This is a genomic window from Pandoraea sputorum, assembly GCF_000814845.2.
GTDB lineage: Bacteria > Pseudomonadota > Gammaproteobacteria > Burkholderiales > Burkholderiaceae > Pandoraea > Pandoraea sputorum.
The window spans coordinates 5,000,333-5,231,018 of the sequence record NZ_CP010431.2; the positions used below are offsets into that span (position 1 = coordinate 5,000,333).

Here is a 230,686-nt window from a genome sequence, read left to right on the forward strand (position 1 = left end):
GAGAGACGTGAACCAATCGGATTTGCTTGCCGCAGCGTCGAGCCGGGGCAGCGTAATGATGGTCAGCACATCGCTGTTGGCCGCGTCGGCGTGCGCCTTGAGCGCCGCCCCGCCGTCCTTGCCCGGCTTACCGCCGGGGATGCGCAATTCGATGAGCTTCTTGTCGCCGAACAGCGACATCGACTGTCCTGCGTTCGCGAGCGCGCCCCAATCGAAACTGCGCTCGACGCTGAGTACGTCACGCTCGGTATAGCCGCCCGCACGCGCTGCCGCACGCACGCGGTCCACCGCCTCCTGCACGAGCAGGCTCTCGTCGCCGTAGATCGTGTAGATCGGCGAGAGCGTCTTGGCGAGGTGCGCGTCGAGCGCGTCGGGGCGCAATTGCATGGCGGCGGTGTGGTTTTCCTTAACGTACTTTTGTAGTGCTGTGGGTCCGGCAATTACTGTTCCGGCTTTGCTTCCGGCATTGATTTCACGGCTTCCATACGGCGGATGATCTGATCGACGGCGTCCTTCTGCATGTCGCGATTGAGCAAAGCCGCTTCGGTGTCGCGTGCGGTCGTCTCGTTATCGCTGTAGGGCAGGTTACGCACCAGGCGGATCGTGGTCAGCGGAATGATCGGCCGGCCATCGGGGGTCACGAGCTGGAACGTGAAGGCGCTGCGCATTTCGTACTCACGCGCCTGACCGTTCGAATCCAGACTCACGGCCGTACGGGTGTTCGTGATGCTCACGATCTCCAGTCGCGCATCGGCATCCTTCGGCTCGGTCACAACGACCGTGCCCTTGCTGCCGTAACGGATGTAGCGCGAAATATCGACCGACATCTGACCGCCGCCCGAAATGTACAGACGATGGAATGCGTACTCGCTCGCGCCGCGCAGCTGGAAGCCGCACGCCGACAACGTCAGTGCGCAACCCAGCAGCGCAATCCAACTGAAAATCCTGCGCGTCACACCGACGCCTCGTTGCCCGGAAGTCATTTGCACGTGATGTGCCCTCTTCTCACCAAACGTCATCAACCGACTGGGGGAGGCAACCACCGCCCCCGCATTCTCTGATCGCGCTCAGACCACCACGTTCACCAGACGGCCCGGCACGACGATGACCTTCTTCACCGGCTTGCCCTCGCCGAACTTGGCAGTCATTTCGTGTTCGAGCGCAGCCTGTTCGATGGCTTCGCGCGAAGCATCCTTCGCCACGCGCACCGCGCCACGCACCTTGCCTGCCACTTGCAGCACGAGTTCGATTTCGTCCTGCACCAGCGCGGCCTCGTCGACTTCCGGCCACGACGCGTCGAGCAGGTCGCCCGATTGCGCGGCATAGCCCAACTCGACCCACAGACCGTGCGTGACGTGCGGCACCACCGGGTACAGCACGCGCAGCAGAATGCCGTAGCACTCGCGCACTGCGCCGGCACCCGCCGCGCCCTTGTCGCTCTCAATCGCGTTGAGCATCTTCATCGCGGCCGACACCACCGTGTTGTACTGCACGCGCTGGTAGTCGTAATTGGCCTGCTTGAGCACGCTGTGGATTTCCAGACGCAGTGCCTGTGCCGCCGGATTCGCCGTGTCGATGGCTGCGTCCGTTTGACGCAACAACGCGGCCTGCGACTGACCGAAGCCCCACAGACGACGCAGGAAGCGGCTCGCGCCTTCCACGCCAGCGCCCGACCATTCGAGTTGCTGCTCCGGCGGGGCCGCGAACATCACGAACAGACGTGCCGTATCGGCGCCGTACTGGTCGATGAGCGACTGCGGATCCACACCATTGTTCTTCGACTTCGACATCTTCTCGATGCCGCCGAGCGTCACGTCTGCGCCGTCAGCCTTCGACGTGGCGCCCGCCGGGCGGCCCTTGTCGTCGAACTGCACCTGCACGTCGAGCGGGTTGAACCACGTCTTCTTGCCCGACGTGTCTTCGCGGTAGAACGTTTCGTTGAGCACCATGCCCTGCGTGAGCAGGTTCTGCGCCGGCTCCTTGAAGCTCACGAGGCCCAGATCGCGCATCACCTTGGTCCAGAAACGCGAGTAGAGCAAGTGCAGAATCGCGTGCTCGATACCGCCGATGTACTGATCCATCGGCATCCAGTAATTGGTACGCTCGTCGACCATGGTCTCGGCGTCCGGGCAGGCGTAGCGCGAGAAGTACCACGACGAATCCACGAACGTGTCCATCGTGTCCGTCTCACGACGTGCGGGCTTGCCACACTTCGGGCAATCGCACTTGAGGAACGCTTCGGACTTGGCGAGCGGGTTGCCGGTGCCGTCCGGCACGAGGTCTTCCGGCAGCACCACCGGCAGATCCTTTTCCGGCACCGGCACAGCACCGCAGGTGTCGCAGTGGATGATCGGGATCGGCGTGCCCCAGTAACGCTGACGCGAGATGCCCCAGTCGCGCAGGCGGAACGTCACTTGCTTGTCGCCAGCACCCTTCGCCTTGAGATCGGCGGCGATGGCATCGATGGCGGCCGCGAAGGCCAGACCGTCGTACTTGCCGCTGTTGATCAGCGTGCCTTCCTTCTCGCCGTACCAGGCTTGCCAGGCGTCGGTCGAATACGTCTCGCCTTCCACAGCGACGACCTGCCTGATCGGCAGGTTGTACTTGCGGGCAAACGCGAAGTCGCGCTCGTCATGTGCCGGCACGCCCATCACAGCACCTTCGCCGTAGCCCATCAGCACGTAGTTGCCGATCCAGACTTCGACCTTGTCGCCCGTAAGCGGATGCGTGACGAAGAAGCCCGTCGGCATACCCTTCTTTTCCATCGTGGCGATATCGGCCTCGGCCACGCCACCCTGCTTGCATTCGGCAATGAAGGCCTGCAAGTCGGGGCGATCGGCCGCCAGACGCGTCGCCAGCGGGTGCTCCGCCGCAATCGCTGCGAACGTCACGCCCATGATCGTGTCGGCGCGCGTGGTGAATACGCGCAGCAGCTTTTGCTCGCCGTCGAGTTCGTACGGGAAGCCGAAGTTCACGCCGAAGCTCTTGCCGATCCAGTTCTGTTGCATCACCTTCACGCGCTCGGGCCAGCCGAGGTCGTCCAGGTCGCCGAGCAGTTCGTCGGCGTACTCGGTGATGCGCATGTAATACATCGGGATTTCGCGCTTCTCGACGAGCGCGCCCGATCGCCAGCCACGGCCGTCGATCACCTGCTCGTTGGCGAGCACGGTCTGATCGATCGGATCCCAGTTCACGGTGCCCGTCTTCAGATAGACGACGCCCTTCTCCAGCATCTTGAGGAACAGCCACTGGTTCCAGCGGTAGTACTCGGGCTTGCAGGTGGCGACTTCGCGCGACCAGTCGATCGCGAGACCCATCGCCTGCATCTGCTTCTTCATATAGTCGATGTTGTCGTACGTCCACTTGGCCGGCGGCACGCCGTTGGCCATGGCCGCGTTTTCCGCAGGCATACCGAACGCATCCCAACCCATCGGCATCAGCACGTTATAGCCGCGCATGCGCATCTGACGGTACATCACGTCGTTGATGGTGTAGTTGCGCACGTGCCCCATATGCAGCTTGCCCGACGGATACGGCAGCATCGAGACGCAATAGAATTTCTGTTTGTCCGCGCGCTCGGTGGTCTTGTAGGCATCGATCGCCTGCCAGTGAGACTGGGCGGAGGCTTCGACGTCGGCGGGAACGTATTTTTCTTGCATGATGGGTCGGCGGATAGGATTCGGCTCGGTGTCGGCCCGACTGGTACGCGTCATCGGGATGCGCGGTACGCAGGAAATATGGGGCAGATCCGGGGAAAACGATGATTATAACGCCGCCGGAAGTGGATTCGGCGTGACGTTGGCGAGGGGATGTGACCTTTGCGTCACTTTCGCTTCCGATCCGGCAGGTCTGTCGTACGACCGCCGGTGGAGCGCGCCGTGATGGCGGCATCCGGGATGCGGCCTGCGGTGCCTGAGTCTGCACAACCTGACGCCCTTGGCGCACTCAGGCCAGCACCGCTGGCCGCCCGGTGGAACCTATGCCGATCAGCGTAGGCCCAGCACGTCCTGCATGTCGAACAGACCGGTCTTGTGCTGTGCGAGGAAACGCGCCGCACGCAGCGAACCTTGCGCGTACGAGAGGCGGCTCGACGACTTGTGCGTGATCTCGATACGCTCGCCGATCCCGGCGAACAGCACCGTGTGATCGCCGACGATATCGCCGCCGCGCACCGTCGCGAAACCGATCGTCGACGGATCGCGTTCGCCGGTCACGCCTTCACGGCCGTAAATCGCACATTCCTTCAGATCGCGACCCAGCGCTTCGGCGACAACTTCGCCCATGCGCAGCGCCGTGCCCGACGGGGCATCGACCTTGTGACGGTGATGGGCTTCGATGATCTCGATGTCGTAGCCGGTATTCAGGATTTTCGCGGCGATTTCGAGCAGCTTGAACGTGGCATTCACGCCGACGCTCATGTTCGGCGCGAACACGACGGCGACCTGTTCGGCACCCTTTGCCAGAAGCGCCTTGTCTTCTTCCGAGAAACCGGTCGTGCCGACGATCATCTTCACGCCATGCTTTTGCGCGGCCGCCAGGTGCATCAGCGTGCCTTCCGGGCGCGTAAAGTCGATCAGGTATTCGGCATTGGCCAGGGCGGCATCGAGATCGGCGGTGATCTTCACGCCGGTGTCGCGGCCGAGGAACGCGCCAGCGTCGATACCGAGCGCCGGGCTGCCTTCACGGTCGAGTGCGCCAACCAGCTCTGCGTCGTCTGCCGCGAGCACGGTTTCGATCAGCATCCGGCCCATACGGCCGGAGGCCCCTGCAATCGCAATCTTCATCATGGTGAGTCTTTCGTCGTCTTTCTACCGGCTTTCAGCCGCTTACTGGGGCATCGAGAAGAGACCGCCACCGGAGGTCACACGCGGCGACGGGACCAGTCCTGTGCCCGAGGCCGTGCCGGCCGAGCCGGACGTACCGGCACGCGGCGCCGGTGCGCTCGATTGCGTCGTCGGTGCGGGCTTGGCTGCGGCCGCGACATTGGCAGCGGCGTCTGTCGAGACGGTCGCTACATCGGTCGGTGCGGGTGCTGCGGTCGGTGCCGCTGCAGCGGCGTCCGGCGACGGTGCGGTGGCTTCGGCAGCCGCAGCGCTCGCGGTCGACGGTGCGGGCGCGTCCGTCTTCACGGTCTTGCCCTTCTGGCCGTCGATTTCCTGCACCAGTTGATACTCGGTCGGCAGATTTTCGCCGCCTTCCCAACGTGCCAGCGTGTCGCCTTCGAAGTACACCTTCAGGTGGCGCTCCTGAACGACCGACGCGTTGCCGCGCTTGAAGTAGAAGACGTAATCCCAGCGATTCGCATGGAAGATGTCGGCGAGCAGCGGCGTGCCGAGCAACTGGCGAACCTGATCGCGCGTCATGCCTGCCTTAAGCTGCTCATAGGCTTCCTTCGAGACGAAGTTGCCCTGAACGATGTTGATTCGATACGGCGTGACCACGCCGATAACCTTGTCGGTCACGCTGTCATACGTCGAGCAGCCAGCCAGGGCAAGGAATGCCGCGGCTGCGCAGACGGAGAACGGAAGGGAGAGATAACGACGCAAATCTGACTCGCTTTCAAAAAGATCGAACTTGAATCCGGCACGCCGGGCGCGCCGCCACATCGCCCCCGTTGACGGCACAACCGTCCCGTTTGCCCCGGTTTGCGCCCGGGCAAGGCAAAAAGGCATTATTATTGGGGCTGTATTGTACTCTAGGGACGTAGAGCGATGCCGAATCCCGCCGATTTGAAAAATATCGGACTGAAAGCCACGCTTCCGCGCCTCAAGATTCTGGAGATCTTCCAGAATAGTGAGGTGCGCCACTTGACCGCTGAAGACGTATATCGTCATCTGCTCGGCGAAAATCTCGATATCGGCCTGGCCACGGTTTACCGTGTCCTGACCCAGTTCGAGCAAGCCGGGCTATTGTCGCGCAGCAACTTTGAATCCGGCAAGGCCGTTTTCGAACTCAACGAAGGCCATCACCACGATCACCTCGTGTGCATGGACTGCGGACGCGTCGAGGAATTCTTCGATGCCGAGATCGAACGCCGCCAGAAGCTGATCGCCAAGGAGCGCGGCTTCGCACTCCAGGAGCACTCGTTGGCGATGTACGGTAGTTGCACAAAGGATCCGTGCCCCCACCGTCAAAAAAATTAAAAATGTAGCTGTCAGAATGCCTTCGGACGAAGGCATTCAGGGACTTTCCACATCTCGGCCGCCGGGTTGATTCCTGCGTCGGCGCGCGTCGTCTACAATAATCCTCCCCGTAATATACGTTGAGACGCGGATCGCGTCTTCGCGGGATCGCATTTTGGCCTGGCCCCTATGACTAACGAAGAAATCCCCATCGACATGGTACGGAACGACGCAGACGAGATTACGTTAGCAGATGTTTTCGGCTTCATTCGCGAGAATCTGGCAGTGATTGCCGGCGTTGCCGTGGTCGGTGCTGCAATCGGTATCGGCAGTACCTTCGCCTTTCACAAGCAATGGGAAGGTAAGGTCACGCTGCAAATCGGTCGGGCCGCCGGCTCGCCAGTCGCGGGTCCGGACGGTCCCCTTATCGAGTCGATTCAGCAAACCGTGGGCCGGGTGCAATTGAGCACGTTCCGCGACAAGGTGACATCCGAGGTCATTCCGCAATTGCAGGGCGATGTCGAGGAACTGCGTAAGACGGTGGCATGGAAAGCGTTGAAGGCGCGCGCGATTCAGGGCACCGCATACATGGAAATATCTGCACGCGGGACTTCACCTGAGCAGGCAGAGCAGGTTCTCATGGCCGCGACGCACCGGATCGAAACGGAGTACGCCGCGATTCTGGAGCGCGCCCGAGCGCTGCCGAAGCAGCAGTTGAGCGTCATCGATGCCGCCATCGAGTCAAACACCAAGGCCCAGGAACAACTGAGCGCTGCGCTCGCGCATTCGAAGAATACAGATTCTGTGATCGCCCTGGGCGCTTTGCAGAGCAGCCGCGCTGAGCGTGCCACGCTTAACGATAGCCGCTACCGTGTCTCGCAATTGCTCGCGCCGGATCAGTCGTACAACACGCGCGTCGTGAGCGAGGTGCAGATCGGGCAAAACGCTGCGTTTCCGCGCAAGTTGTACTTCGGCGGTGCCGGCCTTGTACTCGGCGCACTCGTCGGTATGATTATCGGGCTGATCCGCAAATCGCGCGTTCAAAGCGCCTGACCTGCGAAACGCGATCGCATAGTTTCTACGCATCGCCTGCATTAAAAAAGCCGCTGTCTCTCGACAGCGGCTTTTTTGACTTCTGATACCGGCGATTACTTCGCAGCCATCAGCGCGACGGTCGTGTCGAGCATGCGGTTCGAGAAGCCCCACTCGTTGTCGTACCACGAGCTGACCTTCACCAGACGACCCGACACCTTCGTCAGCGTGCCGTCGAAGTTCGACGACGCCGGGTTGTGGTTGAAGTCGACCGACACCAGCGGTGCCGTGTTGTACGTAGCGATGGCCTTCAGCGAACCTTCGGCGGCTTCCTTCAGGATCGCGTTGACTTCGTCGACCGTCGTATCGCGCTTGGCGATGAACGACAGGTCAACGATCGACACGTTGATCGTCGGGACGCGAATGGCGTAGCCGTCGAGCTTGCCGTTGAGTTCCGGCAGCACCAGGCCGACGGCGGAAGCTGCACCCGTCTTCGTCGGGATCATGCTCATCGTGGCCGAACGGGCGCGACGCAGGTCTTCGTGATAGACGTCCGTCAGCACCTGGTCGTTCGTGTAGGCGTGAACGGTCGTCATCAGGCCCGTTTCCAGACCGATCTTGTCGTGCAGCGGCTTGACCAGCGGTGCCAGGCAGTTCGTGGTGCACGAAGCGTTCGAGATGACCGTGTCGGTCGACTTGAGCACGCCTTCGTTCACGCCGAACACGACCGTCGCGTCCACATCCTTGCCGCCCGGGGCCGAGATGATGACCTTCTTCGCGCCGCCCTTCAGGTGAGCGCTGGCCTTTTCCTTCGTGGTGAAGAAGCCGGTGCACTCAAGCACGACGTCGACGTTCAGCTCGCCCCACGGCAGTTCGGCCGGGTTGCGGTTAGCCAGCACGCGGATCTTGTCGCCGTTGACGATCATGAAGTCGCCATCGACCGACACAGTGCCCGGGAACTTGCCGTGCGCCGTATCGTATTGCGTGAGGTGGGCGTTCGTCTGTGCATTGCCGAGATCGTTGATGGCAACGATTTCGATGTCGTGCTTCTTGCCACCTTCGTAGTGGGCACGCAGTACGTTGCGGCCGATACGGCCGTAGCCGTTAATAGCGACGCGAATGGTCATGGGGGTATCTCCGTAAGGTCTAACGAAATCAGCCAAGCACGGACTTTGCCGTGGCGACCACATGGTCGACGGTGAAGCCGAAGTGTTTGAACAGCACGCCGGCCGGAGCCGACTCGCCAAAGGTATCGATGCCGACCACGCCGCCTTCCAGGCCGACGTACTTATGCCAGAACGCCGTCACACCGGCTTCCACGGCCACACGCGGCACGCCGCGCGGCAGCACGCTCTCGCGGTAGGCCTTGTCCTGACGATCGAACACATTGGTCGACGGCATGGACACGACACGTGCAGCAATCCCTTCGGCTGCCAGCGCTTCGGCGCCCTTGAGCGCCAGATCCATTTCCGAGCCGGTCGCGATCAGGATGATCTGCGGATTGGCCACGTCGCGCAGCACGTAGCCGCCACGACGGATATCGGCGATCTGCGCATCGCTGCGCGAGACGAACGGCAAATTCTGACGGCTCAGCACCAGGCTCGACGGACCGTCGTGACGCTCCACAGCAGCCACCCAGGCAGCCGCCGTTTCCGTCGTATCGCACGGACGCCACAGATCCATCTGCGGAATCAGGCGCAAGCTCGAGACATGCTCGATCGACTGGTGCGTCGGGCCGTCTTCGCCCAGGCCGATCGAATCGTGCGTGAACACGAAGATCGAACGCAGCTTCATGAGCGCAGCCATACGCAGCGCATTGCGGCTGTAGTCGGAGAACGTCAGGAACGTGCCGCCGAACGGGATGTAACCACCATGCAGCGCAATACCGTTCATGATGGCGCTCATGCCGAACTCGCGCACACCGTAGTTGATGTGATTGCCGAACTGCACGCCGTCCGCATTGGCGCGCACCGCCTTGCTGGCCTTCCAGTTCGTCAGGTTCGAGCCGGTCAGGTCAGCCGAGCCGCCCAGGAATTCCGGCAACGCGGCAGCAAGGCCTTCGATGGCGAGTTGCGACGCCTTACGCGTTGCCACCGTCTCGGCCTTTTCATTGGTCTTGGCGATGAGGGCGGCAGCGGCGGCCTTGAAGTCGCCGGGCAGTTCGCCCTTCATGCGGCGCTCGAACTCGGCAGCTTCCGCCGGGAACTGGCCACGATAAGCAGCGAAACGTTCGTTCCACGCGGCTTCGGCCTGTTGACCGGCCGCCTTGGCGTCCCATGCGGCATAGACGTCGGCCGGCACTTCGAACGGCGGCAGATTCCAGCCGAGCGCTGCGCGCGTCGCGGCGATTTCGTCGGCACCGAGCGGCGCGCCGTGCACGTCGTGACCGCCTTCCTTGTTCGGTGCGCCCTTGCCGATCAGCGTCTTGCAGCAGATCAGCGTCGGACGATCGGACTTCTTGGCTTGTGCGATGGCCGCGTCGACCGCATCGGCGTTATGACCGTCGATACCGCGAATAACGTTCCAGCCATAGGCTTCGAAACGCTTCGGCGTATCGTCGGCAAACCAGTATTCGACGTCGCCATCGATCGAGATGCCGTTATCGTCGTACAGCGCGATGAGCTTGTTCAGACGCAGCGTACCCGCGAGCGAGCAGGCTTCGTGCGAGATGCCTTCCATCAGGCAACCATCGCCGAGGAACGCATACGTGTAGTGATCGACGATGTCGTTGCCCGGACGGTTGAATTCCTTGGCGAGCAGCGCTTCGGCGAGTGCGAAACCGACGGCATTCGTGATGCCCTGACCCAGCGGGCCCGTGGTCGTCTCGACGCCCGGCGTAATGCCCACTTCCGGGTGCCCCGGCGTCTTGCTGTGCAGTTGACGGAAGTGCTTGAGCTCTTCGATCGGCAGATCGTAACCCGTCAGATGCAACAACGAGTAGATCAGCATCGAGCCGTGGCCGTTCGACAGCACGAAGCGGTCACGGTCAGCCCAATGCGGATTGGTGGGGTTGTGCTTGAGATGGCGGCCCCACAGAGCGACCGCGATATCGGCCATGCCCATGGGCGCGCCAGGGTGACCGGAGTTGGCCTGTTGGACCGCATCCATGGAAAGGACGCGAATAGCAGAGGCCATCAGCGCAGCTGTAGCAGGAGAGGAGTTCGTCATGGTGACCAGCCGGAAGAGCGGGCGTGCCCCGTTGCCGCGAGCTGCCGCGCGAAATTCAAATGCAGGAAAAGACCGAGATTTTACCAGAATCGCCCCCTGCCCGGGTCGTTCACGGCGAACTTCCTCAACCGGCGGGAACGTGGAATCATGCGAAGAAGTGATGCGATCGCCACAAATTAGAGGAAGTTGTCTTGCCAATGCCCGAAAAACACGACACGTCCGCCAGCCAATCCGACACCCCGGCGGCCCCGCCCACCAAGCTGACAGCGTCTTACGGGGCACCGCTCGGGCCGTGGGCAGGCTATACGTTCGCTGCGATGCCGGTGTACGCCACAACGTCGCCTCACCAGCACATCGAGATCGTGGATTTGCCTGCGTTCGGCGAACTCGGACGGGCGTATCGGCTTGACGGCCGCTTCATGGCGTCGCTGGCCGACGCCCACATCTGTCATGAGTGCATGGTGCATCCGCTGCTGCTTGCGCACGGTAACGCGCAACGCGTGTTGATCCTCGGCGGCGGAGACGGCGGCTCTGCGCGTGAAGCACTGCGGCATGTCAGCGTGCGGGAAGTGGTCGTCGCCGAACTCGACGCGCAAGTACCCGACGCGATCCTTCGACACATGCCAGCGCTGGCCGACGGCGCATTCGACGATCCCCGCACCACACTCGTCATCGGTGACGCACGGGATCTTGTCGACGCGGCGCTGGCGAGCGGCGAACACTTCGACGCCATCGTCTTCGATCTGACGGAAGCCGACGGCGATGCGGCGTCGCTGCACGATGTCGCATTCTTCGCGAAAGTCCGCGACTTGCTCGGCCCACGCGGGGGCGTCGCCCTGCAACTGGGTGCGCCGTGGTTTGAGGGCGCGCAAGTGCGTCGCATGCTCGACGCGCTGCATTCGGTGTTCGCCTGCGTCTTGCCGATGACCGCTTATGTGCCGCTCTACGGCACGCAATGGGCGCTTGCGATTGCCAGCAATTCACTCACCGTGACCGATTTCAATGCACTAGCGACGAATCCGTCGTCAACAGCGCTCCAAGGCGTGCGCCACTACTCGCCCACCCGTCACGCAACGCTCTTCGATATCCCACCGGAGTTAAGCGCCATCCTCGGCCCCATCGGCCCCATCGGCGCGTAATGCCCGGCGGCCCGGCGCGGTGGCGGGTTAAAGCACTGATCGGGCGTGATGCGGTGCGCCGTCGCGCGCGACGGATGAAGCGGATACGCGTTCCTTGTATATTGGGAACTTGCCAAGACCGTCGGACACCCATCGATTTCGCGCCGACGGCCTCAACGGAGCATAACCATGTCCGATCCCCGCCCATCCCACGTGCCGTGGCTCACGCCGTATCTGACCGTTCGCGATGCGCGCGCGGCCGCCACGTTCTACGAGCAGGCCTTCGGCTTCTCCGTGCATGACATGGTGGACGACGACGGCGCGGTGATGCACGTCGAAATGTTCTATCAGGGACAGCTGATCCTGATGTTCGCCCCCGAAGGCGCGTTCGCGACGACCGCACGCACGCCGCGCACCTCGGGCGTTGAAGCGCCGCAGAGCTTCTATGTCTACACGGAGGATGTCGACGCGCTCTACGCACGCGCGACCGCCGCCGGCGCCAAGGGACTGATGCCGCCGAGCGACCAGTTCTGGGGCGATCGCTTCTGTCAGTTGGAAGACCCCGACGGTTACCGGTGGGGCTTCGCCCGGCCCGTAGCCCCTCGCAGTTGAAGCCACTCCCGCACGTCGCAACGTCGGGCGTCGGGACACGTTGGGGTATGCTTCGGTCCCCGACGCCCACACCGGCCACGATTCTCACACTCCTCATCACCCACGCACTCTCGCCCGAATGCCTCGCTTTTTCATCGATGCGCCGCTGCATGCCGGTGCCCTCCTCGACCTCCCGGACACCGTCGTTCGCCACATCCAGGTCCTGCGCCTGAAGACAGGCGATACGCTCACGCTATTCAATGGCACGGGCGGTGAATATCCGGCGGTACTGACGACGCTGGAAAAGCGTCACGCGACGGCGCAACTCGGTGAGCACGACCGCCGTGAAGCCGAGCCCCCCTATCGCATTACGTTGGCGCAAGGCATCGCAGGCGGCGACAAGATGGACTGGTTGATCGAGAAAGCCATCGAACTCGGCGTGACGGAAATTCAACCGCTCGCGACGGAGCGTTCGGTCATTCGCCTTGAAGGTGAACGCGCCGCCAAACGCGTCGCGCACTGGCAAGCGCTCGTGCAAGCCGCGTGCGAACAGTGCGGACGGAATCGGGTGCCGGAGGTACTGCCGATCCGTCCGATCACGGCGTGGCTCGGTGACCGGGATGTCATAAAGAGTGACGGATGGCGTGTGCTATTGTCACCTAGAGCAGACAGCGGATTTGATTCGCTGCCGTTGGACGCGCCGTCCGCGCCTGGCATTCTGCTCTTCGGCCCCGAAGGTGGGCTGGCACCTCAGGAGGAAGCGCTCGCACGACAGGCCGGGTTTTCGGCCATCCGGCTTGGCGAACGCATTCTTCGGACCGAAACGGCGGGCATGGCAGTCCTCGCGGCGTTGGCCGCTCGCTGGGGCGGATGGTAAGCATCGATGATTCGAGAAAACGGCTTCACAAGCCTTAAGGAGTAATCGTCATGGGTATCCTCGACAACATTCTCGGTGGTGGGTCCGGCAATCAGGCCGGTGGCGGCGGTTTCAGCACGAAGACCATGTTGCTGATGGGTTTGCTGGCGATGATTGCCAGCCGCTCGGGTGGCGCTCAGGGTCAAGGTGGCGAAGGCGGTGGTTTGCTCGGCGGCCTCGGCGGCGCCCTTGGCGGCATGCTCGGTGGCGGCGCGGCAGGCGGTGCGGGTGGGGCGGGCGGTCTGGGCGGTTTGCTCGGCGGACTACTCGGTGGCGCCCAGTCGCCCGCGGCGAGTGCACCCGGGGCGCCGGAGGGCGGTCTGCTGGGACAACTCGGCGGATTGGGCGGACTCGCGCAGGTGCTGAACGAGGGCGGTCTCGGCGAAGCCGTCAACTCATGGATCGGGACGGGTGCCAATCAGGCGGTCAGCGCCGATCAGGTCACGCAAGCGCTCGGCCCCGGTGGTCAGTTGCAGCAACTGGCAAGCTCGGCGGGCGTCTCGGAAAGCGAAGCGGCGCAGGAGTTGTCTGATCTGCTGCCCAAGGTCGTCAATCACTTGACGCCGGACGGCTCGCTACCGCAAGGCTCGCTGGATCTGGCTTCGCTGGCCCAGCAGTTCCTCGGTGGCAATCACACCAGCTGATTCACAACGATCGGTCGAAAACGAAAAAAGGTCCGCAGTGCGGACCTTTCTTCTTGCGCATCGTCGCCTATGGAAACTATGAAATGCCGACGGTTATCCACGGCAATAGCGATTTTCGCGGACGTTACCCGTCAACAATAAGTGAGCCTTAGGCAAACGAGTAGAAAACGCGGAAACTCACGCGACGCTCGCTCCAGAACTCGGCGGTATCGCGGAACACTTCCAGCAGTGTCTCGCGGCCATCCTTGTCGAACTTGGTGACGACCGGCAAGCCTTCCAGCACGACGACAAACCCAGGTTGCGGCCCGCAATGGGCAACCAGATCGGTCAGACAATCATGCAACGCGTCGTAGTTCTTTCCGAAATGCTTCGGGAACAGGAACGATGTGGCGATCGTCTCCAGCACTTCCGCCTTGCTTTGTGCGTGCGAACAATTGGCGTAGAGGAAGTGCTGTCCGAGCCGCTCGGCCTCCGCCGCCAGTTCCGGCACGCGGAATGCACGGATCGACTGCACGATGTTCGGCCTCACGGCCTGGAAAAGACTCATATCTCCCTCTTCCGATAGGCTACGGCGATGGCCGGCCCGCGCGACAGCATGCAGGCCCAGCACCTGCTTGAACAAGTTGCCCTCGCCCGCACCGAATGGATCTGCCATAAGATCTTTCCCGCGTTCTTGTGCGAAAACCGGCTCACTCATACTGCTGTCATTCCCTTATTCGTCTAAAGCTGTTGTAGTGGTCTTGGGTGAAGTAACACGGCTCGACCGCACGTTGGTTACCGCCACAGATGATGCGCCTGGCACCTCTATTGCGGGCACCGGGAGTCGGCACCGTATATTCATGGTAATAGCCACGCGGCATTTTGGGCAGGCGCTTTTCGTAGTTCCCGAACGTGATGCCATCTTTGGCATAGGGAAACGGCCCGCCCTGGGCAATCAGCGTCAGCGTGCGCTGCGCTTCGCGAGGTAACTCGGCAACGGAGACCGTTGCTGTTTGATCCGTGACGTATGGCGCGGTTTCGCGCGCCACAGCGTTAGCCCCCAGAAAGACACTTCCCGCCGCAGTCAGTGCCACGATGCTCCGGTGAAGCCAACGTGCCATTGTCATAGCTAGCTGTCGCCCGGCGCGGCTTTGCGCTACCGGCCCGTTCTGGTGGGTGAAGCCGTAAGATTATCGCTATTGGTCATCAGAATCAATGTCGGCTTACATTTTGCAACCAAACTACTCAACAAATTCACGAAAATACAGGGATTTTCACGACAGTAAGCACACACATTGAGATATACGATGCCAAAAAATGCATCACTCGGATAACAAAACGCCGCGCCCGAAGGGGCGCGGCGTTTCTTTCTTATGTCGGCTAACGGGGACGAAACCGCAGCGAATCATCCGGTGTTGACGTCAAATCACTTGCCTCGGTCAGCCCCACCGGTTCCGCCCGCTCGATCCGCTTCGTAGGCTCAGCGCCCCTGTTGTTGCGCAGCCGCATCGGCCACGACCAGCGCCGCCATATTGATAATGCGACGCACCGTGGCCGATTCGGTCAGGATATGCACCGGCTTTGCCGCACCCAGCAGAATCGGCCCGATCGCTACATTGTTACCGGCAGCGGTCTTGAGCAGGTTGTACGCAATGTTGGCGGCATCGATATTCGGCATAACGAGCAGGTTCGCCGCACCGGTCAGCGTCGAATCCGGCATGATTCGCGCGCGCAGCTCGGGGTCCAATGCACAATCTCCGTGCATTTCGCCGTCGACCTCCAATTCTGGCGCACGTTCCTGCAGAATCTCCAGCGTTTCGCGCATCTTGCGCGCGCAATTCGCATCGCTCGTACCGAAGTTCGAATGTGACAGGAGCGCGACCTTCGGCTGGATACCGAACCGACGGATCTCGTCCGCAGCCATCAGCGTGATTTCGGCCAGTTGCTCCGCCGTCGGGTCCTGGTTGATGTGGGTATCGACCAGGAAGAGTTGACGATTCGGCAAAACCAGTGCGTTCATCGCGCCATAGACGTTGCCGCCTTCGCGCTTGCCGATGACACGGTCGATAAAGTGCAGGTGACGTCCCGGCGTCGAGACCGTGCCGCAAATCATGCCATCCGCTTCGCCCTTGCTCACCAGCATGGCCGCGATCAGCGTTGTGCGGCGACGCATTTCCACGCGCGCATAGGACGCCGTGACACCCTTGCGATTCGTCAGACGGTGATACGTCTCCCAGTAATCGCGATAGCGCTCATCGTGTTCAGGATTGACCACGGTGAAGTCGACGCCTGGCGTAAGGCGCAGACCGTACTGCTGAATGCGATGCTCGATCACGGCCGGGCGACCCACGAGCACCGGCGTTGCGACGCGCTCATCCACGAGCACTTGCACGGCGCGCAGCACACGCTCCTCTTCGCCCTCGGCAAAGGCGATGCGTTTCTTATCGGCCGGCACACTGCGCGCCACCGAGAACAGCGGCTTCATCAGACCGCCGCTGTGATACACGAACTGCTGAAGCGATTGCGAATAGGCTTCGACGTCCGCCAGCGGGCGCGTTGCCACGCCGGCCGCCATCGCAGCTTCCGCCACCGCGGTGGCAACCTTCACCAGCAGACGCGGATCGAAAGGCTTCGGAATCAGGTATTCGGGGCCGAACGACAGGTTCTTGATGCCGTACGCCGAAGCCACGATATCGCTCTGCTCCTGACGCGCCAATTCGGCGAGCGCGTTCACGGCCGCAATTTCCATCGAGCGCGTGATCGTCGTCGCACCGACGTCGATGGCGCCACGGAAAATGAACGGGAAGCACAGCACGTTGTTGACCTGGTTGGGATAGTCCGTTCGGCCCGTCGCCATCACGCAATCCGGACGCACTTCCTTCGCCAGTTCCGGTGTGATTTCCGGATTCGGGTTCGCCAGCGCGAAGATCAGCGGCTTATCAGCCATTGTCTTCACCATTTCCGGCTTCAGCACACCAGCGGCCGACAGCCCGAGGAATACGTCGGCACCGCCGATCACATCGGCCAGACCGCGGGCTTCCGTCTTCTGCGAGAAGCGAATCTTCTCGGGGTCCATCAGTTCCGTACGCCCCTCGTAGACGACCCCGGCCAGATCCGTCACCCAAATGTTCTCGATGGGCAGCCCCATGTCCACGAGCAGATCCAGACAGGCGAGTGCCGCCGCGCCTGCGCCCGAAGTCACGACCTTGACCGACGCAAGGTCCTTGTTGACGACCTTCAATCCGTTAATAAGCGCCGCCGCCACTACGATGGCCGTACCGTGCTGATCGTCGTGGAAGACCGGAATCTTCATACGCTCGCGCAACTTGCGCTCCACGATGAAGCACTCGGGTGCCTTGATGTCTTCGAGGTTGATCGCGCCGAACGTCGGTTCGAGCGCCGCGATGATGTCGACCAGCTTCTCCGGGTCCTTCTCCGCGATTTCGATGTCGAACACATCGATGTTGGCGAACTTCTTGAACAGCACCCCCTTGCCTTCCATCACCGGCTTCGAAGCCAGCGGCCCGATATCGCCGAGGCCCAGCACGGCCGTACCGTTCGTGATCACGCCGACCAGATTGCCACGCGCGGTGTAGCGCGAAGCGTTGAGCGGATCTACAACGATTTCCTCACACGCGGCAGCGACACCCGGCGAGTACGCCAGCGCCAGATCGCGCTGGTTGAGCAACTGCTTGGTCGGCGCGATAGCGATTTTGCCGGGGGTGGGGAATTCGTGATACTCGAGCGCAGCTTCGCGCAGTTTCGGATCGATCGGCGTGGGCATGAGGGGAGGCTCTTGGCAAACAGGAGGGTCAAATTTTCAGTGCGAATTGTAGCCCTATTTATTCACGTCATTTATGCAAAAAACGGATAACGGCCACGCTCGCAATGAAGCAATTCCAGGCTGATAGTGGCGAATATTCTGCGCAAACTCAACGCTGCATTGCACCATTGAGCGCGTTTTCGGACAGCGGATGAAAAAACAATGGGGTGTTGTCCGAGACCGGCATGAGAAGGCACCTGAAAACGGGACCCAAGCCCGTTTGCTCGCTTGGGAAAGCGGTCATGGCCTCTTAGAATAGGGGTTTGCGTCGTATCACTGCCTCGTTGCCCATGACCTCACATCCCGCCGCCTCGTCGTCGCTGTCCGAGTTTTCGCTGATCGACCGCTTCTTTGCCGGAGCGACGCATCAGGGCGAGCATGTGACGCTCGGCATCGGCGACGATTGCGCCCTGCTGCGTCCGCCAACGGGTGAACAACTGGCGATCTCGACCGACATGCTTGTGGAAGGCCGCCATTTTTTTGCGGACGTCGATCCCCGCGCGCTCGGCCACAAGACACTCGCCGTGAACCTTTCGGATCTGGCCGCAATGGGCGCACGGCCGCTGGGGTTCACGCTGGCGCTTGCGTTACCCGACAGCGATCCGGCGTGGCTCGGTCCGTTTGCGCAAGGCCTCACCGAACTGGCGGACCGTTACGCTTGCCCACTCGTGGGCGGCGACACGACACGCGGCCCACGCAACCTGTGCGTGACGGTCTTTGGCAGCGTGCCTGGCGCACAGGCGCTGCGTCGGGACGCGGCGCAACCGGGGGACGACATCTGGGTCTCCGGCACGCTTGGCGATGCGCGTCTTGCGCTCGGGGCGCTGCGCGGCGAATGGTCTTTGCAGGACAGTGAACTCGCGCTCGCCCGCCGTGCGATGGACTGGCCGGAACCACAAGTGACGCTCGGGCTGGCGTTGCGCGGCGTTGCGCGCTCCGCATTGGACGTCTCCGACGGCCTGATCGGTGATCTCGGGCATATTCTCGAACGATCCTCGATGAGCGCACAAATCGATGTCGATGCGCTCCCACGCTCGGACTTGCTCGGCAGGCAGTCCTCAGACATTCAGCGGCTGTGCACGCTCGCAGGAGGAGACGACTACCAGCTTTGTTTCTGCGCCGATGCCACTCAGCGCCGGCGAATCGAGGCGATCGGCGACGAACTCGGGATACGTGTCACTCGTATCGGTACAATAGCGCTTCCCGACGCGCGCCGAACGATGCTGCATCTCCATGACAATACAGGCGCGAGCGTCGCTGCCGATTTCAAAAGTTTCGACCATTTCCAATGAGCACTGATCATCCGGCCGCCATCAATCCGGGCAGCGGCCCGCGCCGGCCGAACTCGCGTTTCTTGCTGTCGCACCCCGCACATCTGTTTTCGCTCGGCTTCGGCACGGGCCTGTCGTCGTTCGCACCGGGCACGGTAGGAACGCTTTTCGGCTGGGCCTCGTATCTGGTGCTGAACCTGTATCTGACAGTGACGGGCTGGGCCGTGCTGATCGCCGCCTCCATCATCGGCGGCATCTGGATCTGCAGCTTTACCGCTCGCAAGCTTGGCGTTCAGGACCCGAGCGCCGTCGTGTGGGATGAGATCGTCGCGTTCTGGATCGTGTTGCTGCTCATCACGCCCGCGAGCTTCGTCGGTCAATTGGTCGCGTTCGTGCTGTTCCGCTTCTTCGATGCGGTCAAGCCGCCGCCGATCAGCTACTTCGACAGAACGGTGAAGGGCGGTCTCGGCATCATGCTGGACGATCTGGTCGCTGCATTCTGCACGTTGCTCGTCATTGCGCTCTGGCGCTCGATCTGAATTTTTGAAGGCGTCGTCCTGTGGTTTCCGAACAAAATCTTTTGGCCCAATTGTCGGTGAAAGTCGGCAACCGTCTGCGCGATGAGCGCCTGCTGCTGGCCACGGCCGAATCGTGCACCGGCGGCCTCGTCGCTGCGGCCATCACCGATATCTCCGGGAGCAGCAACTGGTTTGAGCGCGGCTTCGTGACGTACTCGAATCAGGCCAAGTCCGAGATGATCGGTGTGCCGCCCGAGTTGATCGACAAGCATGGTGCAGTGAGTGAACCCGTCGCCCGAGCCATGGCCGAAGGCGCGCTGCTCAACAGTCGCGCCCAAATTTCGCTGTCGATCACGGGCGTCGCCGGTCCAGGCGGCGGAACGGCCGACAAGCCGGTGGGGATGGTCTGCTTCGGCTGGAGCAATCGCGTCACCACCATCGTCGAGACCAAGCACTTCAAGGGCGACCGCACTCAGGTGCGTAGTCAGGCCGCGCAATACGCGCTGCGTGGCGTGATCGAGCTACTCGATAAGGGCGAAGCGTAATCCAACGCAGTCAATAAAAAAACAGCGCCCGCGAATTCGCGAGGCGCTGTTTTTTTGAGTGCTCGAAGATCGATGCGTCAGACACCGATCTCACATTGTTTCGCGACGGCTCAGCGATAGGCGTTGATGCTGTCGCGCGTCTTCTGTGCAGCGGCGGCGGCAGCGGCGGCGAAGTTCTCGTCGCGGCCCGCGTAAATGATGGCACGCGACGAATTGATCATCATGCCTGTGCCATTGGCGGTGCGGCCCGCGCTCACCGTCGCTTCGACGTCACCACCCTGAGCACCAACGCCCGGAATCAGCAACGGCATGTCGCCGACGATGCTACGCACAGTGGCGATCTCCGCCGGGAACGTGGCGCCAACAACCAGGCCAATCTGACCGCTCGTGTTCCACGGCCCTGCCGCCAGTCGTGCCACCGTCTGATACAGCGGCTTGCCGTCGACATCCAGGAATTGCAGATCGCTGCCGCCAGGGTTCGACGTCCGGCACAGGACGATCACGCCCTTGTCGGCATGCGCGAGATACGGCTCCAGCGAATCGAAACCCATGTAAGGGTTCACCGTGACGGCGTCCGCGCGATAACGTTCGAAGGCTTCGCGTGCGTATTGCTCGGCGGTACTACCGATATCGCCGCGCTTGGCGTCAAGAATCACCGGCAGGCCCGGATGATCGGCATGGATGTGCGCGATCAACTGTTCGAGCTGGTCTTCAGCACGATGCGCGGCGAAATAAGCGATCTGCGGCTTGAAAGCGCTGGCGTAGGGGGCGGTCGCGTCCACGATCTGACGGCAGAACTCGAAAATCGCGTCCGGTTTGCCTTGCAGATGCGCAGGGAAACGCGACGGTTCGGGGTCAAGGCCGACACACAGCAGCGAGTTGTTGCGCGTCCAGGCGGCGTTGAGAGCTTCGGTGAATGTCATGACGAGTTCCGGCGGGGTTCCGGCGGTGGTAATCCGCCGGAGAGTGATTCGAGTCTGGTTCGATCCAGCAAGGCCGCCATTTTACCTGCTCGGCGGCCTTCCCCTTACGGACTTTCCGAAAGCCAGCGTTGCACCGGCCGTCGCAGAACTTCACGCAAGCATCAATCCAGCCAGCCGCGATAACGGAAATACAGGAACGGCGCGATGGCCGAAACGATCATCAGCCCCAGGGCGAACGGGTATCCGACCTCCCATCGCAACTCCGGCATCATCTGGAAATTCATGCCGTAAATACTTGCGATCAGCGTCGGCGGCAGGAAAGCAACGGCAGCCACCGAAAAGATCTTGATGATCTTGTTCTGGTTGATGTTGATGAAGCCGATGGTGGCGTCCATCAGGAAGTTGATCTTATCGAACAGATACGCGGTGTGATTATCGAGCGACTCGATATCGCGCATGATCTGCTTGCCTTCCTGATATTGCTCGTCCTTCAGCATGCGGGCGCGCATGAGGAAAGACACCGCCCGTCGCGTATCCATGACGTTGCGGCGAATGCGCCCGTTCAAGTCTTCCTGCGCGGCAACACTTTCGAGCGCCTTGGCAGCGTCCGCATCGGTGAGGTTCTTGCCCAGCACACGCTTGCTGACCTCTTCGAGTGCGGCATACACCCCTTCGAGGGAATCGGCCGAATATTCGGCATCGGTCGAGTAGAGGTCGAGCAGCACATCCATGGCATCGCGCACGGAACCAGGACGAATGCGCGCACGCATGCGCACCAGTCGAAACACAGGCAGATCTTCGTCGTGCACGGAAATCAGCAGATCCTTGACCACCACGAACGCAACAGGCACGTTGCGCGACTGCTCTTCGTCGTCGAGCAGAAAATCGGTGCGGATGTGCAAGACGCCGTCATCGTCTTCGTAATATCGCGCCGAAGCTTCGATATCCGTCACTTCGTCACGTGAAGGCAGCTTGACCTTGTAGGCCTCTTCGACCCAGCGGCGTTCCTCTTCGGACTCGCTGTGGAGATCGACCCAGACCGGCGAAACGCTGGCCAGATCGCTGGGATGGTCACAAGTCACCTGTTGCAGGCGGCCATGATGGATGACGAAGGCATTGATCAAACGGGGTTCTCCCTGCTACGAGGCGACGCCAGTGTAGCAGCCGCGCCACAGTCACGCCAATGGCGGCGCATCGGTCGCCACAGCACGCTCGCCGCCCCCTGTCGGCCAGCACCGGAATCGTTCGTAGGAATATTCCTAAAGTCGGCGATTTCACACGATTGGACGGTGTTCACTGGCAAGCTCGGCGAACCAATCCACGCACTTTGCGTCAACTTTAATATCGACGCATTTGTCGGCACGGATTCATCGGCGTCCACCTCGACGCTTTCATCGACGCTTTCATCCACGTTTCTTGCTATTTCTCGCGGAGACGTCACCGGACAGGGAGAAATCAACAATGGCGGAAGTTACTACCCCGCTCACGTCTTTCGACGCCGTGACAGGTTTTTTGGCGGCCAACGCCGTGCACTACGGCCTGTCGTTCCTGCAGGCCGTTCTGATTCTGCTGGTCGGCTTCTGGGTCGCGAAGCGATTATCCCGCTTCGTTCACAAAACGCTCAGCCGCTCGCCGCATTTCGACGCCACGCTCAAGCCGCTGATCGAGTCGGTGGTGTTGTGGTCCGTGCGCATCATCACGATCATCGCGGTACTGGCACAGTTTGGCGTGCAGACGGCGAGCATCATTGCAGTCCTCGGTGCTGCGGGTCTGGCCATCGGTCTGGCACTGCAAGGCACGTTGCAGAACATCGCTGCGGGCACGATGCTGCTAGTGCTGCGCCCGTTTCGCAACGGCGACTACGTGACGGCCGGGTCCGCTGTGGCTGGTACCGTCGAAGAGATCGGTCTGTTCACGACGACACTCACGAATGCCGACGGCATTTACGTCTGCGTGCCGAACAACCAGATCTGGGGACAGCCCATCACAAACTACAGCCGCAACGCGACGCGTCGAATGGAAATCACGGTGGGCATTGCACTGGACGACGACCTCGATGCCGCAATGAGCGCGTTGCGCCAACACGTGTCGGACGATCAGCGTGTACTAGATACACCCGCGCCCGAAATCATGGTCAAGCAGGTCAGCGACAGCGCCGTGATCGTGAACGTGCGCGTCTGGTCGTTGCTGGGCAACTACTGGGGTCTGTATTGGGATCTGCAACGTAACGTGAAGGAGACAGTTGAGGGCGTCGGCTGCTCACTGCCTTATCCGACACGCACTGTCATGCAGGTGCCCACGCAAACCATCCCGGACGCGGCGCAGCCGCGGCATTGATCCTCCTCCGGCCGATCGCGACGGGGCGGCCACCGCTGGCAACCACTCGCAACCACTTGCCATCGGTGGCAATCGCTACTGCGGCAACTCAGCCGCCCCCATCCGACGCGCAATCACCCCGGCGCGCAGCGCGAGATACGGGGAATTGCGATGCGTATCGAAGTAGCGCGGACGCGGCAACATGACCGCGAGCCGCGCAGCCTGCCATGGTGAGAGCTTCGACGCCGGGATGCCGTAGTAGTAGCGCGCCGCCGCCTCCGCACCGAACACGCCCTCGCCCCACTCCACCGAGTTCAGATAAATCTCGAAGATGCGCTGCTTGTCCATCCAGAACTCAAGCATCCAGGTGATGGTGAATTCCTCGGCCTTGCGCAGGTAACTCTTCTCGCTCGACAGAAACAGATTCTTCGCCAGTTGCTGCGAGATGGTCGAGCCCCCCGCCACGATGCGTCCCTTCTTCTGATTCTTCTCCCACGCACCGAGCATCGCGTCGATTTCGTAACCGTCGTGATTGACGAAGTTGGCGTCCTCGCTAGCGATGATCGCGCGTTTCAAATTGCGCGAAATCTGGTCGTACGACACCCATTGGTGTCGCAGTGTCGCCTTCGGGTCCGTCTCATGAAGCCGCGCTTCAGCAGCACGCATGAATGCCGTCGATTGCGGATTGAAGCGCACCCACCAGCCGATTTGCAGGAAGTAGTACAGCTGCGTCGCCAGCACGCCCACGATCAGCAGCGTGATGAAGTAGCCCGCCCATTGCCACGGCCCCCAGGCGCGTTTGCGACGGGTGCCGTTAGCGCGGGAAGTCCGTGACGTGTGTCGCTGGGCAGCCATCGGCGCGATCAGCCTTTGGCGTTGAGCCGGGCACGCAGCGCTGCGCGCACAACGTCGGTCGACGGTCGCACGCCGCGCCACACGGCAAACGCTTCGGCCGCCTGCTCTACGAGCATGCCCAGCCCGTCCGACGCTTTCGCCGCGCCGGAGGCCAGCGCATGCGTCATGAAGACCGTTGGCTGCGCCCCGTACATCATGTCGTACGCAAGCGAACCGGCGGCATAGGCACCCGCAGGCAACGGCGGGACTTCGCCCTGGAGGCTGCCGGCCGTGGCGTTGATGACGACGTCGAATCCAGCGGGAACAGCATCCCAGCCGCCGCCGCTCAACGCCACGTTGTGACGTGCCGCCGCAGCCGCAAACCGTGCGACGAGTTCGTCGGCGCGCGCCGCCGTGCGATTCGCGACGAAGAGCGACGCCGGTTTCGCCTCGATCAGCGGCAGCATCGCACCACGCGACGCGCCACCTGCGCCCAAGAGCAACACACGGCGTCCGGCGAGCGTTACGCCGAGCGGGCCTTCGATGTCGCGCACCAGACCGACACCATCCGTGTTGTCGCCAGTGATCCCTTGCGCGTCGAATACCAGTGTGTTGACGGCCCCTGCCGCTTGCGCGCGCTCGGTAAGCCGATCCGCCAATGCATGGGCTTCCAGCTTGAATGGAACCGTGACGTTGGCCCCGCGCGCACCTTGTTCGATGAACGTGCGCACCGTGGCGGCAAACGCGTCGAGCGGTGCAAGCAAGCGGTCGTAGACGAGTCGCTGCCCCGTCTCCCGCGCAAACTCGGCGTGAATGAAAGGCGACTGGCTATGTTCGACAGGATGACCGATCACGGCGTAGCGATCGGTGGGCAAATCCCCGGCAGGCGTTTGGTTTGTCATCGTTTTCAAAGACGCGGCGCCTGGCTTTCGCTCAGGCGCCGCTGATATTCATGCAGCAGGTCATCGGCCGATAGGGCGGCAGGCCGTCACCAGAGAATCCATAGCAGGATGCCTCCGAACAACGCCCATTTCACCGCATAGTACACGCTACGGTTCCACGCCTTCAGACGTTTGCCGACGATGCGAATCGAGTAAATATACTTGAACGCCTTGTTCAAGGCGCCGGTACGGTCGCCCGCGTCGTTCGGCGACGATGCTGCGCCCACCAGATGACGGCCAAACCAGCGGTTGACGGCCTGCGTCCAGCGGTACTTCATCGGACGCTCGACGTCGCAAAACAGAATGATGCGGTTCTGGCCGCTCTGGTTCTCGGCGTAGTGAATATACGTCTCATCGAACATCACGCCCTCGCCATCGCGCCAACTATAACGTTGGCCGTCGACATCGATGTAACAACGGTCGTCGTTCGGTGTGACCAGCCCGAGGTGATAGCGCAGCGAACCGGCGTACGGATCGCGGTGACGCACCAGTCGGCTGCCATGCGGCAGTTCTGCAAACATCGCCGCCTTGATCGTCGGAATCTTGCGCACGAGGTCCGTTGTGACGGGGCACAGCGCGTTGGCGGACGGATGCGATTCGTCATACCACTTCAGGTAGAACCGCTTCCAACCGCTTTTGAAGAACGAATTAAAGCCGACATCGTTGTACTTGTCGGACGCTTTGATTCGGCTTTCGTCGAGCAACGATATCGCTTCGGCACGAATCGCTTCCCAGTTCTGACGCAGTGGCTCCAGTTCAGGGAAATTGTCGGACTTCAGGTAAGGCGTCGTGGGTACACGCGAAAAGGTGTACATAAAGACGTTCAGCGGTGACAGGAACGTCGAATGGTCGGACAGTTGGCGGAAAAATTTATGGCGAACCTTACCGCGGAAATGCACATACACAGCACAAGCAGCAATGATCGCCAGAACAATCCATTTCATGGCGGACTTTTCGAGATCGGGAAAACCCAGCAATTATAGAAATTTTTGGAAAGTTTCACCGACCACGATCCCAAAGGGACGGCAGTCCACTGCGGCCACATCGGTGTGCTATTGCGGGTTGCCCTGCGCCGGTGCAGCGAGCGTTTGCGCCTGCACGCCCTGACGGGTAAATGTCATTCGCGTGACGATCTCGAGGATGTCATAACGCTGCTTCATCTCGGACGAGAAGTCGCCGAACGGCGCGCTGGCCTGCACGATCGCGACCGCGCGTCGATCCAGATCCCGATTGCCGGAACTGCGTGTCACTTCCACGCCGACGACATTCCAACCGTCCTTGTGGTACCCCAGCCCGCCCCGTTGATTCACATTGAGCGTGACGATCAGCTCACCGTACAGCCGGTCGTTGCCGATTTGCGGAAAGTGCTCCGTACCGTAACGCTCGATACGATGACGCAAACCATCGAAGTATCTGGCGTACGCGACTTCGCGCGTGTTCGCCGTCACCTGACCGCGCTTGGGGCGTGTCTGATAAGCGCGCAGTTGCTTGTCGATTTCCGCCTGCAAGCGCGCGATCTGCTGGTCGACCGTCTGGTCGTCGAGTCCATGACCACGCTGCGGCGTGTCCGCGCGATTGCGCTGAGCCTCAGGCGTGGTCGCGTACTGACTGCGTAGCTGGGAAAGCAGCTTCTCCTGCATCGCTTCCAGGTCGCTCACATTGCGCTGGACCTGTGCGACGGGAGCACCATCGCGCTCGACGGCCTGCGACGGCAGTGGTGACGTCGCACGCTCGCCGTCATGCTCCCCGCCACCGACAAGGTTGGCCTGCGCGAGCGCCGTAGCTTTGTCCGGTGCGTTGGCCGACTTCGCATTGACGAGGACGACTTCGAGGGGCGTATCTGCGCTGTGCAACCGGAAACTGTCGGGCGCAACGAAATGAACAGCCAGCGCGAGCAAATGCACCACCGCCGAAAAAATCAGACCGGTGGCGAGCGGATGCTCGCGCATCAGCGACCAGCCGCGACGTCGCGCCGCGGCCAGATCGCCTGAGGGCACAGCCGGTTTCAGCACGCGGGGCTGGCCGAAGCGTCGTGCGCCCCTGCCGCCATGAGCGCAGCGGCCATCGGGGACCCAGCGTTGGACGGCGCGACCGAGTCATCGCGCCGGGCAGACGCAGTGTCGCCATCGTCAGCAGCGCCTTCGGCAGCCCCCGTCGCACCGACATCGCCTTCAGACGATTCGGACGAATCCGAGCCTTCGCCACCGTCGGTCCCTTCGGTACCGTCAGCGCCGCCCCCCTCGCCACCGTCGCCGGCACCGCCGTCACCTTCGTCGTCATCATCCGCGAGTTCGGTCTGGCTCGCGCCGAGCACCTGCGAGATACGCACCGAAATACTGAGCGTGACGACGTCGAACGACAGCACGTCGAGCATGATCTGCGTGCCGCGTGCATGCAATCCGAGTCCCGGCACGATGAGCGTGAGCGGGATGTCGTTCAGACGAACGGTATCGCCCTTGAGCACACTCGCCTGCACCTGCGACTTGTTCTCCTGAATCAGCCAGCGCATGCACCAGTAGCGCTCCATGCGGCTCTGATGTTCGCCATAGGCCGCGTACGCCGCCTCGAAGCTCGACACCGTTGCATAGAGATCGGCATCTTTCGGCTTGAACGGCGCGGCCAGTTTGGCCGTCACGCCGTGGCGCACGCAGGCGATCAGTTGCCACTGGTTCACAAGGTCGACATAGCGGCGCAATGGCGACGTGCTCCACGCGTACTGCTCGACACCCAGCCCTTCGTGCGGGGCGGGCGACGTCTGCATGCGCGTACGGTTCACGCCGTATGCACGTTGTGCGCGGTAGATGCCCGGCACGCCGCATTCGGCCAGCAGGCGTCCCCAGCGGCTGTTCGCGAGAATCGCCATTTCGGCGACGATCAGATCGAGCGGTGCGCCACGCAGACGTTGCTTGATCGTGACGTGCTCGCCGTCGACGTAAAAATTGAAGTCGGTCTTGTTCTGTACTTCCGGGCGCAGGCCGTAGCCCACGCGCGCAGCCTGACGCTTGTCGTACAGCGATTGCGCAAACGGCCACAGCAGACGCAGCTCTTCCTTGTGCGGATAATCGCCGCTGCCATCGGCCAGCGTTTCTGCCGTAATGATGGCGTCGAGTTCGTTGTGACGCAGGTTGGCGGAGATTGGCACAAGTTCTGCGCGCGTCTCGGTCGTCACGATCTCATACGTATCGGCCTTGACCACGACATACAGCGACAGCGCCGGGCGCGCCCCGCCCTCGGCGAGCGTATAGGTCTCGACCACCGAATCGGGCAGCATCGTGATCTTCTCGCCGGGCGCGTAGACCGTCGACAGACGCACACGGGCGATCTCGTCGATGGCGTCGCCGCGCGTGATGCCCAACGCCGGTGCCGCAATGTGGATACCCACGCGCAGCAGACCGTCCGGCAGCAGTTGCACCGAGAGGGCGTCGTCGATTTCCGTCGTCGTCGAATCGTCGATCGAGAACGCCTGCACATCGGCAAGCGGAAGATCGTCGGGCGGCAGCGGCGTCGGCCCCAGGTCGGGGAAGCCGGTACCGCGCGGGAAGTGTTCGTAGAGGAAGGCGGCCTCGTGATAGGCGCGCGGCGACGCAATACCGCCACACGCCAGCATGACCTCGGCGTGGGTCTTGCCCAACGCAATGGCAGCCGCATCGAGCGCCTTCCATTCGAGCGCGTTCTTGTCGGGACGGAACAGCAGTTGCAGCTCCTTGCCCTTGAGCGCGTCCGGCAGCGAGCCGGCGATCATCTGATCGGCGTACGACTGCTGCAACTCTGCTTGCTGTTGCTTGCGCGCCAGTCCGGCCAGTGCGGCCTCAAGCTGTTCCTGCGCGGCGCGCTGATACTGACCGCGGCCTTTGCGACGGAAATAGATCGGCGACGCCTGCAAGGCCAACGCCAGCCCGGCCTGCTGCGCAACGCTAGCGCCCTCACCGAAGTACTCCGCCGCGAGGACGGGAAACGCGAATTCGTCAGCCGGCGCGCACTCCCACAGGAAACTCATATCGATATCCTGTGCCGCGGCCTGTGCCTGCGCGATCAACTCGGCGGGCGTGGGCGACTCGAAACGTAGCAGAACGTCGCGTCCCTTGATCTTGCTGCGACGCCCGCCAGGCAATTCCACCTGATACGACTCGCCCTGCTGCGACAACACCGTGCCAGCCTTGAAGCCGCCGGATTCCTCAAAAAAAATGTTCATGAAACAGCCATCGATCGCAATAGGCGATATTGTAGCCCGCCAATGTACGGCGGTTTAGGACAGAACGGGGGTAACGCGTCATTCGCCCGCGAACGGGCTTGCTGCGTCAGGCGAAGGCGGTACGTCGATGCCCGCGAAACGCAGCACGTCGTCCATATAGTTAGCGAAATCGGAAATCCCGTGGTCGCTCCCCTCAATCAGCGTGAGCTTCGCGCCGGGAAATTTCGCGACCATGTCGCGATAATCCAGCGTCTGGTCGCCGGTCGCGGCCACCAGGTAATAGCGCTCGGGGCGGGTAATCTGCGCCACGTCGATCATGCGGAGTTCATCCAGATGGCGCGGTTCGACAACGATGGAACCACCGCCGTGCCACATCGGCTGCTCGCCGAGCCATTTACCGAGATCGTCATACGGACGCGTCGCCGGATTAAGCAGTACGGCGCGGCACCCCAGCTTTTCTGCGAGATACGTCGCGTAGTAGCCACCCAGCGAGCTACCCACGATGGTCAGCTCGTCGGCGCTCACGCCGGTCAGCAGACGCTGCGCATCGACGACGGCGGCAAGCGGCGATGGCGGCAACTGCGGGCACGCCCAGTCTTGCCCCAGACCGAGCCGGTGCATGCGGGCAGCCATCAACTGTGCCTTGAACGAACGCGGCGACGAACGGAAGCCGTGCAGATAGAGAATCATGGGAGCCCCGATAAAGCCAAGTCAGTGCGCGCGCGCCGCTAGCGCATCAAGCAGTTTCTGATGAATGCCGCCAAAGCCGCCGTTACTCATCACCACGATCTGGTCACCCGGCTGCGCGGCTGCGCTCACCGCGCGCACCAACCCGTCGATGTCGCTGAACGCCTGGGCACGCGCGCCTAACGGCGCAAGCGCTTCAGTCAGATTCCAGCCGAGCGAATCCTTGCCGGACGGCGCTCCATAGCCGAACACCAGATCGGCATCGGCCAGACTCGCGGGCAGTTGCGCCTTCATCACGCCGAGCTTCATCGTGTTCGAGCGCGGTTCGAGCACCGCCAGAATGCGGGCCTTGCCTGCGCGGCGGCGCAGACCGGCCAACGTCGTCTGAATAGCGGTCGGATGATGGGCGAAGTCGTCGTACACGGTCACGCCGGCGGCTTCACCGCGCACTTCCATGCGGCGCTTCACGTTCTGGAACTTGCCCAGCGACGCGGCGCCCTGCTCCGGCGGCACGCCCACGTGACGTGCGGCAGCCAGTGCGGCGAGGGCATTCATCCGGTTGTGTTCGCCTTGGAGCGCCCACTTCACTTCCCCCGAGGCCTTCGGTCCCTGATGGACCCAGAACGCCTCTTGCCCCGCTGCCAGCGTTTCGTTGGCTTCGGCCACGTGCCAGCCGTCGGCCACGCCGAAGCGTTCGACTTCGCTCCAGCAGCCGCGCGCCAGCACGCGCTCCAGCGCCGGTTCGCGACCGTTCACGATCAGGCGGCCCTGACCGGGGACGGTACGCACAAGGTGATGGAATTGTGTCTCGATTGCCGTCAGATCCGGGAAGATGTCGGCGTGATCGAACTCCAGATTGTTCAGGATGGCCGTGCGCGGGTGGTAATGGACGAACTTCGAGCGCTTGTCGAAGAACGCGGTGTCGTACTCGTCCGCCTCGATGACGAAGAAGTCGCTGTCGGTCAGCCGCGCCGAAATACCGAAGTTCATTGGCACGCCACCGACGAGGAAGCCCGGGTTATACCCGGCGTCTTCGAGAATCCACGTCAGCATCGACGTCGTGGTCGTCTTGCCGTGCGTACCGGCTACCGCCAGCACCCACTTCTTCGACAGCACGTGCTCGCCGAGCCATTGCGGGCCGGACGTGTAAGGCAGATTCCGGTTCAGGATCTCTTCCATCAGCGGATTGCCGCGCGACACGACGTTGCCGATCACGAACAGGTCAGGCTCCAGCGAAACCTGATCGGCATCGAACCCTTCGATCAGGCGAATGCCCTGCGCTTCGAGCTGAGTGCTCATCGGCGGATAGACGTTGGCGTCACAACCCGTAACGGTGTGACCGGCCTGACGCGCGAGGACTGCCAGTCCGCCCATGAACGTGCCGCAGATGCCAAGAATATGAATATGCATGGATGGGGAGCGTGGTGAGGACGGGCCGAACCCGTGCGGGAAATGGGAGTGCAGAGAAGCCAGGGGCTCCATTGTACCTGTCACGTGAACCGCAATGCCTTTCGGGTATCATCGTTCGCATGACACGCAAATCTTGGACCGACGCCCAACGTCTGCGCGAAGAAATCGCGTTGGTGGCCGCTCGCCTCATCGCCGAAGAGGGGGCCGACTACGCCTCCGCGAAGCGCAAGGCGGCCAAGCAGGTAACGGGTGAATCGCGAATTGCTGGTGAATTACTCCCCGATAACGACCAGATCGAAGCGGAAGTCCGCGAGTACGTGCAAACGTTCCTCTCCGACACACAGCCCGCCGAGCTGGCGCATCTGCGTCAGGTCGCCCTCACGGTGATGACGGAGCTGGCGCGCTACCGCCCATTCATTACCGGTGCGGTCTACAACGGCACGGCCACGGCGCTATCTGACATTTACTTGCAGGCTTTTTGCGACAACCCCAAGGAAGTGGCCATCGACCTGCTCAACCGGGGCATCGACTATGAAGTCTCCGAGAGCCGCCATTTCAATGGCCGGGGGATGGTCGAGACGTTGAGTTTTCTCTGGCGCGAGCGTCGTCAGCAGGGTGAGCCGGCCGGCGTTCATCTGTCGCTCTATTCGATGGACGACATGCGCGGCGCGCTCAAGGCCTCCGACGGTAATGGCCGTCCGGTTCGGGTCGACGCTGACGGGCTGCGAGCGCTGATCGCGCAAGCTGACGCTGCCAGCCATGCTGCGAGTCACTGAGCGGATCGCGGGCTGACGCACATTCGCGGCAAAATCACGGCACAATCACGACACAATCGCCACTAATTCTTCGCAATTACGGCTCGTCTTTCGTTTACCGTCTTATCCCGGCACTTGCGCCTTCTATCCATCATGGCAAAACGCATCGTTATTCTGGTGATTCTGGCCCTCGTTGGGCTGGCAGGCGGAGTCTGGCTCGGCCACCGCAACCAGCCGGCACCGAGCGCCTCGGACGCCGCCGTCGCCCAACTGCTCGCTACCCACCTGCCCGACCTGAAGGGCAACGATCAAGCCGTCTCCCAATGGAAAGGGAAGACGCTGGTGGTGAACTTCTGGGCGCCGTGGTGCGGGCCTTGCGTCGAGGAAATGCCCGATTTGCAAGCACTCTCCACTGAGTTTGGAACGAAAAACGTGCAATTTGTCGGCATCGGCATCGATACGGCACAGAACATGATCGCGTTCGAGCAAAAGGTGAAAGTGGACTATCCGCTACTCGTGGCAGGTTATGCCGGCACGGATCTGGCCCGCGCGCTCGGTAACAAGGCAGGCGCACTGCCCTTTACCGTCATCGTCGACCCGCAGGGCCGTGTGCATTATGAGAAGCTGGGCCGTATTACTTCGGACGAGGTCCGTACCGCGCTCAAGCCACTCATCTGACCCTAACATGATGGGATGTGTCTCCCGGGAAGCCCCGCCGGACGTGACCGGCGGTTCCCTGCGGGGCAGCCCCTATTTCGCCCCACTGGACAAAATCCACCAACTGGCGTTTAATTGCGCCCAATTTCGTGAAATTTGATTCGCCGATGCCTCACCGCATTCTCGTGCTCCACGGCCCCAACCTGAACCTGCTCGGTACTCGCGAGCCGGAGGTGTACGGTCGCACGACGCTGGCTGACATCGACTCCGCCCTTGTGGCGCAGGCCCAGACGGCAGGTGCCGAGGTGGCGACATTCCAAAGCAATCACGAAGGCGCACTGGTTGACCGGATTCAGGCGGCGCGCGGTGAGTCGATCGACTTCATCGTCATCAACCCGGCGGCCTACACCCACACGAGCGTCGCCATTCGCGACGCGTTGGCCGGGGTAGGCATCCCGTTCGTCGAAGTTCATCTCTCGAACGTTCATGCGCGCGAAGCCTTCCGGCATCACTCGTACTTTTCCGATATCGCGCAAGGTGTGATCTGCGGCCTGGGCTGGCGCGGGTATACCTACGCACTCGATTTTGCCCTGCGGCGACTCGCCGGCGGGTAGTCCTCTCACACCCCCTTTCCTCTCGCGGGACGTTGCGCCCGCGTCGATACAGAATCAAGGAGCTTCCTTCATGGATTTGCGCAAACTCAAGACGTTGATCGACCTCGTGGCCGAATCGGGTATTTCCGAACTCGAGGTCACCGAAGGCGAAGGCAAGGTCCGCATCGTCAAGGCGCCGCCGCAAGTGATCGCCGCCCCGATGCAAATGGCCATGCCGGCCGCCATGCCGCAAGTCGCTGCGCAAGCCCCCGTCGGATCGCCCGCCGCCGCTGCCCCGGCTGCACCGGCACTGCCGCAAGGCCACATCGTGACGTCGCCGATGGTCGGCACGTTCTACCGCGCCCCGTCGCCGGGTGCCGATCCGTTCGCGCAAGTCGGCGACTCGGTCAAGGAAGGCCAGACGCTGTGCATCATCGAAGCGATGAAGCTGCTCAACGAGATCGAGTCGGACAAGGCCGGCGTGATCAAGGAAATCCTCGTCGAGAACGGTCAGGCCGTGGAATACGGTCAACCGCTGTTCGTGATCGGCTAATGCCGGTTGTCGGACGCTCTGCCCGCAGCCTTCGGCCGCGTGGCGACATGAAGCGTCCGGCCCCGCTCCTCTCCCCTTACGGGCAGGACTGCACATAATGTTTGAAAAAATTCTCATCGCCAACCGCGGCGAAATCGCTCTGCGCGTCCAGCGCGCGTGCCGCGAGATGGGCATCAAGACCGTCGTGGTCTATTCCGAAGCCGACAAGGAAGCGAAGTACGTCAAGCTCGCCGACGAAGCGGTCTGTATCGGTCCGGCCCCCTCGCCGCTGAGCTATCTGAACATGCCTGCGCTGATCAGCGCGGCGGAAGTGACCGACGCTCAGGCAATTCACCCGGGTTACGGCTTCCTCTCCGAGAATGCCGACTTCGCCGAGCGCGTCGAGCAATCGGGCTTCACGTTCATCGGGCCGCGCCCCGAAACCATTCGCCTGATGGGCGACAAGGTGTCGGCCAAGCAGACGATGATCAAGACCGGCGTGCCGTGCGTGCCGGGCTCTGAAGGCGCGTTGCCCGACGATCCGAAGGAAATCGTGCGCATTGCACGTCAGGTCGGTTATCCGGTCATCATCAAGGCAGCAGGTGGCGGCGGTGGTCGCGGCATGCGCGTGGTGCACACGGAAGCGGCGCTCGTGAACGCGGTCAACATGACGCGCGAAGAAGCCGGTCGCGCCTTCGGCAACCCGGAAGTCTATATGGAGAAGTTCCTCGAGAACCCGCGCCATATCGAAATCCAGGTGCTCGCCGACAAGCATAAGCAAGCGATCTGGCTGGGCGAGCGCGACTGCTCCATGCAGCGTCGTCACCAGAAGGTGATCGAAGAAGCCACGGCACCGCTGATTCCGCGTCGTCTGATCGAGCGTATCGGCGATCGTTGCGCCGACGCATGCAAGAAGATGGGCTACGTCGGTGCCGGTACGTTCGAGTTCCTGTACGAGAACGGCGAGTTCTACTTCATCGAAATGAACACGCGCGTGCAGGTCGAGCACCCGGTCACGGAAATGATCACGGGCGTCGACATCGTGCAGGAACAGATTCGCATCGCGGCGGGCGAAAAGCTCGCCTACCGTCAGCGCGATATCGAGTTCCGTGGCCACGCCATCGAGTGCCGTATCAACGCCGAAGATCCGTTCAAGTTCACGCCGTCGCCGGGTCGCATCACCGCCTGGCATATGCCGGGCGGCCCCGGCATCCGCGTCGACACGCACGCATACAACGGCTACTTCGTGCCGCCTAACTACGACTCGATGATCGGCAAGCTGATCGCTTACGGCGCAACGCGCGAGCAGGCGATTCGCCGCATGCGTGTGGCCCTGTCGGAAATCGTGGTCGAAGGTATCCAGACGAACATCCCGTTGCACCGGGAACTGATGCTCGACGCCAAGTTTGTCGAAGGCGGCACGAGCATTCACTATCTGGAACACAAGCTGGCGCAGAAGTCTGCCGTCGGCGGCAATTAAGTCGTTAATTCGTAGGAATCACTCGCTATGTATCGCGAACTCGTCGTAGAAGTTGCCCGCGCTCAGGCCGAGGCCCTGTCAGACGCCCTGCTCGATCTCGGCGTGCTGTCGGTCTCCGTGGAAGACGCGGATGCCGACACGCCCGACGAGCAACCGATGTTCGGCGAGCCGGGTCTGACCCCGCCGGACACTGCGTGGCAACGCTCGCGCGTGGTCGCGCTGGTGGGGGAAGATCAGGACGCCGCCGTGCTGCTCGCGGCGGCGGTCAACGAACTGGGACTCGCCGAGTCGCCTGCTTTCACATTGCGTGACGTGGAGGAACAGGACTGGGTGCGTCTCACGCAATCGCAGTTCGAGCCGATGCAGATCGGCCAGCGGATCTGGGTCGTGCCGTCGTGGCACGACGCACCGGACACCGACGCCCTCATCCTCGAACTCGACCCGGGTCTGGCCTTCGGCACCGGTAGCCATCCGACGACGCGCCTTTGCATGGAGTGGCTCGAACAGCACGTGCAGACGGGGCAGTCGTTGCTCGACTATGGCTGCGGCTCGGGCATCCTGGCGATTCTCGCGCGCAAGTGCGGCGCCGATCCGGTCATCGGTATCGACATCGATCCGCAAGCCGTCGAATCCGCCCGCTACAACAGCGAACGCAATCACGCGCCGGTCGAATACGGTTTGCCCGACGATCTGCGTGACGGTCAGTTCAACATCGTGGTCGCCAATATTCTGTCGAATCCGCTCAAGCTGCTCGCGTCGATGTTGACGTCGCGCGTGGCCCCGGGTGGACGGCTCGCGCTGTCCGGCGTGCTGGAACGACAGGCCGACGAGGTGATCGCGGCCTACGCGCCTTATATGAAGATGTCGGTCTGGCGCGCTCACGACGGCTGGGTCTGCCTGCACGGGCAGGCGGCCAGCTAAGCCCGCGCCCGCCGCGCTGCCGCATCCGATGCGCCCGATGCGACGAGTCCAACGAGTCCCCCGAGCCTCATGACCCAGTCCGCGCGCGTTCTCGCTACCCGCTGCCCTCACTGCCACACCGTTTTTCGCGTCGTCGCGGATCAGCTTAAGCTGCGCGACGGCCTCGTGCGCTGCGGCCATTGCCGCGAGGTATTCGACGGACGCGCGTATCTCTGCGATCCGCCAGCGGACGACACCCCGCCCGTATCCTCATCGCCCAGCGCGACGCCGGACGCCGCGTCGGCGGCCCCAACGGCCACACGCCCATCCACGCACGAAGGTACGTCGTCATCTTCACCGACCGCATCGACCGCTTCGTCCTCCTTGTCCCCAGTCACCGGCGAAAAGCCTGTGCCGGAGATGCTGACGCCCACGGCCATTGCCGCCCTGCTCGGCTCGCCCGACGAAAGCCGCGCGCAGATGCAGCACGGCCCGGGCCGCTATATGGACGACGACGATCCCACCGTGCTTACCGCGCCGACGGCCTCGCCTTCCTCGCGCGCGCAGGCGCACACCCCTTCCACCGTCGCGGACAGGCGCCCCGGCGCGGCGCGCGTGATCTGGCGCGTGCTCATGACGTTGGCCGTCATCGCATTGCTTTGCCAATGGGCCTGGATCGAGCGCGCGGCGCTCGTCGACCGGGTACCGGCGTTGCACGGCTTGTTCGCCGCAATCGGTCGTCCGATGCATGTGGCGGTCGGGCTGCCGCGCCAGCCGGACATGATCCAGATTTCGAGCGTGACGTTGGTGACCGACGCCGTCGGTAGCAACGGCGACAGCGACAAAGACAGCGGCGTAGCGTCGGCAGCCGCCGCAAGCCCGGTCACCGCCAGCGACGCTTCCGCCACATCTGCCGATGCCCCAACCGACAGCGTACCGATGACGCTCACCGTCTTCGTGCGCAACGAAGCCGACCACGCACTGGCCTGGCCATCGCTCGAACTGACGCTGTCGGATATCGACGGAAAGCCGGTCGTGCGTCGCGTTTTTTCAGCGAACGACTACGTAACCGGGGCAACCATGCGCGATGCCGGTCTGGCACCACGCAGCGAACGCACGATTCGGTTACGATTGTCGGCGCAGGCAGCGCTAGCCAGTAATTACCGGGTGCTCGCGTTCTATCCCTGATAGCGCTGTTGCACTCAACCTAGGAGATATAGATGTCCCAAGTCACGCTCGGGGGCAACCCCATCGAAGTCGACGGCCAATTCCCGCAAAAGGGTCAGACCGCACCGGCTCTGAAGCTGGTCAACGCAAAACTGGCAGACGTCACGCTCGACGACTTCGCTGGCAAGCGCAAAGTCCTCAACATCGTGCCGAGCCTCGACACGCCGACCTGCGCCACGTCGACCCGCAAGTTCAATGAAGCCGCCGGCAAGCTCGAGAACACTGTCGTGCTCGTGATCTCGGCTGACCTGCCGTTTGCGATGAGCCGCTTCTGCGCCACCGAAGGTCTGAACAACGTCGTCACGCTCTCGACCATGCGCGGTCGCGAGTTCCTCAAGGACTACGGTGTTGCCATCACGACCGGCCCGCTCGCCGGTGTGTCGGCACGCGCTGTGGTCGTGCTCGACGCCGACAACCGTGTCGTGCACGCGGAACTGGTGCCGGAAATCAAGAACGAACCGAATTACGACGCTGCGCTCGCCGCACTGTCGTAATTCAACTTCGTGACGGTACCCCGACGCGGCCATACGGCCGCCGGGGTATCGTTACTTCATGACGCCCCTCGCCGCGTGCACTCCTCCGCTGGCGCTCCCCCGCTTACTTTTCGCAAGGACTTTCCCGTGACTACCGTGATCTGCGGCTCGCTGGCCTACGACAACATCATGACGTTCGAAGGCCGCTTCGGCGAGCACATCCTGCCTGATCAGGTGCACATCCTGAACGTCAGCTTCCTCGTGCCGACGATGCGCCGCAACTTCGGCGGCTGTGCCGGCAACATCGGCTACAGCCTGCATCTGCTAGGTGGCTCGCCGGTCGTCATGGCGACGGTTGGTGAAGATGGCGCCGCGTACCTTGAGCGCTTCCAGTCGCTCGGTATGACGACGGAGTTCGTGCGCACGGTCACGGACAGCATGACGGCCAACGCGATGATCACCACCGATCTGGACAACAACCAGATCACCGCCTTCCACCCGGGTGCGATGATGTTCTCGTCGCGTAACCGTGTGGCCGACGCGAAGGGTGCCACGCTCGGCATCGTCGCGCCGGATGCCTCGGACGCCATGCTCACGCACGCCGAAGGATTCGCCGCTGCGGGCGTGCCGTTCATGTTCGATCCGGGTCAGGGCCTGCCGATTCTGTCGCCTGAGGCACTGCGTCGCATGGTGGAACTTGCCACGTATCTCGCGGTCAACGACTACGAAGCCAAGCTCCTCTGCACGAAGACCGGATGGTCGATGGAAGATCTCCAGTCGCGTGTCGAGGCACTTGTCGTCACGCGCGGAGAACATGGGGCCCAGATCTTCGCCGGCGGCAAGCAACACGACATTCCTGCCGTGCCCGCCAAGCGTGTCGTCGACCCCACCGGATGCGGCGACGCGTTCCGTGGCGGTTTGCTGTATGGCATCGAAAAGGGCCTCGACTGGCCGACGACTGGCCGCCTGGCCAGCCTGATGGGTTCGCTCAAGATTGCCGAGCAGGGTCCGCAGACGTATGCACCGACGCGCTCGGAAATCGAAGCGCAATATGAAGAAGCGTTCGGCCACCGCTTCGAATGATTTCACGAAAGGCACAACGATGGCACGACTCACCACACCGCTAATCATCCTCGCCGCTGCGGCGTCGCTCACACTGTCCGCCTGCACAGCGTTCGGCCCGAGCAACTCGGCAAGCGTCTACAACAGCCGTCAGGCGCAACGCGAACAGGTCGTGCGAATGGGCACGGTCGAATCGGTGCGACCGGTCACGATCGATAGCAGCAACGGCGACCCGGGCATTCTGGGCATTGCCGGTGGCGGCGCGCTCGGCGCCATCGGCGGCAGCGCCATCGGTGGCGGTCGCGGTTCGATTGCGACGGGCATCGTCGGCGGTCTGCTGGGGGCTGTGGCAGGTCAGGCCATCGAAAGCCGCATGAGCAAGAAGGCCGGTCTCGAGATCACCGTGCGTCTGGACAACGGTGAGTTGCGCGCGATTACTCAGGATGCCGACGAGGCATTCCAGCCGGGTCAGCGCGTGCGCCTGCTCTCGAGCGGCGGCGTGACGCGTGTAACGCACTAAGGCTTCACGTCACGACGAAAAAATGGGCGACTTCGAGTCGCCCATTTTTATTTCGTCATGAAAAAACCCGCTGTGACGATCGCTCATCACAGCGGGTTTCGGATCGGGTAGGCCTACCCGATCAAAAGACACCTAAGTGCCTTGGTTCCTGCATCGGCACTCGGATTACGGACGGCTGCCGGTCGGGAACGGCCATGCCGCTGCCGGGTTCAGCGCCGTCTTCGGTGCAGCTGCAGGTGCTGCGGCCGGAGCAGCAGCGGCAGCAGGCTTAGCGGCAACCTTCTTGACGGCCGGCTTCTTCGCAGCAGGCTTCTTCGCGGCAGGCTTCGCAGCGGCCTTCTTCGCAGCAGGCTTAGCAGCAGCCTTCTTTGCAGCAGGCTTCTTGGCAGCAGCCTTCTTCGCAGCCGGCTTCTTGGCAGCAACTGCCTTCTTCGCGGCCGGCTTCTTGGCAGCAACCTTCTTCACTGCTGCTTTCTTGGCGGCCGGCTTCTTGGCGGCAACCTTCTTCACTGCTGCTTTCTTGGCGACCGGCTTCTTGGCGGCAACCTTCTTCACCGCTGCCTTCTTGGCAACCGGCTTCTTAGCAGCAACCTTCTTCACTGCTGCCTTCTTGGCGACCGGCTTCTTAGCGGCAACCTTCTTTGCTGCCGGCTTCTTAGCGGCAACAGCCTTCTTCGCTACCGGCTTCTTGGCAGCGACAGCCTTCTTCGCTACCGGCTTCTTGGCGGCGACAGCCTTCTTTGCAACGGGCTTCTTGGCGACAGCTTTCTTAGCCGCCGGCTTCTTGGCAACAGCCTTCTTAATCGTAGCCATGACAATACTCCTTAACGTGAGAGATCACTCAAACGAAACTACCTGAGAAGGAAACCCGACCACCGTGCGGGAACCGCCGGCGAGCGGGCTATTCATCGGCGTACGCATCGGACTACGACCGCTTACGCTAATGAATTCGGCGCTGCGCGCATGACGCTGACCGTATGTGGTCACGCGCGCAAAAAAATTGCCGGCGACATTGCCGCCAGCAATTCGATTGTCTTGAGAAAGGGGGATCGCCAGATTCTTCGGGGGGTAGCTTGCCTGTCCCGTCATCGGGATGGAGGAGATTGCGATAGCGGATAAGCGATACAGCTTGCTATGCACCAAGGTTTTTACGCTCCGTAACTACCAGCTCTCTGTCGCGGGAGGAAAGCAGTGAGTGCTTTCGTGTGTTCATCGAGACTGCAATTTATTTGAGCGAATAATAATTCTTTTGTGATGCGATGTTAATACTTTGTGCGTAAAAAAGCGCACATCAATCGTAACGAAGAAGTCAATCTGTTGTATTTGATGCACATCACACTCGCATGTCGATGCGTGCGATGCGTGTGTTCGATGTCTTCGACGTGCTCTGCTGTGTCTTCGACATGCGCTTCGTTGCGATCTCTGAAGCGATCTCCGAAGCAAACTTTGAAGCGAGAACTTCAACGTGCGAGTGAGGATGATGTGTGTGACCGAAGTCTCTTCTTCGTCTTCTCTTGCATCAGTCACGCGTGCCAGGCACGCACACATCACCCTCTCGAAACCCGCATGGATGCTCGCTTTGCGCGACGCATCCATTTTTCACTCAATGCTTAGTCCCAGCTCAGTGCGCCACCGGTCTGGTACTCGATCACTCGCGTTTCGAAGAAGTTGCGCTCCTTCTTCAGGTCGATCATTTCGCTCATCCACGGGAACGGATTCTCTTCGTTCGGGTAGAGCGCTTCGAGACCGATCTGTGCGCAACGACGATTCGCGATGAAGCGCAGGTAGCTCTTGAACATGCCCGCGTTCAGACCGAGCACGCCGCGCGGCATCGTGTCTTCTGCGTAGCGATACTCGAGCTCGACCGCCTTCTTGAACAGCTCGCGAATCTCTTCGCGGAATTCCGGCGTCCACAGATTCGGGTTTTCCAGCTTCACCTGGTTGATCAGGTCGATGCCGAAGTTGCAGTGCATCGACTCGTCGCGCAGGATGTACTGATACTGCTCTGCAGCACCGGTCATCTTGTTCTGACGGCCCAGCGCCAGAATCTGCGTGAAGCCCACGTAGAAGAACAGGCCTTCCATGATGCAGGCGAACACGATCAGCGAACGCAGCAGCTTCTGGTCAGCTTCCTGCGTACCCGTCTTGAACGACGGATCGGCCACCACCTCAATGAACGGCAGCAGGAATTCATCCTTGTCGCGAATCGACGCCACTTCGTGATACGCGTTGAAGATCTCGGCTTCGTCCAGACCCAGGCTTTCGACGATGTACTGATAGGCGTGCGTGTGGATCGCTTCTTCAAACGCCTGACGCAGCAGGAACTGACGGCACTCCGGCGCCGTGATGTGGCGATAGGTGCCCAGCACGATGTTGTTCGCGGCAAGCGAGTCGGCCGTCACGAAGAAGCCGAGGTTGCGCTTGATGATGCGGCGCTCGTCTTCGGTCAGACCGTTCGGATCCTTCCACAAGGCGATGTCGCGCGACATGTTGATTTCCTGCGGCATCCAGTGGTTCGCGCAACCGGCCAGGTACTTTTCCCAGGCCCACTTGTACTTGAACGGGACCAGTTGGTTCACGTCCGTCGTGCCGTTGATCACGCGCTTGTCCGAGGCGCTCACCCGGCGCGTCGACTGCGAGGCGATCGTGTGCGGCGTGTCGTCTTGCGTGCCCAGAATGTTCGATGCAGGCGCAGCCGGTGCTGCGGCAGGTGCCGGTTTGGCGGTGGAGGTCTCTTCTTCCCAGTTCAGCATAGGGTCTCGGTCCGTTCAGGTTGATGCGAAACACGTTTGGCACGCGTATCGCCGAAGTGACAGATCAGCCGTTCGCGCACGAAGGCCGACGAAAAAATTGCGATATTGCTGCCGTCAATCAGAGGACGACGACGAAAAATCCGCGAGTGGCAATGCTTGGTATTGGGGGTAAAGCAGATTCGCTTTCGCGCAAATTTGAATGACAACGTCGACGATGACTCCGGTCCCGAGGCTGCAATCTTTGTCTTGCAACATCATGATCTCCCGACGTCGATCGAATGACTCCAATTTAGCACAATACCGTGATGCATTCCAGCCCATCGACACCATATATTGTGTCGAGTTATGCCGCCACCACAATACCTAGTGTTTGCGAGCATACCGCCGTCACGCGACGTGCGGCCTTGCGGGACCGGCATCTTGCCACGAAACGACGTCGCACGACAGCGTTTGCAGTGCATCAAAATGACGCGCGGCTGCATTGGCGTATCCTGTGCGGCAAGCGCCAAAGCGTCGCGGACCGGAACACAAGATTTCGGCGCGCGCCACTGCCTCCACCTCCCCGGCGCCAACGAAGGAGATACTGACGATGACATCTTCACGCGCCGACGGCGCAAAGGCCCCGGCCACCCCGGGCGCCCCGGCTGATCAACCGGGTCCGACACCGCTCACCCTCACCCCCGGCAAACCGATCCGCCTTGCCAGGGGTGCGCTCATCGCCGAAGTGCAGCCGGGTTGCGGCGCGCGCCTGTCCCGTCTGGCGCGTCGCGACACCCGCGGCGACCTGTTCGACTACCTCGTACCGCTCGGCAACGAGCCATTTTCCTCCGACGAATGGCCCAAGGCCGGTGCATTCCCAATGCTGCCGTATACCAATATGTTGCGCGACGACACGCTGCACTGGCGCGGCAGCACCATCGCCGTTCACGAGGCGCCCGCCACCTCGAGTTCGTTGCATGGCTGGGGACTGCGACGCGCGTGGGAGGTCGTCGACGAAAGTCCGCATTGCTGCGTGCTGCAACTCGACAGCCCCGCGCAACCCGAATGGCCCTGGCACTATCAGGCCTACCTTTCGGTGACGCTCGACGACCAAGGCGTCGACATGCAGCTCTCGCTCACCAACCTCTCGGCGCAGGAGATGCCTGCGGGGCTCGGCCTGCACCCGTACTTCCGCTGGCCCGCAGGCGCGCGCGTGACGTTCGAGTCCGAGGCGCTCTGGCGTTCGCCGTCTGAAGATATCCGCTGGCCGAGCGAGCAACGCGTGCACGTCGGGCCGATGGAAGTGGTGTCGGTCGGTGGTGGCCTCGATACGGGCGGACGTTCGACGTGGTTTGCCGAAGTCCCCACTGAGTCGGGACGCTTCGACGCCCGCATCGACTATGCGGGCGGGCTGCGCAGCGCCACCGTACGCAGCGACGATGCCACCTGGCTCGTCCTGCACTCGCCTGCGGGTCGCCCCTATCTCTGTCTGGAGCCATCGACGCATCGCGTGGGCGAGTTCGACACCGACCACGCAGTACTCGCTCACGGTCAGACGCTCGATCTGTCGATGCGAATCGATCTGGCCTGATCCGAAAACGGACGTTGGCCGCAGCCAAAGAAAAACCCCGTCGCCCTTTCGGATCGACGGGGTTTTCCCGAGGACGCGTGCCGCATGTGACATGCGGCACCGCATCACAAACAACTTACTGGCAAGCCTCGCACTCTTCGAAGCCCGGGTCGCCCGGACGCATCGTGCAGACGGCGCCTTCGGCTTCCGGCATCGGCTGCGCCAGCGGCGAGGTCGGCTCGGCCGAGAAGCCACCCGACACACCACCCGAGCTCGGCACCGCGTTCAGCGCACCGTGGCTGACCGTCGACTTCTCGACGTGCGTTGCGGCCATCGTACGCAGGTAGTACGTGGTCTTGAGCGCACGCGTCCACGCCAGCTTGTACGTCTCATCGAGCTTCTTGCCCGACGCGCCAGCCATATAGATGTTGAGCGACTGCGCCTGATCGATCCACTTCTGACGACGTGACGCCGCTTCGACCAGCCACTTCGGCTCGACTTCGAACGCCGTGGCGTAGATCTCGCGCAGGTCGGCCGGCACGCGGTCGATACGGGCAAGCGAACCGTCGAAGTACTTCAGGTCGGCGACCATCACTTCGTCCCACAGACCGCGGGCCTTCAGGTCACGCACCAGGTACTCGTTGACCACCGTGAATTCGCCCGACAGGTTCGACTTCACGTACAGGTTCTGGAACGTCGGTTCGATACAGGCCGACACGCCGATGATGTTCGAGATGGTGGCCGTCGGAGCGATAGCCACGCAGTTCGAGTTGCGCATACCGTGCGCGGCAATGTGCTTGCGCAGGCTGTCCCACTCGAGCGTGCTCGACAGATCGACGTCGACATAACCGCCGCGCTCTTCCATCAGGAGCTTGAGCGAGTCCTGCGGCAGAATGCCACGATCCCACAGCGAGCCCTTGTACGACGAGTACTGACCCCGTTCCTTGGCCAGCTCGGTCGATGCCCAGTAAGCGTAGTAGCAAACCGCTTCCATCGAACGGTCGGCGAACTCGACGGCGGCGTTCGATGCGTACGGCGTGCGCAGCAGGTGCAGGCAGTCCTGGAAGCCCATGATGCCCATGCCCACCGGACGGTGATGCAGGTTCGAGTTGCGCGCCTTCGCCACCGCGTAGTAGTTGATGTCGATGACGTTGTCGAGCATGCGCATCGCCACGCGAATGGTGCGTTGCAGCTTCTCGTGATCCAGCTCGTAACCGTTGGCCGTCTGCTTCAGGTGAGCCACGAGGTTCACCGAGCCGAGGTTACACACGGCGATTTCCGTCTCGCTCGTGTTGAGCGTGATTTCCGTGCACAGGTTCGACGAGTGCACCACGCCCACGTGTTGCTGCGGCGAGCGAATGTTGCACGGATCCTTGAACGTGATCCACGGATGGCCGGTTTCGAACAGCATGCCCAGCATCTTGCGCCACAGCGCTTGTGCCGGCACCTTCTTGAACAGCTTGATCTCGCCGCGTGCGGCCTTCTCTTCGTAAGCCGTGTAAGCCTGTTCGAAGGCGCGGCCGTATTTGTCGTGCAGATCCGGGCAGGTCGACGGCGAGAACAGCGTCCACTCCGCACCTTCCATCACGCGCTTCATGAACAGATCGGGAATCCAGTTCGCCGTGTTCATGTCGTGCGTACGGCGACGATCGTCACCCGTGTTCTTGCGCAGTTCCAGGAATTCTTCGATGTCCAGGTGCCACGTTTCCAGGTAAGCGCAGACCGCGCCCTTGCGCTTGCCGCCCTGGTTCACGGCCACGGCCGTGTCGTTGACCACCTTGAGGAACGGCACAACGCCCTGGCTCTTGCCGTTCGTGCCCTTGATGTGCGAGCCGAGAGCGCGAACCTGCGTCCAGTCGTTGCCCAGACCGCCGGCGAACTTCGACAGGAGTGCGTTTTCCTTGAGCGCTTCGTAAATGCCTTCCAGATCGTCCGAGACGGTCGTCAGGTAGCACGACGAGAGCTGCGAGCGACGCGTGCCCGAGTTGAACAGCGTCGGCGTGGAGCTCATGAAGTCGAAGCTCGACAGGATCTGATAGAACTCGATCGCACGTGCTTCGCGCTCGACTTCGTTCAGTGCCAGACCCATGGCCACGCGCATGTAGAACGCTTGCGGCATTTCGATGCGATGGCTATCGATATGCAGGAAGTAGCGGTCGTACAGCGTTTGCAGGCCGAGGTAGTTGAATTGCAGGTCGCGGTTGGCGTCGAGCGCGGCGGCCAGCTTGCCCAGATCGAACGAGAGCAGTTGCTCGTCGAGCAGTTCGGCTTCAACGCCTTGCTTGATAAAGCGCGGGAAGTATTCGATGTAACGCGCAGCCATCTCGCCCTGCGGCACTTCTTCGCCGAGGATTTCGCGGCGGATCGTGTGCATCAGGATACGAGCGGTGACCTGGCTGTACGCCGGTTCCTTCTCGATGAGGGTACGCGAGGCAAGGATCGCCGAATCGTAGACCTGCGACAGCGGCACGCCGTCGTACAGGTTCTTGATGGTCTCGGCCAGAATCGGCTCGGCGGTGACTTCGCTGCCGAGATTTTCGCAGGCTGCGCTCACCACGCCACGCAGTGCCGCCATGTCGAGCGGGCGCGACACACCGTTGTCGGTGACATGCAGCACCGGGGTGTCGGGCGTTGCGGACTCTTGCGCGGCCTCACCGGCGTGAGCGCGCTCTTGCGAACGCTTCTCACGGTACAGCACATAGGCGCGAGCGACGTTGTGCTCGCCTTCACGCATCAGCGCGAGTTCGACCTGATCCTGAATGTCTTCGATGTGGAACGTACCGCCGTTCGGGCGGCTGCGCACCAATGCGCGCACGACGTTCTCCGTCAACTGCTCCACGAGCTCGCGTACGCGCGCCGAAGCCGCACCCTGACCGCCGTTCACTGCCAGGAACGCCTTGGTCACTGCGATTGCGATCTTCGACGGCTCGAAACCCACCACCGTGCCGTTGCGTCGGATCACTTTGAAGTCGGCGTTGGTCGCCGGTTCGAATGCGCCCGTCGTCTGGGGCGCCGACGCACCCGTGCCACTGCCAGCGTTCGCGGCGGGCGTCGGGTTCGGGCGGGTGAGGTTTTCGTTAGTCTGCATGTAAAAACTCCCGTTCCAATGAGATGGTGCTGTTAGCGCACTTCCACCAGCAATACTGAGTACTGAAGTCGGCAAAAATGCGCCCTGGGGGCGCCGATGGAGCGAAGTGCTGAACACCGCACGACCGACGGACGGCCAAGGGTTCGAGGTGTCCGCTGCACGGCTTTGCTGCTGTGCCGCCCCACAAAACGCCGCAGGACAAGCACGGTATTGATGGATCTTGCTTCCCGGTCACTGACCACTATATGTAGTGGTTGGGGGCCGGATTGGCACTAAGTATAGTGGAGATGACGCACTCCGCAAACTCAAAAATTTCATTCCCGGGAAGGCCCGTCGGGTCTTCGTGTCAAGCAAAACCTGCCGCCCGGTGAGGGTTAATCTGCCTTCTGAAACGGCAACGCCTGCGCTTCCAGCGCGGCCATCCGCCGCAGCCGTTGCCACTCGAAGTGTGGCCCCGGGTCCGTCTTCCGACCAGGTGCTATATCGGCATGTCCGGCCACGGCTTGAATCGGATAATGCTCACGCAAAACACGCGTAAGCGCCGCCAATGTCGCGTACTGCGCCGCCGTGAAAGGCACGTCGTCCGTCCCTTCCAATTCGACGCCGATCGAGAAATCGTTGCAGCGCGTGCGTCCCTCGAACGACGACGCCCCCGCATGCCACGCCCGCGCATCGCATGAAACGAACTGTTGCAACGCACCATCGCGACGCACCAGAAAATGCGACGACACGTGCACGCCGCGAATCTCGTCGAAGAACGGATGCGCGTCGTGATCGAGCCGATTCTGGAAGAACGCCGGAATCTCGTCGCCGCCGAATTGCCCCGGCGGCAGCGAGATGTTGTGGACCACGAGCAAGCCGATGGGCATGCCTTGTGGACGCACGTCGAAGTTCGGCGACGGCAGGCGCTCTGCCTCCCGCACCCATCCTTGCGCGTCGAGTGTGAGCGCTGGCAGTTTGTCCGGCGCGTTCATGCGTCTGCCCTCGAACGCGTGGCGGCGTCGACATCCATGCACCGTCCGAATCGACTCATCGATGAAGACGAGGTAGATAGCAGCGGGGCAAACGACCGGAGCGAAACGTTAGGGGACGCAGATGACTGGAGCATGACGGGCACAACGAACTCCCGTAGAGCGAGGGGTGGCATTGTAGCCCACTTGGCGTGACGTCGCCGGTGACCGGCCCGGCCGGAGAGTCCGCCGCGAGGCAAGCGAAGTCCCAGTGTCATGTGGGACTTCGTCCGAAACAAGTCGAAAAATAAAAAGGAAATTCCCAAAGAAGAAGCCCCTCGCCTGACCTGGCCGAGAGGCTTCCGTGGGCGTGTCCACGCCCGGGGATGGCGCCGCTCTCGTGTCATACAACACGGACACCCTCCCGCGCCGCTCACAGGTGCGACGCTAATGGCCGTTGCCGGCCGGTAAAACGCGTTTGCACTCTCGATACCGTCACTGTCCTTGGTCTCCCTCCGTTCGATTTCAGGGGAACGCCGGAATCGCGGCCTCGATGCCCTCCATATGGGCTTCGGGGTGATGCTCCTTGAGCATCTCGCGAATCTCCTCGACGCGGCTCTCGCGCACATCCACCATCAGCAGAATCATGCCGCGCTCCAGCGGTTCACGAAACGCCTTGAGTCGCGAGTTGGGCACCGAGACACCGATCATGCTCGACACCCATGCGCCGAACAGCGCGCCGAGCGGTGCCGTCGCGATCATCAACTCCCATTGGGGACGTGTGCCCACGATGGGGAAAAACGCCGCGACTGCACCGACTGCCAGACCACAGAAGCCACCGATCACGAGCCCGGCTTCGGCGCCGTGCACGATATCGGAAGTCTGTAGCAGGTTAGCCTCGTGCAGTCCCTCCAGGTCCATTTCGTCACGTGCCATAAAGTGGATGTGACGCTCCTCGACTCGGGCGAGCAACAGATCGCTCATCGTGCGCTGGGCACTGGCCAGATCGGGAAGAAGGAAATACATCCGTCTGCGCATTAGCATATTGCGCCCTCCTGTCGTCGCCCCGTCCGCCTGTAAGACCGCTTCAACGCAACTCGACGAATGGGGTCGGTTACTGTGTTTTAGTGCATGCGACAGGCATGCGCAAGCCGACGCACGTCGCGAGCGGCAACGCACGGCGTTCACAGGAAAACAGGGGCATGGGCGCGATGAGCAGAGATGCGCGCAGATGCGCAATCGCTGCGCGGACGGGCCGCGCAGCAGGACTCAGACGCGGTGTTCGCGCGCGAGGTAGGCGTCGCGATGCGCGGTGCTGCAAAAGTGTTTGCCGCCAGCGCCCGACAGCGATTCGCTTTCGGGAAGATAGGTATCGCACTCGCTGCAACGCACCATGCGCTCGGCGGGCGGCAGCGATTGCTGAGTCGTGGTCTGGCCACCATTGCCCTGCGGCGTGCGCATGCGCTCATTTCGTTGGGGGCCTTCGGAATTGCGCTTACGCTCGTTGTGGCGCATCCACCACGTTCCGGCAATAAGGAGCAACAGTAACAGCAGGATATTGCGCATCGCGCTTCAAGTCTCCGTCATGCGATGCAGCACCACCTCAAGCACGAAGCGAGAACCGACATACGCCAGCAACAGCGCCACGAACGACGCCAGAACCCAACGCAGCGCGACCTTGCCGCGCCACCCGTAAAAATGCCGCCCCAGCAGCACCGCGCCGAACATCAGCCACGACACCACCGCGAACACGGTCTTATGATCGATGCGCACCGCGCGCCCGAAGAGCGCCTCGGAGAACATCACGCCGGAGATCAGCGTCAGCGTGAGCAGCACGAACCCCGCGCCGATCAGACGGAACAGCAGCTTCTCCATCGTGAGCAGCGGCGGCAGCGTCTCAAGCCAGCGCGAGAGCCAGCCCGTCGCCTCATTGCTGCGCGACGGATGCAGTTGCCGTTCGGCATAGATCATCAGCAATGCGTGCAGCGCCGCCAGCGCGAACAGACCGTAAGCCATGTTGGCGATGATGAAGTGCGCCTTGAACACCGGATTGGCGGCAAAGCCCAGAATGCGCACGTCCGGAAAGATCATCGGCAACAGACACGCGACGGCCGCCACGGGTGTGACCATCAGTCGCAGGCTCTCGAGCGGGAAAAAGAAACTCTCGATCCAGTAGATGCCGACCGAGAGCCACAACATGGCCGAGAGCATGTACGCGAAACCGAAGTGCATGCTGTCGGCGCGGAAGATCGTCTGATGCAGCAACACCCCGTGCAGCACGAGCGCGGCGAACAGCGAAAGCTGCATCGGCCAGCGTGAGGGCGTGCCCGTGACAGGCGCAGGCGCGACTTGACCGCCCGCGAGTGCGAGCGCGGCGTCGCGCCGGTATCCTTGCCACGAACAAACCGCCAACCCGGCGTAGAGGATGGCGGTCAGCGCATACAGTAAAATAGTCATGTTTGAAGTTTACACCAGCCCATGAGGGGCGCGCTGCCGTGCTTGCCACCGCCGTCTACGGCCCGGGGGGCAGGCAACCGAGGCCGCTGAAGGTCTTACAGGATACGTTTCATGCTCGACAATCTCACTACGCGCCTTGCCAAAGTCGTCAAGACCCTGCGCGGCGAAGCCCGGCTGACCGAGGCCAACACGCAGGAAATGCTGCGCGAAGTGCGCCTCGCCCTGCTCGAGGCCGACGTCGCCCTGCCGGTGGTGCGCGATTTCATCGCCAAGGTGAAGGAAAAGGCCCTCGGTAAGGAAGTCATTTCCAGCCTGTCGCCCGGACAGGCACTCGTCGGCGTGGTGCAGCGCGAACTGACCGCGCTCATGGGCGGCGACTACGAAGGCCGTGCCGCCGAACTCAATCTCGCCACCACCCCGCCCGCCATCATCCTGATGGCCGGTTTGCAAGGTGCAGGTAAGACGACGACCGTCGGTAAGCTCGCCAAGCTGCTGCGCGGCCAGAAGAAGAAGGTCCTGACGGTCTCCACCGACGTCTACCGCCCCGCCGCTATCGCCCAGTTGGAGACGGTCACGAAGCAGGTCGACGCAGACTTCTTCCCGTCGCAACCCGACCAGAAGCCGGTCGATATCGCCCGCGCCGCCGTGGACTGGGCGCGTCGTCATCACCATGAAGTGCTGCTCGTCGATACGGCCGGCCGCCTGGGTATTGACGAAGCGATGATGCAGGAAATTAGTGCCCTGCACGCTGAGCTGAAACCGATCGAAACACTGTTCGTCGTCGACGCCATGTTGGGTCAGGACGCCGTGAACACCGCCCGCGCCTTCAACGACGCACTGCCGCTCACCGGCGTGGTGCTCACCAAGCTCGACGGCGACTCGCGCGGCGGTGCTGCGCTGTCGGTACGTCACGTCACGGGCAAGCCGATCAAGTTCGTCGGTGTCGGCGAAAAGCTCGACGGCCTCGAAGTCTTCTACCCGGATCGCATGGCGAACCGGATTCTCGGCATGGGCGACATTCTCGCGCTCGTCGAGGAAGCCCAGCGCGGCGTCGACGTTCAGGCCGCGCAAAAGCTCGCCGACAAGGTCAAGAAGGGTGGCGACTTCGATCTGAACGACTTCAAGGCGCAGATCGGCCAGATGAAGAAGATGGGCGGCCTGTCGTCGCTCATGGACAAGTTGCCGGCCCAGTTCCAGGCCGCTGCCAGCCAGACCAATATGGATCAGGCCGAGAAGCAGGTGCGCCGTATGGAAGGCATCATCAACTCGATGACGCCCGCCGAGCGCGCCAAGCCAGAACTGATCAAGGCGAGCCGCAAGCGCCGTATCGCCGCCGGTGCGGGCGTTCAGGTGCAGGAAGTCAACCGCATGCTGAATCAGTACGATCAGATGCGCACGATGATGAAGAAACTCAAAGGCGGTGGCATGATGAAGATGATGCGCAGCATGAAGGGCATGATGCCCGGCATGCGCTGATTGAGACTCATCCGGTCGCGGTCCGGTCTGAACTACGGGCTTTCCGTATATACTCCGGGCCGCACACAGCGAAACCCCCGCAACACCGTTCCACAGGGTCGCCCCATATGAACCGCGAAGAAGCGCTCGAAGTATTCCGTAATTCCGAAGAAATCGTCTCCGCAGACGAGGTCAACCGGTCCGTCGACACCATGGCCAAAGCCATCAAGGCCGCCGTCGGCGACGACTTCCCGATGGTGCTGTCGGTCATGGGCGGCGCCGCCGTCTTCACCGGCATGCTGCTGCCGCGTCTCGACTTCCCGCTCGAATTCGACTACATCCACCTCTCGCGCTACAACAACACCACCACCGGCGGTGCGATGCAGTGGCGCGTCGCGCCGCGCGATTCGGTGCGCGACCGCGTGGTGCTCGTGCTCGACGACATTCTCGACGAAGGTGCGACGATGGCCGCGATTCGCGACCGCATTCTCGAGATGGGCGCATCGAAGTTCTACAGCGCCGTGCTGTGCGAGAAGATCCTGACGAAGGACAAGCCATCGCATCCGGATTTCTGCGGCTTCACCGTGCCGGATCGCTACGTCTTCGGCTGCGGCATGGACGCCAAGGGATACTGGCGCAACCTGCCCGCGATTCGCGCGCTGACGACGCCGCGCTGATAAGAATGTCGCACCGTCGCTGGGTTCGTCCCGCGACAAAAGAGAAAGGGGCCTGTTCGCACAAGGCCCCTTTTCTTTTGTGTCACCCGGCGGCGCCCGTCGCGCGAATCAGTAACAGGGTCGCCCGAATCGGCATCAAAACTGGTGGACGAAGACTTTTACGCCCTTCAGGATCATCTCGACCGAGATCGCCACCAGAATCAGCCCCATCAGCCGCTCGAACGCCGCCACGACCCGCGAGCCCAGCCATCGCTCGATTCTGTCGGCAAGCAACAGCACCACCGCGCACACGGCCATCGTCACGCTGAGCGCGGTAATCCATTCGAGCATGCGCCCCGGTTGCTGGGAGACGAGCAGCATGACAGTCGCGAGCGCCGACGGCCCGGCCAGCGCCGGAATCGCAAGCGGGACGATCAGCGGCTCACCGGCATCCGGCAGCGAGCCGTGGTCCGGACGCGGAAAGATCATCCGCAGCGCGATCAGGAACAGCACGATGCCGCCAGCAAGCTGCAACGACAGGTCGGTGAGGCTCATCATGCGCAGGAACCGCTCGCCCACCAGCATGAACAGCAGCAGGATCGCGAACGCGATCAGCACCTCACGAACGATCACGCGCGGGCGTCGGCTCGCAGGCACGTTCTTCAGTGCGTTCACAAAAATGGGAATGTTGCCGAACGGGTCGGTAATTAGCAGCAACAGCACGGTGGCCGACGCGAACGTGTATTCCATACAGACGACGCCTTCAGATATGACAACGGCAGCCGCCGGGGCGACTGCCGTCAAGTAATGCGCTTATGCCGATACAAGGCGCGCGAGACCTGAATGCCGCGCAACGCGCTACCGGCAATGACCGGCAACGCGTCACACGTCACTCGATCAGACCGCCTTGGCGGCGCGTACCTTGCCGGTGACGACTTCCGCCACCGAGGCGGCGTCGAGCAACTGGGCTTCCGTATCGCGACGGCCCTGATACTCGATCTTGCCTTCCTTCAGGCCGCGGTCGCCGATCACCACGCGATGCGGCACGCCGATCAGCTCCCAGTCCGCGAACATCACGCCCGGACGCTCGCCACGGTCGTCGAGAATCACGTCGATGCCAGCGGCCACCAGGTCTTCGTACAGCTTGTCGGCGGCAGCCCGCACGGCGTCGCTGCGGTCGTAACCCATCGGGCACAGCACCACTTCGAACGGTGCAATCGATTCCGGCCAGATGATGCCGCGGTCGTCGAAGTTCTGCTCGATGGCCGCGCCGAGAATACGCGTGATGCCGATGCCGTAGCAGCCCATCTCCATCGGAGCCGGCTTGCCGTTCTCGTCGAGGAATGTGGCGTTCATCGCCTCCGAGTACTTCGTCCCCAACTGGAACACGTGACCGACTTCGATGCCACGGCACAGGGCGATCTCGCCCTTGCCGTCCGGCGAGGCGTCGCCCGGCACGATGTTGCGCAGATCGGCGACGATTTCCGGCTCCGGCAGATCGCGCCCCCAGTTCACACCGGTGATGTGGAAGTCCTTCTCGTTCGCGCCCACCACGAAGTCGCTCATGTGCGCGACGCTGCGATCGACCACGAGCTTGACCGGCTTCTTCGTGCCGATCGGGCCCAGATAGCCCGGCGGCGTGCCGAACCATTCGACGATTTCGGCTTCGGTCGCGAAGCGCAGTTCGCCCAGACCCGGCACCTTGCTCGCCTTGATCTCGTTGAGCTCATGGTCGCCACGCAGCAACAGCAGCCAGACCTGCGTGCCGGTGTCTTTGCTGTCGGTGGCCAGCACGATCGACTTGACGGTGCGCGCCAGCGGGATCGAGAGCAACTCGGCCACGGCTTCGCACTTGGCCTTGCCCGGCGTCGCGGTCTTGGTCATGGCTTCGGCAGCGGCCGGACGCTCACCTTGCGGCGGCAGCGCTTCGGCCATCTCGACGTTGGCCGCATAGTCCGACGTCGGGCAGTAGGCGATAGCGTCTTCACCGGTCTCGGCGATCACGTGGAATTCGTGCGAGCCCGAGCCGCCGATGGAGCCGTTGTCGGCCACCACAGCGCGGAACTCCAGACCCAGGCGCGTGAAGATGCGCACGTACGCGTCGAACATCTTTTGATACGACACTTGAAGACCCGCACGGTCCTTATCGAAGGAATAGGCGTCCTTCATGATGAATTCACGGCCACGCATCACGCCGAAACGCGGACGAATTTCGTCGCGGAACTTCGTCTGCACCTGATAGAAGTTCACCGGCAACTGACGATAGCTCTTGATCTCGCGGCGAGCGATGTCGGTCACCACTTCCTCGTGAGTCGGGCCGACGACGAAATCGCGGTCGTGACGATCTTTCAGACGGAGCAGTTCCGGGCCGTACTTCTCCCAGCGACCCGACTCCTGCCAGAGTTCGGCCGGTTGCACGGCTGGCATGAGCAGTTCCAGCGCGCCGGCGCGGTTCATTTCTTCACGGACGATGGCTTCGACCTTGCGGATCGAGCGCAGGCCGATCGGCAGGTAATCGTAGATGCCGCCGGCAACGCGGCGAATCATGCCGGCGCGCATCATCAGCTTGTGGCTGACGATTTCGGCGTCGGCGGGCGCTTCCTTGAGGGTGCCGATGAAGAAACGAGAGGCTTTCATGCAGATTTCCGGGAAAAAAGAGGGTCAACGGCGCACGCGACGGTTCGGTCTGATGCAGGGAAGCGGGGCCGGGAGGATGCGGATTGACGCCGTGCGTCATCCTCGCATCCCCTGAGACACCCGCCGGCCGTACGCGCCGCCCCGGTTACCCGAGCCGCCGCCGGCCGCCGCGCCGGTGATTATCTGTTTATAATCGAAGCAATTTTAAAGGATTCAAGGGTGGTTGTATGCTGGACCGTGAAGGCTTTCGCCCGAACGTCGGCATCATCCTCTTAAACGCACGCAATGAAGTGTTCTGGGGCAAGCGGCTGGGCGAGCACTCCTGGCAGTTCCCGCAAGGCGGCATCAAGTACGGCGAAACGCCAGAACAGGCCATGTTCCGAGAATTGCACGAGGAAACCGGGCTAAAGCCAGAACACGTCAAAATCATCGGTCGCACACGCGACTGGCTGCGTTACGAGGTGCCGGACAAGTTCATCAAACGCGAAGTGCGCGGACATTACCGGGGCCAGAAGCAGATCTGGTTCCTGCTGCGCATGGTCGGACGCGACTGCGATATCTGCTTGCGCGCAACCGATCATCCCGAGTTCGACGCCTGGCGTTGGAACGAATACTGGGTGCCGCTCGACGCTGTGATCGAATTCAAGCGCGATGTGTATCAGCTCGCCCTGAACGAACTCTCGCGTTATCTGCGACGCTCGGCTGCACGCGCCCAGCAGGACAGGCGACGGTTCCCACGCGCCGGCGCCCGGGTCGGCGAGATGCCGCCGGGGGCTACGGATGCGTCGCATGAGCAGGAGGACAGCTACGGCGGCGGCGATTGTGGCGACAGTGACGGCAGCAACACCGCCGATCCTGCAGCCAACACCGGCAATGCCGACAGTGCCGACCTTCAGCACCGCCGGGGGCACTGAACCGGGCGGCTGACGGCCTGTCTCAACACCGGACGCGGGCACGGTTGCCCGCGTCGGCTTTTTTTGATCTCTCGACCACATTCCCATGCGTCCTTCGATTGCCCGCCGCGCCCCGCGCCTGGCCACGCTTGTCTCTCTGGCTGCTCTGACGCTGATCGCCGCCTGCAGCAGCGTGTCCCAGCCCGTTCAGGACTTTGACGAATACATGGCGCAGCAGGAAGCCGCCAAGGGCAAGTGGAAGGAGGCGGAATACAAGATGCCGACCGCCGCGCCGCAAGACGCCGATCTGATCAGCTTCTCGACCCTGCCGAACGCCACGCTCGACTACGCCGTCGACGCGAAGTCCATCGAAGTCACCCGGGATGACGGCGTGGTGCGCTACATCGCGGTGATCCGCAGCAAGAGCGGTGCGCGCAACGTGTCGTACGAGGGCATCCACTGCTCGTCGTTCGAGTCGCGTCTTTACGCGACCGGTCGTCCGGACGGCACGTGGGCACCGGCACGCAACAGCGAATGGCGTCCGATCCAGCCGTACGGTTCGACCGCGTATCAGGGCATTCTGTACCGCGACTTCCTCTGTCAGGACAAGACGCCTTATGGCTCTGCGAAGGATATCGTCCAGAACCTGCGCTATCCGACGACGCCCGCCGCCTATCGCTAAGGCTGTGCCGTACCGACGCCGTCACCTCGACGGCGTCGCGACGCAAAAAAACGCCGGTCACGTATCACGTGCCGGCGTTTTTTGTCTTCGATGGTCTGCCCGGATGCGGATCAGCGCAAGATCAGGTTGTCGCGATGAATCAGTTCGGGTTCGTTCGCAAAGCCCAGCACTTGCTCGATGTCGCTGCTCGGATGACGACGAATGAGGCGCGTCTCCGAGGCGCTGTAGTTGGACAGACCGCGCGCGACCTCGTGACCAGCCTCGTCAACGCACGAGATGACTTCGCCACGCGCAAACGTCCCTTCGACGTCGATCACGCCGATCGGCAGCAGGCTCTTGCCCTCTTCCATCAGCTTCTTGCACGCGCCTGCATCGATCACCACACGACCGCGCACCTGAAGGTGGTCGGCCATCCATTGCTTGCGGGCCGTCAGGACTGCAGTACGTGCCACCAGTTGCGTGCCGATGGCTTCACCACCGGCCAGACGCACCAGCACGTCCGCTTCACGACCCGACGCGATCACGGTATGTGCCCCGCTCGTCGCTGCGCGTTTAGCCGCCAGAATCTTCGTCAGCATGCCGCCGCGGCCGATGTTCGTGCCCGCACCGCCCGCCATCGCTTCGAGACGTTCGTCCCCCGCTTCGGCTTCGTGCACAAACTCCGCGTCGGGGTCCTTGCGAGGATCGGCCGTGTAGAGGCCCGACTGGTCGGTCAGGATGACGAGCGCATCGCCGTCGATCAGATTCGTGACCAGCGCACCGAGCGTGTCGTTGTCGCCGAACTTGATTTCGTCGGTCACGACCGTATCGTTCTCGTTGATGATCGGCACCACGCCCAGACGCAGCAGCGTGAGCAGCGTCGTGCGCGCGTTCAGATAGCGTTCGCGGTCGGCCAGGTCGGCGTGCGTGAGAAGAATCTGCGCAGTACGCACGCCATGCTCGGCGAAACGCGTCTCATAGACTTGCGCGAGGCCCATCTGACCGACGGCGGCGGCGGCCTGCAATTCGTCGATGGCCTTCGGGCGCTTGACCCAGCCCAGACGCTGCATCCCCTCCGCAATCGCCCCCGAACTCACGAGCACGACCTGCTTTGGCGGACGTCCGTCGCCCCCGTGCCGCAACGCGGCGATCTGCTGCGCCCAACGCGCAATGGCGACATCATCCAGCCCGCGACCGTCGTTGGTCACGAGACTGGAGCCCACTTTCACCACGAGCCGCTTGGCATCGGCGATGACCGAACGCATGGACCTGGATTCTCCTGCGGATGTATTGGGAAGACGAGACCACCATGCCCCGGGACGATGCCGCGCATGCGGATCGTCTCTCATTGGGCCACAGCAGCCGGATCGCTGGCGTTGGCGCACGGTCCGGGACCTGATGACGTTCGAGACCTTACGACGTCAGCGCCAGCGTTTGAGTGATGTGGAGTTTACGCCTTTGGCGTGTCGTCCGTTGGGATTTGTGGTGCGGCGTCGGTGGCCGGCGTGGCGCTACCTGCGCGGAAACGCGGATCGGCGGCGGCGTCTTCGATCGCTTCTTCGACGGCGCCACGCTGCTGGTACAGATACTCCTGCACCGCCAGACACAGCTTCTCGCAACCTTCGCCCGTCAGCGCGGAGATCTCGAAGGTCGGGCCGCTCCAGCCGTAGCGTTCCTTGAAGTCGGCGACGCGCGCTTCACGCTCCGCCTCAGGCAGCATGTCGACCTTGTTGAGCACCAGCCAACGCGGCTTCTGGAACAGCTCTTCGTCGTACTTCTGCAATTCGAGGACGATGGCTTTCGCGTCGGCCACCGGATCGACGCCTTCGTCAAACGGCGCAATATCCACGATGTGCAGCAACAGACCGGTGCGCTGCAAGTGGCGCAGGAACTGGTGGCCGAGGCCCGCCCCTTCGGCGGCGCCTTCGATCAGCCCCGGAATGTCGGCGATCACGAAGCTACGGCCCGGGGCCGTGCGCACGACACCCAGATTGGGGTGCAACGTCGTGAACGGATAGTCGGCGACCTTCGGACGCGCATTCGACACCGACGAGATAAACGTCGACTTGCCCGCGTTGGGCATACCGAGCAGGCCGACGTCCGCGAGCACTTTCAGCTCAAGCTGGAGCATGCGGCGCTCACCGGGCTTGCCGGGCGTCGTCTGACGCGGTGCGCGGTTCGTGCTCGATTTGAAATGGATGTTACCCAGACCGCCCGCACCACCCTGCGCGAGGACCACTTCCTGACCGTGTTCGGTCAGATCGGCGATGGTCTCGCCCGTGTCCATGTCAGTGATGATGGTGCCCACCGGCATACGCAGCGTGATATCGTCGCCGCCCTTACCGTAGCAGTCCGACCCGCGACCGCGCTCACCGTCCTTCGCCAGGTGCTTCTTCGAATAACGATAGTCGATCAGGGTGTTGATGTTGCGATCCGCCACGGCGAGCACGCTGCCGCCACGACCGCCGTCGCCGCCGTCAGGTCCGCCGAACGGCACGAATTTCTCACGGCGCATCGATGCCGAGCCGTTGCCGCCGTCTCCGGCGATCACCTCGATTCGCGCTGCGTCAATGAATTTCATGTGGGTCCGTCCCGCTTAACGACCGTCCGCAGACGATCCAAATACTGTTCGATGATCCACGCCGAACGCTGCATCACAATGCGCGCTGGCGGGAGAAACAAAAAAGGCTCCGCATGGAAGCGGAGCCTTTTGGTGGCAAAAGGCTTAGCTTACGCTGCCGCTACCACGCTAACCACTTGCTTCTTCGCTGCGCCCTTGACGGCGAATTGCACGTGGCCGTCGGCCAGTGCAAACAGCGTGTGGTCCTTACCGATACCGACGTTTTCGCCGGCATGCATACGAGTACCGCGTTGGCGAACGATGATGCCGCCAGCCAGGATTGCCTGACCGCCGTACACCTTCACGCCGAGGCGCTTCGACTCGGAATCGCGGCCGTTACGGGACGATCCGCCTGCTTTTTTGTGTGCCATGACTTAACTCCTTACCTAGCTCGATCGATTAGCCGTTGATGCTGTCGATGCGCAGCTCGGTGTAGTTTTGGCGATGGCCTTGACGCTTTTGGTAGTGCTTGCGACGGCGCATCTTGAAAATCTTCACCTTGGGGTGACGACCCTGGGCGACAACGGTAGCCTTGACGGAAGCCCCAGTGACCAACGGCGCACCGAACTTAATCGATTCGCCCTCGCCAACGGCGAGAACCTGGTCAATGGTGATTTCAGCGCCAATGTCAGCCGGTATCTGTTCTACTTTGAGCTTTTCGCCAGCAGCAACCTTATATTGCTTACCGCCGGTTTTTATGACCGCGTACATTGTTGAACCTCACTCATAAACAAGAGAATTTCCGTGCAGACCGAGGGTCCCGAAAGGACTCCACCTACCGGTCGAACGCCCCCGCCGCAGCCCGCTTTCCGAAGTATTTTCGGACGCAGCGCAACGAATGCGCGCACGAAAACCCTGGATTATACAGACTTTCTCCTTTTGCGTCAAAGACTTCCGTAACTCCAGTCATTCCGCGGCCCTGGTGCCCGAAAGTTGCCGCGCCCACTATATAATTTGGGGCGAATTTTTCCTCACCCGAGCCTTGTCTTGACTGCTTCGACTTCTGCCCAGAACGTACTGGCCGCCATCACCGACGACATGAAAGCCGTCGATACGCTTATCCGCCATCGGCTGGCCTCCGAGGTGGTCCTGATCAATCAGATCTCGGAATACATCATCAATTCGGGCGGCAAGCGGCTACGCCCGGCACTGCTGCTGCTGGTCTCCGGCGCGCTGGGCGTGACATCGCCCGCCCGCTACGAGCTGGCGGCCGTCATCGAATTCATCCACACCTCGACGCTGCTTCACGACGACGTCGTCGACGAATCGGACCTGCGCCGCGGCAAGCAGACAGCCAATGCGCTGTTCGGCAATGCAGCGTCGGTGCTGGTCGGCGACTTCCTGTATTCGCGTTCGTTCGAGATGATGGTGAGTGTGGACAACATGCGCGTGATGCAGATCCTCGCGCGCGCGACCAATGTCATCGCCGAAGGGGAAGTGCTTCAGTTGCTGAACATGCACGACCCCGACGTGGACGAGGCGCGCTACCTTCAGGTCATCAAGTACAAGACAGCCACGCTGTTCGAAGCTGCAACGCAGCTGGCGGCCGTACTCGCCAATGCGGATGCACAAACCGAAGCCGCTGTCTGCGAATACGGCGGCCGTCTGGGCACTGCCTTCCAATTGATGGACGACTGGCTCGACTATGCCGGCGACACCGATGCGATGGGCAAGAACGCTGGCGACGACCTGCGCGAAGGCAAACCGACACTGCCACTGATTCACGTTCTGCAACACGGCACGGAAGTAGAGCGCGCACTCGTACGGGAAGCCATCGAGAATGGCGGCACCGACAAGTTCGAGCCGATCCTCGCTGCAATCAAGCGCACGGGTGCGCTCGACTACACGCTTGCACGCGCTCAGGAAGAGGCAGATGCTGCCGCACGAATTATTTCTACGCTCCCCTCTTCCCATTATAAAAATAGCCTGCTAGAATTATGTTCTTACTCGATAGCGCGACGCACTTAGCGAAGTAGCAGTATCGAAGCGGGGTGTAGCTTAGCCTGGTAGAGCGCTACGTTCGGGACGTAGAGGCCGGAGGTTCGAATCCTCTCACCCCGACCAGGATTTACTTTGCTCTCAAGCAAAGCAAAAAAACCGACGGACTTGTCCGTCGGTTTTTTTATTTCTACTGCCGGATACGTTCGCCACGTCTGCCCTATCGAAAAGTCGGCAGTCCGTCACATCACTGCGATGAGATGTGCCCGTCTGGCTACGCAGCAAACGTTCCAATCCCCTCTGATATAGTGGCGACTCATTGCCACCGCCCGCGCTTAGCCGCCCCAAAACGCTTGGACGCCTTGCCCTTATGGGCGCAGATCTGCGCCGTCGCCTTCCTGATCATCTGCTCGGGATTCTTTTCCATTTCCGAGACGAGCATGATGGCGCTCAACCGCCATCGACTGAAGCACCTGGTACGCATGAACGTACACGGCGCGCGCGCGACACAGGGATTGCTCTCTCGCACGGAAGATCTGCTCTCGACCATTCTCGTCGGCAATAACGTCATCAACACCGTCGTGCCGGTGCTCACCACGTCCATCGCGGTGCGCTACTTCGGCAACGACGCCATCACGCTGTCGATCGCGACAGCAATGATCGCGCTGCTCATCATCATCTTCGCCGAGATCGGGCCGAAGATCGTCGGCGCGACATACCCTGATCGCATCGCCCTTTCCGTCAGCACGCCGCTCAAACCGATCGTAGCGGCAGCGAAGCCGCTCGTATGGGTGCTCAACACGTTCGTGCGCGGCATGCTGCGCGTGCTACGCATCGATACGCGCACTGCAGCGAGCGAGACACGTCTGACCACCGAAGAACTGCGCACCATCGTGCTCGAAGCCGGTAACTACATGCCGACCAAGCCACGTAGCGTGCTGCTCAATCTGCTCGATCTCGAGAACATCGCCGTCGACGACGTGATGGTGCCGCGCGCGCGAATCGAAGCGCTCGATATCTCAGCGCCGCTCGACACGATCCTCTCGCAGCTCGAAACCTGTTATCACAACAAGCTGCCCGTCTACGACGGCGACATCGATCGCATCGTCGGCATTCTGCCAGTACGTCGTACGCTCTCCGCGTTGCGTCACCCGGACGACCTCACAGTCGATACGTTGCGCGCGTTGCTCGTCGAACCGTATTTCATCCCGAGCGATACCCCCGCCCTGCGACAGTTGCAATACTTCCAGGAAAACCATCGGCGCGTGGGACTCGTGGTCAACGAGTACGGTGAAGTCGAAGGGCTGGTGACGACCGAGGACATCATCGAAGAACTCATCGGCGAGTTCACCACGAGCGTGCCGGGTGCCGGCGGCAGCCGTTCGGGCTGGACGACGGACGACGATTGTCTGGTCGGCGGCGGCGTGGGCCTTCGCGATCTGAATCGGCGACTGGGACTGCATCTGCCGACCGACGGTCCGAAGACACTCAACGGCCTGATTCTGGAAGTGCTGCGCGAGATTCCCGAAGCTTCGGTCAGTCTCGAGATCGACGGCGTGCGTATGGAAATCGTGCAGATCGATAACCAGGCGATCAAAACGGTACGCCTGTTCAAACCGACGGCACGGGCCGCGCTTCACGACTGAAACTACGTGATCGACGGGGAGCGAACACGTCATATTCGTTCACTGCCCGTCACCTAACGCTATTTTTCAGGTTATTCCGATTGAGACACCGCAGGGATTTGACGAGACTGAAGCTCCACCCAGCTCTCGTCGAACCCTGTCATGCTGCGTCCAACCATCGCCTCCGACGACGCTCTGCCGTCCACCGGCACCCCGGCGTCCACCACACCTCTGCAACGCCTTGAGCAAATACTGAGCGAAGCGATTCGTGCGGGCGCTTCCGATATCCATTTCGAACCGATGGCGCAGCGCTTTCGGGTCCGTCTGCGTGTCGACGGTCGCCTGCAGGAGCATGGCGACGTTCCCCTGACAGCGCGCGACATGCTGGTCTCGCGTCTGAAGGTGCTTGCCAATCTCGACATCGCACAAAAGCGCTTGCCTCAGGACGGACGCATGGTGTGGCGCGAAGCTGGTGAACCGGTCGAGTGTCGCGTGAGTGCGCTCCCCACCCTGCACGGCGAGAAACTCGTGGTGCGCCTGCTCGATGGCGCGAAAGTCCCTCTCTCGCTTGAAGGTCTCGGCTATTCGCCGAAGCAATACCTCGCACTCACGCAAGCGATTGCCCGGCCACATGGCCTGATCTTGCTGACGGGCCCGACGGGCAGTGGCAAGACCGTCTCGCTCTATAGTTGCCTGCGACGTCTGAACGACGCGTCGCGCAACATCGTCACCATCGAGGACCCGGTGGAAATTCGCTTGGCCGGTATCACGCAGGTCAATCTCAACGAACGCGCTGGCCTCGACTTTGCAACGGCTTTACGTGCGTTTCTCCGTCAGGATCCAGATGTCCTCGTCGTGGGCGAAATCCGCGATGCGCAGACCGCCGAAATCGCCATACAGGCCGCGCAGACCGGTCACCTTGTGTTCGCCACCGTTCACGCCAACGACGCGCCGAGCACGCTCGCGCGGCTCTTCGATCTCGGTGTCGCCCCGTTCAATCTGTCGTCGACGTTACTGCTGGTCAGCGCACAGCGTCTGCTTAGGCGACGATGCCCGGCCGGGTGCGAGCCGTCCCGCACGACGACGACTGAAACAGGCCTCGCTGACACCTGCATGCGGTGTCACGGCACCGGTTTTGCCGGACGCATCGGCGCGTTTCAGGTGATGCCGATCAGCGCCACGCAGGCTATCAACATTGCACAGGCGCGCAGTCCGCACGAGCTGGCGGCGCAGGCATGCCGCGAAGGCGTCATGACGCTGCGAGAAGCCGGGTTATGGCATGTCGATGCAGGGGCTGTCGCTCAGGAGGATGTCGATGCGACGCTGCCCGCTTGATGCCAATCAGATGCCAACATACGACATAGCGCGCATACCGTCGACGAATCGAACAGCGGGTGCTCAACACGACGGTGCAAATCATGCGCCACTGCCCCGCGAATGGCGATCACCGATCACGATGGGCGTAGGTGCCGCATGACGACGTCGACACATTTACAGCGATGGCGATGGCAAGGTCGCGATGCCGATGGACACCGTCTTCACGGAGACGTGATCGCTCACGGCGAGGCAGCCGCCCGACTGGCGTTGCGACATCGGCATCCGCAGTTGACCGTCACGCAACTGCGTCCGCAGCGCCGCCACTCGTCTGCCACACGCACACGCCCGGCAGACGCGACCGACCTCGTGCGACGTCTTGCGACATTGCTCGGGGCAGGCGTGCCGCTGAGTGCGGCCCTCGACGTGCTCGCCAGAGGTGCGCACACACGCGGCCTCAAGCGGCTGGCCACCCTCGTCGCCGAGGATGTCGCCCTCGGGTATCCGCTCGCGCAGGCGATGGCGCATGCCAGCCGTCGCTTCAGCAACGTCGATTGTCAGTTGATCGCGGCGGGAGAACTGAGCGGCCAACTCGGCCCGACGCTGGCACGGCTGAGCGCACAGTACGATCACGTGCAAAGCGTTCGCGACAAACTGCAACGCGCACTCGCCTATCCGCTGACCGTATTGGCGGTGGCCATTGCCGTCATCATCGCGCTCCTGCAATGGGTGATCCCGGAGTTCGAGCGGCTATTCGCGAGTGCTGCGGGCGGTGGCGTGCCGTTACCGCCGCTAACCCGCTGGCTCATCGACGTCTCACGCGCGTCGCTCGACAATGGCCTCTGGGTGCTGGCGAGCACGGGCGCCTCCGGGCTGGTCGTCGCTGCGGGTTTGCGGCGAAGTCTATCGCTGCGACGTCATCGCGACCGGCTATTGTTGCGCCTGCCCGGCGTCGGCAAGATCCTTCGGATGATGAGCGCCGCGCGATGGGCCAGAACCCTCGGCACGCTCCTCGACGCCGGTGTCGCGCTACCGGACGCCATGGACGCGGCCGCCAGCGCTTGCGGCAATCTCGTGATGCAGCGATCGGCGCACGACGTGCATCGCAAAGTGGCCCGGGGCGAGCGTCTGGCGACGGCGTTGGAAGGCGACGAACACTGGCCGCTGGCGGTGGCGCAACTGGTCGTCATCGGAGAGGAATCGGGTACACTCGGGCGCATGCTCAATCAGGCCGCAGGCCTGCTCGACGAGGAAGCGTCGCATGCGCTGGTCAGTACCTGCGCAACGCTCGAACCCATGATGATTACGTTGCTCGGCCTGCTGATCGGCGGCATGGTCCTCGCCATGTACCTGCCGATGTTCCAACTCGGATACGGTGTCGCATGAACGCCATGAATGGCTACGCCGAGCTGCTTCTCGTCGACTGGCTCGCTCAATTCTCGCCTCACTGGCGTCTCGCATTGTTTGCGGTGTCTGGCGTGATCGCCGGACTGGTCCTGGATATCGTCGTACGACGGGTGCCTGCCGCCATCGAGCGCGCATGGCTCGAAGAATTGCAGGCCGCCGAAAGCTCCGACACCCACGCGCTGCCAGCCGCATCACCTCAGGTCTCGCCGCTTGCGCTCGCCTCGACCAGCGAGATGTCGGGCGTCGGCGCGGTCAACCTGCCCGTCGCACTGTCCGACCCCGCACCGTCGCGTCGATGGCAGCTCGCACTGCTCAGCGGCGTGCTGAGTGTCGCCATCTCCTGGCGTTTCGGGCCGACGTGGCAGAGCGTCGGCGCGCTCGGACTTGCCTGGACACTGATCGCCCTTGCCTACATCGATCACGACACGCAACTCCTGCCCGACATCCTCACGCTCCCGCTGCTTTGGGCCGGGTTGCTCTGTAACCTCGGTCATTGGTTTGCCAGCCTGCCGTCGGCCGTCATCGGCGCGGCGGCGGGCTACATGAGTCTCTGGGCGATGTACTGGGTGTACTGGTGGATACGGCGTCGCGAAGGCATGGGATTCGGCGACTTCAAACTTTTCGCGGCGCTCGGCGCGTGGTTCGGCTGGACAGCGTTACCGCAAATTCTGCTCGTCGCCTGCGTGCTCGCCATTGTCATTGCGGGCAGCGCATGGCTGATGGGACGCTTGCGCGGCGATCAGATGTTTCCTTTCGGCGCGTTTCTTGCCGCCGCAGGTATCGTCACACTCTTCGGTGGCGACAGCCTCATGCTCTGGATCGGAGGAACTCCATGACTTACGCCATCGGCCTGACCGGCGGCATCGGTAGCGGCAAAACAACCGTTGCCAATCTGTTTGCCACGCATGGCATCGCCATCATCGATACCGATGCCATCGCGCACAGCATCACCGCCCCGGGCGGCGCAGCGATGCCCGCGATCCGCCGGGACTTCGGCGACGCCTTCATCGCACCGGACGGCTCACTCGACCGCGCGCGCATGCGCGAAGCGGTGTTCTCCGACAACGCCGCAAAAGCGCGTTTGGAGGCAATCACCCATCCGCTGATACGCACGGAATGCGAGCGTGCAGCGGCCGAGGCTGAAGGGCCCTATCTGATTTTCGTCGTGCCTTTGTTAGTGGAATCCGGCACATGGCGTGAGCGGGTCCAGCGCATCCTCGTTGTCGATTGCACCGAGGAGACACAGATTGCTCGCGTCATGTCGCGCAATCGGTTCACACGCGAGCAGGTGCAGGCCATCATGGCACGTCAGGCATCACGCGCGCAGCGACTCGCTGTGGCGGACGACATCATCGACAACGATGCACAGCAGGCACCGCTCGCCCCCCAGGTCGACCGTCTGCACGCGGCCTATCTTCAGTTGGCCAGACAGACCGGCGGCGAGTGATTTTCAGTCGCAGCGCATCGAAATGCCGATGTCTGGACGTATGTCGGGAGGCATTTCGTGCAGGTGTCTTGCATTCGGCGCCCAATTGAGCGCCCACTCGCGTTGCAACCCGACAGATTCCCGCATTAGAATGTCGCCATTACGCTGAAAAGCGCCAACTTCTGGGCCAACGCGCTTGATCCTGTACGAATATCCGCTCAACGAACGCATTCGCACGCTGCTTCGGCTAGAAGAGCTGTTCGGGCGCTTTGCCTTTTTCGTCGGACAGGATCAGCCGCTCGATCATCATGCGGCCCTGATCACGATGTTCGAGATTGCCGACATCGCCGGTCGCACCGATCTGAAAAACGAACTGGTCAAGGAACTCGACCGGCAACGTCAGACGCTGCAGACCTATCGCGGCAATCCCGATATCGCTTCCGACGCGCTCGAACAATTCATCGGCGAGGTCGAGCTGGCCATCGCGAACCTCAACCAGATCCCCGGCAAACCCGGTCAGCACCTGAACGACAACGAGTGGCTTGCCAGCATTCGCAGCCGTTCGGTCATTCCGGGCGGCACCTGCCGTTTCGATCTGCCGTCGTATTACGCCTGGCGTCACAACGATGCCGAGCAGCGCCGTCACGACATCGATAAGTGGATCGGTCCGCTGTTCCCGATTCGCGACGCCATCAGCATCGTGCTGGGGCTGGCGCGCGAGTCCGGCCATGCCAGCAAGGCGATGGCGCAGCAGGGCAGCTATCAGCAGATGCTCACGGGCCGTGTCTATCAACTGATGCAGGTGCGTGTCGCCGCCGACCTTCGTGTCATTCCGGAAGCCAGCGCCAACAAGTACATGTTGTGGGTGCGCTTCACGACGCAGGACGGCGATCTGAAGCCGCGTCCGGTCGACAGCGACGTGCCGTTCCTGCTCACCCTTTGCAATTTGTAAGCCGATGACGAGCGTCGTGAACTGCCCGACCTGCGGCAAGAAAGTCGTGTGGGGTCCGCAAGCCAAATTCCGCCCGTTCTGCTCGGAACGCTGCAAGCAGATCGATATGGGCGCGTGGGCCGCGGAGAAATACACCATCCCGTCCGAATCGCCGGAAGATCCTTCGCAGGAATCGCCGCTCGACCCGACACAACGCTAAGTGCTGACGGACACGCACTGAGCGCCATAGAAAAAGCCGTTTCGACATTCACCGAAACGGCTTTTTTGTTTTTCCAGGTTCAGCGGAACTGACCCTTATTCGCCTCGCCTCCGCCCTCGGGGGCGTCACGCATGCGTCAGGAGCGCTGTGCCAATTCTTCGGCGAGCCACGTCAGGGGCGGCAATGCAGCGGGCAGCAGCGGCTCCACGCTCACCGGCGGATGCTCCCACGCGAGGGCCTGCCCTTCCTTGCCATGCGGCTCGCCCTGCCATGCCGTCACCTTGCAGAAGTGCAGACGCACGTACGCATGCGGGTAGTCATGTTCGAGGACACGCCACGGCGCGCAACGCTCGACCGTGACACCCAGCTCTTCGTGCAGCTCGCGCGCAAGCGCCGCCGCGACCGACTCGCCCGCTTCGAGCTTGCCACCGGGGAACTCCCAATAACCGGCGTACGGTTTGCCCTCGGGACGCTGCCCGAGCAGCACCGCGCCATCCGGGTGCACCATGACACCAACGGCCACTTCCGTGACCGGACGCCCGTCCGGCGCCGTTTGTTTCGAATCTGTCATATCGCTACGCATTGCTGAATTTCGGGATCGGGCAAACGGCGGTCCGGGTCATCCCCGGACGACGCCACGCGCCCGATCGTTACGATGCCTGTGCCGCGCCTCGCTGCTTGCCCGCCCAATCGCGCGCAAACTGGAACGCCACACGGCCCGAGCGCGAACCGCGCTCCAATGCCCAGATCAGCGCTTCCTGACGCGCGCTTTCCGTCTGCTCCGCCGGCACGCCGAAGTGTTGCAGCCAATGGCCGACGATCGTCAGGTAGTCGTCCTGCTTGAACGGGTAGAAACTCACCCACAGGCCGAAGCGCTCGGACAGCGAGATCTTCTCTTCGATCACTTCGCCCGGATGAATCTCGCCGTCGTCGGTGTGACGATAGCTCTCGTTGTCCTTCATGTACTCGGGCAACAAGTGGCGGCGGTTGGATGTCGCATAAATCAGCACGTTGTCCGACTGCGCAGCCACGGAACCGTCGAGCGCAACCTTGAGCGCCTTGTAACCCGATTCGCCGTCTTCGAACGACAGGTCGTCGCAAAACACGACGAAGCGTTCCGGGCGTTGCGAGATCAGGTCGACGATGTCGCCCAGATCGGTCAGGTCGTCCTTGTCGACTTCGATCAGACGCAGCCCTTCCGACGCGTACTGATTCAGACAGGCCTTGATCAGCGACGACTTGCCCGTGCCGCGCGCTCCGGTCAACAGCACGTTATTGGCCGGTTCGCCACGCACGAACTGACGCGTGTTCTGCTCGATCAGCGCCTTCTGGCGTTCGATGTTCTGCAGGTCGCTCAGCGTGATGGAGGACACGTGCGCGACGGGCTGCAGAAACCCACGGCCCTGCTTCTTGCGCCAGCGAAACGCCGTAGCGACGTTCCAGTCGATCTCAGGGGTCGCCGGGGGCAGCATCGCCTCCAGCCGGGCCAGCACGCCTTCCGCGCGCGTCAGGAACTGTTCCAGTTTGTCCATGCTTCGATATCCCCGCGCCGCTCATGGGCGCTCATGTCGATGCTTCGAGGTGTTGTCGTTTCCCTTCGCTGTGCGCCGCGGTGCTTTTGCCACCCGTCCGGCAGTCCAAACGTTGTTTCCGATGGACTTGCGCGTCTCGCTCATTCACTTCCACCGGCACATGGCCAACGCCGGTCAGGCGTCGGTGCCATGCGCCGACGGCCCTTGCCTCCTGTGGGAAGCCTGGACCTTCAGGGCCGTCGCGTCGGGTCTCAGGAGCGGTAATCCGCGTTGATGCTCACGTAGTCGTGCGAGAGATCACACGTCCACAGCGTAGCGGCCGCGTCGCCGCGACCCAGCACTACGCGTACCGTAATTTCGCTTTGCTTCATCACGCGCTGACCGTCTTCTTCGCGATAGTCGGCGTTGCGGCCACCGGCGCGCGCCACCAGCACATCGTCGAGATACAGGTCGATCTTGCTAACGTCGAGGTCGTTCACGCCCGCATAGCCGATGGCGGCCAGAATACGACCCAGATTCGGATCGGACGCAAAGAAAGCCGTCTTCACCAGCGGCGAATGACCGATGGCATAAGCGATCTGGCGGCACTCGGCCACGTCGCGGCCGCCTTCGACCGTCACGGTGATGAACTTGGTCGCGCCTTCGCCGTCGCGCACGATCAGTTGCGCCAGCTCTTGCGAGATCGACAGCAGCGCGTCGCGCAATGCAGCGAACGCCGGGGTGTCCGTGCTGGCGATTTCCGGCAGCTCGGTCTGGCCCGTAGCGGCCACGATGAACGAATCGTTGGTGGACGTATCGCCATCGATGGTGATGGCATTGAAGGAACGGTCGGCCACGTACTTCACCAGCGCGTCGAGCACCGGTTGTGCCACGCGGGCGTTCGTGCCTACGAAACCGAGCATGGTCGCCATGTTCGGCTTGATCATGCCCGCGCCCTTGCTCACGCCGGTCATCACGATCGTCTGGCCGTCGATCACGATCTGACGCGACGCGGCCTTCGGCAGCGTGTCGGTCGTCATGATCGATTGCGCAGCTTCGAACCAGTGCGCCGGCGCGAGATTGGCGATGGCCTGCGGCAGACCGGCGACCAGACGGTCGACCGGCAACGGTTCGAGAATCACGCCCGTCGAGAACGGCAGAATCTGGTTGCTCGAGACCGACAGCAGCTTGGCAAGCGCGTCGCAAGTAGCACGCGTGGCCAGCATGCCCGGCTCGCCGGTACCCGCATTGGCGTTACCCGTATTGACGACGAGCGCGCGAATGCCCGCATGAGCGGCCAGATGTTCCTTGCATACCGTCACCGGGGCGGCGCAGAAGCGGTTGGTCGTGAAAACACCCGATACCGTGCTGCCGGCAGCCAGTCGCATGACCAGCACGTCCTTGCGGTTCGGTTTGCGGATATTGGCTTCGGCCCAGCCCAGTTCGACGCCCGGAACGGCGTGCAGTTGGGAGGCTTCGATCGAGGGGAAATTGACGGCCATGGGGGTTCGCCCGCGAGAGGTAAGGGTTCAAGCACCCGCCCTGGCGATGTCGGCACGACAGCCCGCCGGGGCGGCGGTTGATCGGTGCGGCCGGTTTCGAAGCTTTGCACATCCTCAAAAACCGGCGCTACAAACGACGCGGCGCCGATAAAGTGTCGGCGCCGCGGCGATCGTTCACATCTTAAGACAGTTTGCCGTGGCAGTGCTTGAATTTCTTGCCACTGCCGCACGGGCACGGGTCATTGCGTCCGACCTTCGGCAGCATGTCGACGCCAGCGGCTGCACCGGCTACGCCCGCAGCACCTGCCGCCTGGGCGAGCGCTGCAACCACCGGGCGACCGGCGTCTTCGTCCACTTCGCCTTCGCCGCCCACGGTTTCGAGTTCGTCATGCTTGAACTCGATGTTCACCAGACCGCCTGCGTTGTCGTCGAGCGACTCCGTGGCTTGCTCAAGCTCTTCCTGCGACTGGATGCGCACGTTCATGATGACGCGTGTGACTTCCAGCTTGATGGTCTCAAGCAACTGTGCGAACAGTTCGAACGCTTCGCGCTTGTATTCCTGCTTCGGATTCTTCTGAGCGTAACCGCGCAGATGGATACCCTGACGCAGGTGATCCAGCGCCGCCAGATGCTCGCGCCAGTTCGAATCCACGCTTTGCAGCATGACCGAGCGCTCGAAGCCCGAGAACGACTCGCGGCCGACCAGATCGACCTTTGCGGTATACGACGCTTCGGCCGCATCCATGACTTCCTTAAGGATGTCTTCGTCGTCGATCTCTTCCGCGCCTTCGATGCGCGATTGCAGGGGCAGATCGAGCTGCCACTCTTCGCGCAGCGTCGTCTCCAGACCCTTCAGGTCCCACTGCTCTTCCACGGTGCCGACCGGCACGTAGTTGCGCACCAGATCCTCGAACACGCTTTGACGCATGCCTGCAATCGTTTCCGACACGTCCTGCGCTTCGAGCAGTTCGTTACGCTGCTGATAGATCACCTTACGCTGATCGTTCGCAACGTCGTCGTACTCCAGCAGTTGCTTACGCACGTCGAAGTTACGGGCTTCGACCTTACGCTGCGCCGACTCGATCGAACGCGTGACGATGCCCGCTTCGATGGCCTCGCCTTCCGGCATCTTCAGACGATCCATGATCGCGCGCACACGGTCGCCCGCGAAAATGCGCAGCAGCGGATCTTCCAGCGACAGATAGAAGCGCGACGAACCCGGATCGCCCTGACGACCCGAGCGGCCGCGCAACTGGTTGTCGATACGGCGCGATTCGTGACGCTCAGTGCCGATGATGTGCAGACCGCCTGCGGTCTTCACCTGCTCGTGCAAGCCTTGCCACTCGTCCTGCAACTGCTGGATGCGGGCGGCCTTGTCGGCGTCCGACAGGCTTTCGTCAGCTTCGATGAAACCGGATTGCTTCTCGACGTTGCCGCCCAGCACGATGTCGGTACCGCGACCGGCCATGTTGGTCGCGATGGTGATCACGCCCGGACGGCCTGCCTGCGCCACGATCTCGGCCTCGCGCTGATGCTGCTTGGCGTTAAGCACCTGATGCGGCAGCTTTTCGCGCGTGAGCAGTTGCGAGAGGTATTCGGACGTTTCGATCGACGTCGTGCCCACCAGCACCGGCTGACCGCGCTCGACGCAATCGCGAATGTCCTTGATGACGGCGTCGTACTTTTCCTTCGCCGTCTTGTAGATCTGATCCTGACGGTCGATCCGCTTCGGCTGACGGTTCGTCGGGATCACCACCGTTTCGAGACGGTAGATTTCGTTGAATTCGAACGCTTCGGTATCCGCCGTACCCGTCATGCCCGAGAGCTTGGCGTACATGCGGAAGTAGTTCTGGAACGTGATCGAGGCGAGCGTCTGGTTCTCGTGCTGAATCTTGACGCGTTCTTTCGCTTCCACGGCCTGATGCAGGCCTTCGGACCAGCGACGGCCGGCCATCAGACGGCCCGTGAATTCGTCGACGATTACGATCTCGTCGTTCTGCACCACGTAATGCTGGTCCTTGTGGAACAGCGTGTGCGCGCGCAATGCGGCGTACACGTGGTGCATGAGCGTGATGTTTTGCGGCGCGTACAGGCTGTCGCCCTCGGCGATCATGCCCCACTCGGCGAGCAGTTGCTCCGCCTTCTCGTGGCCGCGCTCGGTCAGGAACACCTGACGACCCTTCTCGTCGAGCGTGTAGTCGCCCGGCACTTCGACGCCCGTACCGTCGGACTTCTCTTCGCCGATCTGACGTTCGAGCATCGCCGGCAGGCGATCCATCTTCACGTACAGCTCGGTGTGATCTTCGGCCTGACCGGAAATGATCAGCGGCGTACGGGCTTCGTCGATCAGGATCGAGTCCACTTCGTCGACGATCGCATAGTTGAGCGTACGCTGCACCCGCTGCTCGGTCTCGTAGACCATGTTGTCGCGCAGGTAGTCGAAGCCGAACTCGTTGTTCGTGCCGTACGTGATGTCGGCCGCGTAGGCGCCTTGCTTCTGGTCGTGCGGCATCTGCGACAGGTTGATACCCACCGACAGACCCAGGAAGTTGTACAGACGCGCCATCCACTCGGCGTCGCGCTGTGCCAGGTAGTCGTTGACGGTCACGACGTGCACGCCCTTGCCCGAAAGCGCATTCAGGTAGGCGGGCAGCGTGGCGACGAGCGTCTTGCCTTCGCCCGTGCGCATTTCGGCGATCTTGCCATAGTGCAGCACCATGCCGCCGATCAGCTGAACGTCGAAGTGACGCATCTTGAGGACGCGCTTGCCCGCCTCGCGGCACACGGCAAAGGCTTCGACGAGCAACGAATCCACGCTCGCCCCCTGGGCGATGCGTTGTTTGAATTCCTCAGTCTTGCCGCGCAGTTGCTCATCGCTCAGCTGTGCGATTTGCGGTTCGAGGGCGTTAATCGCCGTGACGGTTTTCTGGTACTGCTTGATGAGCCGCTGGTTGCGGCTGCCAAATACTTTTTTAAGAAGACCGGGAATCATCGGATCACTGGTTAGGGCGGCAAATGTCGTTCGCAATCGTGCAGTCTGTCGTCTGACGGAAAACCTCACCCCGGAGTTGCGCCCCATGAGTAACGATCCGCCCGAGCGTCTGCGCGCTGCGGGTCACCGGTATTTGGCACGTTGGCCGCACGCCGGTTCGATACATGTACTGAAAAATGGATTCTAGCATGCTGACGTGGCACCTCCCGAAGGCACCCAACGTCAACAAACCGGGGCTTTTAGGGGGCGGGACGAGGCGACGCCCGATGGCGGGGTAAAATATGCGGTGACTTCTGTCTCATCATATGAAACGACCCAAAGCGTCTCGCGTTGCACGCCCTCTGACCGACCTGTTATCCGCATCCGACGGTGCCGGATCGCTGCTGGTCGCCGCCGAACAACTCGGCCGTCTGGAGCGTGACGTTCACGCGCTGCTGCCCGCCGCACTCAGCGGCAGCGTGAGGCTCGCGCCGCCGCGTGAGGGGGCGCTCGTCTTCCTGGTAAGCAATAACGCGCTCGCGGCGCGTCTGCGTCAGCAAACGCCATCGCTGATCGACGGACTGGCGACGCGCGGGTGGCTCATCCGCTCGATCAAGATCCGCGTGAGCATCGCCACGCCTGAGCCGCAGAAGCCCCCCAAAGAGGCTCTGCTGTCTCGTCAGGGGCTCGTGAGCCTGCGCGATCTGCGCGACGCTCTGGAGCCGTCTCCGCTGCGCGACGCGCTCGCGCGACTCGTCGCCCGTCACTCTTACGGCGGGACGCGCAAACCCTGAGCATTCCACGCAATTGCCAACGCCGATTTTGCTCGCGCGTCAAATAAAAAGGCGCCGGATCACCGGCGCTTTCTTTTTGTTACATCCCGTCATGCAGCATGACGGTTTGCGTCACTTACGCGAACTGTGTCTGCGGTTCGAACTGGAAGCCGCGCGGGGCGTCTTCTGCACGCTCGAACGTGACGATTTCGTAGGCTTCCTGTGCGAGAAGCTCGCGCAGCAGCTGATTGTTCAGACCGTGGCCCGACTTATACGCCGTGTACGACGCCAGCAGCGGGTGGCCGATCACGTACAGGTCGCCGATCGCGTCGAGCAACTTGTGCTTCACGAACTCGTCGTCGTAGCGCAGCCCGTCGTTGTTCAGAATGCGGTACTCGTCGAGCACAATCGCGTTGTCCATACTGCCGCCGCGCGCGAGTCCCAGCTCACGCAGCATTTCGACTTCATGCGCGAAGCCGAACGTGCGCGCACGTGCGATTTCCTTCGCGTAGGACGTATCGGCGAAATCGACCTCGAGCGCCTGGCCCGTGCGATCCACGGCCGGGTGACGGAAGTCGATGGTGAACTTGAGCTTGAAGCCGTCGTACGGTTCGAGACGGGCAAGCTTGTCGCCTTCGCGAATCTCGACCGGCTTCGTCACGCGGATGAATTTCTTGGCAGCGGCCTGCTCTTCGATGCCGGCCGACTGGATCAGGAAGACGAACGTCGCAGCGCTACCGTCCATGATCGGAATTTCTTCTGCGGTGACGTCGACGTACAAATTGTCGATGCCCAGCCCCGCGCATGCCGACATCAGGTGTTCCACGGTGGACACCCGCGCACCATCCTTCTGCAACACCGACGCAAGACGCGTGTCGCCAATCGCCATCGCCGACGCCGGAATCTCTACAGGAGGATTCAGATCGGTACGGCAGAAGACAATGCCCGTATCGGGCGGCGCCGGACGCAGCGACAACTCGACCTTGCGACCGGAGTGCAAGCCGATGCCGACTGTCTTGGCGATGGATTTGAGAGTGCGCTGCTTAAGCATGCTATTTATTAAAACTATCAGACGCTAAGGATCATAGATCGAATTATATCAGATCGGCGCCTTCATCGCTGTGCCACAAACACAACGCTTCGTTACCAAACATTCCGGATGTTGCCTCATCGGATTGTCCCTACCAATATCACGATACGAAATGACGCATTTGCGAAAATCGGCTTTTTCCATCTTAGACGTCAGGCTATACACCTGCGCGCCCATTAATTTTCGGGGCACCCCGGCCACTGCGACGGAGGCAAGCCGCAGCGGTCGGGGGGACAGATTCGCGAGACCGGGTCAGGGATCACGAACGCTTACCCGTAACGTCCGTCATCTGTGAGGCGTCGACACCTTTTGCGACTCTGGTCGTCGCAACCACAAGGCATCACCGCGCATCACAACCTTGCCGTATCGTCCCTCGGACCCGTACCGGGGCGCGCCTTCCCCACGCCACAGGGCATGGTAGTTGGAGCGACGGCGAATCCTCACGACGACCTGCGTAGGTCTCGCGATTCCCAAGGTGCGGCGGCGCCAGGCACTGGCACCCGGCCCGCGCGCAACCTTGTCAGTCGGCTTGCTTGCGCAGGAAAGCCGGGATGTCGTACGTGTCGACACCCTTTTCCTGCAACGCAGCGACGTGCGAAGCTGCGGTCTCACGCGTGCTGCGCCACACGGCCGGCGTATCGAGCGCGCCGTAGTCCGTACCGGCAGCCTGACCGACGTTCGGCACGTGGCCGGTCGCGATCGGCATATTGTCGGTACCGGTCTTGAGCAGCGTCATCGGTGCAGCGGCCTTCTTCGCAACAGCACGGCCCAGGCCGGTTGCCACGACGGTCACGCGCAGTGCATCGCCCATCTTGTCGTCGTAGACGGTACCGAAAATCACGGTCGCGTCTTCGGCGGCGTAGCTCTTGATGGTGTTCATCACTTCACGCGTTTCCGACAGACGCAGCGAACGCGATGCCGTGATGTTCACCAGCACGCCACGCGCGCCCGACAGATCCACGCCTTCGAGCAGCGGGCTTGCCACGGCTTGCTCGGCGGCCAGACGCGCACGATCGACACCGGCAACCGTCGCCGTACCCATCATCGCCTTGCCTTGCTCGCCCATCACCGTCTTCACGTCTTCAAAGTCGACGTTCACCAGACCGTCGACGTTGATGATTTCGGCGATGCCGGCCACGGCGTTATGCAGCACGTCGTCGGCGCACTGGAAGCACTTGTCCATCTCGGCATCGTCGCCCATGACTTCGAACAGCTTGTCATTGAGCACGACGATCAGCGAGTCGACGTTGTCTTCCAGTTCCTGTGCGCCCGTCTCGGCCACACGCATACGCTTGCCGCCTTCGAACTCGAACGGCTTGGACACCACGCCGACGGTCAGAATGCCCATTTCCTTGGCGATCTGCGCCACCACCGGCGCTGCGCCCGTGCCCGTACCGCCGCCCATGCCGGCGGTGATGAACACCATGTGCGCGCCACGCAGGGCGTCGGCCACGCGCTCGCGCGCTTCTTCAGCGGCCGAGCGGCCCATTTCCGGCTTCGCGCCTGCACCCAGACCGGTCTTGCCGAGCTGAATGTTCACGCTGGCCTGCGAGCGGCCCAGTGCCTGAGCGTCGGTGTTCATGGCGATGAATTCCACGCCTTGCACACCACGGTTGATCATGTGCTGGACGGCATTGCCGCCAGCGCCACCAACACCCACCACCTTGATGATGGTGCCGTTGGTTTCCGTTTCCAACATTTCGAAGTTCATAGCGCCTCCAGTGAATTAAAAGCAGATCCGGTACTGCGGGTCACGTGCCGCTCGGGTAAGCCGCGCGTGTTTTCAACACCGAATCCACACCCCTCATAAACTCTGTAAAAAGACAACTTAAAAATTGCTGAAGAACCAGTCGCGCATCCGCGTCCAGACCTGGTTCGCTTGCCCCGACTGCACAGCGACCTTGCGGCCGCGCATGCGTTGGGAACGTCCTTCGAGCAGCAGCCCCATCGCCGTGGCGTAGCGCGGGCTGCGCACCACGTCGGCCAGACCGCCTGCGTATTCCGGCACACCGATGCGCACGGGCTTGAGGAAGATGTCCTCGCCCAGCTCGACCATGCCCGGCATCATTGCCGCGCCGCCGGTGAGCACGATGCCCGAGGACAGCAGTTCTTCGTAACCCGACTCGCGCACCACTTGCTGCACCAGCGAGAACAGCTCTTCGACACGCGGCTCGATCACCGCAGCCAGCGCCTGACGCGAGAGCGTGCGCGGACCGCGCTCGCCCAGCCCCGGCACTTCGATCATTTCGTCCGGATCGGCCAGCGACTGCTTGGCGATGCCGTGCTGAATCTTGATGTCTTCCGCATCCGGCGTCGGCGTGCGAACGGCCATCGCGATATCGCTCGTGATCTGATCGCCCGCAATCGGAATCACGGCCGTGTGACGGATCGCCCCTTCGCTGAAGATCGCGATGTCGGTCGTGCCACCGCCGATGTCGATCAGCACCACACCGAGTTCCTTCTCGTCTTCCGTGAGCACCGAGATGCTCGACGCCAGCGGTTGCAGAATCAGGTCGTTCACTTCGAGGCCACAACGGCGCACGCACTTGACGATGTTCTGTGCCGCCGACACCGCGCCGGTCACGATATGCACCTTCACTTCGAGACGGATACCGCTCATGCCGATCGGCTCGCGCACATCTTCCTGACCGTCGATGATGAATTCCTGCGTGAGGATATGCAGCACCTGCTGATCGGTCGGGATGTTGATTGCCTTGGCCGTTTCGATGACGCGCGCCACGTCGGCCTGCGTCACTTCCTTGTCCTTGATCGCCACCATGCCGCTCGAATTGAAGCTGCGGATGTGACTGCCGGCGATACCGGTGAACACGTTGGTGATCTTGCAGTCGGCCATCAGCTCCGCTTCTTCGAGCGCACGCTGAATGGACTGCACTGTGGCCTCAATGTTCACCACCACGCCCTTTTTCAGGCCGCGCGATTCACTCTGGCCGAGGCCGATGACTTCATAGCGGCCTTCAGGGCGCAGTTCGGCCACCACCGCCACGACTTTCGACGTGCCGATATCGAGGGCGACCAACAGATCCTTGTAATCTTTGCTCATAGCGTGTGTAAGTCCTGAAGTCTCACTGGCTTCGCTTTACCGGCGCGACAGGTTTCGCCGCCGGCTTCTGCGAATCCCGCTTTTGCACGGGTGTCGCGGCAAGCTTCTTGGCCTGTTCTTCGCTCAAGAAACGCATGCCTGCGGCACGCACTGCAAAACCGTTCGGGTACCGCAGATCGGCATACTCGATCTGATTTCCCCAGCGTGCCGCTACCTGCGGATACGCCTGTACGAAGCGTCGGCTGCGCGTGGCGAGGGTCTCGGGGGTCCGCTCCCGCCCCAGCGCCAGTTGCACGCCCCCTGCGAGCCGCACGCCCCAGGCGTAGCGATTCGACAGCGTGACGGCTTCGGGTTTCATATTCAGCGGCGCGAACCACTTCACGAAGTCGTAGTACCGCGCCGTCACATCCTTCTCGCTGCCCGGTGGCCCCGCGAACTCCGGCAACTTGCCGTCGTCCTCGGCTTCCGCCAGGTTGGCTGCGAACAACTCGCCGTCCACACTCACCAGACGGCCGTCGTTCCACGTGGCCAGCGGTTTGTACTCCTCGATCGTCACCGCGAGCTGGTTCGGCCAGACACGCCGCACGCTCGCATGACGCACCCAGGGCACTGCTTCGAACGCCGCTCGCGTGGCGTCCAGATCGATCGTGAAGAAGTTGCCCTTCAGCCTCGAGACCGCATTCGCCCGCAAAGTCGGTCCGTTGATGTGGGACACGTCCCCATCGATCTGAATCGCCTTGAGCGTGAAAACCGGCCGCTGAATCAGCCAATGACCGCCCGCCGCGAGCGCCGCCAGCACGACGAGCGCGACGAGCACACTCGCAATGGCGTTGAGCAGGCGTACGTTGTGCCACATGGCGATTTGCTTTCCGTATCAGGGCGTTCTTCAACGCGTTCAATGTCTTACTCGGGTTTCCACTGCGCGTTCGGATGCAGATCGAGCGTCGCAGTTGCCAGAATTTCAACCACCAGGTCTTCGTACGACAGGCCCGCCGCGCGCGCCGAAATCGGCACCAGCGAGTGACCGGTCATGCCCGGCGACGTATTGATCTCCAACAGGTACGGCTTGTTATCGCGCTTGCGCAGCATCACGTCGGCACGGGCCCACCCACGGCAGCCGAGCACGAGGTAGGCGCGCAACACGAGGCGCTGCACTTCCTCTTGCAAGGACACCGACAACGGCGGCGGGCATTCGTAGCGCGTGTCGTCCTTGAAGTACTTGTTCTGGTAGTCGTAGTTCGCGTCCGGCGCGACGATACGGATAACCGGCAGCGAACGGGCGGCATTCGCACCCTTCGTGCCCACGCCAAGCACCGGCACGGTCAACTCGTCGCCGTCGATGAACTCTTCGGCAAGCACGTCCGGGTCGAGCGCCACCGCCTTCTCGAACGCCGCCTTCAGTTGCGAGGCTTCCGTGACCTTCGTCAGACCGATGGTCGAACCTTCTCGCGACGGCTTGACGATGAGCGGCAATCCGAGATCGCGCGCGACGGCATCGAAGTCGGTGTCGGCATTCAGCATCGTGAAGCGCGGCGTCGGCAGCCCTTCGTTGATCCAGATGCGCTTGGTCATCTCCTTGTCCATCGCCAGCGCGGAAGCCAACACGCCACTGCCGGTGTACGGCACACCCAGATGTTCGAGCGCGCCCTGAATCGTGCCGTCTTCGCCGTAGCGGCCATGCAATGCGATGAACACACGGTCGAACTTCTGCTCGGCGAGCGCGGCGAGATCATGCATACCCGTATCGAATGCATGCGCATCGACGCCGCGCGAGCGCAGCGCTTCGAGCACACCATTGCCCGAAATCAGCGAGATCTGACGCTCGGCCGAGCGCCCGCCCATCAGGACGCCAACCTTGCCGAAACGTTTCGGATCGAAAGCACTCACGTCAAACTCCTTGCTGAACTTGCAACTTGCCGGGCACCGCGCCGATGGACCCGGCACCCATGGTGATTACGACGTCGCCCGCACGGGCGACTTGCAGAATGGCGTCGGGCAGTTGCGCGACGTCTTCCACGAAAACGGGTTCCACCTTGCCCGCGACACGCAAAGCGCGCGCCAGCGCACGACCGTCGGCAGCCACGATGGGCGCCTCACCGGCCGAATAGACTTCGCCGAGCACGACGGCATCCGCATCGGAGAGCACTTTCACGAAGTCCTCGAAGCAGTCGCGCGTACGCGTGTACCGATGCGGCTGGAACGCCAGCACGATGCGACGACCGGGAAACGCACCGCGCGCTGCGGCCAGTGTTGCCGCCATCTCGACCGGGTGATGACCGTAGTCGTCGATCAACGTGAACGAGCCGGTGCCACTGGACTTCGGCAGCGAGATTTCGCCATATCGCTGAAAACGTCGGCCCACGCCGTTAAATTCCGCCAGCGCCTGTTGAATCGCAGCGTCCGGCACTTCGAGTTCGGTCGCGATCGCAATCGCGGCCAGCGCATTGCGCACGTTGTGCTCGCCCGGCAGGTTGAGCGTGATATCGAGCGGTGCCGCACCCGCGCCAAACTTACGCAGCACGGTGAAGCGCATCTGTCCGCCGTCTGCGCGCACGTCGATGGCGCGCACCTGCGCGTCGTCCGACAGGCCATAACGCACGATCGGCTTCGAGACGAACGGAAGGATTTCGCGCACGTTCGGATCGTCGACACACAGTACCGCGATGCCGTAGAACGGCAGACGCTGCGTGAAGGCGACGAAGGATTGCTTCAGACGGGCAAAGTCGTGCCCGTATGTATCCATGTGATCGGCATCGATGTTCGTGATGACTTCGATGACCGGATTCAGATTCAGGAACGAGGCGTCCGATTCGTCCGCCTCGACCACGATGAAATCACCCGTGCCGAGTTTCGCGTTCGCCCCGGCGCTGTTCAGACGGCCGCCGATCACGAACGTCGGATCGAGCCCGCCCTGCGCAAGCACGCTGGCCACGAGACTCGTCGTGGTCGTCTTGCCGTGCGTGCCCGCAATGGCGACGCCCTGCTTCAGACGCATGAGTTCCGCGAGCATCAGCGCGCGCGGCACGATCGGAATCTGACGTGCACGGCCTGCGAGCACTTCCGGGTTGTCCGCCGTGATGGCGGTGGAGACGACGATGGCGTCGGCCCCTTCGATATGTTCGGCAGCATGGCCGCGTGCAATACGCGCGCCAAGACCGGCGAGACGCTGCGTGACCGCGTTGTCGCCGAGATCGGAGCCGCTCACCTGATAACCCAGGTTAAGCAACACCTCGGCAATGCCGCTCATGCCCGAGCCGCCAATGCCGACGAAGTGAATATGTTTGACGATGTGTTTCATTTCAATCCTTGGCCAGAGCCGCGCACACGCGCGCCACTTGTTCGGTGGCGTCCGGCTTGGCGAGCGCCCTGGCTTTCTCTCCCATCGCGAGCAGCGATTCGCGCGTCTGACGGCGCAACCACTCGGCCAGGGTCTCGACCGACAGCTCGCGCTGGTCGATCAGCGTTGCCGCGCCCTTGTCGGCGAGGAAACGCGCATTCGTTGTCTGGTGGTCGTCGACCGCGTGCGGGAACGGCACGAACAGTGCCGCCACGCCCGCCGCCGCCACTTCGGCCACCGTCATCGCGCCCGCCCGGCAGATCACCAGATCCGCCCCGGCATAGGCCGCGACCATGTTGTCGATGAACGGCAGTGCTTCGACCGTCACCCCCGCTGCGGCGTAATTCGCCTGCAACGTCTGAATATGTTTGACGCCCGCCTGATGCGTGACCTGCGGACGATCTTCGCGCGGCAGCTTCGCCAGCGCCTTCGGCACGATTTCGTTGAGCACCGTCGCGCCCAGACTTCCCCCGACGACCAGAATGCGCAGCGGTCCGGTACGCGCGTTGTAGCGCTCGGCCGGTTCGGCCATCTCGTCGAAGTCGGCGCGAATCGGATTGCCGACCCACTCGCCCCCCGGAATCGTGTCGGGGAACGCGAGCAACACCTTGTCCGCCACGCGCGCGAGCACCTTGTTCGCCATGCCCGCCACCGAGTTCTGTTCGTGCAACACCAGCGGACGCCCCAACAGCGACGCCATCATCCCCGCCGGGAACGTGATGTAGCCGCCCATGCCGAGCACGACGTTCGGCTTCGCGCGACGAATCGCACCGATGCTCTGCCAGAACGCGCGCAGCAGATTGAGCGGCAGCAGGAACTTGGTCATCAAGCCCTTACCGCGCAACCCGCCGAACTTCACGAACTCCATCGGAATGTCGTACTTCGGCACCAGCGTGGCTTCCATGCCGGACGGGTTGCCGAGCCAGACCACGCGCCACCCCTGCACACGCAGGAAGTTGGCGACCGCGAGCCCCGGGAAGACGTGACCGCCCGTGCCGCCGGCCATGACCAGCAGCGTGCGTGTCTTCGTCTGCGGTGCCGGCATCGCGGTAGCGCGCTCGGTCATACCTTGCCTCCCCGCATCAGCACGCGGTTTTCGTAATCCACCCGCAGCAAGATCGCCACGGCCACACAGTTGAGCAAGATGCCCGAGCCGCCGTAACTGACCAGCGGCAACGTCAGCCCCTTGGTCGGCAGCAGGCCGAGATTCACGCCCATATTGATGAAGGTCTGCGCCCCCAGCCACACGCCCACGCCCTTGGCGAGCAGCCCGGCGAACGTGCGCTCCAGCGCCAGCGCCTGACGTCCGATTTCGAACGCGCGGCGTACCAGCCAGTAAAAGAGCAGGATGACGACCAGCACGCCGACGAACCCGAACTCCTCGCCGATCACCGCGAGGATGAAGTCGGTGTGCGCTTCGGGCAGGTAGTGCAGTTTTTCGATGCTGCCGCCGAGCCCCACGCCGGTCCATTCGCCGCGTCCGAACGCGATGAGCGAGTGCGTCAGCTGATAAGCCTTGCCGAGGGCGTAGTCTTCGCGCCACGGATCGAGATATGCAAAGATCCGCTCGCGACGCCACGGCGACAGCCAGATCAGCATCGCGAACGTGCCGACTGCCGTGAGCGCCAGACCGCCGAACAAGCGTCCGTTCACGCCGCCAAGGAAAAGAATGCCCATGGCGATGGCCGCGACCACCATGAACGCGCCCATGTCCGGCTCGAGCAGCAGCAGCATGCCGACGAACACGACGGCAATCCCCATCGGCAGGAAGCCCTTGCCGAAGCTCTGCATGAACTCCTGCTTACGCACGGTATAGTTCGCGGCGTACAGCGTGACGGCGAGCTTCATGATTTCGGACGGCTGAAGGTTCAGCACGCCAAACGGAATCCAGCGCTTCGACCCGTTCACGCCTTTGCCCACGTGCGGGATCAGCACGATCACCAGCAGCAGCAGCGCCAGCAGAAAGAGCTTCGGCGCGAGCTTGTCCATCGTCTTGACCGGAATCCGGAAGGTGATGACCGCCGCGACCAGCCCGATCGTGAGCGACACGATGTGACGACCGAGGAAGTGGAACGTCGAATAACCGCTGTACTTCGGCGAGTCCGGCAACGCGACCGACGCCGAATAGACCATGATCAGACCGAGCGACAGCAGCGAGATCACCACCCATACGAGTGCGTGATCGTATTCGAGCATGCGCGAGCGCGTCGGCTTGATGCTGCCGAGCGTGCGGTTCGCCGCCGTGGTCGCTGCGCCCGGCGCATTGGCCGTGCCCGCACCGGCGAAACCGGCCTGACGCTTCTTGCTGAAGAACGACTTGATACGGTTCATAGCATCACCCCCGCGTCGGCGGCCAGATCAACGACGGTATCGCGAAACACGTTTGCGCGATGCTCGTAGTTGCGGAACATGTCAAAGCTCGCACAGGCCGGCGAAAGCAGCACGGCATCGCCAGGCTGCGCCAGACGGGCGGCTTCGCGTGTGGCGTCTTCCAGCGTCGCGGCGTCGATCAGATCGACACCGGTGTCCGTGAGCGCTTCGCGCAGCAGCGGCGCGTCGCGACCGATCAGCAGCACCGCGCGTGCGTGATGTGCGACCGGATTGGCCAGCGGCGAGAAATCCTGCCCCTTGCCGTCGCCGCCGAGAATCAGGAGCAGCTTCTTTTCGAGTCCCGTAATCGCCGCGACCGTCGCGCCGACGTTGGTGCCCTTGCTGTCGTCGTAGAACTCGACTTCGTTGATCGTAGCGACGAGCTGAACACGATGCGGCTCGCCCGGATACTCACGCAGACCGTGCAGCAGCTTGGCCAGCGGCAGATCGATCGCGCGGGCGAGTGCGAGCGCCGCCAGGGCGTTCGCGGCGTTGTGCTGACCGCGAATGCGCAGCGCGTCGGCCGGCATCAGACGCTTGCCCAACACCTCGACCGTGGCTTCCGGTGCACCCGCCTTGCGACGCTTGGGTGCGGGCGGCGCGTCGTCGCGCGTGAAGCCCTCGACCAGCCACCACATGCCGCCTTCCATCTCCAGACCGAAGTCGCCCACGGCGTCGGGCTTGCCCGTGCCGAAGGTCACCACGTTGGCTTCGGGCGATGCGAACGCGATCACGCGAGCGTCGTCGCGATTGAGCACGCGCACGGTGTTCTCGCCGAAGATGCGTGCTTTGGCTTTGGCGTAGGCGTCCATATCGCCGTGCCAGACCAGATGGTCTTGCGTGATGTTGAGAATGGCCGCCGCATCGGGTGCGAGCGAATGCGTCGTCTCCAACTGGAAGCTGGAGAGTTCGAGGACCCATACGTCGGGGAGCGTGGCGTCGGCGATGCACTCGCTCAAACGGTCGAGTGCCGACGGGCTGATGTTGCCCGCCACGGCCGTACGCTTGCCAGCCCGGCGACACAGCAACCCGGTGAGACTCGTCGTCGTGGTCTTGCCGTTCGTGCCGGTAATTGCGAGCACCTTCGGCGCGTAGCCGCTCGTCGACTTCATGTGACGCAAGGCCTGCGCGAAGAACTCGATTTCACCCCACACCGGCACGCCGCGCTCGGCCGCCTCGGCCAGCAGCGCCGTCACGTCTTCGGCGAGCGGCGAGAGGCCCGGGCTGATGCCGATGAGTTCGATGTCGTCGAGCAATGCGTCGATCTGACCGGCGAATGCGCCGCCCAGGAATTCGGCTTGCGGCGCGTCGATGCGCAGGGTCGCCACGTTCGGTGGTGTCTCCGACGACGCAAAGCGCGTGTCGGCTGCACGCACTCGGCAGCCGTAACGCGCGCACCAACGCGCCATCGCCAGGCCGGACTCTCCCAGACCCAGGATCAGGACACGCGGTTGCCAGGATTCACCAAACTTCTCGCCGAACACGTCGCTCTTTCCTTTATCGATTCAAACAACCTACGAATGCATCGCTTCAACGACACCGATCTACTGCTATCGGCGCGAGCGGCCTTACCTTTAGTTCCACTTGCACGAAAGCGACTTCACAAATTTGCGAAGTCGCTATCTTGTGACTTCCTGCCAGTCACGTCTCGTCTTGTTTCGTCTCGTTACGTCGAGACACGCCGACAGCAGCGTCAGCTCAACGTCAGCGCAGCTTCAACGTCGACAAACCGATCAGCACCAGCATCAGCGTGATGATCCAGAAACGGACCACCACCTGCGTTTCTTTCCATCCCGACAGTTCGAAGTGGTGATGCAGCGGTGCCATCTTGAAGATGCGCCGCCCTTCGCCGAATCGCTTCTTGGTGTATTTGAACCAGGTGACCTGCAACATCACCGACAGCGTTTCCGCGACGAACACACCGCCCATCACGAACAGCACGACTTCCTGTCGCACGATCACGGCGACCGTGCCAAGCGCGCCGCCGAGCGCCAGTGCGCCCACGTCGCCCATGAACACCTGCGCCGGATGGGTGTTGAACCATAGGAACGCCAACCCGGCCCCCGACATCGCCGAACAGAACACGAGCAACTCACCTGCGCCCGGTATGTGGGGGAAAAGCAGGTACTTCGAGTAGACGACGTTGCCCATCACGTAAGCGAACACGCCGAGCGCCGCGCCGACCAGCACGACCGGCATGATGACCAGACCGTCGAGGCCGTCCGTGAGGTTAACGGCGTTGGACGAGCCGACGATGACAAAGTAGGTCAACGCGATGAAGCCAAACACACCCAGCGGGTAGCTCATCGTCTTGAAGAACGGCACGATGAAGTCCGCTTTAGGCGGCAAATCGAGCGGAAAGCCGTTGCGCACCCAACTGATGAACAGCTCGAAGACCTTCAGGTTGCTCGTCTCCGAGACGGAGAACGCCAGATAAATCGCGGCGAACAGACCGATGATCGATTGCCAGAAATACTTCTCGCGCGACGACATGCCGCGCGGGTCCTTGAAGACGACTTTCCGGTAATCGTCGATCCAGCCGATGATCCCGAAGCCCAGCGTGACCAGCAGCACGATCCAGATGAAACGGTTGCTCAGATCCGCCCAGAGCAGCGTGGCGACGGTGATGCCGATGAGAATCAGCACACCGCCCATCGTGGGCGTGCCCGACTTCACAAGGTGCGTCTGCGGGCCGTCGGTACGCACGGCCTGACCCACCTTCATCTCGGCGAGCTTGCGAATGACCATCGGCCCGAACGAGAGCCCGATCACCAGCGCCGTGAGGCTTGCCATCACGGCCCGAAACGTCAGGTAGTTGAACACGCGCAAATAGCTCGCATCCGCTTGCAGCCATTGCGCCAACGTCAGCAACATTCCATCAATCCTTTATCACTTGGCCGGGGCGTTGCCGCCCCCGCTTTCACTCGTCGCGCGCAACTGTTCGAGCACGCGCTCCATCCGCATAAAGCGGCTTCCCTTCACCAGCACCGTCGCCGGCGCACTCAACGTGGCGTTCAGCGTCGCTACGAGCGGCGCCACGTCGTTCACATCCGAAAAATGTTCGCCACCGTCGCCGAACGCGACAACGCTGGCCTGCGTCTGCTCACCCAACGCCAGCAGGCGATCGATACCGCGCTGTGCGGCGTATTCGCCCACTTCGCGGTGGAATGCGGGACCGTTGTCGCCGACCTCGCCCATATCGCCAAGCACCAGAACACGCGGTGCGGGCGTCTGCGCAAGTACGTCGATTGCGGCCAATACGGAATCGGGGTTCGCATTATAGGTGTCGTCGATCAGCGTGACACCCGCGAGCGGTCCCTTCGACAGCGTGGACACCTGAAGTCGGCCTTTGACGGCAGAGAACGCTTCGAGTGCCCGCACGATCGAACCGATGTCCACGTGCGCACCCAGAGCGCAGGCGATTGCGGCCAACGCGTTGCGTGCGTTGTGCTCGCCGAGTAGCGGCAGCGTGAGCGAAAACTCGCCGGCAGGTGACGCCACGCGCAACACACGCGTCGCTACGTCGTACCGCCCCGACACTGCCGCACGCGCATCCAGCGCGAAGTCCAGCACGCGACGCTTGCCTGCCACCTCGCGCCACATCGGTGCGAATTCGCTCTCTGCCGGGAAGACGGCCACGCCGTCGTCAGGCAGCGCCGCCAGCACAGCCGAATGTTCTTCGGCCACGGCGGCCACGTTCACCATGAATTCCTGATGCTCGCGTTGCGCGTTGTTGATGACGGCCACCGTTGGCTGCGCGATCTTCGCCAGATACGCGGTCTCACCCGGATGATTCATGCCGAGTTCGAGCACCGCGAGTTTGTCGCCGTCTTTCAGACGGAACAGCGTGAGCGGCAGGCCGATGTCGTTATTGAAGTTCCCGGCCGTCGCCAGACGTGCGTCCGCGCCCGCCGCCTCGGCAAAAATCGCCGAGATCATTTCCTTGACGGTCGTCTTGCCATTGCTACCCGTGACCGCGACGACCGGAATCGCGAAGCGGCGACGCCATGCGGCGGCCAGTTCGCCCAGCGCGATGCGCGTGTCGGGCACGATCAGCGCTGGCGTCTCGAAACCGTCCGGCACGTGGGTCGCGACCACAGCGGCTGCGCCTGCGCGCGCCACATCGGACAGAAAATCGTGTGCATCGAAACGCTCGCCCTTGAGCGCCACGAACAGATCGCCCGGCTGCACCGAACGGCTATCCGTCACGATGCGGGCAAACGCCGTCGACGGCGCGCCAGTCACGCGCGAATCCGTCACGGCGGCCTGTGCGTCGCTCAGTTGCCACATGATGGCGTGCATCGTCGGCGTCATTCGCCACCTCCGCGCACCGTGGTCGCACGCGCGGCGAGTGCCAGACGCGCGTGTTCCTGATCGGAGAACGGCCGCTTCTTGCCCATGATTTCCTGTGTGCTTTCGTGTCCCTTGCCCGCAATCAGCACGACGTCCGCGGCCTGCGCGCCGCGCACGGCCTGAAGAATCGCGCTTGCGCGGTCTTCGATGCGACGTGCAGCGTCCGGCTGCGCGAGACCGGCGGCGATCTGCGCCATGATCTCGGCGGGTACTTCGGTGCGCGGGTTGTCGCTCGTGAGCACGATGGCGTCCGCCAGACGCTCGGCGACCGCCCCCATCTGCGGACGCTTGCCCGCATCGCGATCGCCACCGCAACCGAACACGCAAACGAGCTTGCCGCCGCGTGCTTGCGTGACCGGCCGCAGGGCGGCCAGTGTTTTGTCGAGTGCGTCGGGCGTATGGGCGTAATCGATCACCACCAACGGCTGCCCCGGCTGTCCGATCTGCTCCATGCGACCGGACACCGGCGCGAGCGTTGCGAGTCCGGCGATGGCGGCATCTTGCGCGACACCAGAGGCCAGTGCTGCGCCCAGCACGGCAAGGGCGTTGCTGATGTTGAACTCACCGATCAGAGGCACCGTCACTTGCTGGCTCTGATCATCGATATGCAGCGTGAAGCGCGTGCCCGCAGTCGTTGCGCGAATGTCTTCCGCACGCAGCACGCGGTTGCCGTGCGCCGACGTCTCAGCACCGTGAATGCCGTATTCAAAGACCGGTGTCTTACCCGCCAGACGCGTCAGCAAACGCTGCCCCATCGCATCGTCGCGATTGATGACCGCAGCCTTCAGTCCGGGCCAGTCGAACAGACGCGTCTTGGCCGCTTCGTACTCGGCCATCGTGCCGTGATAGTCGAGGTGATCCTGCGTCAGGTTGGTGAACACCGCCACGTCGAACGCCACACCGTTCACGCGGCCCTGATACAAACCGTGCGACGACACCTCCATCGCGACCGCTGCAGCGCCTTGTGCGCGCAGATCGTCGAGGCTGCGTTGCAACTGGACGGCGTCGGGTGTGGTGAAGCCCGTCACAGTGAGATGACCGGGGAAGCCGCTGCCCAGCGTACCGATCACGGCACTGCGCACGTTCGTCTTCGAGAGCAATTGCGCCAGCCATTGGCTGCACGACGTCTTGCCGTTGGTCCCCGTCACGCCGAACATCGTCATGCCGACGCTCGGCTCGCCGTACCACAGCGCCGCCAGCGGGCCCGCGAGCCAGTCGAGGCGCGCCACGCCAAACTGCGGCACGTTAGCGAGCGACGTGAGCGACGCTGGCCAGGTGAAATCGTCGCTCTGCCAGAGCACTGCGGCAGCACCGCGCTCGACGGCGTCGGCAATGAAGCCACGGCTATCGGCGCCCTTCACCGCGTAGGCGACGAACACGTCACCCGATGTCACGCGACGGCTATCCGCATGCAACGTGGCACCCGCGGGCACCGTGCGGCGCAGCCAGTCCCACGCCTGCGCGAGCGCGGCGCGATCGGTGGCGTCCGCGACCATGGCGAACGTGGCGGGATTTTGCGGCGTCGGGGTCACGGTGCCCATGGCTCGCTCTCCTCCACTTTGTCGCTCACGACGAGCTTCGTCACCGGCGAATCCGGCACCACGTTCAATGCCCGCAACGTCCCGCCCACGATCGACGCGAATGCCGGACCTGCGGCTACGCCACCGTAGTGCGAACCGCGACCCGGCTCGTCAAGCGTGACGGCCACGATAATGCGCGGCTCGGACATCGGCGCCATGCCGACGAACGATGCGCGGTACTTGCTCTTGTCGTAGCCTTTGCCCGATTGCTTGTAGGCCGTGCCGGTCTTGCCGCCCACGCGATATCCGATCACCTGAGCGCGCGTGGCCGTACCACCGGGCGACGTCACCATCTCCAGCATCTTGCGCACTTCGCGCGCAGTCGCAGGCGAGATGACTTGCGTGCCCTTCACGACGCTGCCATCCGTCTTATAGATAGAGATCGGTAGCAATTCGCCGTCGTGAGCGAAGACGGTGTACGCACGCGCCAGTTGAATCAGCGAGGCCGACAGCCCGTAGCCGTAACCCATCGTCGCCTGCTCGATCGGACGCCAGCTCTTGGCCGGACGCAGACGTCCCGCCACCGCCCCCGGGAAACCGAGCTTCGGTGCCTGACCCAGGCCGACGCTGGTAAACATGTCCCACATTTCCTGCGGCTTCATCTGCAGCGCGATCTTCGCCGTACCGATGTTGCTCGACTTCTGAATGACGCCGGCCACCGTGAGCAGGCCGTAATCGTGGGTGTCGGTGATGTTCGCACCGAAGAAGTTGGCGCGCCCCGTGGTCATGACCGTCGACGTCGGCTTCACATAGCCGTTTTCCATCGCAGCGGCGATGGTGATCGGCTTCATGATGGAGCCGGGCTCGAAGGTGTCGGTGATGACGCGGTTGCGAAGCTGCGCGCCCGTCAGGTTCGTGCGGTTGTTGGGGTTGTACGTCGGCAGGTTCGCCAGCGCGAGCACCTCGCCCGTGCGCACGTCCAGCACCACGGCGCTGGCGGCTTTCGCGCCGGTGCGCTCCATGGCGTCCTTGAGTTCGCTGTAGGCGAGGAACTGGATCTTGCTGTCGATCGAGAGCGTAATGTCGTGGCCGTCGCGCGGTTGCGCGAGGATGTCGATATCTTCGACCACGCGCCCCAGACGATCCTTGATCACCCGGCGGCTGCCCGGGGTTGCGGCCAGATCTTTCTGCATCGACAACTCGACGCCTTCCTGACCGATATCTTCGACGTTCGTGAAGCCCACCACGTGCGCCGCGATCTCGCCTTCCGGATAGAAGCGCTTGTACTCCTTGCGCTGATATACGCCGGGGATGTCGAGGTCTGCGACTTGCTTGGCGACGTCGGGCAGGACCTGACGCTTCACGTAGACGAAGCTCTTTTCCTGATTGAATTTGCGACGCAGATCCGACTCGCTCATCTCGAGCAGCTTCGAGAGCTGACGCACCTGCTGCGTCGAGACGTCGTCGGGCACATCTTCCGGAATCGCCCAGATGGCCTTCACGGGCAGACTGGTGGCAAGCACCTGTCCGTTACGGTCGAACACTTTGCCGCGCGTGGCGGACATCTCCAGTGTGCGTTCGTAACGGCTCTCGCCCTGACGTTGATAGAAGGCGTTGCCCGGCCCCTGAATCCAGAAGGCACGCGCAACCAGCGACGCGAACGCGCCGAAGATCACGAAGACGAGCATCTTCGAGCGCCACATCGGCAGACGCACGGACAGGACCGGGCTGGCAGAGAACTGCACATCCTTGGTCTTGGCCTTGGCGTCTTTGCGGCGAATCATCGTTTGCCTCCGCTCGCAGGGGCGGACGCGGCGCTCGCGGTCGGCACCGGCACATCCACCATCGCGCCCATGCTGCCGGCGGGCGCGGAGAGATATTGCGTGCGGCCGGGCGAGACGGCCTGCATCTTCAGGTCGCTGCGCGCGACGCTCTCGATACGGGCGCTCTTGCTCTGCGCGCTCTGCTCGTATTGGAGACGATCCCAGTCCTGCAGCAATTGATGCTCGAGCGCCTGCTCGCGGTTCAGTTCGACGAACGTGCCGCGCGCACGATATTGCGCGTTGATCAGGGAAAGGGCGCAGCCGATCAGCACGGCGAGCAGGAGGATATTGAGCCGGCTCATGTCGACACCCGCTCCATGACTCGCATGATCGCCGAGCGCGAACGCGCGTTCGCCTCCACCTCGGCGGCGGACGGCTTGATCTTGCGGCTGGCTTTGAACGGCGGCTCGGGAATTTCGTGAGCGCGCAGCGGCACGCGGCGATCCACCGCTGGCGCGCTAGAGCGAGCCTGCATGAAGCGCTTCACGATCCGGTCTTCCAGTGAATGAAAGCTGATCGCCACGAGTCTGCCTCCCGTTTCGAGGACATCGGCCGCCACATCCAGTGCTATCTGCAAGTCCGCAAGCTCTTGATTGACGTGAATCCGTAAAGCCTGAAAGGTACGTGTTGCCGGGTCCTTGCCCTTCTCACGGGTTTTGACGGCGCCCGCCACGATCGCGGCAAGCTCGCGTGTACTGACGAGAGGCCCGAGGCGGTCGGCGTCTGCCCGGCGAGCAACAAGCGCCTTTGCAATCTGAAAAGCAAACCGTTCTTCCCCATAGTCCTTGATGACCTCCGTCATTTCTTCCAGCGTCGCCCGGGCCAGCCAATCGGCAGCCGACTCGCCGCGCGTGGGATCCATGCGCATATCGAGCGGACCGTCGGCCCGAAAACTGAACCCGCGCGCCGGGTCGTCGATTTGCGGCGACGACACGCCCAGGTCCAGCAAAACGCCCGACACCTTGTCGATACCGCGTCGGGCTAACGCCTCGCGCAACGTCGCGAAGCTCTCGTGCTCAATCGAAAATCGCGGATCGGCAATCTTTGCCGCCTCCGCGATCGCTTGGGGATCCTTGTCGAATGCGATCAGTCTCCCCTGGGCACCCAGCCGCTCGAGCAGCCTGCGACTGTGCCCGCCGCGGCCGAATGTGCCGTCGACGTAAACGCCATCGTCGCGCCACAGCAAGGCATCCACGGCCTCCTCTAGCAGGACCGTGCGGTGCTGCATTACCGTTTCCACCGCGTGCGCCATGCTCGTCGGACCACCTGATCTGTCAAAAAGTGAAGTTCTTCAGTGCTTCCGGCATACCCTGCGCCATCGCCGCCTGTTCCTTGGCGGCATACGTCGCGGCATCCCAGAGTTCGAAATGACTGCCCATGCCCAGCAGCATGACTTCCTTGTCCATGCCCGCGGCGGCGCGCAATTCGGGCGCCACCAGGACACGGCCCGCCGAATCCATCTCGACGTCGGCTGCGTTGCCCAGGAAGATGCGTCGCCACCAGTGCGCGTCCATCGGCAGTGCGGCGATCTTGCCGCGGAAGATCTCCCATTCGGGACGCGGGAATAGCAGCAGACATCCATCCGGGTGCTTGGTGATCGTCACCTTGCCTTCAGCGTCGCCCTGAAGCACGTCACGGTGCCGGGCCGGAATCGACATCCGTCCCTTTGCATCCAGTGAAAGTGCCGAGGCTCCCTGAAACACGTGCGCTCCCGTGAGGTTTCGTCTGCCTGCCCGTCATGCCGAAAGAGAAAGATTTTGTGCTCTACACCACACAAAAATACACTTTCTCACACTATTTCCCACTTTAGAGGAGAGTGTATGGGCGGTCAAGCGTTTCGCCCATTTTTCAGAGGGAATTTGGTAGACAGAACAATGACTTAGCTCACTTTCCTAAAGTTGGAAAACGGAATTTTGTCAGGAAAATTAAAGACATAAGTGCGATAGTGAAAGTGGAACCTCATATTTTGAGCATCACTTCGCGCGAGGCCCGTCGGCACTGTCGATACGGCGTAGTGCGCGCTCACGCCGTGCCGACACCATGGAAAACCGGCCGGCACGCACTTACACGAGAGGGAATCGATGCAGGAGGCAGGGGGTCTTTCGGGGAATTCTTGCGGATGCTCTATATATAGTAGGCCGTCGTCGTCATGACCTTTGCCGCCGCGCGCATGACACGCTGGACCGGCGCAGGCAACTCAATGCCGCCAGCGTCACGCGCGGCCTGCCCGTGTTCGATCTCGTCCAGACGCATCTGATCGACGATGGCCCGCGAGCGCAGGTCATGCGCTGGCAAGTCATTGAGATGGCTATCCAGATGATGCTCGACCTGACGCTCAGTCTCGGACATGAAGCCGAGACTCACCTTGTCGCCGAACTTCCCGGCGACGAAACCGATGGTAAAAGCGCCCGCGTACCACAACGGATTGAGCAGACTGGGGCGCGAGCCGAGCTCCGAGAGACGGTGCGCCGTCCACGCGAGGTGGTCCTCTTCTTCCTTGCCCGCATGCTCGAACGCCGAGCGCAACTCCGGGCGCTTCGTCGCCAGCTTCTGCGCCTGATACAGCGCTTGCGCACAAACCTCACCGACGTGATTCACGCGCATGAGGCCGGCAACGTGACGCCGCTCTTGGGATGTCAACGCGTCGTCGCCTACGGGGGCATCGTTATTGTCGGATTGGACTGCGGCGGGAGTCGGACGGGACGCTTGCGTGACACCTGCGATGGCACGCAGACCACGGTCAAGCTCGGAGATCAGACTGTCGGAGAACATCGTACTTTCAACTCACTCAAATCTTTCACAATGCGGAACGCAGGACGATTCTTTCACGTCTGCGGCCAATGATACGCCCCTTTATCCGGCGCGCCTTGCGCGGGCGCAAACGCGCGAAATCCCCGCCAGATGCCGGTTTCCACGATGTTGCGTAAACGAAACAAAACCCGCCGCGAACCCGCGTAAAACCGGCCTTTTCCTTTGCCGCCTAAAGTGAATTTGTTACATTACGTCCAACTTCTCGCGAAGTTGATTAGCAAGGACGTTATCACTAGTGACCTTGTTAAACAAATCTCACAATCCTTTGGAGATCACTCAATGAAAAAGTCGCTTCTCGCTCTGGGTGTGCTCGGCGCATTCGCTGGCGCTGCTCACGCTCAAAGCAGCGTGACCCTGTACGGTATCATCGACGCTGGCCTGCAATACGTCAGCAAGACTGGTGGCAACCTGGCTGGCACGGGTCAGACCAACCACAACTTCCAGTTCGCTAACGGCAACCTGCAAGGTTCGCGTTGGGGCCTGAAGGGTGCTGAGGACCTCGGCGGCGGCCTGAAGGCGATCTTCGTCTTGGAAAACGGCTTCAACCTGGGTTCGGGCACGCTGGGCCAGAACGGCCGTATGTTCGGTCGTCAAGCCTACGTTGGTCTGAGCAGCGCAACGGCTGGTACGTTCACCATCGGTCGTCAGTACGACTCCGTGGTTGACTTCGTCGGCCCGTACGCTTCGGGTAGCCAATGGTCGACGTTCGCGGGCGCTCACCCGTTCGACAACGACAACCTGAACAACTCGTTCCGCGTCAACAACTCGGTCAAGTACACGACGGTCAACTACAACGGCTTCAGCGCCGGCGGTATGTATGGCTTCTCGAACTCGGCTAACAACGGTTCGACGGGTACGGGCTTCGCCAACAACCGTGCTTACTCGTTCGGTCTGGGCTACGCTAACGGCCCGGTGTCGTTCGGCGCAGGTTACTTGATGCTCAGCGCACCGGCTGCTAACTCGACCGGCGTGATCAACAACGGTGGCGATGCTACGACCCCGATGACGCTCGGCGGCCTGGTTGCCAGCGACAAGGCATGGATCGCATCGGCAGGCGGTTCGTACGCCTTCGGTCCGGCCACGCTGGGTCTGGTCTACGCACACAGCGTGTACCAATACGTTGGTGGCGGCAGCTGGAAGTTCGACAACGCCGAACTGAACGCCAAGTACATGCTGACCCCGGCACTGCAACTGGGCGCATCGTACACGTACACGTGGTCGACGCTTAACCTGACGGGCAGCAGCGTGTCGCCGAAGTACCACCAAGTCAACCTGGGCGTCGACTACTTCCTGTCGAAGCGCACGGACACGTACCTGGTTGGTCTGTGGCAACACGCCAACAACGACGCTCCTGGCGGCGCATCGTTGAACGGCCTGGGCTTCTCGAACAGCACGAACCAATTCGCTGTTACGGCCGGTATCCGTCACAAGTTCTAAGCTGACAGTTTCTGTCACTTAGGCTTTGGCGAAAGGGCACCTTCGGGTGCCCTTTTTTTATGCGTCAGGGGCACGGAGTTTCCGCCCTTCGGTGCAATCGCCTGGGCCCCGTAACCGCCCTATCTTGACCCAGCGATTATTTCAAACCTAAAATTTCCATACTGTAAATTTTCCGCCATCGACCATGAGCCTCGCCGACTCCGATTCTCTCGATCTCGAAACGCGAGCCCACGATCGCGAGCACGACGCGCTGCGACTTTGGCTGCGGCTACTCACTTGTGCCAACCTGATCGAGACGGACATCCGCTCACGCCTGCGTCAGGAGTTTGACTGCACGCTTCCGCGCTTCGATTTGCTTGCGCAACTCGATCGCCACCCGGAAGGATTGAAGATGGGGGAGCTCAGTAAGCGGATGATGGTGACTGGCGGAAACGTAACCGGCATCACCGATCAGTTGGAGAAAGAAGGCTGGGTGACGCGCGAGACCGTCGTCAACGACCGCCGCGCGTTTCTGATCAAACTGACGGCGCGCGGAAAGAAGGCGTTTTCCAATATGGCCCGCGCTCACGAGCAATGGATCGAGCAACGCCTTGGCGCGTTGCCGGAAGATCAGCGGCAGCAACTTTATCTGCTGCTGGGGGATTTGAAGTCGGTCATTTCTTAGCGATAGCCAAGTCCCACGAGCGCGGTTCGTGCGCAGATCACCGCACAGCCTGCATCGGCGCGTCCAGTAGCGCTCGGGCAGCGGCAGCCGCCGGTGTACTGTCCAATGCGGCGAGCGTCGCATTTCGCTCAGCTTCCGGCCGTTTTGACATGGCTTTGACCGCCGCATAGAACCTCGGCAGGTCGTCGTGCTCCTGCGCTAGCAGCGCCATAAACGCTGGCACCCACTGGTTATAGGTCGCGAACGACCCGATCTTGGCGTTGTTCAGGTCCGTGGCAAACCACAGATCGAAGCCTTTGTAGCCACCCCAGGACGTCTTCAGTGCGTCGTAATCCGCACGCATGCGATCGAACAGGACGTCCTTGTTCGCCACCTTTTTCGCGTCCGTTTCCGAGCTGTCATACACGGCTTCGAGACGTTTGCGATAGCCATCAACCAATTTGCGGAACTGGCGACGATGCGCATCGTAGCGGTCGTACTCCATCGCCGCGTCGGGGTGCGCGGCGAGCCAGCGCCGAACACCCACCGTCTCGACTGTCACGGCGAAGGACTCGTTAAACGCTGTGTCTCCCCGAACGAACAGAATCTGATGCGCGAGCTCGTGGAAGATCATGCGCGCAACTTCCGCCCGCGGGAGGTAAATGAAGGTGTTGAGCAGTGGATCGTCGAAATAGCCTAGCGTCGAATAGGCCGGGATTCCCGCGACGAAAGTCTCCCATCCATCCCGGTGGAGTTCGGCCGCATATGCTTCCGCGGACTCACGCGAGTAATAACCACGGTACTCGACGCAACCGACGACCAACAGGCACGACTCGTGCAGCTTCAGGGACAGAGCCGGGGCAGCGAAAACGTTGTACACAACGTATGGCCGCTTGAGATCGGCATAGCTGCGATAGCTGCCGTTATCCGGTTCGCCGAGTGCCGAGACAGCGTAGCTGCGAATTTGCTCTGCCTCGATCAGCCGTGTGCGCAAACGCGGATCGATAGACGGGTCCGCCAGCAGATCACTTACTGGCTGCGCTTCGTGCAAGACCGTGAAGTGGCCGTTGATCGACTGCGCGTAGTAGCCGAACTGCGAGCAGCCAGTAAGCCCAATCGCAAGGGCTATCGTCACGGCGAGTCCCGCGCCCCTGGGTGTCCGCCGCAAGAGCGTCGCAAGCAAGTTCGCCATTGCAAGACTCCTGGGTGTTGATTCGGAACGGGCTTGGAACGGGCTTGGAACGTCCCCGCCGTCAGACCGGCGCTACGTCGACCAGGCAATCGTAAAACGTCGGTGCCCGGCCAAGATCGGTGAGTTGCTGGCTGGTGACTTCGTTGGCGTTCTTTCCGTCCGGCGCGAGCTTCTTCCACCAGATCGAAAGTCCGACGACAACGCCCTCCCGCGCTTTCTCCGTGACCCGGGCCTTGGCGTTAAGCGTGCCCCGGTCATTAAAAATACGCACGCTCGCACCATCCGAAATGCCGCGTGGCGCCGCGTCTTCCGGATGAATATCCAACGTGGGTTCTCCGACCGTAGCCCGAAGACTATCGACGTTAACGAAACTGGAATTCAGGAAGTTGCGTGCCGGGGGTGAAATCATGGCCAGCGGGTAGCGCTCAGCCAATCCCGGATTACTGGCGACCGACTCGTACGGCGGCACCCAATCCGGTAGCGGATCGAATCCTTCTTCGCGCATACGCTCGGAGTAGAACTCGCATTTGCCGGACGGCGTATAAAACTGACCGTTCGCAAAGGGCGCCTCAGGCAGATCGTAGCGAATCCACCCGTCACGTTTGAGCGTCTCCCAGTCACTGCCAGCCATGCGAGCATCGTTCCAGCGGATCGATTGCTCTGCCAGTTGGTCGTCGGTGTCAGAAAAGCACGGCTCCTGCCATCCCATCCGCTTAGCCAGCAGACGGAAAATCTCCGAGTTCGGCTTCGACTCACCGAGTGGCGCGATGGCCGGGTTGTTCGCTAGCAGATACGTATGACCGTAGGCCTTGTGAATGTCCAGATGCTCCAGCTGCGTCGTCGCTGGCAACACGAAGTCCGCGTAGTCTGCCGTGTCCGTCTGGAAGTGCTCGAGTACGACAGTGAAGAGATCTTCACGACCGAAGCCAGCCGCGACCTTGCTCGACTCAGGCGCAACGGCCACCGGGTTGCTGTTGTAAACCACCAGCGCCTCGATCTTCGGGCCGAAAACGTCGTCGCCCGGATGACACAACGCGTCACCAATGGCACTCATATTGACGATGCGCGCCGGTTTATCCTGGCGCGCCCGTAGATCGGGGCGGGCCTGCGCCGCCGCGTCCACCGGCGCATAGCCGGAGGTCGACATAAGCAGCCCGCCAGCCGGGTCTCGCCAAGCACCGATCAGCGCCGGGAGACATGCCACTGCACGGGTTGCCTGGCCACCGCCCCTCGCGCGCTGCATGCCGTAGTTAAGACGAATGGCGGCAGGCTTCGCACTGGCGTACTCACGAGCCAGCGTCGTCACCGTTTCTTCGGGAATGCCGCAAATCTCTGCGACCCGCGCCGGGGTATAGCGACGAACGCGGTCTTTTAGCTCGCTGTAACCGACCGTGTGACGTGCGATGTACTCGTGATCGACCAGATCCTCCGCGATCAGCACGTGCATCATGCCCAGCGCCAATGCAGCATCGGTGCCCGGCAGCAGTGCGATGTGCTGATGGCACTTCTCTGCAGTGAGGGATCGGTAGGGATCGATGGCAATCAGCTTGGCACCCCGTCGCTTGGCTTCCTGCGCAATGGCCCAGAAGTGCACGCTCGACGTGATGGGATTGCTCCCCCAGATGAGGATGAGCTTGCTGTCGACGAAATGCTCGACATGCATGCCAACGCCAGCGCCATACGTATATCGAAGCCCTGCGGCCCCCGCGCTCGCGCAAATAGTACGATCGAGATCGGATGCTCCGATCTTATTGAAGAATCGTGCGGCCATCGACTCACCCTGCACGAAGCCCATCGTGCCGGCGTAGCTGTAGGGCAGGATCGCTTCGGGTTCTCGGGCCGCAATGGCGCCAAGGCGGGTGGCGATCTCATCGAGCGCTTCGTCCCAGCTCACCCGCACGAACTCGCCGCTGCCCTTCGGCCCAACGCGCTTGAGCGGGTGCAGCAGACGATCCGGGTGATAAGTTCGTTCAGTGTAGCGAGAGACTTTCGTGCACAGGACGCCCTTGGTCGTCGGATGGTCCGCATCTCCCTGGACCTTGATCGCGACGCCGTTCTCCACCGTCACGTGCAGCGCGCACGTATCGGGGCAGTCATGCGGGCATGCGGCCCGAACGACGTGGGTATTGGTCGTCATTAAACTACTCCTCTCTCTACCAAAACTCTGCGCTCGGGGACATCGGCGCGCTGGCGATATTGTATTACGTTCGCCTGCGGGCTGCCCCGCCACACGGGCATTTCCGACTTTTTTCGGGCGGGTCCGACGGCTCGTTCGGACATTTCCGAGCGAGGTGCCAGACCTGCCCATTAGGGGTAAGATGAGCCATTGCGCTCCGCAGGAAACCCCCGTCATGAAGCTCATTCCAGAAATCGACGCCGCTCGCGGCGAAATCCAGACCATCCGACGTGACATCCACGCGCACCCCGAACTGTGCTTCGAAGAGAAACGCACCTCCGACGTCGTTGCCGACACACTGACCCAATGGGGCATCCCGATCCATCGGGGCCTCGGCAAGACCGGTCTCGTCGGCATCATAAAAAACGGCAGCAGCGACCGTGCGATCGGTCTGCGCGCCGACATGGACGCTCTCCCGATTCACGAAGCTAATACCTTCGAGCATGCCTCCCGGCATGAAGGTAAGATGCACGCCTGTGGGCATGACGGGCACACCGCCATGCTGCTTGCTGCAGCGCAATATCTGCAGAAGCACCGAAATTTCGACGGCACGGTCTACCTCATTTTCCAGCCTGCGGAAGAAGGTGGTGGCGGTGCCCGGGAGATGATCAAGGACGGGCTGTTCGAACGGTTCCCGATGCAAGCGGTGTTCGGTATGCATAACTGGCCGGGCGTACCGACGGGCACGTTCGCCGTCACGCCCGGGCCGATGATGGCATCGAGCAACGAATTCAAGATTTCGATTCGCGGCAAGGGTACCCATGCGGGTATTCCGAACGCAGGGATCGATCCAGTGATTGCTGCCGTCCAGGTCGCTCAAGCGCTGCAGAGCATCATTACCCGCAATAAGCGTCCGATTGACGCAGCAGTGCTCTCAATCACGCAAATCCACGCTGGCGATACGACGAATGTTGTCCCCGATCTTGCATGGCTTGGCGGTACGATTCGCACGTTTTCCATCGAGGTCCTCGATCTGATCGAGACACGGCTTCGCGAGGTTTCCGAGTTTGTGGCCAAGGGGCTCGGTTGCACGGCCGAAATCGAGTTTCACCGCAACTACCCGCCGACCATTAATGAGCCGGGCATGGCTGCGCTATGCGCCGATGTAATGCGGCAAGTGGTGGGGAACGAGAACGTCAACGACAAGGTCGAGCCCACGATGGGTGCGGAGGATTTCTCGTTCATGCTGCTTGAGAAGCCGGGTGCCTACGTTTTCATTGGGAATGGTGACGGAACGCACCGGGACAGCGGTCACGGCCTCGGTCCTTGCAACCTTCACAACGCCAGCTATGACTTCAACGATGATCTACTGCCGCTCGGTGGCACCTATTGGGTCAAGCTGGTCGAGACGTATTTCGAGCGCAATAAGTAAGTAAACGACGCTGACATCCCAGCGCCCAACAAAAAAGCCAGCAACGTGATTTGCTGGCTTTTTTGCTTTTGACGGTGCTATCAGCGGCTATTTTGCTGCCGTCGTCGTCGGAATACCGTCTGTGTCCATGTGGATATCACCGTACCACGCAGTGAACTTGGACTGCGTATTATCGCCGTCACTCATGATGGCGATAGCGATCAAACGGCCCGGTGGTTCGCCAAATGCCTTTTCATAATCCTTCGCAATATCCCGGGAATATGTCAGCCATTGGCCGAGGTTGCGCGTGCCGCGCTCGACGACAATCGAACGAATACGAGCGGTGTACGGATTGGGCACGACGTCATTCACGGTGAGTTTGTCGTCACCCCACGTGTACATCAGCGTCGCGAACGGCAACTCCCTGCCGCTGACCATTCGGGCCAGCTCACGGTGCATATGATCTTGCATGGAGAGTTTCCCTGCGTCGCCATCAAAGGCGAGCGCAATGCGCAGCGGCGCATCGTCATATCGCTTCGTACGGATGTCCGCGTTGATCGGCATTGCGTCAGTTCGCCAACGCCACCTCAGTTTCGCACCGGGATATACGGGAATATCTAGCTTTTGCGCAATGCCGGAAGCCGAACCGTCAACGGTCGCGCGAATCACTGCGATTCCTTCGCTATCCGTGGTCTGCTCGTAGTGCGTCAGACGCTTGTTGCGGGTGACAAGATATGTCTCCCAGTGCGGAGGAAGCCCTTCGGGATCGACAGCCGCGGAGAGCGGTGCGATTTCCTCACCATGTGACAAGGCCGTCGAAGTCGAAGTGTGCGCGATCGACGCGTCTTGCGACGCACATCCACCAATGCTGCCAATCGCAAAGGCCACACCAAAGCTCACCACCCCGACCTGCCACCTCGCGTAATGCTTATTTTTATTCCGCTCGACCACCCGTTTTACTCCTCGAACTTCTGACCCCGTGGCCAAATGCTAAGCGAGAAATGCACGACGATCTACCCGGAATTTCACTTCGTACTGGCATTACAACAACGCAGTAATACACAAAGCGAGCGCTACAAAGCAAAAACCCCTTGCTACTGTAGTAGCAAGGGGTTTTTAAGGGGAGCCTGACGATTACCTACTTTCACACGGGTATCCGCACTATCATCGGCGTGGAGTCGTTTCACGGTCCTGTTCGGGATGGGAAGGGGTGGTTCCAACTCGCTATGGTCATCAGGCTTAACTTGTATGTTCTGCTGACCTGGGGTCAACAAAACCAATTCGGAAGAAGCGTAGTACAACAAATATTGTGGATTGTGAGTGTATCGGCACATTGCGATACTCACACCAGGAAAAACACACTGGTTATAGGATCAAGCCTTACGGGCAATTAGTATCAGTTAGCTTAACGCATTACTGCGCTTCCACACCTGACCTATCAACGTCCTGGTCTTGAACGACCCTTCAAAGGAATCGAGTTCCTAGGGAAGTCTCATCTTAAGGCGAGTTTCCCGCTTAGATGCTTTCAGCGGTTATCTCTTCCGAACATAGCTACCCGGCGATGCCACTGGCGTGACAACCGGTACACCAGAGGTTCGTCCACTCCGGTCCTCTCGTACTAGGAGCAGCCCCCTTCAAACTTCCAACGCCCACGGCAGATAGGGACCAAACTGTCTCACGACGTTTTAAACCCAGCTCACGTACCTCTTTAAATGGCGAACAGCCATACCCTTGGGACCGGCTACAGCCCCAGGATGAGATGAGCCGACATCGAGGTGCCAAACACCGCCGTCGATATGAACTCTTGGGCGGTATCAGCCTGTTATCCCCAGAGTACCTTTTATCCGTTGAGCGATGGCCCTTCCATACAGAACCACCGGATCACTATGACCTGCTTTCGCACCTGCTCGACTTGTCAGTCTCGCAGTTAAGCACGCTTTTGCCATTGCACTATCAGCACGATTTCCGACCGTACCTAGCGTACCTTCGTACTCCTCCGTTACACTTTGGGAGGAGACCGCCCCAGTCAAACTGCCTACCATGCACTGTCCCCGATCCGGATTACGGACCTAGGTTAGAACCTCAAACAAGCCAGGGTGGTATTTCAAGGACGGCTCCACAGAAACTAGCGTTCCTGCTTCAAAGCCTCCCACCTATCCTACACAGACCGGTTCAAAGTCCAATGCAAAGCTACAGTAAAGGTTCATGGGGTCTTTCCGTCTAGCCGCGGGTAGATTGCATCATCACAAACACTTCAACTTCGCTGAGTCTCGGGAGGAGACAGTGTGGCCATCGTTACGCCATTCGTGCAGGTCGGAACTTACCCGACAAGGAATTTCGCTACCTTAGGACCGTTATAGTTACGGCCGCCGTTTACCGGGACTTCAATCAAGAGCTTGCACCCCATCATTTAATCTTCCGGCACCGGGCAGGCGTCACACCCTATACGTCCACTTTCGTGTTTGCAGAGTGCTGTGTTTTTATTAAACAGTCGCAGCCACCAGTTTATTGCAACCCCTTCACCCTTCTGGCGCAGGCCAGTCAAGCTACAAGGGCGTACCTTATCCCGAAGTTACGGTACCAATTTGCCGAGTTCCTTCTCCCGAGTTCTCTCAAGCGCCTTAGAATACTCATCTCGCCCACCTGTGTCGGTTTGCGGTACGGTCTCGTATGACTGAAGCTTAGAGGCTTTTCTTGGAACCACTTCCAATTGCTTCGTGAACAAGTTCACTCGCCCCACAGCCTTGAATTACGCGCCCGGATTTGCCTAAGCGCCTTCTCCACTGCAGGGACCGGGACTTCCAACACCCGGACAACCTTCCGCGATCCGTCCCCCCATCGCATCATACGACGGTGCAGGAATATTAACCTGCTTCCCATCAGCTACGCATCTCTGCCTCGCCTTAGGGGCCGACTCACCCTACGCCGATGAACGTTGCGTAGGAAACCTTGGGCTTACGGCGAGGGGGCCTTTCACCCCCTTTATCGCTACTCATGTCAGCATTCGCACTTCTGATACCTCCAGCATCCTTTACAAGACACCTTCACAGGCTTACAGAACGCTCTCCTACCATGCGAGCAAGCTCGCATCCGCAGCTTCGGTATATTGCTTAGCCCCGTTACATCTTCCGCGCAGGACGACTCGATCAGTGAGCTATTACGCTTTCTTTAAAGGGTGGCTGCTTCTAAGCCAACCTCCTGACTGTTTTAGCCTTCCCACTTCGTTTCCCACTTAGCAATATTTAGGGACCTTAGCTGGCGGTCTGGGTTGTTTCCCTCTTGACACCGGACGTTAGCACCCGATGTCTGTCTCCCGTGATTGCACTCTTCGGTATTCGGAGTTTGCTATGGCGAGGTAATCCGCAATGGACCCCTCAACCATGACAGTGCTCTACCCCCGAAGGTGATACACGAGGCACTACCTAAATAGTTTTCGGAGAGAACCAGCTATTTCCAAGTTTGTTTAGCCTTTCACCCCTATCCACAGCTCATCCCCTAACTTTTCAACGTTAGTGGGTTCGGTCCTCCAGTACGTGTTACCGCACCTTCAACCTGGCCATGGATAGATCACTTGGTTTCGGGTCTACACCCAGCGACTGAACGCCCTATTCGGACTCGCTTTCGCTACGCCTTCCCTATTCGGTTAAGCTCGCCACTGAATGTAAGTCGCTGACCCATTATACAAAAGGTACGCCGTCACCCCTTACGAGGCTCCGACTGTTTGTATGCATGCGGTTTCAGGATCTATTTCACTCCCCTCCCGGGGTTCTTTTCGCCTTTCCCTCACGGTACTGGTTCACTATCGGTCGATTACGAGTATTTAGCCTTGGAGGATGGTCCCCCCATCTTCAGACAGGATTTCACGTGTCCCGCCCTACTTTTCTCAAGCTTAGTTCCACACCAGGGTTTTCTCATACGGGGCTATCACCCACTATGGCCGGACTTTCCATTCCGTTTTGATAACACCGGTGCTAAATCTTGAAGGCTGGTCCCATTTCGCTCGCCACTACTTTGGGAATCTCGGTTGATTTCTTTTCCTGCAGCTACTTAGATGTTTCAGTTCGCCGCGTTCGCTTCGCTAGACCTATGTATTCAGTCTAGGATGACCTAAAAGGCCGGGTTTCCCCATTCGGACATTTGTGGATCAATGCTTATTTGCCAGCTCCCCACAACTTTTCGCAGGCTATCGCGTCCTTCATCGCCTGTAATCGCCAAGGCATCCACCACATGCACTTATTCGCTTGACCCTATAACGAGTGCGTCTTTCGACACATTCTTCATAGGTTGAGTATTAGCGTTGTGCCGTATTCCAAGTCATCTTTCGATCACTTAAATACTGGTTGATACAATCACAACCCGTACAATTTCCACGCGCCATCTCTAACGCGCTTCCGTTGTACTACTTCTTCTTCCAAATTGTTAAAGAACATAAACTGCATGACATTGCTGTCATTCAAAAGCATTCACTTAGCTTGTAATTCATCACAGGGGATTTACTACAGACGTAAAGCGCTTTTGACTGACATCGATGTGATCTAAGGTTTTTGGTGGAGGATGACGGGATCGAACCGACGACCCCCTGCTTGCAAAGCAGGTGCTCTCCCAGCTGAGCTAATCCCCCAATCAAGCCGACTTACCACCACTTGAGTCTGTCACGCAGTGGTTAAAAGCTTGGTGGGTCTAGATGGACTCGAACCATCGACCCCCGCCTTATCAAGACGGTGCTCTAACCAACTGAGCTATAGACCCGACTTAGATCTACGCAGTCAACAACCGATAAGCGTGAACACTCAACTTCCAGTGCATGCTCTAGAAAGGAGGTGATCCAGCCGCAGGTTCCCCTACGGCTACCTTGTTACGACTTCACCCCAGTCATGAATCCTGCCGTGGTAAGCGCCCTCCTTACGGTTAGGCTACCTACTTCTGGCAAAACCCACTCCCATGGTGTGACGGGCGGTGTGTACAAGACCCGGGAACGTATTCACCGCGACATGCTGATCCGCGATTACTAGCGATTCCAGCTTCACGCAGTCGAGTTGCAGACTGCGATCCGGACTACGATCGGTTTTCTGGGGTTAGCTCCACCTCGCGGTTTGGCAGCCCTCTGTACCGACCATTGTATGACGTGTGAAGCCCTACCCATAAGGGCCATGAGGACTTGACGTCATCCCCACCTTCCTCCGGTTTGTCACCGGCAGTCTCCTTAGAGTGCTCTTGCGTAGCAACTAAGGACAAGGGTTGCGCTCGTTGCGGGACTTAACCCAACATCTCACGACACGAGCTGACGACAGCCATGCAGCACCTGTGTTACGGTTCTCTTTCGAGCACATCCGCCTCTCAGCAGACTTCCGTACATGTCAAGGGTAGGTAAGGTTTTTCGCGTTGCATCGAATTAATCCACATCATCCACCGCTTGTGCGGGTCCCCGTCAATTCCTTTGAGTTTTAATCTTGCGACCGTACTCCCCAGGCGGTCAACTTCACGCGTTAGCTACGTTACTAAGGAAATGAATCCCCAACAACTAGTTGACATCGTTTAGGGCGTGGACTACCAGGGTATCTAATCCTGTTTGCTCCCCACGCTTTCGTGCATGAGCGTCAGTATTGGCCCAGGGGGCTGCCTTCGCCATCGGTATTCCTCCACATCTCTACGCATTTCACTGCTACACGTGGAATTCTACCCCCCTCTGCCATACTCTAGCCTTGCAGTCACGAATGCAGTTCCCAGGTTGAGCCCGGGGATTTCACATCCGTCTTACAAAACCGCCTGCGCACGCTTTACGCCCAGTAATTCCGATTAACGCTCGCACCCTACGTATTACCGCGGCTGCTGGCACGTAGTTAGCCGGTGCTTATTCTTCCGGTACCGTCATCCCCCCGAGGTATTAACCCAGAGGATTTCTTTCCGGACAAAAGTGCTTTACAACCCGAAGGCCTTCTTCACACACGCGGCATTGCTGGATCAGGCTTTCGCCCATTGTCCAAAATTCCCCACTGCTGCCTCCCGTAGGAGTCTGGGCCGTGTCTCAGTCCCAGTGTGGCTGGTCGTCCTCTCAGACCAGCTACAGATCGTCGCCTTGGTAAGCTTTTACCCCACCAACTAGCTAATCTGATATCGGCCGCTCTTGTAGCGCGAGGCCCGAAGGTCCCCCGCTTTCCTCCTCAGAGCGTATGCGGTATTAATCCGGCTTTCGCCGAGCTATCCCCCACTACAAGGTACGTTCCGATATATTACTCACCCGTTCGCCACTCGCCACCAGGTGCAAGCACCCGTGCTGCCGTTCGACTTGCATGTGTAAGGCATGCCGCCAGCGTTCAATCTGAGCCAGGATCAAACTCTTCAGTTTAAACCTGTTACTGTTTTCGGTTTTTCGTGATAAATCACTAGAACCGGTCGCTCTCAAAGTATGCTGACAAGTTAATTACTTAACTTACCTATTACTATGTGAGCCTCAATAAATTTAAAGCTTATCTGCCGAAGCAGACGCACTATTCATCGAGTGCCCACACTTATCGGTTGTTTAATTTTTAAAGATCAATCGCATCTGACTTCGCTTCGTCGCTCAATTACCGCGCCGTCGCTTTGTTTTCTGCGTCGCTGCATCAGCAGCAGAGAAGTGAGATTATGTCGCAGCTTCTCGTCGTCGTCAACAGTTTTTTTCGCTTTCTTCGCTCGTCGCCGTAGCGACTCACAAGCTCCAAAACCACTAACCACCGGGCTTTGCGGCCCGTCGCGTCAACTTCGTCGCCGCTTTCGCTGCGTCGCTGTCGTTGCGAGAGACGAGATATTAGTGAAAACCCCGAACCCTGGCAAGCACTTTGTGAAAATAATTTGAAACCCCATGAAAAAGCCCCGTCGCGACGGGGCTTTTTCATTTCATACAGCGCCTGCCGGCGCTGTATGCCGCGTAACTTCGGGACTACTTCTTACCGAAGTACCGCTCGTAGATGGCGTCATACGTACCGTCCGCCTTGATTGCATCGACACCCTTGTTGATCTTGGCCAGAAGCTCGGCATCGCCCTTGCGTACCGCAATGCCGTAGTACTCCTTCGGGAAGCTGCTGTCAGCGACCGTACGAAGCTTGGCATTCGGATTATTCGCAATGAAGTTCACCACCACACCGTTATCTGCGACCACCGCATCAACGCCACCCGCTTCGAGTTCCTTCATCGCCAACGGCGTGCCTTCGAAGCGTTTGACCGACGGATTGTTCTTACCCATCAGTTTCTGCACGACTTCATCGCCCGTCGTCGCCGTCTGCACGCCGACCTTCATCGACTTCAAATCGTCGAACTTCTGCACGGTCGAGTTCACCGGCACGGCGATCAACTGCGATGCCTCAAAGTAAGGCTTCGAGAAATCCATCTGCTTGCTGCGTTCGTCCGTGATCGTGATCGCAGAGATCAGAATGTCGCGGTCGCCCTGCACAAGCGAATTGAAGATGCCTTCGAACGGCGTATTAATAAAGCGGATGGAGATGCCCGCCTTATCGGCCACGGCTTTCATCACATCGATATCGAAACCGGCAATCTGCCGGGTATCGGTTTCGAATTCGAACGGCGCATAGGCAGCGTCCGATCCGACGACGTACACAGGTTGCGAGCCGTCCGGCCCGACAGACCGGCCTGCAGCCGATTCTTCCTTCTTCCCGCAGGCACTCAACAGCAGCCCCGAGGCCACCACCAAGGCCAGCGCAAATGCACGTCGGTTCATCGACATCGTTTCGTCCCTTGCTGAAAAAACCGGCAGACTATCATAGGACGACCTACCCAACGGCGGCCGTCCCGGCTTTTCACAACAGATCAGCGGTGCTTGAAAACCGGCTTGCGCTTCTCGACGAACGCCGCCATGCCTTCCTTCTGGTCTTCCAGCGCGAAGAGCGAATGGAACATGCGACGCTCGAATTGCACGCCCTCGTCGAGGGTCGATTCGAAAGCGCGGTTGACGGCTTCCTTTGCGGCCATGACGACCGGCAGCGAGTATTCGCAGATGGTGTTGGCTGCGCCGATAGCCTCCTCGAGCAACTTGTCGAGCGGCACGATGCGCGATACAAGCCCCGCGCGCTCAGCTTCGGTGGCGTCCATGAAGCGCGCGGTCAGGCACATGTCCATGGCCTTAGCCTTCGACACGGCGCGCGTGAGGCGCTGCGTACCGCCCGCGCCCGGAATCACCCCAAGCTTGATCTCGGGTTGTCCGAACTTTGCGTTGTCCGCGGCGATGATGAAGTCACACATCATGGCCAGTTCGCACCCGCCGCCAAGCGCAAATCCCGACACTGCAGCGATGACCGGCTTGCGGATGCGGCGCACCGTCTCCCAATTGCGCGTGATGTAGTCGCCCTTGAAGACGTCGGCGAACGTGTACTTCGACATCATGCCGATGTCCGCGCCGGCGGCGAACGCCTTCTCGCTCCCGGTGATCACCATGCAACCGATCGCTTCGTCGGCATCGAAGGCGGTGAGCGCAGCGCCCAGCTCATCCATCAACGCGTCGTTCAGCGCGTTGAGCGCTTTCGGACGATTCAGCGTGATCAGACCGACGCGGCCGCGCGTCTCCACCAGAATGTTCTCGTACGTCATCCTCTTACTCCTCCAGTCAAAGTCTCGTCTTGTGATTCGGGGGTCAGCGGTAGCCCGGGCTCGACACCCGGGCAACCGCCGGAAACAGAAAAGGCGATGGGCGCGCCATCGGTTTGCAACGGCGCTGCGGCGCTCTCCGTGGGCCTGGGTGTGCGGCTCGCGGGGCGTCGACTGTAGTGGTTAGGCATGATGCCATCGATCCCCCGGGCACGCACCTTTCGTTCCGCAACGCAGATCCGAGACCGCACGCCATCCAATGCCGGGACAAAGTCCGAGAAATCGCGAGCGAAAGCCACCTCCATCCGACAATGCTTCCCGCGAACCGGCCGCCTGCCCTGCACTCGCCGCGCCCGCGCCGGCGACACAGCTCGCATGCCCGGATCCGTCGGGGAAAACCCGGCATCATCGTGTTCCACGCCCGGAAGATTTGGTGCTATATTAACAAACCAACCGGTCGGTCAATTAATGTTGACGACAAAGTGACGACAAGCGTAAGTCCAAGCATGCGTCGGACCCATTAGTCAGACGACCCGGTGCCGTCCCCTGCGTCTTGCCGCGCGAGCCACGAACTTGCCCGCAAGACTGCGAATCCGCCAGCCGCATCCCGATACGGACAGATCCACAGCCATGACTCATCCCCTCTTCGCCAAACACCAAGAGACTCTCGAGCGCGCCCTTCAGGCCATCGCCACGCGTGGTTACTGGAGCCCGTTCACGGAAATGCCGAGCCCGCGCGCGTATGGCGAGACGGCCGCCGCCGACGGCGAAGCCGCTTTCAAACAATATCTGAACGCCGCATTCCCGCTGGAGCAGCGCGGCAGCACGGGCAGCGTCGGCCAGGAAGCGTCGCCGTTCGGCTTTGCGCTCGGCACGACCTACCCGGGATTCGAAATCGACGCCCTGCTCGCCCGCGTGAAGGACGCCCACAAATCGTGGCGCGCCGCGACGCCGGACGCCTGGGTCGGCGTCTCGCTCGAAATCCTCAAGCGCCTGAACGCGCGCAGCTTCGAAATGGCCAACGCCGTGATGCACACGACGGGTCAGGCTTTCATGATGGCGTTCCAGGCCGGTGGCCCGCACGCACAGGATCGCGGTCTCGAAGCCGTGGCCTACGCATGGGACGAACTGCGCCGCATTCCCGCAGACGCCTACTGGGAAAAGCCGCAAGGCAAGAACCCGCCGCTGGCGATGGAAAAGCGTTACACCGTCGTGCCGCGCGGCGTGGCCCTGGTGCTCGGCTGCTGCACATTCCCGACCTGGAACGGCTATCCCGGCTTGTTCGCCAGCCTCGCGACCGGCAATGCCGTCGTCGTCAAGCCGCATCCGGGTGCCATCCTGCCGCTGGCCATCACCGTGAAAATCGCGCGTGAAGTGCTCAAGGAAGCGGGTTTCGATCCGGACGTCGTCACGCTCGCCGCCACCAACCCGAACGACGGCGCCATCGTCCAGCAACTCGCGAAGCGCGACGAAGTGCGTGTGATCGATTTCACCGGTAGCACCGCCAACGGCGACTGGCTGGAGATCAACGCGCGTCAGGCGCAGGTCTACACCGAGAAAGCTGGCGTGAACCAGATCGTGATCGACTCGACGGACGACCTCAAGGGCATGGCCCGCAACATCGGTTTCTCGCTCGCGCTGTACTCGGGCCAGATGTGCACCGCGCCGCAGAACATCTACATCCCGCGCGACGGCATTCAGACGCCGGACGGCAAGGTCTCGTTCGACGAAGTTGTCGCCGCCATTGCAGGTAGCGTTCAGAAGACGTGCAGCGATCCGGCCAAGGCCGTCGAATTGCTCGGCGCGATCCAGAACGAAGGTGTCCTTGCCCGCATCGATGAAGCCCGCAAGGTTGGCCGTGTGGTGCTCGACAGTCAGACGCTCGAACACCCGGCCTTCGCCGGTGCACGCGTGCGCACGCCGCTGATCGTCGCGCTCGACGTCGCCGACGAAGCCACGTACACCCGCGAATGGTTCGGCCCGGTCACGTTCGTAATCGCCGTCGACAGCAGCGAGCAAGCGTTCGCGCTGGCCGGACGCACCGCTGCGCAGCACGGCGCCCTCACGCTGTCGGCCTACACGACGACGCCGGAAGGCGAAGCACTGGCACTCGACGCAGCCATCGAAGGCCGCGTCGCCCTGTCGCTCAACCTGACCGGTGGCGTGTTCGTCAATCAGTCAGCGGCTTACTCGGACTACCACGGCACGGGCGGCAACCCGGCGGCAAACGCCAGCCTGGCCGATGCGGCCTTCGTCGCCAACCGCTTCCGCGTCGTGCAAAGCCGCCACCATGTGCCGGCCAAGTCCGAAGCGAGCGCGACCTGACGCGCATCCACCCGAGTCGTATCTATATAGAGAGGACGGGAAACCCCTCACGCAAATGCGACGGTAAGTCACTACCATAGTCACTCACCGTCGCACGGCCTGCGCGCCTGAGCGCCTCGGCGCCCGCGACCGATCTTCCCGCCACAAGCCAAGACAGGAACGAGACACCATGACCGAAGCCTTCATCTGCGACGCGATCCGCACTCCCATCGGCCGTTACGGCGGTGCGTTGAAGGACGTTCGCGCCGACAACCTCGGTGCAATCCCCCTCAAGGCGCTGATGGCGCGCAACCCGAACGTCGACTGGACGCTGATCGACGACGTTATTTACGGCTGCGCCAATCAGGCAGGTGAAGACAACCGCAACGTCGCTCGCATGGCGTCGCTGCTTGCCGAGTTGCCCATCGACGTGCCGGGCGCGACGCTCAACCGCCTGTGCGGCTCCGGCATGGATGCCATCGGCACCGCCGCGCGCGCCATCAAGGCGGGCGAAGCCGGGCTGATGATCGCAGGCGGCGTCGAATCGATGACGCGCGCGCCGTTCGTGATGGGCAAAGCCGACAGCGCGTTCTCGCGTCAGGCCGCCATTTTCGACACGACCATCGGCTGGCGCTTCATCAACCCGCTGATGAAGGCACAGTACGGCGTCGACTCGATGCCGGAGACGGCAGAGAACGTGGCCGACGACTTCAAGATCAATCGCGAAGATCAGGACCGCTTCGCGCTGCGCAGCCAGGAGAAGGCCGCGCGCGCCCAAGCCGACGGCACGCTCGCACAGGAAATCACGCCGGTGTCGATTGCCCAGAAAAAGGGCGACGCCATCGTCGTCGAACATGACGAACATCCGCGCGCCACGAGCATGGAAGCGCTGGGCAAGCTCAAGGGTGTGGTTCGCCCCGACGGCACCGTCACCGCCGGCAACGCTTCCGGCGTGAACGACGGCTCTTGCGCCCTGCTGCTGGCCAGCGAAAGCGCCGCCAAGCTGCACGGCCTCACGCCGCGTGCCCGCGTGCTCGGCATGGCAACCGCCGGTGTCGCACCGCGCATCATGGGCATCGGCCCGGCCCCGGCCACGGTCAAGCTGCTCAAGCAATTGAACATGACGCTCGACCAGTTCGACGTCATCGAACTGAACGAGGCGTTCGCCAGCCAGGGTCTGGCGGTGCTGCGTCAACTCGGCCTCGCCGACGACGACGCCCGCGTGAACCCGAATGGGGGCGCGATCGCGCTGGGCCATCCGCTGGGTGCATCGGGCGCGCGTCTGGTGACGACGGCGATGTATCAGCTTCACCGCACGGGCGGTCGCTTTGCACTGTGCACGATGTGCATTGGCGTGGGTCAGGGCATTGCCATCGCCATCGAGCGCGTCTGAGCGACACCCTTCTATATATAGAGAGCCCCGGAGACAGCCCCCGATGACCGCCACGATTCAACTGACGCTGAAAGACAACGTCGCCACGATCACGCTCAACCGTCCAGAGAAGCTCAACAGCTTCACGCGGCAGATGCATGCGGAATTGCGCGACGCCCTCGACACTGCTCAGGCACAAGGCGCGCGCGCCGTTGTGCTGACCGGTGCGGGCCGGGGCTTCTGCGCCGGGCAGGATCTGGCGGATCTGGACTTCACGCCAGGTGCATCGACCGATCTCGGCGCGCTGATCGACGAGAACTTCAACCCGCTCGTGCGCAAACTGCGCGCCATGCCGATGCCGGTGATTGCTGCGGTGAACGGCATCGCCGCAGGTGCGGGGGCAAATCTCGCGCTGGCATGTGACATCGTTCTGGCTGGCGCTTCCGTCAACTTCGTACAGGCCTTCGTGAAGATTGGCCTTGTGCCGGATACCGGCGGCACATGGTTCCTGCCGCAACGCATCGGCATGGCCCGCGCGATGGGGCTGGCAATGCTCGGCGACAAGCTCTCGGCTGAGCAGGCCGAACAGTGGGGCCTGATCTGGCGCTGCGTCGACGACGACGCGCTGTTGCCCGAAGCCCAAAAGCTTGCCACACAACTGGCCACACAACCGACGAAGGCGCTCGCGACCATCAAGGAAGCGCTCTACGCGTCGGCAACCAACACGCTCGATCAGCAATTGGATCTGGAGCGCGACGGACAACGCTCACTGGGCGCGTCCTACGACTATGCGGAAGGCGTGAACGCGTTCCTGCAAAAGCGCGCGCCGAAGTTCGAAGGCCGCTGATCGCCGACGAAGCACCGGGCAAACTGAAGGCAAGCAGGACCAGAGAAAGGCAGAACAAGCAGCGACGCACACCGAACGCCAAAACCACACGCGCCGCGCGAGAGACCACGACATAACAAGATTAGACGAGACACAAGAGGAACCCCCGATGAGCCAAACCTCCGCCGCCAAAGCCGTCAGCGACATGACGCCGGAAGAACTTGCCCACGCCACGGGCGAGGCGATGTTCAGCACCGACCGAGCGAGCCAATGGCTGGGCATGGAGTTGCAGGAAGTGCGTCCGGGCTATGCCCGTATGACGATGCGCATTCGCGATGAATTTCTCAACGGTCATGCGATTTGCCACGGCGGCCTGATGTTCACGCTGGCGGATTCGACGTTTGCGTTCGCCTGCAACAGCTACAACGTCGTGACGGTGGCGGCCGGTTGCAGCATCGAGTTCCTCAAGCCGGTCTCGGGCGGCGACACGCTCACCGCCGAAGCGCAGGAGCAGGTGCTCTCGGGGCGTCATGGCATTTACGACATTCGTTTGACGAACAGCGCCGGTGAAGTGGTGGCGATGTTCCGCGGCAAGTCCGCGCAGATCAAGGGCAGTGTCGTCTGACGAGGCCCGGCAATACTCAGTAATGCGCGCGCCCGGACTCGGGCACGTGAGAGGTAATTAACGTATCAGCGTAAGAAGCAAGACCCCAAGGAGACAGTCATGACCACCGCCTTGCCGCTCGAGCCGATCGAGAAAGCGAGCCTCGACGAACTGCGCGCCCTTCAGCTCGACCGACTGAAGACGACGCTGCGGCATGCCTATGAGAATTCACCGGTGTATCGCCGGAAGTTCGAAGAGGCCGGCGTCCACCCGGACGAACTGACCTCGCTGGCCGATCTGGCCAAGTTCCCGTTCACGACGAAGCAGGATCTGCGCGACAGCTATCCCTTCGGCATGTTCGCGGTGCCGATGGAACAGGTCTCGCGCGTGCATGCGTCCTCGGGGACGACGGGCAAGCCGACGGTCGTGGGCTACACCGCCAACGACATCAGCACGTGGGCCGATCTGGTCGCGCGCTCGATTCGCGCCTCCGGTGCGCGTCGCGGTGACAAGGTGCACATCAGCTATGGCTACGGCCTGTTCACGGGCGGTCTCGGTGCACACTACGGCGCAGAACGCGCGGGCCTGACGGTGATTCCGTTCGGCGGCGGTCAGACCGAGAAGCAGGTGCAGCTGATTCAGGACTTCAAGCCGGACATCATTATGGTGACGCCGAGCTACATGCTCGCGATTGCCGACGAACTGGAACGTCAGGGCATCGTGGCGGCGGAATCGTCGCTGCGCATCGGCATCTTCGGCGCGGAGCCGTGGACGAACGACATGCGCACCGCCATCGAGAAGCGCATGGGCATCGACGCGGTCGACATTTACGGCCTGTCGGAAGTGATGGGGCCGGGCGTGGCGTGCGAGTGCGCCGAGACGAAGGACGGCCCGACCATCTGGGAAGATCACTTCTATCCCGAAATCATCGATCCGGACACGGGAGAAGTGCTGCCCGACGGCGAGTTCGGCGAACTGGTGTTTACGTCTCTCACGAAGGAAGCGCTGCCGATCATTCGTTACCGCACGCGCGATCTCACGCGTTTGCTGCCAGGCACGGCGCGCACGATGCGTCGTATGGAGAAGATCACCGGTCGCTCGGACGACATGATGATCATTCGCGGCGTGAACGTCTTCCCGTCGCAGATCGAGGAATTGCTGCTGCGTCAGCCGGTGCTTTCCCCGCACTACCAGATCATTCTGGACAAGGAAGGCCCGATGGACACGATGGCGGTGGACGTCGAAGCGGCCGTCGGATGCGACGACGCGGCTGCGTTGCAGGCGGCCGGCGGTGAACTCAAGCGCGACATCAAGACGCTCATCGGCGTGTCGTGCGCGGTGCGCGTGAAGCCGGTCGGTGGCATCGAACGCTCCGTCGGTAAAGCGCGCCGGGTCGTGGACAAGCGCCCGCGCTGAGCGATTAGCCCACGCTCGTCAGCATGAAAAAAGCCCGCGACCTTCGCGGGCTTTTTCTTGGATGTCGGAACTTGCCAGACTTATCGGAAGCAATCCGGCTTACTGGTTCGGCAGGAACACCCACATCTTGCCGCTCTGGCGCATGCGTCCGGCCAGATCGCCTGCATCGTCGCCCAGTCCCCAGAAGAAGTCCGCACGAACGCCGCCCTTGATCGCACTGCCGGTGTCCTGCGCGAACATCAGCCGGTTGATCGGCGAATTGGCCTGCGGCCCGAACGGCGGACGCGTCGTCGACAGGAACACGGGGCTGCCCAGCGGGATCGACGCCGGATCGACGGCAATCGAGCGCTCTGCCGTCAACGGCACACCCAGCGCGCCGATGGGGCCTTCAATGCCGCCCACGCCGTGGTTCGGCATCTCGCGGAAGAAGACGAAACGCGGATTCACGTCGAGCAACGCATCGACGCGCGACGGGTTCGCGCGCGCCCAGGCACGAATACCCTGCATCGTCGCCTGCGCCGCCGTGATCTCGCCGCGATCGATCAGCCAGCGGCCAATCGACTTGTACGGCTGATCGTTGTTGCCGCCATAACCCACGCGCATGATCGAACCGTCGTCGAGCACAACCTGCCCGGAGCCCTGCACTTGCAGGAAGAACGCCTCGATGGGATCGTCGACGTACACCAGCTCGTAACCGCGCAACATGCCGCTGCGCATCAGTTCGGCGCGGGCAGGAAGCGATCCGGCCTTGCGTCCGGCGGGCCATTTGTACAGCGGCGTCTGATAGACCCCGCCGCGCACGCGCGAGCCGTGGAGCAACGGTTCGTAGTAACCGGTGATCAGGCCCGTCTGCGTCCCATCGGAATTCGCAATGCGAAACGGCGTAAAGTACTGCTCAAAGAACTGGCGCACGGAGGCCGCGTCGAGATCGTCAAGCTGTTCGGAGGCCCGGCAAGCCGGTTGCCACTTCGTCTGACGGCCCAGCTTCACGCAGGTTTGCGCGAGTGCAAGGCGTGCGCCGATCAGGGAATCGTCCTGCCAGCCATCGACATCGGCCCACGTCACGGCCTGCATACGTCCCGCACCGGACGGGGGCGTTGCTACATTCGACGGCGGAACGCCTGGACGCGACGGGGTCGACGGAGGCACACTCGAACAACCATAGAGCAATGCGGCAAACGCGGCGAGCGCCAGGCCCCGGCCAGCGCGCCACCGCCCGAACACATTCAGGAAGAGCGTCATGAGTAATCTGTTCGATGAATATCCGGCCCTGCTGGTGTTGCCGGAGGTGTTGCTGGCGATCGTGATCGTCGCCGCTATCGTGATCTTGCGACGCAAGCCGTCGCCCGGACGCAGGGTTCGCCAGATGCGCGCCACTCGGCCGATGCCGAGCGACACGGTGGACGGAGTGGATCCTGTCGACCCACGCGACGCGTCCAGCGACCCGCTCAAGAAGGAAGACTGGTCCGACGACCGTCGCTGACGCGCCAGTCTGTCGAACCACGCCAACGGTGCGCGCATGCCGGACTCAGTGGAGCGTGCGCGGCATGGTCAGCGCGAATTCCGCGATGGGCGCTTCGAAGCGCGTGCCGTCCTCAGCCACACAGAAGTATTCGCCGCGCATGGTGCCCACCGGCGTGGCGACCATCGCCCAGCTCGTGTATTCGAACTGTTCGCCCGGCTGGAGGAACGGCTGATGTCCGACCACGCCCAGCCCGTTCACTTCCTGGACTTTGTTGTCGCCGTCGGTAATCACCCAGTGACGCGAAATCAGCTGTGCTGGCACCTCGCCGCTGTTGCGAATGGTGATCGTGTAGGCGAAGGCAAACTGCCGCCGATCCGGTTCCGATTGTTCCGGGAGGTACTGCGGACGCACGGTGACGGTGAATTCGTACTGGCTCATCGGGTGTTCCTGTAGCGCATGCGTGCTCTCTGATGTTGTTCTGGTCTGACTCTTATGGGACTGCGGCGGGTTCCAGCAGCGTGACAGGCGAAAAACATAAATGCTGTCCCGTTTTGCAAGGCATTCTGCGGCAAGTCGTCGCGGGTCGCAACCAGCAAACGCCCTTCGAATGTCCGCCAGACGCCCCCCGGAACATTCGCTCGCTGTATCCCACGGAAAGGCTTTCCGGCCGGGGCCTCCGGCACGCAACGGGCAAGCGTCATGTGAAAGCTTTAAAATAGCGCTTTTGACGCCTTCCCCCTGCCCTGCCATGACGCAATTCTGTATCGCCCCCAGCATCCTGTCCGCCGACTTTGCCCGGCTGGGCGAAGAAGTCCGTAACGTCGTGGCGGCGGGCGCCGACTGGATTCACTTCGACGTGATGGACAACCATTACGTTCCCAACCTGACGATCGGCCCGATGGTCTGCGAAGCCATTCGCCCGCACGTGGACGTGCCCATCGACGTGCACCTGATGGTGCGCCCGGTCGACCGCATCGTGCCCGACTTCGCCAAGGCCGGTGCCAATCTGATCACGTTCCACCCGGAAGCCTCGGAACACGTGGACCGCACGCTGAGCCTGATTCGCGACAACGGCTGCAAGGCCGGTCTCGTCTTCAACCCGGGCACCCCGCTGCATTATCTCGATCACGTGATGGATCGCCTGGACATGGTGCTCATCATGTCGGTCAACCCCGGTTTCGGTGGCCAGTCGTTCATTCCGGAAGCACTCAACAAGCTGCGCGCCGTGCGCGCCCGTATCGACGCGTACACCGCCGAGACCGGTCGTGAGATCCGTCTCGAGATCGACGGCGGCGTGAAGGTCGACAACATCGCCGAAATCGCGGCGGCAGGCGCGGACACGTTCGTCGCCGGTTCGGCCATCTTCGGCAAACCCGACTACAAGGCGGTAATCGATCAGATGCGTGCCCAACTCGCGAGCGTCGCATGATCCAGAATCCGCATCTTCAACTGGACGGCATCCGCGCGGTGCTGATCGACCTCGACGGTACGCTCGTCGACACCGCAGGCGACTTCGGCGTCGCATTGAACGCCATGCTCGCCGACCTTGGCGCCGAACCGGTGCCGGTCGAACGTCTGATGACGTTCGTCGGCAAGGGCACAGCCAACCTCGTGCGCAAGACACTCGCCGAGCGCTTCCCCGAGTCGGACATCGACGCGCTGTTCGAGCGTGCGCAAGACAAGTACGAAGCCGTCTACACGTCGATCAACGGCGAGAACACGGTGCTCTATCCCGAAGTGCGCGAAGGGCTGGCCGCGTTGCGCGAAGCCGGTCTGCCGGTGGCCTGCATCACGAACAAGCAGCATCGCTTCGCGGTCGACCTGCTCGCACACTACGGCCTGGGCGATCAGTTCGACCTCGTGTACGGTGGCGACTCGTGGCCCAAGCGCAAGCCGGACCCGATGCCGCTCGTCAAAGCGTGTGAAGCGTTCGGTGTGACGCCTGCGCAAACGGTGCTCGTCGGCGACTCAGGTAACGACGCGCAGGCCGCCCGTGCTGCGGGCTGCCGCTCGCTCACGGTGCCGTACGGCTACAACCATGGCGAATCTATACAAACGATCGACACGGATGGTATAGTCGCCTCAATTCTGGGCGCAGCCCGGGCGATTCTGCCCAAGGCGACGTCCGCACTGGCGAACTGAATTCGTCACCTTCCACACTGCATTCAAGCAATGTTCCTGAACAAGAAACGGAGTCTTAGCGTGATCGACCGGGGGGCCTGGCCCTGGCGACGCTGGTCCTGCTGAACCCTTCCCAAGGGGTGGCCGGGACCGCCGAAGCTCGTCTTCGGCAACCCGTTTCTTGCATCGTTGTTGTTCCCAAGAAGTCATCAATCGGCGCGCCGTCCCTTACGGCGCGCGGATTCGTCGAGACGCATCGTTTCTTCGGTTTTCGTCGCACCCTCGTTGTTGCATCGCCGATGCACGCGGGTTCGACGCGGACCGATGTGGACCGATAGGCCGCGACGTGGGTCAGCACATCCCACCCCGACACGACTCAGGTATTCTCAACGCCAATCCACGCCGATATCGCGGGACCGCCCGCCGGCAAACTTGCAGGCAGAGTGCAACATGACCGAACTCGAATTCAAATCGCTGGCCAACCAGGGCTTCAACCGTATTCCGCTGATCGCCGAAGCCTTTGCCGATCTCGACACCCCGCTGTCGCTTTATCTCAAGCTGGCGTTGGGCGACCGTCGCGGTGCGAACACTTTCCTGCTGGAGTCCGTCGTCGGGGGCGAGCGCTTTGGCCGCTACTCCTTCATCGGCCTGTCCGCCCACACGCTGCTGCGCAGCTTCGGCCCGAAGACCGAAGTCGTGCGCGACGGCACCATCGTCGAGACGCATGAGGGCGATCCGCTCGAATTCATCACCCAGTTCCAGGCGCGCTTCAAAGTGGCGCTGCGCCCCGGCATGCCGCGTTTCTGCGGTGGCCTCGCCGGTTACTTCGGCTACGACGCCGTGCGCTACATCGAGAAGAAGCTCGCGCACACCGCACCGCGCGACGACCTGAATCTGCCGGACATCCAGTTGCTGCTCACCGAAGAACTCGCCGTGATCGACAACCTGACCGGCAAGCTCTACCTCATCATCTATGCGGACCCCACGCAGCCGGAAGCCTATTCGAAGGCACGCCTGCGTCTGCGCGAGCTGCGCGCGCGCCTGAAAGCACCGGTCGACGCCCCCGTCACGTCCGGTAGCGTGCGCACCGAGACCTTCCGCGAATTCGCCAAGCCGGACTATCTGGCCGCCGTCGCCAAAGCGAAGGAAGCCATCGCCGCCGGTGAACTGATGCAGGTGCAGGTCGGCCAGCGCCTCATCAAGCCGTACCGCGACGCCCCCCTCTCGCTTTATCGCGCGCTGCGCTCGCTCAACCCGTCGCCGTATATGTACTTCTACAACTTCGGCGACTTCCAGGTCGTGGGCGCATCGCCGGAGATTCTGGTGCGTCAGGAACGTCGTCAGACGCCCGACGGCGAACACGAGATCGTGACGATTCGTCCGCTCGCCGGCACGCGTCCTCGCGGCGCGACGCCCGAGCGCGACGCCGAACTGGCGAAGGAGTTGCTTGGCGATCCGAAGGAAATTGCCGAACACGTGATGCTGATCGATCTGGCTCGCAACGACGTGGGCCGCATCGCGCAAACCGGCACCGTCGAAGTCACCGACAAGATGGTCATCGAGAAGTACTCGCACGTGCAGCACATCGTGAGTTCGGTGGAAGGCCGTCTGCAACCGGGTCTGTCGAACATCGACGTGCTGCGCGCCACCTTCCCGGCGGGCACGCTCACCGGCGCACCGAAAGTGCGTGCGATGGAGCTGATCGACGAACTCGAACCGGTCAAGCGCGGCCTCTACGGCGGTGCAGTGGGCTACCTGTCGTTCGGCGGTGAAATGGACGTGGCCATCGCGATTCGCACCGGCGTGGTGAAGGACGGCAATCTGTACGTGCAGGCCGCCGCCGGCATCGTGGCCGACTCGGTGCCCGAATCGGAATGGCAAGAGACGGAGAACAAGGCGCGCGCCGTGCTACGTGCGGCCGAACAGGTGCAGGACGGACTCGACGCAGAGTACTGATCCCTGCACCCTCACACCGCTGCACCAATGTGAAGCGCATTGCCGTTTAAAACGCAACACGCTTCCCTACATTGCATGTCGGTGACACTTCGCCCGGAAAGGCCTCGAATCGACGCTCTAGTCGATTCGGGGCCTTTGTTGATTTAGCACAACCGTTCGCTTTTTTCGACCACTTTGGTATACGCCGATTGACGTCTCCCACGATATAGTTAGGTGTCCGTCGGGAGGTCGAAGCTTCTATGGCGAAACCATGCAATCCACGTATGCGTTCCGACATCGCGAATATCCGAGCGATGTCCTCAACGTCCGTCAGACCCAGTCGGCCCAATAGGCCCAATAGGTCCAATAGGTCCAACCCACTCATATCGATCACGGCTGCGCTTACCGCTGCCGTGCTCAGTGGCTGTATCTCGATGGCGCCCACTTACGAGCGCCCCGCCGCCCCTGTCGCCAATGTGTGGACGCCGGATGTCAGCGCCTCGCCCGCCACGGCAACGGTGCAGCCCGCATCCGCGCTCGACTGGCGTGAGTACTTCGCCGATCCGCAGCTACGTAGCTTCATCGACACCGCCCTCGCGAACAATCGCGATCTGCGCGTCGCGTTAGCGCGTGTGGAACAGGCCCGCGCGGTGTACGGCATTCAACGTGCCGATCTATTTCCTTCCGCAGGCATCGGCGCGAGCGGCACACGGCAACGTCTGCCCGGCGACCTGAGCCTGACCGGCAATCCCTACATCAGCAGCCAGTATCAGGTCGGCCTTGGCCTGTCGACATGGGAGCTGGACTTCTGGGGTCGTATCCGCAATCTAAAAGACGCCGCGCTCGACGACTACCTTGCATCCGACGCCTCGCGCCGCGCACTGGAACTCAGCCTGATCTCGCAAGTTGCGCAGACGTGGCTGAGTCTGCGCGAATTCGACGAACGCATCGCGCTCGCGCAGCAAACGGTCGACAGCCGCGCCGAGTCGCTGCGTATCTTCACGCGACGCGAGCAAGTCGGCTCGACGTCGAAGCTCGATCTCACGGAGGTGACCACGCTCTGGCAACAAGCGCGGGCGCTCGTCACCCAACTCGAACAGCAGCGCGCAGCGCAGGCTCACGCGTTGCAGGTGCTTGTCGGCGTGCCCATCGACACCTCACCGCAAGCGCTCGATCGCACGGTCGACGATGCCAGCCTGATGCGCGAGCTCGACCCCGGCTTACCGTCCTCGTTGCTGGAGGATCGTCCGGACATCATCGCGGCGGAGTATCAACTGCGAGCAGCGCATGCCAACATCGGCGCAGCCCGCGCCGCGTTCTTCCCGCAGATCACGCTGACGGGCTCCGTCGGCACGGCAAGCAGCGCACTCGACGGCCTGTTCAAAGCAGGCAGCGCCGCGTGGACTTTCACCCCGAGCATCAACATTCCGATCTTTCAGGGCGGACGCCTCGTCAACAACCTCGATCTCGCCGAAGCGCGTCGCGTAGAGTCCGTGGCGAATTACGAGAAAACGATTCAAGGCGCATTCCGTGACGTCGCCGATGCGTTGAGTGCACGCCGCTGGCTCGCCGAGCAGGTGACGATTCTGCAAGCAACGCAAGACGCACAGGCGGAACGCGCGCGCCTCGCCAAGCTGCGATACGACCACGGGGCCGCCGCGTTCCTCGAAGTCCTCGATGCACAGCGCGATCTCCTCGCGATCGAACAGACCACGGTGCAGACGCGACGCGCGCTGCTTTCCGCACGCGTGTCGCTCTACACAGCGCTCGGCGGCGGCAGCCGTCTGATGCCTGCGGCCGACACACCCTCGGGACTGTTCGGACAAACACCCCGCGTCGTCGAGCCATCGCCGGGACCGGCGAACGCAGCGCCGACCGTCCAATAAATCAAAGAGGTCATAGAACATGGCACTTCCCAACGCCAAGAAACTCGTTCCGGCCCTGATCGTGCTTGTCGTGATCGGACTGGGATGGTACGGATGGAAGACCTACAGCCACACCGGCCCGGGCGAAGGTTTCGCCAGCGGCAACGGACGCATCGAAGCCACTGAAGTCGATATCGCGACGAAGATGGCCGGACGCGTCGAAGCCATCTACGTGCGCGAAGGCGACTTCGTGAAAGCGGGGCAAGTCCTCGCCAAGATGCAGGTCGACACGCTCAACGCCCAGCGCGACGAAGCACGCGCGCAGTATCAACAGGCCGTGACCAACGTCGCCGCGATTCAGGCACAGGCCGCCGCACGTCTGTCGGACAAGGCGACCGCCGAAGCCAACGTGGCCGCGCGCGAAGCCGAACTCGACGCCGCGCAACGCCGACTCTCTCGCTCGGAAACGCTCTCGAAGGAAGGCGCATCGTCGGTGCAGGAACTCGACGACGACCGCGCGCGCGTGCGCAGCACTCGCGCCGCCGTCACTGCGGCCAAGGCGCAGGTTGCCGCCGCGCAATCGGCCGTGGAAGCGGCAAACGCGCAAGTCACCGGGTCGAAATCGACGGTCGAAGCCGCGCAAGCCACCATCAGTCGGATCGAAGCCGACATCGCCGACAGCGAACTCAAGGCACCGCGCGACGGGCGCGTGCAGTATCGCGTCGCGCAGCCGGGTGAAGTGCTCGCGGCGGGCGGCAAGGTGCTCAACCTCGTCGACCTGTCGGATGTGTACATGACGTTCTTCCTGCCCGAAGCCGTCGCAGGACGCCTCGCGATGGGCGCCGAAGCCCGCATCGTGCTCGACGCCGCGCCGCAGTTCGTCATTCCCGCCAGCATCTCGTTCGTCTCCAGCACAGCGCAGTTCACGCCGAAGACGGTGGAGACCGAAAGCGAGCGTCAGAAGCTGATGTTCCGCGTGCGCGCGCAGATCGCGCCCGAACTGCTGCAACAACATCTGAAGCTCGTGAAGACCGGCCTGCCAGGCGTGGCATGGGTGAAGACCGACAGCAAGGCAGAGTGGCCAGCCCAGTTGCAGACCAGGCTGCCGCAGTGAGCCGCGCGTCATGACGGACTCCTCCTTACCTGAGAACGGCAGACACACGCCCGGGCACGGCGCACCAGCGGTCGTTCATGTCGTTGACGTCACGCTGAAGTACGGTCGCAAGACGGTCGCGCTCGATAGCGTCTCCATCGACATCCCGGCGAACTGCATGGTCGGGCTGATCGGGCCGGACGGTGTCGGCAAATCGACGCTGCTCTCGCTCATCGCAGGCGCACGTGCCGTGCAGACGGGCACCGTCGAGGCGCTCGGCGGCGACATGGCAAGCAAAGCGCACCGTGACCTCGTCTGCCCGCGCATCGCCTACATGCCGCAGGGGCTGGGCAAGAACCTGTATCCGACGCTCTCTGTCGAGGAGAACCTGCAGTTCTTCGCGCGCCTGTTCGGTCACGATGCCGCCGAGCGACGCCGTCGCATCGACGACCTCACGCGCAGCACGGGTCTGCATCCGTTCCTGGATCGTCCGGCGGGCAAGCTCTCCGGCGGCATGAAGCAGAAGCTCGGTCTGTGCTGTGCGCTGATCCACGACCCCGATCTGCTGATTCTCGACGAGCCGACCACGGGCGTAGACCCGCTCGCCCGCGCGCAGTTCTGGGATCTGATTGCGCGCATCCGACGCGAACGTCCGGCGATGAGTGTGATCGTCGCGACCGCCTACATGGACGAAGCACAGCGTTTTGACTGGCTCGTCGCCATGGACGCAGGCAATATCCTGGCGACCGGCACACCGGCCGAACTGCTTGCGCGCACGCAGCGCGATAACCTCGAAGCCGCCTTCATCGATCTGCTGCCGGAGGAGAAGAAACGCGGCTACGAGCCGGTCGTGATCCCGCCGTTGCATATCGACGAACACACCGAGATCGCCATCGAGGCCAAAGGGCTGACGATGCGCTTCGGCGATTTCGTCGCCGTCGATCATGTGGACTTCCGGATTCGTCGTGGCGAAATCTTCGGCTTCCTCGGCTCGAACGGCTGCGGCAAGTCGACCACGATGAAGATGCTCACGGGTCTGCTGCAAGCGAGCGAAGGACAGGCGTGGCTGTTCGGTCATGAGGTCGACCCGAAGGACATCGACACGCGCCGTCGCGTGGGCTACATGTCGCAGGCGTTCTCGCTCTACACCGAACTGACGGTCCATCAGAACCTCGTGCTGCATGCGCGACTGTTCCACGTACCCGAGGCGGAGGTCGACGCACGTGTCGACGAGATGGTGCACCGCTTCGGACTGGCCGAGGTGCTCGACTCCCTCCCCGACAGCATCCCGCTCGGCATGCGCCAGCGTCTGTCGCTAGCCGTGGCCATGGTGCATAAGCCCGAACTGCTGATCCTCGACGAACCGACGTCCGGCGTCGATCCGGTTGCGCGCGACAACTTCTGGCGGCTGCTGGTGGAGTTGTCCCGGCGTGACCGCGTGACGATCTTCATCTCCACGCACTTCATGAACGAGGCCGACCGCTGCGACCGCATCTCGCTGATGCACGCGGGCAAGGTACTTGTCTCCGATCCGCCAGCGAAGATCACGAAGGACAAAGGCGCGCACACGCTCGAACAGGCGTTCATCGAATATCTGGTGGAGGCCGGTGGGGGCACCCCGGAAGCCCCCGAGACACCAAAGTCGGAAGTGGCCGCCACCGCTGCGACACCGTCACACGCGAAGCTCAAGGGCTTCTCGGTCGGCCGGATGATCAGCTACCTCTGGCGCGAGACGCTGGAGTTGCAGCGCGATCCGGTGCGCGCCACGCTGGCGCTGGTCGGCTCGCTCGTGCTCATGCTGGTGATGGGGTACGGCATCAGCATGGACGTCGAGGATCTGCGCTACGCAGTGCTCGACCGCGACCAGACCACAATGAGTCAGAACTACGCGCTCAACATCGCGGGGTCACGTTACTTCATCGAACAGCCCCCCATCACCGATTACGACGACATGGACCGGCGCCTGCGCGACGGCGAACTCGCACTGGCCATCGAGATTCCACCGGGTTTCGCGCGCGACGTGTCACGTGGCAAAGCCGTGCAGATCGGCGCGTGGATCGACGGCGCGATGCCGATGCGCGCCGAAACCGTGCAAGGCTATGTTCAAGGCATGCATCAGAACTGGCTGGCCGATCAGTCCTTGCGACGGCTCGGCGTCAAACCGACGGCGTCGCTCGACATCGAGACACGCTATCGCTACAACCCCGACGTCAAGAGTCTTCCTGCGATGGTCCCGGCCGTGATTCCGTTGCTGTTGCTGATGCTCCCGGCAATGCTCACGGCGCTCTCCGTCGTACGCGAGAAGGAACTCGGCTCGATCCTGAATCTTTACGTGACGCCCGTCACACGCACGGAATTCCTGATCGGCAAGCAGATTCCGTATGTGGCGCTCGCCATGCTGAACTTCCTGCTCATGGCGCTCATCGCTGTGACCCTCTTCGGCGTGCCCATCAAAGGCAGCTTCCTGACGCTGATTACCGCGGTCTTCATTTTCAACGTGGTCGCCACGGGTATCGGCCTGCTCGCGTCCACCTTTACCCGCAGTCAGATCGCGGCCCTGTTCTTCACGATGATCGGCACGATGATTCCGGCGATTCAGTTCTCCGGCATGCTCACACCTGTGCCGTCGATGGAGGGCTCGGGCCGGTTCATCGGCGAGATCTATCCGGCGACTTACATGCTGATCATCAGTCGCGGCGTCTTCAACAAGGCGCTCGGCTTCGGCGATCTCGGCAACGCCTTCTGGCCGATGCTCATCGCCGTGCCCGTGATTCTGGGCGCGACGGTCCTGCTGCTCAAGAAACAGGACAAGTGATGGCTAGCCCGAACGCACCGCAAGCCTCCTCCACCGCGCACGACGCCAGCGCCACGCCGCCGCGTCGCAGGCATCCGTGGTTGCGACACGTTGCGAACATCTACCGGCTCGGCGTGAAGGAGCTTTGGAGCCTCGTGCGCGACCCGATGATGCTTGTGCTCATCATCTACACGTTCACGGCGTCCGTCTATTCGTCGGCCACGGCGCAACCCGAGACGTTGCACATGGCTCCCATCGCCATCGTGGACGAAGACGCCTCGCCGCTCTCGCAGCGCATCGTCTCGGCGTTCTACCCGCCGCAATTCACCACGCCGCAAATGATTACGGCGAACGCTGTCGATCGGGGCATGGACGAGGGCGCATACACATTTGCGCTGAACATCCCGCCGAACTTCCAGCGCGACGTGCTGGCGGGGCGCGCGGCCGAAGTGCAGCTCAACGTCGACGCCACGCGCATGAGTCAGGCGTTCTCGGGCAGCGGCTACGTGCAGCAGATCGTGTCGGCGGAAGTGCGCGAATTCCTCCAGCGATACCGATCCACGCCGGAGTTGCCCGTCGACCTGGCGTTGCGCGTGCGCTTCAATCCGACGCTGGAGCGGGCGTGGTTCGGCGCGCTGATGCAGATCATCAACAACATCACGATGCTGTCGATCATTCTGACGGGCGCGGCACTGATCCGGGAGCGCGAGCACGGCACCATCGAGCATTTGCTCGTCATGCCGGTGACACCGACCGAGATCATGCTGGCGAAAGTGTGGTCGATGGGGCTGGTCGTGCTGATGGCGGCGGCCATGTCGCTGTGGCTGATCGTGAGCGGCGCGCTGCACGTGCCGATTGGCGGGTCGGTGGCGTTGTTCCTGTTGGGGGCCACGCTGCACCTGTTCGCTACGACGTCGATGGGCATCTTTCTCGCGACGCTTGCCCGCTCGATGCCGCAGTTCGGCATGTTGTTGATTCTGGTGCTGCTCCCGCTGCAAATGCTCTCGGGCGGGAACACGCCGCGCGAAAGCATGCCGAAGCTGGTGCAGGACGTGATGCTCGCCGCGCCCACGACGCACTTCGTCGAACTGGGTCAGGCGATTCTGTTCCGTGGCGCCGGGATCGGCGTCGTGTGGGTGCAGTTCGCAGCGCTCGCGGTCATCGGCGCGGTGTTCTTCGCCTTCTCGCTGCGACGTTTTCGTCGCACGCTCAGTTCGATGGCATGACGAAGGTCTGACGCCGGTCTCCCCTCTGGTCAGCCATGCGCTGGTCAGTCTCCGATGCGGCGTTCGTCACCCCTGTCATGCCGGATTTGTGAGGTCATTGCCATGCCCGCCAAGTCGTCTGCCGCACTGGAACGCCGCTCGTCTCAGTCCCCTCGAAGTGCTCGCGCTACATCGTCCGCCGCTACCGGCGACGCGCCGTGGCTGGCCGCTAATCCGTGGCTCGCGAATCTGCCGTGGATGTCAGCCGCCGCCGAGTACGCGGTCGACGCGTGGCAGCGCAGCGTGTTGTTTGCCGACGTCATGCGTCAGCGCGGCAATCAGTATCAGGAGCATCTGGCCGAATCGGCCCCCAACGTGCTCGACTTCGACGCCGAGGTGATTCTCGACGCCCACGAGTTGCCGCGTCCCTGCAACTATTGCCTGATGCGCATCGTGCCGCCGAAGGATACGCCCACGCTGCCCAACGCGCGCCCGTTCGTCGTCGTCGATCCGCGTGCGGGGCACGGCCCGGGCATCGGCGGCTTCAAGCCCGACAGCGAGATCGGTGCGGCATTGCGCGCGGGCCATCCGTGCTATTTCGTCGGCTTCCTGCCCGACCCGGTCCCCGGACAAACGGTCGAGGACGTGATGCGCGCCGAAGCGGCGTTTCTCGAGAAGGTCATTTCGATGCATCCCGAAAGCGCGGGCAAGCCCGCGGTCATCGGCAACTGTCAGGCCGGATGGCAGATTCTGATGACAGCCGCGATGCGCCCCGAGCTGTTCGGCCCGATCATCGTGGCGGGCGCGCCGGTGTCCTATTGGGCGGGCTGGCGCGGACGCAATCCGATGCGCTACTCCGGCGGTCTGCTCGGCGGCAGCTGGCTCACGGCGCTCACGAGCGATCTCGGCGACGGCCGGTTCGACGGCGCGTGGCTGGTGCAGAACTTCGAGAATCTCGATCCGGCGAACACGCTCTGGCGCAAGAAGTATCACCTGTATGCGAACGTCGATACGGAGGCACAGCGCTATCTCGGCTTCGAGAAGTACTGGGGTGGGCACGTCTTCCTGAACGCGCAGGAGATGCAATACATCGTCGACAATCTGTTCGTCGGCAACCGACTCACGAGCGCGGAGCTGATCACGAGCGACGGCATCCGGCTCGACCTGCGCAACATCCGCTCGCCCATCGTGGTGTTCTGTTCTTACGGCGACAACATCACACCGCCGCCGCAAGCGCTCGGCTTCGTGACGGACATGTATCGAGACGATGCGGAAGTGCTCAGTCACGATCAGACCATCGTCTACGCGACGCACGACAGCATTGGCCATCTCGGCATCTTCGTGTCGGGCAGCACCGGGCGTAAGGAGCATCGCAAGTTCGTCAACAACATCGATCTGATCGACGTGTTGCCCGCGGGCATTTATCAGGCGCAGATCGCCGACAAGACCGACGACACGCTGCACGGCGAGCTGGCCGAAGGCGATTACGTGATGTCGATTCAACGCCGCAGCGTGGAGGACGTGCGCGCCATCGTGCAACCGGATACGCAAAGCGACCGCCGTTTCGCGGCGGTGGCGCACCTGTCCGACATTCATCTGGGGTTGTATCGAAGTCTCGTGCAGCCGTGGGTGCGCGCGATGGTGACGCCGACGTCGGCGTACTGGATGCGGCTGCTGCATCCCCTGCGGGTGAGCTACGAGCTGTGGTCGGATCGCAATCCGTTTGCGGCCCCCTTCGCCGAGAAGGCTGAACGCGTGCGGCAGACGCGTCATGCCGTGTCTTCCGACAATCCGTTCCTCGCTTTGGAGACGGCCGTGTCGACGGCCATTGAAGAATCGCTGAACTTCTACCGCGACATGCGCGACGACGGCTACGAGAAGGCGTTCGAGACGATCTACGGTCAGCCGTGGGTGCAGGCGCTCGCCGGCTTGCATGGCAGCGACGGTACGGCCGTGCGGGTGCATCCGGGTACGTCGCCCGAGCATGTGGCATTCGTGAAGGAAGCGCTGGAACTGCGCCGTCACGAAGTGCGTCAGGGCGGTGTGCTGGAAGCGGGGATTCGGGCGTTGCTCTGGGTACACCGTCTGCATGGCGAAGCGGACGAGCGGCAGTTCAATCTCGCGCGCTCGTTGCCGCGCGGCGACGCCGAGATTTCGATTGAGCGCTTCCGCGAGATCATTCGACGTCAGGCGGGTTTGCTGCGCATGGCCCCGAATGCTGCGATGGAGGCCATTCCCGGCATGTTGGCACATGCGTCGCCTGCATCGATCCGGCTGGTGGCGAAGGCCGTGAAGGAGCTGAGTTTCGCGGTGCCGCTGGAGGATGACGAGCAAAACGATCTGGAACGCGTGCTCGCCGTCTTCGAACGGGCCGCGCAAAAGCGCGAGGCCGACGTGGATGGGGCCGGTAAGGCGAGCGTAGCGGCTAAGCCTCGCGCCACAACGAGTCGCAAAGCTACCTCACCGGCCACCACACCTCGCAAGGGGACGACTGCCGCGAAGAAAGCCGCCACGACGGCCGTCGCCAAATCTACACGGACGTCGCGAGCGAAGAAGACGAACTAACCGTCGACACGGCGGCGACGCGCGACGCGTCGCCGCCATCCATACCGTCCCCCATAGGCACGCACAATCGCGCCACCAATCCCCCACCCTCGCGCGGCGCGAACTCAAGCGTTGCGTCGAAACGCCTCGCGATCGCCTGCACGATGGAGATGCCCAAACCTGCCCCCTCACCGCGCCGACGCCCCTGGTCGCCCCGCCAGAATCGCTGACCCAGTTGCTCCGTACGTGCAGCAGCAAGTCCCGGCCCTCGGTCGCTTACCTCTATGCAATATCTTCGGTTCGGTTCGTCCGATATCACCGACAACGTAATCTCGCTGCCCGCCGGAGAGTAACGCATCGCGTTGTCTAACAAGTTTCTTAATGCCGTCGCCAGCATCGAACGCGGTAACACCGATCCTTTGTCCGTCTCCGAAATGCTAACCAGGACCCTGCCACTTCGACGACGGACCGGGGCCCCTTTCCCCTGCTCAGACATAGACCCAACTCCCATTGAAAAGGGGCCCCGATCCGTCTCTCCCATTTCAGTCAAAACCTCCTCGATTACCTCCTTCATCGACTCGCATTTGTCGTGCTCGTGGATCGGCGCTTCCGTCCGCGCCAAGGTCATCAACTGATCCAATGTGTGGCCCAGTCGCTTCACGCCCGCACTCGCCTGTTGCAACGCCCGCTTCGACACACTCCCCTGCGTCAACGCCGCCACCTGCAAATGCGTATCGATTGCCGTCAACGGCGTTCGCAACTCATGCGCCGCGCCATCCGTGAACGCCCTCTGGCCCGCCAACGTCTGCGCCAATCTGTCCAGCCAACCATTCAACGCCACTACCACCGGCTTCAACTCCTTCGGCACCTTTCCAATATCCACCGGCGTCGTGTCGTCAGTCCGCTTTCCACGCAACGTTGCCCGTAACGTCTTCAGTGGCATCAGTCCCCTTCCGATACCGATCCACAACGCCATCAGACCGCCAATGACCGCAATCAGGAATGGAATGCCAGCCGCCTGCAACATGCCATTCGTCAAGACCGCGCGACGCTTGACGAGGTCCGCCGTCATCACCTGATATCCGCCCGCGTCCTGCAACACATAGATGCGCCAGTGGCGGCCGTCGATCTCTCTTGTGCTGAAACCCGTCGGCAACGTCATCGCCGACGTCTTGGGACTGCCATCCGTGTGCGCCAGCACCGCGCCCTGCAACGACCGGATTTCGCAGGCGATGCCGTCACTACCGCCCGCGCGAATGACCTCGCCCCAATCTCTCGGCTCGGGATGCGGCGAGAATGCCGCGCGCGCCATCAGGCCCGCCACCATGTTGGCCGACATCGCCAGACGCTCGTCGAGCGCCTCGTCAAGACTCGCGCGTACACCGCGCATCATCCATCCCGCCGCCACCATCCACAGGACGATCAGCGCCACGCCAGCGATCAGCACAGCCCTAAATCGAAGGCTCATGACAAGCTCCATCCCAACCGATATCCCAGGCCGCGCGCAGTCTGAATCGCGTCGCATCCCAACTTGCGACGCACGTTATGTATGTGAACGTTCAGCACATTGCTGTTGACGCGCTCCGTCATACCGTAAAGCCGCACGTGCAGCATGTCCGGCGACAACCAGCGCCCCCGGCTGCTCGCCAGGTACGCGAGCAAATCCACCTCGCGACGCGACAGTTCGACCGGTTCACCTTCTAGCCACGCCAACCCGCTCGCAGGATCGAGCCGCAACGGACCGGCCTCGATGACCTGCGCGGCGCGTCCATGCGTGCGTCGCACCAGCGCATGCAGGCGCGCTGCCAGTTCGCGCAGGTCGAAGGGTTTGCTCATGTAGTCGTCGGCCCCGGCATTCAACCCCGAGATCCGGTGTTCGATGCCGTCGCGCGCAGTGAGGATCAACACGGGTATGTCCGGCTCGACGGCGCGAACGCTGGCAATCAGGTCGAGACCGTCGCCATCAGGTAGCCCGAGATCGAGCACCAGTGCGTCGAAGCTGTTCTCGGCATGCGCCGCCATCGCCGCCTCGCCGCACGCGCTCGCCTCGACGTGAATTCCCAAAGTCGAAAGCCCCGCAACGATGCCGCTTGTAATCAGCGGATCGTCCTCTACCAGCAGTACTCGCATTGATTCAGGCCTCTCCTTGGCGTCTCCGACGCCGCTTTCACGCCTCGCGACATGTTACGTATATCGCGCATCGCGTTGATGCATGGTGGACGGCGGGATGCCGCGTTAACTCTCGGTTAATCGTCCTGCGCCACGCTCTGTCTTGCTTCGATCGACCCGAGGAGGACAGATTGCTTCGTCGAATAGTTTTCATCTTTGTGATTTTGCTCAGCGCGCTCGGCGCGCTTCGCGTCACCCTCGTGACGCCCGCCGCTGCCGCGCTGCCGTGGCAATCCGGCGATCAGGTGCTCGACGTCTCCCAAGTGCTGCGTCTCGATGCGCCCCGTCGCGTGGACGATGGCATTGTCATCGGCGGCAAGATTGCTAAGGACCACTACGTGTATCGTCATTCGATTCGCGTGGAGGACGCCAGCGGCAAACCGGTTCCCTTCTCGCTACCCGAAGGCACCAGGCACGTCGACGAGTTCTTCGGAGAAAGCGAGATCTACTATGACGACGATCTGCAACTGAAGTTGCCTGCATCGACGTCGAACTTCATCACGTTTCATTGGCAAGGCTGTGCGAAGGCGGGCATCTGCTACCCCCCGCAAAAGGTGAGGATTTCGCTGTCCGGCGATGCTCCGCCCGTCCAGGCGAGCGACGCGTCTTCGATGCTGGCGGCCCTCACCGCTCCGGTCGAGACCTCGGGGGCGGCGGGTTCAAGCGAGACCTCAGACGCCGCTGCCGTAAATGCAGTGGCCACGGCAGCGGCGCCTGAAACGGTTGGCGACACCGAGTCGCTGGCCGCCGATCAGGCCGCCGCCGCCCAGCTCGCAGCACTCGATCCCATCGCCGCGACGTTGCTGTTTTTCGGCTTCGGCCTGCTGCTGGCGTTCACGCCATGTGTGCTGCCGATGGTGCCCATCGTGTCGACGATGATCGTTGGCAACCGTCCTTCGCCGTGGCGCGCTTTGGCGCTCTCGTCGGCGTATGTCGTCGCCATGGCGCTCACCTATGCGAGCGTCGGGGTCGCTGCCGCATTGGCTGGGGCCAACCTTCAGGCAACGCTGCAAGCGCCGTGGCTTCTGAGCGCGTTCGCCGCGCTCTTTCTGGTACTCGCCGCGTCGCTGTTCGGACTGTTCGAACTGCGCCTGCCCGCCTTCATCATGGATCGCCTGGACGCCGCAGGGCGCAACCGCACGGGCGGCAGTCTCGCGGGGGCGGCCGCGCTCGGCTTCCTCTCCGCCCTGCTCGTCGGGCCATGTATGACGGCACCGCTGGCGGGTGCGCTGCTCTACATCAGTCAGACGGGCAATGCGTGGATCGGTGGCGGCGCGCTGTTCTCGATGGGCCTCGGCATGGGTATGCCGTTGCTGGCAATTTCGCTGTTCGGCGCGCGTATCCTGCCCCGCCCGGGACCGTGGATGGTGCGTGTGCGTATCGCCTTCGGTTATGTGATGGCGGGGATGGCCATCGAAATGCTGAGCCGCTTCCTGCCCGGACACGTGACCCTCGCGCTGTGGGGCGCGCTCGGCGTCGGTCTGGCCGTCGGCATCGCGGGCTGGGCGTGGGCGCTTCGCGGCACCCCGGCATGCTGGACGCTGGTGTTCACCTCGACGCTCGCCACCCTTTGGTCGATACTGCTGCTGGTTGGCGCAGCCTCGGGCAGTGAGTCGTTGTTGCGCCCGCTGGAACGGCCGGGTAGCGTGACGCTCGCCGGAAACGACGGCGCAGGCCAGCGCGCGGGCAAGTCGGTGGAATACGTCAGCGTCAAGTCCCCACAGGACGTGGACGCACGCATCGCGCAAGCCTCCGCCAGAGGGCAATGGACACTCATCGATTTCTACGCCGACTGGTGCGTGAGTTGCCACGTCATCGAGCGCAACGTGTTCGGGGATCCGGCAGTGGCCGCGCGTCTGGCGAGCATGCAGGTGCTGCGTCCCGACGTCACGAAGAACGACGACATCGATCAGGCACTGATGAAGCGATGGGGCGTGATGGGACCGCCCACACTCATCCTCATCGACGCGACGGGCAAGGAAGTGCGCGCGCATCGCATGGTCGGGGAAATGACCGCACAGACGTTCCTGCAACGGCTCGATGCGGCACAAAACACGGAGGCTTCATGATTGGACTCGGCCCGTTCTCCGCGAAGACGGCAGCCCTCGCGACAGCGGCCATCATTGCGTGGCTGGTGGCGCGCTATCTCCTGCGAAAGACGGATGCGCCATCCCGACGCGTGGCAGCCAGCGTGCTGCTCGACGCCCTCTTCGTCGGTCTGCTCGCCGCGCGTGCGGTCTACGTCATCCGCTGGTGGCCCGAATACGCTGCGCGGCCGTGGTCGTTCGTTGCCATTGGCGACGGTGGCTTCAACGTCTGGGCCGGTGCCCTCGCCGCGCTCGCATGGGGTCTGTGGCGCACCCGCCGTCATCGAACGCAGCGACGGCCGATGCTCGCAGGCATGGCCGTGGGTCTCGCCATCTGGGGCGTGATGCTCACCGGCATGAGCGTCGCGCTGCGCGACGCCCCGCCACTACCGTCGCTCACGCTCTCCAGCCTCGACGGACGCGCGGTCGCACTAGACAGTCATCGCGGTCAACCGATCGTGATGAATCTCTGGGCCAGTTGGTGCCCGCCGTGCCGACGCGAGATGCCGGTGCTCGCGCAGGCGCAGGCGGACTATCCCGGCATGCGCTTCCTGATGATCAATCAGGGCGAGTCGGCGCAGACGGTCGCCGAGTTCGTGCAATCGCAAGGATTGACGTTCGACCACCTGCTGCTCGACCCCCAGTCAGCAGCCATGCAAGCGGCCGGGGCGCGCGCCCTGCCTACCACGCTGTATTTCGATACGAATGGCCGCCTCGTCGAGGCCCATCTCGGCGAACTCACGGCCGCGCGTTTGCACGACACGCTGCATCGTCACCTTCAGCAAACCCCTGCGACTCGCAAGACCGGAAAGTAATTCAAGCCGGTTCACCAGCGTCTCGCGCGCTCTGACGGGGCGGCTGACGACCGCGGGTCGCCCATGTCTGCGCAGCGACCCGTCGTCGCAGAATCGGCTAAGACTGATGGGCTTCAGGCGCACATTCTTGCGAGAATCGGCCATAAAACGCCCAAATTTCGTCGAATGGCCGCTTTTTGCGACACCCGTTCACGGCACGCGGGAGTTGCTGCTACAATCGGCATCACCATGAAGTCGCATCAGTCTTCCTCCCTCCTCTGGTCGCCCCTGACCGCCGCCCTGCGCTGGTGGCGGTAACCCGCCACGTCTATCTCATCCCCATAGCGCCCTCCCCCGCGGATCGCGAAGTCAATGTGGGGGCACGCTCAGGGGACACTCGCTAATTCCATGCGTTCGACAATCCTTTGTCACCAGACGAACAGGGACCATCATGCTGCTGATGATCGACAACTACGACTCGTTTACCTACAACATCGTCCAGTACTTCGGTGAACTGGGCGAAGACGTCCGAGTCTTTCGCAACGACGAAATCTCGCTCGACGCCATTGCCGAGCTTGCCCCCGAGCGCATTTGCCTCTCGCCCGGCCCGAGCTGCCCGGCCAACGCCGGCATCACGCTCGACGTACTTAAGCGCTTTGCCGGTGAAATTCCGATCCTCGGCGTCTGCCTCGGCCATCAGGCCATTGGTGAAGCGTTCGGCGGCAAGGTCATTCGCGCGCAACAGATCATGCACGGTAAAGTGAGCGAGATCGAAACCACGCAACAAGGCGTGTTCGCGAATCTGCCCAAGCGCTTTACCGTCACCCGTTACCACTCGCTCGCCATCGAGCGCGCCTCGCTGCCGGAATGTCTCGAAGTCACCGCCTGGACGGACGACGGCGAGATCATGGGCGTGCGCCACAAGACGCTCGACGTCGAAGGCGTGCAATTTCACCCCGAATCGATTCTGTCGGAGCATGGCCACGCCGTGCTGCGCAACTTTGTGCAAGCTGCGCCGCGTGCGGCCATTGCCGCCTGAGACATGCCCAAAGCGCGCCTGACTTAACGAATGCGAATGCGCGCTACTCACCCGACAAGCACCGACAGAGGAGAGGACAACCAATGATTACCCCGCAAGAAGCGCTTCAGCGCACGATCGAACACCGCGAAATCTTCCACGACGAGATGCTGCATCTGATGCGCCTCATCATGAAGGGCGAGATCTCGCCGGTCATGTCGGCCGCGATCATCACCGGCCTGCGCGTGAAGAAGGAAACCATCGGCGAGATCGCCGCTGCCGCGCAGGTCATGCGCGAGTTCGCCAATCACGTGGACGCCCCCGCCGACGAGCACTTCGTCGACATCGTCGGCACCGGTGGCGACGTGTCGCATACGTTCAACATCTCGACGGCCTCGATGTTCGTGGCCGCCGGTGCAGGCGCGAAAGTCGCCAAGCACGGCAACCGTGGCGTGAGCTCCAAGTCGGGCAGCGCCGACGTGCTCGAAGCGCTCGGCGTGAACATCATGCTCTCGCCCGAACAGGTGGCCGAGTGCCTGCGCGAAGTCGGCATCGGCTTCATGTTTGCACCGAACCATCATCCCGCGATGAAAAACGTGGCCGCCATCCGCAAGGAGATGGGCGTGCGTACGATCTTCAACATTCTCGGCCCGCTCACGAATCCGGCTGGCGCACCGAATCAGCTGATGGGCGTGTTTCACCCGGATCTGGTCGGCATTCAGGTGCGCGTGATGGAGCGTCTGGGCGCGGAACACGTGCTCGTCGTCTATGGCAAGGACGGTATGGACGAGGTCTCGCTCGGCGCTGCCACGCTCGTCGGCGAGTTAAAGGACGGCAAGGTCACCGAGTATGAAATTCACCCGGAAGACTTCGGTTTGCAGATGGTGAGCAACCGCAGCCTGAAGGTCGGCAGCGCCGAGGAATCGAAGACGATGCTGATCGACGCGCTCAACAACACCGAGGGCACCGCCCGTGAGATCGTGACGCTCAACGCCGGAACTGCACTCTATGCAGCCAATCGCGCACCGACGATTGCCGACGGCATCAAGATGGCGCGCGAGTCCATCGCCAGCGGCGCGGCCCGCGAAAAGCTCCACGAATTCGTCACTTACACGCAACGCTTCAAGGCGTAACCTTCAGCCGTCCCGGAGTTATCTACCGATATGTCTACCGTTCTCGACAAGATCCTGGCCGTGAAGGCCGAAGAAGTCGCCGCTGCAAAGCGCGTGCGTGACCTCGCGAGCCTGCGCCGCGACGCGGAAGCGACCGTTGGCGACAGCGCGCTGCGCACCCGAGACTTCGTGGGCGCACTGCGCACGAAGATCGATGCTGGCCTGTCCGGTGTCATCGCAGAAATCAAGAAGGCCAGCCCCTCCAAGGGCGTGATTCGCGAGAACTTCGTGCCACCGCAGATCGCCGAGTCATATCAGCAAGGCGGCGCGGCATGCCTGTCGGTACTCACCGACGTACAGTTTTTCCAGGGCGCGCCCGAGTACCTCAAGGCAGCGCGCGCGGCGTGCGATCTGCCGGTCCTGCGCAAGGACTTTATGATCGACGCGTATCAGGTGTACGAAGCACGCGAGATGGGCGCCGACTGCATTCTGCTCATCGCTGCTGCGCTCGAACTCTCGCAGATGCGCGATCTAGAAGCGCAGGCGCACGAGTTGGGCATGGCCGTGCTCGTTGAAGTGCACGACGCTCAGGAAGTGGACGCCGGACTGGAACTGCGCACCCCGCTGCTGGGCATCAACAACCGCAACCTGCACAACTTCGAAGTCACGCTCGACACGACGCTCGGCCTGCTGAAATATATCCCGCAGGATCGTCTGGTCGTGACGGAGTCGGGTGTCCTTTCGCGTGACGACGTAACGCGCATGCGCGCAGCCAACGTCAATGCCTTTCTCGTCGGCGAAGCCTTTATGCGCGCGCCCGAACCGGGCGACGCACTCGCCACCCTGTTCGACATGCCCCGCTGACACTCATGGCCATCGAACGCGAACTCAAACTGGCCCTCCCGGGCGACCTCGCCGCAGCACGCGCCGACGCGCTGATTGCTCATCTCGACCGTCTGCCCGGCACTGAAGCGCGCGGCGAGCGTCATCTCGTCAATCGTTACTTCGATACGCCGGATCTCGCGCTCGCGAGCGCCAAAGCCGCGCTGCGTCTGCGCTACGTCGCCCGCGACGGTCACGCCGGGCAGTGGCTGCAAACGCTGAAGTCGGTGGGACAAGCGCGCGACGGACTGCATGTGCGTCACGAGTGGGAGCAGGCCGTGCACGGCGAGGCGCTTGAACTCGATCCTCTGATCGCCGCCTGCGACGTGCCTGCAACGGCCGCGCTGTTGCGAGACGAGGGCACCAAGGTCGTGGCGCAGTTCGAGACGAACTTCGTGCGACGCTTGTGGCGCTACGTCGCGGGTGACGGCACGGCCGTTGAAATCGCGTTCGATCGTGGCGAAGTCGCCGTACAGGCCGACGGCCAGCGTCACACGGAACCGCTCGTGGAAGTGGAACTGGAATTGCTGGATGCGCCAGACGACGACCACGAAGGTCAGGGCGAACGCATTCTCCAGGCGCTCGCGCAAGACCTGCGCGCAGTCTTGCCTGAATTGCACAGCGACAACGTCAGCAAAGCGCAGCGCGGCTATCGTCTGCGTCAAAAGGTGCTGGGCGGTTGAGCGCTTCCCCCTCCGCTTCGACCTCGCCCTCAGACGAATTCGTTATTTCAGCAGACATCACGCATGGCATCACGCTCACGCACCGCAACCGCCGCGCACACTGACGAGGCGCGACAAGCCTCCCTCTTCGACGAGCCGAACGACACGGGGCGCATCGCGCGCACTGCGCCTGCACGTCAGGATGACAGCGCCGACAGTCCCGTCACCGTGGCGGGTCCGTTGAAGGGCCGCATCGAAGATCAGTTCGCTGCGCTGCCCGACGCGTGGAAAACGCTCATCGCGCCGTTCGTACAGAGCGACGCTTACGTCCCGCTGTGCCAGTACGTCGACGCTGAAGTCGCGGCAGGCAAGACCGTCTACCCGGCGGACATTTTCCATGCGCTGCGCATGACGTCGCCGAAGGACGTGAAAGTCGTCATCCTCGGACAGGACCCGTATCACGGCGACGACAACGGCATTGCGCAGGCGCATGGCATGGCGTTTTCGGTGCAGCGCGGCGTGCGCGTGCCGCCGTCGTTGCGCAACATCTACAAAGAGATCGAACGGGATCTGGGCATCGCACCGCCGTCGCATGGCAACCTCGACGCCTGGGCGAAACAGGGCGTGCTACTCCTGAACACGACGCTCACCGTCGAAGCCGCCAATGCTGCGAGCCACGCGAAGCCGTTCAAGAAGGGCGGATGGCAAGCCTGCACGGACACCTTGCTCTGCGGCCTCGCCGAACAGCAAGGCCCGCTGGTGTTCCTGCTTTGGGGCAGCCACGCGCAGGCAAAAACCCCCCTGCTCAGCGGTCACGGCCATCTGCTGCTCGAAGCGCCGCACCCTTCCCCGCTATCGGCCCATCGCGGCTTCCTCGGCTGCGGTCACTTCAGCGCCGCCAACACCTTCCTTGAAAAGCACGGCAAGACGCCCATCGATTGGCGGGTACCGGCGTAGTCAATCGCTCGCCAAAATGTCGGTCATAACCATCATTTCTGCGGACTCTCGGGAAAATGATCGTTATGACTGACGAAAAGCCGCAGTGAACCGAAGCCTCGACGGTTCCACCCATCGAAATATACGATCCCGCATACGCTTTTCAGCATTTACATACAAAAGCGAAGTCATTACACTCCATTTCCGTAATGAGAATCCATATCAATCTCATTAACAAAAACTACTAAACCGTGCGTTACCTGGCCTGCGAAGTGTCCGAAGGTGGCGCCGCAGCTGGAACACACGTATGTCTACCGCCTTTCAGACGCGCGAGCGTCTGCTCGCCGTCGCCTGCGCCCTAGTCGTCGCTGGCAGCTTCTCCACCCAATCCGCTCACGCTCAAACGCCCGCAAACGTCGCCGATGCCGCGCCGCAGGCCACGACGCCGACGGGTTCGACCAACGCCCCGGCCGTCGCGCTGCCCACGACGCAGGTCAACGACAGCGCCGTGCCGTCGGCCATGCAGACGAAGACGCTGCCCTCGTACAAGTTCGTCGCCCCGCTACGCGACACCCCGCGCTCGATCACCGTCATTCCCGAAGAGCTGATCAAGCAGACGAACGCCACGACCTTCGCCGACGCGCTCAAGACCGTGCCCGGCATCACGTTCCTCGGTGGCGACGCTGCGGCGAACCCGTCCGCCGACCGTCCGGTCATTCGCGGCTTCGAATCGCGTAACTCGATTTTCGTGGACGGCATGCGCGACTCCGGCGTGCAGAATCGCGAGACGTTCGACATCGAGAACATCAGTGTCATCAAGGGCCCGGACTCGGTCTACGCCGGACGTGGCGCCGTGGGTGGCAGCATCGACATCACCACGAAGACGCCGCGACTGGAAGACTTCACCAACGCGAGCTTCGGTCTCGGGACCAACAGCTACAAGCGTCTGACGCTGGACGTGAACCGCCAGGTGAATGACCAGACCGCCGTGCGCCTGAACATGATGGGGCACGACGCCGATCAGGCCGGTCGCAACAATGTCTACAGCAAGCGCTGGGGTATCGCACCGTCGGTGGCGTTCGGCCTGAACAGCCCGACGACCGTCACGATCAGCTACTACCACTTGAATTCGTATGACATGCCGGACTTCAGCGCACCGTTCCGCGCGGCGGGCGGCACGCCCGACGGCGGCTTCCAGCGCAACCAGTTCTACGGCCTGAACAACCGAGATTACCGTCGCGGTCAGACGGACACCGGCGAAGTCAAGGTCGAACACCGCATCAACGACACGTGGAAGATCAAGAACACGACGATGGTCGGCCGCTCGACGCTCGATTACGTCGCCACGAACCCGCAGTTCCTGAACGCAACGTCGAACATCATCGCACTGCAAGCGAAGAGCGGGAAATATGCGACCAACAGCATCGCCAACCAGACGGAACTGACCGGCAAAGCCACGCTATTCGGCTTCGAACACACGCTCACAACCGGCCTGGAATTCAGCAACGAACAAAGCCGCTATGAGGGCTATCTCGTTTCGGATAGCGCCGGTAATAACATTCGCTCGACGAACTCGTTGGGTCTATGCAATGTGCCGTACAACTGCACGACCATCGGCAACTGGAACCCGGACAATCCGTGGACCGGTAGCCTCACGCTCAATGGCGACAAGGCCTTCCCGGGTGCGGCCACCAACACGCGCACGAACACCGCATCGGCCTATCTGTTCGACAGCGTGAAGCTCTCGGACCGCTGGCTCCTTAACGCCGGTGCGCGCTTCGACCGCTTCGACGTGAGCGCCGTGCAAGCGGGTGCACCCGATCTGAACAACACGTCGAACCTGTTCAGCTTCCAGTTGGGCGTGGTCTACAAGGTGCTGCCTTCGTTGAGCCTGTATGCGTCGTACGGCACGTCGGCCAACCCGCCGGGCGCGAACAGCGGTCTGGGCGGCGGTACCGATCAGATCACCGCCACCAACAAGAACCTGTCGCCCGAGCGCAGCCGCAACATTGAAGTCGGCGCGAAGTGGGACGTGATCGACCAACGCCTGTCGTTGACCGCAGCCCTGTTCCAGACGGACAAGACGAACGCTCGCGTCTCCGACGGTCTGGGCGGCACGATCAACGCCGGCAGCCAGCGCGTGCGCGGTGCAGAACTCGGCTGGGCGGGCAATCTGACGAACCACTGGCGTGTGTTCGGCGGCTACTCGTACCTGAACGCGATCACGACCGACGCCGGTCCGGCCGCTGCGCCGGGCTCGAACGGTCTGCCGATGGTCATGGTGCCCAAGCACAACCTCACGCTGTGGACCGACTACGAAGTGATGCCGAAGCTCACGCTGGGCGCAGGTATGACGCTCTCGAGCCTGACTTACGCATCGGTGTCGTCTACCGTTCGCAAGTGGACCCCGGGCTACGCCCGCTTCGACGCAGTCGCCACGTACCGCGTGTCGCGCTCGGTGGATCTGCAACTGAACGTGCAGAACATCTTCGACAAGAAGTACTACGCCAGCGCTTACCCGATCTATGCGACGTGGGCACCCGGCCGTACCGCCATGCTGACGCTGAACTTCCATCAGTAAGCGAGTTGTTCTCAGCCCGCTCACTCCGTTGATCGGGCTAATGCAGGAAATCCGGCGACTACCGCCGGGTTTCCTGCAAATCCCTCCCCCTCCGCCCGCCTTCCCCGCTGCGCCTCTCCCGTCCGGCCTGGATCCGTCGTTACAGCGAAGCCTGATTTCAAACACTCGATTCACATCGTTCGTTTCATTGTGTGACCCCAGTCTGCGTGACATGATGACGCCGCGCTGCAGACGGGATGCCATCCGAGTGTCCTCGCACCGCATGAAAACAATCAGAAGACGTTCGTCATAACGCAGTTTGCCTATTCGTACGGGGGTTCGAGATGGCAAATCGGGGAGTCGCTGTCAACGCGTGTGCCAATGCCGCGCGGTCGTTCGTCGTCGTTGTCGCCATCGCCGCGCTCGCGGGATGTTCTGCGACGCAGATCCGCAAGAAGGACACGCTGCAAGACGCCGCTAACGGGTTTGACGGTGCCGTCAAAGCATCGGCAAGCGCGCTGGATACGGAGGTCAAATCGCGGGCGCGCGTACGGCGTGCGGAGGCCATCGAGAATTACGTGCGCACGTTCCGGGCGAAGTCGCGTGACGATTACGACATCGACGGCAAGGACGATCTCGCCTCCTTCGCCCGGTTCGTCTGCGCCGGGTCGGACAGCTTCGTTCGGGAGCGCGCCGCAATGCGCTACGCCACGGCCTACTCGGGTGGCCTCAAGGACGTGCTTGCCGAAGGCGACGACTCCATCAGTGGTCAGTGGAAGCGCCTCCAGGAACTGCGCAAGCCCATCAAGACACCTGGCGCCGTAGAGGACACGCCACCGAAGGAGGCGGTGCTCGCCTGCTCGATTCCGCTGACGGAACAACTGCGCGGATGGAAGGGACGGCCCACGACCGACGCGAGCCATGAATCGCTCGTCGCCGCCGTACCGGTTGCCATCGCAGCCTACAAGGCCATCGTCGCGTTGATCCAAACGGGCCTCACCGCCTACAACGATATGGAAGCGAAGCAGCGATTCGCCGACTACGTTCACAAATTCCACCCGGACTTCAAGAAGGTCATGGACCGTGACTTCGCGGCTCAGGATCTGGAGAACGCCTGGAACGCGCGGCAGATCGTGGCACTGCAACGCCCGCTCGCCACGTTCCGGAAGATATTCGTCACACCTGCACACATCTCGCGCGACGCGGACGACATTCGCATTCGCGAACTCGGCATGCAAGTTCACGATCAACTCGCAGAGTACGACGCGCTGCACGCCAGTCAGTCGCCGGTCGTCCTGCGTCAGAAGCTGGTCGATGCCGAAGAACAGCTTGTGACGCTCGTCGACGACAAGCATGTGTCGATCTCGGATCTCGTCGCCTTCTTCAATGAGTTAAAAGACGACTTCGATAAGGCGAAGACGCAATACAGCGCCGCCGAAGCGGCTGTTCGCGCAGTGCCGGAGGCATGGAAACAATGAACCGACTCGTGCGCGTGCTTTGTGCCAGCCTCGTGACGGCTGGCTTTATGACGTCCGCTACGGCGCAATCGCTCGATGCTGACACACCGTCGCCGCTCGCCGCACAGATCGTGCGCGAAGCACAATCGTCCGACGTTCAGGCCTCCTTGAAGCGCCAGGATAAGTCGTTGCGGAAGGAGCAGGACGTCCTGATGCGAGCGACGCAGACGCCGCTGGTCGCCGCGAAGGTGCAGGCCATCATTCAGGCACGCGAGAACATCGCGGCATCGAACAACTTGCTGATCGGTGGCACGCCCGGTTCCGAGGAGCAACTGCAGCGCACACTGGAGACGATTCTCTCCATCATGCGTCCGGTGTACGGGTTTTGCTCAGGCGCACCGTGGGTCAACGAACAAACGCACGACTGGTCCACCTGGAAAGATGCGGTGACGGCGATCTCCAGTCCGGTCGCGGCTGTTGCCCGCAGCGTCGGCGTGATCTTTCAGTACGACGACGCCCAGTCCACCACGCCGCGTCTCGGCCCCACTGCATTTGTCGTCGGCAAGTCGCACATCATCACCAATCGGCACGTGTTGCTCGATTACGCATACCCCGACAGCAATGGCGTATGGCACATGAACGACGACAAGCAAGTTTTGACGGTCTCGTTCCCGTGGGAATACTCGCAGTGCTTCTCTCGCACCACGCCGCGTGAAGTGCGTATCGTCGGCATCGAAGCCGCAGGTAAGACCGATGCGGAGAATGCCGATTTCGCCATCCTGCGCACAGAAGACAACGCGTTGCCGCCGCCCGCGCCGATGGCCGACAAATACGATCTCTACGAAGGACAGAAGATTGCGGTGATCGGCTATCCGTCCCGTCCGCTCAATTGCGAAGCCGCCCGTCCTGGCCAGGAGTGCGCAACGCTGTCGGAAGCACAGATCGATACGATTTTCGAATTGCCGAACCATGCGGTGCCGTTTCCCGCCGAGCGGTTTGCGCCGGGAACCACGCGCCCGGAACTCAAAACGGACGCGGTGATGTTTTCCTACGACTCGTCGACCTGGGGCGGGAATTCCGGCTCTCCCGTCATTCGCCTGTCGGATGGCAAGATCGTCGGCCTTCACTCCGGCGGCAAGACGAAAAGCAAGGGAAAGGAAATGGAGGGGATTTACAACAACGCCATCAAAGTCGACCGCATCCGCAAAGCGCTTGCCGAAGCGGGTGTGACTCAGTGATTACTTCCGCTCGGCGCAAACGGGCGTGAGCACGCCCATCGATCCTTGCTGATAGCGGCGCGTGAGGGCGACCAGATCGGCTTCGTCGCGTGCGGCGAAGTTGCCGCGATAGACCACGGGAGCGTCCAGCGGCTCGCCACCGGCGAGCATCAGTCGTGCGCCGCTGCGCCCTGCCAGTTGCCAGGTGCCGGGCGGCAACATCAACGCCTGAACGTTGCCTTCTGCACGCAACGGGTATCCGGCGACTGCCGCGTCACCCTGTGCGATCAACGCGATCCAATGGCGGCCGTCGCACGGGATCTCGAGGGCCCGAACCTCATCGGCACGCCAGTCGAGTTGCAGCAGCGTCGTGCAACCGCCATCGTTGCGCTCCACCGCGTGCTCAGCCCAGCGTCCACAGATCAACGTCAGGTCGACGTCACCCTCGCGCCAGCGCGGCATCGATCCGGCGCGCACGACCGTCTGCACAGGTGCGCCATGCGGATGCTGTCCGGCACGACTGACGACCATGCGAACGCCGCGCACGGAAGCGCACGCGTTCTCCGGAACGTCTTCATGCACCGTGCCGCAATTCGTTTCCAGCCAGAGCAGATCGCCGGGATGCAGCGTGTCGTCGCCACCGTGGGCGTGACGGCTACGCAGCGAGGTCGTCGATTCGGGAAAGAGATACGTCGCCACGACGCACCCGGCATGCGGATGCGGCGGAATGCACGCGCCGTGACGACGGAAGAGGTCGACCGACAGGAACGGGTCCGTGTGCTCGACCTGATCGAAAACACCCGCCCCCGCCGCAGCCGCACATCGGCCGGGACGAGAGACGGGAAGCACGCGCGGGATGGCGTTGGCGCCGGCATGGGCGGCCGGGCGTTTGGTCAGACGCGAATGCAGGGGCGTCGGATGGGCCATGGGGGAACCTGCGCGTGCGGGAGAAGCAACAGCGATTCGACGATTACAGCGCGGCGATGGCTTCGCGGGCGCCGGCAAATGCGGCAGCTGCCGATTCCGGACCACGGGCGAGGCCTTCGGCGTAGATGAACGTCACGTCCGTCATGCCGAGGAAGCCGAGAATCGTCTTGATGTACGGCGTCTGGCTGTCGGCCGGCGTGTCCTTGTAGTTGCCGCCGCGCGCAAACGCCACGATCACCTTCTTGCCCTGAATCAGGCCTTCCACGGTGCCGTCTTCGCGATAACGGAACGTCACGCGGGCACGGGCGATCCAGTCGAAATACGCCTTCAGTTGCGTCGGCACCTGGAAGTTGTACAGCGGCACGCCGAAGACGATGGTGTCGGCAGACTGGATTTCGGCGATCAGTTCGTCGCTGCGCGCGATGATGGCCTTTTGTTCGTCCGAACGCTGGTCTTCCGGCGTGAAGAATGCGCCGATCACGGCTTCGTCGAGGTGCGGCACGCCATCGGCCAGCAGGTCGCGCACAACGACCTTGGCACCCGGGTTCTTGGCAACGAGTTGGGCCACGGCTTCGTTAGCGAGCGTGGTCGAGTTAGCGCCTTGCGAGCGGGCGGCGGAATTGATTTGCAGAATGGTGGTCATGTCACTGGCTCCAGAGCCGGGGGTGATCCCGAAAGTTCGTAAATCCGTTCGCGCCAGACGGCCCGCTTTGGGTCGCCTTGAATTGCACGTCGGCTTGGGATGAATTCTAGTTACCCCCAAAAATGAAACAAGCCGGTAAAATCGAATTGTTTGTTCCCATTTTGGAACAATGACGAAGCGCCGCGGCATTCAGGGGCAGCACCGCCGATTTCGCTGCATCCTGGCGCGACCTCATATCGAATGACCGCGTCACAGGGAGCGCGCGCGATGATTGACGATCTGAATGACATGCTGATCTTCGCGGAGGTCGTGCGCTCGGGCAGCATCACGCGGGCCGGCGAGCGGCTCGATCTGCCCAAGGCAACCGTGAGTCGGCGTCTGTCGCGGCTCGAAGCGCGCCTCGGCACGAAGCTGCTCCACAAGACCACGCGTCGGCTCGAACTGACGGAAGTCGGTGAAGCGTATTACGAGCGATGCCTGCCGATTCTCGAAGAAGTGGAAGAGACGCGGGACTTCGCGTCGCAAATGTCGAGCAAGCCACGGGGGCGTTTGCGCATCACCGCTCCGGCCGACTTCGCCACGCAATGGCTCGCCGTACCGCTCGCGACCTTCTGCGCGGCCTTTCCCGAAATCACCGTCGACGTCGACCTGAGTTCGCGTCATGTCGATCTGATCGCCGAACGTGTCGACGTCGCCATTCGCGCCGGTCAGCTTTCCGACTCCACCCTGGTCGCGCGTCCGCTCCTGAAGCTCACCCGCAGCCTTTACGCGAGCCCGCTTTATCTCAGCGCGACGGGACTGCCGGGCAGCCCGGACGAGCTGGACGGTCATCGCTTCATCATCCTGCAAGGCGCACGGCGTCTGTTCAATTCCGACACGCTGCACAAGGGCCGTCAACGCGTCGACATCACCATGCACGGGGCGATTCAGGCCAACAGCATGGGGATGGTCAAGGAGATGGCGCTTGCGGGCAGCGGCATTGCCGCGCTCACCGACATTCTGGCCGAAGACGCCCTCAAGTCCGGACGCCTCGTAAAGGTGCTGCCCGACTGGTCGTTGCCCGAGAGTTCCGTCCATCTGGTCACGCCGTCGCGACGCTTCCTGCCACGCAAGACGCAGGCGTTCATCGAGCACATGCTCGCTGTGGCTCGGACGTGTCCGGAGGAGAATCGCGACCCGTCGGTGCCGGGGCCGGCGCAGAGTTGATGCAGCACTGAGCGCTGCGTTGCAATCCCGCGCTCAGGACGAGCGCGGGACGATCACGTGGAAGGGTCTGTGACGACGAAGCGCGTGACGTGCAGACCGACGGTCGCTCAGACCGTCAGCCACTTCTCGCGTCGCTGCGCACCGGCGCGATCGCGTGTTTCGGTAATACGGTACTGCGTGATCTCAGGCGCATCGAGCGTGAGCGACGTCTCGCGCAGCTCGTCGCGGCGGAAGGCGTGCAGCGTCACCCGGTCGCCCGGACGATACCGCTCCAGCAGTTTGTCGAGATTGCCTGACGTCACACGCAAACCATCGATGGCGACCAGCGAGTCGCCCGCCGACAGACCGGCCGCTTGCGCCGCACCGCCGTCGAGCACCTGCGTCAGCGTAACCTCGTCGCCGCGCTTACCCGTCTTCACACCCATGGCCGGACGACCGTTCTCCGGCGTCACCGGTTCGAGCGTCAGACCGACACGCTCGAGCAGCGTCGCCAGCGGCAAGTCGCGTGTGCCGTTGATCGCCGTCGCGAAGAATTCCGACAGATCAAGACCCGAGACCGCTTCGAAGAACGGCTGAACGGCGTCTTCCGCAATCCCTTCGGGCGCGCTGCGATAGAAGTCGCGGCCGTAGCGCTGCCACAGTGCGCGCATCACATCGTCGAGCGACTTCTGGCCACGCGTCTGCGCCCGGATCGTCAGATCCAGCGCAAGCGCCACGAGCGAACCCTTCGTGTAATAGCTGACGATGGCATTCGGCGCGTTTTCGTCCTGACGGTAGTACTTCGTCCATGCGTCGAACGAGCTCTCGGCGACGGTCTGTTTGAGACGACCATTGCCGCGCAGCACGTTCGCCACCGTCTTCGCCACGAGTTCGTAATAGTCCTTCGGTGCGATCACGCCGCTGCGCACGAGCATCAGATCGTCGTAATACGACGTGAAGCCCTCGAACAGCCACAGCAGGCGCGTGTAGTTCTCCTGATCCAGCGTGTACGGCGCAAACACCGCAGGCTTGATGCGCTTGACGTTCCACGTGTGGAAGTACTCGTGGCTCACCAGTCCGAGGAAGCCGCGATAGGCATCGCTCATGCGCGCCTGCCCCTGCACCGGCAGGTCGTTACGGCTTGCGAGCAGCGCGGTGGATGCGCGATGCTCCAGCCCGCCGTAGCCATCGCCGACCGTCATCAGCAGGAAGACGTAGCGCGACATCGGCACGCGCGAGCGCGAACTGGCGCCTGGCTCGAACAGGCGGATCTGCGCTTCGCAGATCTTCTTCATATCGCGCAGCAGACGATCCAGATCGAGGTTCGGCACCGGCCCGGTGATGGCGACTTCGTGCGTAACGCCACAGGCCTTGAACGTGCCGTGCACGAACGTCCCCATCTCGACCGGTGAATCGATGAGTTCGTCGTAGTCGACGGCCAGATAGCGTCCGAAATCGAGCGCCGCCGTACCTTCTGCCGGTTCCAGCGCCGTAGCGACTCGCCACGCTTTGAACGCTGCACCGCGCGGACGCAGCACGTCGATCTCGCACGGCGCGTGTTCCTGCCCATGCACGCGCAAGAACACGCTGGTGCCGTTGAAGAAGCCGTGCGTGTCGTCCAGATGTGCGGCGCGCACCGACAGATCCCACGCGTACACCTCATACGTCACGATCAGCGTGCCCTTGCACGGCGCGGCCTGCCACGTGTGCTTGTCGAGCTTGTCGAGGGCGATCTTGCGACCGCGGCACGTCGCGCCGATGGTCACGATATTGCGGGCGAACTCGCGCACCATGTAGCTGCCCGGAATCCAGGCGGGCAACGTGAAACGCTGGCCTTCGGGGGCAGGATTCGAGACCGTGACGGTCACTTCGAACAGATGGGCGGCGGGCGACTTCGGAACGATCGCGTACCGAACGGCGGACGGTGCAGACGTGGCTTTCATGAGATAGCGGCTTCTTGTTCTCGGAGGGGACGAGCGGACGGCAACTTACTTGACCGTGGCCAGCGCCTTTTCAAGTTCTTCGGCAGGCACGGCACCCGGCAGACGGCGGCCGTCGGACAGGATGATGGTCGGCGTGCCGGTGATGTTGAGCTGATGACCCAGCGCGAAGTTGTCCTTGACGGGTTTGTCGTCGCACTTGGCCGTCGGGGTCGGAGGGGCCTTCTTGTCGAGCATCCAGTCATGCCACGCCTTGAGCTGATCGGGCGCGCACCAGATGGCCTTCGACTTGGCATCCGAATCCGGGCCGAGCACCGGGTACAGGAAGGTGTAGACGGTGACGTTGTCGATCTTCGAGCCCTTGAGCGTTTCTTCGAAGCGCTTGCAGTACGGGCAGTTCGGATCGGAGAAGACGGCGATCTTACGGCTACCGTTGCCCTTCACGTACTTGAACGCGCGATCGAACGGCAGCTTGGCGAAGTCGACCTTGTTGAGTTCCGACTGACGGGCTTCGGTCAGGTTCTGACGCGTTTTCGTGTCGACCAGATTGCCGCCGAGAATCACGTACTGTGCCTTCTCGTCCGCATAAAGGATCTCGCCGCCGACCGATACTTCGAAGAGGCCAGGAATCGGCGTGCGCGCCACCGTTTTGACCGGCGCATCGGCACCGAGCGTCTTCTGCACCGCAGCCTTCACACGATCGAGGGTTGCGTCGGGCTTGTTTTGCGCGACGGCAGACGTCGTGAAGGTGGCTGCGCAGACGGCGGCAAGAATCAATCCGGCGGACGCCGCGGCGCGGTAACGTTGCAACATCGAATATCTCCAGAAATATGACGGTCGAGAGGCGCGACCGGCTTGCCCCGCATGTAGCATGGGGTTGCCGGCGCTTGCGCCGAAGGGGTCAGCCCAGGGCGCGGCCGATCAGGAATTTCTTGACGAAAGGCAGCATGTTCACGCCGTCGAGGCCTGCGTTGCGAGCGAACTTCGCGAGCGGGCTGCTCGTCGAGAACAGCTTATGCAAGCCATCCGTCGTGAACGCCATGCTGCCGATGTCTTCCTTGCGAGCGCGCTCGTAACGACGTAGCACCGCATCGTCGCCACAGTCGCGGAACGATTCGCGCCCGGCGAGTGCATCGCCGAGCGACGCCACGTCGCGCAAACCAAGGTTCATGCCCTGTCCTGCGAGCGGATGCACCACGTGCGCCGCGTCGCCGATCAGAGCCACGCGCTGCGCGATCAAACGCTTGGCTTGCGCCAGTACGAGCGGGAAACCCTGAGCGCGCGCTGAGACAGGTGTCAGTTGACCAAGTTCACTGTTCGAGAACGTTCCGACGCGCTGCGCGAGTTCTTTGGGATCAAGCGCAAGCAGATGCTTCGCGTGATCTTCGGCAGCGGACCAGACCAGCGAGACGTGCTGATCGGGCAGCGGCAGCAACGCGACGATCTCGCCGTCACGGAACCACTGGAAGGCGGTATCGCGGTGCGGACGTTCCGCGCGAAAGTTACATACGATGCCCAGTTGCTTGTAGGGACGCACCGTGCCGTCGAGGCCTGCTGTGCTGCGCACCCATGAGTGCGCGCCGTCGGCACCGACGACAAGCGAGGCCCGCAGCGTCTTGCCGTCCGACAGGCGCACCGACGCAGCAGCGGCGTCGACTTCGAGCGCTTCGGCGCGGGCGTCGAGCCATTGCACTTGCGGGGAGAAACGCAGCGCGGCGTCCAGCGCGCGTTCCAGATTCGACGACTCGGCGATCCAGGCGAGTTGCGGCACGGCGGCCTGATAGGCGGAGAAATGCAGACTGCCGCGCTCGTCGCCGAACACTTCCATGTCATAGACGGGATTGACACGTGCCGGATCGACGGCCTGCCACACGCGCATGCGCTCGAAGAGCGCTTGCGAACTGGACGACAGGGAGTAGATGCGGGCGTCCCACATGTCGCCGCCCGTCGGCGCGGGGGCTGCGGGTTGCGCGAGCAGCGCGACGGACAGGCGCGCCTGAGAAAGGAGCAAGGCGGCGGCCTTTCCGACCAGACCGCCACCGACGACGACGACATCGTGCGTCTGGCCGGAGGGATGCGTTTGAGACATGCGGCAAATGCAGCGCCAGCGCCTGAATCGCGCAAGACGACTGGTTCCGAAATCGAGATGGCGTATTGTCGCACGCCCGCCGCACGAGTGACGTCCTGCCTCGCCCACGCCGCTGGGACACAGCGTCGCACTATGATGGCGGGCGCTATACTTCGGCGCATAGCGGTAACGAGATCAAACAGGGAGCTCCCGATGCGCCTCGACAACGAACAAGAAAGCCAGAACGTCGAAGACCGCCGAGGTGGCGGATTCGGCGGACGTACCACCATCGGCATCGGCACGATCGTTGTCGCGCTCGCCGCCTCCTACTTCTTCGGGATCGACCCGCGCGTCATCATTCAGGGCTCGCAGATGATTCAGGGGCAGACCCAATCTCAGCCCCAGTCCGCGCCCTCGCAGGCGCAGATCAACGACCCGAAAGCCGTCTTTACCCGCAAGGTGCTCGGCAACATCGAACGCACCTGGACGGCGGTCTTCCCGCAGCAGATCAACCGCCAGTACGTGCCGCCGAAGCTGGTGCTTTTCTCGGGGGCGACGCCTACGGCGTGCGGCACCGGCCAGACCGCGATGGGCCCGTTCTACTGCCCGGGCGACAGCAAGGTGTACATCGACTTGCAGTTCTACGACGAGCTGCGGCAGCGTTTCGGCGCTGGCGGCGATTTCGCGCAGGCGTACGTCATTGCGCACGAAGTCGGCCACCACATCCAGAATCTGCTCGGCATCTCCGAGAAGTTCGACGAGACGCGCCGCCGTGTCAGCGAGGCGCAGGCGAATGCGCTGTCGGTGCGACTGGAGTTGCAGGCGGACTGTTTCGCGGGCGTCTGGGCGGCCAATGCGGCCAAGGCGAACGACCAGTTGCTTGAGCCGGGCGACGTCGAGCAAGGCCTGAAAGCGGCGGCCGCCATTGGCGACGACCGTCTGCAACAACAGTCGCAGGGACGCGTGGTGCCGGAGTCGTTCACCCACGGCACGAGTGCTCAGCGGGTGTACTGGCTGCGACAGGGACTGCAAACGGGCGACATGCGTAAGTGCGACACGTTTTCGGCCAAGCAACTGAGCTGAAGCGGGCCGGGTGGCGCGACGTCGACGACAGGTGCGAGGGCTTGCGCGGCGGCAAGCGTCCTGTTCAGGCGCTTTTGGCGGCAGAACGGGTACAATAGCGGACTTTCCGCGACGCAATCGCTGGCCGCATTGGCTAGTTGGCCACCATCCCCAGTGCATTCGACGGCGCGCACTTACCAAGCCAGACAGGATTTAGCATGAGCCTCAAATGCGGCATCGTCGGTTTGCCCAACGTCGGCAAGTCGACCCTTTTCAACGCGCTGACCAAAGCGGGCATTGCGGCCGAAAACTACCCGTTCTGCACCATCGAGCCGAACGTCGGCGTGGTGGAAGTGCCGGACCCGCGTCTGGGCAAGCTCGCCGAGATCGTGAAGCCCGAGCGCATCATGCCGGCGACGGTCGAATTCGTGGACATCGCCGGTCTGGTGGCCGGTGCCTCGAAGGGTGAAGGTCTGGGCAACCAGTTCCTCGCCAACATCCGCGAAACGGACGCCATCACGCACGTCGTGCGCTGCTTCGAAGACGAAAACGTCATCCACGTTGCAGGCAAGGTGAATCCGATTTCGGACATCGAAGTCATCAACACCGAATTGGCGCTGGCCGACCTGGGCACCGTCGAGAAGGCGCTGCAACGCTACACGAAGGCGGCCAAGTCGGGCAACGACAAGGAAGCGGCGAAGCTGGTGGCGGTGCTGGAGAAAGTGGTGCCGGTGCTGAACGAAGCACGTCCGGTGCGCTCGCTCAAGCTCTCCGACGACGAACTGGCGCTCATCAAGCCGTTCTGCCTGATCACGGCCAAGCCGACGATGTATGTCGCCAACGTGAAGGACGACGGTTTCGAGAACAACCCGCATCTGGAAGCCGTGCGCAAGTACGCTGAGGCCGAGAACGCGCCGGTCGTGGCAGTCTGCGCCGCCATCGAAGCGGAAATCGCCGACATGGACGATGCCGACAAGGCCGAGTTCCTGGCCGACATGGGCATGGACGAGCCGGGCCTTGACCGTGTGATCCGCGCGGGCTTCAAGCTGCTTGGCTTGCAAACGTACTTCACGGCGGGTGTGAAGGAAGTGCGCGCCTGGACGATCCACGTGGGCGACACCGCCCCGCAAGCAGCGGGCGTGATCCACACCGACTTCGAGCGCGGCTTCATCCGCGCACAGACCATCGCCTTCGACGACTACATCCAGTACAAGGGCGAACAAGGCGCGAAGGAAGCAGGCAAGATGCGCGCCGAAGGCAAGGAATACGTCGTGCACGACGGCGACGTGATGAACTTCCTGTTCAACGTCTGACGCCAGCGTCTGCCAAAACGACAAACACCCCAGCCAATGCGCTGGGGTGTTTTGTTTTGGGCGAACAAAATCGCGGATTCAAACCGCGTTGCTCATCTCCTCAAACGCCCCCTCCTCAGACACCCCCTTGCCGATCACGTGAAAGCCGTGGCGTTCGTAGAACGTTTTCGCTCTCGTGTTGCGAATCAGACATTTCAGGCGGTAGCGACGGGTGGGCCAACCGGGGAGCGCTTGCAGCAGGCGCGTGCCCACGCCGTGACCTTGCGACGATGGTTCGACGTAGAGCATGTGGATGAAGTCGTCGGCAGGCCAGACGGATATGAAGCCGAGGATTTTGCTGTCGGGCGACTTCGCCGTCAGAACGTCTTCGCCAGCGGCGTGCGATGCGAAATCGTCCGCACGATAGAGCGATGGGTCGACCCACGTCATCGTTGCGAGCCGGACGTCGTAGTAAATGCGGGCAAGCGTCGGCAAATCGACCGCCGTTGCGGGCGCAACGACGATCTGGCGAACCGTCATCCCTTCCACCCTTCGCGGATGATGCGCGCGATCTGTTCACCCGTCGCGCGGTTGTGCGCCTGCACCAGCGCGACGGCACCGGCGTCGTCACCAGCCTCGCACAGACGCAGCAACTCGCGGTGTTCGTTGTGCGAGCGCGTCGCGTTGTCCTGCTTCTGCCATGTCAGGAACAGATAGCGGCCGAGATTGAGTCGCGCCGTCGCCACCGCCCGCTGGAAGTACGGACGCTCCGCTTTCGCGTACAGCATGCCGTGGAAAGCCGCGTTTCGCGTGACGATATCCGTCAGTTCGGTGGCCGCCTCCAGCGCTTCCAGCGCCGCCCGTGCCCGCGCAAGATCCGCGCGCGACAGATTCGGCATCGCCAGCGCCATCAGACGCCCCTCCAGCAACGCACGAAAGTCGGCCAGTTCAAGCGCGTCGTCTTCCGTAAGCGCCGTCACGACCGTGCCGCGATTCGTCCGGCTCGTCGCCAGCCCGTCAGACGCGAGCATTGTCAGTGCCTCGCGCACCGGCACGTGACTCACCCCGAGCGCCGCCGCGAGATGGTCCTGACGCAACGCCTCGCCCGGCTTCAACTCGCCGCGTCCGATCTGCTCCCGCAAGGCCTCGTATGTTCGCTCGACAGCCGTTCCCGTGCCCGCTTCCTGGCGCATTGACTGGATCCTCCCGTTAACTATATATAATCGTGCAAATTATATATTATTAGACGAAAGGTGACATCCATGACTTCCGCCACAGCCTCCGCATCGGATGCTTTTCACCCCAGCCACCTCTGGCGACATGGATTGCTGGCGTCGATCAGTGCGTCCGCCGGGTTCGCACTGTACGTCGCCGGGTTGCGTGGCGACACGCTCGCCGTGGCCGTCGTCGTTCTGCTCTGCCTGAGCTACTGGGCGACGGGCTGGTTACCGGACTTCCTCGTCTCGCTTCTGTTGATGCTCCTGCTGGCCACGTGCACCTCGCTCGGCCCGACCGTCGTCTTCTCGGGTTTCACATCCAGCGCGTTCTGGCTGGTCTTCAGCGGTGCGGTCATCGGCATGGCGCTGAGCGTCACGGGGCTCGGCGAACGGGTCGCCTCCCGGCTGGCCGATCACTGCGGTCACGCGTACGGTCTCGCGCTCGCAGGGTTCGTGGGCATCGCGTTCGCGCTCGGCATCGTCATGCCCTCGACGCTGGGGCGCATCGCCATTCTTACGCCCATCGTGCTGAGCTTTTGCGACCGCGTCGGCCTCGTGCAAGGTCGCCCGGGACGCACCGGCCTGATGCTCGCCACCGCGCTCGCCAGTTGCGAGTTGTCGACAGCGATCCTTCCGGCCAACCTGCCCAACCTCGTCATGGCGGGCACGGCCGAAACCGTGCTCGGTCTGCGTCTCGGCTACGGCGAGTACGCCGTGGCGTTAGTGCCCACGTTGGCCATCGTGCGAGGCGTCGTACTCGTGATCGTCGCGAAACACCTCTTCCCGGACCGTCTGACGATGCTCGGCAGCGAGCGGTCGGACGCTTCAATCGTGGCGCACACATCGATGCGCCCCGACGAAAAGCGCCTGCTCGGTGCACTCACGTTGATGCTCGTGCTGTGGCTCGCCGAGCCGTGGCATCACATCGCGGCGGGCTGGGTGGGTCTTGGCGTGGCACTCCTGTGCCTCGGACCGCTGCGACTGGTGCACCCGGACGCCTTCCTCAAACAGGTCAAACTCGCTCCGCTGTGGTTCGTCGCGGCGATCATCGGACTGACGGCAGCCGTCGATCATGCCGGACTGGCCAGTGCTTTACGACCGGCGTTGGCGCGACTCGATCTGGCGCAGACGTCGACAATGCCTGCCTTCCTGATACTGGTTGCGCTGTCGATTGCGCTGACGTTTCTGGTCACCTCAAACGCAGCACCGGCGCTCTACACCCCCCTCGTCCCGGCGCTCGCGCTGGGTGCACCGTTGAGCGTTAAGGCCGTGCTGCTCGCACAGACCGTCGGCATCTCCACCATCGCGCTGCCCTATCAAGCGCCGCCCCTTGTGCTGGCGATGGCGCTGGCGGGCATCGGCATTCGAGAGGCCACACGCTATTGTCTGGCGACCGCCGCTGTCTCCCTCGTCACCGTCGTGCCACTCACTGCGCCGTGGTGGCAAACCATCGGCCTGATTCACCTCTTCGAGTCCTAACATTCCGAGGTTTTATTTCAAACGATGGTTTGCGATATCCCCCGCGGGATACCATCGGACGTACGCTGGCTACTCAGGTTAGTGCGCATTGATCCTTTCGGAGAACGGCTCGTCTAATATCAATAAATCGTAGAAGCGCAATAAGAGCAACGCCGTTTCATACAGCCAGGGGGAGGACCTTGCATGACATCGAAGCCGTCCGCCGTCGCTAACGTCGTACCCTGTGCGCCACGCGCGCGCCGCCACTGGTCGGAAGACCCGGCGCGCATTCGTCTGTACAGCGTGGCGGCCATCGTGCTTGCGCTCGCCGTGCTCGGCATCTGGGGATACCGGTATGCATGGAGTGCGACCCCGACCATCAGCCCCATCGGGCTCGACTTCCTGCCGTTCTGGGGCGCGTCGCACTTCGTGCTGCAAGGACATGCGCTCGACGCCTATAACGTCGGTCTGATGACGCAGGTGCAGATTGCCGAGCAACCCTGGGCGGACAAAATCGGCGGCGTCCTTCCGTGGCTTTACCCGCCGGTCATGATGGTGTTCCTCGCACCGATCGCGCTGCTGCCGTTCACCTACGCTTACACGTTGTACGCCTGCGTCGGCCTCGGGCTCTACTACGCCGCATTGCGACGCACCGCCCCGTGGCCGGGCGCGCGCTTGCCCGTCCTCGGCTTCCCCGGCGTGCTGCTGGTGATCATCGCCGGACAAATCGCGCTCTACACCACCGCACTCGCGGGCTTCTCTCTGGTCATGCTGCGCAAACGCCCGGTGTGGGCCGGGGTGTTCTCGGGCCTGCTCTTCGTCAAACCGCACGTCGCCCTGCTCTTCCCGCTGGCGTTCCTCTGCGCCCGCGAGTGGCGCGCGCTGGGCGCATGCGTTGCGACGGTGATCGGCACGACGGTATTGGCCGCCGCAGTCTTCGGCATCGATGTCTACGCGACGTTCCTGCACGCCTCGGAGTTCGCGCGGCAGAGCATCGTCAACGGGACGGCGCAGATCGCGCGCGTGCCGACGTTCTTCATCACGGCGCGGATGCTCGGCGCGTCCGTCGAAGTGGCGGCTATCGTGCATGGCGTAATGGCGTTGTGCGCCATCGCGGTGCTGATCGACTTCTGGCGGCGTCCGGGGGTCTTTGCCCTGCGCGCGGCAACGCTCGTGTGCGCAACGACGCTCGTCAGTCCTTACCTCTACGACTACGACCTCACGCTGCTCGCGCTCGTCATCGCGTGGTACGTTCGCGACGGCATCGCGCGCGGCTGGCTGCGTGGCGAGCGAGAGTGGCTCGTGCTGCTGTGGATCACGCCCGCGCTCGGCCTGCTCGGCTCGTTGCAGATTGGCTTCCAGTTCCTGCCGTTCATCACGCTAGGCACGCTCGCGATGCTGTGGCGACGCCGCCGTCACCTGGCCCACCTCGCCCATGCACCCGACATCCACCAGGCCGACGACGCGAAAACGTTGGGAGACGACCGCCCCGCCACCGCCCGCGCACCCCGCCCGGACACCACGCCAGCGTTCACGAGGTAATCGCCATGCCCCGCGCCATCGCTCCCCGTAACGACCTCTCCCGCTCGCCGACCTCGCATCGCGGGCCATCAGGCGCATCAGGCACGCCACTCATCTCGCTCGTCGTGCCGTGCCACAACGAAGCCCCCGCGCTCGACAAGTTCTACCGGGCCGTTTCCGCCGTCCTCGACAGCATGCCCAACGCACGCTTCGAGATCGTGTGCGTGAACGACGGCAGCACCGACGACACGCTCAGTTGCCTGCTTGCTTTGCGGCGCGCCGACGCACGCATCCGCATCATCGACTTCACGCGCAACTTCGGTAAGGAAGCGGCCCTGAGCGCAGGCATCGACGAAGCACAAGGCGATGCCGTCATTCCCATCGACGCCGATCTTCAGGACCCGCCCGCCCTGATCCCGGTAATGATCGAACGCTGGCGCGACGGCGCTGAGGTCGTGCTCGCCAAGCGGACCAATCGCGCGAGCGATACGGTCGCCAAACGCATGGCGGCGGGGTTGTACTACCGCGTTCATAACAGGCTATCGGAAGTAAAGTTGCCTGAGAACGTGGGCGACTTCCGGTTGATGGACCGGCGCGTCGTGACCGCCATCAAGCGACTGCCCGAGCGCCGACGCTTCATGAAAGGACTGTTCGCATGGGTCGGCTTTCACACGGAAATCGTGGAGTACGTGCGCGATCCTCGCGCGGCGGGTGAGTCAAAGTTCTCCGGATGGCGGCTGTGGAATTTCGCGCTCGAAGGCATTACCAGCTTCAGCACGGTGCCGTTGCGATGCTGGACGTATATCGGCGTCTCGCTGGCATTGATGTCGCTCGCGTACGGCAGCTACATCGTGATTCGCACGTTGCTGCACGGCATTGACGTGCCGGGCTACGCGTCGTTGCTTGTCGGCATTTTGTTTCTCGGCGGCATTCAGTTGGTCGGCATCGGCGTGATCGGCGAATACGTGGGACGCATCTATTACGAATCGAAGGGACGGCCGCTCTATCTCGTGCGGCGACGCTATCAGTCCAGCGTCAAGGTCAGTCACCTGCCCGCGCGCACGGGCGAGCGACATGTAGCGGGCAAGACCATCGACAAGCTCACGCGTCTCGATAGGTCCAATAACGGTGAAGCAGGAAAGTCGTCGGCGGCACAATCAGCACCACGGCCGCGATCCCGATCCAGTGGTTCCCGCCAAGGTGCTCGACCGTTCGTGCGACGCATGTCGTGAGCAGCAGGCCGAAGATCGACACCGGTAGAAATCGCGCGAGGCTCGTGCGATGCACGCGCGCGGAGAAGCTCCATAGCGTGTTGAGCAGATAGGAGCACGGCGTCGCCACGCAGAACGCCACGGCATTCGCAGGCACCGAACCGGCACCGAACACTTCGATGAGCGTGATCGCCACGATCACATGCACCGCCGTCGAAATCACCCCCGAGACCCCGAAACGCATCAGCGGCACGAGCAGCGTGCGCATGAAAGACGACGCACGCCAGCGTTGGGCGCGCGTCGTGGGCGCGTGCCTGTCGGAAGATGTCTGACGTAAATCCGGCATCGGGACTGACTCATTGAGAAAGACGACGAAAGCGGTTCGCCTGACGATACCGGCGCAAGCGTATCGGGTTACCAATAGTTTGCACTGCAACATCGGCGCATGCGCCCGTCAGGGTTGGACGATTAAGAATTTATGCCATTTCTTCTGCATTTGGGTTGCGTGCCTGAATGAGACGTCTAGGATTGCGAGGTATTACGCAGACGATGTCGCAACAACAAGAAGCCGTCCCATAACAGGAGGAAGACAATGCAACGCCCCAATGCCATTCACGCCGCCGGTGCGCTGGCCTTTGCCGTCACGACGTGGAGCGCGTCCCTGCATGCTGCCGATACTACGGCATCATCCGCCTCACCTTCCTCGCAAACGCTGACCGTTGCCGGACTGTCGCAACCCGCCGACATTCTGATCGATCACAACGGTGTGCCGCACATCTTCGCCGCCAACGAGCGCGACGGCTTCTTCGTGCAAGGTTTCAATGCCGCACGCGATCGTCTGTTTCAGATCGACCTCTGGCGCCGCCGCGGGCTCGGTCAACTCTCCGAAGTGTTCGGCCGCGCCTACGTGGCGCAGGACGATGCGGCGAGACGCTTCGTCTACCGGGGCGATATGGCGACGGAGTGGCGTCGCTACGGCCCCGACGCAAAGCCGGCGGCGCAAGCGTTCGCCGCCGGGGTGAACGCCTACATCGACTGGCTCGCGCGGAATCCCGATCAGATGCCGTACGAATTCCGCAAGGTCGGCTACTGGCCCGCCAAATGGTCGGCCGAGGACATCGTGCGCATTCGTAGTCACGGTCTCACACGCAACCTCAAGAGCGAAGTGGCACGTGCCAAGGTCGCGTGCCGCGCATCGCTCGACGCGGACAGCGTGCGCGTCGGCCTGCAACCGGCGTGGAAGACGCAGGTGCCTGACGGCCTCGACCCCTGTCTGCCGGACGACCTGCTCAAGGTCTTCGACCTTGCCACGCAGGGTGTGAAGATCACCAGGGATTCGTTGCAACACGCCAACGCCGACATCGTCCAGCTCGCCGAGAACGGTCCTTACGACGTCTCGACCGAATCGGCGGAAGGCAGCAACAACTGGGTCGTCTCCCCGCAGAAGTCGGCCACGGGACGCGCCATCATGGCCAACGATCCGCACCGCGCTTATGCCGCGCCGAGTCTGCGCTACATCGTGCAGGTCAGCACGCCCACACTGAACCTGATCGGCGCGGGCGAGCCTGCGATTCCGGGCGTCGCCATCGGTCACAACGGCACCATCGCCTTCGGCCTCACGATCTTCAACATCGATCAGGAAGATCTGTACGTCTACGAACTCAATCCGGCCAATCCCGATCAGTACCGTTACCGCGGCAAGTGGGTGCCGATGCGCACGGAGCACGAGACGATTGAAGTTCGCGACGGCGCACCGGTTCAGACCGACCTCAAGTTCACGAAGCACGGCCCGGTGATTTATGTGGACGCGGCGAAGCATCGCGCTTATGCCGTGCGCACCGCGTGGCTGGAACCGGGCATGTCGCCGTACTTCGACGCCATGCGCTACATGCGCGCGAAAACCTACGCCCAGTTTCAGACGGCGCTCGACACGTGGGGCGCACCGACCGTCAATCAGGTCTATGCGGATGCCTCGGGCAACATCGGATGGGTACCCAGCGGCATGGCACCGATCCGCCCGAACTGGGATGGCCTCATGCCCGTGCCCGGCGACGGGCGCTATGAGTGGGCTGGTTTCTGGCGTCGCGATCAATTGCCGTCCGCCTACAACCCGGCAAGTGGGTACTTCACAACGTCCAACGAAATGAACATGCCCGCAGGCTATCCCTACGCGCAGCGCAAGCTCGGCTTCGAGTGGACGAACGGCTCACGGCATGCGCGCATCGACGAAGTACTGAAGGCGAAGGACAAGGTCTCGCTGGAGGATTCGGAGCAGTTGCAGAACGACATCGTGTCGATTCCGGCGCGGCGTCTGATGGCATTGCTCGCACCGCTTTCGAGCAACGATCCGCGCACGTCTTCGGCGCTCAAGCTCCTGAAGGGATGGGACGCGCACATGGGCGCGGAATCGGCGCAGGCCGCGCTCGAAGAGGTCTGGTTCAGCCGTCATCTGGGTCGCGCGTATAAGAACGCGGTGCTGCCCAAGAGCGCCGCCGACACCTTCGGTGCGCCCGACCCGGCATCGATGCTCGATGCGCTCGAACAACCGGCCGCTCGCTTTGGCGAGAACGCTGCAGCCAAACGCGATGCTGTGCTGCTCGCGAGCCTTGGCGATGCGTGGGACGAGATGGTCAAGCTGCAAGGAACGGATCCTGGCGCATGGCAGTGGGGCAAGCTCCAGACGAACCTGAACGCTCACCCGCTCGCCGACGCCGTGGACGCCGACATGCGCGCCAAGCTGAATGTCGGGCCGTTGCCGAAGGGTGGCAGTCCGTTCACGCCGAATCAGTCGACATATCGCGTGAGCGATTTCCGTCAGACAAACGGGCCGTCGTTCCGGATCGTGGTCGACGTGGGGAACTGGGACAACACGCGTGCGATGAACTTGCCGGGCGAATCGGGCAACCCCGACAGCCCGCACTATCGCGATCTGGCACAGAAGTGGCTCGATGGCGAGTACTTCAAGCTGCCGTACTCACGCGAGGCGGTGGAAGCAGCAACGGAATCGCGTCTGCATCTCGTGCCCGAGACGTCTCACTGATGATGTGAGCCAGTTGCATCGTCGGAAACAAAACAGCCGGTAGGTACGCCCCACCGGCTGTTTCGAGAACTGTCGTGACAGAGTTTCGCCGTTCGGCTCAATGGCCGCCTGGCACGAACTCCGGTTTGTCGCGCTTCGTGCCTCGCGTGCTATCAACGGCGTTCGTCGGCACCAGCATGAACAGCAGCATCACGCCAATCGAGATCGCGAGGATCGACAGGAACGTCAGGTGCAGCGAGTGTTGCAGCACCGCGCGAATCGCCTGATCCGCCAGCGACGACACGCCGCGATCTTCCAGCACGTGACGCAGTTGGTCCGACGTCACCGGTGCCAGCCCGCTCGAATGCGTGAGGCCGAAGTTGAGCACGGCGCCGAAGAGCGTTGCGCCGAGCGTGCTGCCGAGGTTACGCGAGAAGATGTTCGACGCCGTGGCGCTGCCACGCTCCGAGGGACCGACCAGTTCCTGAATCAGCACCAGCGCGCTCACGCTGCCCGTGCCCATCGAGAAGCCCATGATCAACGAGCCAAAACCGGCGAGCATCGGTGAGCTGCTCGGTCCGAGCAACGCGAAGACAAGGCCGCCGACCGGCATGAGCAGGCTGCCGCCGACCAGCACGCGACGCAGGCCGAAGCGCGTGAACGTCTTCGCCGCAATCGTCGAGCCGATCGGCCAGCCGACCATGATCATCGTGAGGGCCATACCGGCGACGACCGGCGTCTGACGCAATACGCCCTGCGCGTACATCGGCAGGAAGGTCGTCAGGCCCATCAGCACCATGCCCGAGAGCAGCGTCGCCGCATTGGCCGCGGCAATCGGACGACGGCTCCACAATGCGAACGAGATCATCGGATCTTTCGCGCGACGCTCCTGCCAGACGAACAGCAGCGACGCCAGGACGCAGGTCAGCACACCGCCCCAGACGTGCGTGTCAGTGAAGGCATTGGCGTCCGTCAACGCGATCATCAGGCCCGCGACGGCAATTGTGAAGAACACAGCACCCATGTAATCGATGCTCGGACGCTGACGCGGTGCGTCTTCGTGCAGATACGCGATGAAACCCGCCGCGGCCAGCAAGCCGATCGGAATGTTGAGCCAGAAGATCCACGACCACGACATATCGCGAATGATGAGACCGCCCAGCATCGGGCCGAGCACCGCCGAGATGGCCCACACACTCGCCAGATAGCCCTGCACTTTGCCGCGCTCGCTGATCGGGTAGTAGTCGGCAATGATCACCAGACTGACCGGCTGAATACACGCCGCGCCCACGCCCTGCAACAGGCGGAACGCGATCATCGCAGGCATCGACCAGGCGAAACCGCCGCCCAACGAGGCGACGAGAAATACGGCGATGCCCACGAGAATGACCGGCTTGCGTCCGTAGATGTCGGCAAGCTTGCCGAACACCACGGTCATGGCCGTTTGCGCGAGAAGGAAGGCGGAGAAAACCCAGCTATAGAGATTCAGGCCACCGAGTTGAGCCACGATTTGCGGCATGGCCGTCGAGATGATCGTGGCTTCGATGGCAACCATCGAGGTCGCCGCCATGACGGAAGCCACAATCAATGGCCGCACGGAATTGCGTGTCGCAGACATGTGTTTTTTGAAGTGGGGGATACGGCGTAACAACTTGCGAGAAAGGCGCGACACCCATGTCGGGTGAAGCAGCCACTGCCAGATGGCGGAAGACGGGGATCGAACGTGGCGGCGATGCCGCACGCGTAGTCAAGACGACTTGGGCCTGGCGATGGCGACAAGCATAGCCGAATGCGGCAAAACACGTACGACGCCCATCAGCTGCACATCAGCCGCACATCACCCCGCCGCGATTCGCCTCGTTGCCGTGGAGCGACATGCGCCGTCCCGAAATCCGATGCGGACTTGCGGCTTATGGTCGCAGGGGTCGCAACCAGGGGGGCGGCACAAAGCGCACCGAATTATCACCGAATGAGAATTGCCGCCCGACGACGCATCGGGCGGATGGCGGTTACGCCGTGCCGCGATTGCGCTTGATCACGCCATAGATCGCCAGCAGCACGATCGCGCCGATGATCGAAGCGATCCAGCCTGCAGACTGGCCTTCCGAATACAAGTGGAGAAACTGACCGACATACTTGGCGAGCAGTGCGCCCGCGATGCCGAGGATGATCGTCATGATGATGCCCATGCTGTCCCGCCCGGGGTGCAGGGCGCGTGCAATGAGACCGACGACCAGACCGACCACGATAGTGCCGATGATGCCCATGACGAATCTCCAAGGACGGGAACCCGAACGCAGTATAGACCCGATTTCCGAAGACCCACACCCAATATGTGAAGCGGACGGCGCTAACCCGCCGACCAACCTCGACCTCTGATATATCAAGCGAAATTCGCCCGACCACCGTCCTGGCGCGGGCCTTCGCTATGCCGGGTATAAGGGATGACTATTTGTCAAAACCCGGCGGCTGCGCGATGATGGGGCACGCTGTCCCAATGTGCGGGCACGCGGGGCCAATGAAACGGGCATCGCGTCGACGCGCTATAATCAGGGGCTATCAGATCCCCCACACCATGCAACTGCTCGCTCTCGGCCTGAACCACCACACGGCGCCCGTCTCGCTGCGCGAACGGGTGGCGTTTCCGTTCGAGCGGATCGAGCCGGCGCTGGCGGGCCTCAAGAGTCTGTGGACCGGCAGCGGCAAGTTGAGCGCGCCCGAGGCCGCCATCCTGTCGACGTGCAACCGCACCGAGATCTATTGCGTGACGGACGATGCCGCAGCGCGTGAGCGTGCGGTGCACTGGCTGTCCCAGTTCCACAATATTCCCGCCGGCGACCTCGCCCCCCATCTGTACGCCCTGCCCCAGTCCGACGCCGTGCGTCACGCCTTTCGCGTGGCCAGCGGTCTGGACTCGATGGTGCTGGGCGAGACGCAGATTCTCGGGCAGTTGAAGGACGCCGTGCGCACCGCCGCCGAGGCCGGTGCGCTGGGCACGTATCTGAACCAGCTTTTCCAGCGCACGTTCGCGGTGGCTAAGGAAGTCCGTGGCCAGACCGAGATCGGCGCGCATTCGGTGTCGATGGCCGCTGCGGCGGTGCGTCTCGCGCAACGTATTTTCGAGAGCATCAGCACGCAGAAGGTGCTGTTCATCGGTGCGGGCGAGATGATCGACCTGTGCGCCACGCACTTCGCCGCACAAAATCCAAAAGCCCTGTACATCGCTAACCGGACGGCCGAACGCGGCGAGAAGCTCGCCGAGCGTCTGGGCGGCACCGCGATCCGTCTGTCGGAGTTGCCGCAACGTCTGCACGAATTCGACATCGTCGTGTCGTGCACGGCAAGTACGTTGCCGCTGATCGGGCTGGGCGCTGTCGAGCGCGCCATCAAGGCCCGTAAGCACAAGCCGATGTTCATGGTCGATCTGGCCGTGCCGCGCGACATCGAACCGGAAGTCGGTCGTCTGGCCGACGTTTTCCTGTACACCGTCGACGATCTCGGTGCAGTCGTGCGCGAAGGCAACGCGCTGCGTCAGGCGGCCGTTGCGCAAGCCGAAGCGATCATCGAGACGCGCGTGCAGAACTTCATGCAATGGCTCGACGCGCGCAGCGTCGTGCCGGTCATTCGCGATATCCACGGTACTGCCGAGGCCATGCGTGTGGCCGAACTTGAGCGTGCCCAGCGCATGCTCGCGCGTGGCGACGACCCTGCCGCCGTGCTCGAAGCCCTGTCCCAGTCCCTCACCAAGAAATTCCTGCACGGCCCGACGCACGCGCTCAATACGGCGCGCGGCGATTCGCGCGAGCAAATCCTTCACCTCATTCCCGAACTGTTCCGCACCTCGGGATCCGCCGACAAATAGATGAAAGCGAGCATGCAAGCCAAGCTCGACCAGTTGACGCAACGTCTGGTCGAGCTTGATGGCCTATTGAGCCAGGGCGACGTTACCCGCGACCTGGACAACTACCGCAAGCTCACGCGCGAACACGCCGAGCTGGCGCCCGTCGTCGCGCAATATCAGCAGTACCGTCAGGCGCTGGGCGATGTGGCGGCCGCGCAGGAAATGGCGTCCGATCCGGAGATGCGCGAGTTCGCCGAAGACGAAGCCACGAACGCCCGCGCTCGCATGGAAGATCTGGAAGGCACGCTGCAACGCATGCTGCTGCCGCGCGATCCCAACGACGACCGCAATATCTATCTCGAAATCCGCGCGGGCACCGGCGGCGACGAATCGGCGTTGTTCGCGGGCGATCTGCTGCGCATGTACTCGCGCTACGCGGAGCGTCAGCGCTGGCAGGTCGAAATCATGTCGGCGAGCGAATCGGATCTGGGCGGGTATAAGGAAGTCATCGTACGGCTCGTCGGTCAGGGCGCTTACTCGCGCCTGAAGTTCGAGTCGGGCGGTCATCGCGTGCAGCGCGTGCCCGCCACCGAAACGCAGGGGCGCATTCACACGTCCGCCTGCACCGTGGCTGTGATGCCGGAAGCGGACGATGTCGCCGACGTCGAAATCAATCCGGCCGACATTCGCATCGATACGTTCCGTGCGTCAGGCGCAGGCGGTCAGCACGTCAACAAGACGGATTCGGCCGTGCGCATCACGCACTTGCCGACGGGCATCGTCGTGGAGTGTCAGGACGACCGCTCGCAACACCGCAACAAGGACAAGGCGCTCAAGGTGCTCGCCGCGCGCATCAAAGATGCGCAACTGCGCGCCCAGCAAGCCAAGGAAGCCGCCACCCGCAAGAGCCTGATCGGCTCGGGCGACCGCTCCGAGCGCATTCGCACGTATAACTTTCCGCAGGGGCGGATGACGGATCACCGCATCAACCTCACGCTCTACAAGCTCGAATACATCATGGACGGCGATCTCGACGAGATGATCAACGCACTGGTGACCGAGCATCAGGCGGAACTGCTCGCATCGCTGGGCGAGGCGGCCTGATGTCGCCGGGCGGGCAGAACGCGCAGGACGGCAGCGCCGCCCCCGTCGGGGTGGCCACCGTCGCTACGCTGCTGCGCGAGCCGGGCCTGCCGCCCATGGAGTCGCGCATTCTGCTCTCGCACGTGCTCGGCTGGAGCCGTACTCAACTGATTACCCGCGACCGCGAGCCACTCGCGCCCGAGACGGTCGCCGTCTATCGGGCCTTGCATGCGCGTCGCGTGGCGGGCGAGCCCATCGCCTATCTCACCGGCACGCGGGAATTCTTCGGGCTGACGCTCAATGTCAGCCCATCGGTCCTCATTCCCCGGCCGGAAACGGAACTGCTCGTGGAGCTGGCGCTAGCGCGCATCGAAGGACGCCAGATGCCTCGCGTGCTCGATCTCGGTACCGGCAGCGGCGCAATTGCACTGGCTATCGCCCATAGCCGTCCCGATGCGCGCGTCACAGCGCTGGACCGTTCTGCCGGCGCACTCGATGTCGCCCGTGAAAACGCCCGGCAACTCGGGCTGGAGGGCCGCGTCCGGTTTCTGGCGAGCGATTGGTATAACGCACTGCCCGCTGACGAGGCCCCGTTCGACCTCATCGTCTCCAATCCGCCCTACATCGTGTCGGGTGACGAACACCTCTCGCAGGGCGACCTGCGCTTCGAGCCGGTGGACGCCCTGACCGATCACGCCGACGGCCTCGCCGCCCTGCGCGTCATCGTGGCGGGCGCGCCGTCCCGGCTGCTACCCGATAGCTGGCTGCTGTGCGAGCACGGCTATCATCAGGCCGCGGATGTCCGGGCGCTTTGCACGGCGGCGGGTTTCACGGACGTGGGCTCTGAACGCGACCTCGCGGACATCGAGCGCACGACCGGCGGACGCCGCCCCTGAGGGGACGCCGACGGGCGACGCGGAAAACCGCTAAAATGCCGGATACGCCGACTTTCCGGCATCCCCACGGGCTTCCGAACATGACCACCCAGCAACGTATCCAGCAAATCGTCTCCGAGCACCCCGTCGTTCTTTTCATGAAGGGCAACGCACAATTCCCGATGTGCGGCTTTTCGGGCCGTGCCGTGCAAATCCTGAAGGCATGCGAAGTCAACGACCTGTTCACGGTCGACGTGCTGCAAGACGACGAAATCCGTCAGGGCGTGAAGGACTTCGCCAACTGGCCGACGATTCCGCAGCTCTACATCAAGGGCGAATTCATCGGCGGCTCGGACATCATGATGGAGATGTACCAGAGCGGCGAACTCAAGCAGATCATCGCCGAGCTCGCCTAAGTCGCCTAAGTCGTCTTAGTCGCCTGCGCGCCGGATCTCTCCGACCGATATAGTCGATGACCCCATCGACCTCATCGACGGGTGCCGCCCGAACGTCCGCACCTTCGCGTCTGATCGTCGCCATTACCGGCGCGACGGGCGCGGTGTACGGTGTGCGCCTGCTCGAACGCCTGCGTGCGATGGGCGGCGTCGAAACGCATCTGATGGTCTCGAGTGCTGGCTGGCTCACGCTGCGCCATGAACTCGGGCTGGAACGCTCGGACGTGCAGGCACTCGCCGATCAGTACCACAGCGTGCGCGAGATCGGCGCGAACATCGCCAGCGGATCGTTTGCCACCGCCGGTATGGTCGTCGCGCCCTGCTCGATGAAGACGCTCGCGAGTGTCGCCCACGGACTGTCCGACAATCTGATCGCCCGCGCCGCCGACGTCACCCTGAAGGAACGCCGCCGTCTGGTATTGATGGTGCGTGAGACGCCCTTCAACCTCGCGCATCTGCGCAATATGACGGCCGTCACCGAAATGGGCGGCATCGTGTACCCGCCTCTGCCTGCGTTCTACAACCGCCCGGCATCGCTCGATGCGATGGTCGACGACACCGTCGCGCGTGTGATCGATCTGTTCGGGATTGCGCCGCCCGTCGCCTCAAGCTGGGACGGTCTGGGCAAGGACGTCGAAGGCTGAACATCGCGCGCGCCCTCTTTTCTGGCGCACGCAGTATCCCCCTCCTCTCGCTTATCTCACGCCGTCGACCCAGCGTTGCAGCGTGTCGAGTGCGCCCTGAGACTGTCCGGCGGCGGACTCCGGTGTCTGCACGCACAGTTCCAGCATGATCTCGTTCGGGTCGAGCAGATAGAGATGTTCGCCGTCGCTATGACGCTCGACGGCAAACGGCACCTCGTGGGCAGCAAGACGCGCCTTCCAGCGCTCCAGCGCTTCGAGGTCGCGCACGCGCAACGCGACGTGATGAATCTGCGTCGCGGGCGTGTCGGAATGAGGTTCGGGCGCAAGGCCGTCGCAATTGAAAAACGCCAGCGCCTGACCGGGTTCGATCTGATAGCTGACGAGCAGATAGGGTTTGCCCCACAACCGGCTCATGCCGGTCTGCGCGCCCGCGAGTGTGAAACCCATCACGTCGACGTAGAATCGGTGCGTGAGGGTCGCGTCGTAGCTTGGATACGCGACGTGATCGATGGCCACCGGCGTGAGCGCCGGTGCAGCGGGCGCAGCCCGCCCGAGTGACGTGGCGTCGACGGCAGAAGTGGGATCCAGCATCGCCTGGTTCATCTCGATCCCCCGGACGGCAAAGTCGTGATGGCATTCGGGAAACTGCGTCTGTAGTGTAGTCCTGCAACCTGCGTGGCATCAACCGAGTGTCAGCAAGACCCGCATGGACTATAGTGAAAACGCCACACTTTGCGTGCCGAACCGCATGGTTGCGTCTCTCCGGGGGCTTTCGCGTGAATGCAACTGCCCTGGACGCCGCGCCGCAACACGCATCCCCCCAGTGGTGTGACATGTACGCGACCGGAGTTTTTCATGGAGACCACCCTCTCGCCTGTTGTCGTCTACGCCGTTGTGACGCTCGTGTTCGTCATGCTGGTCCTCGTCGTGCCTGCGGGCGCGCGCTGGCGCAACGTCGCCTGGCCCACTGCCATGCCACCGCTCTCCCCGCACCGTCCCGGCGATCTGCTCGGCACGCCGCGCACACCGTACTGGCGTTCGCCGAACGACACGCACGATTTGCGTCGGCCGTCCTACTTCGCGACCTCAGAACGACGCGGTCGGCGTCCGGCAAGTTTTCTCGCGCCACGAGACCACGAACGCCGGTAGGTCTGCTTACCGTTCCCCCAACCGGCTCCATCACCCTTACGCATTGTTACATCTGTAGTGCTGCCGTAGCACCGGCGGCGGCTTCTCGTCCGTAGAATTTCAACTACGGAACGCGCGTCGGCACACACAGCGCAGCGCTTAAAAAGGAGAACAGATGCAACATCGTTTCTGGATGGCCACCGCCACCCTTGCGGGACTCACCGCAGTCTTCGCATCGGGCAGCGCTTTCGCGCGCACTGACGTGTCGGTCAACATTGGCATTCCCGGCCCGGCCATCGTGGCTCCGGGCCCGATCTACGCGCCGCCCCCCGTCTACGCCGCACCGGCACCGATGATGGTTGCCCCGCCTCCCGTCGTCTACGGCCCGCCCCCGCGCTACTGGCGAGGCCCGCCGCCGCGCCACTGGCATCACGATCGCGGCTGGGATCGCCGTGGATGGGACCATCGCGACCATCGTGACTATCGTGACTATCGCCATCGCTAGACTTCCTCGCCTTCACGGCGACACAGCGTCAAAGTAAAAGCCCCGCAGATCGACCAACCTGCGGGGCTTTTACTTTTAAGCACGTCCATCGTTGAAAACGTCGTTCTGACGAACGTCGCTGCGAACGGATTGCGTCGACCTATGCAAGGCACGCATGAAGCCTCGACGATTTATCGACGCTTCATGCGCCATCGCGCATTCAGACACTCGTCGGCATTCGAGTGATTTACGACCTCGTATTAAAGCGACGAATCGCTTCGTAGCTCACCAGGCAATGCACTTTCGATGCTGCGAGAGGAACTTCAGCCCTAATTATTTCAATAGCGATAGCAGCAACGATGCCCGTAATAACCACCGCCGTAATAGGGACGTTCCGGAACAACAACGCATCCGGCAAGCGTGATAGCAAGCAACGCGGCGACGACTAACTTCATGATCTGACTCCACAGTTAAGAACGCGAATCCGTTCGCTTTCTTTATATCGCCGTCCCTGTAGGAAGCCCATCACGCGTCTGTAAGCCGTGTAAGCGAAGGTTGCCAAACCGGGAAAGTGTCGCACTTTGTTACGTAACGCGTGCTGCTTGTGGCCGTAACATCGGCCCGTCACCGATGTCGCGACTTTCCTCAAAACCAGCAACGACGCGGGTTTCACGAGGCTCCTCTGTCTGGCATGACGCTTGCATAGTGTTAAGCGTCGCCCTTTCAATTGCCCCGAAAAGTGCGGCTTTGACTCAAACCCTCCTCCCGTTGCAGACACGGGAGGAGGCTTTTTTTCAAATTCTTCCGATCCTTGTGGAGCCCAATCTCCGACACGTGATCGCGACAATTTCCTGCACCGCGAATGTGCAGGCGCTTCTGTATTCTCATTTCATCTGTGCGTTTGAAATGTATCGACGCTATAACAGCGTCGACTTCCTTTATGTTTCCTTTATCTTTAAAGCCTTATTGGACGTGGCTTTCGAAGCGATTTTCAACCTTATCGGCATAAACCTCATGCGGGTACGCACCGATCTCAAGTTGACTCCTGCGCTGTCGTAATCGCGTCTATAGAGGACTGCGTATTCATTGGGGGAACGCAGCATCCCTTTCGTGACGGCCGCACGACACGCGCCGGGGCAAGCGTATCAGGGGAAAAGTCATGGAAATCGCCACGCCTGAATTCCAGATGGAACAACAGGAACTACAGGCCGTCACCGCCGCGCTCAACCGCGTGCAGGCCGTCATCGAGTTCGATTTGCAGGGGCGCATTCTTCACGCGAACGAGAACTTCCTGCACACCGTTGGCTACCGTCTCGATGAAATTCAGGGCCAGCATCACCGCATGTTCTGCGAGCCCGATTACACCGCCTCGAACGCGTATCGCGATTTCTGGGCGAAGCTCGGTCGCGGCGAATTCGATTCCGGCGAGTACAAGCGTCTGGGCAAAGGCGGACGCGAAGTGTGGATCCGTGCTTCCTACAACCCGGTCTTCGATGCAAACGGCGTGGCGTACAAGGTGATCAAGTTCGCCACCGACGTCACGGCGGACCGTACGCGTCAGGCCGAATTCGAAGGCAAGGTTCGCGCGATGGACATCGCGCAGGCCGTCATCGAATTCAATCTCGACGGCACGGTCATCACGGCCAATGACAATTTCCTGAAGACGCTGGGCTACTCGCTCGACGAGATTCGCGGCAAGCATCACCGCATGTTCTGCGAACAGGATTACGTCGCCAGTAACGAGTACCGCGACTTCTGGGCCAAGCTCAATCGCGGTGAATTCGATGCGGGACGCTACAAGCGCCTCGGCCGCGGCGGACGCGAAATCTGGATTCAGGCGACGTACAACCCGATTCTCGACGCGAACGGCCGCCCCTACAAAGTCGTGAAGTTCGCCACCGACATCACGCAGCAAGTCGAGCTCGAAGCGAGCGTGAAGCGACGCGCAGAAGACGACCAGCGCAAAGTCGCACTGCTGCTAGACACCGTCAACCGCGCGGCGGCCGGTGACCTCACTGGCGCCATCGCAGTGAACGGCACAGATCCCATCGATCAGTTGGCCGACGGCATTCGTCACATGATGGACGACCTTCGCGGCGTGATCGGCAAGGTCGTCAACTCGGCAGGCGAGTTCTCCGGCGCATCGCGCGACATTGCAGACCGCGCCAATACGGTGGCGACCGGAGCACAAGCACTGGGCGCTACGGTCGAAGAGATGAACGCGTCCATCGAGGAACTGACGGCGTCGATCAACTCGATTGCCGACAACACCAAGGGTGCCGACCAACTCGCCAAATCGACGCAGCACGAAGCCGAAACCGGCTCACGCGCGATTGCCCGTTCCATCGAAGCGATGGACCTGATCAACAAGTCGTCGGAAGACATCAGCGAGATCGTGAAAGTGATCGGCGAGATTGCCGGGCAGACCAACCTGCTTGCCTTCAACGCCGCCATCGAAGCGGCGCGCGCGGGCGAGCATGGCCTCGGCTTCTCGGTCGTGGCGGACGAAGTCCGCAAGCTCGCCGAGCGCTCGTCGCAGGCCACCAAGGAAATCTCCAAGCTCATCAACGAGTCGACCAAACGCGTGTCGCAGGGCAGCGACGTGTCGCGTCAGGCGGGCGAAGCGTTCGAGAAGATCGTAAGCGGTGTGTCGCGCACCACGCAGGCCATCTCCGAAATTTCATGTGCCGCCGAAGAGCAGCTCGTCGCCGCGCGCGAAGTGAGTCTCGCGATTCAGCACGTGGCGGAAGAAACGGAGAAGTCGGCGGGCGCGTGCGAGACCATCGCCCAGGCGACGACCGGCCTCAACCAGGGCGCAGAGGAACTGGATCACACCGTATCGAGGTTCAAGGTGTAGGCCTTCCCCGGCGAGCCACGTTCTTCGCACCCCGGGGAATACGCCCGCCGGTATTTTTCCAGTGACGGCCGACCGACTGGCCGCACTGGCACCCACGTCCGCCAAGAGGGCCCGATATGGAAATCGAAGCCGAAGCCGACGCCGTCACCCAGCAAGCGCTCCTGCGCGCTGTTCACCGGCATACCGGCATCTCGATGAACGAGAAGAAGTGGACGATGCTGCAGGGCCGTTTGCGCCCACGCCTGCGCACGCTCTCGCTGCGCTGCTATCGCGACTATCTGGCGCTGCTAGAGAACACGCCAGACGAGATTCGCAACTTCGTGAATCTCGTCACGACGAACGAAACCACCTTCTTCCGCACCCCGCGCGTGTGGGATTACTTCGCTCAGCATTACCTGCCGCGCTGGCACGCCGCCAATCCGGGACGCGCCTTCCACATGTGGTCGGCCGCCGCATCCTCGGGCGAAGAGTCGTACTCCGCCGCCATGATCTGCGAGGAATTTCGGGTGCGTCACACGGGTTTCCAGTATCAGATCCACGCGACCGACATTTCGAGTCAGGTGCTGGCCATCGCCATGGCTGGCAACTACGGCGGTCGCAGCATCGACGGGCTCAAGCAACAGCGCCCGGCCATGCTGGCGAAGTACTTCCGTCCGAGCGCAGGCGGGTTCACGGTCGCACCCGAGTTACGTGCGCACATCACGTTTGGCGAGCACAACCTTTACCAGCGCCTGGCGCGTCGCGAGGCGTTCGACCTCGTCATGCTGCGCAATGTGCTGATCTATTTCGAGTCGGGCGATCAGGAACGAGTGTTAGAGAACGTACGACGCACGCTTACCCCCGAAGGCGTGCTGATCGTCGGCGAATCGGAGTCACTCTCGCGACTGTCCACCGGCTATCAATTTGAGCAACCGCTCATTTACCGCAATCAGGGGGCATCGAATGGGGCCGTCGCATGACATTCAGGTGTTGATGGGCGAGGTGCGCATCGGGCGCGGTGAAGACGTGCTGCGGGCCACTCTCGGTTCGTGCGTCGGCATCGGGCTGATGTGGCGCTCGCGCGGGCTCTACGGTCTCGCACACTGCCTGCTCCCGGAGGCGCCGAATCCGACGCTGGCCATCGGTGCGAAGTACGTCACGCAGGCGGTGCCGTCGTTGCTCGCGCTGATGAAGGCGGACGGCGCACGCCGCAGCGAGATCGAAGCGGTGATCGCCGGTGGCGGCAACATGATGCCGCACCAGCCACCGGCCAAGCATGGCCTGATCGGCGTGGCGAACGCCAAGATGGCGCAAGCGCTGATCGCCGAGACGGGCATACCGATCGTCCACGTCGAAGTCGGCGGGGAAGTCGGACGGCAACTGTTGATCGACTGCGCGCGTCACGCGTTTCACGTGCGCACCATTGGCTCGAACGGGGGTGCCGCCATGCCGCGTCGCCCTGCTCTCAGACTCGTGGGACGTGAATCATGAATGCACGGACACCGGGATTTCCGTTTCTCCAACGCGACGCCGTCGCGGGTACGACCGTCCTGCCGCCGACGGTGTCGCCTTACCAGAACTACCAGGGCTATCAGGACTTCAAGGGGTACGGATGCGGTTATGGGCCGCTACCGGGCGTGACGACGCACGTGCGCGATGCGGTGCGCTCTCCATCGTCATCGGCGGATGGGCATGCGTTGTCGGTGGATGTCGAATCGGCGTTGCTTGCGTCTGCCGAAGCAACGCCGACACCGGCGACACCGGCGACACCAACCAAAGCGCGTAACGCCGCCCCCGACGACATCGAGGTGTTCGGCTCGTTTCATCTGGGCGACGTCGAATTCGCACTGCCGATTGCGGCGTTGCAGGAGGTCGTGAATTTCCCCGAGCGCATTACACCGGTACCGCTCTCGCCCGCTTTTCTGCTCGGGCTGTTCAATCTGCGCGGCACACTTATTCCCATCGTCGATCTGAAGCCGTTGCTGGCGATTGCGGACAACGCGAAGATCGGCGGAGCCGGATCGGCAAACGCCACGCCGCTGACGGAGAAGATCGCCATCGTGGATGTCGAAGGCATTCGCGTCGGACTGATGTTCGATAGTACGAGTGAGATTCTGCGTGTGAGGGCGTCGCAACGAACGGCTTTCGAATACGACCCGTCGCACGTTGCGCCACAGGTGGTGTCCGGTGCCATCAAGCTCGATGGCGGCGACCGCATTTTGCAGATCCTCGCACCAGGGGCGCTCGTTCACATCGAGAACATGCCGCAATTGCTGGCGCGTCAGGCACTCAGCGCGCCGCAGCGCCGCCAGCAACGGCAACGGCTGCAATGCGTGTCGTTCACCGTCGAGCACTCGCGTCTGGCGCTGCCGATGAGCGCGATCCGCGAGATCATCCGCATCCCCGATTTACAAAACTCGGCGCTGGCGAGCGTCTTTTGCGTCGGCATGCTGAACCTGCGCGGCACGGTCGTGCCCGTCATCGATTTCGCGCATTTTCTGGGGTTGCAGGCGAGCCGTCCGGAGCCGGAGATCGCGGGAACGGCGTCCGACCCCCGTCGCATTCTGATCGTCAAACAGGAAGACGTGCACTTCGGATTGCTGGTCGACGCGGTCGACAGTATCGTCACCTACTACGCGGACGAGTTGCTGGCGATGCCGTCGTTTAGCGCATCGCACGCGCAGCTCTTCGCAGGATGCATTCCGCGCGAGCCGTTGGAAGCAGGAGGTGCGGCGGGTGCTACCGTCACGTCGAACGACATCGTGCTGCTCAACGCCGACGAACTCTTCACGCACTCGCAGGTGCTCGAACTCACGCGCGGGCATCGCGAGTTGTACCGCGAGACGGACCCGGCGCAACGGGCGAAATCCGGCGAGGGGGTGTGGCGTGGCGCGAAGTCATCGCGCGGTACGCGTCACGCTTACGTGTCTTTCCGTTTGCAGCACATGCTTGCGGTGCGTCTCGACCAGTTGCGCGAGATTATTCACGATTCGCCGGATGTGATGCCTGCACCGGGCGCACCGTCGTTTGTGCGCGGCATGCTCAATCTACGACGCGAGCTGGTGACCATCGTCGATCTGAGGGCACTTTACGGCATGCCGATGCAGGACGACGCGCAGGCGCGCAAGATTCTGGTCATCGAACACGGCAAGGACAAGTTCGGGCTGCTCGTGGACGCCATCGAGAACATCGTCACGCTGGACGAAGCAGATAAGTTGCCCGTCCCGGCCATGTTGCTCGGACGCGCGACCCACGAGATGCGCAACGACATGCGTGAGGCGGTGGAACTCCCGACGGCGGACGGCACTGCGCGCACAGCGATGCTGCTCGATCTTCAGCCGCTCAAGATGCGTCTGGAGACGGCGCTGGCGCAATGAGTAAGGGCAACAAGGCAGTTCAAGGGTGAGGAAGCGGCACGTGAGGGATGCAGTACTGAAGTAAGACCGGCGAATTCGCGAGCGCCGGTGCAGGGCCCTGCGGCGTGTCGGGGGCACGCCGCAGGGGTAGTACGGACTTCCTCAGATCACTTCATGACGATGAATATCGTGCGTGACGAAGCCTCGGGCATCATCCGGCATCGCTAGCCAGTCGGGATGCGCCAGTGTGCGGCGAACGTCGTCGAGACCGCTGGCCCAGTGATCGAGCATCGTGGACAGCCCGAACTGATAGTCCTTGTAGTGCCCCTCGTATTCCTTGTTGCGATAAATCAGTTGCACGACGTTGTAGCGCTTGCTGCACGCAATCTCTTGCGCCGCATGACACCACGGATCTCGTGCACGGACATCCTCGGGCACGCGATCCAGCACCTCGCGCAACACGCGTCGATAGTGCTGGGCACGCTGCAAGTTGTCCGTCACCAGACGCGTGCGACTTGAGAACTGAATGTCCTTCTGTCGTCCCGCCACGTCATTCAGATTGTCCGGCAACGGCCCCCGCGCACTCCACAGATCCACCTGAAACGCGAGCGTGTCCCGACGTGGCGACGTGCCCAACACCTCCGAGAGCGGTGTGTTCGACACGAGGCCGCCGTCCCAGAAATACTGCCCGTCGATCTCCACGGCCGGGAATCCCGGCGGCAACGCACCCGACGCCATGAAGTGCTCCGCCCGCAACGTCTCGCGCGTGTTGTCGAAATACACGAAGTTACCGGTATGCACATTGACCGCGCCGACCGACACACGAATCTCGCGCGCATTGATCCGGTCGAAATCGGCAAACCGCTCCAGCGTGGCGCGCAACGCAGACGTATCGTAATAACTCGCATGCGCCGGGTCGCCCATGGCCGTGGGCAACGGCTGCGGCCAGCGCGGCGTGAAGAAGCCCTTCTGCCCCTCCGTCATCGCGCGCCACGCCTGCCAGGCGCTATAAGCGATGCGTCCGGACTCCGGTCCGTTGAGGATGGCGGCTTCGAACGGAGCGGGCAGCGGCGGGAAGACCGCAGGCTCGCAAATCGTCCGCCAGAACGCTTCGAGTTGCTCGACGCGGCGCTCCGGCGCATTGCCCGCAATGATCGCCGTGTTCAGCGCACCGATGGAAATGCCAGCAATCCAGTTCGGCTCGATACCCGACTCGTACAGACCGGCGTACACACCCGCCTGATAGGCCCCCAACGCACCGCCCCCCTGCAAAACGAGCGCCACCGTCTCGTACGGCGGCAGATCGATGGCGCGTTTGGGGACTTTGGGCGGATTGGCCGTCATGACCGTTCTCCTGATGCTTCCTACCTGATGATGAACACCGTCCCCGCACGCTCGCGTACCGGGACGGCGAACTGCCTCGTGCGCTTACTGCATGAACCAGCCGTGACTCACGACAAACGACTGTCCGGTGAACGCCGCACTCGGGAACGTCGCGAGGAAGAGTGCCGTCTGGGCGACGTCGTCGACCGTGGTGAACACACCATCGACCGTGCCGCCCAGCATCACCTTCTTGATGACGTCGTCTTCCGAGATGCCAAGCTCCTTGGCCTGCTCGGGAATCTGCTTGTCGACGAGCGGCGTACGCACGAAGCCCGGGCAGATGACGTGCGAGCGCACGTTATGCTTCGCGCCTTCCTTGGCCAGCACGCGGGCGAGGCCAAGCAACGCATGTTTGGCCGCGACGTACGCCGACTTAAGCGGCGACGCCTCATGCGAATGCACCGACCCCATGTAAATGACGATGCCACCGCGGTCGTCCTTGTACATGTGCTTAAGCGCCGCCTTGGTCGTGAGAAACGCGCCATCGACGTGAATCGCCTGCATCTTCTTCCAATCGGAAAACGCGTAGTTCTCGATCGGATTGACGATCTGAATGCCTGCGTTCGAGATCAGGATGTCCACGGAACCGAACGTCTGCGCAACCTTGTCGATGCCGCTGTTCACCGCCTCTTCGTTCGTGACGTCCATCGCCACCCCGATGGCCTTGCCACCGGCCGCCTTGATTTCTTCGGCGACGGCGTCCGCGCCCTGCTGGTTCAGATCCGCAATCGCAATGGCCGCACCGGCACGCGCCAGCGTCAGCGCAATCTCTTTGCCGATGCCGCTCGCGGCCCCCGTCACCACCGCGACTTTCCCATTCAGCTGATTCATCGATTGGCTCATTTGCACACTCCTGATTCGTCAAAATGGCGGACCACGCGACGCGACGCGTGCGCATGGCTCGTCGAACACTGGCTGATGGCGGACATCCCCGCATCGATGGGCGGGTCCGGCCGCCGCACAAACAGAAAAGGCGCCTTGCGGCGCCTTTTCCTGCATTACCGCGCGATCGGCTTGTAGCGGATTCGCTTCGGTTTTGCTGCCTCCTCGCCGAGGCGCTTCTTCTTGTCGGCCTCGTACTCCTGATAGTTGCCCGGGAAGAACTCGACATGCGAGTCGCCTTCGAAGGCCAGAATATGCGTGGCGATACGATCGAGGAACCAGCGATCGTGCGAGATGACCATCACACAACCGGCGAACTCGAGCAGCGCGTCCTCGAGTGCACGCAGGGTTTCGACGTCCAGATCGTTCGACGGTTCATCGAGCAGCAACACATTGCCGCCGGAGATCAGCGTCTTGGCCATATGCAGACGACCACGCTCACCACCGGAGAGCGAGCCAACCTGCTTCTGCTGGTCCGAGCCCTTGAAGTTGAATCGGCCGATGTAGGCGCGCGACGGCGTTTCGTACTTGCCCACCGTCAGCACGTCAGCGCCGCCCGAAATTTCTTCGAACACGGTCTTCGTGCCGTCCAGCGCATCGCGGCTCTGGTCGACGTAAGCCATCTTGACCGTCGGACCGACCTTGATCTCGCCGCTGTCCGGTTGCTCGCGACCCGTGAGCATCTTGAAGAAAGTCGACTTACCGGCGCCGTTCGGGCCGATGATGCCGACGATGGCGCCCGGCGGCACCTGGAAGCTCAGATCGTCGATCAGCAGACGGTCGCCGAAAGCCTTCGACACGTTCTTGAACTCGACGACCTCGTTACCCAGGCGCTCACCCACCGGGATGAAGATTTCCTGGGTTTCGTTGCGCTTCTGGTATTCCTGGCTGTTCAGCTCGTCGAAACGGGCAAGACGCGCCTTCGACTTCGCCTGACGGCCCTTCGGGTTCTGACGCACCCACTCCAGTTCCTTCTTGAGCGCCTTCTGACGTGCCGATTCGCTCGACTCTTCCTGCTTCAGGCGTTGCTCCTTCTGATCGAGCCAGGAGCTGTAGTTGCCCTTCCAGGGAATGCCGTGACCCCGGTCGAGTTCGAGAATCCACTCGGCGGCGTTGTCGAGGAAGTAGCGATCGTGGGTGACGGCGACGACCGTGCCCGGGAAACGCGTGAGGAACTGTTCGAGCCAGTCGACGGATTCCGCGTCCAGGTGGTTGGTCGGTTCGTCGAGCAGGAGCATGTCCGGCTTGGAGAGCAGCAGACGCGCCAGCGCCACGCGACGCTTCTCACCACCGGAGAGCACGCCGATCTTGGCGTCCCATGCGGGCAGACGCAGCGCGTCGGCAGCGACTTCCAACGTCTGCTCGATGTTGTTGCCGTCGCTCGCGGCGAGGATCGCTTCATACTTGGCCTGCTCGGCGGCCAACGCGTCGAAGTCGGCGTCCGGCTCGGCGTACGCGGCGTAGATTTCATCGAGCTTCGTGCGGGCTTCCATGATCTCGCCCATGCCGCCTTCGACGGCTTCGCGCACGGTCTGCTCGGGATCGAGTTGCGGCTCCTGCGGCAGATAACCGATGTTCAGGTTGGCCATCGGGATCGCTTCACCCTCGATCTCCTTGTCGACACCGGCCATGATCTTGAGCAGCGTCGATTTGCCCGAACCGTTCAGGCCCAGCACGCCGATCTTGGCGCCCGGGAAGAACGACAGGGAGATGTCCTTGAGGATGTGACGCTTGGGCGGCACGATCTTGCCCACGCGGTTCATGCTGAATACGTACTGTGCCATTCGGCTTTCCTGATCCTGAAACGGTTATGACGGCTCACAGGCGAGCGCCAGATAGCGGCAAGTTTATCAAAGCGCGGCACGCACAGCATCGGGCGCGTCGATCACGAGGTCGGCGCGCGCGTACGCGCAGCACGGCAGCAGCCAGCCCTGCATCTTCTCGTCGCGCGACAGCCCGGGCCACTCGATCCGATACGTCACCGGCGCAGGAGTGCCCAACGCATCGCCCCTCTCGCCGCTTCTCGCTTCGCACAGACACGCGCGACACGTGCCGTTGCGGCACAGGCTCGGCAGCTTGATCCCCGCGGCCTGTGCGGCGAGCAGGATGGGCGTGTCCGGCGGCGCGTCGAATTGCCAACCCGAGGGCAGGAGCGTGACGCGTGGCGGCGTCGGGTCGTCGCACTCGACGCAGGATTGGGGGATCTGGGGGTAAGAACGTTCCAAGGATGACCACACAGATGCTAAACGGCGTATCTTGCGCCAACGCGCTACCATAACCCACTTCCAAGTCCCGAATCCCATGTCCGCCGAACCCAAGGATCCCACCGCCCGCCTCATCGATACCGCCGGTCTCGCGGCCGAACTGCAAGCCTTCGCCGACGCCCGCGACTGGCATCAGTACCATTCGCCCAAGAACCTCGCGATGGCGTTGTCGGTCGAAGTGGCTGAGCTCGTCGAGATCTTCCAGTGGCACACCGAGGCGCAGGCCAATGCCGTCATGCAGTCGAGTGAAGCGCGGCACGTCGAGCAGGAACTCGCCGACATCACGATGTATCTGGTGCGTCTGACGATGGTGCTCGGCATCGACTTGAATCGCGCGGTCGCCGACAAACTTGTTCTGAACGCGCAGAAGTACCCGGCAACGAAGGCGTGACCTGACGCGGCGGAAACTGTGCCGACGCTCTGAATTGCGTGTCCGCCCCTTGCAATCGGGCCTCACGCCCGCATAACGGCGAGGTCCGCCCCCCCGAATTTCGATCCGACAACGCTATGTCCCAATCCTCAAAGGCTTCGCAAACGTCAGATGCGCCACCCGGCGCGAGACACACGCACGACAAGCCATCGAAACGCACACTCCCCGCACGCCCGCGCTGGATGATGCTCGCGATCATCGCGCTGCTGCACGCGTACATCGGCTGGCGTCTGCTGCCACCGTTACCGGTGGCGATGGGTTGGAAGGTGTTGGGCGGGCTGTGGCTCGCCGTCTCGACCGTGCTGATTCCGCTCGGTCTGATGAGCCGCGCCATCCAGAAAGAACCGCTCGCCACGCTGCTGACGTGGACCGGCATGACGGCAATCGGAGTCTTCTCCTCGCTCTTCGTGTTCACGCTGCTGCGCGACGTGGTGCTCGGGGTTGCAATGGCTTTCTCGGCGCTCGACGCCCAGCTCGTCACCCGATCTGCGGTCATCGTGCTGATACTGACGGCGGTCGCGACGGTGCTGGGCTTCTACAACGCACGACGCCTCGCTCGCGTGGTCGACGTCGACGTTCCGATTGCCAACCTGCCGTCGGAACTCAAGGGCTTCACCATCGTGCAGTTGAGCGACATACACGTGAGTTCGACGATTCGACGCGGATATATCGAAGCGATCGTCGAGGCATCGAACGCGCTCAAGCCGGATCTCGTCGCCATCACCGGCGATCTGGTGGACGGCGGCGTGCCTGCGCTGCGCGACCATATCGCGCCGCTCGGCCAACTGACCTCGCGCCATGGCACCTACGTTTGCACGGGCAACCACGAGTACTACTCGGGCGCCCCGGCGTGGGTCGCGGAATTGCGACGCATCGGTCTGACCGTCCTCGAAAACGAGCATGTGGTGCTCGACCATGAAGGGGCATCGCTGACGGTCGCCGGTGTGACGGATTTCTCCGCCCATCAGTTCGATCCGGAAAAGCGCAGCGATCCGCAGGCAGCCGTCGCGGGCGCGCCCGAAGGTGTGCCGCGCGTGCTGCTCGCACATCAACCGCGCAGCGCCCCCGCCGCGCACGAAGCCGGTTTCGATCTGCAACTCTCCGGACACACGCACGGCGGACAATTCTGGCCGTGGATGTACTTCGTGCCGCTGCAACAGCCGTTCGTGCATGGGCTGCATCGTCTTGAGCGTCTTGCCATCTATGTGAGCCGGGGAACGGGCTATTGGGGACCGCCGAAGCGTTTCGGCGCACCGTCGGAAATCACACGCATCCGGCTCTTGCCGGGCAAGGTTTAACGGGATTTGAAGCGATGAAGTCTCTTTCGTCCGGCAGCGCTTCGCTGGAAACCGTGGCCGTGCGACTGCGCGGCAAGATTCAGGGCGTAGGGTACCGTCATGCGGCCGTGCGCGAGGGCCATCTGATCGGCGTTCGCGGATGGGTGCAAGCGCTGCCCGAGGGCGACATTCTCGCCGTAGTGCAAGGCACGCCCGATCAGGTCGACAAGATGCTCGAATGGATGCGGCGCGGACCGCCCGGCGCGCGCGTCATGGAGTTCGAAAGCGAAGTGGAGTACACCGGCCGTCGTTTCGACCGGTTCGAACAACTTTGATCTGAACCTTGACCTGAGATATGCGCGTCAGCGCTTGTCCGTTCCGATCCCGCTCCCCGATCCCGATGCCAATGCCTACACCCAGCACCCGTCGCGCTATCGACGAAGACGCACCCCGCATCGTCGCGCTGCTCGCGCAACTGGGTTACGAGACGCCACTCGACATCGTGCGTCGCAACATCGCGCTATCGAATGCCGATGGCGATGACGCCGCCTTCGTCGCTGTCGACGAGAACGCCAAAATTGTGGGATGTATCGGGTTGCACGCGCTCACCATGTTTCATCTGGCGGGGCGGCTGGGGCGCATAACGGCGCTGGTGGTGGAGGAAAGTGCGAGAGGCTCGGGCGTCGGGCACGCGCTGATGGCGGCCGCTCACGCGTGGTTCAACGAGCAGGGATGCGAGAAATTCGAAGTGACGAGCAGCGACCATCGGGTCGCCGCACATCGCTTCTATGCGCGCCACGGCTATGCCCGCGATGGGCAAAGACTGGCGCGCAAAAGCCAGACGTCTTCGCTGACTTAATTCTTGTGACGGTAGTTGATGCGGCCCTTGCTCAGGTCATAGGGCGACATTTCCAACGTCACGCGGTCACCCGCGAGAATACGGATGCGGTTCTTTTGCATGCGGCCGCTAGCATATGCCACCACTTCCACGCCGTTTTCGAGCGTGACGCGAAAGCGATTATCCGGCAGCACATCCGAAACGTGTCCGCTGAATTCGATCAGTTCTTCCTTGGCCAATATCGTGTCCTCTTGAGGGTGCCGCTCGCGAGGGGCGCAGCACCGGTGTTACTGTAAGTTCGTTCGCCAATACCGTCCCCGCACCCTGAAAACTAGCGGGGGTGCACATCGAACGCCAAAAGGAGCCTACCCGGTCGACCGGCCATGAAGGCATACGGTGCACCGAAAGCGGCGATGGTTCGAAGGAACAAGGCACATTGCGGCAGTGCCACAAAGACGAGCAGTGCGTGTCGGGAGGGCGAAGACCGGTTCGGTCTGCGTCATCGGCACAGCGAGTGATCCGGCTCGCAGGACATGGCTGTCAGCGGCGCCGATAAAGCATTTCGCGATCGTCAGGCGATGATCGGCGAATTTTCGCCGATCCCGCAAGGATACGCCTTTCTCCGTCGCCCGTGTGGAAAAAATGGCCCGCGCAGGCCCATTTGAACGCTTTTGTCGCCTAATTGTGGCGCAATGCACCAATGAGGCCCGTCGGCGGCCGGATTTCTCTCGGGGTCAACGCGGATGTGACGCGCAGCGCGCACTCAACTATGCTGTAAGTACCCGTAGCCCGCAGGAGAATGACCATGAAAACAGTCGCTCAGATCCTGAAATCCAAACCGGTCGACACGGTATATAAGGTGCGGCCGTCCGATTCGGTACTCGATGCCCTGACCTTGATGGCCGAAGCCCGCATCGGCGCGGTACTGGTCAGCGAGGACGACCGTGCCATCGTCGGCATCTTTACCGAGCGCGATTACGCCCGCAAAGTCGCGCTGATGGGACGAACCTCTGTCGACACGCCCGTGCGCGACGTGATGACCTCCGCAGTGCGCTACGTCAGCCCCGAGCAGACCAACGAAGAGTGCATGACGCTGATGACGCAGCATCGCATCCGTCACCTGCCTGTCATGAAAGACGGCGAGCTGGTCGGCCTGTTGTCCATCGGCGATCTGGTCAAAGCCATCATTACCGAACAGCAGTTCACTATCGATCAGCTTGAGAACTACATCATGGGCGGCAGCGCGGCGCTGGTCGGCACCTCGCCGTCGCGCCCAAGCTGAGGCACGGACCGGGTCGCCTCACTCCTGCTCGTCAGAATTAACGCCGACAGCGTAATCAGGGGCACGGCGCTTCACACGAAGCGCCGCTTTTTTTGTGACAAAGAAAAACGCCACGCTAGCCTTTACGCTAGCGTGGCGTTCCGTTCATCGCGCTAAACCGTCAGCGCTCAGAAATCTTCTGCGTCGACGTCGTAGTTCGACGGCTCCCAGCGAATCGCCAGCAACGCCAGCAAACCGATCGCCGGGGCGACGGCGATCACCCAGAACACCTTGGTGGCCAGTGCCGCCGCCAGCACCGGGAACAGGAACAGCGAGACGGTCGAGCTGGCGCGCATCAACGTCTGGTTGAAGCCCACGCCCACGCCACGCAGCGACGTCGGGTAGCTCAGCGACGCGAACGTCATCGAATGCGCCCCCGGGCCGAAGCCCTGCCCCAGCAGGAACAACGCGAGGAAGCCGAGCGCCCAGGCCACTTCACCGCCACTGCCCGGCTTGCCGACAAGCGCCAGACCCACGAGGGCCGTCAACTGGAATGCGTAACCCACGACCGTCAGCTTCCACGCCCCCACCTTCGGCACCAGACGCACACCCAGCAAACCGCCCGTGAACGCGAACAACAAGTTCAGCGCAAGCGACATCAGAATCGTGGTGAGCATCGACTGGGCGAGGAAGCTGGCGATGATCACCGGCAGCCCGAACGCCACGGCGTTATACGCGAACGACGAAGCCACCGCGATGATGGTCGCGAGCGTCGTACGACGCAGGTACACGCCTTTAAGCAGCTTGCCGTAGTTGCTCCACGCGGCAGGACGCTTCTGCGCGACACGCTCCGCATCCTTCGCCACGACCGCATCGATCCCGTATGAGCGCTTGAGAATCTTTGCGGCGCCTTCGAGGTCGCCCTGATTGGCGGCCCACACCGGCGACTCACTCATATAGCGGCTGCGCACGGCAATGATGGCCAGCGCAGGAATCGCACCGAAGCCGAGGATGATTCGCCACAGCAGTGCGCTATGTGAGGCGGGCAACACCGAGTAGCACAGCAGCACCAGCAAATACGATCCGCAAATCGCCGCGTACCAGGTGGGGCACCACATCGCCACCCGCGCCGCCTTGTTGCCACGTCCTTTGAGTTTCGAGAACTCGGCGAGGAACGCCATGGCGACGGGCAAGTCGATGCCGACGCCCAACCCCATCACGAAGCGCGCACCAGCGAGCACGTACTCGTTCGGTGCCAGCGCGCAGGCGATGGCGGCGATCACGAAGCACAGCATGTCGGCCATGAACACACGGTAACGGCCGATCCGGTCAGTGAAGTAGCCGCCAAGGAACGCACCGACGATGGCGCCGAACGTAATGGCCGACGCCACCATGCCTGTGCCAGCGGGCGTCAGTTGGAATTCGCGGGCAACGTCCTTCAACCCGAAAGCGAGCGCGCCGAGATCGTAGGCGTCGAGAAAGACACCGCCAAGGGCAATCGCCACGATCCAGCGCGCATTGGATACCCGCGCGCCGCCCTCGTTGACAAGTTGTGCGACATCGGCTGCGGAACGGATAACGGCCGGGGCACCGGCACGCGCGGCGGAAGATGCCGCAGAACCCACCTGTGCAGGCGCGGCGGAAGACAGGGAAACGTCGACTGACATGAGACTGAACCAGAGAAAGCGGAATGCCAAAGGTCGCGATGTTACCGCTTGGTACTGAGGCAACCCAAGTGTTTTCTCGTTATATGCTTAGACGATTCCAGCGTCACGCGTCGAAATTCGCTCATTTAGCGCTAAAAACCAACGCATCCATCCCAAATTACGAGGGCTTCCCACTCACGAGTTAAGCGTTCGCAGAGCATGACACCACGTCTCGCCAGATGGGAATATGATCGAGGAACACTTCGAATCGTCGCGGGTGGGCGTTGATGCAGCGGCAAACCCGCTCGCCACGCCGCTTTCGGGCGGATACACAGTCTTTACAGTCGCTTACCTTTTCTTACAGCAAAAAGGTCTGCGGAACCCTACATTCCGCATCGTGGTCGCAGCAGATGCGCACTACCGGGCAACATCGGGCAGTCACATGCCCCTACCAAGCATCAATACCTCACGCTCACGAGGACGAAAAATGAAGATCAAAGCACTTACGGGAATCAGCGCGGCACTGGCCGCGGTCATGCTCGCCGGTTGCGTGGCTCCGGGCCCGCAATATGGCTATCAGCAACAGGGCTACCAGCAGGGATATCAGCAAGGCTACCAACAGCCGGGCTATCAACAGGGGTATCAGCAGCAGCCGCAACAACAAGGTGCGCTTTACGGCACAGTGCAGTCCATCGAGCAACTGAACGGTCCTAACAACAGCCCGAACATTCTCGGCACGGTGCTGGGTGCAGCAGCTGGCGGCCTGCTCGGCAACACGATGGGTGGCGGACGCGGACGCACCGCGACGACCATCGCCGGTGCGGCCATCGGCGGCATCGCGGGCAACCGCATCGAGAACAGCATGGGCGAGCCGAACGTGCTGTATCGCATCACCGTGCGTCTGGACGACGGCCGTGTCGCGACCGTCACGCAAGCGCCGCCGCTGCGCGTGCAGCAAGGCCAGCGCGCCGCAGTGTCGAACGATACGGTGTACCCGTACTAAGCCACGTTCGCAGCACGTAACAACGCCCGCCGGGTTCGCGCCCGGCGGGCGTTGTTGTTTTCAGGCTGACATTCAAGCAGACGGGGGACGCCCGGGGGACGGCGGCCTCCCATAATTGACGGCCAGAGTGCGTCATCACACGGTCTTCGCGCGTCACACGCAAAGCGAATTTGACCTGCTAAGATACGCGCGCAATCGGTGCGACCATCGGAGGGCCCCCGCCGTTCCGGAACTTTGTCGAGTCCGTCAGTTACCGCTACCCTTCGAATTTCGTCATGTCGACTCAGACGACTTACCACCATCGGCTCTTCATGGCGATGGTCGGCGGCTTCAGCGCAGTGCTCAATGCAGGCGCTTTTTTCACCGTCCTGCGACTGAACGGACACGACCCCTATACCCCCTACGGGCTGACGCTCGTCTGCACGTTGGGCGCAGCCGCGTTCATCGTCTTCGCGCGCTTTCATCTGCTCGCCAGCGCCCGTAATCTCGGGTGGATGCTCGGACGCGGTGCCATGCGTTGGTGTCGCGTGCTGGTCACCGCCATCGTGTTGTTGTTCCTGACGTACGAGAGCACCGAAGACGTGCGCATGATGGTGGCCCAGTGGCTGATCCTCGCGCTGCCGTTGCAAATGATCGGTCTTGCCGTGCTGCGCGGCATGGCGCACAGCATCAACAACGCACCCGGCAATCAGCGCCGCGCGGCCTTCTTCGGACTCGGGCCCGAAGCACGCAAGCTCAATCTGCGCCTGCAACGCTCGCCGATCCTGGGCATTCAGGTCTCGGGCTACTACAACGACTCACCGGTCACTGCGGACGACGGCGAAGTCCTCCCGCCCTACCTCGGCCGTTACGCCGACGCCGCTGCGCGCATTCAGTCCAACGAATACGAGATCGTCTTCATCGCCATCGGCCAGCAGGACAACAAGGAACTCACCAGCGAGATCGTCAACCGTCTGTACGATTCGACGGCGGCCATCTACTTGCTGCCGGAGTTCAGCTTCCCCGGCGATCTGCCGATGTCGAGCACCGATATCGCAGGCGTACCGCTGCTAGCGCTGCACGACGTCACCGTGCAGGGTCTGCTGCGCATGATCAAACGCGGCATCGATCTGGTCGGCGCTTCGGTGATCCTGTTGCTGCTCAGCCCGGTGATGGTGGCCGTGGCCATCGCGGTACGACTCGACTCACCCGGCCCGATCCTCTTCCGTCAGCGTCGCTACGGCGAACATGGCGAGCCGATCGTCATTCACAAATTCCGTTCGATGCGTGTGTTGCAGCCTGAAGATGCCGCGGCGGCGGCCACGGGCGGACTGCGTCAGGCGCACGCGGGCGACAGTCGCATTACGCCGATCGGCAAGCATCTGCGCCGCACGTCGCTCGACGAATTGCCGCAGCTCTTCGACGTGCTCGCCGGTTCGATGAGTCTCGTGGGTCCGCGTCCGCACGCGGAAGAACATAACGAAATGTACCGACGCGTGATTCCCGGCTATATGCTGCGTCACAGCGTCAAACCGGGGATCACGGGATGGGCGCAGATCAATGGTCTGCGCGGAGAAACCGACACGCCGGACAAGATGCAGCGACGCGTGGAATACGACCGTTACTACATCACGCACTGGTCGTTGTGGCTCGACATCAAGATTCTGCTCAAGACGATTCCCGTCATGGTGACGGGACGCAACGCGGTCTGAGTCGAACGGGTGCGTGGCCCGGTTCGGGTCACTCGCGTCCGAGTTCGCGCCACTGACGCCAGCAGATGCCGATGAAACGGCGATCGTCGACGAGATAGCGACGCCACATACGGCCGGGGTTTTGCAAGATGCGATACATCCATTCCGAACCGGTGCGCTGCATCCATTTCGGCGCACGCTTTTGCATGCCTGCAGCGAATTCGATGGCAGCGCCGACGCAGAGCATCAGACCGCCGGGCATGGTGTCGGCGTATGCCATCGCCCAGCGTTCCTGCTTCGGCATGCCGAGGCAGACGAAGATGAGATCGGGCGCGAGGGCACGAACGCGCTGTGCGATGTCCTGGCCTTCGGGACCTGTCGGATCGAACGTCATCGACGGAATCAGCAGCGTAAAGTCGAGCCCGGGAAAACGTCGCGACAAGCCTTCCGTCAGTTGGGCTTCCTGTCCGGGGCGTCCGCCGACGAAGACTGCTTTACGGCCCGATGCACGTGCGTTGTCGCACAGTGCGGGCAGCAAGTCCGCGCCGGTCACGCGACCCGGCAGCGGTTTGCCGAACAAGCGGCTCGCCCAGATGATGGGCATACCGTCGGCAAAGAGAAAATCGGCGTTGCGGTATTCGCGTTTGAATTCCGGCTGCGTGTCGAGACGCACAATGTGGTCGACGTTCGGCGTGACGACGATGCGCGAGCGGCCATCGCGAAGCATGGCGGTTTGCGTGAGCACCTCGACGGCCGTCTCGAACGGTACGGCGGCAATGTTCAAACCGAACAGTGCGACGTTAGGCTCGAAGACTTCGCGTACGGAAGATGCCGGTGCAGCTTGCAGATCGGTGTCGCGGCTCATGACGTTTCGTACCCCTGGTATCCCTGCTTTTTTTGACGTGCGACGTCCGCACGCATTCGAGAGCAGGCACGATAGTAGCAGCGCACTTCGCGCACGTCAGTGACACTTTTCACTACACGTCGCGTATTTTGAACACACGATGATCCTCGACGCCAACGACATTCCTGCCGGTACCGAACTGCAAGCCGACTTGTGCATCGCAGGCGCAGGCGCGGCGGGCATCACGCTCGCGCTGGCGCTCGAAGCCAGCGGCCTTGACGTGATCCTGCTCGAGAGTGGCGGCGACGCCCCAGAGCCCGCCGTGCAGCAGCTCTACACGGGCACCGTCGCTAACGCACGCCTGCATCCGCCCGCCGACAGCTATCGCGTGCGCCGCTTCGGTGGTTCGACCACGTTATGGGGCGGACGCTGCATGCCGCTCGACGCCATCGACTTCGAAGCACGCGACTACATGCCGCACAGCGGCTGGCCCATCGGGCTCGACACGCTGATGCCGTGGTACGGACAAGCCAACGCGCTATGCGAAGCGGGCGAGTTCGCCTATACCGCCGAGCAGGCATTCCCGCGCGCCGATCATCCCTCGCGCCCGATGATCGGCAACTTCGAGAGCGATGTCTTCTCGACGAACACGCTGGAGAGGTTTAGTTGTCCGACGGACTTCGGCGCGCGCTACCGCAACCGTCTCGCGAAAGGTCGCGTGCGTGTCGTGCAGCACGCCAATCTCTGTCATCTGCCTCAGACGAATAACGCAACGCGCCTCGTCGGCCCCGCGCAGGTGAAGACGCTCGAAGGAAAGGCCTTCACGGTAGCAGCCCGCGCGTACGTGCTGGCAACGGGTGGACTGGAGGTGCCGCGTCTGCTGCTGAACAGTCCCGGCGTCAGCGGCAACGGGCTGGGGAACGCACACGATGTCGTCGGCCGCTACTACATGAGCCACATCGCCGGGACCATCGGCACGCTCGATCTGTCGGGGGCCAGTTCCGTGTGGCACGGCTACGACGTCTCCGATGAAGGCATCTATTGCCGTCGGCGTCTCGCATTGCGTCCACAGGCGCAGCACGACCTCCATGCAGGCAACTTCATCGCCCGTTTGCACCACCCACGCATTCCGGACGCGGGGCACGGCAACGGCATTCTGTCGGCGCTTTATCTCGCACGGCCTATCGTGCCGTACGAGTACGCGAAGCGTCTGTACGGGGATGCGCCGGGCGGCGCAGGCAACTGGCTGGCGCACGCGCGCAACGTCATCACGGATGCGCCCAACACCGTGCGCTTCCTCTCGCACTGGCTGACACACCGAACGCTCGCCACGCGCAAGTTCCCGTCGGTGATCGTGCGTCCGGCCAACCTCCGCTTCAGTCTCGACTTCCACGCCGAGCAAGCGCCTTGCGAGGACAGCCGCGTCATGGTCGGCGACGAGCGGGATGCGCTCGGCATGCGACGCATTCACATCGACTGGCGCTATACGCGACAGGACGTCGAGACCGTGACGCGCTCGCTGGCCGCGCTCGCACAGGAAATCGAACGTACCGGCGTCGGCAGCTTCTCCTACGATCCCGCCGAAGTGGAAGCCGAAATGACGCGCTACGGCGCTTACGGCGGCCATCACATCGGGACCGCCCGCATGGGCGACGATCCACACACGAGCGTGGTCGATGCCAATGGCCGTCTGCATGAGGCCGACAACGTTTTTATCGCGGGTGCAGCGGTCTTCCCGACGTCCGGCCAGGCCAACCCCACGCTAAGCATCGTGGCGCTCGCGCTGCGCCTCGCAGACCATTTGCAGCGGCAGGCGAATGTGACCGCCCTGCCCGTTCCCGTCACCTCGACACATTCCACCGCTCTCTGACCCCGTCCGCCCTATGAAAGCTCGCATTCTTGTTACCGGCGCGACCGGGTTTATCGGCCGCCATATCGTGGACGCGCTCGCCGCCAGCGACTGGGCGGAGCCTGTCGCTGCGTCGCGCCGTCCGGGTGCGGGCATGCGCGTGGTCGACGCGTTGTCTGCTGCCTCGCTGGCCGAAGCGCTCGCCGATGTCGACGGTCTGGTGAACTGCGTCGCCGGGTCACCGGAGACGATCGTGGCGAATGCCCGCGCGTTGCGTCAGGCACTGGACGCACGCAGCACGCCGCTGCCTGTCGTCTATTTCAGCTCGATGGCAGTGTATGGCGTTGCCGAGGGGCACATCGACGAATCTGCAGCACTCGCAGGAGCGAGTCCCTACGGCATGGCCAAAGTGGAAGCCGAGCAGGCGCTGGCGGGTCTGCCGACGGTGACGGTGTTGCGTCCGGGATGTGTGTACGGAGGCGGCAGCCCGCAATGGTCCGCACGCATCGCCGAACTGCTGCGCGCAGGCCGCCTCGGCGACCTCGGCGCCGCAGGCGACGCGCATAGCAACCTCGTGCACGTGGACGACGTCGTGAAGGTCGCGCTGAACGCACTGCGCAACCCGGCCGCAGGTGGGCACGCCTACAACCTCGCCATGACCGGCTCGCCGCGCTGGAACGAGTACTTCACCGCGTACGCGATGGCGCTGGGTGCGACGCCCGTGAAGCGCATCGGCGGACGTCGGCTGAAGATCGAAACGAAGCTCGTCGCCCCGGCGCTGAAGATCGCCGAAATCGCGGGACGAAAGATCGGTGTGAAGGGATTGCCTGCGCCGTTGCCGCCGTCGCTCGCACGTCTGTGGCAGCAGGACATCGTGCTGGACGGCAGCCGCGCGGAAAAGACGTTCGATCTGTCGTGGACGCCCTGGCGCGATGCGGTTCAGGCGGAAGCAGCGCGCGACCGGTAAGACGGTCGCTACGACGCGACGGGGGCGTAGCGATCGGTCAAGTCAACGACGTGACAGCCGCCCCGCCGTCCACCGCCAGAGCGCCGCGAACGGCGACACGCCGAGCAAGCGGCGTGCGGCCCATGCGGCGGCGGCACCGTTCACGGCAATCGCCAGCGACGCCGCAACCGACGCGCCGACACTGCCGCCCATCGGCGTGAGCGCGGCCAGACCCACGAGCAGCACCACAACCGACACCACGTTGATACGCATCAGCGCGCGCGTATGTGCCGTCATGCCGAGCAATTCTGGCATCGCGGTGAAACACGCGGCAGCGATCTGACCGAGCGCAAGTACGCGCAAGGCGCTCGCGCCATCGTCGAACCCGTGACCGAACAGCCCCAACAGGAACTGCGGAATGACGAGCATGCCGAGCGTCACCGGCAGCGCCAGACACAACACCAGGCCGATGGCCTGCGCCGCACTGCGCTCCAGCCCCGGCAGATCCTGACGCGCGTAAAGACTGGCGAATCGCGGTGCAGCCATGCCGGTCACACCGCTGATCAGAATGTTGACGACCAGCGCCAGACGCCACGCCAACGCGAACAGACCCGTCTCGCGCGACGACGCCACAATCCCGAGCACAATGGCCGGTGCCGATGTGATCAGCAGCTTGGTGAGTTCGAGCGAGAACAGTGACAGACCCGGCTTGAGCAAGCCGGGAATCGCGCCATGCGGCTCACCCGCAGGCACGTCGCGCAGGAAACGGCGAAGCAGCACCGCACCCACCAATGCGGCCACCGTGAAGCTTGCGGCCGTGAGGATCAGCGTATTGACGACTGTCAGCTTGCCCGTCGCCACCAGCGGAATCGCCGCCACGCAGAAAACCGCAGGCCACAGCCACGAGTAGATCATCTGGCTGAAGCCCACGCGTTGCAATCCCGCGAGCGCACCGGCCACCGCCGCCCCCATGTTCTGCGGGATAAACGACAGCGCACCCAGCATGAGCGGCACGACAAGCTCCGGCTTTTTCAGGATGTCGTTGGCAAAGAGCGCCGCCCCACCCGCGAGCAGCACCGAGACGGCCGCCGACGCGATGAACACCTGCATCAGCGCGCGACGGATCGTCGGCCGCACGGCGGCAGACTCACCCGATGCGATGTCCATCGCCAACTGACGCGTGAGCGCCTGATCCATGCCGAGACGCCCGAAGCCTGCGAGCGCGACCATCGTGCTGAAGACGATGTAGAAGTTACCCGTCTCGACAACGCCCAACGCGGCCGCAATGAGCAGGTGAAAGCCGTACCGGCTCGGCAAATCCAGCAGCCGTACGCCGAGGCTGATCACGCTGCCGCGCAGCATCGAAGCCCCGGATTTCGCGGATGGCGCGGACGTGTTCGGCGTGTCCGACATCTCAGTTCACCGCCTTGCGAAGCACGAATAGCAGAATGCTCTGCGGCGGCAGATCGGCGCGCAGCGTGCTGCCGGAATAGGTAACGTCTGGCTGACGCGTCAGCTTGTTATCCGCCAGTTGCCAGACTTCGCCCGTGCCCGACGTGGCGAAATTGGCCAGCGAGACGCTAGCCTGTGCCGCGCGCTCGAGTTGCTTGTTGACGACGACGACAGTCAGCGCACCGTCCTTCGCACGCAATGCCGCGAACGCCGACACCGTATCGGGATCGGGGACCGTGGCCGACACGCTGGTCGAGCCGAATTCGCCGCCGTGGTCGTCGTAATTGCGATACAGCTTGATCGCCTTGTAGACCGGCATCGACGGATCGAGCGTGCCCCAGCGGGTGGCCATATCCAGTTTCTCGCGCCCGAAGATACCGAGGATGTCGGCCTGAGCCGTGGCCCCGTTCATGCGGGTATCCGCGCCCCAGTTGTACTCCGTGAGCGCGATGGGCGTGCCGGGGTAGTAATACGTATCCACCCACTGACGCATCATCGGAATCAGCGCGACCACGCTATTGATCCACGTCGGATCCTTGTAATTCGGATCCCACAGATTGCGCGTCGACTTGTTACGCATGAGCGCGATCTCGGTCGAATTGCCGTCGGCCGGTTCCTCGTACTCTTTGCTCTGCGGGTAAAAGTGCAGACTGAAGATGTCGACCGGACGACCGGCCTTCTTCCATTGCGTGAGCAGCCACGGAATGTACGGCATGCCGCCCGTCTCGCCCAGCCGGTCCGGCGCTTGCGCGTAGCCGTGCGTGACCGAATGCTGCTGGTCGAAGCCACTGTACAGATAGCCGTTCCAGCCCCACTCTTCCGGCGCGAGCACCTTGGCGCCCGGGTCCGCCGTCTTCACCGCACGCGAATACGCAATCACCTTGGCGGCGATCTCACTGGCGTGCGCGCCCGTCGGATGCGAGTTGTTGTGGATCAACTGCCACAGACTCGGCTCGTTATCCATCGCGTAGTACTTCACACCGCCCGCGCGCGCCGGGCCGAACTGCTGGACCAGTGCTGTCACACGCGCCTGCTGGCTCGCGGGATCGTCGGGCACGGTAGCGTCGTCCGGATCGTTCTTCACGAGTGTGCCGTCGCGCAGAATGCCGTTGCCCGCGTCGGTCATGCCGTCCACGTCGTGGTTCTGCTGCGGGCCGTACTTGGCAATGGAGAAGCTGGCCAGCCGGTCGCGCGAGCGCGAGAGCGTGGCCACACGGCCGAGCATGGAGATGGTGACGATCGGCTGCGCACCGGCGGCCTGCGTCAACGCGACGAAACGGTCGCCGAACTGATCGTTGATGTCCGCCGGATTGACCGGCAGGCTCTCGTAATACCAGTCGCGACCGGCGTTACGCGCATCGAGCCGCCAGTTGTACGCCGACGCACTGTTACCGCCCGAGCGGTTCAGCGGCGCGCGCAGATCCTGCAACATCGCCGTCGTACCGAAGTTGATGCCGTAGATCAGCGGACTGATCGGATGCCGGTTGGCCGCCGCGTCCACGGCGATCTCCACGGGCAGCGGTCCGCCGGGCGTGGCTTTGGTGCACGCGGCGCACGACAGCATCACGCCCGCGACCGCAAGCTGAATCAGACGGGGAATGACGCGGCAATACGGGAAAGACTGGGAAGACGCACTACGGCGCGGCAACACGCGCATGGAGACTCCGGGGGACGGCACGACGGTCGAAGCCACCCACACGCCACACGTAGACGAAGATCGCCAGAATCACGGCGGTCTCACCCGGGGCGAGCGTTGGCGGATAGAAGAAGGACACCAGCAGCACGAAGAGCAAATAGTCGTACAGCGCGCCGAGGAAATCGTCCTCGACTTCCACACGCAAGCGCCGATAGAAAAACAGTCCGCGCAACTGGAAACACAGAATGACGAACGCGCCGATCAGCCCGTACTCGAACACGATCCCGAGCCACGTAATGTCGGCGAGGAAGAAGAAGTGGTGGAAATACGTGGTCAGCGTGTCGCCGCTCGCCGGGCTGATCGTACCTACGCCGAAGAGCCAGCGCAGCGAATCGTTGCCGAGAAAGCGTGTTGCGAGCAGCGCCGAGATGCGGCGCGTATCGAAGCCGGTTTCCGCATTGGCGCTAAAGATGGTCGCGAGATATCCCATCGAGAACACGCCCACCAGCACAATCGGCGCCACAAGCATCAGCCCGATGCGCGCACGCGGGCGCGCCCACACGAACGTGTTGATGACGAGCACGCCCATGATGCCGATGGCGAGCGCGCGTGATTTCACGATCAGCAGCGCTACCGCCAGACAGATCAGCACGCTGACCAGATAGCCGACATGGCGCTCGAAGAACGCGCGGCGATAGCAGAAAAACAACAGAATGAACGGGAAGTACATCGACATCCGGATGCGATGTCCGCGACTGTCGTTTGTGAAAAACGGTGCTTGTCCGAAAACGTAGGTTTCCTTGTACCAGTCCGCAGGCACCAGCAGCCACATGAGAATCAGCGCACCGACAATGACCGCGCCGAGAATCACGAAACTGCGTCCCAACTCATGCAGCGTGGGCTTGAGCATGAGCAGCAGCGCGAGAAAGGAAAAGAAATACAGAATCGGCAACAGCTTCACCTGCGCCGTCACGCTGGTGAAGAAACTCTCGTGGAAATAAATCACCGCCGCAAAGCTCGGCACCAGCACAAGCCACGCGAAGCTCAGCAACACCTGGCGCGTGATCGGAAAACGCGGCTGACTGCCGAGTCGCAGCACGAGCGGCAACGTCAGAATCGGGAACGCCTTGGAGAGCGCCCACAACGGGTACAACGCCGTGATGTAGTGGAACGTCTGGCCGAACAGCGGGAGCAGCGCCACGAGAATGCCGACGACGAACGTGCGCGGCAAGCCACCCGAGAAGACTTCCGGCACGTCGTCGACTAAGTCGATCGTGCTGGTCGCGTCGGACATCGCACCGGAGGTGGCGGGCTTCATTTCGAGAGAGGGCTGCGCAGCTGTCACGAAGCGGTTGAAATCGGTAAGTAGACTTGACGGGTTTGCACTGCGAACTCGACAACATCAGCCGTCGCGAACATCGTGCGACGGCTGACCTCAGGCGATCAGAAGCTACGAGCGCCGTTGATGTCGTAGTTGACGTTCTTGTTGAACGGCAATGCCTTGTTGATGTACTGGTCGACCCACAGATCCACTTCGGCGATGGACGACTTCGGCACAAAGATAGTGTCGTTCGATTGCAGAACGATGTCTTGCGCCGGATCGCCTTGCTGCGTGAGTGTCTTGATGTCGACGGTGCGCAACATCGGACGGCCGTCCGGGCTGCGGCGAATCAGCACGACTTCGCCGGTACGTGCGGTGTCGAGCAAACCTTGCGCGGTGATGATCGCCTGCATCACGCTCATGCCCGGCGTGAGTGCGAGTTCACCCGGCTTGCCGACTTCACCACCGACGAAGACGTGCGCAGCGGTTTGCGTGACGGCGACCATCGCCATCGCGTTGGCCGTCATGTGGTTGTTCGCAAGCGCTCGGTTGACCGTATCGCCGAACTGCGCGAGCGTCTGTCCGGCCGCAGGCAGATTGCCCGCGAACGGCATGGCGACGGTGCCGTCAGGGGCCACACGGCCCTTGTAGTTGAGTTCGATGTTGAAGGGCAACACGACAGAAATGTCGTCACCAGGCAACAACTTGTACGGACTCGGCGTGGCGTCGACCCACGTCGCGAAGCGATCAGGTTGTTGGTATTTGGTGTCGACCCAGGTGTGGGAGCAGGCCGTCAGCGTCATCAGCGCCAGTACGCAGGCCGGGCGGAGCATATTCATGGGACAGATGGCACGAGGCCGAGGTGGTTTCACGGTTTGGACCGTACTCTAGTGCACTTCTGCCGTCTCGCCAAGCACGATAAATCAGCGTCAGATTTACGATAATGCCCGATTTAGGGGGACTTTAAGGGGACTTTCTTGCGTAAGATATGCGCCTTGAAACCATCAACCATCGCCGGGCAACCTTTCCGCTTCTTGCATCCCTATGGCAATTACGACTAGAACAAGGCCTGACCGGCACGCCGCGGTCGTCGACGTGACGATCCGGGACTACCTCAACACACTTTTTTACTACCGCAGGATCGCAACGACGGTGTTCCTCGCCATCGTGGCGCTCGGTGTGCTCGTTGCACTCTTCGTGCCGATTCCGTATCGCGCACAAGCCACACTGCTTGTGCTCAATGCGGGGTATTACGACCAGACCAACAATCCGAACGGTGGCGTATCGCTGCAACCGCCACCGGGCCAGCTCAATGGCGTGGAAGCGCAGATTCTGTCGAGTCCGGAATTGCATCGCGACGTCATTCTCTCGAAGCTCGGACCGGGTGCGACGGCCAGCGACATCGACCGCGAATTGCAGAACTTCGAGAAGCGTCTGCACATCGAGCAGAACGATCTCGCGAACACGATCACGCTGACGTATTCGGATACGGACCCGAAAGCCGCCGCCGATGCGCTGGCTCGCTTGCTCGACAAGTACTTCCGTCAGCGCGCATCGATCTTCACGCAAGGCCGCGTCAATCTGCTGGTCAGCCAGCGTGACGACGTAGGCAAGCAACTCGACAAGGCTGACGGCGATCTGCTCGCGTTCCAGAAGAAGCACGGCATCGTGAAGATCGACGATCAGACGTCGCGCGCCGTGCAGCTCGAGTCGCAACTGGTGCAGCGCAAGCTCGAAACCGATGCGAAGCTCGCGCAGGACCGCAGCGAACTGAAGTCGTTGCAATCGTCGACGAAGGATGTCCGCACTACGATTCCGATCTACACGGACGACTCCGAAACCAGCCGTGCGATCAACATTCTGCAAGGCTCGCTGAGCGAACTCGAGAACAAACGTGCGGACTTCGCGTCGCGCTACATGGCGACGTCGCCGTTCGTCGTGCAGCTCGACAAGCAGATCGCCGACATGCGCGCGAATATCGCGAAGCAGCGTCAGGAAATGATGACGGCGACGCGCATGGGGCATAACAACTACTTCGACGTCGTGCAGGAACGTCTGGCCGTGCTGAACGCCAGCATTGCCGGTGGCGTCGCACAGCAGAGCGCGCTCGAAGCTCAGATCAAGGAAACGCGCGACAAACTGCAAGGCATGAGCGACGTGTCGAGCCAGCTCAGCCAATTGCAGGCGCGTCGCGACATTCTTGCCGACAGCTTCAAAGAGCGCTCGCGTCAGGTCGAACTCGCCCGCGTGCAGCAGGGTCAGGTCAGCCAGATCAACGGCACCAACGTGCGCGTGATTCAGGCGCCGTTCCCGCCGTCGCAACGCAGCGTCTCGGCCAGCCTGCTGATCGCCGCATCGATTGCCGCAGGTTTGCTGATCTCCGCGCTGACGGTGCTGATCATGTCGAGCCTGCGCGAGACGTTCCTCAGCCCCGAACAAGTCGAGCGCGCCCTGCTATTGCCGGTGGTGAACGCCCCGGTGTTGCTGGGCGGCGATCGTCGGGGAGCCACGGCCGCAGGTGCGGCGGGCGGTGTCGGCGCGAACGTCGAACCGGCTTACGCGCGGCCTGCGCATCTGGCTTATGGCCGCATGATTGCTGCGATCAACAGCAGCACGGACAGCGTCGCCAAGGTTGTCATGGCGTTGTCCACCGGTAAGAACGACGGTCTATCTTCGGTCATACAGGGCCTGACCAGCGAACTCGAACATCGCTCCGGCAAGCCGATTCTCATTCTCGACATCGCGTCCACGCCGGATTCGCCGATGTATGGCAAGCCGAATGCGCAGGGTCTGCTGGAGTGGCCGTCGAACGGTGGCAGCGGCACGGCCAGCGTCGACGCAGTCAAGCCGACTGGCACCGACGAATCGAGCGTGCTGGCCGATCTGACTTTCACCCGTGTCGATGGTCACAATATTGTCGTGGCGCAGCCTCACAGTGGCGCGGTGCCGTCGTCGTGGCAACTGGTCACGCGTCTGTTCGATGCCCTGCGTGAGTCGCACGACTACATCGTGGTCCATGCACCGCCGTCGAGCCAGTCGTTCACCGGCATCGAAAACGCCCCGCTGGCCGACGCTACGGTGCTGGTCGTGCGCGCGGAAGCCACGCGCAAGCCGGTCATCGCCGGGCTCAAGGCGCAGGTCGAAGACGCCGGTGGCCGTCTGATCGGCGTGGCGCTCACGCATCGTCGCGGATATATTCCGAGCTTCATCTACCGGTTCTTCTAGTCGTCGGTTCAGCCCAACATGCAACAAATCAGCGCGATTCTGCCGATCAAGACACGAGGACGACACTACGCCGACAACATCGGCCGGTGCGACATTCTGTTCTCGTCGCTGCGCCACTTCACGACGCCGTCGCTGTTCCATCGTTTCGTGATCATCGTGCCGCACGACGAAGTGGAGGAAGTGCGCGGCTACGCGAAAGCGTGGTCCGACTTCCCCATCGAAGTGATCGACGAATCGCTGTACATGGGCGCGTTCAACGAGTTCTCGCAGCGTCACCAGATTCGCAACTGGCACCGTCAGCAGATCATCAAGATCAATGCACCGGAGTGGATCGAGACGGAATACTTCCTGATCTTCGATCCCGACTGCTTCGCCACCCATCACTTCGATTACGACTCGCTGATCGTCGACGGACGTGCGATTACCCACCTCAAGGGGCGCAGCGTCGAGCCGTACTACTGGGAAGCGTCGGCCAAGCTGCTCGACGTCGATCCGCACCTGGATCGTGAAGGCGTGTGGTGGACGCCCGCCACGCTCTCGCGCTCGCTGTGCGTGTCGTTGCAGGAGCGGCTCGAAGCCGTGAACGGCACCGACTGGAAGCGCGTGCTGCTCGCGAACTACGCCATCGACTGGACGGAATACACGCTGTACTGGCTCAACGCCGAGCGTGCCGGGCTGCTCGACAAGTACCACACGCAAGCCGTGCCGCCGCAGCGCACGCTGCACGCGGACGAAAGCGTGTGGTTCGCCGACAAGATGCAGGAGTGGGACGCCGCCCACTACTTCGCGCCCGAGAGCGACGGCCTGTTTGCCGTAGTTCAAAGCAACACGAAGATCCCGCTCGACCAGGTGGTGGCGAAGCTCTCGCCGTATTTCCCCATCAAGATTCAACCGTACGACCGCCACGTCGATCCGGTACTCAAGGGCGCCGAGCTATACTCCGCCGTGGTCCGTAAGGGACTGAAGATGGTCCAGAAGCTGCTGGGCAACGGAACGGGTATCAAGTGACCGGGGTAGTTTGATGGGCAGTCGCAAGACGGGTAATGGCGTGGACAGTGCGGTGAACGCCGCAGTGAGCAGCACCAAAGGCCGGATGGTCGGCATCGAGATTCTGCGTTTCTTCAGCGCGTTCGCGGTGCTGATCTGGCATTACCAGCATTTCTTCTTCCGCCCGGAGACGGCGTCCATCGACGTCGTGCGCAGCGCGCAGCCGCTCTACTCGCTGTTGCATCCGTTCTACGATTTCGGATGGCTCGGCGTCAACGTCTTCTGGACGATCTCCGGCTTCATCTTCTTCAATCGCTATTTGTCGAAGATCGTCGCGCGCAAGGTCTCCGGCGGCCTGTTCTTCCTGAATCGCTTCTCGCGGCTATACCCGTTGCATATCGTCACGCTCATCGCCGTGGCGGTGTTGCAGGCGTATTACGTGCGCGAGAACGCCGCATTCTTCGTCTACCCGTACAACACGCCGTACGACTTTTTCGTCAACGTGATCTTCGCGTCCGGTTGGCTCACACCGTACACCGACTCCTTTAACGGGCCGGTGTGGAGTGTCTCGACGGAAATCGTGATCTACGTGGTGTTCTTCCTGCTCGCGCGCTTCTGCCGCATCGGGCTGGTGTGGACGTTGTTGCTGATGTGCGCGTCGGCGGCAGCGGGCGGATCGCTGATCCATCTGCAGATCAAGGGCAGCGAATCGAACATCGTCTTCTGCGCCTTCTATTTCTTCATGGGCGGCGCAGTGCATCTGATCTACGAGCGGTTGCGCGGCGTGATCGAGCAGCACCGTCGTGCGACGGTCGTGCTGTGCTGTCTGGCCTATGTGGGGCTGATCGTGTTCTGCGCGGCCTTCGGCGGGACGAAATATCTGGCGGCGACGGTGATCGCACCGGTCTCGATCGTTCTGCTGCACGCGATCGAGCCGTGGATTCCCGAGCGGCTGGCACGGCCCATCGCCAATCTGGGCAATACGACCTACTCCAGCTACCTCATCCACTTCCCGCTGCAACTGGCCACGGTGATCGTGTTGCACCGCATGGGCATGTCGAGCGCGACGCTCGCTCTGAACCCGTGGTTCCTGGTGGCGTATCTGATCGCGGTGTTCTCGCTCGCGCGCGGGGTGTTCCGCGTGTTCGAAGCACCGGCACAGACGTTCCTTCGGCGGCGTCTGGCGTGGATCGGCGGGCGCTCAGCGACGAGCGCCGCCCGTTAGCCCGTTAGCCTGCCAACGCTCAATGATGGTGATGGTGGTGGTGCGACCAGAGCGGGTCCATCGAGTCGACGAACGACGCAACGGCATCCTTGTCGCCCGTGGCGTGGCGCATCAACTGGCCGCACTTGCACCAGCCCTGATAGGGCGTGATGTGTGAGCAGGCGGTCGTCTTCTGCAAGTACAGCGTGACGGGTTTGGCGCACTTGGTGCACTTGAACTTGAGAGTGAGCGCGGGTTTGCTCATCGAAAACTCCAAAAATACGCAAAAAAGCCGGATGTCGTGAAGACACCCGGCTTTCTGTTTTGCATTACCGACGCTGTGCGAATCTGACGCCGGTCGACTTCGATGTGCCAATGTCACACCGTTGCCGTTAGATGGCGTCCCCTAGGGGATTCGAACCCCTGTACTCACCGTGAAAGGGTGATGTCCTAGGCCTCTAGACGAAGGGGACAAAAATCGTCATTCGTTTGGTGGAGGTAAGCGGGATCGAACCGCTGACCTCTTGCATGCCATGCAAGCGCTCTCCCAGCTGAGCTATACCCCCGTGCGAAGAGGCGTGACTATAGCGCATTTGGGGAAAACCCGCAACTCCTCCCGGTAACAGCCCCCGACAACCCACCTACATCCCCCATACAAGACGTCCGGCGAAGTACCTATCAATTTAGATAGGAAGCCGATGCATTTGATTGACGGCAAATCGTTAGTAATCCAGTATTCCGCGATCTCGCGTCCGCTAGTTGCGGATGCGTAACGGGGGAGCATAAAAACATGAAAGCCGACGGGTTTCTCTTCCGTCTTGCTGTCGCTATTTCGATGGCATTCTCAATGACGTTTGCGGGGCAGGCTCTGGCCCAGACGACGGACAAGACCGTCACCTTTGCAGGCGCAGCCTACGGCGGCGACGCCGCCAGCATCGACAAACGATTTCCCTATTCGCGCGCTTACGAAGCCAGCCTGAAGGCCACGGGTGACTCGCCCTACAAGCGTCTGCTGGCCGCCGTGAATCAGAATCCTGCGCAGCACTTCAAGCTGACCACGGGTCCGATCGATCAGCTCAAGGGACGCGATCAGGCACTCGTTGTGTCGCTCGTCGTCAATACCGAGACGGTCTCCGTCGAACGCTTCGGTGCGATTCGCAAGCTCTTCGTGTTGTTGCGCGGTCAGGTGCTGTTCTTCGACTTCAAGTCGATGACGGTGCTGCGCTCCTATCCGGTCAGCTTCGGCTATGTCGACAATCTCGACCATGAGCCGACGCGTGCCGAGGTCCTCGACCGGGTGCGCATGGTGTACGACGGCGCGAACGGCAAGCCCGGACTGTACGCGCGCTTCGCGTCATCCGTTGCCGAGGCCCAGTTGCCCGATCAGGCCCCGCGCTACCTGCAAGTCACTCACGTCGACGTGACACCCGAAGCCGCCGCGTTCCTGCCCGACTATCTGAAGGCGACACCTGCCGCCGCCCAGACCTGGGTCGCCGACATGGTGAGCGAGGCCATCTCCACGCGCGTCGGCGTGCCGGTCGTGCCGTACTCGAAGGGCTACGCCATCGGCAACGTGATGTCGATGCAGATCATGGACGGCACCATCTACAACCTGAAGCTGCCGCAGCCCGATTACGAAATCGATGTCTCGCTCAAGAACTTCAAGAAGATCAAGTACAGCGAAAACGCCGTCGGCACCGCGTACATCTACGGCAGCTATGCGGATATCGCCATTCGCGAGCCGCTGACCGGCGCGACGTACCTCAACACGTCGCTCAAGAACGGCGAGGTGAAGCCAGTACCGGCATCGCAAACGTGGGTGGACGACTTCCCCGCGTATTACGACTCCGTCAACGGACTGTTCGTGAAGCTGGCCGAATCGGTGGCCGGTAAGGACACGTCATGGGTGAAGTCTGCCGCTTCGGCGTCGGACATTTCGTCGCAAATCGACAAGACGATGGGATTGATGAAGCTATGCAAGTGATGAAGAAACTGATGCTGATGTTCGCTGCGGCGCTGTTCGCATCGAGCGCGATGGCCCAGGTGCAGCAAGCCCGGGGCAAGGCCACCGTGACCTATGAGGGCTGGTCGATCTCGCGTGACGACAAGGCGCGCGCCCTGTCGGCCGCGCAACTGAAAGCCGTGGAGTTCTATTACGCCGAAGCCGGTGAAGCCGAGTCGGAGAACTTCGACGCGATTCGTCAGAAGATTCTCGCCGAGCCGGATCGCTACATTCTCGACTCGACGATCCTCGCGGAAGACGAGAACTCGGACAAGAAGCAATACACGGTGGCCGTGCGCGTCTCGCTCAACGTCGCCAACCTGCGCAACGCCGTGAAGTCGAACTCCGCTGTCGTCAAGGGCGGCCCGGCCGCACGCTCGCCGCTCGCGTTCATCTTCGTGTCGCGCGAAGTCGGCACATCGCGCGCCTACGACGACCGCGTGTACAAGCGCATCGACCGTAAAGCGGACGTCAATGCCCAGGTCAGCGCTTCCGAGCAAGGCGTCGAAGGCGAGAACATTCGCGGCAATTCGATTGGCACGAATGCGTCGACGAACTCGAAGGTCTCAGCTTCGATGCATAGCTCTGCGTCGGTCGAGACCGGCGGCAGCACCACGCGTCGCGCCACCGATTCGACCTACCGTCTCATTCCGAGCGCCAACCTGTCGCAAGTCTTCACGTCGACGTTCGCGAAGGCAGGCTTCAAGGTCAACGAAGCGGCACTGGTTGAGCCGTACACCGGCGGGCAGTTCAAGGTCGCCAACGTCGAGAACGACTACAAGAGCGGCATGGATCTGAAGCCTGCAACGCTCGCGTCGATGGTCAATGGCATGCGCGTGGCGAAGATGGCCTACATCGCGCTGGGCACGCTCGACGTCGGCCTCGCCGACCGCGATCCGAACTCCGGCCTGATGCGCGTGGCCGTCACGGTCAACGCGAAGCTGCTCGACATCGGTCAGACCATTCCCGACACCGTGGCGTCGGTCGGCCCCGTGCAATACGCCGGTACCGGCCCGACGGAAGAAGAAGCGCGTACCAATGCGCTGCGTCTTGCCGCCAACAACGCCTCACGCGAGTTGACCAGCCAGATCACCAATCTCAGCTTGCGTTAATTGCACGACTCACTAATCCGTTTCATTCATCCCCTGTGGAGAAGACGTTCATGAAGAAGATCATTGCCTGCGCCGTTGCAGCTGCATTCGTTGGTGTTTCGGGCGCTGCGTACGCGCAGTTCGGCGGCCTGACCAGCCTGGTCGGCGGCGGCAGCAAGTCGGACAGCTCGGTGGACCTGAGCGGCCAGCAAGCCGCACTCGTGAAGAACTATGTCGCCGCTAACGTCGACGTGCTCAACGCGAACGCCAAGATGGGCGAAGCGCTGGGTCTGAAGACGCAAGCCGAGCAGGCCGCTGCTGTCGTGGCGCAACTGTCGTCGGGTTCGACGCAGGATAAGGATTCGGCGTCGAAGGCCGTGAACGCCGTGGGCGACACGAGCGGCGCCATTGCAGCGAAGCTCAAGGAAAAGCCGGTGCTCGACGACGCTTCGAAGAAGACCTTCGCACAGGGCCTCGGCCACCTCGCGCTGGGCATGGTGCACTACGCCGGCATGCGTAACGACGTCACGTCGATGGGCACGAACATGAAGAGCGCATCGCCGATGGCGCTGACGTCGCTGGGCGGCGCAGCCTACGTCGTGTCGAACTTCCCGGGTTCGGTCACGGAAGCGGGCAAGGCGCTCAAGAACGCCATCGACTTCGCGCGCAGCAACGGCATCGAAGTGCCGTCGGACGCCACGAAGGCCCTCGCCGCGCTGTAATCACGGCAAGCCGACACCACACATAACAACGACATGATGCGTAAATCGCTCACGGGGGCCCTGGTGGCCCTCTTTTTTATGGCTGGCTGCTCCGAAAAGGCGGCTGACACTTCTCAGGCGCAAGCGCCTGCCTCGGCAACGTCCGCTGCCGCCCCTGTGCCGGACGTCGGCAAGGTCGAGACCGAAAAGGTGACGGCCTCGGGCTTCGGCGACACCGCTGGCGAAGCCACGACGGAAGCCATGAAACTCGCGCTGTTGCAGGTCAACGGCGCGGTCGTGCAGGCGCAGAGCGTCGTCGCCAAGTACGGCCTCGACGTCAGCCTTGGTCAGGATTCGGCATCGCTGCGTGCGAACGCCTTTGCCGAAGTCGTCGCGCAGCGTTCGGGCGGCGTGATTCAGCACCTGCGCGTGTTGAGTCTCGATGAACCCGGCGTGCTCAACAAGCGCTTCAAAGCCACCATCGAAGCCGACATCGCGAAGTTCAAGCCGTCTGCAGACATGCAGAAGCTGAAGGTCGTCGTCGGGCCGGTGCTGTTTGCGCAGGATCGTCTGCCGATGGGCGACATCGCTGTGCCGTCGAGCGAAGTGGCGGCTGTGCTGCGTCAACGCGTGAGCGACGCGCTGGTGCAGACTGGACGCTTCGCCGTGCTCGATCGCGAGATGAGCCCGGAGATCGAGCATGAACTGGACATCATCGCGTCTGGCCAAGCCCCGAGCGCAGAACTGACGAAGCTCTCGCAGGCAGCCAGCGCCGATCTGGTGTGGAGTGCGCGAGTGAGTGCGTTCAACTACACGCGTATGGCCCGCCAGTTGCGCACGAGCGATCGTCAGCTCGTGAGCTATTCGGGCGGCTGGGCACTCTCGCAGAAGATGGTGAACGTGGCGACGCGTCAGGTCACGGCGGCCGGTTCGCTGAGCAATGCGATGCCCGCGACAGCCCCGACTACGCTGAGCAACGGTGTCGACAGCCAGCGCATTCTCACCGAGATGGTCGATCAGGCCAGCAAGGCGATCGTGAGCGCGATTCTGCAGTCGACGTTCCCGATCACGGTGCTCGCCCGCGACGGCACCAACGTCGTCGTCAGCCAGGGCGGTCAGGCGCTGCGCGAAGGCGGTCGGTACGCGGTCGTAGCGATGGGCAACGAGTTCAAGGATCCGCAGACGGGGCAAAGTCTCGGCCGCACCGAGAACCCGTGCTGCGAGCTGGTCGTGGAGCGCGTGACGCAGAACCTGTCGTACGGCCATCTGGACAACGTGCGTGCCGGTCTGAATCTCGACACGCTGCCGATTGCCGGTCTTCAGGTGCGCGGCGAGTTGGCAGGACGTCCTGCACAAGCGTCGCAGCAAGCTACGGCGCAAGCCGGGACGCAGGCCGTAGCAGCAGCGGGTCCGAAGTCGGCAAAGAAGTCCACGCCGTCAGTCGGCGCTCAGGCAGCGCCTGCGCAGGACGACAAGTGGTAAGACGCCACGCCCGTCGCATTCGTCCGATATGACGGTGCGCAGCGACGGCGTATAAGCGTTTCCCGGAAGGGCTGAAGCGGCGATGGCCGTCCGTCACGCGACGCGAGTAAAATCCGCAACGCGTATGGCTGGCGATCGTCGCCGCTTCCGCAGTTTTGACGGGACACACTCTCATGAAGAAAGCAGTCGCGCTGGCGCTGATGCTCGCCGCGAGTTGGGCCCATGCCGAGAAGATCGGCGATGTCAGCACCGCATTCAAGTTCGTCGGGCCGGATCACAAGATCGTCGTCGACGCGTACGACGATCCCAAGGTAAAAGGCGTGACCTGCTATGTCTCGCGCGCCAAGACCGGCGGCCTCAAGGGCATGGTCGGACTCGCCGAGGACAAGGCCGAGGCGTCGATTGCGTGCCGTCCAGTCGGTCCGATCTCCTTCACCGGCCCGCTCCCCAAGGAAGAAGAAGTCTTCTCCGAAGGGCTGTCGCCCCTGTTCAAGAAGCTGCGCATCGTGCGCATGGTCGACAAGGCGCGCAATACGCTCGTCTATCTCACCTACTCCGACAAGCTCATCGACGGCTCGCCGCAAAACAGCGTCACCGCCGTGCCGGTAGATCGTGCAACGCAGATTCCGATGAAGTGATGCTCGCGACGGCCCGCGCAGACGTCGACGCTGCGCTGCGCGATGTCACCCGCGCAGCAACCCGAAGCGCCTGAGCTTGCGATACAGCGTGTTGCGGCTCACGCCGAGCCGTCGCGCTGCGGCGCTCACCTGGCCCTGACATGCGTCGAGCGCCGCACGCAGCGCCTGCCGCTCCGCCGCTTCCAGCGGTGCTTCGGTCAATCCGTCGGCCGGTGAATCGGACGGTGAAACATCCGTCATTGCGATGTCCGCTTCGCGTAGTTCGTCCGGCAGATCGTCGACGGTGACGACGCCATTCTCGCTGAGCGCCACCAGCGTCCGAATGACACTGCGCAGCTGACGCACATTCCCCGGCCACGTGTGATGACACAACCGGTCGAGCGCAGCGGGCGTCACATGCACGGCGGGGCCATGACCCATTGATTCTGCCTGCGCGAATAGCCGCCGAATCACCTCGGCCTTGTCCTCGCGCTCGCGAAGCGGCGGTACGGTGACTTCGAGCCCGCTCAGGCGATAAAGCAGATCCTCGCGAAACAGTCGTTCGTCGATACGCGCGTAGAGATCGCGATGCGTGGCACTCAGCACGCGAATGTCCAGCGGCACCGGCTCTCCACCGCCCAGCGGCGACACCATCCGGTCCTCCAGCACCCGCAGCAACCGCGTTTGCATCGCGAACGGCATGTCGCCGATCTCGTCGAGAAACAACGTGCCGCCATTCGCCTGCCACAGCTTGCCCGCCATCCCTTCCTTGCGCGCACCGGTGAAGCTGCCGCCGACATAGCCGAACAACTCGCTTTCGATCAGCGACTCGGGAATCGCCGCACAATTGAGTGCGACGAACGGTCCGCCCGAACGTGCGCTCGCCGCGTGCACTGCGCGTGCGAACACTTCTTTACCACTGCCCGTTTCACCGCGAATCAGCACGGGCACGTCGTGCGCGAAGACGCGGCAGGCCTTTGAGAACGCACGCGCCAGCGTGGGGTCGGAGAACGGCTGCGTGACAACTTCCGGCGCAGGGCGCGACACACTGGGCGCACGCCGGAGTACGCGCGCTGGCGCGCGCAGCATCGCCAGCAACGACTCACCGGCGTTCGCACCGGTATTGGCGTGCAGCGGCCAGCAGGCGCTCGGCGACGGATGCGCCCGCGCGAGCAGGGCGTCGAGCGTCTGCACGAACCATCGATCGACGCGCGTGCCCACCAGCGCGTCGCGCGTCACCCCAAGACAATTCAATGCGCTTTGATTGGCGGCGAGCACGTGCCCCGCATCGTCGAACGCGAGCAACGCCTGCGCGAATCCGCCGAGATGGTCCGCCTGCTCCTGCCATTGCAGCAGCCATTCGTCGCGATAGTGCTGAAAGAAATACTCGCTCTCGACGACCTTCGCCGACAGGTTGACGAGCGCCAGCGTATGAAACTGACTCTGACGCGTCAGATCCGTACTGGTAGACGACACATCGATCACCGCCAGCAGATCGCCCTGCGGGGCGAACACCGGACTCGCCGTGCAAGTGAGCGGCGTATGCAGTGCGCGAAAGTGGTCCTGCTGACAGATGATGACGGGCGCGCGCTCGACGGCGCACGTCCCGATGCCGTTGGTCCCCTCGCAAGACTCGCTCCAGTCCGCGCCCGGCCACAGCCCGGCGCGATGGAAGTCGTCGCGGGTGCCGTCATGCAGACGCGAGTCGACGATCACGCCGTCCGGGGCCGTGAGCAACACGGCCTGGCGCGGGTTCATCAACTGACGTTGCAGACGTTCCAGCACCGGAATGGAAACGTTGCGCAGGCGTTCCATCGCGCTGCGGCGTTCGCGCAATTGCGAGGATTCGAGCACGCGCGGCGCCATGCGCGCGCCCGGGTCGAGCGCGTGCGTGTCGAGACAGCGCCGCCACGAACTGGCGATGTTCGGGTCGGTCGCCACCGAACCCGATGGCAAATGGCCCTGCGCGACGTTCAGCACACGGCGTGCGTGTGCGGCTTGCGTACTGGCTGGCATTGGTCGTCTCCCCCGTGCCGGATGATCTGATGATCTCGTATCGTTCCCGAAGCATCCCCCATGCGCGAGGCGATTGCAATGCGCTATGTCAATCGGAAAACGCAAAGCGATTGACGGAGGTTCTGACGCGCACGGCGCTGTCACAGTCCTGAGACAACGTGTGCCACGTCGCAGGACACAGGTGTCACGGAATCGGTACACACCGAGCTGTCTCGCATGCCGCCAGGGCGCGTCGTTACGCGAATGGCCGGGTCTGGCCCACGACTTGCTTAGTACCGGCCTGCGCAGCCAACGTCCGCGCTACAACGATATCCGGAGACACAACATGAAATACGCCCCACCCGGCACGCCCGGTGCCCTGCTGTCCCTGCAACCGCGTTACGAAAACTTCATCGGCGGCAAGTTCGTGCCGCCCGTCGAGGGCCAGTACTTCACCAACACGTCGCCGGTCACCGGTGCGGTCATTGGCGAATTCCCCCGCTCGAACGGCGCAGACATCGAACTGGCGCTTGACGCTGCGCATGCGGCGGCGGCCAAGTGGGGAAAAACGTCCGTACAAGCCCGCTCGCGCATTCTGCTGCAGATCGCCGACCGGCTTGAATCGCAACTGGAGCGCTTCGCCGTGGCGGAGACGTGGGACAACGGCAAACCCGTGCGCGAGACGCTCGCCGCCGATTTGCCGCTGGCCGTCGATCACTTCCGTTACTTCGCCGGTTGCATCCGCGCGCAGGAAGGCACCGCCGCCGAGATCGACGAGCACACAGCCGCCTACCACTTCCATGAGCCGCTGGGCGTGGTCGGACAGATCATCCCGTGGAATTTCCCGTTGCTGATGGCCGCGTGGAAGCTTGCCCCTGCGCTCGCGGCTGGCAACTGCGTGGTGCTCAAGCCCGCCGAGCAAACGCCGCTCACGATCACGCTGTTTGCCGAACTGGTCGGCGATCTGTTGCCACCGGGCGTCCTCAACATCGTGCAGGGTTTCGGCCGCGAAGCCGGTGAAGCGCTGGCAACGAGCAAGCGCATCGCCAAGATCGCCTTCACGGGCTCGACGCCTGTCGGCAATCACATCCTGACGCGCGCCGCCGCCAACCTGATCCCGAGCACCGTCGAGCTGGGCGGCAAGTCGCCGAACATCTTCTTCGACGACATCATGCACGGCGAGCCGGAGTTCATCGAGAAGGCCGCAGAAGGTCTCGTGCTGGGCTTCCTGAATCAGGGCGAGGTCTGCACATGTCCGTCGCGTGCGCTCGTCCAGGAATCGATTTACGAGCCTTTCATGGAAGTCGTGATGAAGCGGGTCGAGCGCATCAAGCGCGGCGATCCGCTCGATACCGAGACGGCCGTGGGCGCGCAGGCGTCGCAACAGCAGTTCGACAAGATCCTCACGTATCTCGATCTGGCGCGCAAGGAAGGGGCACAGGTGCTGACCGGCGGCGGTATCGAGATGCTCGACGGTCCGCTGGCGTCGGGCTTCTACATCCAGCCCACGCTGCTCAAGGGCGAGAACCGCATGCGTGTGTTCCAGGAGGAAATCTTCGGGCCGGTGGTCGGCGTAACGACTTTCAAGAACGAAGCGGAAGCCCTCGCCATCGCCAACGACACCGAGTTCGGTCTGGGCGCAGGTGTGTGGACGCGCGACATCAATCGCGCCTATCGCATGGGTCGTGGCATTCAGGCTGGGCGTGTCTGGACGAACTGCTATCACCTCTACCCGGCCCACGCGGCGTTCGGCGGCTACAAGAAGTCCGGCATCGGCCGCGAGACGCACAAGATGATGCTCGACCACTACCAGCAGACGAAGAATCTGCTGGTGAGTTACGACGTCAATCCGCTCGGCTTCTTCTGAGCAGTCCCTCTAGTCGTATGTGACCTTGCAGTAGATCAAAGACGCATCGCGCAGCGAGTGCGATGCTGTCTTTGATGCATGCAAAAGATGATTCTGGACACCCCGCCGCGCCATTTGCGCGCGGGGAGTGCCCCTCACAGAACAGATAAGGAGCATGACGATGAGCACGACCTTCTTCATTCCCGCCGTCAACATGATGGGCGTGGGCAGCCTCGACGAAGCGATTGCCGCCCTGCGCCAGTACCATTTCCGCCGCGCCCTGATCGTGACCGATGCCGGTCTCGCAAAAGCGGGCGTAGCCGAGAAGGTGGCGAAGCTGCTGACTCAGCAGGACATTCAATCGGTCGTCTTCGACGGCGCGAAACCGAACCCGACGGTGAGCAACGTCGAAGCGGGTCTGGCGATCCTCAAGCAAAACCAGTGCGACTTCGTGATTTCGTTGGGTGGCGGCTCGCCGCACGACTGCGCGAAAGGGATCGCGCTGTGCGCGACGAACGGCGGTCATATTTCGGAATATGAAGGTGTCGATCAGTCGAAGAAGCCGCAATTGCCGCTCGTCGCGATCAACACCACGGCGGGGACGGCGAGCGAGATGACGCGCTTTTGCATCATCACGGACGAAAAGCGTCATGTGAAGATGGCCATTGTCGACCGCAACGTCACACCGCTGTTGTCCGTCAACGATCCCGCCCTGATGGCAGCGATGCCCAAGGGGCTGACGGCCGCGACCGGCATGGATGCGCTGACGCACGCGACCGAAGCTTACGTGTCGACGGCCGCCACACCGATCACCGACGCGTGCGCGCTCAAGGCCGTCACGTTGATCTCGCAGAACCTGCGTCGTGCGGTGTCGCACGGCGATGACATGACGGCGCGGGAAAACATGGCGTATGCGCAGTTTCTGGCGGGCATGGCGTTCAACAACGCGTCGCTCGGCTACGTACACGCGATGGCGCACCAGTTGGGCGGTTTCTACGATCTGCCGCACGGCGTATGCAATGCTGTCCTGCTGCCGCACGTGGAAGAGTTCAACGCGAGCACCAGCGCGGCGCGTCTGAAAGACATCGCGCAGGCGATGGGCGAGAAGGTTGAAGGGTTGAGCGACGAAGAGGGTGCGAAGGTCGCCATCGCGGCGATTCGCCGGTTATCGAAGGACATCGGCATTCCGTCGGGGCTGGCCGAACTCGGTGCGAAGAAGGACGACGTCCCGACACTCGCCGCCAACGCCATGCAGGACGCCTGCGGGTTCACCAACCCGCGTCGCGCTGAGCAAGCGGAAATCGAAGCGATTTTCCTGCGAGCGTTCTAACCGGGCGCTAACAAAGAAGGCATCGCCCCGGAACAGGGCGACGCCTTCACGGCCTAACGGTTGTTCAGCGCGCGGACTTGAACGATGCCGCAAATTCGGGCAACTGTGTCAGCAGCGCACTATCGAGACCCTGAACCGCAGTCGGGAGGTCGTCCACCATGCGTGCGTAGGTGTTGTAGTACGGCGCGTCGTGCGGCAGTTTGGTATGCGTAGACGAGTAAATGACGTCTTTGGCATCCGGCCCGAGAATCTGCACGCTCAATTTGACGGTCCGCATGAATGCAGCAAGAGAACTCGCGGCGAAATAGTTCTCCGCGAGCGTCGATTGCACATACGCATCCACCTTTTGCTCCGGTGCAGCACCCTCGCGAACGGCCTTGAATTGCTCTGCGGAGACTTCCACAACGTTATAGCCCTGGCGACGGAAGACGTCGATCACGCCGTCCGTCACCTTGCGGTTCACCCCTGTGTCACCGACCCGCTGCGTCACAAGCTCATCGAAGCTCGCCGTGTTCTTCTCACGATTCGCGTTTCCAACGGCTCCCGCGACGTTAGCCACCGCTGCCACAATCAGGTCCGTCGGCGTAAAACCGATCATCCGTGCACTGTCGACCGAATTGGCGCGGTACACCGGTTTTTCGGCCGTGACGACTGCCACGGTCTTCACCGACGCCAGTTTGTCCTTATTCACGACCGCAGCCGGCGCGCACGCCGACAATATGCCAGCAGCGACGACGCACGCCCCCACCAGTCTGACCCAACCTGCAAGTTCCTTCGTAGCGTTAAGTTTCACGTTTTGTCCCGATATCTGATCTGTCGTTTTGTATTCGAGGGGCATCGCGCCTGAGTTCTCATCCAGCGAGAATTGCCCCCGACAGAGCATTACGGATAATTACGCGTGTTTCTTTAGCTTTCCGATATAAATATTCACGCCGCCGCAGGCACCCCCGGCACCCGCTCACGCCGTTTCATCCGCCACCAGATCAGGATGGCGACGAACGCTTCGAGCGCGGCCACGATCCAGAGGCCGCCGTTGAAGCTGCCCGTCGCATCTTTCACGATGCCCAGCAGATAAGGTGAACCGAACCCGGCAAGGTTTGCCACCGAGTTGATGAACGCCACGCCCATCGCGGCAGCACCGCCCGCGAGATAGGCATTCGGCAACTGCCAGAACACCGGAATCGCGCCCATCGTGCCGGACACGGCAATCACCAGACACAGGAACGCCGCCACGCCGTTGCTTCCCGCGAACACACCGACGCCCGCCAGTCCGCACGCCCCGATGAAGACCGGGATCGCGCAATGCATGCGCGCCTCGCGCCGCTTGTCGGCGCTGTAACCGATGGCGATCTGAAAGATCGCACCGAAGACGTACATCACACCGACGAGCAACCCGATATGCAACGGATTCGTCGGACCTAACGCGCGCACGATGGTCGGCGCGAAGAACGAGAGCGTCGCGTTCGCAGCCACGATGCCGAAGTAGATACCCGTGAGCAGCCACAGCTTCGGGCTGCGCACGGCGAGCATGAAGCTATGCTCGCGTTGCCCCGCGCCCTTGCGGTCGTTGTCCAGATCGGCCTGCAGCACACGCTTCTCTTGCTCCGACAACCAACTGGCCTGCTCCGGCTTGTCGACGAGGAACCACACGGCCAGCACGCCCGCGAGGACCGTCGGCACCCCTTCGAGCAGAAACAGCCATTGCCACCCCGCCCAGCCGTTCACGCCATGCATGCCGTTCAGGATAGCCCCTGCAAGCGGTGCGCCTACCACCGACGACACAGCCGACGCCGAGATGAACCACGCAAACGCCTTCGCGCGTCGGTGCGCCGGGAACCAGAACGTCAGGTACAGCAGCACGCCCGGCTGGAAACCCGCCTCGAACGCGCCGAGCAAAAAGCGCATGACGTAGAAGTAGGCGGGCGAATGCGTGAACATCATGAGCACGCAGATCGTCCCCCAACCCAATGTGATGCGGGCGAGCGTGCGTCGCGCGCCGATGCGCAACAGCAGCCAGTTGCTTGGGATTTCCAGAAAGAAGTACCCGAGGAAGAAAATGCCCGCGCCGATGCCGTACACCGTCTCGCTGAAGCCGAGATCCTGCTGCATCTGCAACTTCGCGAAGCCGACGTTCACCCGGTCGATCCACGCGAGCATCCACAGCACGAAGATGAACGGAATGATCCGCCACATGATCTTTCGGTAGATGGGATCGAGCATGCGGTCGTCCGGCTTGGCGAACGCGTTTGTGCCGTCGCTCGTACGCGACGTTGGCTGTTGGTTCATATGGCCTCCTGCTTTGTTTGGTATCGACCGTTGACGTTGGGACGAGCGACGACTATTGACGATTAAGATCAGGCAGCTTCGTCCAGACGCATTGTCTGAAGCAACGCGCGGCATGCCGCCGGTACCGGACCGATCACCGGCAGGGAGAAGCGCTCGCCGAGCGCCTGCGCCGCCTCGCCCAGCGGGCCGCCACCGATCACGACGGCTTGCGCCCCATCGAGCCGAATGCACGCGTCGACGGCACCGGCAAGGCTGCTTTCCAGTTGCGACGGCACATCCCCCAGCGCCAGCGGATCTCCCGTCGTGAAACGCGCGCCCGTGAAGCTTGCGCCGAGGCCCAGCTTGCGGACGTTCGACGCAATCGAGTCGGCCAGTTGCGGTGTCGTCGTGGCGATGCCGAAACGACGTCCGCCCTCGCCCGCTTCGCGCACCGACGCCGAGCCGATTCCGACCACCGGCACGTCCAGACGGGCACGCAGTGCCTCGATGCCCGGGTCGCCGAACGCGCCGACGATCACGCCGTCCGCCTGCTGCGCGAGCGCGACGATTTGCGGATCGTTCACGGCGTCAGCGGCCACCGCGAGGTCCTGCTCGTCGACGATCATCGGCGCACCGCGCATGACCGTCGCACCAACGACCGTCGGCGGCGACGTCATCACGCTGGCGAAATACGTGCGGGCGATGTCGACCATCATTTGCGTCGTCGCCGTCGACGTGTTGGGATTGATGAGCAGGATGTGGGTCATGGAAATCTCGGCGACTCGGGAAATCGGGAAATCAGGAAGCATGCGAAGCGGATGCGGGGGAGGCTGACGCGTCGGAAGACGTCCTGGCAGCCGCGTGCGGATTACCGTCGCCCGGCACGTCGGGGCCGTCGATGGGCTTGCCGAACGTCTCCGGCGCAAAGGTCAGTGCGATGGCGAACACGGCATACATTGCGGCCATCATCCCGAACATGCCGCCGATGCCGTACTGGTCGAATACGCGACCGGCCACCAGCGGCATCGCCGCACCGGCCAGCGTGCCCAGCGCCAGAATGAACGCCGTGCCGAACGCTCGCACTCGGGTGGGATAGAGTTCCGGCGCGTAGATCCAGATGGACGTATTGAGCAGTAGCACGCAGAACTGGAAAGCTGCACCGAACGCGAGAATCAGGGGCTGCGATTTCGACAAAAACCCAAAGCACAGACCGATCACGCACGCGGCGATAGCGCCGAGCGTCAACACGCGTTTGCGCGGGAAGCGGAAGCCGAAATACGACGCCGTGATCGCGCCGAGCAGACTGCCCGACTGCATCACGATGGTGAACACGAAGCTCTTGCTCAGCGTGTAGCCTTGCGCCATCAGAATCGTCGGCATCAGCGTGAGCACCGAGATCTGCGCGCCATAGGTCATGCACACCGCGATACCGACGGCCACCGTGCGACGCGCCAGCGGTCCGACGAACACTTCGCTCAGACGCACTTTCTCCGCACGGTGCGCGCCGTTCGACGCTTCGCTCAGGTAACGCTTCGTGCCGCCAGTGGCGGACTTGCCCAGCTTGCCGGACGCGAGAATGTTGAGCACCCGGTTAGCCTCTTCCACGCGACCTTTCGAGAGCAGAAAGCGCGGCGTCTCCGGAATAAAGCGACGATAGAGCAGCACGAAGAAGGCCGGGAGCACGAGGCAGCCGAACAACCAGCGCCAGCTATCCGGTCCGGGGAAGAAGGCGAAGACCGCCAGCCCAAACGCCGGTGCGAGCATGTTGCCCAGCCCACCGCCCGCGACGTTGATCGCGCCCACGGCCACGCCACGAAAACGCGATGAGCAGAACTCGGCGAGCATGGTGACGGCAATCGAGATTTCGCCGCCGAGACCGAAGCCGACGATGAAGCGTCCGGCGGCAAGCATCGTGTAGTTCGTCGCCAATGCGCAGATCAGTGCGCCGAGCGTGAACAGCATCAGATTGATGCTCAGCATCGTGCGACGCCCGAAGCGGTCGGCGATGTAGCCCGAACCGAGTCGGCCGATGGCGGCCGCGCCGAACGTCAACGTGTTGAGAAAGCCGATCTGCGCGGCGGAAATGCCCCAGTACTCGCGCAGCAACGGCCCCACAAGGCCGACGGCGTTCTGCTCAAAGACGTCGAACAGAACCCCGAACAGAATCAGTGCGAGGATCTTCTTGTGTGACGGCGTCACGCCAATGTCGTCGAGCGCCCGTTCGAGCTGCTGCAACCTGGGTTCCGACGACGATACGACCACTTCTGCGCCCATCGTAAAACTCCCTGCGCCGCGATTGGCGCCTTTGCGACCGAATTGCCTCGCCCTCTGATGAACCTGTTCTGTTAATATTTTTTCAGATTATTTGTTTTTGAAAATTGTTTTTCATATCAGGGTTTCACCGGACAACACGTACACCACGAACAACACGGACGCGCGTCGGCCTTGGCGGGAGATGCCAATGATGGGGAGGTTTGAGGCGGAGCGCCGTCAGCGACGGCGGTTGGTCAGATTTCGTCGAGTGCGTCGTGGAACGCTTCCACGAGGCCGAGGTGACGACGTCCCGGATTGCCCGCAAGCGTCATCACCTGCGTGACGATCAGGTGGCACAGACCGATCACTGCCGTGTGGTTATCGAGCACGCCGGGGCCTTGCACGTCGCACTGCAACGACCACTTTGCGGGCGTCTTCGTCACGCCATTGCGCTCGGTGACGTAGACGAGATTCGGGCAAGCTTTCGCGAGTTGCGCGACGATCGTCGGCATCTGACGAACGCGACGACGCAGCGCGAACACGATCACGATGTCGTCTGCACCGATACCTGCGAGGTGTTCACCGAGCGTCTCGCCTGCACCGGGAATGACTTGTGCGCTGGGGACGGTTTGCAGCAACTGCCAGCGGAAATACATCGCGAGCGGCAAGCTGGAGCGAAAGCCGACAACCCAGACTTTGCGCGCCGAGAGAATCGCCGCGGCGATCTGTTCGATTTCGTTGGACGAGAGACGTCGATAGGTTGCGTCGATGTTGGCGAGGCTTTGCTGGCGATGCGCACCGACGACGTCGTCGGCCACTGCTTCGGTCGCATGCGCGGTCCCAGCCAACACCAGTGGAGAGCCAGCGCGTTGCTCGGACCGGACGTGCTTGCGTGCATCGTCGAACGACTCGTAACCCAGACGTCGCACGAAGCGCGTGACGGTGGCATTCGAGACCTGAGCCAGCGTGGCCAGCTCTGACGCCGAATACCCCGCCAGATCGCCCGGCAGATCGAGCGCGAATTCGGCCAGACGCCGCTCTGACGGCGAGAGCTGATCGAGCTGATCGCGAATCCGGCCGACGAAAGACTTCTTCACGTGAGATGCCATGAGCGTTTGTGCGGTTAGGGCGGGCTATTGTCGCGCGATTTTGCCCTAACCGGTAGCGCCCTGACGACTCAACCCTGTCACCGCCTGCAAGATGGCCACGCGTGCTTGCCCGAGAATCTGGCCCTGCCACACGCCGTCGTCGAAGCAGAACGCCGCCTGTACAGAGGCGCGAATCGCCGACGCCTGCGCATCCGTCGCCTCGGGATGCCGCCTCAACCACGAATCCGCCCGCAGCATGTGCAGCATGTCGATGAGCGGCACCGTACCGTATTCGATGGCGATGGCGCTCACCTGCGCGTGCTTGGCCGTGTTGTGCAGCGTGTCGAGCAGCGGACCACCGACGTTCGACGCCACCGTCGTGCCGTCGATGGGGCTGGCCAGATCGGCACCCCACCACGCGCGCGCGCGTGCCAACTCTGCGGCGTCGAGACCACCGACGCAGATCTTTTCGCCATGCCCCGGCGGACCGAGACCGGTATGAAAATCAATCCAGCCGATGGCCTCGCAACGCGACCCGTGCGTCTCGATCAGCGTGCGCATCAACCGCGTGCTCCACACAGCCTCGCGTCCCCCGTAGAACAGCCCGTCCGCGAATGCGTACTGTCCAATCGTCAGCGCGCGTTGATACGCCGCTTCGCCGTGCGTTGCGATGTAGTCTGCGATGGCGCGGACGTTATCGTCCGACGGCGGCCACTCCGGCGGCACGAGCAAATCATGCAGATCGGCGTAGGCCGCGTTGACGGGCAGCGGCTGCGTGAAGTCGATGCTGTTGCGGTTCAGATCGACGTTGTCCTCGTTCGTGCGTGACAGCCACGAGAAGCCATACGGATTGATCGCGTGCACGACGAGAATGGCGACGTCTGCCGTCGCGAGGCGTGACTTCAGTCCCTCGTCGCCCAGCAGCGCGATCTGCGCAGCGCTGCCGCAAAACCCCTCTACGCCGTGCGTGCCGGAGGTGAGGATGAGCAAGCGTCGCGCTTCGGGTGAACCGAGACGCACGACGTCCGTCGCAAGCGCCTCACCCTCACGGCCGACGATGTCGGGAATGACATGGCTCGTCACCGCGACACCGGCTTGTCTGGCTGCTGCCGCGAATCGCTCGCGCGCCTGAAGATAGCTGCTGGAAAACGGACTCGTGGTCATCGTGCGTCACTCCGCCAGGAAGGCTTCGGTGAGGCGCACCCAATAGGTCGAACCTAGCGTGAGGACATCGTCGTTGAAGTCGTAGCTCGTGTTGTGCAGCATGCAGGGACCGAGGCCGTGCCCATGCGCCCGATGGTCGCCTGTGCCGTTGCCGATGTAGGCGTAGCAGCCCGGACGCTCCAGCAGGAAGAACGAGAAGTCTTCGGCGCCCATCGTCGGATCGATGGGATCGACGACGTGATCGCGTCCCACGATCTCCTTCATCACGTTAAGCGCAAACTGCGTCTCGGCGGCGGTGTTCACCGTCGGCGGGTAATTGCGGACGAACGAGAACTCGACCGAGCAGCCGTATGCGGCAGCCGTCGATTCGCAGAACTCGCGCATGCGCGTCTCGACCAGATCGAGTACTTCGAGCGAGAAGGTGCGCACCGTGCCCGCGAGCGTCGCGGTATTCGGAATGACGTTGATCGCTTCACCTGCCTGCATCTGCGTGATGGAGAGCACGGCGGCGTCGATGGGGCGCTTGTTGCGCGTCATGATGCTTTGCAGGCCGGTGCCGATTTGCATGGCTGTGAGCACGGGATCGATGCCGTCGTGCGGCATGGCAGCGTGTGCCCCCGTCCCTTTGACGACGATGCGGAATTCATTGCTCGACGCCTGCGTCGCGCCCACACGCGCGCCAAAGCTGCCCGCCGCGAGACCGGGCCAGTTGTGCAGGGCGAAGACTGCGTCGACGGGAAACTTCTCGAACAGACCGTCTTCGAGCATCGCCTTTGCGCCACCGCCGCCCTCTTCCGCCGGTTGGAAGATGAAGACGATGGTGCCGTCGAAATTGCGATGTGCGGCCAGGTGCTGCGCTGCGCCGAGCAGCATGGCGGTGTGGCCGTCGTGACCGCAGGCGTGCATCTTGCCCGCGTATTGCGACGCGTGTTCGAACGTGTTGAGTTCCTGAATCGGCAGCGCATCCATGTCTGCGCGCAGACCGATGACCTTCTTGCCCGTGCCATTGCGCAGCACCCCGACGACGCCCGTTTTACCCAGCCCGCGCGTGACTTCGATGCCCCACGATTCGAGCAGCTTCGCCACGATGTCCGACGTGCGCGCCTCTTCGTAGCGCAGTTCGGGGTGGGCATGGATGTCGCGTCGGATAGCTTGCAGTTCGGCCGAGCGTTCGGCGATTTCGGGAATGATGGACATGACAGTCGTCTCTTGAGAATGCCCCGAAAGGCGCGACGCTCGCCGACTCTGGCGAGAGGTCGTGCGCGTTGGACAGGGGCAGGTTTGGGGAGGTCGTGCGATGGGGGTGCCGACGGGCCATCGAAATGGCCGTCGGGCACCGTGATCGTTGGTGTCTTAGAGCAGAGGTTGCCGCGAGCGGTCCTTGAGCATCAGGATCGTGACGAGGCCCACGGCTGCGCCGAAGAGGCCGTAGTAGACGACGGCGAGCTTGTCGCCCGTCCAGCCGATGAGCAGCGTTGCGATGGCACCGGCGAAACCGCCGAAGATCATCACAGCGAAGTTGTAGCCGATGGCCATCGACGTGGCGCGAACGCGCGACGGGAACAGTTCACACACGAAGGCGCAGTACGAGCCCTGGAACAGCCCGAGCGAGAGCATCAGGCAGCATTGCACGAAGATCAGCATGGGGAGCGTCGGCACGTGGCTGACGGCGAGGAACAGCGGGTACGCGATGATCAGGCTGATGAGTGCGGAGGCCGTCATCGGCTTCTTACGGCCGATGGCATCCGAGATGCGGCCCGAAGCGAACGTCCCCACGATGTAGGCGACGGCCGCGCACAACGACGCGATCACGCTGCTCTTGAAGGGGATGCCCAGCGACTTCGTCGCGTAGCTCGGCATGTAGTAGTAGAAGATGTACGTGCCGATGGTGCCGTACACCGTGAGGCCGAAGCCCGCCAGCACCTGACGCCAGTGTTGCGTGACCGATTCGATGAACGGCGAGCGCTTTTCGGCGTCTTGCTTGCGGGCGTCTTTGAAGACCGGCGATTCGTCCAGACGCGAGCGCACGTAGAGACCGACCGGCACGATGAGCAGACCGATGACGAACGGAATGCGCCAGCCGAACGCGTCGATCTGCTCCGGCGTAAGCGTTTGCGTGATGCCGACGGACACGATGGCGCCGAGCAGCATGCTGCATGCCTGCGCGATCATCTGGAAGCTGCCGTACACGCCACGACGCTCGACCGGCGCATGCTCGACGAGGAACGCCGTGGCGCTCCCCACTTCGCCGCCTGCGGAGAAGCCCTGAAGGAAGCGGCCGATGAGCATGAGCACCGGCGCGGCCATGCCGATTTGTGCGTACGTCGGAGCGAAGGCGATGACGGCGACGCCCAGCGCCATGACGGTGATCGTCAGCAGCAGTGCGGCTTTTCGTCCGTGTTTGTCGGCGTAGGCGCCCAGCACAATGCCACCGAGCGGACGTGTGAGGAAGCCGACACCGAAGGTCGTCCATGCCGCGAGCAGTGCGGCGGTGGGGTTATCGCTGGGGAAGAACTGACGCGCGATGTTCGCCGCGAAAAAGGTGAAGACGGTGAAGTCGAACCATTCGAGCGCATTGCCGACGGTGGACACCGCAATGACCTTGACGTCGATGCGTTTGCCCGCTCGCTCGGCGTGCACGGTATTGCCGGGATTGGCGGTGTTCGTGGCGCTCTCGCGCCCGACCGAAACTTCCATGGGGATACTCCTCTTCTATGAAGTGTGTTCGTGGCAAGCCGACCGCACTCGCTTCGCCCCATTCTGCTTGTGCCAAAAAACCAATAAAAGCTAGAATTTGTGATCCGTCATCGCAACTTATTTGATGAATTGAAGGTGGTTTTCTCTGATCCACCCGAGAATTTTCTCCAGAATATTCAGAGGCTTACCGTGAGTCATCCATGAGCAATCTGCGATTCATGCGGACTTTTGCGGCGGTCGCGAGATATGGCTCGTTCGCTTCGGCAGCCGAACACCTCGCCATGACCCAATCGGCGGTGAGCATGCAAATGCGCGCGCTGGAGGAGGAGTTCGACCATCCGCTGTTCGACCGCGTGGGACGCTCCGTCGCCCTCAATGCGATGGGACGCCTCCTGCTGCCGCATGCCGAGCAGTTGTTAGCGCAGTATCAGACGATGCGCACGCTGGCCGCAGGCATCGAGTCGACCGCCGGGCCGGTGACGATTGGCGCGGTGGAGTCGGCAGTGAGTGCGTTGGCGCGGGCGGTGTCGCAGATCAAGCATGCGCAGCCGCACCTGGAGATATCGATTCAGACGGCGCGGTCGATTGAGTTGACGGCGAAGCTCGACGCCGGGGAGATCGATTGTGCAGTGCTGGTGGAACCATCGGGGAGACGTCCGGCAGGGGTGCGGTGGACGCCGTTGTATCGGGAACCGTTGGTGCTCCTGGCGTCGTCGACGTTGAAGTCTTCGTCGGTGGCGAAGCTGCTGGAGACGGAACGGTTTCTGCGATTTGATCGGACGCAACGGACAGGGGCGCTGATCGATCGCGCAGTGCGCCGTCAGCATGTGAAGGTCAGCGACTTTCTGGAGCTTTCGTCCATCGAAGGGATCGTGGCGCTGGTACGGCAACGGGTCGGTGTGGCAGTGGTACCGATGCTCAGAAGCGCGTCATGGGCGCATGAAGATGCGCTGCGTGTGATTCCATTACCCGGCGTGACGGAACAACGGAGCATCGGACTGCTGGAACGGACGCGGCATGATAAGGCCGGGATTACTGCGGCGATTGCGCAGCAGGTAATGGCGCAGGGGTGAGATGGCAGGGACGGACTAAGGAAGCGTTATGTCGAACGATGAATTCGCATCCACATTGAGCGTCAACCGGCCGCCACCCTCCAGGAATTGATAGGCTTCCAGCCCAATCCAGTAGCCATTCAGTCGTACCTTGAACGTCGTCTTAATTGACGATAAGAATTTCCTCATCAGCTGTTGCCCCAGAGCACCCTCTGACCAAGTCTGGATCAAGCCGTTGATGAGTACCTCACCCTCCCAAAATCCGCCCGCATTCAGCTCCACTCCTTCCGGACAGTTTCCCAACTCATAGTCTTCGACCGTCTCGTCACGGTATGTTCTTGCGACGGGGTCTACGCGGGTAAATCGATTAACAACGATGTATCGCTCACAACTACTCGTTTGTCCACGAACGGCATCCCCAAGCCTAGGAATATCGACCGCTGACTCGTATCGCCCCACATCCCCGCGATACTCCGGGAACAAGCTCTGGTGCGAGCGAACGTATGTGACGGGTATCTTTCTCTCGACGAGGTCAGTGACAGCCAGCATGTCATTTCTTGTCGCAAAAAAGTGAATTCGCTTCATCATCCCAAGTCTTTCCCGTTGCTTGGCCAAGCCGACACTGAGTTGAATACTTAGTGGCCGTGAATGCATCGACTCGATGCGGTCAACTCTTGGCACTACGCCGTGTCATGCTCAGGCAACCAACCGTCCTCTATTCTCTTGATGAGCAGGGTATCGTTCCAAATTCCGCGAATTGGGAGCTTCCGCTGATCTTCCGTGATTTCGCCAACCATCCATTCGCGCTCCCCATCCCAAAGCCACCAATTTTCGACTTTCTTCGTCACTGAGTGACGAATTCCGGCTCGGAAAATCGGCATCTTCTGGGAATGCTCAGGAATTTTGAATCTCCCGATCTTCGCCGTAAGCTTTCGCCTGAGCGCCGCAGCGACGGGAAAAAATATCCAGAAATTCGTCTCTTTGTCGACGAGCGCGCTCATATCTTCGGGACATTCGGAGTAAATCCCTGGCAGCACCCTGATCATCCACCCCATTTGTGGATTCTTGCTTACGTACTGAAAGTAGGCGTCACCTTTTGATGTGCTGATCGAGAACACGTCACCAAATCTGATCACTTACTCCTCCTGGAAAGCGAGAGGGTTACATAACAGGCAATTGCTTCGCACTCTCTAAAAATACCCCCTCAGCCACGACCACTGCCTCCGCACCTCGAGACGGCTCGATCACCGCTACGGTTAGACGTCCCTCCTTGATCGCGCGCAGCGTACGCTCCAAGCTTTCAGATGAAGGGCGAATCGTCGCGTCCGAGAACGAATTGGACCAAACGATCAATTCCCCAAGTCTTCCGTCTTCGAACGTATGCCAAGGAGTCGCCCTGACTCTGCATACAACGTTTTGAACAACAAAATCCGATAGCCTAAACGACACGACGCCCAGAAACTCCAGCCAGGATTTCGCACCAGATGTTTGGACAAACCCAATCCGAAGACTTCCTGCCAATCTGTCCACGTCGATCGAGAAGATCTCCGCGTCGTGAAGCGCATGAAGAAGTTCGCCTGTGATGGGCTCTTTCAACTTGACCTCCATTGTTCGAAACGAAATCCGAGCCTTAACTTGGTGCCCATGAAACCGGCAGCGGCCCAAGGTGGTCCCGTTACCGATCCTGATAATCCTCAAACTCCCATGCACCAACTCGGCTCAACTTTGCGGCAATGTCCGCCCAATCGTCACCGTCGACAGCTGCTACGTAACGTTCAATAGCTGTCTTAATGGCGTCGTAATCGTAAACCTCGACGAACAGCATATGCCTGCCCCACAGCGGACTTTGAGTGGCACACTGCGCCTTAAGCCATTCCGGCGTGCAAACGTGGATGTCGAACGATTCGGAACTCGCCTCACCTTGTGGACCAATGTAGGCTCGAATCCATGTACCGAAGTTCGACACATCATCTGGCCAGTAGTCGATCAATCTGTCTTCCAACAGCAAGGAATGCAACGATTTGATTTCAGCTTTCATGGTGTGATATTCAGACGTCCGTTGCTAATCGGCCTACTACTGGGCGTGGGCTTCGATTCAAAATTTACCTGCAGTGGCACAGGAACTGTTCAGCTTCTCTCACGGCCGCCGATTCGACTGCTGCCCGTCTCTTGCACCCAGTGCGAGTGCCAGTAGGCATTGAGCGTCTGCGCGCCGTTGACCACCGGACCGCTGACGTTGATCGTTTGCGAGCAAGCACATCTCTGGAGACCACAGGCCAGGCCAATCTACCAATTTCCAAATATGATGCTTGCATAGTCACGCCCCGTTCTTAGGCCGGCCTAACAACACGAAAATTTTCAGCCATCGCTCCTGGCCGCCTTAACGGCTGTTATCCAATCGTCCCACTGAGCGGGGTCATTTGGACCGCCATCAGTCCATAACGTCTGAGCCATTCCACTAAGCATTATTGCGATGTCTTCGCTCCGACGTCCGCCTCTCTCATAGTACTGCTCTATAAATTTGAACATCGCGCGGTACGCTTCATTAATGGTCAGCGAGCCATTCATCTTATTCTCCTTGTCTTGTCGGTGAAGCCAATCCGGCTCTGGAGTCGAATGTCCTTGGCGTCTTTTGTCCCGCCGTAGGTCACTTGCCCTCCTCGCATTGCTACCCACTTCTGAGTGCCGTCCGAATTAAGTGACGGGTCGTTGCTCGCCAGAATCTGTCCGCCTGCGGACAGCGCTGTGAAGTTCTCCGGCCGGTATACCTGCGGCATTAGCGCCGTGACCGTCGGGCATTTCGCATTACCCGTTGCCGCGCATCCCGGCTCAGGTACTGTCTGCTCGACGTACCACAGCATCGGTTGCGACAACCCTGCAACCTGCTCAGGCGTCAGTGCTTGGCCCAACTGGATGTTGTTCGTCTTCGCGTACTCCACCGCGTTGCCGTATAGCACCAGCTTCTGCTGGTCGTTCACCGTCAACTGCGAGGTGCTGTCCGTCGACAAACCATTGATGAAGCTCGCCTTGCCCGTTTGCAACGACGCTGGCAGGTTCACTTTAGGGGCAACTCCCGAACAACCTCCCCAACAAGTCCGCCCCCGAAACTACCTCATCCGAAATTCGGCCACCCACCGAATATACTTTTCAGTACAACGCCATGGACGAAAATCAGCAATCTTGCGAGGCGAAATCAGAAAAAATTTCTTGAGTTCGCGTCATCGATGGTTACATGACTGATAGGTCTATGATCAGGCTACGGCTGAAGATCTCACCGTCTACGCTTCTAATAAGGAGATCAGATCAGCCGCATTAATCGAATCGACATTCGAAAGGTGCACTCTTCTCCATGACGCTCGCGGCCAGGTCATTGCCCCCCCAAAGATGGGAATCCGTTGAGCATTGCATATACCAGTACAATTGCCACGGGGAAAGTCACGAGCCCTTGGATTCGCATCCATCTAATTGCTTTCGGAGAGCGAATATCTTCAACAGATATTCCATAAAGAAATCTGAGGTAGCCCACCCATATACGGCTTTTACTCACAATATCTGCAACAGACCTCGGAAAAAAAAGGAATGCCATCGAGACCACGGTAAAAATAACCACGAGCGTTGACAGTAGCAAGCGGATATACATGTTTCACCATTGAATTCCAAGTTGAATAAGCGGCCAACTGTAGCCTACACCGACGCCCGGCGTTTGAACGGTTCCACCGAGGCGGGACGGTGAATCACTTCCCGGTGACGCTGGTGATGAAACAGTTGTGCCAATAAACACACCTGCGTTGTAGCTCCATCCACTTAACCAGTCTTTGAGGGCGGCCGCGTCCGGCACCGTCTGATCTCCAGTCCACCCAATCGCCCATGCTTTGCCACTGACGTTCGGCAGGCCGAACCCAACACTAGGACCACCGTATATTTCCCCATATCGATCCAGCGTTGCCGTAACGCCAACAAACGGAATCGGGGTTGGCGCCGTAATTGAAACGTAG

General features: G+C 62.3%; 201 protein-coding genes, 5 tRNA genes, 3 rRNA genes and 1 pseudogene (2 of these 210 cut by a window edge). 101 read left to right on the forward strand and 109 right to left on the reverse strand.

Annotated elements, in window-relative coordinates; translation table 11 throughout:
- The 5 genes from holA to NA29_RS22085 all read right to left on the reverse strand — a co-directional run.
- Window positions 1–387: the 5' end (the start) of a DNA polymerase III subunit delta gene (gene holA / locus NA29_RS22065; RefSeq protein ID WP_039393187.1), read on the reverse strand. 693 nt of this gene lie to the left of the window's left edge; 387 of the gene's 1,080 nt are visible here — the first part of the coding sequence; its start codon is at window positions 385–387; its stop codon lies beyond the left edge, outside the window.
- A 53-nt stretch (window positions 388–440) separates the two neighbouring features.
- Entirely contained in the window at window positions 441–956 is a 516-nt protein-coding gene (locus NA29_RS22070; RefSeq protein WP_052252318.1) for an LPS-assembly lipoprotein LptE, read from the reverse strand.
- A 111-nt stretch (window positions 957–1,067) separates the two neighbouring features.
- The gene (leuS, locus tag NA29_RS22075) at window positions 1,068–3,659 is read right to left on the reverse strand and encodes a leucine--tRNA ligase (protein WP_039393192.1); all 2,592 of its coding nucleotides are present in this window, start codon (window positions 3,657–3,659) and stop codon (window positions 1,068–1,070) included.
- Between the two features lie 327 nt (window positions 3,660–3,986).
- Complete coding sequence (dapB, locus tag NA29_RS22080) at window positions 3,987–4,784, reverse strand: 4-hydroxy-tetrahydrodipicolinate reductase (protein WP_039401415.1); 798 nt, start codon at window positions 4,782–4,784, stop codon at window positions 3,987–3,989.
- A 42-nt stretch (window positions 4,785–4,826) separates the two neighbouring features.
- Window positions 4,827–5,462: an outer membrane protein assembly factor BamE gene (locus tag NA29_RS22085; protein WP_224786943.1), complete on the reverse strand. Its 636-nt coding sequence runs from the start codon at window positions 5,460–5,462 to the stop codon at window positions 4,827–4,829.
- A 249-nt stretch (window positions 5,463–5,711) separates the two neighbouring features.
- On the opposite strand from NA29_RS22085, the gene fur reads away from it, so the two are divergent.
- Both fur and NA29_RS22095 read left to right on the forward strand, forming a co-directional pair.
- On the forward strand, window positions 5,712–6,143 hold the full coding sequence (fur, locus tag NA29_RS22090; protein WP_039393197.1) for a ferric iron uptake transcriptional regulator: 432 nt from the start codon (window positions 5,712–5,714) through the stop codon (window positions 6,141–6,143).
- A 168-nt stretch (window positions 6,144–6,311) separates the two neighbouring features.
- Entirely contained in the window at window positions 6,312–7,175 is an 864-nt protein-coding gene (locus NA29_RS22095; protein ID WP_039393200.1) for a YveK family protein, read from the forward strand.
- 95 nt (window positions 7,176–7,270) lie between these two features.
- Here NA29_RS22095 and gap read toward each other — a convergent pair whose 3' ends face one another.
- Together gap and tkt are read right to left on the reverse strand one after the other, a co-directional pair.
- Window positions 7,271–8,281 carry a type I glyceraldehyde-3-phosphate dehydrogenase gene (gene gap / locus NA29_RS22100; protein ID WP_039393204.1) on the reverse strand — a complete coding sequence of 337 codons (1,011 nt, stop codon included), beginning with the start codon at window positions 8,279–8,281 and terminating at the stop codon, window positions 7,271–7,273.
- Between the two features lie 28 nt (window positions 8,282–8,309).
- A complete protein-coding gene (gene tkt, locus NA29_RS22105; RefSeq protein ID WP_052252320.1) occupies window positions 8,310–10,322 on the reverse strand; it encodes a transketolase in 2,013 nt (670 codons plus the stop codon).
- 197 nt (window positions 10,323–10,519) lie between these two features.
- On the opposite strand from tkt, the gene NA29_RS22110 reads away from it, so the two are divergent.
- From NA29_RS22110 to NA29_RS22125, 4 genes are all read left to right on the forward strand, one after another.
- Window positions 10,520–11,461 (forward strand): spermine/spermidine synthase domain-containing protein, encoded by a 942-nt coding sequence (locus NA29_RS22110; RefSeq protein ID WP_052252321.1) that lies wholly within the window; start codon window positions 10,520–10,522, stop codon window positions 11,459–11,461.
- 168 nt (window positions 11,462–11,629) lie between these two features.
- The gene (locus NA29_RS22115) at window positions 11,630–12,052 is read left to right on the forward strand and encodes a VOC family protein (RefSeq protein WP_039393208.1); all 423 of its coding nucleotides are present in this window, start codon (window positions 11,630–11,632) and stop codon (window positions 12,050–12,052) included.
- A 118-nt stretch (window positions 12,053–12,170) separates the two neighbouring features.
- Window positions 12,171–12,908: a 16S rRNA (uracil(1498)-N(3))-methyltransferase gene (locus NA29_RS22120; protein ID WP_039393212.1), complete on the forward strand. Its 738-nt coding sequence runs from the start codon at window positions 12,171–12,173 to the stop codon at window positions 12,906–12,908.
- A 50-nt stretch (window positions 12,909–12,958) separates the two neighbouring features.
- Window positions 12,959–13,591 (forward strand): YidB family protein, encoded by a 633-nt coding sequence (locus tag NA29_RS22125; protein ID WP_039393214.1) that lies wholly within the window; start codon window positions 12,959–12,961, stop codon window positions 13,589–13,591.
- A gap of 148 nt (window positions 13,592–13,739) precedes the next feature.
- Here the strand turns inward: NA29_RS22125 and NA29_RS22130 are convergent, their stop codons facing one another.
- The 3 genes from NA29_RS22130 to NA29_RS22140 all read right to left on the reverse strand — a co-directional run bounded on the left by NA29_RS22130 (window position 13,740) and on the right by NA29_RS22140 (window position 17,354).
- A complete protein-coding gene (locus tag NA29_RS22130) occupies window positions 13,740–14,288 on the reverse strand; it encodes a barstar family protein (protein ID WP_039393221.1) in 549 nt (182 codons plus the stop codon).
- Window positions 14,289–14,295: 7 nt separating this feature from the next.
- On the reverse strand, window positions 14,296–14,691 hold the full coding sequence (locus tag NA29_RS22135) for a guanyl-specific ribonuclease (RefSeq protein ID WP_039401422.1): 396 nt from the start codon (window positions 14,689–14,691) through the stop codon (window positions 14,296–14,298).
- 359 nt (window positions 14,692–15,050) lie between these two features.
- Window positions 15,051–17,354, reverse strand: coding sequence for an NADP-dependent malic enzyme (locus NA29_RS22140; RefSeq protein WP_039393224.1), 2,304 nt, complete (start codon window positions 17,352–17,354; stop codon window positions 15,051–15,053).
- Between the two features lie 329 nt (window positions 17,355–17,683).
- Here NA29_RS22140 and thiL point away from each other — a divergent pair, with 329 nt between their 5' ends.
- From thiL to NA29_RS22155, 3 genes are read left to right on the forward strand one after another with little or no spacing between them, the layout of a single operon-like run.
- Complete coding sequence (gene thiL, locus NA29_RS22145; RefSeq protein ID WP_039393226.1) at window positions 17,684–18,685, forward strand: thiamine-phosphate kinase; 1,002 nt, start codon at window positions 17,684–17,686, stop codon at window positions 18,683–18,685.
- Complete coding sequence (locus NA29_RS22150; RefSeq protein ID WP_039393230.1) at window positions 18,682–19,203, forward strand: phosphatidylglycerophosphatase A family protein; 522 nt, start codon at window positions 18,682–18,684, stop codon at window positions 19,201–19,203. Before thiL ends, NA29_RS22150 begins: the two co-directional genes overlap by 4 nt.
- 20 nt (window positions 19,204–19,223) lie before the next feature.
- Window positions 19,224–19,727 (forward strand): CinA family protein, encoded by a 504-nt coding sequence (locus NA29_RS22155; protein ID WP_039393234.1) that lies wholly within the window; start codon window positions 19,224–19,226, stop codon window positions 19,725–19,727.
- 110 nt (window positions 19,728–19,837) lie between these two features.
- Here the strand turns inward: NA29_RS22155 and pyrF are convergent, their stop codons facing one another.
- Together pyrF and corA are read right to left on the reverse strand one after the other, a co-directional pair.
- Window positions 19,838–20,650 (reverse strand): orotidine-5'-phosphate decarboxylase, encoded by an 813-nt coding sequence (pyrF, locus tag NA29_RS22160; RefSeq protein ID WP_039393238.1) that lies wholly within the window; start codon window positions 20,648–20,650, stop codon window positions 19,838–19,840.
- Window positions 20,651–20,811: 161 nt separating this feature from the next.
- A complete protein-coding gene (gene corA, locus NA29_RS22165; RefSeq protein ID WP_039393240.1) occupies window positions 20,812–21,774 on the reverse strand; it encodes a magnesium/cobalt transporter CorA in 963 nt (320 codons plus the stop codon).
- Window positions 21,775–22,111: 337 nt separating this feature from the next.
- Between corA and NA29_RS22170 the strand changes: the two genes are divergently transcribed.
- On the forward strand, window positions 22,112–22,987 hold the full coding sequence (locus NA29_RS22170; RefSeq protein WP_052252322.1) for a mechanosensitive ion channel family protein: 876 nt from the start codon (window positions 22,112–22,114) through the stop codon (window positions 22,985–22,987).
- Between the two features lie 75 nt (window positions 22,988–23,062).
- On the opposite strand, the gene mtgA is transcribed toward NA29_RS22170, so the two are convergent.
- From mtgA to mpl, 7 genes are all read right to left on the reverse strand, one after another.
- Window positions 23,063–23,821, reverse strand: a complete 759-nt coding sequence (gene mtgA, locus NA29_RS22175; RefSeq protein ID WP_039393242.1) for a monofunctional biosynthetic peptidoglycan transglycosylase — start codon at window positions 23,819–23,821, stop codon at window positions 23,063–23,065.
- 8 nt (window positions 23,822–23,829) lie between these two features.
- Window positions 23,830–24,702 carry a shikimate dehydrogenase gene (aroE, locus tag NA29_RS22180; RefSeq protein ID WP_052252323.1) on the reverse strand — a complete coding sequence of 291 codons (873 nt, stop codon included), beginning with the start codon at window positions 24,700–24,702 and terminating at the stop codon, window positions 23,830–23,832.
- An 86-nt stretch (window positions 24,703–24,788) separates the two neighbouring features.
- Complete coding sequence (gene lpxO / locus NA29_RS22185; protein WP_039401431.1) at window positions 24,789–25,685, reverse strand: lipid A hydroxylase LpxO; 897 nt, start codon at window positions 25,683–25,685, stop codon at window positions 24,789–24,791.
- Between the two features lie 108 nt (window positions 25,686–25,793).
- Window positions 25,794–26,753: an energy transducer TonB gene (locus NA29_RS22190; protein ID WP_224786942.1), complete on the reverse strand. Its 960-nt coding sequence runs from the start codon at window positions 26,751–26,753 to the stop codon at window positions 25,794–25,796.
- Complete coding sequence (locus tag NA29_RS22195; protein WP_039393243.1) at window positions 26,747–28,933, reverse strand: ribonuclease catalytic domain-containing protein; 2,187 nt, start codon at window positions 28,931–28,933, stop codon at window positions 26,747–26,749. Before NA29_RS22195 ends, NA29_RS22190 begins: the two co-directional genes overlap by 7 nt.
- A gap of 78 nt (window positions 28,934–29,011) precedes the next feature.
- Window positions 29,012–29,623 (reverse strand): YqiA/YcfP family alpha/beta fold hydrolase, encoded by a 612-nt coding sequence (locus tag NA29_RS22200; protein ID WP_039393245.1) that lies wholly within the window; start codon window positions 29,621–29,623, stop codon window positions 29,012–29,014.
- A gap of 21 nt (window positions 29,624–29,644) precedes the next feature.
- Entirely contained in the window at window positions 29,645–31,030 is a 1,386-nt protein-coding gene (mpl, locus tag NA29_RS22205; RefSeq protein ID WP_039393249.1) for a UDP-N-acetylmuramate:L-alanyl-gamma-D-glutamyl-meso-diaminopimelate ligase, read from the reverse strand.
- Between the two features lie 119 nt (window positions 31,031–31,149).
- On the opposite strand from mpl, the gene NA29_RS22210 reads away from it, so the two are divergent.
- The 10 genes from NA29_RS22210 to NA29_RS22255 all read left to right on the forward strand — a co-directional run bounded on the left by NA29_RS22210 (window position 31,150) and on the right by NA29_RS22255 (window position 39,229).
- Complete coding sequence (locus tag NA29_RS22210) at window positions 31,150–31,806, forward strand: hypothetical protein (RefSeq protein WP_039393251.1); 657 nt, start codon at window positions 31,150–31,152, stop codon at window positions 31,804–31,806.
- 132 nt (window positions 31,807–31,938) lie between these two features.
- Window positions 31,939–32,463, forward strand: a complete 525-nt coding sequence (locus NA29_RS22215) for a TlpA family protein disulfide reductase (RefSeq protein WP_039393253.1) — start codon at window positions 31,939–31,941, stop codon at window positions 32,461–32,463.
- 146 nt (window positions 32,464–32,609) lie between these two features.
- Window positions 32,610–33,056 (forward strand): type II 3-dehydroquinate dehydratase, encoded by a 447-nt coding sequence (gene aroQ / locus NA29_RS22220; RefSeq protein ID WP_039393255.1) that lies wholly within the window; start codon window positions 32,610–32,612, stop codon window positions 33,054–33,056.
- 70 nt (window positions 33,057–33,126) lie between these two features.
- A complete protein-coding gene (gene accB, locus NA29_RS22225; protein ID WP_039393257.1) occupies window positions 33,127–33,588 on the forward strand; it encodes an acetyl-CoA carboxylase biotin carboxyl carrier protein in 462 nt (153 codons plus the stop codon).
- Window positions 33,589–33,685: 97 nt separating this feature from the next.
- Complete coding sequence (gene accC / locus NA29_RS22230) at window positions 33,686–35,047, forward strand: acetyl-CoA carboxylase biotin carboxylase subunit (RefSeq protein ID WP_039393259.1); 1,362 nt, start codon at window positions 33,686–33,688, stop codon at window positions 35,045–35,047.
- A gap of 27 nt (window positions 35,048–35,074) precedes the next feature.
- Window positions 35,075–35,968: a 50S ribosomal protein L11 methyltransferase gene (gene prmA, locus NA29_RS22235; RefSeq protein ID WP_039393261.1), complete on the forward strand. Its 894-nt coding sequence runs from the start codon at window positions 35,075–35,077 to the stop codon at window positions 35,966–35,968.
- Window positions 35,969–36,037: 69 nt separating this feature from the next.
- Window positions 36,038–37,135, forward strand: a complete 1,098-nt coding sequence (locus NA29_RS22240; RefSeq protein WP_072633359.1) for a DUF3426 domain-containing protein — start codon at window positions 36,038–36,040, stop codon at window positions 37,133–37,135.
- Between the two features lie 32 nt (window positions 37,136–37,167).
- Window positions 37,168–37,668, forward strand: coding sequence for a thiol peroxidase (gene tpx, locus NA29_RS22245; RefSeq protein WP_039393268.1), 501 nt, complete (start codon window positions 37,168–37,170; stop codon window positions 37,666–37,668).
- Window positions 37,669–37,794: 126 nt separating this feature from the next.
- Entirely contained in the window at window positions 37,795–38,730 is a 936-nt protein-coding gene (locus NA29_RS22250; RefSeq protein WP_039393270.1) for a carbohydrate kinase family protein, read from the forward strand.
- A 19-nt stretch (window positions 38,731–38,749) separates the two neighbouring features.
- The gene (locus tag NA29_RS22255) at window positions 38,750–39,229 is read left to right on the forward strand and encodes an outer membrane lipoprotein (protein WP_039401436.1); all 480 of its coding nucleotides are present in this window, start codon (window positions 38,750–38,752) and stop codon (window positions 39,227–39,229) included.
- 165 nt (window positions 39,230–39,394) lie between these two features.
- Here the strand turns inward: NA29_RS22255 and NA29_RS22260 are convergent, their stop codons facing one another.
- The 3 genes from NA29_RS22260 to NA29_RS22265 form a co-directional block, all read right to left on the reverse strand.
- Complete coding sequence (locus NA29_RS22260; protein ID WP_039393272.1) at window positions 39,395–40,042, reverse strand: histone H1-like DNA-binding protein; 648 nt, start codon at window positions 40,040–40,042, stop codon at window positions 39,395–39,397.
- A gap of 24 nt (window positions 40,043–40,066) precedes the next feature.
- The gene (locus tag NA29_RS25895) at window positions 40,067–40,372 is read right to left on the reverse strand and encodes a hypothetical protein (protein WP_150737384.1); all 306 of its coding nucleotides are present in this window, start codon (window positions 40,370–40,372) and stop codon (window positions 40,067–40,069) included.
- Between the two features lie 467 nt (window positions 40,373–40,839).
- The gene (locus tag NA29_RS22265; protein WP_039393274.1) at window positions 40,840–41,982 is read right to left on the reverse strand and encodes a ribonucleotide-diphosphate reductase subunit beta; all 1,143 of its coding nucleotides are present in this window, start codon (window positions 41,980–41,982) and stop codon (window positions 40,840–40,842) included.
- Between the two features lie 589 nt (window positions 41,983–42,571).
- Here NA29_RS22265 and NA29_RS22270 point away from each other — a divergent pair.
- A complete protein-coding gene (locus NA29_RS22270) occupies window positions 42,572–43,552 on the forward strand; it encodes an aldose epimerase family protein (protein ID WP_039393277.1) in 981 nt (326 codons plus the stop codon).
- Between the two features lie 115 nt (window positions 43,553–43,667).
- Here NA29_RS22270 and NA29_RS22275 read toward each other — a convergent pair whose 3' ends face one another.
- The 5 genes from NA29_RS22275 to NA29_RS22295 all read right to left on the reverse strand — a co-directional run bounded on the left by NA29_RS22275 (window position 43,668) and on the right by NA29_RS22295 (window position 50,026).
- On the reverse strand, window positions 43,668–46,619 hold the full coding sequence (locus NA29_RS22275) for a ribonucleoside-diphosphate reductase subunit alpha (protein ID WP_039393280.1): 2,952 nt from the start codon (window positions 46,617–46,619) through the stop codon (window positions 43,668–43,670).
- Window positions 46,620–46,993: 374 nt separating this feature from the next.
- On the reverse strand, window positions 46,994–47,593 hold the full coding sequence (gene ampD / locus NA29_RS22280; protein WP_039393283.1) for a 1,6-anhydro-N-acetylmuramyl-L-alanine amidase AmpD: 600 nt from the start codon (window positions 47,591–47,593) through the stop codon (window positions 46,994–46,996).
- 501 nt (window positions 47,594–48,094) lie between these two features.
- Window positions 48,095–48,607 (reverse strand): DUF1269 domain-containing protein, encoded by a 513-nt coding sequence (locus tag NA29_RS22285; RefSeq protein WP_039393286.1) that lies wholly within the window; start codon window positions 48,605–48,607, stop codon window positions 48,095–48,097.
- A gap of 231 nt (window positions 48,608–48,838) precedes the next feature.
- Entirely contained in the window at window positions 48,839–49,135 is a 297-nt protein-coding gene (locus tag NA29_RS22290; RefSeq protein ID WP_039393289.1) for a PP0621 family protein, read from the reverse strand.
- Between the two features lie 6 nt (window positions 49,136–49,141).
- The gene (locus NA29_RS22295) at window positions 49,142–50,026 is read right to left on the reverse strand and encodes a cytochrome C assembly family protein (protein WP_039393291.1); all 885 of its coding nucleotides are present in this window, start codon (window positions 50,024–50,026) and stop codon (window positions 49,142–49,144) included.
- Window positions 50,027–50,137: 111 nt separating this feature from the next.
- Between NA29_RS22295 and ffh the strand changes: the two genes are divergently transcribed.
- Window positions 50,138–51,502, forward strand: a complete 1,365-nt coding sequence (gene ffh / locus NA29_RS22300; RefSeq protein WP_039393294.1) for a signal recognition particle protein — start codon at window positions 50,138–50,140, stop codon at window positions 51,500–51,502.
- A gap of 107 nt (window positions 51,503–51,609) precedes the next feature.
- Complete coding sequence (locus NA29_RS22305) at window positions 51,610–52,158, forward strand: hypoxanthine-guanine phosphoribosyltransferase (protein WP_039393295.1); 549 nt, start codon at window positions 51,610–51,612, stop codon at window positions 52,156–52,158.
- Between the two features lie 135 nt (window positions 52,159–52,293).
- Here the strand turns inward: NA29_RS22305 and NA29_RS22310 are convergent, their stop codons facing one another.
- Together NA29_RS22310 and NA29_RS22315 are read right to left on the reverse strand one after the other, a co-directional pair.
- The gene (locus NA29_RS22310) at window positions 52,294–52,887 is read right to left on the reverse strand and encodes a MarC family protein (RefSeq protein ID WP_039393298.1); all 594 of its coding nucleotides are present in this window, start codon (window positions 52,885–52,887) and stop codon (window positions 52,294–52,296) included.
- A gap of 147 nt (window positions 52,888–53,034) precedes the next feature.
- Window positions 53,035–54,774: a proline--tRNA ligase gene (locus NA29_RS22315; protein WP_039393300.1), complete on the reverse strand. Its 1,740-nt coding sequence runs from the start codon at window positions 54,772–54,774 to the stop codon at window positions 53,035–53,037.
- A 227-nt stretch (window positions 54,775–55,001) separates the two neighbouring features.
- Here NA29_RS22315 and NA29_RS22320 point away from each other — a divergent pair, with 227 nt between their 5' ends.
- Window positions 55,002–55,688: an RNA pyrophosphohydrolase gene (locus tag NA29_RS22320; RefSeq protein WP_371328947.1), complete on the forward strand. Its 687-nt coding sequence runs from the start codon at window positions 55,002–55,004 to the stop codon at window positions 55,686–55,688.
- Between the two features lie 85 nt (window positions 55,689–55,773).
- On the forward strand, window positions 55,774–56,349 hold the full coding sequence (locus tag NA29_RS22325) for a CNP1-like family protein (RefSeq protein ID WP_039393303.1): 576 nt from the start codon (window positions 55,774–55,776) through the stop codon (window positions 56,347–56,349).
- Between the two features lie 110 nt (window positions 56,350–56,459).
- Here the strand turns inward: NA29_RS22325 and proB are convergent, their stop codons facing one another.
- From proB to rplU, 4 genes are all read right to left on the reverse strand, one after another.
- Window positions 56,460–57,593 carry a glutamate 5-kinase gene (gene proB / locus NA29_RS22330; protein WP_039393305.1) on the reverse strand — a complete coding sequence of 378 codons (1,134 nt, stop codon included), beginning with the start codon at window positions 57,591–57,593 and terminating at the stop codon, window positions 56,460–56,462.
- Window positions 57,594–57,778: 185 nt separating this feature from the next.
- Window positions 57,779–58,909 carry an Obg family GTPase CgtA gene (gene cgtA, locus NA29_RS22335; RefSeq protein ID WP_039393308.1) on the reverse strand — a complete coding sequence of 377 codons (1,131 nt, stop codon included), beginning with the start codon at window positions 58,907–58,909 and terminating at the stop codon, window positions 57,779–57,781.
- A gap of 149 nt (window positions 58,910–59,058) precedes the next feature.
- Entirely contained in the window at window positions 59,059–59,319 is a 261-nt protein-coding gene (gene rpmA / locus NA29_RS22340; protein WP_039393311.1) for a 50S ribosomal protein L27, read from the reverse strand.
- A gap of 28 nt (window positions 59,320–59,347) precedes the next feature.
- Window positions 59,348–59,659 carry a 50S ribosomal protein L21 gene (rplU, locus tag NA29_RS22345; RefSeq protein WP_039393314.1) on the reverse strand — a complete coding sequence of 104 codons (312 nt, stop codon included), beginning with the start codon at window positions 59,657–59,659 and terminating at the stop codon, window positions 59,348–59,350.
- 327 nt (window positions 59,660–59,986) lie between these two features.
- Between rplU and NA29_RS22350 the strand changes: the two genes are divergently transcribed.
- Window positions 59,987–60,916: a polyprenyl synthetase family protein gene (locus NA29_RS22350; protein WP_224786948.1), complete on the forward strand. Its 930-nt coding sequence runs from the start codon at window positions 59,987–59,989 to the stop codon at window positions 60,914–60,916.
- Between the two features lie 19 nt (window positions 60,917–60,935).
- Window positions 60,936–61,012 (forward strand) — tRNA-Pro (locus NA29_RS22355).
- 190 nt (window positions 61,013–61,202) lie between these two features.
- Here NA29_RS22355 and NA29_RS26410 read toward each other — a convergent pair.
- Window positions 61,203–61,328 (reverse strand): hypothetical protein, encoded by a 126-nt coding sequence (locus tag NA29_RS26410; protein ID WP_257125707.1) that lies wholly within the window; start codon window positions 61,326–61,328, stop codon window positions 61,203–61,205.
- Between NA29_RS26410 and NA29_RS22360 the strand changes: the two genes are divergently transcribed.
- The 7 genes from NA29_RS22360 (at window position 61,327) to yacG (ending at window position 67,809) form a co-directional block, all read left to right on the forward strand.
- Window positions 61,327–62,532, forward strand: coding sequence for an HlyC/CorC family transporter (locus NA29_RS22360; protein ID WP_257125708.1), 1,206 nt, complete (start codon window positions 61,327–61,329; stop codon window positions 62,530–62,532). The two genes, NA29_RS26410 and NA29_RS22360, sit on opposite strands and share 2 nt — an antisense overlap.
- Before the next feature lie 141 nt (window positions 62,533–62,673).
- The gene (locus NA29_RS22365; RefSeq protein WP_084104044.1) at window positions 62,674–63,846 is read left to right on the forward strand and encodes a GspE/PulE family protein; all 1,173 of its coding nucleotides are present in this window, start codon (window positions 62,674–62,676) and stop codon (window positions 63,844–63,846) included.
- A 138-nt stretch (window positions 63,847–63,984) separates the two neighbouring features.
- Window positions 63,985–65,211 (forward strand): type II secretion system F family protein, encoded by a 1,227-nt coding sequence (locus NA29_RS22370; RefSeq protein WP_039393323.1) that lies wholly within the window; start codon window positions 63,985–63,987, stop codon window positions 65,209–65,211.
- Window positions 65,208–66,068: a prepilin peptidase gene (locus NA29_RS22375; RefSeq protein WP_052252325.1), complete on the forward strand. Its 861-nt coding sequence runs from the start codon at window positions 65,208–65,210 to the stop codon at window positions 66,066–66,068. The genes NA29_RS22370 and NA29_RS22375 overlap by 4 nt, the downstream gene beginning before the upstream one ends.
- Window positions 66,065–66,679, forward strand: coding sequence for a dephospho-CoA kinase (gene coaE / locus NA29_RS22380; protein ID WP_039393325.1), 615 nt, complete (start codon window positions 66,065–66,067; stop codon window positions 66,677–66,679). Before NA29_RS22375 ends, coaE begins: the two co-directional genes overlap by 4 nt.
- Before the next feature lie 175 nt (window positions 66,680–66,854).
- On the forward strand, window positions 66,855–67,610 hold the full coding sequence (gene zapD / locus NA29_RS22385) for a cell division protein ZapD (protein WP_039393327.1): 756 nt from the start codon (window positions 66,855–66,857) through the stop codon (window positions 67,608–67,610).
- Window positions 67,611–67,614: 4 nt separating this feature from the next.
- Window positions 67,615–67,809 (forward strand): DNA gyrase inhibitor YacG, encoded by a 195-nt coding sequence (yacG, locus tag NA29_RS22390; protein WP_039393329.1) that lies wholly within the window; start codon window positions 67,615–67,617, stop codon window positions 67,807–67,809.
- Window positions 67,810–67,945: 136 nt separating this feature from the next.
- Here yacG and NA29_RS22395 read toward each other — a convergent pair whose 3' ends face one another.
- The 4 genes from NA29_RS22395 to secA all read right to left on the reverse strand — a co-directional run bounded on the left by NA29_RS22395 (window position 67,946) and on the right by secA (window position 73,814).
- The gene (locus NA29_RS22395; protein ID WP_039401447.1) at window positions 67,946–68,380 is read right to left on the reverse strand and encodes an NUDIX domain-containing protein; all 435 of its coding nucleotides are present in this window, start codon (window positions 68,378–68,380) and stop codon (window positions 67,946–67,948) included.
- A gap of 79 nt (window positions 68,381–68,459) precedes the next feature.
- On the reverse strand, window positions 68,460–69,341 hold the full coding sequence (locus tag NA29_RS22400; protein WP_039393334.1) for an ATP-binding protein: 882 nt from the start codon (window positions 69,339–69,341) through the stop codon (window positions 68,460–68,462).
- A 251-nt stretch (window positions 69,342–69,592) separates the two neighbouring features.
- A complete protein-coding gene (gene argJ / locus NA29_RS22405) occupies window positions 69,593–70,822 on the reverse strand; it encodes a bifunctional glutamate N-acetyltransferase/amino-acid acetyltransferase ArgJ (protein WP_039393336.1) in 1,230 nt (409 codons plus the stop codon).
- A gap of 181 nt (window positions 70,823–71,003) precedes the next feature.
- Window positions 71,004–73,814 (reverse strand): preprotein translocase subunit SecA, encoded by a 2,811-nt coding sequence (gene secA, locus NA29_RS22410; RefSeq protein WP_039393337.1) that lies wholly within the window; start codon window positions 73,812–73,814, stop codon window positions 71,004–71,006.
- Between the two features lie 305 nt (window positions 73,815–74,119).
- Between secA and NA29_RS22415 the strand changes: the two genes are divergently transcribed.
- Window positions 74,120–74,587: a DciA family protein gene (locus tag NA29_RS22415; protein ID WP_039393340.1), complete on the forward strand. Its 468-nt coding sequence runs from the start codon at window positions 74,120–74,122 to the stop codon at window positions 74,585–74,587.
- Window positions 74,588–74,702: 115 nt separating this feature from the next.
- Here the strand turns inward: NA29_RS22415 and lpxC are convergent, their stop codons facing one another.
- The 17 genes from lpxC to coq7 form a co-directional block, all read right to left on the reverse strand.
- Window positions 74,703–75,617, reverse strand: coding sequence for a UDP-3-O-acyl-N-acetylglucosamine deacetylase (gene lpxC, locus NA29_RS22420; RefSeq protein WP_039393343.1), 915 nt, complete (start codon window positions 75,615–75,617; stop codon window positions 74,703–74,705).
- 559 nt (window positions 75,618–76,176) lie between these two features.
- Complete coding sequence (gene ftsZ, locus NA29_RS22425) at window positions 76,177–77,367, reverse strand: cell division protein FtsZ (protein ID WP_023594064.1); 1,191 nt, start codon at window positions 77,365–77,367, stop codon at window positions 76,177–76,179.
- 117 nt (window positions 77,368–77,484) lie between these two features.
- Complete coding sequence (gene ftsA, locus NA29_RS22430; protein WP_010806905.1) at window positions 77,485–78,717, reverse strand: cell division protein FtsA; 1,233 nt, start codon at window positions 78,715–78,717, stop codon at window positions 77,485–77,487.
- Window positions 78,718–78,739: 22 nt separating this feature from the next.
- On the reverse strand, window positions 78,740–79,573 hold the full coding sequence (locus NA29_RS22435) for a cell division protein FtsQ/DivIB (protein WP_039393347.1): 834 nt from the start codon (window positions 79,571–79,573) through the stop codon (window positions 78,740–78,742).
- 47 nt (window positions 79,574–79,620) lie between these two features.
- Entirely contained in the window at window positions 79,621–80,559 is a 939-nt protein-coding gene (locus NA29_RS22440; RefSeq protein ID WP_046293132.1) for a D-alanine--D-alanine ligase, read from the reverse strand.
- A 46-nt stretch (window positions 80,560–80,605) separates the two neighbouring features.
- Window positions 80,606–82,015, reverse strand: a complete 1,410-nt coding sequence (murC, locus tag NA29_RS22445; RefSeq protein WP_039393350.1) for a UDP-N-acetylmuramate--L-alanine ligase — start codon at window positions 82,013–82,015, stop codon at window positions 80,606–80,608.
- Between the two features lies 1 nt (window position 82,016).
- Window positions 82,017–83,120 carry an undecaprenyldiphospho-muramoylpentapeptide beta-N-acetylglucosaminyltransferase gene (gene murG / locus NA29_RS22450; RefSeq protein ID WP_084104048.1) on the reverse strand — a complete coding sequence of 368 codons (1,104 nt, stop codon included), beginning with the start codon at window positions 83,118–83,120 and terminating at the stop codon, window positions 82,017–82,019.
- A complete protein-coding gene (ftsW, locus tag NA29_RS22455; protein WP_039393354.1) occupies window positions 83,117–84,385 on the reverse strand; it encodes a putative lipid II flippase FtsW in 1,269 nt (422 codons plus the stop codon). Before ftsW ends, murG begins: the two co-directional genes overlap by 4 nt.
- Window positions 84,382–85,908, reverse strand: a complete 1,527-nt coding sequence (gene murD / locus NA29_RS22460; RefSeq protein ID WP_039393355.1) for a UDP-N-acetylmuramoyl-L-alanine--D-glutamate ligase — start codon at window positions 85,906–85,908, stop codon at window positions 84,382–84,384. The genes ftsW and murD overlap by 4 nt, the downstream gene beginning before the upstream one ends.
- Window positions 85,909–86,128: 220 nt before the next feature.
- On the reverse strand, window positions 86,129–87,298 hold the full coding sequence (gene mraY / locus NA29_RS22465) for a phospho-N-acetylmuramoyl-pentapeptide-transferase (RefSeq protein WP_039393356.1): 1,170 nt from the start codon (window positions 87,296–87,298) through the stop codon (window positions 86,129–86,131).
- A gap of 15 nt (window positions 87,299–87,313) precedes the next feature.
- Window positions 87,314–88,738, reverse strand: coding sequence for a UDP-N-acetylmuramoyl-tripeptide--D-alanyl-D-alanine ligase (locus NA29_RS22470; RefSeq protein ID WP_224786941.1), 1,425 nt, complete (start codon window positions 88,736–88,738; stop codon window positions 87,314–87,316).
- A complete protein-coding gene (locus tag NA29_RS22475) occupies window positions 88,735–90,273 on the reverse strand; it encodes a UDP-N-acetylmuramoyl-L-alanyl-D-glutamate--2,6-diaminopimelate ligase (protein WP_039401455.1) in 1,539 nt (512 codons plus the stop codon). Before NA29_RS22475 ends, NA29_RS22470 begins: the two co-directional genes overlap by 4 nt.
- A 32-nt stretch (window positions 90,274–90,305) precedes the next feature.
- A complete protein-coding gene (locus tag NA29_RS22480) occupies window positions 90,306–92,081 on the reverse strand; it encodes a peptidoglycan D,D-transpeptidase FtsI family protein (protein WP_039393357.1) in 1,776 nt (591 codons plus the stop codon).
- Complete coding sequence (gene ftsL / locus NA29_RS22485; protein WP_039393358.1) at window positions 92,078–92,422, reverse strand: cell division protein FtsL; 345 nt, start codon at window positions 92,420–92,422, stop codon at window positions 92,078–92,080. The genes NA29_RS22480 and ftsL overlap by 4 nt, the downstream gene beginning before the upstream one ends.
- Complete coding sequence (rsmH, locus tag NA29_RS22490) at window positions 92,419–93,372, reverse strand: 16S rRNA (cytosine(1402)-N(4))-methyltransferase RsmH (RefSeq protein WP_039393359.1); 954 nt, start codon at window positions 93,370–93,372, stop codon at window positions 92,419–92,421. The genes ftsL and rsmH overlap by 4 nt, the downstream gene beginning before the upstream one ends.
- Before the next feature lie 22 nt (window positions 93,373–93,394).
- A complete protein-coding gene (gene mraZ / locus NA29_RS22495) occupies window positions 93,395–93,823 on the reverse strand; it encodes a division/cell wall cluster transcriptional repressor MraZ (RefSeq protein WP_010806918.1) in 429 nt (142 codons plus the stop codon).
- Window positions 93,824–94,244: 421 nt separating this feature from the next.
- Window positions 94,245–94,892 (reverse strand): 2-polyprenyl-3-methyl-6-methoxy-1,4-benzoquinone monooxygenase, encoded by a 648-nt coding sequence (gene coq7 / locus NA29_RS22500; RefSeq protein WP_039393360.1) that lies wholly within the window; start codon window positions 94,890–94,892, stop codon window positions 94,245–94,247.
- Between the two features lie 318 nt (window positions 94,893–95,210).
- Between coq7 and NA29_RS22505 the strand changes: the two genes are divergently transcribed.
- Both NA29_RS22505 and NA29_RS22510 read left to right on the forward strand, forming a co-directional pair.
- Window positions 95,211–96,368: a porin gene (locus NA29_RS22505; protein ID WP_039393361.1), complete on the forward strand. Its 1,158-nt coding sequence runs from the start codon at window positions 95,211–95,213 to the stop codon at window positions 96,366–96,368.
- Window positions 96,369–96,552: 184 nt separating this feature from the next.
- The gene (locus NA29_RS22510) at window positions 96,553–97,032 is read left to right on the forward strand and encodes a MarR family winged helix-turn-helix transcriptional regulator (protein WP_039393362.1); all 480 of its coding nucleotides are present in this window, start codon (window positions 96,553–96,555) and stop codon (window positions 97,030–97,032) included.
- A gap of 37 nt (window positions 97,033–97,069) precedes the next feature.
- On the opposite strand, the gene NA29_RS22515 is transcribed toward NA29_RS22510, so the two are convergent.
- Window positions 97,070–98,203, reverse strand: coding sequence for an aminopeptidase (locus tag NA29_RS22515; protein ID WP_052252326.1), 1,134 nt, complete (start codon window positions 98,201–98,203; stop codon window positions 97,070–97,072).
- Window positions 98,204–98,264: 61 nt separating this feature from the next.
- A complete protein-coding gene (locus tag NA29_RS22520) occupies window positions 98,265–100,340 on the reverse strand; it encodes a molybdopterin-containing oxidoreductase family protein (protein WP_039393363.1) in 2,076 nt (691 codons plus the stop codon).
- A gap of 214 nt (window positions 100,341–100,554) precedes the next feature.
- Between NA29_RS22520 and NA29_RS22525 the strand changes: the two genes are divergently transcribed.
- Window positions 100,555–101,751 carry a M20 aminoacylase family protein gene (locus NA29_RS22525; RefSeq protein WP_039393365.1) on the forward strand — a complete coding sequence of 399 codons (1,197 nt, stop codon included), beginning with the start codon at window positions 100,555–100,557 and terminating at the stop codon, window positions 101,749–101,751.
- Window positions 101,752–101,838: 87 nt separating this feature from the next.
- Here the strand turns inward: NA29_RS22525 and NA29_RS22530 are convergent, their stop codons facing one another.
- The 8 genes from NA29_RS22530 to NA29_RS22565 all read right to left on the reverse strand — a co-directional run bounded on the left by NA29_RS22530 (window position 101,839) and on the right by NA29_RS22565 (window position 110,310).
- Window positions 101,839–102,681, reverse strand: a complete 843-nt coding sequence (locus NA29_RS22530) for a DUF3047 domain-containing protein (RefSeq protein WP_157744789.1) — start codon at window positions 102,679–102,681, stop codon at window positions 101,839–101,841.
- A 174-nt stretch (window positions 102,682–102,855) separates the two neighbouring features.
- Window positions 102,856–102,968 (reverse strand): 5S ribosomal RNA (rrf, locus tag NA29_RS22535).
- Between the two features lie 131 nt (window positions 102,969–103,099).
- Window positions 103,100–105,977: ribosomal RNA gene (locus NA29_RS22540) — 23S ribosomal RNA — on the reverse strand.
- 298 nt (window positions 105,978–106,275) lie between these two features.
- A tRNA-Ala gene (locus tag NA29_RS22545) sits at window positions 106,276–106,351 on the reverse strand.
- Window positions 106,352–106,402: 51 nt separating this feature from the next.
- A tRNA-Ile gene (locus NA29_RS22550) sits at window positions 106,403–106,479 on the reverse strand.
- A gap of 64 nt (window positions 106,480–106,543) precedes the next feature.
- Window positions 106,544–108,076 (reverse strand): 16S ribosomal RNA (locus NA29_RS22555).
- The 16S, 23S and 5S rRNA genes sit together here with 2 tRNA genes alongside, the layout of an rRNA operon.
- 573 nt (window positions 108,077–108,649) lie before the next feature.
- A complete protein-coding gene (locus NA29_RS22560; protein ID WP_039393366.1) occupies window positions 108,650–109,450 on the reverse strand; it encodes a basic amino acid ABC transporter substrate-binding protein in 801 nt (266 codons plus the stop codon).
- An 83-nt stretch (window positions 109,451–109,533) separates the two neighbouring features.
- The gene (locus tag NA29_RS22565) at window positions 109,534–110,310 is read right to left on the reverse strand and encodes an enoyl-CoA hydratase (protein WP_039393368.1); all 777 of its coding nucleotides are present in this window, start codon (window positions 110,308–110,310) and stop codon (window positions 109,534–109,536) included.
- Window positions 110,311–110,937: 627 nt separating this feature from the next.
- Between NA29_RS22565 and paaN the strand changes: the two genes are divergently transcribed.
- The 5 genes from paaN (at window position 110,938) to paaK (ending at window position 116,829) form a co-directional block, all read left to right on the forward strand.
- Window positions 110,938–112,632 carry a phenylacetic acid degradation protein PaaN gene (gene paaN / locus NA29_RS22570; protein ID WP_039393369.1) on the forward strand — a complete coding sequence of 565 codons (1,695 nt, stop codon included), beginning with the start codon at window positions 110,938–110,940 and terminating at the stop codon, window positions 112,630–112,632.
- Window positions 112,633–112,801: 169 nt separating this feature from the next.
- Window positions 112,802–114,004, forward strand: coding sequence for a 3-oxoadipyl-CoA thiolase (gene pcaF / locus NA29_RS22575; RefSeq protein ID WP_039393370.1), 1,203 nt, complete (start codon window positions 112,802–112,804; stop codon window positions 114,002–114,004).
- A gap of 43 nt (window positions 114,005–114,047) precedes the next feature.
- Window positions 114,048–114,830, forward strand: a complete 783-nt coding sequence (gene paaG, locus NA29_RS22580; RefSeq protein ID WP_039393374.1) for a 2-(1,2-epoxy-1,2-dihydrophenyl)acetyl-CoA isomerase PaaG — start codon at window positions 114,048–114,050, stop codon at window positions 114,828–114,830.
- 148 nt (window positions 114,831–114,978) lie between these two features.
- Complete coding sequence (gene paaI / locus NA29_RS22585; protein WP_224786873.1) at window positions 114,979–115,434, forward strand: hydroxyphenylacetyl-CoA thioesterase PaaI; 456 nt, start codon at window positions 114,979–114,981, stop codon at window positions 115,432–115,434.
- Window positions 115,435–115,533: 99 nt separating this feature from the next.
- Window positions 115,534–116,829: a phenylacetate--CoA ligase PaaK gene (gene paaK, locus NA29_RS22590; protein ID WP_039393376.1), complete on the forward strand. Its 1,296-nt coding sequence runs from the start codon at window positions 115,534–115,536 to the stop codon at window positions 116,827–116,829.
- A 99-nt stretch (window positions 116,830–116,928) separates the two neighbouring features.
- On the opposite strand, the gene mltA is transcribed toward paaK, so the two are convergent.
- The gene (mltA, locus tag NA29_RS22595; RefSeq protein WP_039393378.1) at window positions 116,929–118,071 is read right to left on the reverse strand and encodes a murein transglycosylase A; all 1,143 of its coding nucleotides are present in this window, start codon (window positions 118,069–118,071) and stop codon (window positions 116,929–116,931) included.
- Between mltA and NA29_RS22600 the strand changes: the two genes are divergently transcribed.
- The gene (locus NA29_RS22600) at window positions 118,070–118,312 is read left to right on the forward strand and encodes a hypothetical protein (protein WP_039393380.1); all 243 of its coding nucleotides are present in this window, start codon (window positions 118,070–118,072) and stop codon (window positions 118,310–118,312) included. The two genes, mltA and NA29_RS22600, sit on opposite strands and share 2 nt — an antisense overlap.
- Window positions 118,313–118,357: 45 nt before the next feature.
- Here the strand turns inward: NA29_RS22600 and apaG are convergent, their stop codons facing one another.
- Window positions 118,358–118,732, reverse strand: a complete 375-nt coding sequence (gene apaG, locus NA29_RS22605; protein ID WP_039393382.1) for a Co2+/Mg2+ efflux facilitator ApaG/CorD — start codon at window positions 118,730–118,732, stop codon at window positions 118,358–118,360.
- A gap of 310 nt (window positions 118,733–119,042) precedes the next feature.
- On the opposite strand from apaG, the gene rpe reads away from it, so the two are divergent.
- From rpe to NA29_RS22645, 8 genes are all read left to right on the forward strand, one after another.
- Entirely contained in the window at window positions 119,043–119,723 is a 681-nt protein-coding gene (rpe, locus tag NA29_RS22610) for a ribulose-phosphate 3-epimerase (protein WP_010808649.1), read from the forward strand.
- Window positions 119,720–120,436, forward strand: a complete 717-nt coding sequence (locus NA29_RS22615) for a phosphoglycolate phosphatase (protein WP_039393389.1) — start codon at window positions 119,720–119,722, stop codon at window positions 120,434–120,436. The genes rpe and NA29_RS22615 overlap by 4 nt, the downstream gene beginning before the upstream one ends.
- Window positions 120,437–120,865: 429 nt before the next feature.
- Entirely contained in the window at window positions 120,866–122,371 is a 1,506-nt protein-coding gene (trpE, locus tag NA29_RS22620) for an anthranilate synthase component I (RefSeq protein WP_039393391.1), read from the forward strand.
- 413 nt (window positions 122,372–122,784) lie between these two features.
- Window positions 122,785–124,236 (forward strand): efflux transporter outer membrane subunit, encoded by a 1,452-nt coding sequence (locus tag NA29_RS22625; protein WP_231965088.1) that lies wholly within the window; start codon window positions 122,785–122,787, stop codon window positions 124,234–124,236.
- Window positions 124,237–124,255: 19 nt separating this feature from the next.
- Window positions 124,256–125,329, forward strand: coding sequence for an HlyD family secretion protein (locus NA29_RS22630; protein WP_039393393.1), 1,074 nt, complete (start codon window positions 124,256–124,258; stop codon window positions 125,327–125,329).
- Between the two features lie 10 nt (window positions 125,330–125,339).
- Complete coding sequence (gene rbbA, locus NA29_RS22635) at window positions 125,340–128,123, forward strand: ribosome-associated ATPase/putative transporter RbbA (protein ID WP_084104052.1); 2,784 nt, start codon at window positions 125,340–125,342, stop codon at window positions 128,121–128,123.
- 80 nt (window positions 128,124–128,203) lie between these two features.
- The gene (locus NA29_RS22640; RefSeq protein WP_039401472.1) at window positions 128,204–129,328 is read left to right on the forward strand and encodes an ABC transporter permease; all 1,125 of its coding nucleotides are present in this window, start codon (window positions 128,204–128,206) and stop codon (window positions 129,326–129,328) included.
- Window positions 129,329–129,430: 102 nt separating this feature from the next.
- Window positions 129,431–131,872 (forward strand): DUF3141 domain-containing protein, encoded by a 2,442-nt coding sequence (locus tag NA29_RS22645; protein ID WP_084104056.1) that lies wholly within the window; start codon window positions 129,431–129,433, stop codon window positions 131,870–131,872.
- On the opposite strand, the gene NA29_RS22650 is transcribed toward NA29_RS22645, so the two are convergent.
- Together NA29_RS22650 and NA29_RS22655 are read right to left on the reverse strand one after the other, a co-directional pair.
- The gene (locus NA29_RS22650; RefSeq protein ID WP_231965089.1) at window positions 131,838–133,283 is read right to left on the reverse strand and encodes an ATP-binding protein; all 1,446 of its coding nucleotides are present in this window, start codon (window positions 133,281–133,283) and stop codon (window positions 131,838–131,840) included. The two genes, NA29_RS22645 and NA29_RS22650, sit on opposite strands and share 35 nt — an antisense overlap.
- 32 nt (window positions 133,284–133,315) lie before the next feature.
- A complete protein-coding gene (locus tag NA29_RS22655; protein ID WP_039393396.1) occupies window positions 133,316–133,981 on the reverse strand; it encodes a response regulator transcription factor in 666 nt (221 codons plus the stop codon).
- Between the two features lie 170 nt (window positions 133,982–134,151).
- On the opposite strand from NA29_RS22655, the gene dsbD reads away from it, so the two are divergent.
- From dsbD to NA29_RS22705, 10 genes are all read left to right on the forward strand, one after another.
- Complete coding sequence (gene dsbD / locus NA29_RS22660; protein ID WP_039393397.1) at window positions 134,152–136,089, forward strand: protein-disulfide reductase DsbD; 1,938 nt, start codon at window positions 134,152–134,154, stop codon at window positions 136,087–136,089.
- On the forward strand, window positions 136,086–136,922 hold the full coding sequence (locus NA29_RS22665) for a TlpA disulfide reductase family protein (protein ID WP_039393398.1): 837 nt from the start codon (window positions 136,086–136,088) through the stop codon (window positions 136,920–136,922). Before dsbD ends, NA29_RS22665 begins: the two co-directional genes overlap by 4 nt.
- Before the next feature lie 430 nt (window positions 136,923–137,352).
- Window positions 137,353–137,940, forward strand: a complete 588-nt coding sequence (locus tag NA29_RS22670) for an anthranilate synthase component II (RefSeq protein WP_039393399.1) — start codon at window positions 137,353–137,355, stop codon at window positions 137,938–137,940.
- A gap of 83 nt (window positions 137,941–138,023) precedes the next feature.
- Window positions 138,024–139,052 carry an anthranilate phosphoribosyltransferase gene (trpD, locus tag NA29_RS22675; protein ID WP_039393400.1) on the forward strand — a complete coding sequence of 343 codons (1,029 nt, stop codon included), beginning with the start codon at window positions 138,024–138,026 and terminating at the stop codon, window positions 139,050–139,052.
- Window positions 139,053–139,082: 30 nt separating this feature from the next.
- Entirely contained in the window at window positions 139,083–139,895 is an 813-nt protein-coding gene (trpC, locus tag NA29_RS22680; RefSeq protein ID WP_039393403.1) for an indole-3-glycerol phosphate synthase TrpC, read from the forward strand.
- A 5-nt stretch (window positions 139,896–139,900) separates the two neighbouring features.
- Window positions 139,901–140,596: a CYTH domain-containing protein gene (locus NA29_RS22685; RefSeq protein ID WP_039393406.1), complete on the forward strand. Its 696-nt coding sequence runs from the start codon at window positions 139,901–139,903 to the stop codon at window positions 140,594–140,596.
- A gap of 63 nt (window positions 140,597–140,659) precedes the next feature.
- Window positions 140,660–141,532: a uracil-DNA glycosylase gene (locus NA29_RS22690; RefSeq protein WP_039393408.1), complete on the forward strand. Its 873-nt coding sequence runs from the start codon at window positions 140,660–140,662 to the stop codon at window positions 141,530–141,532.
- Window positions 141,533–141,818: 286 nt separating this feature from the next.
- Window positions 141,819–144,092 (forward strand): TonB-dependent receptor, encoded by a 2,274-nt coding sequence (locus NA29_RS22695; RefSeq protein ID WP_039393411.1) that lies wholly within the window; start codon window positions 141,819–141,821, stop codon window positions 144,090–144,092.
- A 323-nt stretch (window positions 144,093–144,415) separates the two neighbouring features.
- A complete protein-coding gene (locus NA29_RS22700) occupies window positions 144,416–145,549 on the forward strand; it encodes a hypothetical protein (protein ID WP_039393414.1) in 1,134 nt (377 codons plus the stop codon).
- Window positions 145,546–146,766, forward strand: coding sequence for a S1 family peptidase (locus NA29_RS22705; RefSeq protein ID WP_039393416.1), 1,221 nt, complete (start codon window positions 145,546–145,548; stop codon window positions 146,764–146,766). The genes NA29_RS22700 and NA29_RS22705 overlap by 4 nt, the downstream gene beginning before the upstream one ends.
- Here the strand turns inward: NA29_RS22705 and NA29_RS22710 are convergent, their stop codons facing one another.
- Both NA29_RS22710 and NA29_RS22715 read right to left on the reverse strand, forming a co-directional pair.
- Window positions 146,767–147,672, reverse strand: coding sequence for a pirin-like C-terminal cupin domain-containing protein (locus NA29_RS22710; protein WP_039393419.1), 906 nt, complete (start codon window positions 147,670–147,672; stop codon window positions 146,767–146,769). It lies immediately after the preceding gene.
- A 43-nt stretch (window positions 147,673–147,715) separates the two neighbouring features.
- Window positions 147,716–148,315 carry an FMN-dependent NADH-azoreductase gene (locus NA29_RS22715; RefSeq protein ID WP_039393421.1) on the reverse strand — a complete coding sequence of 200 codons (600 nt, stop codon included), beginning with the start codon at window positions 148,313–148,315 and terminating at the stop codon, window positions 147,716–147,718.
- A 267-nt stretch (window positions 148,316–148,582) separates the two neighbouring features.
- On the opposite strand from NA29_RS22715, the gene NA29_RS22720 reads away from it, so the two are divergent.
- Window positions 148,583–149,521, forward strand: coding sequence for a LysR family transcriptional regulator (locus NA29_RS22720; protein ID WP_072633472.1), 939 nt, complete (start codon window positions 148,583–148,585; stop codon window positions 149,519–149,521).
- A 107-nt stretch (window positions 149,522–149,628) separates the two neighbouring features.
- Here the strand turns inward: NA29_RS22720 and NA29_RS22725 are convergent, their stop codons facing one another.
- From NA29_RS22725 to NA29_RS22735, 3 genes are all read right to left on the reverse strand, one after another.
- Window positions 149,629–151,443, reverse strand: a complete 1,815-nt coding sequence (locus NA29_RS22725) for a M61 family metallopeptidase (RefSeq protein ID WP_039393423.1) — start codon at window positions 151,441–151,443, stop codon at window positions 149,629–149,631.
- 45 nt (window positions 151,444–151,488) lie between these two features.
- Entirely contained in the window at window positions 151,489–152,253 is a 765-nt protein-coding gene (locus NA29_RS22730; RefSeq protein ID WP_039393425.1) for a DsbC family protein, read from the reverse strand.
- An 88-nt stretch (window positions 152,254–152,341) separates the two neighbouring features.
- Window positions 152,342–153,529, reverse strand: a complete 1,188-nt coding sequence (locus tag NA29_RS22735) for a UbiH/UbiF family hydroxylase (RefSeq protein ID WP_039393427.1) — start codon at window positions 153,527–153,529, stop codon at window positions 152,342–152,344.
- Window positions 153,530–153,721: 192 nt separating this feature from the next.
- On the opposite strand from NA29_RS22735, the gene ypfJ reads away from it, so the two are divergent.
- Window positions 153,722–154,591 carry a KPN_02809 family neutral zinc metallopeptidase gene (gene ypfJ / locus NA29_RS22740; protein ID WP_039393429.1) on the forward strand — a complete coding sequence of 290 codons (870 nt, stop codon included), beginning with the start codon at window positions 153,722–153,724 and terminating at the stop codon, window positions 154,589–154,591.
- Window positions 154,592–154,788: 197 nt separating this feature from the next.
- Window positions 154,789–155,883 carry a redox-regulated ATPase YchF gene (gene ychF / locus NA29_RS22745; protein ID WP_039393431.1) on the forward strand — a complete coding sequence of 365 codons (1,095 nt, stop codon included), beginning with the start codon at window positions 154,789–154,791 and terminating at the stop codon, window positions 155,881–155,883.
- Between the two features lie 78 nt (window positions 155,884–155,961).
- On the opposite strand, the gene NA29_RS22750 is transcribed toward ychF, so the two are convergent.
- Together NA29_RS22750 and NA29_RS22755 are read right to left on the reverse strand one after the other, a co-directional pair.
- The gene (locus NA29_RS22750) at window positions 155,962–156,402 is read right to left on the reverse strand and encodes a GNAT family N-acetyltransferase (RefSeq protein ID WP_039393434.1); all 441 of its coding nucleotides are present in this window, start codon (window positions 156,400–156,402) and stop codon (window positions 155,962–155,964) included.
- The gene (locus tag NA29_RS22755) at window positions 156,399–157,055 is read right to left on the reverse strand and encodes a GntR family transcriptional regulator (RefSeq protein ID WP_052252330.1); all 657 of its coding nucleotides are present in this window, start codon (window positions 157,053–157,055) and stop codon (window positions 156,399–156,401) included. The genes NA29_RS22750 and NA29_RS22755 overlap by 4 nt, the downstream gene beginning before the upstream one ends.
- A gap of 69 nt (window positions 157,056–157,124) precedes the next feature.
- Between NA29_RS22755 and NA29_RS22760 the strand changes: the two genes are divergently transcribed.
- The 3 genes and pseudogenes from NA29_RS22760 to NA29_RS22770 all read left to right on the forward strand — a co-directional run.
- Window positions 157,125–158,558 (forward strand): SLC13 family permease, encoded by a 1,434-nt coding sequence (locus NA29_RS22760; RefSeq protein WP_084104060.1) that lies wholly within the window; start codon window positions 157,125–157,127, stop codon window positions 158,556–158,558.
- 183 nt (window positions 158,559–158,741) lie between these two features.
- A complete protein-coding gene (locus NA29_RS22765; RefSeq protein ID WP_052252332.1) occupies window positions 158,742–160,079 on the forward strand; it encodes a glycosyltransferase family 87 protein in 1,338 nt (445 codons plus the stop codon).
- Between the two features lie 5 nt (window positions 160,080–160,084).
- A pseudogene (locus NA29_RS22770) lies at window positions 160,085–161,140 on the forward strand (glycosyltransferase family 2 protein); the annotation flags it as partial.
- 19 nt (window positions 161,141–161,159) lie between these two features.
- Here NA29_RS22770 and NA29_RS22775 read toward each other — a convergent pair.
- Window positions 161,160–161,615: a GtrA family protein gene (locus tag NA29_RS22775; protein ID WP_224786875.1), complete on the reverse strand. Its 456-nt coding sequence runs from the start codon at window positions 161,613–161,615 to the stop codon at window positions 161,160–161,162.
- A gap of 246 nt (window positions 161,616–161,861) precedes the next feature.
- Between NA29_RS22775 and NA29_RS22780 the strand changes: the two genes are divergently transcribed.
- Window positions 161,862–164,309: a penicillin acylase family protein gene (locus tag NA29_RS22780; RefSeq protein WP_084104066.1), complete on the forward strand. Its 2,448-nt coding sequence runs from the start codon at window positions 161,862–161,864 to the stop codon at window positions 164,307–164,309.
- 97 nt (window positions 164,310–164,406) lie between these two features.
- Here NA29_RS22780 and NA29_RS22785 read toward each other — a convergent pair whose 3' ends face one another.
- Window positions 164,407–165,906, reverse strand: a complete 1,500-nt coding sequence (locus tag NA29_RS22785) for an MDR family MFS transporter (RefSeq protein ID WP_052252333.1) — start codon at window positions 165,904–165,906, stop codon at window positions 164,407–164,409.
- 391 nt (window positions 165,907–166,297) lie between these two features.
- Window positions 166,298–166,555 carry a GlsB/YeaQ/YmgE family stress response membrane protein gene (locus NA29_RS22790; protein ID WP_039393436.1) on the reverse strand — a complete coding sequence of 86 codons (258 nt, stop codon included), beginning with the start codon at window positions 166,553–166,555 and terminating at the stop codon, window positions 166,298–166,300.
- Between the two features lie 308 nt (window positions 166,556–166,863).
- Between NA29_RS22790 and hemA the strand changes: the two genes are divergently transcribed.
- The 5 genes from hemA to NA29_RS22815 all read left to right on the forward strand — a co-directional run bounded on the left by hemA (window position 166,864) and on the right by NA29_RS22815 (window position 171,186).
- Entirely contained in the window at window positions 166,864–168,150 is a 1,287-nt protein-coding gene (gene hemA, locus NA29_RS22795) for a glutamyl-tRNA reductase (protein WP_039393438.1), read from the forward strand.
- The gene (prfA, locus tag NA29_RS22800; protein WP_039393440.1) at window positions 168,151–169,233 is read left to right on the forward strand and encodes a peptide chain release factor 1; all 1,083 of its coding nucleotides are present in this window, start codon (window positions 168,151–168,153) and stop codon (window positions 169,231–169,233) included.
- Window positions 169,233–170,108, forward strand: coding sequence for a peptide chain release factor N(5)-glutamine methyltransferase (gene prmC, locus NA29_RS22805; protein ID WP_039393442.1), 876 nt, complete (start codon window positions 169,233–169,235; stop codon window positions 170,106–170,108). Before prfA ends, prmC begins: the two co-directional genes overlap by 1 nt.
- Before the next feature lie 80 nt (window positions 170,109–170,188).
- Window positions 170,189–170,503, forward strand: a complete 315-nt coding sequence (gene grxD / locus NA29_RS22810; protein ID WP_039393444.1) for a Grx4 family monothiol glutaredoxin — start codon at window positions 170,189–170,191, stop codon at window positions 170,501–170,503.
- Between the two features lie 56 nt (window positions 170,504–170,559).
- A complete protein-coding gene (locus NA29_RS22815; protein WP_039393446.1) occupies window positions 170,560–171,186 on the forward strand; it encodes a UbiX family flavin prenyltransferase in 627 nt (208 codons plus the stop codon).
- Between the two features lie 51 nt (window positions 171,187–171,237).
- Here the strand turns inward: NA29_RS22815 and NA29_RS22820 are convergent, their stop codons facing one another.
- A complete protein-coding gene (locus tag NA29_RS22820; protein ID WP_157744790.1) occupies window positions 171,238–171,777 on the reverse strand; it encodes a VOC family protein in 540 nt (179 codons plus the stop codon).
- A gap of 264 nt (window positions 171,778–172,041) precedes the next feature.
- Here NA29_RS22820 and NA29_RS22825 point away from each other — a divergent pair, with 264 nt between their 5' ends.
- The 7 genes from NA29_RS22825 to NA29_RS22855 all read left to right on the forward strand — a co-directional run bounded on the left by NA29_RS22825 (window position 172,042) and on the right by NA29_RS22855 (window position 179,011).
- Window positions 172,042–172,335: a hypothetical protein gene (locus NA29_RS22825; protein ID WP_039393453.1), complete on the forward strand. Its 294-nt coding sequence runs from the start codon at window positions 172,042–172,044 to the stop codon at window positions 172,333–172,335.
- Between the two features lie 154 nt (window positions 172,336–172,489).
- Window positions 172,490–172,819, forward strand: a complete 330-nt coding sequence (locus tag NA29_RS22830; protein WP_052252335.1) for a hypothetical protein — start codon at window positions 172,490–172,492, stop codon at window positions 172,817–172,819.
- Between the two features lie 609 nt (window positions 172,820–173,428).
- On the forward strand, window positions 173,429–173,857 hold the full coding sequence (locus NA29_RS22835) for a hypothetical protein (protein ID WP_150777529.1): 429 nt from the start codon (window positions 173,429–173,431) through the stop codon (window positions 173,855–173,857).
- A 100-nt stretch (window positions 173,858–173,957) separates the two neighbouring features.
- Complete coding sequence (locus NA29_RS22840) at window positions 173,958–175,655, forward strand: methyl-accepting chemotaxis protein (RefSeq protein ID WP_039393457.1); 1,698 nt, start codon at window positions 173,958–173,960, stop codon at window positions 175,653–175,655.
- Between the two features lie 116 nt (window positions 175,656–175,771).
- The gene (locus NA29_RS22845) at window positions 175,772–176,614 is read left to right on the forward strand and encodes a CheR family methyltransferase (RefSeq protein ID WP_039393460.1); all 843 of its coding nucleotides are present in this window, start codon (window positions 175,772–175,774) and stop codon (window positions 176,612–176,614) included.
- Window positions 176,598–177,125: a chemotaxis protein CheD gene (locus NA29_RS22850; RefSeq protein WP_039393462.1), complete on the forward strand. Its 528-nt coding sequence runs from the start codon at window positions 176,598–176,600 to the stop codon at window positions 177,123–177,125. Before NA29_RS22845 ends, NA29_RS22850 begins: the two co-directional genes overlap by 17 nt.
- Complete coding sequence (locus NA29_RS22855; protein ID WP_052252336.1) at window positions 177,122–179,011, forward strand: chemotaxis protein CheW; 1,890 nt, start codon at window positions 177,122–177,124, stop codon at window positions 179,009–179,011. Before NA29_RS22850 ends, NA29_RS22855 begins: the two co-directional genes overlap by 4 nt.
- A gap of 141 nt (window positions 179,012–179,152) precedes the next feature.
- On the opposite strand, the gene NA29_RS22860 is transcribed toward NA29_RS22855, so the two are convergent.
- From NA29_RS22860 to NA29_RS22875, 4 genes are all read right to left on the reverse strand, one after another.
- Entirely contained in the window at window positions 179,153–180,334 is a 1,182-nt protein-coding gene (locus NA29_RS22860) for a DUF3734 domain-containing protein (protein WP_039393464.1), read from the reverse strand.
- A gap of 84 nt (window positions 180,335–180,418) precedes the next feature.
- Complete coding sequence (locus NA29_RS22865) at window positions 180,419–181,204, reverse strand: 3-hydroxybutyrate dehydrogenase (RefSeq protein WP_039401506.1); 786 nt, start codon at window positions 181,202–181,204, stop codon at window positions 180,419–180,421.
- A gap of 167 nt (window positions 181,205–181,371) precedes the next feature.
- Window positions 181,372–183,039, reverse strand: a complete 1,668-nt coding sequence (ettA, locus tag NA29_RS22870) for an energy-dependent translational throttle protein EttA (protein WP_039393466.1) — start codon at window positions 183,037–183,039, stop codon at window positions 181,372–181,374.
- Between the two features lie 66 nt (window positions 183,040–183,105).
- Window positions 183,106–183,459 (reverse strand): 2Fe-2S iron-sulfur cluster-binding protein, encoded by a 354-nt coding sequence (locus NA29_RS22875; RefSeq protein WP_052253121.1) that lies wholly within the window; start codon window positions 183,457–183,459, stop codon window positions 183,106–183,108.
- 97 nt (window positions 183,460–183,556) lie between these two features.
- On the opposite strand from NA29_RS22875, the gene NA29_RS22880 reads away from it, so the two are divergent.
- The 4 genes from NA29_RS22880 (at window position 183,557) to NA29_RS22895 (ending at window position 186,085) form a co-directional block, all read left to right on the forward strand.
- On the forward strand, window positions 183,557–183,910 hold the full coding sequence (locus tag NA29_RS22880) for a nucleotide pyrophosphohydrolase (protein WP_039393468.1): 354 nt from the start codon (window positions 183,557–183,559) through the stop codon (window positions 183,908–183,910).
- Between the two features lie 224 nt (window positions 183,911–184,134).
- Window positions 184,135–185,247, forward strand: a complete 1,113-nt coding sequence (locus NA29_RS22885) for a metallophosphoesterase (RefSeq protein WP_039401511.1) — start codon at window positions 184,135–184,137, stop codon at window positions 185,245–185,247.
- Between the two features lie 14 nt (window positions 185,248–185,261).
- Entirely contained in the window at window positions 185,262–185,561 is a 300-nt protein-coding gene (locus NA29_RS22890) for an acylphosphatase (RefSeq protein WP_039393469.1), read from the forward strand.
- Window positions 185,562–185,632: 71 nt separating this feature from the next.
- On the forward strand, window positions 185,633–186,085 hold the full coding sequence (locus NA29_RS22895; RefSeq protein ID WP_095178485.1) for a GNAT family N-acetyltransferase: 453 nt from the start codon (window positions 185,633–185,635) through the stop codon (window positions 186,083–186,085).
- On the opposite strand, the gene infA is transcribed toward NA29_RS22895, so the two are convergent.
- Window positions 186,082–186,303: a translation initiation factor IF-1 gene (infA, locus tag NA29_RS22900; protein ID WP_039393473.1), complete on the reverse strand. Its 222-nt coding sequence runs from the start codon at window positions 186,301–186,303 to the stop codon at window positions 186,082–186,084. The two genes, NA29_RS22895 and infA, sit on opposite strands and share 4 nt — an antisense overlap.
- 566 nt (window positions 186,304–186,869) lie before the next feature.
- On the opposite strand from infA, the gene NA29_RS22905 reads away from it, so the two are divergent.
- Window positions 186,870–187,346, forward strand: a complete 477-nt coding sequence (locus NA29_RS22905; protein ID WP_039393475.1) for a CBS domain-containing protein — start codon at window positions 186,870–186,872, stop codon at window positions 187,344–187,346.
- 167 nt (window positions 187,347–187,513) lie between these two features.
- On the opposite strand, the gene NA29_RS22910 is transcribed toward NA29_RS22905, so the two are convergent.
- Window positions 187,514–188,992: an MFS transporter gene (locus NA29_RS22910; RefSeq protein WP_095178486.1), complete on the reverse strand. Its 1,479-nt coding sequence runs from the start codon at window positions 188,990–188,992 to the stop codon at window positions 187,514–187,516.
- Window positions 188,993–189,458: 466 nt separating this feature from the next.
- Here NA29_RS22910 and NA29_RS22915 point away from each other — a divergent pair, with 466 nt between their 5' ends.
- Entirely contained in the window at window positions 189,459–189,974 is a 516-nt protein-coding gene (locus NA29_RS22915) for a glycine zipper 2TM domain-containing protein (protein WP_039393477.1), read from the forward strand.
- A gap of 275 nt (window positions 189,975–190,249) precedes the next feature.
- Window positions 190,250–191,665, forward strand: coding sequence for an undecaprenyl-phosphate glucose phosphotransferase (locus NA29_RS22920; protein ID WP_224786876.1), 1,416 nt, complete (start codon window positions 190,250–190,252; stop codon window positions 191,663–191,665).
- Between the two features lie 28 nt (window positions 191,666–191,693).
- On the opposite strand, the gene NA29_RS22925 is transcribed toward NA29_RS22920, so the two are convergent.
- Window positions 191,694–192,509 carry a WecB/TagA/CpsF family glycosyltransferase gene (locus tag NA29_RS22925; protein ID WP_084104070.1) on the reverse strand — a complete coding sequence of 272 codons (816 nt, stop codon included), beginning with the start codon at window positions 192,507–192,509 and terminating at the stop codon, window positions 191,694–191,696.
- A 139-nt stretch (window positions 192,510–192,648) separates the two neighbouring features.
- On the opposite strand from NA29_RS22925, the gene NA29_RS22930 reads away from it, so the two are divergent.
- Window positions 192,649–194,358 carry an FAD-dependent oxidoreductase gene (locus tag NA29_RS22930; protein WP_039393479.1) on the forward strand — a complete coding sequence of 570 codons (1,710 nt, stop codon included), beginning with the start codon at window positions 192,649–192,651 and terminating at the stop codon, window positions 194,356–194,358.
- Between the two features lie 13 nt (window positions 194,359–194,371).
- Window positions 194,372–195,304 carry an NAD-dependent epimerase/dehydratase family protein gene (locus NA29_RS22935; RefSeq protein WP_039393481.1) on the forward strand — a complete coding sequence of 311 codons (933 nt, stop codon included), beginning with the start codon at window positions 194,372–194,374 and terminating at the stop codon, window positions 195,302–195,304.
- Between the two features lie 42 nt (window positions 195,305–195,346).
- Here NA29_RS22935 and NA29_RS22940 read toward each other — a convergent pair whose 3' ends face one another.
- From NA29_RS22940 to NA29_RS22955, 4 genes are all read right to left on the reverse strand, one after another.
- Window positions 195,347–196,696 (reverse strand): lipopolysaccharide biosynthesis protein, encoded by a 1,350-nt coding sequence (locus tag NA29_RS22940; protein ID WP_039393482.1) that lies wholly within the window; start codon window positions 196,694–196,696, stop codon window positions 195,347–195,349.
- A gap of 1 nt (window position 196,697) precedes the next feature.
- The gene (locus NA29_RS22945; protein WP_231965090.1) at window positions 196,698–198,392 is read right to left on the reverse strand and encodes a glycoside hydrolase family 44 protein; all 1,695 of its coding nucleotides are present in this window, start codon (window positions 198,390–198,392) and stop codon (window positions 196,698–196,700) included.
- The gene (locus tag NA29_RS22950) at window positions 198,370–199,689 is read right to left on the reverse strand and encodes a hypothetical protein (RefSeq protein WP_052252338.1); all 1,320 of its coding nucleotides are present in this window, start codon (window positions 199,687–199,689) and stop codon (window positions 198,370–198,372) included. Before NA29_RS22950 ends, NA29_RS22945 begins: the two co-directional genes overlap by 23 nt.
- Window positions 199,690–199,814: 125 nt before the next feature.
- Complete coding sequence (locus NA29_RS22955) at window positions 199,815–200,531, reverse strand: polysaccharide biosynthesis/export family protein (protein WP_052252339.1); 717 nt, start codon at window positions 200,529–200,531, stop codon at window positions 199,815–199,817.
- Window positions 200,532–200,787: 256 nt separating this feature from the next.
- On the opposite strand from NA29_RS22955, the gene NA29_RS22960 reads away from it, so the two are divergent.
- Genes NA29_RS22960 through NA29_RS22970 form a run of 3 tightly spaced genes read left to right on the forward strand, consistent with a single transcriptional unit; the run spans window position 200,788 to window position 205,129 of the window.
- The gene (locus tag NA29_RS22960) at window positions 200,788–202,917 is read left to right on the forward strand and encodes a GumC family protein (RefSeq protein ID WP_072633362.1); all 2,130 of its coding nucleotides are present in this window, start codon (window positions 200,788–200,790) and stop codon (window positions 202,915–202,917) included.
- 18 nt (window positions 202,918–202,935) lie between these two features.
- Window positions 202,936–203,925, forward strand: coding sequence for a DUF6492 family protein (locus NA29_RS22965; RefSeq protein WP_039393485.1), 990 nt, complete (start codon window positions 202,936–202,938; stop codon window positions 203,923–203,925).
- A gap of 13 nt (window positions 203,926–203,938) precedes the next feature.
- Entirely contained in the window at window positions 203,939–205,129 is a 1,191-nt protein-coding gene (locus tag NA29_RS22970) for an acyltransferase family protein (RefSeq protein ID WP_052252340.1), read from the forward strand.
- A gap of 19 nt (window positions 205,130–205,148) precedes the next feature.
- Here NA29_RS22970 and NA29_RS22975 read toward each other — a convergent pair whose 3' ends face one another.
- The 3 genes from NA29_RS22975 to NA29_RS22985 form a co-directional block, all read right to left on the reverse strand.
- A complete protein-coding gene (locus tag NA29_RS22975) occupies window positions 205,149–205,373 on the reverse strand; it encodes a hypothetical protein (protein ID WP_039393487.1) in 225 nt (74 codons plus the stop codon).
- Between the two features lie 132 nt (window positions 205,374–205,505).
- A tRNA-Glu gene (locus NA29_RS22980) sits at window positions 205,506–205,581 on the reverse strand.
- Between the two features lie 17 nt (window positions 205,582–205,598).
- Window positions 205,599–205,674, reverse strand: a tRNA-Ala gene (locus tag NA29_RS22985).
- A 224-nt stretch (window positions 205,675–205,898) separates the two neighbouring features.
- Here NA29_RS22985 and NA29_RS22990 point away from each other — a divergent pair.
- The 5 genes from NA29_RS22990 (at window position 205,899) to NA29_RS23010 (ending at window position 211,022) form a co-directional block, all read left to right on the forward strand.
- Complete coding sequence (locus tag NA29_RS22990) at window positions 205,899–207,092, forward strand: hypothetical protein (protein WP_039393488.1); 1,194 nt, start codon at window positions 205,899–205,901, stop codon at window positions 207,090–207,092.
- Window positions 207,083–208,222, forward strand: a complete 1,140-nt coding sequence (locus NA29_RS22995) for a hypothetical protein (protein ID WP_039393489.1) — start codon at window positions 207,083–207,085, stop codon at window positions 208,220–208,222. The genes NA29_RS22990 and NA29_RS22995 overlap by 10 nt, the downstream gene beginning before the upstream one ends.
- 50 nt (window positions 208,223–208,272) lie before the next feature.
- Window positions 208,273–208,923, forward strand: coding sequence for a hypothetical protein (locus NA29_RS23000; RefSeq protein ID WP_039393490.1), 651 nt, complete (start codon window positions 208,273–208,275; stop codon window positions 208,921–208,923).
- Window positions 208,924–209,001: 78 nt separating this feature from the next.
- Window positions 209,002–210,384: a CsgG/HfaB family protein gene (locus NA29_RS23005; RefSeq protein ID WP_231965091.1), complete on the forward strand. Its 1,383-nt coding sequence runs from the start codon at window positions 209,002–209,004 to the stop codon at window positions 210,382–210,384.
- A gap of 173 nt (window positions 210,385–210,557) precedes the next feature.
- Entirely contained in the window at window positions 210,558–211,022 is a 465-nt protein-coding gene (locus tag NA29_RS23010) for a CreA family protein (RefSeq protein ID WP_039393492.1), read from the forward strand.
- A gap of 45 nt (window positions 211,023–211,067) precedes the next feature.
- Here NA29_RS23010 and NA29_RS23015 read toward each other — a convergent pair whose 3' ends face one another.
- The gene (locus tag NA29_RS23015) at window positions 211,068–213,017 is read right to left on the reverse strand and encodes a sigma-54-dependent Fis family transcriptional regulator (RefSeq protein WP_039393494.1); all 1,950 of its coding nucleotides are present in this window, start codon (window positions 213,015–213,017) and stop codon (window positions 211,068–211,070) included.
- A 325-nt stretch (window positions 213,018–213,342) separates the two neighbouring features.
- Here NA29_RS23015 and exaC point away from each other — a divergent pair, with 325 nt between their 5' ends.
- Together exaC and yiaY are read left to right on the forward strand one after the other, a co-directional pair.
- Window positions 213,343–214,863 carry an acetaldehyde dehydrogenase ExaC gene (gene exaC, locus NA29_RS23020; protein WP_039393496.1) on the forward strand — a complete coding sequence of 507 codons (1,521 nt, stop codon included), beginning with the start codon at window positions 213,343–213,345 and terminating at the stop codon, window positions 214,861–214,863.
- Window positions 214,864–215,023: 160 nt separating this feature from the next.
- Complete coding sequence (gene yiaY / locus NA29_RS23025) at window positions 215,024–216,172, forward strand: L-threonine dehydrogenase (RefSeq protein WP_039401531.1); 1,149 nt, start codon at window positions 215,024–215,026, stop codon at window positions 216,170–216,172.
- 64 nt (window positions 216,173–216,236) lie between these two features.
- Here the strand turns inward: yiaY and NA29_RS23030 are convergent, their stop codons facing one another.
- The 8 genes from NA29_RS23030 to NA29_RS23065 form a co-directional block, all read right to left on the reverse strand.
- Entirely contained in the window at window positions 216,237–216,965 is a 729-nt protein-coding gene (locus NA29_RS23030; protein WP_150777530.1) for a hypothetical protein, read from the reverse strand.
- A 134-nt stretch (window positions 216,966–217,099) separates the two neighbouring features.
- Window positions 217,100–218,458: an MFS transporter gene (locus tag NA29_RS23035; protein WP_084104076.1), complete on the reverse strand. Its 1,359-nt coding sequence runs from the start codon at window positions 218,456–218,458 to the stop codon at window positions 217,100–217,102.
- A gap of 68 nt (window positions 218,459–218,526) precedes the next feature.
- A complete protein-coding gene (locus tag NA29_RS23040; RefSeq protein ID WP_039393497.1) occupies window positions 218,527–219,204 on the reverse strand; it encodes an aspartate/glutamate racemase family protein in 678 nt (225 codons plus the stop codon).
- Between the two features lie 31 nt (window positions 219,205–219,235).
- The gene (locus NA29_RS23045) at window positions 219,236–220,711 is read right to left on the reverse strand and encodes an MFS transporter (protein ID WP_039393498.1); all 1,476 of its coding nucleotides are present in this window, start codon (window positions 220,709–220,711) and stop codon (window positions 219,236–219,238) included.
- Window positions 220,712–220,944: 233 nt separating this feature from the next.
- Entirely contained in the window at window positions 220,945–221,787 is an 843-nt protein-coding gene (locus tag NA29_RS23050; protein ID WP_224786879.1) for a MurR/RpiR family transcriptional regulator, read from the reverse strand.
- Between the two features lie 57 nt (window positions 221,788–221,844).
- Complete coding sequence (locus tag NA29_RS23055; RefSeq protein ID WP_039393501.1) at window positions 221,845–222,942, reverse strand: M14 family metallopeptidase; 1,098 nt, start codon at window positions 222,940–222,942, stop codon at window positions 221,845–221,847.
- A gap of 6 nt (window positions 222,943–222,948) precedes the next feature.
- The gene (locus tag NA29_RS23060; RefSeq protein WP_039393502.1) at window positions 222,949–224,139 is read right to left on the reverse strand and encodes a M20 aminoacylase family protein; all 1,191 of its coding nucleotides are present in this window, start codon (window positions 224,137–224,139) and stop codon (window positions 222,949–222,951) included.
- Window positions 224,140–224,295: 156 nt separating this feature from the next.
- Window positions 224,296–225,639, reverse strand: coding sequence for an MFS transporter (locus NA29_RS23065; RefSeq protein WP_052252342.1), 1,344 nt, complete (start codon window positions 225,637–225,639; stop codon window positions 224,296–224,298).
- A 200-nt stretch (window positions 225,640–225,839) separates the two neighbouring features.
- On the opposite strand from NA29_RS23065, the gene NA29_RS23070 reads away from it, so the two are divergent.
- On the forward strand, window positions 225,840–226,712 hold the full coding sequence (locus NA29_RS23070; protein WP_039393504.1) for a LysR family transcriptional regulator: 873 nt from the start codon (window positions 225,840–225,842) through the stop codon (window positions 226,710–226,712).
- Window positions 226,713–226,727: 15 nt separating this feature from the next.
- Here NA29_RS23070 and NA29_RS23075 read toward each other — a convergent pair whose 3' ends face one another.
- The 6 genes from NA29_RS23075 to NA29_RS23105 all read right to left on the reverse strand — a co-directional run.
- On the reverse strand, window positions 226,728–227,279 hold the full coding sequence (locus tag NA29_RS23075) for a hypothetical protein (RefSeq protein WP_039393506.1): 552 nt from the start codon (window positions 227,277–227,279) through the stop codon (window positions 226,728–226,730).
- Between the two features lie 92 nt (window positions 227,280–227,371).
- Window positions 227,372–227,827 carry a hypothetical protein gene (locus NA29_RS23080; RefSeq protein ID WP_039393508.1) on the reverse strand — a complete coding sequence of 152 codons (456 nt, stop codon included), beginning with the start codon at window positions 227,825–227,827 and terminating at the stop codon, window positions 227,372–227,374.
- 25 nt (window positions 227,828–227,852) lie between these two features.
- Window positions 227,853–228,287: a hypothetical protein gene (locus tag NA29_RS23085; RefSeq protein WP_150777532.1), complete on the reverse strand. Its 435-nt coding sequence runs from the start codon at window positions 228,285–228,287 to the stop codon at window positions 227,853–227,855.
- A 79-nt stretch (window positions 228,288–228,366) separates the two neighbouring features.
- Window positions 228,367–228,729 carry an immunity 8 family protein gene (locus NA29_RS23090; protein ID WP_039393510.1) on the reverse strand — a complete coding sequence of 121 codons (363 nt, stop codon included), beginning with the start codon at window positions 228,727–228,729 and terminating at the stop codon, window positions 228,367–228,369.
- A gap of 526 nt (window positions 228,730–229,255) precedes the next feature.
- On the reverse strand, window positions 229,256–229,750 hold the full coding sequence (locus NA29_RS23100; RefSeq protein WP_150777533.1) for a hypothetical protein: 495 nt from the start codon (window positions 229,748–229,750) through the stop codon (window positions 229,256–229,258).
- Between the two features lie 584 nt (window positions 229,751–230,334).
- Window positions 230,335–230,686 carry the final stretch of a DUF637 domain-containing protein gene (locus tag NA29_RS23105; RefSeq protein WP_503423037.1) on the reverse strand. It continues 572 nt past the right edge of the window, so 352 of the gene's 924 nt are visible here — the last part of the coding sequence; the start codon falls outside the window, past its right edge; its stop codon occupies window positions 230,335–230,337.

Bases quoted from the DNA above. Each gene is read 5' to 3' on its own strand.
- leuS (WP_039393192.1), bottom strand. From the start codon at position 3,659: ATGCAAGAAAAATACGTTCCCGCCGACGTCGAAGCCTCCGCCCAGTCT.
- dapB (WP_039401415.1), bottom strand. From the start codon at position 4,784: ATGAAGATTGCGATTGCAGGGGCCTCCGGCCGTATGGGCCGGATGCTG.
- fur (WP_039393197.1), top strand. From the start codon at position 5,712: ATGCCGAATCCCGCCGATTTGAAAAATATCGGACTGAAAGCCACGCTT.
- NA29_RS22095 (WP_039393200.1), top strand. From the start codon at position 6,312: ATGACTAACGAAGAAATCCCCATCGACATGGTACGGAACGACGCAGAC.
- gap (WP_039393204.1), bottom strand. From the start codon at position 8,281: ATGACCATTCGCGTCGCTATTAACGGCTACGGCCGTATCGGCCGCAAC.
- tkt (WP_052252320.1), bottom strand. From the start codon at position 10,322: ATGACGAACTCCTCTCCTGCTACAGCTGCGCTGATGGCCTCTGCTATT.
- NA29_RS22110 (WP_052252321.1), top strand. From the start codon at position 10,520: ATGCCCGAAAAACACGACACGTCCGCCAGCCAATCCGACACCCCGGCG.
- NA29_RS22115 (WP_039393208.1), top strand. From the start codon at position 11,630: ATGTCCGATCCCCGCCCATCCCACGTGCCGTGGCTCACGCCGTATCTG.
- NA29_RS22120 (WP_039393212.1), top strand. From the start codon at position 12,171: ATGCCTCGCTTTTTCATCGATGCGCCGCTGCATGCCGGTGCCCTCCTC.
- NA29_RS22125 (WP_039393214.1), top strand. From the start codon at position 12,959: ATGGGTATCCTCGACAACATTCTCGGTGGTGGGTCCGGCAATCAGGCC.
- NA29_RS22130 (WP_039393221.1), bottom strand. From the start codon at position 14,288: ATGAGTGAGCCGGTTTTCGCACAAGAACGCGGGAAAGATCTTATGGCA.
- NA29_RS22135 (WP_039401422.1), bottom strand. From the start codon at position 14,691: ATGGCACGTTGGCTTCACCGGAGCATCGTGGCACTGACTGCGGCGGGA.
- NA29_RS22140 (WP_039393224.1), bottom strand. From the start codon at position 17,354: ATGCCCACGCCGATCGATCCGAAACTGCGCGAAGCTGCGCTCGAGTAT.
- thiL (WP_039393226.1), top strand. From the start codon at position 17,684: ATGACCTCACATCCCGCCGCCTCGTCGTCGCTGTCCGAGTTTTCGCTG.
- NA29_RS22150 (WP_039393230.1), top strand. From the start codon at position 18,682: ATGAGCACTGATCATCCGGCCGCCATCAATCCGGGCAGCGGCCCGCGC.
- pyrF (WP_039393238.1), bottom strand. From the start codon at position 20,650: ATGACATTCACCGAAGCTCTCAACGCCGCCTGGACGCGCAACAACTCG.
- NA29_RS22170 (WP_052252322.1), top strand. From the start codon at position 22,112: ATGGCGGAAGTTACTACCCCGCTCACGTCTTTCGACGCCGTGACAGGT.
- mtgA (WP_039393242.1), bottom strand. From the start codon at position 23,821: ATGGCTGCCCAGCGACACACGTCACGGACTTCCCGCGCTAACGGCACC.
- aroE (WP_052252323.1), bottom strand. From the start codon at position 24,702: ATGACAAACCAAACGCCTGCCGGGGATTTGCCCACCGATCGCTACGCC.
- lpxO (WP_039401431.1), bottom strand. From the start codon at position 25,685: ATGAAATGGATTGTTCTGGCGATCATTGCTGCTTGTGCTGTGTATGTG.
- NA29_RS22195 (WP_039393243.1), bottom strand. From the start codon at position 28,933: ATGAACATTTTTTTTGAGGAATCCGGCGGCTTCAAGGCTGGCACGGTG.
- NA29_RS22200 (WP_039393245.1), bottom strand. From the start codon at position 29,623: ATGATTCTCTATCTGCACGGCTTCCGTTCGTCGCCGCGTTCGTTCAAG.
- mpl (WP_039393249.1), bottom strand. From the start codon at position 31,030: ATGCATATTCATATTCTTGGCATCTGCGGCACGTTCATGGGCGGACTG.
- NA29_RS22210 (WP_039393251.1), top strand. From the start codon at position 31,150: ATGACACGCAAATCTTGGACCGACGCCCAACGTCTGCGCGAAGAAATC.
- NA29_RS22215 (WP_039393253.1), top strand. From the start codon at position 31,939: ATGGCAAAACGCATCGTTATTCTGGTGATTCTGGCCCTCGTTGGGCTG.
- aroQ (WP_039393255.1), top strand. From the start codon at position 32,610: ATGCCTCACCGCATTCTCGTGCTCCACGGCCCCAACCTGAACCTGCTC.
- accB (WP_039393257.1), top strand. From the start codon at position 33,127: ATGGATTTGCGCAAACTCAAGACGTTGATCGACCTCGTGGCCGAATCG.
- accC (WP_039393259.1), top strand. From the start codon at position 33,686: ATGTTTGAAAAAATTCTCATCGCCAACCGCGGCGAAATCGCTCTGCGC.
- prmA (WP_039393261.1), top strand. From the start codon at position 35,075: ATGTATCGCGAACTCGTCGTAGAAGTTGCCCGCGCTCAGGCCGAGGCC.
- NA29_RS22240 (WP_072633359.1), top strand. From the start codon at position 36,038: ATGACCCAGTCCGCGCGCGTTCTCGCTACCCGCTGCCCTCACTGCCAC.
- tpx (WP_039393268.1), top strand. From the start codon at position 37,168: ATGTCCCAAGTCACGCTCGGGGGCAACCCCATCGAAGTCGACGGCCAA.
- NA29_RS22255 (WP_039401436.1), top strand. From the start codon at position 38,750: ATGGCACGACTCACCACACCGCTAATCATCCTCGCCGCTGCGGCGTCG.
- NA29_RS22260 (WP_039393272.1), bottom strand. From the start codon at position 40,042: ATGGCTACGATTAAGAAGGCTGTTGCCAAGAAGCCGGCGGCTAAGAAA.
- NA29_RS22265 (WP_039393274.1), bottom strand. From the start codon at position 41,982: ATGCTGAACTGGGAAGAAGAGACCTCCACCGCCAAACCGGCACCTGCC.
- NA29_RS22270 (WP_039393277.1), top strand. From the start codon at position 42,572: ATGACATCTTCACGCGCCGACGGCGCAAAGGCCCCGGCCACCCCGGGC.
- NA29_RS22275 (WP_039393280.1), bottom strand. From the start codon at position 46,619: ATGCAGACTAACGAAAACCTCACCCGCCCGAACCCGACGCCCGCCGCG.
- ampD (WP_039393283.1), bottom strand. From the start codon at position 47,593: ATGAACGCGCCGGACAAACTGCCAGCGCTCACACTCGACGCGCAAGGA.
- NA29_RS22285 (WP_039393286.1), bottom strand. From the start codon at position 48,607: ATGCGCAGACGGATGTATTTCCTTCTTCCCGATCTGGCCAGTGCCCAG.
- NA29_RS22290 (WP_039393289.1), bottom strand. From the start codon at position 49,135: ATGCGCAATATCCTGCTGTTACTGTTGCTCCTTATTGCCGGAACGTGG.
- NA29_RS22295 (WP_039393291.1), bottom strand. From the start codon at position 50,026: ATGACTATTTTACTGTATGCGCTGACCGCCATCCTCTACGCCGGGTTG.
- ffh (WP_039393294.1), top strand. From the start codon at position 50,138: ATGCTCGACAATCTCACTACGCGCCTTGCCAAAGTCGTCAAGACCCTG.
- NA29_RS22305 (WP_039393295.1), top strand. From the start codon at position 51,610: ATGAACCGCGAAGAAGCGCTCGAAGTATTCCGTAATTCCGAAGAAATC.
- NA29_RS22310 (WP_039393298.1), bottom strand. From the start codon at position 52,887: ATGGAATACACGTTCGCGTCGGCCACCGTGCTGTTGCTGCTAATTACC.
- NA29_RS22315 (WP_039393300.1), bottom strand. From the start codon at position 54,774: ATGAAAGCCTCTCGTTTCTTCATCGGCACCCTCAAGGAAGCGCCCGCC.
- NA29_RS22320 (WP_371328947.1), top strand. From the start codon at position 55,002: ATGCTGGACCGTGAAGGCTTTCGCCCGAACGTCGGCATCATCCTCTTA.
- NA29_RS22325 (WP_039393303.1), top strand. From the start codon at position 55,774: ATGCGTCCTTCGATTGCCCGCCGCGCCCCGCGCCTGGCCACGCTTGTC.
- proB (WP_039393305.1), bottom strand. From the start codon at position 57,593: ATGCGTTCGGTCATCGCCGATGCCAAGCGGCTCGTGGTGAAAGTGGGC.
- cgtA (WP_039393308.1), bottom strand. From the start codon at position 58,909: ATGAAATTCATTGACGCAGCGCGAATCGAGGTGATCGCCGGAGACGGC.
- rpmA (WP_039393311.1), bottom strand. From the start codon at position 59,319: ATGGCACACAAAAAAGCAGGCGGATCGTCCCGTAACGGCCGCGATTCC.
- rplU (WP_039393314.1), bottom strand. From the start codon at position 59,659: ATGTACGCGGTCATAAAAACCGGCGGTAAGCAATATAAGGTTGCTGCT.
- NA29_RS22350 (WP_224786948.1), top strand. From the start codon at position 59,987: ATGAAAGCCGTCGATACGCTTATCCGCCATCGGCTGGCCTCCGAGGTG.
- NA29_RS22360 (WP_257125708.1), top strand. From the start codon at position 61,327: ATGATGGCGCTCAACCGCCATCGACTGAAGCACCTGGTACGCATGAAC.
- NA29_RS26410 (WP_257125707.1), bottom strand. From the start codon at position 61,328: ATGCTCGTCTCGGAAATGGAAAAGAATCCCGAGCAGATGATCAGGAAG.
- NA29_RS22365 (WP_084104044.1), top strand. From the start codon at position 62,674: ATGCTGCGTCCAACCATCGCCTCCGACGACGCTCTGCCGTCCACCGGC.
- NA29_RS22370 (WP_039393323.1), top strand. From the start codon at position 63,985: ATGACGACGTCGACACATTTACAGCGATGGCGATGGCAAGGTCGCGAT.
- NA29_RS22375 (WP_052252325.1), top strand. From the start codon at position 65,208: ATGAACGCCATGAATGGCTACGCCGAGCTGCTTCTCGTCGACTGGCTC.
- coaE (WP_039393325.1), top strand. From the start codon at position 66,065: ATGACTTACGCCATCGGCCTGACCGGCGGCATCGGTAGCGGCAAAACA.
- yacG (WP_039393329.1), top strand. From the start codon at position 67,615: ATGACGAGCGTCGTGAACTGCCCGACCTGCGGCAAGAAAGTCGTGTGG.
- NA29_RS22395 (WP_039401447.1), bottom strand. From the start codon at position 68,380: ATGACAGATTCGAAACAAACGGCGCCGGACGGGCGTCCGGTCACGGAA.
- NA29_RS22400 (WP_039393334.1), bottom strand. From the start codon at position 69,341: ATGGACAAACTGGAACAGTTCCTGACGCGCGCGGAAGGCGTGCTGGCC.
- argJ (WP_039393336.1), bottom strand. From the start codon at position 70,822: ATGGCCGTCAATTTCCCCTCGATCGAAGCCTCCCAACTGCACGCCGTT.
- secA (WP_039393337.1), bottom strand. From the start codon at position 73,814: ATGATTCCCGGTCTTCTTAAAAAAGTATTTGGCAGCCGCAACCAGCGG.
- NA29_RS22415 (WP_039393340.1), top strand. From the start codon at position 74,120: ATGAAACGACCCAAAGCGTCTCGCGTTGCACGCCCTCTGACCGACCTG.
- lpxC (WP_039393343.1), bottom strand. From the start codon at position 75,617: ATGCTTAAGCAGCGCACTCTCAAATCCATCGCCAAGACAGTCGGCATC.
- ftsZ (WP_023594064.1), bottom strand. From the start codon at position 77,367: ATGAACTTCGAAATGTTGGAAACGGAAACCAACGGCACCATCATCAAG.
- ftsA (WP_010806905.1), bottom strand. From the start codon at position 78,717: ATGAGCAAAGATTACAAGGATCTGTTGGTCGCCCTCGATATCGGCACG.
- NA29_RS22435 (WP_039393347.1), bottom strand. From the start codon at position 79,573: ATGTGGCACAACGTACGCCTGCTCAACGCCATTGCGAGTGTGCTCGTC.
- NA29_RS22440 (WP_046293132.1), bottom strand. From the start codon at position 80,559: ATGGGCGGGCGCTCGGCCGAGCGTCAGATCTCGCTGATTTCGGGCAAT.
- murC (WP_039393350.1), bottom strand. From the start codon at position 82,015: ATGAAACACATCGTCAAACATATTCACTTCGTCGGCATTGGCGGCTCG.
- murG (WP_084104048.1), bottom strand. From the start codon at position 83,120: ATGACCGAGCGCGCTACCGCGATGCCGGCACCGCAGACGAAGACACGC.
- ftsW (WP_039393354.1), bottom strand. From the start codon at position 84,385: ATGAACCGTATCAAGTCGTTCTTCAGCAAGAAGCGTCAGGCCGGTTTC.
- mraY (WP_039393356.1), bottom strand. From the start codon at position 87,298: ATGTTGCTGACGTTGGCGCAATGGCTGCAAGCGGATGCGAGCTATTTG.
- NA29_RS22470 (WP_224786941.1), bottom strand. From the start codon at position 88,738: ATGACGCCGACGATGCACGCCATCATGTGGCAACTGAGCGACGCACAG.
- NA29_RS22475 (WP_039401455.1), bottom strand. From the start codon at position 90,273: ATGGTCGCGGACGCCACCGATCGCGCCGCGCTCGCGCAGGCGTGGGAC.
- NA29_RS22480 (WP_039393357.1), bottom strand. From the start codon at position 92,081: ATGATTCGCCGCAAAGACGCCAAGGCCAAGACCAAGGATGTGCAGTTC.
- ftsL (WP_039393358.1), bottom strand. From the start codon at position 92,422: ATGAGCCGGCTCAATATCCTCCTGCTCGCCGTGCTGATCGGCTGCGCC.
- rsmH (WP_039393359.1), bottom strand. From the start codon at position 93,372: ATGGCGCACGCGGTGGAAACGGTAATGCAGCACCGCACGGTCCTGCTA.
- coq7 (WP_039393360.1), bottom strand. From the start codon at position 94,892: ATGTTCTCCGACAGTCTGATCTCCGAGCTTGACCGTGGTCTGCGTGCC.
- NA29_RS22505 (WP_039393361.1), top strand. From the start codon at position 95,211: ATGAAAAAGTCGCTTCTCGCTCTGGGTGTGCTCGGCGCATTCGCTGGC.
- NA29_RS22510 (WP_039393362.1), top strand. From the start codon at position 96,553: ATGAGCCTCGCCGACTCCGATTCTCTCGATCTCGAAACGCGAGCCCAC.
- NA29_RS22515 (WP_052252326.1), bottom strand. From the start codon at position 98,203: ATGGCGAACTTGCTTGCGACGCTCTTGCGGCGGACACCCAGGGGCGCG.
- NA29_RS22520 (WP_039393363.1), bottom strand. From the start codon at position 100,340: ATGACGACCAATACCCACGTCGTTCGGGCCGCATGCCCGCATGACTGC.
- NA29_RS22525 (WP_039393365.1), top strand. From the start codon at position 100,555: ATGAAGCTCATTCCAGAAATCGACGCCGCTCGCGGCGAAATCCAGACC.
- NA29_RS22560 (WP_039393366.1), bottom strand. From the start codon at position 109,450: ATGTCGATGAACCGACGTGCATTTGCGCTGGCCTTGGTGGTGGCCTCG.
- NA29_RS22565 (WP_039393368.1), bottom strand. From the start codon at position 110,310: ATGACGTACGAGAACATTCTGGTGGAGACGCGCGGCCGCGTCGGTCTG.
- paaN (WP_039393369.1), top strand. From the start codon at position 110,938: ATGACTCATCCCCTCTTCGCCAAACACCAAGAGACTCTCGAGCGCGCC.
- pcaF (WP_039393370.1), top strand. From the start codon at position 112,802: ATGACCGAAGCCTTCATCTGCGACGCGATCCGCACTCCCATCGGCCGT.
- paaG (WP_039393374.1), top strand. From the start codon at position 114,048: ATGACCGCCACGATTCAACTGACGCTGAAAGACAACGTCGCCACGATC.
- paaI (WP_224786873.1), top strand. From the start codon at position 114,979: ATGAGCCAAACCTCCGCCGCCAAAGCCGTCAGCGACATGACGCCGGAA.
- paaK (WP_039393376.1), top strand. From the start codon at position 115,534: ATGACCACCGCCTTGCCGCTCGAGCCGATCGAGAAAGCGAGCCTCGAC.
- NA29_RS22600 (WP_039393380.1), top strand. From the start codon at position 118,070: ATGAGTAATCTGTTCGATGAATATCCGGCCCTGCTGGTGTTGCCGGAG.
- mltA (WP_039393378.1), bottom strand. From the start codon at position 118,071: ATGACGCTCTTCCTGAATGTGTTCGGGCGGTGGCGCGCTGGCCGGGGC.
- apaG (WP_039393382.1), bottom strand. From the start codon at position 118,732: ATGAGCCAGTACGAATTCACCGTCACCGTGCGTCCGCAGTACCTCCCG.
- rpe (WP_010808649.1), top strand. From the start codon at position 119,043: ATGACGCAATTCTGTATCGCCCCCAGCATCCTGTCCGCCGACTTTGCC.
- NA29_RS22615 (WP_039393389.1), top strand. From the start codon at position 119,720: ATGATCCAGAATCCGCATCTTCAACTGGACGGCATCCGCGCGGTGCTG.
- trpE (WP_039393391.1), top strand. From the start codon at position 120,866: ATGACCGAACTCGAATTCAAATCGCTGGCCAACCAGGGCTTCAACCGT.
- NA29_RS22625 (WP_231965088.1), top strand. From the start codon at position 122,785: ATGGCGCCCACTTACGAGCGCCCCGCCGCCCCTGTCGCCAATGTGTGG.
- NA29_RS22630 (WP_039393393.1), top strand. From the start codon at position 124,256: ATGGCACTTCCCAACGCCAAGAAACTCGTTCCGGCCCTGATCGTGCTT.
- rbbA (WP_084104052.1), top strand. From the start codon at position 125,340: ATGACGGACTCCTCCTTACCTGAGAACGGCAGACACACGCCCGGGCAC.
- NA29_RS22645 (WP_084104056.1), top strand. From the start codon at position 129,431: ATGCCCGCCAAGTCGTCTGCCGCACTGGAACGCCGCTCGTCTCAGTCC.
- NA29_RS22655 (WP_039393396.1), bottom strand. From the start codon at position 133,981: ATGCGAGTACTGCTGGTAGAGGACGATCCGCTGATTACAAGCGGCATC.
- NA29_RS22665 (WP_039393398.1), top strand. From the start codon at position 136,086: ATGATTGGACTCGGCCCGTTCTCCGCGAAGACGGCAGCCCTCGCGACA.
- NA29_RS22670 (WP_039393399.1), top strand. From the start codon at position 137,353: ATGCTGCTGATGATCGACAACTACGACTCGTTTACCTACAACATCGTC.
- trpD (WP_039393400.1), top strand. From the start codon at position 138,024: ATGATTACCCCGCAAGAAGCGCTTCAGCGCACGATCGAACACCGCGAA.
- trpC (WP_039393403.1), top strand. From the start codon at position 139,083: ATGTCTACCGTTCTCGACAAGATCCTGGCCGTGAAGGCCGAAGAAGTC.
- NA29_RS22685 (WP_039393406.1), top strand. From the start codon at position 139,901: ATGGCCATCGAACGCGAACTCAAACTGGCCCTCCCGGGCGACCTCGCC.
- NA29_RS22690 (WP_039393408.1), top strand. From the start codon at position 140,660: ATGGCATCACGCTCACGCACCGCAACCGCCGCGCACACTGACGAGGCG.
- NA29_RS22695 (WP_039393411.1), top strand. From the start codon at position 141,819: ATGTCTACCGCCTTTCAGACGCGCGAGCGTCTGCTCGCCGTCGCCTGC.
- NA29_RS22700 (WP_039393414.1), top strand. From the start codon at position 144,416: ATGGCAAATCGGGGAGTCGCTGTCAACGCGTGTGCCAATGCCGCGCGG.
- NA29_RS22705 (WP_039393416.1), top strand. From the start codon at position 145,546: ATGAACCGACTCGTGCGCGTGCTTTGTGCCAGCCTCGTGACGGCTGGC.
- NA29_RS22710 (WP_039393419.1), bottom strand. From the start codon at position 147,672: ATGGCCCATCCGACGCCCCTGCATTCGCGTCTGACCAAACGCCCGGCC.
- NA29_RS22715 (WP_039393421.1), bottom strand. From the start codon at position 148,315: ATGACCACCATTCTGCAAATCAATTCCGCCGCCCGCTCGCAAGGCGCT.
- NA29_RS22720 (WP_072633472.1), top strand. From the start codon at position 148,583: ATGATTGACGATCTGAATGACATGCTGATCTTCGCGGAGGTCGTGCGC.
- NA29_RS22725 (WP_039393423.1), bottom strand. From the start codon at position 151,443: ATGAAAGCCACGTCTGCACCGTCCGCCGTTCGGTACGCGATCGTTCCG.
- NA29_RS22730 (WP_039393425.1), bottom strand. From the start codon at position 152,253: ATGTTGCAACGTTACCGCGCCGCGGCGTCCGCCGGATTGATTCTTGCC.
- NA29_RS22735 (WP_039393427.1), bottom strand. From the start codon at position 153,529: ATGTCTCAAACGCATCCCTCCGGCCAGACGCACGATGTCGTCGTCGTC.
- ypfJ (WP_039393429.1), top strand. From the start codon at position 153,722: ATGCGCCTCGACAACGAACAAGAAAGCCAGAACGTCGAAGACCGCCGA.
- ychF (WP_039393431.1), top strand. From the start codon at position 154,789: ATGAGCCTCAAATGCGGCATCGTCGGTTTGCCCAACGTCGGCAAGTCG.
- NA29_RS22750 (WP_039393434.1), bottom strand. From the start codon at position 156,402: ATGACGGTTCGCCAGATCGTCGTTGCGCCCGCAACGGCGGTCGATTTG.
- NA29_RS22755 (WP_052252330.1), bottom strand. From the start codon at position 157,055: ATGCGCCAGGAAGCGGGCACGGGAACGGCTGTCGAGCGAACATACGAG.
- NA29_RS22760 (WP_084104060.1), top strand. From the start codon at position 157,125: ATGACTTCCGCCACAGCCTCCGCATCGGATGCTTTTCACCCCAGCCAC.
- NA29_RS22765 (WP_052252332.1), top strand. From the start codon at position 158,742: ATGACATCGAAGCCGTCCGCCGTCGCTAACGTCGTACCCTGTGCGCCA.
- NA29_RS22775 (WP_224786875.1), bottom strand. From the start codon at position 161,615: ATGCCGGATTTACGTCAGACATCTTCCGACAGGCACGCGCCCACGACG.
- NA29_RS22780 (WP_084104066.1), top strand. From the start codon at position 161,862: ATGCAACGCCCCAATGCCATTCACGCCGCCGGTGCGCTGGCCTTTGCC.
- NA29_RS22785 (WP_052252333.1), bottom strand. From the start codon at position 165,906: ATGTCTGCGACACGCAATTCCGTGCGGCCATTGATTGTGGCTTCCGTC.
- NA29_RS22790 (WP_039393436.1), bottom strand. From the start codon at position 166,555: ATGGGCATCATCGGCACTATCGTGGTCGGTCTGGTCGTCGGTCTCATT.
- hemA (WP_039393438.1), top strand. From the start codon at position 166,864: ATGCAACTGCTCGCTCTCGGCCTGAACCACCACACGGCGCCCGTCTCG.
- prfA (WP_039393440.1), top strand. From the start codon at position 168,151: ATGAAAGCGAGCATGCAAGCCAAGCTCGACCAGTTGACGCAACGTCTG.
- prmC (WP_039393442.1), top strand. From the start codon at position 169,233: ATGTCGCCGGGCGGGCAGAACGCGCAGGACGGCAGCGCCGCCCCCGTC.
- grxD (WP_039393444.1), top strand. From the start codon at position 170,189: ATGACCACCCAGCAACGTATCCAGCAAATCGTCTCCGAGCACCCCGTC.
- NA29_RS22815 (WP_039393446.1), top strand. From the start codon at position 170,560: ATGACCCCATCGACCTCATCGACGGGTGCCGCCCGAACGTCCGCACCT.
- NA29_RS22820 (WP_157744790.1), bottom strand. From the start codon at position 171,777: ATGCTGGATCCCACTTCTGCCGTCGACGCCACGTCACTCGGGCGGGCT.
- NA29_RS22825 (WP_039393453.1), top strand. From the start codon at position 172,042: ATGGAGACCACCCTCTCGCCTGTTGTCGTCTACGCCGTTGTGACGCTC.
- NA29_RS22830 (WP_052252335.1), top strand. From the start codon at position 172,490: ATGCAACATCGTTTCTGGATGGCCACCGCCACCCTTGCGGGACTCACC.
- NA29_RS22835 (WP_150777529.1), top strand. From the start codon at position 173,429: ATGTCGCGACTTTCCTCAAAACCAGCAACGACGCGGGTTTCACGAGGC.
- NA29_RS22840 (WP_039393457.1), top strand. From the start codon at position 173,958: ATGGAAATCGCCACGCCTGAATTCCAGATGGAACAACAGGAACTACAG.
- NA29_RS22845 (WP_039393460.1), top strand. From the start codon at position 175,772: ATGGAAATCGAAGCCGAAGCCGACGCCGTCACCCAGCAAGCGCTCCTG.
- NA29_RS22850 (WP_039393462.1), top strand. From the start codon at position 176,598: ATGGGGCCGTCGCATGACATTCAGGTGTTGATGGGCGAGGTGCGCATC.
- NA29_RS22855 (WP_052252336.1), top strand. From the start codon at position 177,122: ATGAATGCACGGACACCGGGATTTCCGTTTCTCCAACGCGACGCCGTC.
- NA29_RS22860 (WP_039393464.1), bottom strand. From the start codon at position 180,334: ATGACGGCCAATCCGCCCAAAGTCCCCAAACGCGCCATCGATCTGCCG.
- NA29_RS22865 (WP_039401506.1), bottom strand. From the start codon at position 181,204: ATGAATCAGCTGAATGGGAAAGTCGCGGTGGTGACGGGGGCCGCGAGC.
- ettA (WP_039393466.1), bottom strand. From the start codon at position 183,039: ATGGCACAGTACGTATTCAGCATGAACCGCGTGGGCAAGATCGTGCCG.
- NA29_RS22880 (WP_039393468.1), top strand. From the start codon at position 183,557: ATGTCCGCCGAACCCAAGGATCCCACCGCCCGCCTCATCGATACCGCC.
- NA29_RS22885 (WP_039401511.1), top strand. From the start codon at position 184,135: ATGCTCGCGATCATCGCGCTGCTGCACGCGTACATCGGCTGGCGTCTG.
- NA29_RS22890 (WP_039393469.1), top strand. From the start codon at position 185,262: ATGAAGTCTCTTTCGTCCGGCAGCGCTTCGCTGGAAACCGTGGCCGTG.
- NA29_RS22895 (WP_095178485.1), top strand. From the start codon at position 185,633: ATGCCTACACCCAGCACCCGTCGCGCTATCGACGAAGACGCACCCCGC.
- NA29_RS22905 (WP_039393475.1), top strand. From the start codon at position 186,870: ATGAAAACAGTCGCTCAGATCCTGAAATCCAAACCGGTCGACACGGTA.
- NA29_RS22910 (WP_095178486.1), bottom strand. From the start codon at position 188,992: ATGTCAGTCGACGTTTCCCTGTCTTCCGCCGCGCCTGCACAGGTGGGT.
- NA29_RS22915 (WP_039393477.1), top strand. From the start codon at position 189,459: ATGAAGATCAAAGCACTTACGGGAATCAGCGCGGCACTGGCCGCGGTC.
- NA29_RS22920 (WP_224786876.1), top strand. From the start codon at position 190,250: ATGTCGACTCAGACGACTTACCACCATCGGCTCTTCATGGCGATGGTC.
- NA29_RS22925 (WP_084104070.1), bottom strand. From the start codon at position 192,509: ATGAGCCGCGACACCGATCTGCAAGCTGCACCGGCATCTTCCGTACGC.
- NA29_RS22930 (WP_039393479.1), top strand. From the start codon at position 192,649: ATGATCCTCGACGCCAACGACATTCCTGCCGGTACCGAACTGCAAGCC.
- NA29_RS22935 (WP_039393481.1), top strand. From the start codon at position 194,372: ATGAAAGCTCGCATTCTTGTTACCGGCGCGACCGGGTTTATCGGCCGC.
- NA29_RS22940 (WP_039393482.1), bottom strand. From the start codon at position 196,696: ATGTCGGACACGCCGAACACGTCCGCGCCATCCGCGAAATCCGGGGCT.
- NA29_RS22945 (WP_231965090.1), bottom strand. From the start codon at position 198,392: ATGCGCGTGTTGCCGCGCCGTAGTGCGTCTTCCCAGTCTTTCCCGTAT.
- NA29_RS22950 (WP_052252338.1), bottom strand. From the start codon at position 199,689: ATGAAGCCCGCCACCTCCGGTGCGATGTCCGACGCGACCAGCACGATC.
- NA29_RS22955 (WP_052252339.1), bottom strand. From the start codon at position 200,531: ATGAATATGCTCCGCCCGGCCTGCGTACTGGCGCTGATGACGCTGACG.
- NA29_RS22965 (WP_039393485.1), top strand. From the start codon at position 202,936: ATGCAACAAATCAGCGCGATTCTGCCGATCAAGACACGAGGACGACAC.
- NA29_RS22970 (WP_052252340.1), top strand. From the start codon at position 203,939: ATGGGCAGTCGCAAGACGGGTAATGGCGTGGACAGTGCGGTGAACGCC.
- NA29_RS22975 (WP_039393487.1), bottom strand. From the start codon at position 205,373: ATGAGCAAACCCGCGCTCACTCTCAAGTTCAAGTGCACCAAGTGCGCC.
- NA29_RS22990 (WP_039393488.1), top strand. From the start codon at position 205,899: ATGAAAGCCGACGGGTTTCTCTTCCGTCTTGCTGTCGCTATTTCGATG.
- NA29_RS22995 (WP_039393489.1), top strand. From the start codon at position 207,083: ATGCAAGTGATGAAGAAACTGATGCTGATGTTCGCTGCGGCGCTGTTC.
- NA29_RS23000 (WP_039393490.1), top strand. From the start codon at position 208,273: ATGAAGAAGATCATTGCCTGCGCCGTTGCAGCTGCATTCGTTGGTGTT.
- NA29_RS23005 (WP_231965091.1), top strand. From the start codon at position 209,002: ATGGCTGGCTGCTCCGAAAAGGCGGCTGACACTTCTCAGGCGCAAGCG.
- NA29_RS23010 (WP_039393492.1), top strand. From the start codon at position 210,558: ATGAAGAAAGCAGTCGCGCTGGCGCTGATGCTCGCCGCGAGTTGGGCC.
- NA29_RS23015 (WP_039393494.1), bottom strand. From the start codon at position 213,017: ATGCCAGCCAGTACGCAAGCCGCACACGCACGCCGTGTGCTGAACGTC.
- exaC (WP_039393496.1), top strand. From the start codon at position 213,343: ATGAAATACGCCCCACCCGGCACGCCCGGTGCCCTGCTGTCCCTGCAA.
- yiaY (WP_039401531.1), top strand. From the start codon at position 215,024: ATGAGCACGACCTTCTTCATTCCCGCCGTCAACATGATGGGCGTGGGC.
- NA29_RS23035 (WP_084104076.1), bottom strand. From the start codon at position 218,458: ATGAACCAACAGCCAACGTCGCGTACGAGCGACGGCACAAACGCGTTC.
- NA29_RS23040 (WP_039393497.1), bottom strand. From the start codon at position 219,204: ATGACCCACATCCTGCTCATCAATCCCAACACGTCGACGGCGACGACG.
- NA29_RS23045 (WP_039393498.1), bottom strand. From the start codon at position 220,711: ATGGGCGCAGAAGTGGTCGTATCGTCGTCGGAACCCAGGTTGCAGCAG.
- NA29_RS23055 (WP_039393501.1), bottom strand. From the start codon at position 222,942: ATGACCACGAGTCCGTTTTCCAGCAGCTATCTTCAGGCGCGCGAGCGA.
- NA29_RS23060 (WP_039393502.1), bottom strand. From the start codon at position 224,139: ATGTCCATCATTCCCGAAATCGCCGAACGCTCGGCCGAACTGCAAGCT.
- NA29_RS23065 (WP_052252342.1), bottom strand. From the start codon at position 225,639: ATGGAAGTTTCGGTCGGGCGCGAGAGCGCCACGAACACCGCCAATCCC.
- NA29_RS23070 (WP_039393504.1), top strand. From the start codon at position 225,840: ATGAGCAATCTGCGATTCATGCGGACTTTTGCGGCGGTCGCGAGATAT.
- NA29_RS23075 (WP_039393506.1), bottom strand. From the start codon at position 227,279: ATGATGAAGCGAATTCACTTTTTTGCGACAAGAAATGACATGCTGGCT.
- NA29_RS23090 (WP_039393510.1), bottom strand. From the start codon at position 228,729: ATGAAAGCTGAAATCAAATCGTTGCATTCCTTGCTGTTGGAAGACAGA.